This window comes from Nitrospirillum amazonense, from assembly GCF_029594735.1.
Lineage (GTDB): Bacteria > Pseudomonadota > Alphaproteobacteria > Azospirillales > Azospirillaceae > Nitrospirillum > Nitrospirillum amazonense.
On sequence record NZ_JARPAF010000001.1, the window covers coordinates 1 to 201465 of the forward strand.

The following is a 201465-nucleotide window of genomic DNA, read 5'->3' on the forward strand; positions in this document are numbered from 1 at the left end:
CTGCCTTCAGCAAAGCCCGCGACAGCGAAGCCGGATGCGCGACAACGCCCGTGGTGGCTGCCAGCTTCGCGGCCAACTCCGGCATCGAGATATCGGCTTGCGCCTCCACCCAAGCGATCAACTGGGGCATATGCTTTGCCAGTTTGCCGTTGCCGGGCGGTCGGCCCTGGCGTCCCGGTTCAATCGAACCGGTAGCCACAACACGCTGCGCCAACTTCACAGCGAAGCTCGCGCTTACACCAAAGTGCCGCGATGCTTCACGGCGGGAATGACCCGCCGCTATCCGGGCCTCAACCCGTTCCCGAAGGTCCTCTGAATACGGCTTGCCCATGATCCACCTCCGACAAAGGTGAATCACATCCAGCGTCTAAAGGGAATCCACCGATTCCGCGTTCGGGCACGATGCTCTAGCTGTGAGTTGCCAATAGGTTGTCCACTCGATCCTGCCGGTGGAAGCTGAGGTTGCGAAGCTTCAGTAATCCTCGGGAGGATCGAGTGAACGTGCACAAGAATGCCCGATTGACGCCAAGGGGTCGAGCCGAGTTGGTTCGGCGAGTGCTCGCCGGCGACGGCGTCCAGGCCGTGGCGACGGCCTTCGGTACGACAGCGAAGACCGTCAGGAAATGGGTTGGTCGGTATCAGGCTATGGGCCTGCCCGGCCTGGAGGATCGATCCTCCAGGCCGCATCGGCTGCGCAAGCCCACACCGCCAGCCGTGGTGGAACAGATCATCGCCTCGCGTCGTCAGCGCCTGGTCGGCAAGCAGATCGCCCAGGAAGCTGGAGTCTCCCGCTCAACGGTCAGCCGTATTCTTCGGGCGGCAAAACTCAGCCGCGCCAAAGACCTTCAGCCGCAAGAACCGATCATCCGCTATGAGCGCGAGACGCCCGGCGACCTTATCCATCTGGACATCAAGAAGTTGGGCCGCTTCGAGAAAGTCGGCCATCGTATCACCGGTGACCGCACGGGCCAGAGCAACAGCCGAGGCGTCGGCTGGGAGTTCGTCCACGTCTGTATCGATGACGCATCACGCCTGGCCTTCAGCCAGATCATGCAGGACGAGACAGCCCATAGCTCCGTCCCGTTCCTGAAGGCCGCAGTCGCCTACTACGCCAGCCTGGCTCCACCGATACAACTGGCATCGACCACACGGCAGCTTAAAATCATTGCCGCCCATCAGCCGTATCGGCCTCGATAGGGACAACCTAATGAGGCTCCACATCTAGCCCGTACCGATGCCGCCCACCATGGCCGACCAACTCGAGCCGTCGCGGTGGGCGGCACATCCGACCGGCGAGGGCACCAAAGGCCTCCGCCTCTACGACTGGGCCCGCTTCCCACTCTCCTGGGCGCATGCCCCGGAATTCGAGCGATGGGTGCTGATCCGGCGCAATCGTCAAGCCCCAGATCAACGCGCCTATTACTTCGCCTTCGCGCCAAAGGGGTACGTCGCTTGCCGAGCTGGCGGCCGCCGCCGGCTTGCGCTGGACCATCGAGGAATGCTTCCAGCGCGCCAAAGATGATCTGGGCCTCGATCACTGCGAGGCGCGTTCGTGGCATGGATGGCACCGCCACATGACCCTCTGCATGGGCGCGGCCGGCTTGCTCGCCCAACTCGCCGCCGATCTGCGCCGATCCGCTTGGAGCAAACCGAACGAAACGAGTCCGGCGCCGGCAATCGCCGCCTGACTGCCCCCCGGCGCTCCTACCGTCCGCTGCAGAGATCCGCTGCCTGCTGGCCAGAACCATACTCGCATCGCCTGCACAACGCTATTCACCATGGCCTGGTCGTACTGGCGAAGACGGCAACAACTCAGCGCCGCTCTCGCCCATTACAAACGGCGAAAAAGACAACTGTAGTACTAGGCGACGGCTTATTCCAATAGGTGTATGTCTTAATATGTAGCCAGATTTGCAAATGAACAGAAAAGCGTAATAGGTGTCTATTTAAAATTACTTTGCCTCTTGCTAGCCTTTCGCCAAAGTGACATAAAAAGATTTTTGTAAGAGGCTGTCATGGTGAGTGAATTAAAGTTATGCGAGCCCTATAAGGCAGTTTTTTGTGACAATAGCACTATTAATCTTGAAACGATAATGAGGCTTAAAAAGCGGTATAAATTGTACATAATATTTATTATTGCTCGATCTGGCAGTACATGGCTAACAGAACTTGCAAAAAATTCAAATGTATTGGGTGTCCCGCAGGAGTGGTTCAATGAGGGATGGATCCAGACAGAAGATCGTGCGTTGGGGTGTTCACCGCCTAAAATAGTCGGGCTCCGTGATATCAACACTTATGCACAGTGGTTAGCTCGGAGCTCTGCTTCTCCTTGTCGGGTCGTAGGCGTGCAATTAAGCTACTATCAGCTGCTGGCTATGCAGCAGCTTGCAAGAGTTCCCTCCAGCGCATTCCGAGACATCACGTTCTTCTACTTGCGACGAAAGAACATTATTGCTCAAGGAATATCGCTTTACAAAAGCGCGTCCAGCGGAGTTTTTCACAGCTATCAAAGTACTGACCACAGTGACGCATATTTGTCCAAAGTTGCTTATGACCCTGACCGGATCAAGGAAACGATCATGGGGCTGTTGACCTGCGAAAGTGGGTTCGAGAAGCACTTCAGCGATCATGACATGACACCCAAGCGCTTCTTTTACGAAGACCTGATGGCGAATCCGCTGAATGTGTTGAACTGGATGGACCGGACGATCACGGGAGTGCTCCATCCCCGGATAAGGACTTTGCCGGCCACCACGGTCCGTCGCCTTTCCAATGCCGGCAGCCTGGCGTGGGAGCAGCAATTCCAGACGGAGTTTCCCGACTTTTGCCAAGAAGTGGACGCACGGCGGTCATCGCTCGACAGCGGTGACGTGAGCGGTCCGCTTGTGGCAGGGCACCTTCCAATTTCCCTGGCCGGATAAAACCCGAAGTCCGGTAGAGCAACCCGCCATGTTTGGCTGGCCGCGTGCTCATGCGGGGCCTGCTCCCGGGCGTTGGGCACCAAGGGGACATGCCGGTTCGCTCCAGACGCCAACCGGCGATGCGCCGGGCGCTCACCGTAGAGGTCGGTCGGGTGGGGCGGCATGGTGTCGCGTCGGCCGTGGCGTCCGCCCTTTTCCCCACGCGCTTCAGGGGTTGAAGCCTCCCGTGGCGGCGCGCCACAGCTCCTCCAGAATGGAAAGCTTGCCTTTGAAGCCGGCAATTTTGGTCGGTGTCGCCTCTCCCACCGGATAACTGCGGCGGACCGGAATTTCGCAGACGCGAAGGCCCAACTGCCCGGCGCGCGCGGTCAGGTAGAAAAGCAGTTCGTATCGCGAGAAAATATCGCGGAACGGGGCGACCCGAGGGTCCAGTAGATAGCGCCGTGAATAGGCACGAAACCCATTCGTCGTGTCGGTGAACCAGTGGCGTCCCGCGATGCTGAGCAGCGGTGCATGAATCAGCCGATTACCGATCGTCCGTTCCAAGGGCGTGTTCTCCGCCTTCCCTCCCGGGAGGTAGCGAGAGCCTTGGACGTAGTCATACCCTTCATCAAGCTTAGCGCACATGCGCCGAATGGCATCGACGCCGTCCTTGCCGTTGCCGTCCATAGTGATGATGCCGCTATAACCGTCAGCAAGGCACCAGGAATAGGCCATCCGCAACTGAGCGCTCAGTTTTCCCGGACCGGTTTTCACCAGTACCGCGCGGATGGGCAGCGTGCGGATGAAGTCGGCGGTGAGCGACCCGTCCGTTGAGCCGCCATCGGCCACGATCACATCGACAGGCGGCAATTCCTCGGCAATCGCCTGCAGCTGCCGGCGGATCCTTCCGCCTTCGTTGATAACCGGGATCACCAGCGCATACCTGTGCCCGCGAGGGCAGAAAAGGTTCACGTCAAACGAGGGGACTTGCCAGCCTTCCTCTTGCCGGCTGGAACGAAATTCCATCGCGCTATTCCCCCAAACTGGATTTGATTCCGGCTCGGCGAAACACCACTAGGCGGCTGAGCAGGTAGTTGACCACGAATGATGCGCCAGCCGCGGCAACGAGCACGGCGAGATTAGCCAAGTGACTGGTTGCCAAGGTATACATGGCCGTAACTAGGCCCAGGCGAACGCACAGGCCAATGAGGGAGGTCATCAGGTAAAGCGATGCCCTTTTGGTCGACAGGCCGTTTCCGCCCTGTCGGGGACGGAATGTCCATAATTCATGGAGAATATAGTTGAAAACCGCGCCTGTCAGCAATCCTGCGGCGGAGCCGACGGTGAGTGACAGCCCGGCAACATTGACGATGATTGAGCCGACCGTGAGATCGACGACCAAGCCACCGCCGATCACCAACGCGAAGCGCATCAGTTCGGGAGATAACAGCGTCGCTGTTCCCGTCGAACCCCTGCCATTGGTGCCTTTTTCCAATGAAATAACGTGGGCATCGGCAGAGGCCGACCGGTCATGATGGCTCAAGGGAGTCCCTCCAAAGTCGCGGCTGCCTTGAGAAGGGCGACGGAGGTGGCGAGCGTTTCTAGCGCGTTTGGCGAGGCCTTCATTTCAATCGAAACCGCCCGATCATAGCCGATAGATTTCAGTGCCGAGAAGACGGCACGCGCGTCTTCTTCATTCATCGGCGCCGGTGCCAAATGCGCGGAGGAAACGTGAACGTGCGAGATGTGCGCCGCCGCTTCTTGCGCGAATGACACAACCTGGTCAAAGGCCTGATTCATATAAAGCGCACCAACGTCGAAATTAAAGGTCACAGCCGCGTGACCTATGTGGCGCACGACTTCCAGAGTCTCTTGGAAGGTCGTCATGAAATTGGTGCCATAGGCGGCGGCGTTCGGCTCCAGCGCAATATGGGTCCGTTTGGCCGCAGCTTGGTCGCCGAGGGGCCGGAAAATTTCAGTTACGGCTGCAAGGACCGCATCCTTCGCTAGACCCGGCGGAATGACGCGCTGCTTGGGCGAGCCAAAGACCAAGTTGGCGATGTGGAGTTTGCCTGCTAGTTCAATGGCCCGGACAAGCCCCTGTTCCAGGCGGCGCCGTGCAGCGGGCTCTCCGAACAGATCGGCGCCCTCGATGCCGAACAGCAGCGATTGCATGGAAACCAGCTGCAGCCCGAAGTGGTCGAGTTCCCTTAGGCGTGCCAGAACGGCCTCCCGAGAGGGAACGAACGGATCAACCTCGTCGGCGAACAACAAGCCTGGGGCGATCTCAAGTCCGGTTATGCCATGATCGCGAAGGATGGCGTAGGCATCCAGGCGCTGCGGATAGGACCACGCAATGTTGGAAACCGCGAGTTTCATGACGCTGCCAGGCTTCTGAAGAAAGTGCTGATGTCGCTCAGAACCGATGCGCGGTCCTGGATGTATCCTCGGCTTCCGCCCAATAAGTCAGCATGGAGGGTCTTCATATCTTCATGATAGGTCGCAGCGTCCGTCCCGCTGAAGGAATGACCGGTCACGAATTGATAGATATCACCGGCACGCAATGGCTCTGGCGCGAGATGTACCACGGGCAGTTCATTTCGGATGACAACACCGATGTCCGACCACAGGCGCGCCAAACCATAATATTGGTAACTGCTATCAGGATTTGTGAAGTTGAGGGCGGTAAAGCCGGCGGTTCTCATCGCGTCAACCAACAGGCCTCGATTCGCGCCGATCAATCGCTCACGCGCGCACCGATACATCGCCAAGCCTTGGTCGAACTCATAAACCGCTTTCAGCAAGCCGACCGCTGCGTGTGGCAGGCGATCGAGCATGTCCTTATAGCGTTCCTGGCTTAGGAAGGAAGGGGCCGGATTCAATATATCGAAGAGGAAGTTTTTTTTCAGGCCGGAGCCAAAGAGCGCGGGTAGGCGCAGGACATGGCACCGCGGGAATAGGGCCGTGCAGGCTTCTTCCAGGAAGCGCCGGTTGCGGCCATAAGCCTTACCTGTTTCGAAGCGGTTGGTGCTTTCATCCAAGCCGACGGGATCGGCGAGAACCGCGATCGTCGAAATAAGGACGAAACGTTCCGCCCGGGCTCGCTCAATATGAGAGAGTAACCGGTAAATGTTTTGGAGGTCGTTTTCCGGGTCCTTATTGGCAGCCCACATCGTAGCAGGGGCCGCGGCGCAGACCAGCACATCAAATTGGCTGCCGTCGAGTTCGGCGATATTCTTGGAATTGAACAGGCCCGCGAAGGTGTGGGCGGCGCCAAGATTTGTTCCAACGAAGCCGGTATGGCCTATAAGCCCGTCCGCCATGGTCCCTCCATTTTAAAATCCGGTTCTGGCCGTGACGGCCTGGCGAGGCACGTAAATTCAATTCCTTGAGGCATGTTCAAGTACCACCCCGACGAGATGGATTGGAACACTCCGCCTTGTCCGATGTGGGGGCGGGCTTGAGTAAGCCAAGCCGTCCATCCTAAGGTGGCATCACGTCCTAAGGACGACGGTTATACGGAATCGGTGAGCACATTTACGCGCTGGTCGTTTACCATAGTCCTGCTGTTCCGTTCTGAAACCACTGCGTATTCCGCAATTCCTCGTCTCTCATCGAGTAGGCGGCCCAGATATTCGCTGATGAAGGCAAGAATAAGGAACAGCAACATGAACTGGATGGACATGAATAGGACGGTCGTTGTCCAACCTTCCATGACCTTTTCTTTCAAAATATTGATCAAAACGCTGTAGCAGGCGAAGATCAGTGCTATTAAGCTGCCCAGCAAACCAATCCCCGACATCCATCGTAGCGGGCGTGATGAATTGAACACCAGAAGATGGAGGAACTGTCGGCAGGCTTGTGGCAGCGACCTGTCCCGGCGAGCCTCAGCCTTTTGTTCGTAGGCTATGGCTTGGGACGGATAGCCGGTCTTTTGAAGGCGAAGATTGAGCTGGTGATGGGAACGCCCGGTATTGATTACCGCGTTGATCGCCCGCCGGCTTACGCATCTGAAGTCAGTTGCGTTTGCGGGCAACTGATAGTCGATGGACGCCAGCAACGGCGACGCGATGCGCCGGCCCAGGCGATACAGCGGGGAAGGCGCCAGAATGGAAACGCCGACGATAATATCGCTCCCGCGCTGACAGGCGGCCACGGCCTCGGCGATCAATTCAAGGGGATCGGCGGCAAGGTCGAACAACAGAACGAAATCGCCGATCGCATTCTCAACGATGGCGGACCGCGCTACGTCGGAAGGCACCGCGAAGGAAAGTTGAATGAAGCGGATGCAGGGGATATTCGAGAGGATATCCGCAGCTTGGGCATCGGATACCTGCTGGAGCACCGGTCCCTGTATGATCACTAGGATCTCGTAGTCGGAATAGAGGGCATTAAGGGTGCGTTGGACGGCCGCCAACTCATCCTTCAGGGAGGGAATCGGACGGTTGACGACGATGCCTGCGGATACAAAGAGTTCACTTTTCACTGTATGCCCCCCTCAAAGCCCGATGCTGTTGACTTCAATCGCTTTGACAACATCATAAACGTTGTCGATTTTCCCCCCTAGGACGCTATGCAGACCGGGCAACCCATGATTGGGGCGAAACAGAATTGGACGGGAATCATCGGTTTCACTTCGCGGCAAAACAGTCTTCACCTCCCACAGGGACTGGCTGTAGCGGCATTCACTCAGGACTGGGATGTAGCGGGCCGCATCCTTGCGCATGGCCTCCCACGCGCTTGCGCCCGGGCGCGCGTCGAAAAGACGACCCTGGGCACCATCGGCGTCGCCTCCTTCGTCCAGCCACTCATAATGCGGGGTGTACCGCACGTGGCTGACTGAATGCAACCCCAGGGCCGGAAACGGCATCACGGAGAAGAATGGTCCGCACATGACCGTTATCCCAGATTGCCGGATTTCGTCTGGCACCTCGACGATGCACATTTCTGTCATTTCATGTTTCAGCGGAATGGGTGGCGCCCCGGAGTTCGCGAGCAGGAAATTGATATTGGAGTAGGTGCAATTGAAAACGTGGGCAGCGGTCAATTCCTCGGCGGATGAGTCGGTGTTCCGTATGCTGACCGCCAGGGCGCCCGCTTTCTGGCGCACGCCTTCCACCGTGGTCCCCAGGCGAATCTCGACGGAGACGGCATTCAATCGCTGAAGCATCGTGTCGCGAAGCGCTGTAGCGTCAAAGGCATATTCCACGGTGGAAAAGCAGGCTTCAACGAAATGGGGGTTGGTAAGCCGACGCAGCCAGGTCGGGGCCACCTCGCAGGGGGCGCCGATTCGCTCACAGAACTTCTGGAACTGGTAGGCGGACACTTTCCCCAAAGGAGAGCCGATCAAATAAAATTTCTGAAAATCCGAAACAACGCAGTCACTATATTCTTGTATGAATCGTGGAAATGAAATCCTGGACCTCAAAGCCGTCAGGACACTGCGAGGGTAATGGTAGCCATTATGAACGCGTGCCTGATTGTGATAAGAGGCACGGCGCATACAATCTTGCTCCCGTTCTACCAGCAGGACGCGGCGTTTCTTCTTGGCAAAATATTCTGAAATGTACATGCCAAAGAAGCCGCCACCAACAATAATTATATCATAATCCATATCGTATCTCTTCAATATTAGTTGCCTAAATTAAACAATATTCCTTAAATATTGGGCTCAGGAATCATATTTATCTTTTCTGAACAAAAAGAAATATTTAGAAAGATTTATATTTTCGGTGTTGGCGAAAATATACAGGAACGCCACGATCGTTGCTGCCACCAGGAAATAAACGTACCTAAAATCGCATGCGATGCCGATCACCAAATAGCTTCCGGCGAAAGCCAAAGCCGATAACAACATGCAAATAATCACAACGTTGCCTTTGGTGGGGCGCCACAACAGATACGCAATCAGTAGCGCGGCGATGACGGCGTAGAATGTTGGGTTCATGAGCGGGCCGCCAAAATAATGCGTACTGTAATTGTAAAGTGCTTGATCCGACGGACGAGTCCCTTCTTTCAACCCAAGGCTTTGGATCAAATCTATCGGCCCGTAGATTCCGACATGAACTGGTAAGCAATGGCTGGGATCGGTTGGGAACATAAGCCATTTAAAAACTGCAATGCGGTGAGCCGCGTACGCGCGGGGGTGACTTAATATGAGCCCCTGCCAAAGGTTGATTGTTTCGGCAGGGGAGAGATGGGAAAAGCCAGAAATCGCGATCTGGGAGCTATGAGGGTTGAGCGGATTGTCGAGCCGTTCTGCCGTGTAGTTCTGCCGGATAGCGTTCTCGAATTTAGCAATATCCACGCCTCTTTCATTTAGCAGAGGCAAATCGAAATCTTCTTCAAAAGCAATGATTCCAGAGATGTCATATCTGGCAAGAACCATTAGCCCAGCCCCGACTACGCTTTCTTGCCTAACAGCCGTAATACGGATCAGTTCGTTTGATAATGAGCAAACTCCCAAGGCGAACAACACGGCGCAAAAGCCGAAACTGACGGAACGCCAAGCCTTTTTGGCCGGACCCGTTGGCGCCACCCGCCTGTATTCCTTCAAGCCAATGGCAAGTGCCACGAATAGGATGACGACAAAACCGTTCTGACGCACCAGAGCGGCAAAGGCCGCAAGGATGCACGTAACCTCATATGCAATAAAGCGCCGCCCCTTTAATGGCCCGTCGACGGTTCCAAGCACGGCAAACGCCAAGATGGCGAGGTTGGCAAATAATACATCTTTCCAAACGATGCCTTGATAGACCAAAACGGGGGGGGTGAAGCAAGCCGCTATCGTAAGCACCATCGTAGGCAGCGGGCGCGCCGCACGGCTAATGAGAAGCGCAAGTGCACCGAAGAACAACGCCATGCTGAAGGCGAGGTAAAGCGCGGTTCCCGGCACGACGCTGTCGGCGACTCCCAGCATGGCTGACATAAGTGGCGGATGCATGCTGAGATAAGTCGCTGTCCGTCCTTCGTTTAATTGGACGATGGAATCGTAAGACAACTGGCCTGGCGCGCTAATTGCCAGGATCACCCCCCATAATAGGACGATGACGCCCAACACCAGACTTGAAACCGGGCGCTGGGCTGATTGCCGATCCAGAATGGCGCCATTAATGCTCATCGGATCGACAGTGCCATTTGCCAGTTCGCCTGATTTCAAGAAATTCATTGGAATACGTCTCCGCTAAAGAATTAAATTTTTTGTCTACAGTCGCGCCAATTGCCGAGAATTGATCTTTAAAACAAATTTTCTGATAGATTTCATATTAAGCGTTTGCGGGGATTTGATAGCACCACCCCGACCACCGTGCAAGCGTGGCCGGCGAAGTGAAGGTCGTGTTCAAGCATGCGTAGACTGGGAAGAGATAGAGAGTTGGCCGTGAATAATCACTAAGCTCCTGATCGGGCGTGTAATTATTCACGTATAGCTCCTCACCCCGCGTACTTCTTCACCACCGCGTACAGGAACTCCCGCCCCTCATAGAGAGACCGGACGCGGATGCGTTCGTTCAGGCCGTGGACGCCGCTGCCGTCCGGGTCGCGGAACATGCCGCTGAGGCCGTAGGTGGCGATGCCGGCGGCGTTCAGGAAGCGGCCGTCGGTGGCGCCGGTGGACTGGGTGGGCACCACCGGCACGCCCGGCCACATCTTGGCCGCCACCTCCTTGACCGGGTCCAGGACCGTGGGCGTCAGGGCCGGGGGAGGGGAGACTGGGCTGGGTTCGCCCACCGCCGTCACCTTGATGGCGGGATCGTCCAGCACCTTAACCAGGGTCTGGCGCACGTTCTCCAGGGGCTGCCCCGGCAGGATGCGGCAGTTGACGTTGGCCTGGGCGTGCTGGGGCAGGGCGTTGGGCGCGTGGCCGGCATTTACCATGGTGGCGACGCAGGTGGTGCGCAGCGTGCTGTTCCAGCCGGCGTCCTGGCTGATGCGCGCGATGGCTGCCGGGTCGGGGTTGTCCTTGGTGATGGCGGCCATGTCGGCTCCCACCGGCCCGCCGATGACCGGGGACAGGGCGGTGAAATAGGCCTTGGTCACCGGGTTCAGCGCCACCGGGAAGTCGAAGGCCGCCAGCCGGTTCAGGCCCGCCGCCAGGTGATAGATGGCGTTGTCCTTGCTGGGCCGGGAGCTGTGGCCGCCGGGGTTGGTCGTCTCCAGCGTGAAGTCCTGGTAGACCTTCTCCCCCGCCTGGATCTCCAGGGCCAGGTACTTGCCGTCCTTGTCCAGCCTGCCGCCGGCCCCTTCGTTCAGGGCGAATTCGGCGTCCACCGCGTCGCGGTTGTGGGCCAGCAGGTAGGCCACGCCGTCGAAGGTGTCGCTGGTCTCCTCGCCGCAGGTCAGCGCCAGCTTGATGTCGCGCTTGGGCCGGAAGCCTTCCTGGCGCAGGCGGATCAGCAGATCGGCGAAGACGGCGGCCATGGCCTTGTCGTCGCTGCTGCCGCGCCCGTAGAAATAGCCGTTCTCCTCCACCAGGGTGAAGGGATCGCGCTGCCAGTCCTCACGCTTGGCCTCCACCACGTCGATGTGGGCCAACAGCAAAAGCGGCTTGGCCGCCTTGTCCGTGCCGGGAAGCACCGCTGCCAGCGCGCCATCCTTGGGCCGGCCATCCGGCACCAGCACGCGCACATCACTTTTCTTCAAGCCGATGGCGACCAGCCGGTTCGCGATGTTCTGCGCCGCCGTCGTGCAGCTGCCGGCCGACAGCGTGGTGTTGGTTTGCACCAACTGCTGGTACAGGTTGCGGAAGGCCACCCAGTCGGGCCGGGTCAGATCGACCTTAATACCTTCCTGCTTTGCGGCCTCCGCCGCGCCGGCGGCACTTCCCAGGGGAAGGCTCAGCGCCGTGCCCAATGCCAACGCCGCCCATCTGCTCGTCTTCTTCATCGCCTGCCGCTTCCAACGTTTATTGTGCGTGGAAGAATAGAGAAGGGTTTCAGGCGCTGGCAAGCGGCCTCCGGTCCCTACCGGTCCAGCGGCCCCACCCCGCACCCATCGCCCGCCGTCACCGGGTTGCAGCGTGCGACGGCCCCACCCGGCAGGCTGACGGCGAAACCGGTGCCGGCCGGTTCCGAGGCCGGATAGTCCGTGCTGATGATCTGCGCCCCGCTGCCCAGCGCCATGTCGCGGCGGCGGGTGTCGTTGGCCCGCGCTTCCTTGGTGTCGGCATCGGACCGGGTGCGGACCAGGTAACCCTGGCGCACCAGGGCGGTGATGGTGTCGCCCGGGCCATCGTTCATTTCGATGAAGGCGGCGTCGGCATCGCCGGGCTGGGCGTTGGTGAAGGCGACGCGGCCCTTCAGGCCGGGATGGCCTTCCAGGTAACGGGCGGTGACCTTCCTCTGGTCCAGCAGGAAGACGACCTTGCCCCGCGCCGCCTCCAGGCTGGGCCAGCCGCGCGTCCGGATGGCGGCGTTCAGGGTCGCGGCATCGCCCCGCACCCCGTCGGGGGTGATGATCTCACCCGCCTTGAACACCGACAGGATCTCCCGGTCCAGGGCGTCCAGGCTGGCCGGTGTCAGCGCCTCCGGCGTCACGGTGGGGAAGGGCAGGGTCAGCGCCTCCTCCTTGGTCTCGATCAGGATGAAGATGGGAACATGGCCGGGATGGGCCCGCGACCAGGCGCGGATGTCGGCCAGGCACGCGGTGAAGGGCTGGCAGGTGCTGCGGTAGTCCACATCCTCCATGTGCATGACCTTGAAGCCCGGCTTGTCCATGACGTGATCGGGGTCGAACGGCGGGTCGGCCGGCAGGCCGGCCTTCGTCACAAGGCCAGGCCCGGCGGGATGGGCGTAAAGCCCGCCCTTGCTGTCGGCGTAGATGTCCAGTTCCACCTGGCGCACCCCGGCCGACAGCTGCGCCGCGAGGGGCTGGTGGTGGTAATCCAGGGCGGCGTACTGCTGGGGATGGGTTTTCTTCCACAACACCGCCTCGTTGGGCGCGATCCCGGCGTGATAGCTGTTGTGGGTGCCAATGACCTGGATCTGGTTCATGGCGATGGCGTTCTCCGGCGCCCTGGTGGCGCAGGCGGTGAGGCCCAGGACGGCGATGGTCAGGGGCAGCAGACGGGGGAAAGGCATGGGAATGGCGTCCTCGAAAGTTCGGGCCCAGGCTTAACCGCGAATGGTTTCAAGGCTATGACGGCTAATGCCGGCGCGGGCTTTGGAGGGGGCGGCCGGCGCACGAGGTCCATTTTCGGCTGCCGGGCCGATTCGGCACCATGCCCGGCGGCCGGTTGACGCCAGCGGTGGTGGTGGGTTAGTCGGCAAACAATTTACAATGGATATAGCCGGTCAGCCGGCCGCGGAACGGAGGGTCGGCCTGTTTGATGGCGGGGCCCGGCTTTCATCCATCAAAAATTTGCGCATACTCTCCCCAAAACAGGGGCATACGCGTTGGGAGAGTTCCATGGTCAATCGTCGCCAGTTCCTGGCCGGCAGTTCCGCTGCCGTCGCCTTGTCCGCAGCCTTGCCCGCGTGGGCGCAAGCTTCCACCCCCATTGGCGCCCCCTCCGGCACTCCGTCCGGTGCCGGCGCCTCCCTGACCGCCTTGCTGGAAACCTTCTTCCAGGAGGATTTGCGGCGCCGGCCCGAGGCCGCGACCAATCTGGGCCTGGACACGGGTGACCTGGCGGGACTGCGCAGCCGCCTGGGCGACCGCTCGGCCGCCGGCCAAGCGGTGGAGCGTGAGGCCGCCGCCAGCCAGATGCGCCGCCTGGCGGGCATCGACCGCCGCAGCCTGAGCGGCATCGACGCCGTGAATTACGATTGCGTGGCCTACGTCCTGTCCAATCGGCTGGAAACCTACAAGCGCTTCGACTTCGGCCGGCCGGGCGAACGGTCCCCCTATGCCATCAGCCAATTGACCGGCTGCTACCAGTCCACGCCCACCTTCCTGGACACCAAGCACCCCATCGCCACCCAGGACGATGCCGAGGCCTATCTTTCGCGGCTGGAGGCCTTCGCCACCGCGCTGGACCACGATACTGAGCGTCTGGACCATGACCGGGGCGCGGGCGTGGTGGCGCCGGATTTCCTGCTGGACACGACCCTGACCCAGATGCGCGCCCTGCGCGTCGATGCGGACAAGTCGGACCTGGTATCATCCGTTGCCAAGCGCGCCAAGGCCAAGGGCATCGAGGGCGACTGGGCCGCCCGTGCCGCCGGCATCTACACATCCAAGGTGCTGCCCGCCCTGGACCGTCAGATCGCGGCGGTGGAGGCCGCGCGCCGGCAGGCGACGCACCACGCCGGCGTCTGGCACGTCAAGGACGGCGACGCCTGGTATGTCGACGGCCTGCGCGCCAACACCACCACCACCCTGTCGCCGGACGAGGTGCACAACATCGGCCTGGACCAGGGCCGGGAGATCACCGCCCGCCTGGACGCCGTGCTGAAGGCGCAGGGCCTGACAAAGGGCACGGTGGGCCAGCGCATCAAGGCGCTGTACCAGGACCCCGCCTCCTTCTACCCGAAGACGGAGGAGGGCAAGGCTCAGCTGATCGCCGACCTGGGCGTGCGCCTTGCCGACGTGGTCAGCCACCTGCCCCAATACTTCTCCACCCTGCCCAAAGCCAAGGCGGAGGTGAAGCCGGTGCCGGCCCAGATCGACGCCGGCGCGCCGCTGGCCTATTACCAGTCGCCCTCGCTGGACGGCAAGCGGCCTGCCACCATCTACTTCAATCTGCACGACACCGGCGAATGGCCCAAATGGGCGCTGCCCTCCACCCTTTACCATGAGGGCATCCCCGGCCATCACCTGCAGGTGGCCCTGGCGCAGGAGACGGCGGGTATTCCCCGCTACCGCTCCAACATGTTCTTCTCCGGCTACGGCGAGGGCTGGGCCCTGTATGCCGAGCAGCTGGCCGATGAGATGGGCATGTACGAGAAGGAGCCCATGGGGCGCATCGGCTACCTGAAGTTCCTGCTGTTCCGCGCAGGCCGCTGCGTCATCGACACCGGCATGCACCACAAGCGGTGGACGCGGGAACAGGCGGTCAAATACATGGTGGACCTGACGGGCGACACCGAAAGCGCCATGACGCGGGAGACCGACCGCTACTGCGCCTGGCCGGGCCAGGCCTGCAGCTACAAGATCGGCCATACCATGTGGGTGCGCCTGCGCGACCAGGCGAAAAAGGAACTGGGGCCGAAGTTCGACATCCGCGAGTTCCACCACGCCGGCCTTTCCTCCGGCAGCATGCCGCTGGACGTGCTATCCCTGGTCATCCAGGACTACATCACGGCACGCAAGGCGGCGTGAGCCCCAGTCGGCGTGAGCCAGGGAAGGGCGCTCGGCCTGTGCCGGGCGGCCCTTCCGGCTGGTTCAGTTGGCGGACGTCTCAGCCGGCACCGTCTCCGACCCGCCCAGCACCTTGAACAGGCTGACCCGGTTTTCCAGTAGCGACAGCTGCACGGCGATCCGGGTCTGCTGGGCGCTGTACAGGCTGCGCTGCGCGTCCAGCACGCTCAGGAAGCTGTCAATGCCGCGGTCGTACCGCTTGGTCGACAGGTCGTAGGTCAGTTGGCTGGACTTCACCAGCGACGTCTGGGCCGCCAGCTGGCGGTCCAGGGTGCCCCGCGCAGCCAGCGCGTCCGACACCTCGCGGAAGGCGGTCTGCACCGCCTTCTCGTAGTTGGCGACGTCGATGTCGCGGTCGGCCTTGGCGATGTCCAGGTTGGCCTGGTTCTTCCCGTTGTCGAAGATGGGCAGGCTGACGCTGGGGCCGAAGCTCCAGGCGCTGCTGCCCGGCGCGAACAGGTCGGTCAGGCCGGCGCTGGCGGTGCCGTAGCTGCCGGTCAGCGTGATCTGGGGGAAGAAGGCTGCGCGGGCGGCGCCGATGTTGGCGTTGGCGGCCTTCAGCGTGTGTTCCGCCTGGCGGATGTCCGGGCGGCGCAGCATCAGGTCGGCCGGTAGGCCCGCCGGCAGGTCGCCCAGCACGTCCTGATCGTCCAGGCTGGCGCCCTCGATCTCCGCGTCGGACAGGGGCGTCCCCACCAGCAGTTCCAGGGCGTTGCGGTCCTGGGCGACCAGGCGGGTGTACTGCTCCAGATTGGCGCGGGCGGTGTCCACGGCCGTCTGCGACTGCGCCAGGTCCAGGGCCGAGCTGCTGCCCCGGTCGAACATGCGCTTGTTGCGGTCATACGTTGCTTGCTGGGCCTTCAGTGTGTCCTGGGTCAGGGTCAGCAGCTGACGATCCGACACCAGGGTCAGATAGGCGTTGGCCACCTCCGCGATCAGGGACAGGCGGGTGCCCGCCGTGGCCTCCGTCGTCGCCAGGTACTGTTCCAGCGCCTGCTGCGACAGGCTGTGCACCCGGCCGAACAGATCCAGCTCATATGAGGTGACGCCCACCTGGACTTGGCTGGAATTGTAGGTGACGCCCTTGGTGCTGGATCCGGACGCGCCGGCGGACGCCCCTTGCGCCCCCAGGGCCGAGATGGGCGTGCGGGCGCGGGTGGTGCTGCCGCTCAAGTTCAGCTGGGGCAGGGTGGCCGCGTCCTGGACGCGGTATGTCGCCCGCGCCACCTCGATGTTCAGCAGGGCCACGCGCAGGTCGCGGTTGTTATCCAGCGACTTCTGGATCAGGGCCTGCAGCCGGGGGCCGCGGAACACGGCCTTCCAGCTGTCGAGACCCTGTAGGGGAGAGGACGCGGTGGTCCCTTGCGCGCCCGCCGCCTCATACGCCGGCCCGGTGGGCCAGGCGTTGGGGACGGGGCTGCCCGGCCGGGTGTAGTCCGGCGCCAGGGAACAGGCGCCCAGGGACGCGGTGGTCAGCAGCAGGGCGGTGATGGCCGCGATGCGCTTGGGGGTCGAAAACACGGTCATCACGGATGTCCTGCGGTGTCGTGCCCCGGGGTGGCGGGAGCGGGCGTGCCCGAGGCGGGGGTGCCGGGGGCGGGCCGCTTGCCGAAGCGCCGGAGGACCGAGACGAAGAAGACGGGAACGAAGAAGATGGCGAGGAAGGTGGCCGACAGCATGCCGCCCATCACGCCCACGCCAATGGCGTTCTGCCCGCCCGAGCCGGCGCCGTTGGCCACGGCCAGCGGCAGCACGCCCAGGATGAAGGCGAAGGACGTCATCAGGATCGGGCGCAGGCGCTGCTTGGCGGCGATAGTCACCGCGTCGATCAGCTCATGCCCGGCCTCGTACTGTTCCTTGGCGAACTCCACGATCAGGATGGCGTTCTTGGCGGCCAGCCCGATGGTCGTCAGCAGGCCCACCTGAAAGTAGACGTCGTTGCTGAGGCCCCGCAGCGTGGCCGCCAGCACCGCGCCGATGACGCCCAGGGGCACCACCAGCATGACCGCGAAGGGGATGGACCAGCTTTCATACAGGGCCGCCAGGCAGAGGAAGACGACGGCCAGGGAAATGCCGTAGAGGGCGGGGGCCTGCGAGCCGGCCAGCCGTTCCTCGTACGACAGGCCCGTCCATTCGAAGCCGAAGCCCGTCGGCAGCTTGGCCGCCAGCTTTTCCATCTCCGCCATGGCCTGGCCGGTGGTATGACCGGGGGCGGGCACGCCCTGGATATCGCGCGACGACACGCCGTTGTAGCGCTCCAACTGGGGCGAGCCGTATTCCCAATAGGCGTTGGTGAAGGTGGAGAAGGGCACCATCTGGTTGGCCGACCCGCGCACGTACCAGCGGCTGATGTCGCCGGGCAGCATGCGGAAGGGTGCGTCCGCCTGGGCGTAGACCTTCTTGACGCGACCCTTGTCGATGAAGTCGTTGACGTAGGCCGAGCCCCAGGCGGTGCTGAGCGTGGTGTTGATGTCGCTGATGGACAGGCCCAGCGCTTCCGCCTTGGTCTGGTCGACCTTGACGCGCAGCTGCGGCACATCCTCCAGCCCGTTGGGGCGGACTTGCGCCAGGATGGGGTTCTGCGCCGCCATGCCCAGCAGCTGGTTGCGCGCGGCCATCAGCTTCTCATGGCCCAGGCTGGCCCGGTCCACCAGTTCGAAATCGAAGCCGGTGGCGTTGCCCAGTTCCAGCACGGCGGGCGGCGTCAGGGTGTAGATCGAGGCGTCGCGGTAGGCCGCCAGCTTCATCATGGCGCGTTGGGCGATGGCGCTGGCCCGCTGCTCCGGCTTGGTCCGCTCCGACCAGTCGCGCAGGTTCACGAAGGCGAAGGCGGAGTTCTGGCCGCGGCCGGCGAAGCTGAAGCCCACCACCGTGAACAGGCCCTTCACGTTATCCTTTTCGTCTTCCAGGAAGTGCTTCTCCATGGCCTTGGCGGCGGCCAGCGTGCGCTCGGCGGTGGCGCCGGGCGGGGTGGAGGCCTGGACGAACAGGAAGCCCTGGTCCTCGTCCGGCAGGAAGGCGGTGGGCAGGCGCACGAACAGCAGCACCAAGCCCACGACGATGACGCCATAGACCAGCAGATAGCGCAGCGTGCGCCGGCTGACATGGCCCACCGCGCGGCCGTAGGCCTCGCTGGTGCGGTTGAAGCCGCGGTTGAACCAGCCGAAGGGGCCGCTCTCCACGGCGCCGCCGCCATGATGGGCCGCGGGCTTCAGCAGGGTGGCGCACAGGGCCGGGGTCAGGATCAGGGCCACCAGCACCGACAGGCCCATGGCCGACACGATGGTCAGCGAGAACTGGCGGTAGATGGCGCCGGTGGAGCCGGAGAAGAAGGCCATGGGCACGAACACGGCCGACAGCACCATGGCGATGCCCACCAGGGCGCCGGTGATCTGGCCCATGGACTTGCGCGTGGCCTCGCGGGGGGACAGCCCCTCTTCCGCCATCACGCGCTCCACGTTCTCCACCACCACAATGGCATCGTCGACCAGCAGGCCGATGGCCAGCACCATGGCGAACATGGTCAGGGTGTTGATGCTGAAGCCGCAGGCCGACAGCACGCCGAAGGTGCCCAGCAACACCACCGGGACGGCGATGGTGGGGATCAGCGTGGCGCGCCAGCTTTGCAGGAAGACGAACATGACGATGAAGACCAGGACGACGGCCTCGGCTAGCGTCTCGACCACGTCATGGATGGACAGGCGCACGAAGGGCGTCGTGTCGTAGGGGTAGGAGACCTCGAGCCCCTCGGGGAAGAAGGGCTTCATCTCGTCCAGCTTGGCGATGATGGCCTTTTCCACCTGCAGGGCGTTGGCCCCCGTGGTCAGCTTGATGGCCAGGCCGGCGGCCGGGTGGCCGTTGAAGCGGGCCGCGACCTCATAATTGTTGCTGCCCAGCTCCACCCGCGCCACGTCGCGCAGGCGCACCTGCGATCCGTCCTGGTTCACGCGCAGGATGATGTTGGAAAACTCCTCCGGCGTCTCCAGGCGGGTCTGGGCGATGATGGTGGCGTTCAGCTGCTGGCCCTTCACGGCGGGCAGACCACCCACCTGGCCGGCGGAAATGGCCTTGTTCTGCACGCCGATGGCGCTGGTCACGTCCGCCGCCGTCATCTGCACGGCGGCCAGCTTGTTCGGGTCCAGCCAGATGCGCATGGCATGCTGCGGCCCGAACAGGGTGATGTCGCCCACGCCGTCGACGCGGCTGATGGGATCCTGCAGGTTGGACGCGACGAAGTCGCCGATTTCCGTTTCGCCCAGCTGACCGCTGGGGGAATAGAAGGCCAGCACCATCAGGAAGTTCTTGGTGGCCTTGCTGACCTGCACGCCCTGCTGCTGCACCTCGGTCGGCAGCAGCGGCGTGGCCAACTGCAGCTTGTTCTGCACCTGCACCTGGGCGATGTCGGGATCGGCCTCGGGGTTGAAGGTCAGGGTGATGGTGACGTTGCCCGAGCTGTCGCTGGTGGAGGACATGTAGCGAAGATGGTCGATGCCATTCATCTTCTGCTCGATCACCTGGGTGACCGTGTCTTCCAGCGTCTTGGCCGACGCGCCCGGATACGTGGTGGTGATGGCCACCGACGGCGGGGCGATGCGGGGGAACTGCTCAATGGGCAGGGTGTAGATGGCCAGCGCGCCCGCCATCATGATGACGATGGCGATGACCCAGGCGAACACGGGCCTGTCGATGAAGAACTTGGACATGGGGATGGCCCTGCCTTACAGCGGCTGCGGGGTGGCGGGGGCGGCCGCCTTGGGCTGGGCCTCGTCCGCCTTGACGTCCGCGCCGGGGCGCAGGCGCTGCAGGCCCTCCACCACCACGCGGTCGCCGGCGTTCAGGCCGCCGGTCACCACCCACTTGTCACCCTGGGCCTGGGTGGTGGTAACGGGGCGGATGGCGGCCTTGTTGTCCGGGCCCACCACCCAGACGGTGGTGCCGCCGTCGGCGCCACGCACCACGGCCTGCTGGGGCACCAGCATGGCCTGGTCGCGCACGCCCTCCTCCACCCGCGCCCGCACGAACAGGCCCGGCAGAAGTTCCGCCTTGGGGTTGGGCACGGTGGCGCGCAGGGTGACCATGCCGGTGGTCTGGTCCACGGTCACATCAGCGAACTGCAGGCGGCCGGGCTCGCCATAGGGCTTGTCGCCCAGGCCGTCGATCAGCAGGCTGATGGGCGCGTCGCCCGCCGTGGCGCCCTTCACATGGCCGGCGGCGATCTCCTGCCGCAAGCGCATCAGGTCGACGCTGGACTGGGTGACATCGACATACATCGGGTCCAGCTGCTGCACGGTGGCCAGCGCGGTGGTCTGGTCGGCCGTGACCAGGGCGCCCTCCGTCACGGTGGACCGGCCGACGCGGCCACTGATGGGGGAATAGACGCGGGTGTAGTCCAGGTTGATCTGGGCCGTCTTGACCTGGGCCCGGGCGGCGTCCACCGCCGCCTGGTCGGTGGCCAGGCTGGCCGTGATGTCGTCGTAGTCCTGCTTGGATACGGCGTTGACCGTCACCAGGTCGCTGTAGCGCTCCGCCTTGGCCTTGACCGACTTCACGGTGGCCTCGGCCTGGGCCAGGCTGGCCTTGGCGCTGGCCAGCGCCGCCTCATAGGGGGCGGGGTCGATCTGGTACAGCTGCTGGCCGGCCTTGACCTCGCCGCCCTCGGTGAACAGCCGCTTCAGGATGACGCCGCTGACCTGCGGACGCACCTCCGCCACGCGAAAGGCGGAGGTGCGGCCGGTCAGCTCGGTCGACAGGGTCACGGGCTGCGGCGTCACGGTGACGACGCCCACCGAGATGGGCCCCTGCGGGGGTGGCGCCTGCTTTTTCTCACCGCAACCGGCCAGCGCCACCGCCGCCACCGACAGCGTCGCCACCAAGGCCACCCTAGGAATAGTGAGCGTCATCAAATGCCTCTTCCACCGAAAGCCAGCCCCGTCCCGTCACCCCGTTCAGTTGGCGGCCAAAACGCGTTTCAGCCGGGACAACCTGGGGGTGGCAAGGGAACGGGGAAAAAGATAGGCAAGAGTGCAAGGAACAGAAGCCTCGCCCTTGCCTGATGACAATTACGTACTGTATCATACAGTACAGTCCTGTGACGGGCGTCACCGGGGCCTTTGATTAAGCTATGAAAAAACGATGACCATCCCCGCCAGCGCCCCCTTGCCCACCTTGACCGATATGTCCAATGCGCCGACCCAGGTGTCCCCGGCCGCCGATGCGGCGCCCGCCCCCAAGCTGGGCCGCCGGGCGGAGGCGCGGCGCGTCGCCATGATGGACGCCGCGCTGAAGGTCTTCATGGAAAAGGGGTTCGAGCGTGCGACCCTGGGCGACATTGTGGCCCTGTCCGGCGGATCCCGCGCCACCCTCTATGAGCTGTTCGGCGGCAAGGAGGGGCTGTTCCTGGCGGTGCTGGAGGTGGTGACCGGCCACATCAGCCAACTGATGAACGACATCGCCGAAAGCTGCGGACCGCCGGAGGAGGTGCTGACACAGTTCGGGACCTCGCTGCTTGAGGCGCTGGTGCAGCCCGACGTCATGGCCATGATGCGCATACTCGTGGCGGAGGGGCGATTGTTCCCCGACCAGCTGGAAGGCTTTTTCCGCACGGGGCCGGACCAGTCGCGCGAAATGGTGGCCAACTACCTGCGCCGCGCGGCCGACCAGGGGCTGATCGTGGTGGATGATCCCGTCACCGCTGCCCACATTTTCTTCGGTATGGTCACGGCCGGGTATTCGTTCGAGGGCCAGATCAACCCGGCCCGCCTGGGCGACGCCGCCTATCGCCGCACCTACGTCCAGCGGGTGGTGCACCTGTTCCTGCACGGCCTGTGCCCGCGCTGACGTTCCGTCGGTGGCGGGCGTCAGCCGTGCTGGCGGCGCTGATTCAGCTGGATGAACAGGACCCCCAAGGCGGCGACGGCGGCGGCGAAGGGCGCGCCGATGATCCACACCATCAGGAAGACGTACTGCGAGACATTCAACAGCAACAGGACCAGGGCCAGCAACACGATGGCGCCCAGGGCCGCGATGGCCATGGACCAGCTTACGATGGACAGGCAAGCCACCGTGGGGTCGCTGGTGTCGACGCTGACGATTTCCCCGTCGTCGGTCGGACTGTCACTGGCGCTGCTCATGTCGCATCCAGTCCTTTTGTCTCCCGTCTATGAAGTTTATCACTCCGACACGTAGAATCCAGGGGCTGCCGGGCTATACCTGCGTATGGATGTAGGTATCCGGGGAAGGGTGGGGCGCGATCGGCCTTGGCGTTCCGGTACCGGACGCGGTAGTCATGGGGCGCAGTAGGCGCCGCGCCGTTCTTCAACCCCCTTGCCGACCCCCGTGCCCCGTGTCAGACACAGCCTCCGACGTCCCTCTCGCCTCCGGCCCGACCTCGGGCACCACCCTGAGCGGCCGGGCGGCGGCCATGCGCATGCGGCTGATGCAGGCGGGGGCCGAGCTGTTGGGCGAGGTGGGGATCGAGCGCATCTCCACCAACCAGGTGGCCAGCCGCGCCGGCGTGACACCCCCCGTCTTCTACCGCCATTTCAAGGACAAGTACGACCTGCTGGCGGCCCTGGGCAGCACCCTGATGGAGGCCCAGAACGACATCCTCTATGAGTGGCTGGAGCGCAGCGCGCCCGCCGGTTTTGAAGAGCTGATGGGGGCCCACTACCAATTCCTGCTGTCCACCATCCAGGCCACGGCCGAAATGCCGGGGGCGGTGTGGATCATGCGGGCGCTGCGCGCCGTGCCCTCGCTGACCGCCGTCCGACTGGCCTCGCACGAGATGGTCACCGACCGCATCTGCCGCGCCATGGGCCCGCTGTTGCCCGAGATGGACCCGGCCGAATTGCGCCTGCGCACCCGCATCGCCGTGGATGCCGGCTACGCCGCGGTGGAGATGGCGCTGGACGACCCCAGCATGTCGCCCGAAAGCGTCTGCCGCGCCCTGACGCAGATGTGGTTGGGCGGCCTGCGCCACGGGGTGTGAGGCCGCAGTGTGAGGCCGCCCGGCACTCAATCCATTATCTCTGGCCCACTATCTCGGCCCATTATTTCGGCATGAAACGCTCACGCATCAGGGCCATGTAGACCTCCTCCGACGTCTCGCGGCGGGCAGCGATCAGCGGCTTGATGTCGTCCGTCGCCACATAGCGCAACTGGTTGGCTCCGTCGGTCGCGGCGGTGTAGATCACCTCCGCCACGCCATCCGGCGTGGTGCCGGCCAGGGAATTGCGCCAGCCCTCGAAGAAGGCGTCCAGCTTGGCGACGAAGGGGCGATAGTCGGTCAGATCCGCCTGGGCCCCCGCCTCCGTGCCGCTGCGCGGGCCGAAGTTGGTGCTGGTCACGCCGCCCGGTTCCACCAGCTTCACCGTCACGCCCACGCTGGCGAGCTCGAAGGACAGCGCCTCGGAGTAGCCCTCTAGGGCGAACTTGCTGGCGCAGTACAGGGACATCAGGGGCAGGCCGAAGGCGCCCGCGCCGGAACTGATGTTGATGATGGTGCCGGCGCCGTTAGCGCGGAAATGGGGCAGGACGGCCCGGGTCACGTCCATGACGCCGAAGACGTTGACCTCGAACTGTTCGGTTATCTTGGCCATGGGCGTGGCCTCGAACACGCCGAACAGGCCGAAGCCGGCGTTGTTCACCAGCGTGTCGATGCGGCCGAAGCGGCGCAGCCCGGCCTCGACGGCGGTGGCGATGCTGTCGCGGTCCTGCACATCCAGGCGGACGACCTGCACATTGTCCAGGGTGGCCAGGCCGGGATCGCGCGTCGGGTCGCGCATGGTGGCGATGACGTTCCAGCCGCGCGCGGCGAACAGCCGGGCGGCGGTCTCCCCGAAGCCGGACGAACAGCCGGTGATCAGGACGGTCTTGGCCGGGGTGCTGGGGTTGGCGGTGCTCATGGTCTCTTTTCTCCGTGAAGCAGTGTTGAGACCGCTGATGTAATGCGCCGCCATTGATGCGATAATCGGCGCAATCTTGCATGCGCTGATGAAGGATATCGCACAGTGACGGATCTGACGCTGCGTGAGCTGGCGGCCCTGGCGGCGGTGGCGGAACACCGCAGCTTCCGGGCGGCGGCGGCGGCCATCGGCGCCTCCCCCTCGTCGCTCAGCCACCGGGTCGCGGCCATGGAGCGGCAGCTGGGCGTGCGTCTGTTCAATCGCACCACCCGCAGCGTGGCCTTGACCGAGGCGGGGGAGCATTTCCTGGCGCGGGTGATGCCGGCCACGCGCGAGATTGCCGACGCGGTGGAAACGGTGAACCGTTTCCGCGACACCCCTGCCGGCCTGCTGCGGCTCAATACCTCGGAGGAGGCCGCCGCGCGCATGCTGCCTCTGATCCTGGATTTCATGGCCCGCTATCCGGACATGCGGGTCGATCTGGTGGCCGAGGGGCGCATGATCGATATCGTCGCCTCCGGCTTCGACGCCGGCTTCCGCGCCGCTGATACGGTGCCGGAGGACATGGTGGCCATCCCGCTGGGGGAGGAGGAGGGCTGGGCCGTCGTGGCCACGCCCGCCTATTTCCAGACGCACGGGCTGCCCCGCGTGCCGGCCGACCTGCTGCGCCACGACTGCATCCGCGCCCGCCTGCCCAGCGGCACCATCTACCGCTGGGAATTCGCCCCCCACGGCGGGCCAGCGCGCGGTGGCCCAATGGGTGACGGGGAGATCCGCATCGACGTTCCCGGCCGCCTGACCCTGGGCAGCCATGCCCTGTGCCTGAACGCAGCCCGCGCCGGCGCCGGCATCGCCTATGTCAGCCTGCGCGACGTGGCGGCCGACCTGGCCGCCGGCCGGCTGGCCCGCGCGCTGGCCGATTGGACGCCGCCCTCGCCGGGCCTGGCGCTGTACTATCCCCGCCAGCGCCTGCCGTCGGCCGGGCTCAAGGCCTTCATCGACCACACCAAGGCCTGGCGTGCGGGGGGCCGGGGGTATGCGTGATTCTTTTTAACCGGTTGCCGGCCTATATAGCCGGGGTCGGCGCCTATCCCGGAGGCGCCCCTTGGATATGGATCAGGTCATGGGTAAGGCGCAGATTATTTCAGCTGGCTTGCCAGCCGGGTCAGTTGGCCAGCCAGCCGGGCGCTGGGTCGCCATGGACATCGAAATGACCGGTTTCCGGCCGGTGCAGGGGCGCAGCATCATCGAGGTGTCAGCCGTCGCGGTTTCACCGTCGGGTGCGGGCGGGCATGTGCGGGAGGCGTGCAGTTGGCGCATCAATCCGCGCTGCCCGCTCAACCCCATCGCCATCGGTGTGCACGGCGTTCGGGCGGAGGAACTCGCCGACTGTCCCGACTTCGCGGATGTGGCGGGCGATATCCTGGCCTTCATCGGTTCCGACCCGCTGGTGTTCCATGGTGCCGCCGGTGATGTTGCCCTGTTGAACCAGGAACTGGCAGCGGCCGGTCTCCCAGCCCTGGCCAATCCGGTGGTGTGCACCGAAAAACTGGCCCGTCGCCGCTGGCCGGCCGAACGCTCCCGCCTGTCCCTGGTGGCGGAGCGTGTGGGCGGCACCGTCCGGACGCGTTACAAACGGCGGCGGCAGCAGGACGGTGGCGTCAGCGTCACCGGCGATTACCAACACAAGTCCCGGGCCGATGCCGAGATGACGGCGGACGTCTGGCTGGCGCTCGGCGGCCCTGGCGGGGCGCTGGCCTGACAAGGCTGCCTGCCGCCACAATCCCCCTTGTCAGCCCCACCATCTTTAGCTATCACTAACTTGTTAGCGATGACTAACGCCGTGCCCGCGATAGACGGGTGGCGACGGGGAGTTTCATGGGCTTGGGCATCGGGCATTTTCCGAAACGGGCAGGCGTGCCCACACTGATCCTGCTGGCCGCGCTGGCGGCGGGCCTGTCGGCCTGTGATCCGGCGCCGGAGGCACCGCCCACGATCGAGGCGCTGGCCGCGCGGCGCCCGGCGGAGGATCGCCTGGCTGGCCTGTATGAGGCCAGCTGCAAGGCCTGCCATGCCAATCCAGATTCCGGCGCCCCCCTGGCGGGCTACGCCACGGCGTGGAAGCCGCGCTGGGCCAAGGGGCCGGACACCCTGCTGAAACACACGCTGGAAGGCTTCAACGGCATGCCGGCGGGCGGCCAGTGCTTCTCCTGCACCGCCGACGATTACCAGGCGCTGATCCGCTTCATGGCCGGGCAGGCGCCGGCTGCACAAGCCAACTGAACGACAAGCCTTGATGGGGGAACGGACCGAACCATGCTGACACGGCGCACCCTGTTTCTGTTGATGGGCGGCACGGCGCTGGCCGCCGGCGGCGTGGCGGCCTCCCGCGTGGGCGTGCAGCCGGAACCGCCGGCCCCGCCCAGCGCCGACGCCGGCGGGCATCTGCTGTGGCGCAACTGGTCCGGCATCCAGCATTCCTACCCCGCCAGCCGCGCGGCGCCGGCGGATGAGGGCGAACTGGCCGACCTGGTGCGCAAGAGCCCCGGCCCCATCCGCGCCGTGGGCGCCGGCCATTCCTTCATGCCCCTGGTGCCCACCTCCGGCACGCTGGTGACGCTGGACCGCATCGCCGGGCTGGATGGCCACGACGCGGCGGCGCTGACCGCCCATGTCCGGGCCGGCACCCGGCTGGCCGACCTGGGCCCCGCCCTGTCCGCCGTGGGCCAGGAGATGCCCAACCTGCCGGACATCAACAAGCAATCGCTGGCCGGCGCCCTGTCCACCGCCACCCACGGCACGGGCGTCAACCTGATGGCCCTGCATGGCAACGTCCAGGCCTTCCGCCTGGTGACGGCGGATGGCCAGGTGCTGGATTGCGATGCCACCCGGAACGCCGACCTGTTCGCCGCCGCCCGGGTGGGGCTGGGCGCCTTCGGCATCCTCACCCGGGTGACGCTGAAGAACAGTCCGGCGCACCGGGTGGAACGGCGGGTGTGGCTGCAGCCTGTGGAGCAGACCCTGGCGGAATGGCCCACCCTGCAGGCGGCCCACCGCAACGTGGAGTTCTACTACCTGCCCTTCACCGGCATGACCGCCATCATCACCCATGACGAGACGGACGCGCTGGCCACGCCCCGGCCGCCCACCCAGGACAATGATGCGGTCATGAGCCTGAAGGCGCTGCGCGACTGGCTGGGCTGGTCCCCCGCCATCCGCCGCCGCGTGGCCAAACATGTGCTGTCCGGCCTGGAACCGGAGCGGGTGGTGGCGGAAAGCTGGCAGCTGCTGTCCAACGAGCGCCCCATCCGCTTCAACGAGATGGAATTCCACCTGCCGCGCGAGGCGCAGGTACAGGCGCTGAAGGACGTGATCGAGGCCATCGAGACCCGGCGGCATGATGTCTTCTTCCCCATCGAGGCGCGGGTGATCGCCCCCGACGACGCCTGGCTGTCGCCCTTCCACGACCGGCCGTCCGGCTCCATCGCCGTGCACGCCTATTACAAGGACGACTACCAGTTCCTGTTCGACGTGGTGGAACCCATCCTGCGGCGCCATGGCGGCCGGCCGCACTGGGGGAAGCTGAACACGCTGAAGACCGCCGATTTCATCGCCCTTTATCCCCGCTTCCGCGACGCCATGGACATGCGCCGCCAGGTCGACCCGGAGGGGCGCTTCCTCAACGACTATCTGCGGGGGGTGTTCACCGATGCGTGACGACTATGGAAGGCGGCCCAGCCGTCGCGGCGTGCTGGCGGGCGGCATCGCCGGCGCCGCCGTCGTGGGCGCCGCCGCCCTCGCCTGGCCGGAGGGCGACCATGGCGGCGGGCACGACGCCTATTTCACCGCACTGTCGGCGGCCCTGACCAAGGCGGGGGTGGCCCAGCCGGTGCTGGTGGTCGACACCACGCGGCTGGACGCCAACATCAAGGCGGTGGGCGATACCCTGGCCAAAGCGGGTGGCCAGGCCAAGGGCCTGCGCATCGTCGTCAAGTCGCTGCCCTGCCACGAGCTGATGGACCGGGTGGCGGCGGGCCTGAAGACCAAGCGCTACATGGTCTTCAACCAGCCCATGCTGGTGGAAATGGGGACCCGCGTCCCCGATGCCGACATGCTGATGGGCAAGCCCCTGCCGGTGGCGGCGGCCGCCGCCTATTACGACACGCTGGGGGCGCTGGCCCCGGCGCCCCAGTGGTTGATCGACACGCCGGAGCGCCTGGCCCAGTACACAGGCATGGCCAAGGCGCGCGGCGTGGCGCTCAATGTGAATTTCGAGATCGATGTGGGCCTGCACCGGGGCGGCCTGACGGATCCCACGGCGCTGGCCGCCATGCTGGCGGGCCTGGATCCTGCCGTCACCGCCTGCGGCCTCATGGGCTACGACCCGCATGTCGCCAAGATGCCCGGCGTGTTCGACATGCGGGGCAAGGCGCTGGCGCGGGCCAAGGACATTTATGCCCGCATGGCCGGCGTCCTGCGGGAGAAGGCGCCGCTGAAGGAAGGTCAGGCGCCCTATACCTTCAACACGGCGGGCAGCCCGACCTACGCTCTGCACACCGACGACCCGGTGGCGACGGAGGTGGCCGTCGGCTCCGCCTTCGTGAAGCCCACGGACTTCGACATCGACACCCTGGCGCATCACCAGCCGGCCTGCTTCATCGCCACGCCGGTCTTGAAGGTGGCGGAGCCGGGGCTGATCCCAGGGCTGGAAAGCCTGGCTGGCGTCGCCGCCTTCTTCGATCCCAACACGGCCCGCGCCTTTTTTGTGCAGGGCGGGCACTGGCTGGCCAACCCGGTGTCGCCACCGGGCCTGCAGCTCAGCGGTCTCTACGGCCGGTCCAGCAACCAGGAACGCTGGTCGGGATCCCGCCGCGTGCCGCTGAAGCCGGACGACTGGGTGTTCCTGCGCCCCTCGCAGAGCGAGGCGGTGCTGCTGCAATTCGGGCCGCTGCTGGCCTATGACGGCACCGCCATAAACGGGCGGTGGCCGGTGTTCGAGATGTCGGCCTGACCGAAAACGGCAGCCGAGCGCGTACCCCGGCGGGCACCGGGGCCAGGAAGAAAGAGTGTTTAGGGCGGTTGCGCAACGACGGAACCAAAAACAGGGAGCCAACCATGATGCGGATAGGCAAGGCGGGTGCTGGGTTCATGCTGCTGGCGGGTGTGGCGCTGGTGGCTTTGCAGGCGCCGGCACGCGCCCAGTCGGCGGCACCGCCCGACACCGACGGCGTGTTGCAGGAAATCGTGGTCACGGCGCAGAAGCGGGCGGAAAACCTGCAGGATGTGCCGGTGGCCATCACGGCGCTGACGGCCGAGACGCTGGAGAAGACCGGCGTGCGCGACGTGCAGGATCTGCCGGCCCTGACGCCGGGGCTGCAGATCAAGACGTCCGACGCCAGCGCCAATCCCAAGGTGTTTATCCGCGGCGTGGGCCTGAACGACTTCAACGCCAACGCCGCCGGCGCCGTCGGCATTTATGCGGACGGCGTCTTCGTGGCGTCGCCCCTGGCGCAGTTGGGGCAGTTCTTCGACCTGGAACGAGTGGAGGTGCTGAAGGGGCCCCAGGGCACGCTCTACGGCCGCAACACCACCGGCGGCGCCATCAACATCACGTCGCGCCAGCCGACCTTCGAGACCACCAGCGACGGCAGCCTGGAATACGGCCGCTTCAATTCCGTGAAGGCGGAGGCCGGTGTGGGCGGCGCCATCGTCCCGGGCAAGCTGGCGGTGCGCCTGGCGGGCGTCTACGAACGCGACGACGGCGACACCTACAACCGCTACTACAACGACTACGTCAACGCCGTGAACCGCTGGGGCGGGCGGGCCAGTCTGCTGTTCACGCCCAGCGATGACCTCAGCGTCACGGTTCAGTTCCATGGCGGCCAGAACCGGGGCGACAGCCGGCATTTCCAGTCCCGGCCCCTGATCCCGCAGGATCCGTCCGTCGCGGGCCCCGATGGGCTGTGCGCCGCCGGCGCCTACGCCTCCGGCCTGTGCACCGACGCATTGGGCTATGCCGATACCGACAACAACCCCTACGCCGGCGCCTACAACATCAAGGGCCAGGATAAGGTCGACACCTGGGGCGCCTCCGTCAACGTGCGGTGGGACCTGGGCAAGGCCACCCTCTATTCCATCACCGGCTTCGACAGCGCCGAGCGCAATGACCTGGAGGACACCGACGCCAGCCCCAACAACCTACTGACCAGCACCTACAAGGCGACACAGCACGACGTGTCCCAGGAACTGCGGGTGGAGGCGCCGCTGGGCGACAGGTGGCGCGGCGTGGCCGGCGCCTATTTCCTGCATGACTATCTGAACACCGCCAGCCAGTACGACATCCTGCGCGACCTGCGGCCCCTGTTCATCACCGACGACAACCCCACCGGCTTCTCGCTGGAGAACAACGTGGCCACGGTGGGCTATCCTTATACCCAGATCAGCGACAGCTACGCTGTTTTTGGCCAGGTGGATTACCAGCTGACGGACATGGTCACCCTGACCGGCGGCCTGCGCTATTCCCAGGATGACAAGGATTTCCGCTACCGCAGCACGGTGGAGCAGGTGGTGGACGTGTTGAGCTACGCCGCCTCCAAATCCTTCGACAGCGTGTCGGGCCGCGCCTCCATCCAGGTAAAGCCCACCGACGACGTCATGCTCTACGCCAGCTACAACCGCGGCTACAAAAGCGGCGGTTTCTTCGGCGGCTATACCCGCGACGCGGCCGACCTGGCGCCCTATGCCGACGAGACGCTGGACGCCTATGAGGTGGGCGCCAAGACCGAGCTGTGGAACAAGCGCCTGCGCCTGAACGCCGCCGGCTTCTATTACGACTACAGCAATCTGCAGGTCTTCCAGATCGTCACCCGCGACGGCGTCCCCACCCAGACCTTCAACAACGCCGCCAACGCCCGCCTCTACGGCGTGGACGCGGACGTCACCCTGGTGCCGCTGAAGGGACTGGAGATCAGCCTGGGCGGCGAATATCTCAACAGCGAATACCAAAACTATGTCTCGGAGGGGGAGAGCCTGTCCGGCAACCGCTTGCCCTCCGCGCCCCGCTGGACCCTCAGCGGCCTGGTCAGCTATGACCAGCCGCTGGACGGTGCGGGCGGCAAGGACGCCGGCACGCTGAACGCCAGCATCGACGTCTCCTACCGGTCGCTGGTCTATTTCGACAGCCACAACCTGACCCGTCTCAGCCAGTCCGGTTATTGGCTGACGGACGCGCGGCTGGGCTGGACCGCGCCCAACGGCACCATCAGCCTTGGCCTGTGGGTGCGGAACCTGTTCGACCAGACCTACATCATGGATATCAACAACCTGGACAGCTTCGGCCTGGATTCCATCAGCATGGGCTCGCCCCGCCGCTTCGGCGGTTACCTGAGCTGGCATTTTTAAGGTTCCTCAGGCGCCGGCAGGCCCGTACGGGCCTTTGGCTATCCTCTATTTCCAGTCCGCTGCGCTCCCCGGAAATCTGCGGGGGGCCGGCGGTCGCCGGCCTGTAAGAAAGTGGGAAGGGTGGAGGAGGAAAGGATGATGGCGGTGGAGCAGGGGGGTGACGACCTGGCGGCGGTGAGCCGGGCCTTCGACCGGCTGCGGGCGGCGGCGCAGCAGGATCCCTATCCCCCGGCGGAGCGGCGGCGGGGCCAGCTGAGGGCGCTGGAACGCGCACTGGTCCGCCGGCAAGACGCCCTGGTCCAGGCGGTGGATGCCGATTTCGGCGGCCGGCTGGCGCATGAGACGCTGTTCGCCGAGATCTTCGTGTCGCTGGAAGGCCTGCGCCATGCCCGCCGGCATCTGGCGGGCTGGATGCGGCCCCGCCGCCGGTCCGTGCCCCTGGCCCTGGGCCCTGGCCGCGCCTGGGTGCAGCCGCAGCCGGTGGGCGTGGTCGGGGTCATCGCTCCCTGGAACTACCCCTTGTTCCTGGCGCTGGGGCCCCTGACCGGGGCGCTGGCCGCCGGCAACCGGGTGCTGCTGAAGCCATCGGAGCTGACGCCCCGCACCACGGCGCTGATCGCCGACATCGTGGCCGAGGCGGTGGGGGCTGACACCGCCATCGTCGTTTCCGGTGGGGCGGAGGTGGGGGCCCACTTCGGCCGCCTGCCTTTCGACCATATCCTGTTCACCGGATCCACCCGCGTGGGGCGCCTGGTGATGAAGGCGGCGGCGGAGACTCTGACGCCCGTCACCCTGGAACTGGGCGGCAAGTCGCCGGCCCTGGTGCTGCCGGACGCCGACCTGGTGTCGGCCGCCACCGACATCGCCTATGGCAAGTTCACCAACGCCGGCCAGACGTGCGTGGCGCCCGACTACGCCCTGGTGCCCCGGTCCCGGATACAGGACTTCGTGGCGGAACTGGCCCGGGCCGTGCCCGGCTATTTCCCGGCGGAAGGGAATGCCAGCGCCATGTCCGCCGTCTTCGGCGGGGCGGGCCGCGCCCGCATGGCGGCGCTGGTGGCGGAGGCCAAGGGGCGGGGGGCCGTGGTGCGTGAATTGGGCCCGCCTGTGCCGGGCCTGGACATCGGCCCCGCCGTGGTGCTGGACCCGCCCGAGGATATTGCCCTGCAGCGGGAGGAGATCTTCGGGCCCCTCCTGCCTATCGTGCCCTATGACGATGTCGGCCAGGCGCTGGACTATGTGCGCGACCGGCCCCGGCCGCTGGCCTTCTACCTGTTCGGGCGTGACCGTGCCCTGATCGACCGGGCGCTGAAGACCACCGCTGCCGGCGGCGTGGTGGTCAACGACACCCTGATCCACGTGGCGGTGGAGGATCTGCCCTTCGGCGGCATCGGTCCCAGCGGCATGGGCCGCTATCACGGCCGTGACGGCTTCGACACCTTCAGCCACCTGAAGGCGGTGTTCGACCGCAAGGGCCCCCGCCTGGACCGCCTGGCCCGCCCGCCGCTGAAACCCCTGCACCGCTGGCTGACCAAGCTGCTGATCGGGGGGTAGGCGCTGGCGTCGGCGGCGTCCGCATCCTATCTTCGGGGCATGCTGAGAAGGGTGCTCCACATCCGCGCGTGCGTCGTCTTTGCCCTGCTGGGCCTGCTGCTGCCGCCCGCTGTCGCGCGGGCGGACGTGTGGGACTATGCCCGCTCCGCTGGGCCTATCATCGGACAGGCCAAGGCCTGTGGTGTCACGGTGGCGCGCACCGACCATGCCTCCGACCAGGTGCGGGAACTCCTGGACCTGACGGCGCCCAACCCGGACGAGCGCCGCAAGGTGGGCGAGATGTTCGATTTCCTGGTCAACACGGCTGTCACCATGCAGACCCAGGCGCCCAACCGGAACGAGTGTCCCGAAGCGCTGGTCACCTTCACCGACCTGGAAAGGCGCCTGCCCCTGTGGCGGGAGATGCTGCCGCCGCGCAAGCCCTGACCCAATAATTCCCGAAAGGATCATCGCTTGCAGGGATGCGATGCATTACTGCAAGCGCGTGTGGCTAATTTAACCCTAATAAGTCAAACGGCTATCTTCGGATAATCAGGCGCATTTTTTTCGAGAAAAATGCGACGGACTCCAGATCCACTTGCGTGCAACGCGCGTCGGGGGGTCTCAACGGGGCCGACCCCCCGATATTTCCAATCAGACCCCGACGACGGAGAGTGTTCATGTCGATCTCTTCTGTGTCGTCGTCTACCACCGCTGTGTATACGACGAGCACCAGCGGCACGGCTCAGTCCGCGAAGTCGACCATCAAGGACGACTTCAAGGCCTTGAGCGACGCGCTGTCTTCCGGTGACCTGGATACGGCCAAGTCGGCCTATGACACCCTGAGCAAGGATTTGCAGGCCAACGCGCCCGCCAATTCCGCGTCCTCCTCCAGCGGCGGCAACCCGCTGAAGGACGCCTTGGACAAGGTGGGAACGGCCCTGCAGAACGGCGACGTCTCGGGCGCGCAGAGCGCCTTCGCCGACATCAAGTCCCACGGGGGTGACCGCCATGGCCCGCCGCCGGGCGCGCCCCCGGGCGGGGATGCCAGTGGGATTGGCGGTGTCCAGGGCGGCGGCAACGGTCAGGCGTCCGCCGTGCGTTCCGCCTTCTCCAGCCTGTCGGACGCCTTGTCCTCCGGCGATCTGTCCAGCGCCCAGTCCGCCTACAGCAGCCTGACCCAGCTGCTGAGTAGCAACGACAACAGCGGCACGGACAGCGACGGCACGTCCTCATCGACCGACGGCACTGCCAGCGACACCGCCAGCGACACCGGCAACCCGCTGAAAAGCCTGCTCAGCCAGATCGGCAGCTCGCTCAACAGCGGCGACGTGTCGTCGGCGGCCAGCCTGCTGTCCTCTTTCACCCAGCGGACGGGCGCGGGGCAGTCGGTGAACGTGACGGCCTGATGCAAAGTCTGATGTATGGATCGAGGGTGGTGAACCGCCCCGATCACGCCTGAACCGGTGGGCGCCGGGGCCGTGGCAACGGCCTCGACCTCCCATGCGCGGACGTCAGGCGGTCCAGCCCGATTGGGCCAGGGGCAGGCTCGCCTCCAGCCCGCCGGGCCCCACGCTCAGCGTTTCGGTGCGGTTGCGGCCGGTGTCCTTGGCGCGGTACAGCGCCTGGTCGGCCGCCGTCACCAGCTCCTCCCACACATGGCCGTCGGCCCCCAACGTGGCGACACCGATGCTGACGGTGCAGCGCACCGCTCCCTGCGGCCGGTCCAGGGAGATGGTCGCCGTCTGCTGGCGCACCCGTTCCGCCACCGCCCAGGCGTCTTCCAGGCCGGTTTCGGGCAGCAGGGCCATGAATTCCTCCCCACCCACCCGGGCCAGGATGTCGCTGCGCCGCAGCTCCCGCGTCAGGCAGTCCGCCACGGCCACCAGCAGGGCGTCACCGGTGCCGTGGCCCCAGCGATCGTTCACCGCCTTGAAATGGTCGATGTCGATCATCAGCAGCGACAGCGCCCGATGGTGACGCAGGGCGCGCGACACCTCCATCTCGCCCGCCGCCCACAGCACCCGGCGGTTGGCCACGCCGGTCAGCGGGTCCTGCCGGGCCTGCTGCATCAGTTCGGAATCCAGGCGCCGGCTGATCATCCACAGATAGCCGTTGGTGACGGTGGTGGTGATGCAGATGATGACCAGGCGGGTCGCCACCTTCATGGCGTGCGGCTCCTGCATGGTGCCCTCCCAGTCGATCACCAGGGCCCAGCCGGCCCGGGCCAAGGCCAGCAGCGCCCACGCCGCGTACAGGGCGCCGGTGACGGTCGCGGCGGGACATAAATCCCGCTCCGCATGGCGCACCAGGTGCCAGGCGATGGCGGCCGACAGGGTGGTGAAGAACAGGCTGCTGACCAGGATGCGGCCCCGGCTTTCCGGCGCGCCCACGGTGAACCACAGGAACACGGCCGCCAGCAGCGCGCCCGCCACCAACACGGGCCACGTCTCATGCACCGGCCGGCCCAGGAAACGGACCACGCCGACATAGGCCAGGCCATAGCCGGTGAAGATCAGGAAATTGCTGGATAGCAGACCCAGCCAGCCCGTCTGGCTGTTCAGGGCCAGGCCGGCCGCCTGGGCGAAGCCGGATGCCGCCCAATAGGACAGGCCCGCCTGGCGGGGCAGGGACAGGGCCGCCATCAACAGGCACAGGGCCGCCACGGTCTGCAGCAGCGTGTTGACGACCAGCAGGCTGGGGATGTCCAGGTCCACCGACGTACCCTTCCCACCCGGGACGGCCCCAGCCGATGCCGGGGCCTAAGCATGCCCTGAAGGATACGAGAGGTTCGTTCCACCTACAATGGTACGAACAAGCCGCCAGGCCAAATCTTCCGGTTAGGTCAATGGCTTAAGGGGTCGGTGGTTCATATGTGGTTTACGCTTCTTCCCTATCCCGCTCATACCACCCGGGATGGGGCCAAGCCCCCGGCACCAACCGCCCGGTGGCTCAGGCCGCCGCCAGCGTCAGGCCGGACAACGCTGCCAGCGTCTCCAGGCTCAGGCCCTGGCACAGATCGCGCACGGCGAAGCCGCCAGCCGTCACGTCCAGCACCGCCAAGTCGGTGTAGACGCGGGTGACGCAGCCCAATCCGGTCAGGGGATAGGTGCAGCGGTGCACCAGTTTGGACTGTCCGTCCTTGGTCAGGTGCTCCATCATCACGAAGACCTGGCGCGCGCCCACGGCCAGGTCCATGGCGCCGCCCACGGCCGGGATGGCGCCGGGCTTGCCGGTGGACCAGTTGGCGATGTCGCCGTTCTCCGCCACCTGGAAGGCACCCAGGATGGCGATGTCCAGGTGCCCGCCGCGCATCATGGCGAAGGACAGGCTGTGGTCGAAGAAGGCGCCGCCGTCCAGCAGGGTCACCGGCTGCTTGCCGGCGTTGATCAGGTCCGGATCCACGGCGTCGGCGGCGGGCCTGGGGCCCATGCCCAGGATGCCGTTCTCGCTGTGCAGCAGGATTTCCTTGTTGGGCGACAGGTGGTCGGCCACCAGTTCCGGCATGCCGATGCCGATGTTGACGACGGCGCCATCCTCGATGTCGTTGGCGATGCGGGCGGCCATCTGGTCGCGGGTCCATGCGACGTACTTGGGGGGCGTGTGGCTCATGGTTCTAACTCCTGGCTCAAGCGGCCGAGCGGGCGGTGGGCTTGCCTACGGCCACCACGCGGCTGACGAATATCCCGGGCAGAACGATGGTTTCCGGATCCAGGGCGCCCAGCTCCACGATCTCTTCCACCTGCGCGACCGACACCTTGGCGGCCGACGCCATGATGGGGCCGAAGTTGCGGGCGGTTTTGCGGAACACCATGTTGCCCCAGCGGTCGGCCAGGCGGCCCTTGATCAGGGCGACGTCGGCGTGGATGGGGTATTCCAGGATATAACCACGGCCGTCGATCACCCGGCTTTCCTTGCCCTCGGCCAGCGGCGTGCCGTAGCCCGTGGGGGTGAAGAAGCCGCCGATGCCGGCGCCGGCGGCACGGATGCGCTCCACCAGGTTGCCCTGGGGCACCAGTTCCAGTTCCACCTTGCCGGCGCGGTACAGTTCGTCGAAGACGAAGCTGTCGGTCTGGCGGGGGAAGGAGCAGATGACCTTGCGCACCCGCCCCGCCGCCAGCAGGGCCGCCAGGCCGGTGGTGCCGTTGCCGGCATTGTTGCTGACGATGGTCAGGTCCCGGGATCCCTGCTCGATCAGGGCATCCACCAATTCCATGGGCATGCCGGCGTTGCCGAAACCACCCACCATGACCGTGGCACCATCGGGGACGTCGGCCAAGGCTTCCAGGGCTGAAGTACGAACTTTGGATAACATCGGTTCTTATTCCTCAAACGCGGTGGCCCCAGTCGGGGCCTGGTCGCTCCGTTCCGGTGTGCTTAGTGCCTGGGGGTGATCAGACCCGTTCGATGACGCTGGCGATGCCCTGGCCCACGCCGATACACATGGTGCACATGGCGCGCCTGGCGTCCGATCCGGCCAGTTCGTGGGCGGCGGTGGCGACCAGGCGGGCGCCGGACATGCCCAGGGGATGGCCCAGCGCGATGGCGCCGCCGTTGGGGTTCACCCGTGCGTCGTCGTCGGCGATACCCAGCTGGCGCAGCACGGCCAGGCCCTGGCTGGCGAAGGCCTCGTTCAGTTCGACCACGTCGATGTCGCCGATGGTCAGGCCCAGGCGGGCCAGCAGCTTCTGTGTCGCCGGCGCCGGGCCGATGCCCATGACGCGCGGCGGCACGCCGGCGGTGGCGGCCCCGACGAAGCGGGCCAGCGGCGTCAGGCCGTATTTGCGCACGCCCTCGGCGGAGGCCAGCAGCAGGGCGGCGGCGCCGTCGTTCACGCCGGATGCGTTGCCGGCGGTCACCGTCCCTTCAGGCTTCACCACGCCCTTCAGCTTGGCCAGCGCCTCCAGCGTCGTGTCGGGGCGGGGGTGTTCATCCACCGACACCACCTTGGGGTCGCCCCTGCGCTGGGGGATGGTGACGGGGACGATTTCCCGCTCAAACCGGCCGCGCGCCTGGGCGGCGGCGGCCTTGCGCTGGCTGGCGATGGCGAAGGCGTCCTGGTCGGCGCGGGAAACGCCAAAGTCCTCGGCCACGTTCTCGCCCGTCTCTGGCATGCTGTCGACACCATAGGCCGCCTTCATCGCCTTGTTGACGAAGCGCCAGCCGATGGTGGTGTCGAAGATCTCGGCCTTGCGGGAAAAGGCGTCTTCCGCCTTGCCCATGACGAAGGGCGCGCGGGACATGCTTTCCACCCCGCCGGCGATCATCAGGTCCGCCTCACCCAGGGCCACCACGCGGGCGGCCATGGCCACAGCGTCCATGCCCGATCCGCACAGGCGGTTGACGGTGGTGCCGCCCAGGCCGACCGGCAGGCCTGCCAGCAGCGCCGCCATGCGGGCCACGTTGCGGTTGTCCTCCCCCGCCTGGTTGGCGCAGCCGAAGACGACATCGCCCACCGCATCCCAATCCACCCTGGCGTTGCGCGCCATCAGGGCCTTCAACGGTACCGCCGCCAGATCGTCGGCACGCACCGACGACAGGGCGCCGCCATAGCGCCCGATGGGGGTCCGGATCGCGTCACAGATGAAGACTTCGGTCATGAAATACGCACTCCTTCGTCGTCGCGAAGGAAGGGGCCTGGCTGGCGCCCGGACGGCGGTCACCCTGTGGGCGATCGCGCAGGGCCTGATCGGCCGTCCCCTCCCCGGAAAGTCGTGGCCGATATTTTTTGGTCGGCCGCATCTTTTTGTTCGTCTAGCGTACAAATGTCCGTATAATGAACATTAGAGTGAACCTCCCGCCCCGGCCTGTCAACGGCTGCGGGCGCAAATTTCTGCATGGGTGAGGACGGCGCATGAGTGACGCGGACGGTGAGGCGGGTGCCGAGGGTGGGGAGTTCGTGCGGGCGCTGGCACGCGGCTTGGCGGTGATCGAGGCGTTCGGCGCCACCCACACGCCCATGACCCTGTCGCAGGTGGCCAAGCGCGCCGACGTGACGCGCGCCACCGCGCGGCGCCTGCTGCACACCCTGTGCGCGCTGGGCTACGTCGCCTTCGATGGCAAGCTGTTCAGCCTGCGGCCCAAGGTGTTGAACCTGGGCCTGGCCTATCTGTCATCCCTGACCCTGACGGGTGTCGCCCAGCCCTTCATGCAGGAACTGGTGGGCCGGGTGCAGGAATCCTGCTCCATCTCCGTGCTGGACGGCACGGACATCGTCTACGTCGTGCGCGTGCCCATGAAGCGCATCATGTCCATCGAGATCAGCATCGGCACCCGCCTGCCGGCCGCCCGCACCTCCATGGGCCGGGTGCTGCTGTCGGCCCTGCCCGATGCCGATCTGGACGCCATCCTGGCCGCCACGCCGGATATCAAGGCGGACGCGGTCAAGGCCGCCGTGCGCCAGGCCGGCGGCCAGGGCTGGGCCCTGGTGAACCAGGAGCTGGAGGAGGGCTTGCGCTCCATCGCCGTACCCATCCGCGGCCGGGGCGGGATGATCATCGCCGCCATGAACGTCAGCACCCACGCCTCCCGCGTGACGGAGGCGCAACTGGAAGGTCAGTTCTTATCCGCGCTGCAACAGACGGCGGAGGGCATTTCAAGAGCTCTCCTTTTCGGTTGAAAGTGTTGCTATTTTCTTCGACAAAGGGGAAGCATTAGCCTAATTGCCTATGTCTTGTAATCGGAAGGCATACATGTCCCCCGTTCCACATTCGATCTCCCCTTGGGTTGTTACTAACCGGCCGCCGGCCACGCCCGTTTATGGTTTGCTGCGTCTGGCGTCGACCCTTCATTGCTCCGAGCCCATTGACGGCATCTGGGTGGAACTGAACTTTGGCGGCGTCACGCAGCGTTTCGCCGCCAGCGACATCGCTACCAAGGTTGGCGAAGCCGCTTGGGAACTGGCTGTTCTCGCCAACAGCCACCTCGTGCCGAATGGCGTGGTTAACCTCCGTGTCACCACTGGCATCGCGACCGGGCCTTTTGCGGAGATGCCGGGCCTCGAACTGCTGATCAGCAATCAAGGCACCCTCGCGGACAGTGTGCGGGCCGATCTGTTGGCGCATGGTTCGCCTGTTCTGATTGCCGGGCATGTCGACAGCGCCATGTATCCTTTCAGCCACGGGCAGTCGGTTGCTTGGTTCAATCAGCCGGACGCGATCGCGGCGGCGGCCGATGTGCCACTGAGCGTGGAACCGGCGGCAGACGCCGAGGCGGCGATTCAGCACTTGATCCGCTGGGGCTTTACCGTTCTTCATGAAGCGGTGCCCATCGAAACAGTCACAGCGTTCAACAACGCGGTGGAAGCGGCGCTGCTCAGTGGACGCCTACTGCATCGCCCTGGTTCCAGTGAGCGCATCCACGATGCCCACCGCTTGCCCGAAGGCCGAAAAATTTGGCTGTTCCCGCCGGTGCTGGATTTCCTGAAGCGGTGGTTCCGAGATGATGCCTGCGCCTGCCAGACGTTGCTGTACGTGAATGGCAGCCAGCAAGATGCACACCAGGACACAATCCACCTGACCCCTTACCCCGCTGGTTATATGTGCGGTGTGTGGGTGGCGTTGGAGGATGTGCGACCGGAATCCGGTGAGCTTTTCGTTTACCCCGGCAGCCATCGGACGCCGCGCCTGCTGGCGGAACCGCTGGGTTTGGCCAAGGTCACTTCCGACTATTCCAGCTATGTGGTGTTTGGGGACGAGATCAACCGCCTGCTTAATGCTGGCGGGTTCGAGCGCCTGGTTTATCGGCCCAAGGCCGGCCAAATCCTGGTTTGGCACGAGAACCTGATCCATGGCGGGGGTATCCGGGTGAATTCCGAAATCACCCGACGCAGCATCGTCAGCCACTACTACGCCCGTGGCGGTGTCGGCTTCTATGACAGTCGCGGCGAAGCCGCGTATCTGGAAACGCTGGATTGATGATCGCGGGGCGGCCGTGGCCGCTCCTTTCGTTCAAGGTCACTGATTACTTCCGCTTGGGACCATAGCGCTTCCGGGGGGCGCCACGGAAGCCGGGTTTGGGCTTGTGGGGAGCTTCGCCCGCCGCCCGCGCCCGGCTGCGCATGGCCAGGACCTGGGCCAGGCGCTCGGCCACGGCGGCGCGACGTTCGGTGACGGCCTCGCGATCGGGGAAGTAGGCGGGGAACTTGCGGGTGGCCCAGTAATAAAGGTCGCAGATGCGCGACTGCGCCTCCAGGCCCAGGTCGTCCAGGCTGTCGATGCGCTTGCCGGCCACGCCGTCCAGCGGCAGGGGCTGCTCCCGCTCCAGGGCGCGGCAAATGCCGTAGACCAGGTCGGCGTCAGTCTCGCGGTCCAGGTCCGCCGGCATGAACAGCAGGGTCAGGCGGCGGTCGAAATCCAGGCGCCGGGCGTCCAGGGCCACCGCCATCTTGCGCACCGGCGCCAGGTCGGCCAAGGCGTAGGGCGATCCCTTGGTGTCGGCGGCGGCGAAGCAGTCGACCAGGGGCACCAGGCGGTCGGTGCCGACGTAGGTGGCCAACCGTTCCATCATGGCGCGGGTGGGCCGCAGGGTCAGGGGCAGGGCGGCGTGGACCTTCTCGTCCGCCGCCTTGTACATGTGGCGCAGGGCGTTGGGACTGCCGCGCCCGACCACGCCATACTCACCCACCTCGAACTTGCCATAGCGGCCGGCGCGGCCGGCGATCTGCCGCACTTCCGACCCCGACAGGGGCCGCACCTCGTGCCCGTCGAACTTCTCCAGGCTGGTGAACAGCACGCGGCGCACGGGCAGGTTCAGGCCCATGCCGATGGCGTCCGTCGCCACCACCACGTCGGCCTCGCCGGTGGTGAAGCGCTCCGCCTCCCGTCGGCGTACCTCGGGCGCCAGGGCGCCATAGATCACGGCGGCGCTCAGGCCCTTGGCACGGATGGTTTCGCGGACGGAATGAACCTCTCGCCGGGAAAAGGCGATCAAGGCGTCGCCCGCCTGCACGTCGCTCCACTCCAGCCGGCGGTCGATCAGCTTCAGCGGCGTCTTGCGCTCCAGCTCCACCACCTCCAGCGGTTCGCCCAGGTACTGGGCCATGCGCTCGATAACCGGGCGGATGTCCGGGGAGCCCAACAGGTACACCGTCTCCGCCGGCACGCCCACCAGGGCGGCCGACCAGGCCCAGCCGCGCTCCGTGTCCGCCAGCATCTGGACCTCGTCGATGACGGCCACCTCCAGGCGGCTCTCCGGATCCAGCATCTCGACCGTGGAGGCGGTGATGCGGGCGCCGGGCACGCGGATTTCCTCTTCGCCCGTCACCAGGTTGGCGGCCACGCCCTCCTTGTTCAGGCGGTCCATGATCTCCAGCGCCAGCAGGCGCAAGGGCGCCAGATAGGCGCCGCTGCGGGCGTCCTTCAGGGCCTGCATGGCGCGATGGGTCTTGCCCGAATTGGTGGGACCGACCACCAGCACCAGGCGGCGGGGCATGCTGCGCGCCAGGGGGAACAGGTCCTCATAGCGCTTCAGGTCGAAATGGCTGTCGACAAAGCTGCGGCCGCGGGCATGGATGCGGTCCTGCGCCCAGGTCGCCACCTCCCGCTCCCACCGGCGCAGGACGGAGGGCGCGTCGGTCAGGTGGTGGGTGCCGCGCCACAGGCGGTCGCGGATTTCGGCGAGGGCCTCGGCATCGCTGGAAACCTCGGCCTCGATCTCGGCCAGGCGGCGGGCCAGGCTGCCTTCGGCATCGCGCTTCCGGCCATTCAACTTACTGTCGGCGCCGACCAGGTCGACCAGGGCCGTGCCGTCCAGGTCAGAGAGCTCACCGACGGAGAAGGTGCGGTCCACGTTCAGGCGATAGGGGTGGGGGAAGCTGGGCAGCCGCAGTTCCAGCCGCTGCGTGACGCGCACGCGGTCGGGAACGATGGCCGGGGTGATCTCAAAGCCGGCCTCCCGCAGGGGCGGGCGGGCAGCGGCCAGCAGGGCCGGGCGCGCCACGGCTTCCGATGCGCGGCGCTGGATGACGGCCAGCAATTCTTCCTGCCGGTCCGCCTCCACCCACACTTGTTCCTTGTCCGGAAAGACCAGGGGCAGGGGCACCAGCCCCATGGCCGCCGCCTGTTTGGGGCGCACCAGGCCCAGCTGGGACAGTGTGGCGCAGCCTTCCTCCGTCGTGGCGACGGCCAGCAGCAGGTCGGGATCCCAGCTGTGGGATTCGGTGTCAGGAACGGAGGGGGTGTCGGGCATCATCGCAGCGGCAGGGATCGGAAGGATCAGGAGGTTCCGCCTTTATGGGCCGCCGAGCCGCCGCCGTCCACCCGTCTCCGGACGACGGGTGGCCCCGGCGGCTCAGTGCGCGCCGGCCAGCGCCCGGTCGAAGGCGGCGATCAGATCGTCGCCCACCGTCTGTGCGCACATGATACGCCCAGCGCCCACGGCGGACAGCTCGGGGAAGTGGGTGATGACGAGGTCGCCTGGGTCCACGCCCGCCGACAGGGCCGCGTTACGGGCGTCATCGGGGCCGGAAACGATGGTGTAATCGATATGGCCAGCCGCCACCATCTTGACCAGATCGGCGGGGGTGCCACGTATAGGTCGGACGTGGCTGGCCTCTTCCGCTGCCAAGCGATCCAAAGCGGGCCCCTTGGATGCGCCCAGCATGTTGCCGTAGACCCGGGCCGGATCCCGAATCAGGCTTTCAAAGGTCGGGTAGCCCTTGATCCAGTCGGCGCCCTTGCGGGTGATGACCAGCCACTCCGTCCCCGGGAACAGCGGCTCGGTGAACTTGAAATGCGCTTCGCGGTCCGGTGTCTTGATGACGTTGGGGGTGCAGGCCACCCTGCCGTCCTGCAGGTCCGCCAGGATGCGGTTACGCGGGATAGGTCCTAGCCAGGTAACCTCATAGCCGGCTTTGGCGGCCAACGCCTCCACCCGGGCCGCGATGGGTCCGCGCACGGCCGCACCATCCGAAGCCCCTTGCAGGAAGGGACCCACGTCAGGGTATAAAAATTGAATAACAGGCTTGCCGCTGGGTTGATCCACGGCGCCGGACAGGCCAGTACCACCCGCGATAACGCTTAAGAACAAGCTGCCAATTAAACTGGCGGTGGCGCCCACGGGTCAGGCCCCCAATCGACGGAAAAGAGCGATAGGATGGGTCATTTCTGCCTACCCGCCAAGAGACGTTATTGCCCACCGGCAACAATAATATTGCCGGCGACTGCGCCGCCACTTTCCTAATAACTCAAATCTTAACGGATTAACAATGGCTTGCCGTTTCAGGACCTGGAAACTGTCCTGATGGTAGAGGGTCTGAAAACTGGCCCGAGGTTTGCTTTCCCCTGTTTTCGCCTGCCGTCGGGATTGTCCCGATCGGCGCTTTGATGGGGGAAAATCCATGTCTTTCAAGAAGATCGTTATGGCGTGCCTGGTTCTGGTCGGTGTCGGCGTCTATGCCACCAGCCATATGACGGCTGAGCGCAAGGTGGCCCTGGCCAGCCCGATCGAGTGCAACGGCTGCGAACCTTGGTAAGGTTCATCTTTACGCTTGTACCAGGCGCCGGCCCATCCGGCGCAAAAGCAAGCGGCCGCTCCTGGGGGGAGCGGCCGTTTGTTTTTCAATGACGTCAGGCCTTTACTTCGCCGCGCCGTCCTTGGGCGCATCCTCCGCCACTGTCACGGCGTCGCCGTCGTTCAGCATGGTGTTGGGATTCAGCACCACGCGGTCCTTGTCGCTGACCCCGCCCACCACCTCGACCGTGGTGTTGAATTCACGGCCCAAGGTCACGGGGTGGAAGCGCACCTTGCCCTCACCATCGACGATGGCGACGCGCTTGCCTTCCGGCCGGGTGACGATGGTGTTCACCGGCAGGGCCAGCACCTGGGCGCCGGCCTCGGGGAAATGGGCGTTGCCGCGCATGCCGGCCGGGATGGTCAGGTCGGGGTTGGGCAGGTCGGCCTCGACCCGCATGGTGCCGCTGGTGCTGTCCACCGCGTGTGAGATGCGCACCACCTTGGCCGGGAAGGTGCGGCCCGGGAATTCCACGAAGCTGGCGTCCACCGCGGCGCCCACCGCCACGGCCGGCACCTGACCCTGGGGCACGTCGATGACCAGGCGCAGGTGGTCTTGGCGGGACACCTGGTACAGGGCCTTGCCGCTGCTGGCGTCGGCCACCACCAGGTCGCCCTGTTCCACCAGGCGCTGGGTGATGATGCCGTCAATGGCCGTCGTCACCGTCTTGTAGGCGGTCAGCTGCTCCAGCCGCTTCACGTTGGCGATGGCGGCCTCCAGGTCGGCCTGGGCGGCGTTCAGGGCGGACTCGCGGGTGTCGTAGGTCTCGCGGGTCACCCAGCCGTCGCCCAGCAGGGACTTGGACCGGCTGTAGTTGGATTTGGCCAGGGCCAGGTTGGCCTCCGCCTGGTGCTGTGCCGCGCGGGCCTGCATCAGCTGCTGATCCTGGTCGGGCGCCTCGATGACGGCCAGGGTCTGGCCGGCCTTCACCACGTCGCCGATGTCTACCAGGCGCTTGCCGATATAGCCGGAGACGCGGGCGTAGACGGTGTATTCCGTCAGGGCCTGGGTCTGGGCCGGCAGCAGCAGGCCGTCGGACGATTTCACCGGCTTGGGGTTGGTGGTCTTCACCTGCAGCGGCGCCTGCGGCCGGGCTTCGGGCGGGGCCTTGTTGCCGCTGGCCAGGTGGGGGGCAGACACCAGGCCGATGGCGGCCAGGGCCACGACGGCGGTGCCCAGCATCCAGGACCGGCGGCGGACGGTGGTCTTAGGGGCGGCGGTCATAATCATCAGACTCCTAAAATCACTCGGCGGCCGAGCCGGCGGGAACGGTGGTGGTCGCAAGCACGGCATGGCGCCGGCGATGCAGCAGGACGTACAACGCTGGAACGGCCAGCAGGGTCATGGGCGTGGAGAACAGCAGGCCGCCCATCACCGCGCGGGCCAGGGGGGCGTTCTGCTCGCCACCCTCGCTCAGCGCCAGGGCCATGGGGATCATGCCCAGCACCATGGCCAGGGCCGTCATCATGACGGGGCGCAGGCGGGCGCCGCCGGCCTCCGCCATGGCGTCCAGGGATGTCAGGCCCTGTTCGCGCCGCTGGTTGGCGAAGGACACCATCAGCACGCTGTTGGCGGTGGCGACACCGATGACCATGATCATACCCATCAGGGCCGGTTCGCTGAAGGTGGTGCCGGTCAGCAGCAGCATCACGGCGCCGCCCAGGATGGCGGCCGGGGTGGCCCCCAGCACGATCAGCGGGTCCAGCCAGGACTGGAAGTTCACCACCATCAGCATGTAGACGAAGACCACGGCCAGGGCCATGCCGGCGGCGATGTCGCCGTAGGCCTGCTCCATGGTCTTGATCTGGCCGCCCATCTCAATGCGGTTGCCGGGCTTCAGCTGCGGGCGCACGGCGTCGATGGCGGCCTTGATGTCGCGGCTGACCGACCCCAGGTCGCGGCCCGAGACGTTGGCGATGACGTCATAGCGGGGCGCGAAGGAGGTGCGGCTGATGTCCGCGGCCACCTTGGTGGGCACCAGCTTGGCAACGTTGCGCAGCAGCACCGGCGTCGTCACCCGGGTGGAATGGATGGGGGTGTTCAGCAGATCCTCGGCCGAGGCCATCAGGCGCTGCGGCGACTGCACCACGACCGGGTAGATGACCAGCGAGTTGACGTCCATCCAGTAGCTGGGATTGACCACGCCCGAGGACGCCAGCGACACCAGCACCTCCTGCGCCACGTCGTTCTGGGTCAGGCCCAGCTCGGCGGCGCGGGCCCGGTCGACCTCGATGCGGTAGGCCGGGGTGGCCGTCACCTGGCGCAGCGTCACGTCCACCAGGCCGGGGATGTTCTTGAAGCGCTGGCGCAGGTCCTCCGCGATCAGGGCGTTGGGCCCGCGGGCCGTGCCGATGATGCGGATGTCGATGGGGGTGGGCACGGCGCCGTTCAGGATCTGGCTGGTGATGTCGCCGGGCTTTTGGAAGATCTCAACGCCCGGGTAATCCTTGGCCACCATGGCGCGGATCTGCTCGACATACTCATGGGTGGGCCGCGACCGCTTCTCGGTCAGGGCACCCAGGATTTCACCGTCGGCGGAGCTGACGGTGACGCTGTCGGTCAGGCCCAGGTTCACCGGGTCGGGCAGGCCGATGTTGTCGATGATCAGGCCCAGTTCCTCTGGCGGGATGATCTTGCGGATGGACCGCTCGATGGCGCCGAACTGACGCGACGCTTCCTCCAGCCGGGTGCCGGCGGGGGTGCGGACGTGCAGGCGGAATTGGCCGGCATCGACCTCGGGGAAGAAGTTGGTGCCGACGAAGGGGATGGTGGCGGCGGCGCAGACCAGCAGCACCACAGCGAAACCGGTTACCATCCACGGCCGTGACAGGCCGCCGCCCAGCACCCTCAGGTACCGCTGGCGCAGGCCCTCGAAGCCGCGCTCGAATCCGGCATGAAAGCGCGCCCAGGCGCCGGCCAGGCCGGTCGGGGGCGCAACGTGGCCATGGTTGCCCTCCTCGCCATGGCCGTGGCCGCGCAGTTCCGCCGGCAGCAGCCAGGCGGCCATGGCCGGGACCAGGGTCCGCGACAGCACGTAGCTCATCAGCATGGAGGAGATGACGGCCAGCGCCAGGGGCGAGAACAGGTACTTGGCGATACCGTGCAGGAAGAAGATGGGCACGAACACGATGCAGATGCACAGCGTCGAAACCAGGGCCGGGAAGGCCACCTCGTCCGAGCCTTCCAGGATGGCCTGGCGCAGCGGCTTGCCCATGCCGATGTGGCGGTGGATGTTCTCGATGGCCACGGTGCCGTCGTCCACCAGGATGCCGATGGCCAGCGCCAGGCCGCCCAGGGTCATCACGTTCAGGGTGTGGCCGGCCATGGAAAGCACGGCCACGGCCGTCAGAATGGACAGCGGGATGGAGGTCAGCACGATGGCCGTGCTGCGCCAACCACCCAGGAACAGCAGGATCAGGATGGCCACCAGGGCGCCGACGATCAAGCCCTCGTGCTGGATGCCTTCCATGGCGTGCTTGATGAAGGTGGTCTGGTCGAACAGCGGCTGGATGCGCATGCCCTCGGGCGCCGCCTTGCGGATCTCCGGCAGCCGGCGCATGACCTCGTCCACCACCGCCAGGGTGCTGGCGCCACCCAGCTTCATGATGGTCAACAGCACGGCGGGCTGGCCGTCGGCGTGCACCACGTTGGTCTGCACGGCGGCGCCGTCGCGGACATTGGCCACGTCGCGCATGAACACGGTGCGGCCGTTCACGTCGCGCAAGGGGATGTCGTTGAAGGTATCGACGGCGATGGGCGAGCTGTTCAGGCCCACCTGGTATTCGGTGTCGCCGATCTTGGCGGTACCGGACGGCAGATTCAGGTTCTGGGCGGTGATGGCCTTGTTGACGTCGTTGGGGGTCAGGCCATAGCTGCGCAGCTTGTCCGGGTCGATATCGACCATGATCTGGCGCGCGTTGCCGCCGTAGGGCAGGGGCAGGCGCATGCCGGGGATGTCGCTGATCTGCGACCGGATGGTGATGCGGCCATAGTCGTACAGCTGCGCCTCGGACATGGTGTCGGACGACAGGGCCAGCTGCAGGATGGGCACGGAGGACCGGCTGTACTGCACGATCAGCGGCGGCTGCGTGCCCGTGGGCATGCGCTTCAGGATGGTCTGGCAGATGGCGGAGATCTGCGAGATGGCCAGGTCGATGTTCACGCCCGGCTGGAAGGTGGTGCGGATGATGCCCACGCCGTTGGACGTCTCGGATTCCACCTCCGCCACGTTATCGGCGGTGTTGATGATGGCCAGCTCACCAAAGGCGGTGATCTTGCCCGTCATCTCCTGCGCGTCCAGGCCCGAGTAGCTCCACACCACGGTGACCGTGGGGATCTCCACCTCGGGGAAGATGTCCGTGGGCATCCGGAACAGGCTCAGCACGCCCAGTAGCGTGATCAGGCCCGCCAGCACGGCGAAACTATAGGGACGCCTCAGGGCGTAGGCGACGATCCACATGAGGACGGGGCTCCGGCAATGCGATGCGGAAAAATGCAACGCTACGCCCAGGGGCCGAGGTCGCCCCCCGCCCGGCACAGCCCCAAATAATTAACGCGCTTGACGGTTAAGGGGAACCTACTTCGATACGCAACGGTTCGAATTTAGGCATGCCGCGACCAATCGCCGCCAAATCGGAAAACTGTGGCCTGCGTCACTGCGCCCGTCGGCGGAGGGGAATGTAAAGGTGGCTAACCTTGAATTGCCAAGCTCTCCCTCGGTGCATCCTCGGGGGTTTCCTGACGGCCCACGGCGGGCCGGTCGGGCAGGGATGGCACCCAGCGGACCACGACATACAGGCCGAATCCGCACGCCAGAAGCGGCTTGAACCACGTGGTGGTGGCCACGTGCAGGCCTCGCGTCCAGACGTGGGTGGTCAGCGCGAAGCACAGCAGCACCAGCATCCAGCCCAGCGCCCGGTTGCGGCGGACATGAAATTCCCAGCCCGCCAGGGCGCCGGCGACCAGCGCCATGTCGCCGAAATGGCCAAGGACCGTACGCGGGTTGAACAGCAGCAGATACGTGACCATCAAGGCCGCCACGGTGGCGGCGGCCTTGGGGGCCGGCAGGCGGCTGACGGTGCCGCGGGCCAGGGTCAGCACGGCGATGCCGGCCAGGGCGCGGATAACGGTCTGGGCCATCAGGTCCAGTGGCAGGCCCAGGGTGGCCAGGCCATTGGCGAAATCGTGCCAGACGCCGCCGCCGGGGTTGGCGCTGCTCATGGTCTTGCGCACGAGCTGGCCATATTCGCCCAGGGCGTAGCCGGGGTCCCAGTGCGTCAGGGGCAGGGCCAGGGCCGCCGTCAGCCACAGCGCCAGGGACAGACGCAGGCGGGGCCACAGGGCGAAGGCCAGCATGACCAGGGCCAGGGCCTGGGGCTTGAACGCGCCGGCCAGTACCAGCAGGAACGCGGCGCGGCGCCACCGGCCTTCCGCCACGTCCGCCAGGCCGGCCAGCATCAGGCCCAGCATCAGGAATTCGGTCTGGGCGCCCCGCAGATCCACCACGCCGATGGGCAGCGCCGCCAGCAGGGCCACGCCGAACAGGCGCTGCCAATCGGTGCCCTGACGTTTCGCCGGCGCCAGCAGGCGGCACAGCCGGGCCACGCCCCACCAGCAGACGGCCAGCAGGCTCAGACGCCACAGCGCATCGCCCAGCAGCGGCGGCAGATAGGCCCACGGGGTGAACAGCACGGCGCTGGATGGCAGGTAAAGGAAGCCGTTGATGCCATCCTCGTAAATCTCAGCGCCCTGCCACCAGGCCCAGGTGGCCTCGGCGTAGATGTGGAATTCAGAAACGAACCGTCCACTAATCACCTGCGCCTCGATCACCACCAGGGCGATCGCCCAAAGGGCGAGGCCGAGCACCAGCGGGCGGGCCAGGGAAGGAAGTGGCGGGCGAACCATGCTGCAGAATAACCTATCTCATAGGTAATAGGCTCTATGGTCTATGCCTACCACCTTTGTGCTCAAGGTCAAGTGCCAAGGCTTGGCCGTTGCATATTTAAGATAAAATGTCGCGACGCCGCCCTTGCCCGGCACGGGCGATTGCCGTAAGGCTGCCATCGCCGACGGTTCCGCAGGTCCGCCTGTGGATGAAAAGGGAACGTGGTGGGGATGCGCGGCATCCGACTCCATGGCTGCCCCCGCAACTGTGAACGGCGAGCGCCGCCCACCCCGCCGCACGGGGAATGGCCACTGGGTTCCCAACGGAACCTGGGAAGGCTGGGCCGGCGCCGTGACCCGTGAGCCAGGAGACCTGCCGCCGGTGGCATTCGCATGGTCGCGGGGGCGGGGTGTCCCGGCGGAACCGGTCAGCGGCGCGGCGGGTCCCAGGGGCCCCGTGGCCGCTCGGTCTCGTCGACAGGTAATCCCCTCCTTCCGGCTGGTCTTGGCCTCTGATACCACGGGTGCATGAGGCCGGTGGGATGGAACTGACTGATGACGCATGAGCACACGGCCGTCCCTGGCGTCACTCTGGTCCTGGGCGGGGCCCGCTCCGGCAAAAGCCGCTTCGCCGAGGGGCTGGTGACCGCCCTGCCCGGGCCCTGGACCTATATCGCCACCGCCCAGGCCTGGGACGACGAGATGCGCGACCGCATCGGCCGCCACCAGGCCGACCGCGTGCCCGGCTGGACGACGGTGGAGGCGCCGCTGGACCTTGCCGGCGCGCTGGCCGCCCCCGGCGACGGGCCGGTCCTGGTCGATTGCCTGACGCTATGGCTGACCAACGTCATGCTGGCCGACCGCGACGTGGTCGCCGCCGTCGCCACGCTGGAGGGGGCGCTGGCCGCCCGTACGGGCGCCACCGTCCTGGTGGGGAATGAGGTAGGCATGGGCATCGTGCCGGAGAACGCGCTGGCCCGCGCCTTCCGCGACCACGCCGGCCGGCTGCACCAGCGCCTGGCGGCCACGGCGTCGCAGGTGTTCCTGACGGTGGCGGGCCTACCCCTGAAAGTGAAATAAGAGCGGAAGGAGGTAGCCATGGCCGATCTTGAGTCCCCGGATGACGAAGGCGCCCGCCATCGCGAGAAGATGCAGAAGCGCAAGGCCGTGCAGGACGCCCGTGTCGCCCAGGCCACCCGGGAGAAGGGCCTGCTGATGGTCCACACGGGCCCCGGCAAGGGCAAGACCACGGCGGCGCTGGGCATGATGCTGCGTACCGCCGGGTATGGCCTGCGCGTGGGTTTCATCCAGTTCGTGAAGGGCAACTGGGCGACGGGCGAGCAGACGGCGCTGACGCGCTTTTCCGACCTGATCGACCACCATGTGATGGGCGAGGGCTTCACCTGGGATACCCAGGACAAGGAGCGGGACATCGCCGCCGCCGTCCGCGCGTGGGAACTGGGCCGCCGCATGCTGGCCGACCCGCAGTACCACCTGGTGGTGCTGGATGAGATCAACATCGTGCTGCGCTACGGCTACCTGGATGTGGCCGATGTTCTGGCCGGGCTGAACGCCCGCCTGCCCGACACCCATGTCCTGGTCACCGGCCGCAACGCCAAGCCCGAGATCATCGAGGCTGCCGACCTGGTGACGGAGTTTCAGGCGGTGAAACATCCTTTCCAGGCCGGCATCAAGGCGCAGCGCGGGATCGACTTCTGATGGCCGACCGCACCGCCGGGGGCGCCCGCGCCCTGATGATCCAGGGCACCGGTTCGGACGTGGGCAAGTCGCTGCTGGTGGCGGCCCTGGCCCGGGCCTATACCCGGCGCGGCCTGCGGGTGCGCCCGTTCAAGCCGCAGAACATGTCCAACAACGCCGCCGTGACACCGGACGGGGGGGAGATCGGCCGCGCCCAGGCGCTGCAGGCCCGCGCCTGCGGTGTCGCGCCCTCGGTGGACATGAACCCGGTGCTGCTGAAGCCGCAGACGGACCTGGGCGCGCAACTGGTGCTGCGCGGCCGCGTGCTGGGCAATGCTCAGGCCTCGGCCTACCAGCGCCGCAAGGGGGAACTGCTGCCGGCCGTGCTGGAAAGCTTCCACCGCCTGCGGGGGGAGTGCGACCTGGTGGTGGTGGAAGGGGCGGGCAGCCCGGCGGAAACCAACCTGCGCGCCGGGGACATTGCCAACATGGGCTTCGCCCGCGCGGCCGGTGTACCGGTGGTATTGGCCGGCGACATCGACCGGGGTGGGGTCATCGCCAGCCTGGTGGGCACCCATCGCGTGCTGGACGTGGAGGATCGCGCCCAGATCCGCGGCTTCCTGATCAACAAGTTCCGCGGTGACGTCCGCTTGTTCGAAAAGGGCGTGACGGAGATCGAGGCCCGCACCAGCTGGCCCTGCTTCGGCGTCATGCCGCACCAGCCGGCGGCAGCCCGCCTGCCGGCCGAGGACGGCATGGACTTGGCCCACTGGGCGAAACGCGCCTCCGGTGGAGCCTTGCGCGTCGCCGTGCCCATGCTGTCGCGCATCGCCAATTTCGACGACCTCGACCCCCTGCGGCTGGAGCCGGGCGTTACGGTGGTGATGGTGCCCCCCGGCCGGCCCCTGCCGGGCGACGCCCACGGCGTCATCCTGCCGGGGTCCAAGGCCACCCTGGCCGACCTGGCCTTCTTCCGCGCGCAGGGGTGGGACATCGACCTGGCGGGCCATGTGCGTCGGGGGGGCTGGGTGCTGGGCCTGTGCGGCGGCTATCAGATGCTGGGCCGGACGGTTGCCGACCCCGACGGCATCGAGGGGCCGCCCGGCATCGCCGCCGGCCTGGGCTACCTGGACGTGGAAACCGTGCTGGCCCCGGCCAAGACCCTGCGCGCGGTGACGGGCCACGACGCCGCCAGCGGGTCGGCCCTCACGGGGTATGAAATGCACCTGGGTGTGACCCAGGGGCCGGACCGCGCCCGGCCGCTGCTGTATCTGGAGGCGGAGGGTGGCGAGGCGGTGGCGGAGGGGGCGGTCAGCCTTGATGGCCGCATCGCCGGCACTTATGTCCACGGCCTGTTCGGCCATGACGCCCAGCGGGCGGCATGGCTGCGGCGATGGAACGTGGCGCCCGGCCTCGATAGTTATGACGGCACGGTGGAGGCGGCGCTCGATGAGTTGGCCGAGGCCGCCGAACGCCACCTGGATCTCGACGCACTATGGGCCATCAGCCGATGACCGCTCCCGACAGGCCGTGCCCCGACTTCGACGCAGACTTCCGGGCCCACTTCCGTGACCTACTGGTCTGGCGGCGCGACGTGCGGCGTTTCCGCACCGATCCGCTGCCCGATGGATTGCTGGAACGGCTGCTCGACCTGGCCTGCCTGGCGCCGTCCGTGGGCCTCAGCCAGCCCTGGCGCTTCGTCCGGGTGGACGATCCCGCCCGCCGCGACGCCGTGCGGATGGAATTCGAGCGCTGCAACGCCGAGGCGCTGGCCGCCCAGGCGCAGGATCGCGCCCGCCTGTACGCCCGCCTGAAGCTGGCGGGCCTGCGCGAGGCGCCCTGCCACCTGGCGGTGTTCGTCGATCCCGACCCGACGCAAGGCGCCGGCCTGGGCCGCCGCACCATGCCCGAGACCCTGGCCTATTCCGCCGTCGCGGCCATCCAGACGCTGTGGCTGGCAGCGCGGGCGGAGGGGATCGGCCTCGGCTGGGTTTCCATCCTGCGGCCAGAGGTGATGAACGGCCTGCTGGCGGTGCCGGCCGAGTGGCGCCTGGTGGGCTATCTTTGCATCGGCTACCCCGCCGAGCCGGACGACGTGCCCGAACTGGAACGCGCCCACTGGGAACAGCGGCATCCACTGTCCGACGTGCTGTTTCAGAGATGAGGGGGATGGCTTTTTTGCCCTCAAATGCCGGGCGGCCGCATCCGCGGGTTTGGCTTCCCCGCATTTCCGTCCTAGCTTATCCAGGCGGCGATCAGCGCCAAGCCCCACAGCAGGGCCAGGCTGCGGCGGTAAAGGCTGAGGCCGGCCTCGATGTCGGCGGCGGTGGCCTCGGCCCGGCCGTCGCCCATCCAGTGGTCGTCCACCCGCACATCGCCATAGGTGCGGGGACCGGCCAGGCGCAGGCCCAGGGCGCCCGCCATGGCGGCCTCCGGCCAGCCGGCGTTGGGGCTGCGGTGATGGCCGGCGTCACGGCGGACGGCAACCAACGCCGCCTTGGCCCCGGCGGGGCCGCGCGTCCAGGCCGCCAGCACCAGCAGCAGGGCCGTCAGGCGCGAGGCCGGCAGGTTCACCACGTCGTCCAGCCGGGCGGCCGCCCAGCCATAGGCCTCATGCCGGGGGGTGCGATGGCCCACCATGCTGTCGGCGGTGTTGATGGCCTTGTACGCCAGCACTCCCGGCAGGCCACCCACCGCCAGCCAGAAGGCCGGCGCCACCACCCCGTCGGAAAAGTTCTCCGCCAGGCTTTCGATGGCGGCGCGGGCCACGCCGGCCTCATCCAGGCTGGCGGGGTTGCGGCCGACGATGTGCGATACCGCCTCCCGCCCGCCCTCCAGCCCGCGCTGGCGCAACGCGCGCGGCACGGCGGCGACGAAGCGGTGCAGGCTGCGCTGGGCCAGCAGGCTGCTGGCCACCAAGCCCATCGCCACGGTTCCCCAAAGGCCACCCAGGCGCGCCAGCAAGGATTGCAGCAGGACGCCGACGGCCAGCGCCACCCCCACCAGCACCAGCTCGGCCAGGATGCCGGCCGCCTTGCGCCAGGCCACCGGCCGTTCGGCCTGGTTCCAGGCGTGGTCCAGCCCGCTGATCAGGGCACCGATCCACACCACCGGATGGCGGATGCGGGCATACAGGGCGTCGGGATAGCCCAGCAGGGCCTCCAGCGCCAAGGCGGCCAGGGCCAGCCAGGGCAGGACGGGGTAAAGGGTGGGGAAGACGCTCATGATGTCTGGGGTTTAGCATGATGACGCCCGAAATCCAGATCCGTCATGGCGGCGACCTGACCCAGGCGGTGTCCCTGTTCCCCGATGCACCCGGCCCCTGGGTCGATCTCAGCACCGGTATCAATCCCTGGCCCTATCCCTTGCCCCCCATCCCGCCCGTCGCCTGGACGGGCTTGCCCACGCGCGGTGACCTGCGGGCGCTGCTGGCGGCGGCGGCCTTGGCTTATGGCGCGCCGGGGCCGGACAGCCTGGTGGCGGCACCGGGATCGGAGCTGCTGATCCAAACCCTGCCGCGTCTGCGCGCCGCCGGGGAGGTGGCCATCGTCGGCCCCACCTATGGCGACCACGCCCGTGCGTGGGCCGCCGCCGGCCATGCCGTGCGTACCGTGACGGCACCTGAGGACGCGGTAGACGCCGCCGACGTGGTGGTGCTGTGCAACCCCAACAACCCCGATGGTCGCGCCTGGGAGGTGGGTGACCTGCTGGATCGGGCCGCCCGTCTGGCTGCGCGCGGCGGCTGGCTGGTGGTGGACGAGGCCTACGCCGACCTGGACCCCACGCGCAGCCTGTGCCCGCACGCGGGTGCGCCGGGGCTGGTCATCCTGCGATCCTTCGGCAAGTTCTTCGGCCTGGGCGGTGTGCGCCTGGGTTTCGTCCTGGCGCCGCCGGCGCTGCTGGACGCGGTGCGCCTGGCGCTGGGGTCCTGGGCCGTCAGCGGCCCCGCGCTGGCGGTGGGCGCGGCGGCACTGGCCGACCTGGGCTGGCAGGCCACCATGCGGCGCCGGCTGAGCGCTGCGGCGGAGGCGCTGGACAATGTGCTGCGGGCCGGGGGCCTGCGCGTTATCGGCGGCACGGCGCTGTATCGGCTGGTGGATGCCGGTGACGCCGCCGCCCTTTGGCGGCACCTGGCCCAGGCCGGCCTGTGGACGCGGCCCTTTCCGGAACACGCTGGCTGCCAGGCCTGGCTGCGCCTGGGCCTGGCAGCGGACGTCGGCGCGCTGGACCGCCTGGCGGCGGCGCTGGCGGCAACCTAAAGGCGCGTGCTCTACCGGTCGAACCAGTATTTGTCCGGCAGGGCGGCCGTCTCCGGCGACTGGACCGGGTTGGGAATGTCGATGCGCCGGCGGGTGTCCAGGTGCGCCTCGGCCAGCAGCTTCCGGATGGCAGGGTGCCCGTTGAAGTATTTCAGGAAGGAGCCATCATCGTAGGCGCGGCGCAGCCCCTCCTCGATGGTCGCGGCCAGGGCCTCGTCCTTCTTGTTGGTGAAGAAATACAGCGGCAGCCGATAGACCAGCAGCAGGCTGTCCTCCACCGCCAAATCCGGGCAGTCGGCGGCATGCGCCGCTAGCTCGGCATAGATTTCACTGGCGCTGCGGGGGAAATAGTCCAGGCGTCCCTGCTGCATGAGGCGGAACAGCAGGTCATAGCGGAAGGTCTCGACCGGCAGCCCGGCTGCCTGGAAGATGTCCACGTCGGTCCAGCCCAGGCCCTGGCCCGCCGTCAGCTGGCGCAGGTCGTCCAGGCTCTGCACGGCGGTGAAACGGGGCTGGTCCTGCCGGCGGATGATGAACAGGCGATAGCCCAGCAGGCCCCGGTAGAGGGGGATACGGATGGGACGCAGCTCGCGCTCCAGTTCCGCGTTGCTGCCCACCCAGGCAAGGTTGATGACGGCACCCGTCTTCAGCGCCGCCACGGCCCGGGTGCGTTCCATCAGGGTGTCGCTGGATTGCAGGGTGTAGCGGACGCCCATCTCATCCAGCGCCAGGCGCAGCAGGCCCAGCGGATAGTCGGCACGGGGGTCGTCGCCGGATTCCACGTATCGGGGGTAGATGATGGAAAGCCGCGGGGCGCTGGCCTCGTTCTCCACCGCGCCGGCCATGGCACGCCGATTCCAAGCCTGGGCACAAACCAGGACCACGAACGCGACCGTGGCCAGGCGCCAGGCCCGGACGGCGCTGCGGACATGCGACATGCTTCCTCCCGACCGGCGGCGCCTCTTAATGCGGGCGCCGTTCGGATGGGACCATGTTCCGGCTGGGCGCCGGTTTTGGCAACGGGGCGTAAGGTTGGGGTGGTGTAAGGTGGGGATCAGGCCGTGATGTCGGCCCACCGCGCATCGGCAGCCTTGACCAAGTCGGCCGGGGCCAGCGCCAGTTGCAGGCCCCGGCGCCCGCCGTTGACGATGATCTCCGAGAGCGTTTCGGCCGACCGGTCCAGAAAGGTGGGCAGCGTGCGCCGCTGGCCCAGGGGGCTGATGCCGCCCACGACATAGCCGCTGCTGCGCTCCGCCACCGCCTGGGGCGCCAGGTCCGACTTCTTGGCCTTGGCCGCCGCTGCCAGTGCCTTTAAGTCCAGGCGCGCTCCGGCCGGGATGATGGCGCACGCCAAGCCCCCCGGCCCGCCCTCCAGCTGGCAGACCAGGGTTTTGTAGACCAGGGCGGGATCCAGGCCCAGCGCCTCCGCCGCGGCCAGGCCAATGGCGGCGGCGTTGGGGTCGTAGTCGTATTCCAGCAGGCGGTAGGGGACACCCGCCGCCTCCACCGCGCGCACCGCCGGTGTTCCCTTGGTCGCCATGGTTCCTCATCCCCCTTTCAGTCGGGGGCAGCGTATCAAATCCCGGCGCCGTCGATGAAATTGTAAATGTCGAAGGATGCCAGGCCCTTGGCGATGTCGTTCACCGCCTTTTGCGCCTGGGGCAGGCGGCCGCCCAGGGTGATGAAGCCGTGCACCATGTCGGGATAGACGGTGTGCAGCACGGGCACCCCGCTGCCGGCCAGGCGGGCGGCATACTGCCGCCCCTCATCCTGCAGCACGTCCAGGCCGGCGGTCAGGATGACAGCGGGTGGCAGGCTGGCCAAGCTGCCGGCCAGAAGGGGCGACAGGCGCCAGTCATTGCGATCGGCGCCGTTCGCGTAGTTGTCCACGTACCACAGGTACTGCTCCCGGCTCATGAGATAGCCGTTGGCGCGGCGGTGGTGGGACGGACGGTCGGCGTTGAGATCGGTGCAGGGATAGATCAGCACCTGGGTCTTCAGGTGCGGCCCGCCCTCGTCCCGTGCCTTCAGCGCCAGCACGGCAGCCAGGTTGCCACCGGCGCTGTCGCCGGCCACGCCGATGGCCAGCGGGTCGATGGCCAGGCGCTCCGCGCTGGCAGCCAGCCAGGTCAGGGCGGCCCAGGCGTCGTCCAGGGCGGCGGGATAGGGATGTTCCGGCGCCAGGCGGTAGTCCACCGCCACCACCGTGTGGCCGGAGGCCGCCGCCAACTGGCGGCACAGGATGTCATGGCTTTCCAGATTGCCGATGGTCCAGCCGCCGCCGTGCAGGAACAACAGCGCCGGAACCGGCCGCCAGCCGAAATTGGCGCGATAGATGCGCACCCGCAGGGGGCCGCCCGGCCCGCCGATGATCTGGTCCATGACCGAGGCCAGGGCCGGCGGCTCCGGCGCCAGGGGGCGGCGGCTTTCCACATAGCCGGAACGCAAGGCGTCCAAGGGGATATCGCGATACCGGGGCGGTCCGATCTCCCGCAGCAGGTCGGCCAGGGCCGGGGGCACGTCATCCGGCACGAAGAAACCGCCATCGTCGGGCGGGGGGTGGGCGGGGCTGGCGGCCATGACATCCTCACGAGAATTACCGCGTGATGCGCAGTATGACCGCCTAAATAAACTCAAGTCAATGTGTTATATTCCGCATATAACATAAATAGATTGTTCTATTGGGTGCGCCGGGACGCAAGGCCCAGGGCGTTCAGGATCAGCAACCCCAGCAGGCCGCCCACGAACAGGGTGATCCCGGTCCATTCCCAGCCGTGCCAGAAGAAGCCGCCGGCCGTCCCGGCAAGGGTGGAGCCCATGTAATAAGCGAACAGGTAGAGGGCGGAGGCCTGGCCCCGGTGCTGCCGGGCGCGCAGGCCGATCCAGCCGGATGCCACCGAATGCACGCCAAAGAAGGCGAAGGTGAACAGGCCCAGGCCCAGCGCCAGCGTGTCCAGCCGCGCGATGTCCATGATGCCCAGGCCCGCCAGCATCAACACGGACGACGCCACCAGCACCCGGCCGGGGCCGAACCGGCTGGACAGCCCGCCGAACAGGGGCGAGCTGATGATGCCGAAGACATAGACCAGGAACAGCACGGCCACCGTGGCGGGGGGAACGCTCAGGGGCGGCGCCTGCAGGCGGAAGCCGACATAGTTGAACACGGTGACGAAGGCGCCCATAGCCAGGAAGCCGGTGGCGAACAGGGCGACCAGTCCGCCGTCCGACAGGTGCAGGCGCCAGGCGGCGGTCAGGCCGCTCCACAGGCCACCCTCGCGCTGGCGGAAATGGCGTGACGGTGGCAGGGCCGTGGCCACGGTGAGGGCGGCCAGGATGCCCACCCCGCCCACCATGCCCACCGCCACCCGCCAGTTGGAAACGTCGGTGATCAGCACGGTCAGGATGCGGCCCGCCATGCCGCCCATGGCGGTGCCGCCGATGTACAGTCCCATGGTGAGGCCGGCGGATTTCGGGTTCACCTCTTCCGCCACATAGGCCATGGCGACGGCGGGCAGCCCGCCCAGCGCCAGCCCGGCCAGGGCCCGCAGCACCAGGAACAGGGGCCAGCCGGGCGCCAGCGCGCTGGCCAGGCCCAGGCCGCCGGACAGGGCCAATGAGGCCACCATGATGCCCTTGCGCCCTGAGCGGTCGGAAATGGCGCCGGCCACCAGCAGGGCCACGGCCAGCGCCGCCGTGGTGACGGACAACGACAGGCTGGCCCCCGGCGGGCTGATGCTATAGGCGCGCACGAAGTCCGGCAGCAGCGGCTGCACGCAATAGAGCGTGGCGAAGGTGGAAAATCCCGCCACGAACAGGATGGCCGTCACCCGGCGATAGGCCGCGGTGCCGACCTCAAGATAGGGCAGGTCTTTACCAATCTGGGTCGCGGATGCCGCCGGGGCGGCGGTGGTGGGTGTGTCGCTTGGCATGCCGGAACCTTCGGGCCAGGGGAGCGCGCCATTTGGCGGTGCCCCTGCCAAGGCCTTGCCGCCACATGTCTTTTTCGCAGGAAGACGGGCCCGCCGATAGTGTCGCAGTCGCATGGCACCAATCCAACCATCGGCGACATACCCAAGTAGCGACTACCGAATAATGGATCAGATAAATTTTATGTATTAAGGATGTAGAGGGAATTGATTAAGTAATCATGGTAAATGTACAGTTAACGACAAAACATTTTATAAAAAATACCCTTTGGAGTATCCAAAAGAATATATTGCTCAGGTTGTTATGTGAACCAGTTAACCCGAAACAATCCGTCGTCGTCTTGTCTCGGGTGAGTTGGGGTTAAAGAATGAAAAACACCATGCGTTTGAAGTCCAAATTGGCGCGTTCGCCGTCCCGGCTGGTGCTGACGCTGTTGGGTGTCGCTATCGCGTCCAGTGCGCAGGCCCAGTCCATGAACTACGGGTCGCTGGAAGACCTGTTCGGCGAGGCGGTGACGACCTCGGCCACCGGCCAGCCGCAGCGCGCCAGCGAGGCGCCGGCCCCCATGACCATCATCACCGCGGACGAGATCGCCCACTCCGGCGCGCGCACCATTCCCGACATCCTGAACCGGGTGGCCGGCGTGGATGTGCTGTCCTGGGGTGTCTCCGGCGCCGACGTGGGCGTGGATGGCTACAACCAGGGCAACAACCCGCGCCTGCTGGTGCTGGTGAACGGCCGCCAAGTCTACCTGGACCATTACGGTGTAACCATCTGGTCCGCCATCCCGGTGCAACTGCCCGAAATCCGCCAGATCGAGGTGGTGAAGGGCCCGCAGGCCGCCCTGTTCGGCTTCAACGCCGTCTCCGGCGTGGTCAACATCATCACCTATAACCCCCTGTACGACGATGTTGGCGCAGCCCAGGTGACCGTCGGCAGCCAGGGCCAGAAGGAGTTTGACGCGGTCAAGAGCGTAAAGCTGGGCGACAAGGTCGGCGTGCGCTTCTCCGCCGGCGGCTGGAACATGGATGAGTACGGCACCGCGTCCGACAAGTTGGTCCAGGGCCTGCGCGGCAACGGCTCCATGCGCCGCGCCGCCTCCATGGACAGCTTGGCCCAGATCACCCCCGATGTGCAGGCCGGCTTCGAAGGCACCTGGAGCCGTGCCGACGAATTCGGCATGACCGCGCTGCAAGGCCCCACGCAGGGCCAGTACCAGACCCGCTCCTTCAAGGGCACGGTGAAGGCCAATACAGACTGGGGCCTTGTCGATGCCACCGCCTACAGCAACCACTTGGACTACCATCTGAACCTGTTGAATAACGGCGCCATCACCTCCGTGGCATCCGATACCGACACCACCGTGGTGCAGGTGCAGGACCTGGTGAAGCTGACGCCTACGCTGACCACCCGCGTCGGCCTGGAATACCGCGACAACAGCATCGACAGCTCCCCGGGCAAGGGCGCCACAACCGGCTATCAGGACTTTGCCCTGTCCAACATGTACAATTGGCAGGCGTCCGACACCCTCAGCCTGACGTTGGCCGGCCGCTGGGACCACACCTGGCTGAACCGCAGCGGGTTCGCACCGGTGCCCTTCACCACCGCCGACTATAACAACCGTGCCTTCGACACCTTCTCCTACAACGCCGGTGTCGTTTGGCATCCGTCGGCTGACGATACCATCACGGCCACGGCCGGCCGGGGCATCCAGTCACCTACCCTGATTGAACTGGGCAACAACACTGTCAGCAAGCAGGCACCCGGCTCGGTCCAGGTTACGGGCAATCCTTATGTCAACCCGACCGTGGTGACGAATTACGAACTGGGTTACCAGCGAGCCATTTCCGCCATTAACGGCGCCGCCAAGGTTTCCGCCCTGTATCAAAAGACCGAGGACTACAAGTCCATCGCTTTCAGCTCCATCCATTTCATCAATGGCTACCCCACCATCTTGTTGGGCGAGAATTTCGGCAACAGCAAGGAATGGGGCACCGAGGCCGAACTGCACGGCAAGCTCGGCGGCATGCGTTGGTCGGCGTCGTGGACGTGGCTGAACCCCATCGACAGCTTCACCTTCAAGCCGGGGACAGTGCCGGTGAATTATCAGCGCTCAACGCCCAAGAACACAGTGAAGGGCAATGTCGGTTATGACTTCGGCCGATGGACCACGGACCTGTTCCTGTATTGGAAGTCCGACTACGCCGCCTATTACCAGACGGCCAAGGGCCCCGGCCTTTATACCGTCAGCCAGGGCCTGACCGCCCAGGCCGCCGTCTCCTACAAGGTCAGCGACGATTTCTCCCTGACGCTGGCGGGCAGCAACCTGCTGCAGGACCACACCCAGTTGGCCGTGACGCCCCAGGCGGAACGGCGTGTCTGGGGAACGGCCACGTACAAGTTCTAAGGGGGAAAGAGTAATGAACAGCATGATCCTGAAGACCGCCGTGCTGGCCGCCGCCCTGTCGGTGTCCGGCCTGGCCGGTGCGGCGGAGATGGACGCCAAGCAGGTGACCATCGCCGCCAAGGCCCTGGGCTTCCTGACCACCAAGGCCCCTGCCGGTGCCAAGGTGGTGGTGACCGCCGGCGCCGCCCCGGTGGCGGCGGTGCAGGCGGCCCTGCCGGGTGCCGCCGTTGCCGCCGGTGACGCCGCCCCGGGCGCCTACGCCGTGTTCGTGTCCTCCGCCGCCGAGGGCAAGAAGGCCTTGGCCAAGGGCACCGTCACCGTGGGCAACGACATCGCCTGCGTCGATGCCGGCGGCTGCGTCATCGCCGTCGAGACCACGCCCAAGGTCACCATCTACGTCAGCAAGGCGGCGGCAAGCGCCGCCGGTGTCGAGTTCGACCCGAACTTCAAGATGATGGTCACCGAGAAGTAAGGACCCCGGGCGGGCTCCCGAGGGGTGGGGTGGGCGGCTGGGTTGGGCCGTCCATCCCGCCGACGCCTTGGGGGTGCCCGGCCCACAGGAATTCAAGAAGACGGGCGTAAGCCGGCTCAGGACTGGTGGCCAAGATTGGTGAAAGGATGAAGGTGATGCGGTTCGATGATCTTCCCATGGCGTTGAAGCTGTTCGCGGCCCCCGCGATCGGGCTGGTGGCCCTGGTGGCGATGGCCATCGCTTCCCACCAGGTGGTGGGCGGCATCACCACTACCGCCAAGGATGTGGGCGAGGTCCGCTTCGAGGCCACCGCCGAATTACTGAGCGCATCCAGCGAGCTGAACGGCGCCGCCAAGGATCTCTATTACGCCCTGGCGGCCGCCACCGCCGGTGGTGACGCCAAGACCTCCGTTGCCATGCTGGACGGCGTGGTCCAGCGCATGGGCAAGGCGAAGGAGGCGGTGGAACGCGCCAAGGACCGCCTGCCCGACGGCAAGACCAAGGCCGAGCTGGTCACCGTGGGCCAGGACATCGACAAGCTGGGCCAGCCGGTGGGTTTCGTGAAGGACATGCTGGGCATCGACGCCCAGTCCGCCGTGTCCTTCCTGGAACCGCTGCGCGCCAGCCTGCAGGGCGTGCAGGACCGCCTCAGCGCCGCCGCTGCGCATGAGCGGACCACCGCCGCCACCGCCATCAAGGACATGGACGCCAGCGCCACCGCCACCCAGACCCTGTCCACCATCATCGTGCTGATCGTGGTGCTGGGCGTGGCCGCCATCACCTTCGTCATCGTGCGCATGCTGAAGGGGTCCATCGACCGCATTTCCAGCGCCACCGAGGCCCTGGCCGCCGGCAACACCGCCGTGAACATCGAGGCGCTGGCCCGCAAGGACGAGCTGGGCGCCATCGTCGGCGCGCTGGCCGTCTTCCGGGCCAACCTGGCCGACCGCGATCGCCTGACCCGGGAACAGGCCGAGGCGGAGAAGCGGGCGGAGGGTGAGAAGCGCCAGGCCTCGTTGCGCATCGCCGACAGCCTGGAAAGCTCCGTCCACAGCCTGGTGGAACGCCTGAACGCCGCCGTGCAGCAACTGGCCGGCAACGCCCGGGGCCTCAGCGACCAGGCCCAGGTGGGGCAGGAACGCACCACCGTGGTCGACCGCGCCGTGACCGAGGCCAACAGCAACGTGCAGGCCGTGGCCAGCGCGGCGGAGGAACTGTCCGTGTCCTTCGGGGAAATCAGCGGCCAGGTCACCCGTGCAGCCACCATGGCCACCAACGCCCGCGTCCGGGTGGAGGAAAGCACCCAGCAGATGGAACGGCTGCAGAACCAGGGCGATCGCATCGGCTCCGTCGTGCGCCTGATCAGCGAGATCGCCAGCCAGACCAACCTGCTGGCGCTGAACGCCACCATCGAGGCGGCGCGGGCCGGTGAGGCCGGCAAGGGCTTCGCCGTTGTGGCCAGCGAGGTCAAGAGCCTGGCGACCCAGACCGCGAAAGCCACCGAGGAGATCGGCGGCCAGATCACCAGCATGCAGGGAGCGACACGCGAGGCCGTCCAGGCCATCGCCGCCATTCAGCAGACGGTGAACGAGATCACTACCATCTCCTCCGCCATCGCCGCCGCCGTGGAACAGCAGGAGGCCGCGACCCGCGAGATCGCCCGCAACGTCCAGATGGCGTCCCAGGGCACGGCCGTGGTGGCGGAGAACGTGGCCGGCCTGCAGGCCATCGCCGACAGCACCCACCGCTCCAGCGACGAGGTCCTGTCCTCTTCGCAAATCCTGGGGACGGAGACGTCGGCGCTGAGCGCCAGCGTGTCGAAGGCCATCGCCTCGCTGCGCGCGGCCTAAGGGCGCTGCCCAACGCAAAGTGGCGGCTGGCGCAATTCGCTGGCGGCTGACCGGTAACGCCCTGTATTCCTGGATATCCCCGTTACGGGGAATCCTGGAATCACAGGGCGGAACCATGTGCGGCATCGCGGGGCTTTGGGTATTCGGGGGGGCGGACGGCACCCGGCTGGCGCGCCAGGCGGGCGTGATGATCGACCGACTGGCCCATCGCGGGCCCGATGACCGGGGCGTCTGGCAGGATGACGCCGCCGGCGTGGCGCTGGCCAACCGCCGCCTGGCCATCATCGACCTCTCCCCCCTGGGCCATCAGCCCATGACCTCGGCCGACGGCCGGGTCACCGTCGCCTTCAATGGCGAGATCTACAATTACCAGGACCTGCGCCAGCAGCTGGTGGGGGAGGGGGTGGCCTTCCGCGGCCAGTCCGATACCGAGGTGCTGGTGGAGGCCATCGCGCGCTGGGGTGCCGCCCGCGCGCTGGCCGCCTGCAACGGCATGTTCGGCCTGGCCATCTGGCTGGCGGAGGAGCGCCGGCTGATGCTGGTGCGCGACCGGCTGGGGGAAAAGCCGCTCTACTGGTCGCTCAGCAACGGCGTGCTGCTGTTCGCGTCCGAGCTCAAGGCCGTCAGGGCGGAGCTGGGCTATCACGCCGTGCCGGACGAGGCGGCGCTGGCCGATTATTTCCGCCACGGCTTCATCCCGGCGCCGCGCACGGCCTTCACCGGTATCCGCCAACTGCCGCCGGGCACCTGCATGACGGTGTCGGCCGACGGCAGTGCCGAGACGCGGGCCTATTGGTCGGTTGCGGACGCCGCCCGCCGCGCCCTGGCGGCCCCTTTGACGCTGGAGGATCTCGAGATCCTGCGCCTGACCGGCGACCTGCTGACCGACGCGGTGCGCCGGCGCATGGTGTCGGACGTGCCGCTGGGCGTCTTCCTCTCCGGCGGCATCGACAGCGCCCTGGTGGCGGCCCTGATGCAGGGGCAGAGCGCCACCCCCATCCGCAGCTTCACCATTGGGTTTGGGGAGGCGGAGTTCGACGAGTCCGCCGCGGCCGAGGCAACGGCCAAGGCCCTGGGCACCGACCACACCACCTTGCGCGTCGGGGCCGCCGACGCGGTGGACCTGGTGCCCCACCTGGCCGGCATGTATGACGAGCCTTTCGCCGACATCTCCGCCATTCCCACGGCCCTGCTGTGCCGTCTGGCGCGCCGCCACGTGACGGTGGCCCTGTCCGGCGATGGCGGGGATGAGGCCTTCGGCGGCTATTCCCGGCACCTGTGGGCGGGATCCGTCGGCCGGTGGCGGCGGCGGCCGGCTTGGCTGCGCCACGGCCTGGCCCGCCTGGACGCCGCCGTGCCCGACGCCTGGATTGATGGCGCCGCCCGTCTGCTGAGGCCGCACCTGCGCCAGCCGGCCGACAAGGTGGGCAAATTCCTGGGCGCCGTGGCGGCGGCGGACGAGGATCAGGCGTATATCGCCATGCTGGGCATGAAGGCCGATGCCATCCTGCGCCCGGGCTTGGCGTTCGAACCGTCCGCGCCCGTGACCTTGCCGCCCATTACGCCCTCGGGGGGCGCCGACCCGACGCTGCGCCTGCAGCTGCGCGACCTTGCCCGCTATCTGCCCGATGGCGTGCTGGTCAAGGTGGACCGCGCCAGCATGGCCGCCGGCCTGGAGGCGCGGGCGCCCCTGCTGGACCCGCGCGTGGTGGAATGGGGCCTGCGCCTGCCGCTGCACCAGCGCCTGCGCGATGGGCGGGGCAAATGGATGCTGCGCCGGCTGCTGGCCGACCGTATTCCGCCGGGTGCCGTCACCGCGCCCAAGACCGGCTTCGGCGCGCCCCTTGGTGTCTGGCTGCGCGGCCCCTTGCGCGACTGGGCGGCCACCTTGCTGGACACCGCGCCCCAGGACAACCTGATCCAGGCGCCGGTGGCGGCCACCCTGTGGCGGCAGCACCTGTCGGGCCGCCATGACCACGCCGGCCGCCTATGGACCGTGCTGTCCTACCTGTCCTGGAAGGCCACGGTGGCCGAGGCCGACTGAAGCTCCCGCGCCACGTCGGTCATCAGTGACCGCAGCCAGCGGTGGGCCGGGTCGTGGCGGTAGCGCACATGCCAGGCCATATCGACGGGAAAGGTGCCCAGGTCCACCGGCGCCGGCAGGATGCGCAGGCGCGGGTCATGGGCCAGGCGGCGGCAGATCAGGCTGGGCAGCGTGGCGCAATAGTCCGTGACGGCGATCATCTCCGGCACCGCCAGGAAATGGGTCACGGATACCGCCACCTCGCGTTTCACACCCCTCTGCTGCAGGGCCTGGAACAGGCCGGCGCGCATGCGGCCCGGTGGCAGCACATTCACGTGCTTCATGCGCTCATACTGGTCGCGGGTCAGGGTGTCACCCACGTCGGGGTGGCTGGCCCGCACCACGCAGGCCAAGCCCTCATCCATCAGGTGCTGCACGATCAGATTGTCCGGCGGATCGACCAGCCGCCCCAGCGCCATGGCCGTGGTGCCGGAAATGACACCCGTGTCGGCCAGGTCGTTGCCATAGGGGACCAGGCGCAGTTTGATGCCCGGCGCCACATCCCGCAGCCGCGCGACGACCGCCGGCATCAGCGCGAACTCGACATAGCTGTTGGGGGCGATGGTCAGCAGGCGATCCGCCTGCGCCGGGTCGAATTCCTGCTGGCCCAGGATGGCGTCATCGATCCTGGCCAGCGCCTCCGCGATCACCGGGGCCAGGTCCAGGGCCACTGGCGTGGGCTGGATGCCATAGCGTTCACGCACGAACAGCGGATCGCGCAGGACCAGGCGCAGGCGCGCCAGCGCGTTGGACAGCGCCGGCTGCGTGATGCCCAGCCGCGCCGCGGCCCGGGTCACGTTCCGCTCCTCCATCAATGTCACGAAGACTGGCAGCAGGTTCAGATCGTAGCGCATCAGTTATAATGTCATATGAATATCTAAAATAACAGAAATAAAGTTCTGAAATATGTCCCGCCGGCGCATGGTTGGGCCATCGCGAACGACGCGACCCTGATCAAACGGACCCAGTCCAACGGAGGATGAAATGAGCAAAGGCACCGTGCTTGTGGTTGGCTCCAACGCCACGCGGATCGAAATCCAGGGCGGTGGCTGGGGCGCCACCGGCCAGTATCTGAATGAGACCGTCGTGCCGGTCCTAGCCCTGATCGAGGCCGGCTACGAGGTGGTCCTGGCCACGCCTGACGGCACCAAGCCGACCATCGACCCGAATTCGGACAGCGCGAAGCATTTCGGCGGTGATGAGGTCGCCTACCAGCGCGCCCGGACCTTCTACGCCAACGATCCCGCGATGAACCAGGTGCGCACCTTGCGTGCCGTGGTGGCGGAAGGGCTGGACGGTTACGCCGGCGTGTTCGTGCCCGGCGGCCAGGCGCCCGGGGTCGACCTGATGCAGGATGCCGACCTGGGGGCCATCCTGCGCCACTTCCATGGGCAGGCCAAACCCACTGCCCTGCTGTGCCATGGCCCCATCGCCGTGACCGCCGCCCTGGTCCATGCCCGCGAGTTCCGCGCCGCCCTGATCGCCGGTGATGCCGACCTTGCCAAGAAATGGGCTGAAGGCTGGCAGTATGCCGGGTACAAGATGACCGTCTTCTCCAACACCGAGGAGAAGGTGGTCGAGGATAACGTCCTGCACGCCAAGCTGTACTTCAACGTGGCCGACGCGCTGCAGACGGCGGGTGGCGAGGTCATCACCACCCCGGTGAACTTCCAGCCCCATGTGATCGTCGACCGTGAACTCATCACCGGTCAGAACCCCGGATCCGACCACCCGCTCGCGGCCGCCTTGGTCCAGGCTCTGGACCGCGCCGTTGCGGCATAAAGACGACCCTGCGGCGGGGCCTTCCCGGTCCCACCGCCTCTCCCTCGAAAGGAACAGAGCCCCATGACCCACACCGTGAAGATCACTGCCATCCTCATCGCCCGGCCGGGCAAGCTGGACGAGCTGAAGGCCCTGTTGGCCGGCATGGTGGCGCCCTCTCGGGCCGAGCCGGGCAACCTGCGCTGGGACATTTGGCAGGACCAGGCCGACCCCAACCGCTTCGTGCTGGATGAGCTGTACGTGGACAACGACGCCATCGCCGCCCACCGCGCGACGGCCCACTTCCAGAACTATCTGTCCAGGATCAACGACGTGGCCGAGCGCACGTCCATGGTGCTGAACCCGGTCGAGGTCGCCTGACGGTTCAGGCCGGTTTCCCGCTGGCCCGGTAGGCGCGGAACCATTCCACGAACCGCGCCACGCCCTCTTCCACCGGCGTGGCGGGGGCATAGCCGATGTCGCGGGCCAGGTCGTCGATGTCCGCCCAGGTGGCGGGCACGTCGCCGGGCTGGATGGGCAACAGGCGGATGTCCGCTGTCATGCCCAGCTTTTCCTCCAGCAGGCGGACATAGCGCATCAACTCCACCGGGCGGTCGCTGCCGACGTTGTACAGCCGATAGGGGGCGACGCCGCTGCTGGCGGGATCGGGCCGGGCGCCGGTCCAGGCCGCGTCGATGGTCGGCGGGCGATCCAGCAGGGCCAGGATGGCCGACACCACGTCGTCGATGTAGGTGAAGTCGCGCCGCATGCGCCCTTCGCCGTAAACCTCGATGGGCTGCCCCTCGACGATGGCCTGCGCAAACTTGTACAGCGCCATGTCCGGGCGGCCCCAGGGGCCGTAGACGGTGAACAGCCGCAGGCCGGTTACGGGAATGCGGAACAGGTGGCTGTAGGAATGGGCCATCAGCTCATTGGCGCGCTTGGTGGCGGCGTAGAGCGTCATGGGGTGGTCGGCCCCCCCATGCGGGCTGAAGGGCATGGCGGTGCTGGCGCCATAGACCGAGCTGGTGGAGGCGTAGACCAGATGGGCGCAGGCGGCCGCCCGGCACCCCTCCAGCACATTGGCGAAACCCACCAGGTTGCTGTCCACGTAGGCGGCCGGATGTTCCAGGCTATATCGCACGCCGGCCTGGGCCGCCAGGTGCACCACCCGGCCGAAGCGGTGGGTGTGGAACAGGTCCGCCACGGCGGCCCGATCCGCCAGATCGACACGCGCCTCGGTGAAGCCGGGGAAGGGGCGCAGGCGGGCCAGCCGCGCGTCCTTCAGGGTCACGTCGTAATAGGGGGTCAGGTTGTCCAGCCCCACCACCGCCACGCCCCGTTGCAACAGGGCCAGCGCCACGTGGTTGCCGATGAACCCGGCGCTGCCGGTGACCAGGACGGGGGACATCGCGGGTGATTTCCTCGGGCCAAGATCTTGGACGCGTTGGCGAATGGCCCTGCCTACCACGTCCGGATGCATAGTGCGACAGTCGCTTGATGCCGCACCCCAAGGGTTAGGTGGGAAGCGGCACGGACTTTGCGTTAACGGCATGTGTATGAAGTCATAGGTGCCACGATGGAAGACATCACCTACTACGATGCCGAGGAAATCCGCCGCAAACTGGAGCGTGCGGCCGATGAACTGGACGCCGCCGGCGATCCTATTTTGGCTCGCAGATTGCGAGAAATTGTCGATTTAGATCGCGCCGGCGATGGTGTGCCGGCCGTGCGTCTGCGCGACAACGGCCGTGCCCGGGGCTGGACGCCCGTTGTATTGACCGGCGGCGTCTCCCCCAGGAAGTAAGGCCCCAGGGGGCGGTGGGTCAGCTGGCCAGCGGTGTACGCTCCAGCACCGCACGGCGGATGGCTACGGCCACCTCGTGCAGGGCCTGGTCCTGGTCGGGCCACAGCGTGACCGGCCGGCCGTCGCGCGGCACCGCCAGCAGGTGGCGCAGCGGCGTGGACAGCCAGTCGCAGGCCCGCAGGATAACGGGAATCACCCGCGCGCGCCCCGTCCGGTGGCGGTCTACCGCGTGCTGCATCTCCCCATCATGGCAGGCGGGGGAGGCCAGGAAATCCGGACTGACCAGCAGCAGCACCACGTCGGCCTCCGCCAGGGCCGTGCCGATGCCGTCCTCCAGCGCGTCGCCGGCCAGCAGGCGCCGGTCGTGCCAGAGGGCCACGCCCTGGCGCTTCAGGGGCGCCAAATGCACTTCCAACCGGTCGCGCAGGGCTTCGTCGACGTGGGAATAGGACATGAACACGCGCACCACGGCAGGCCTCCGCCGATACCAGAACCAAGGATTTTCAGGGCGCTGGCTCATGCGGTCCCACCGCGACGGGGCCGCCGGCCAGCGCGGCGCGCCGTTCCCCCACCCCGATATTGTTCCGCTTTTGTTCTTCTGTCAACGCGGGTGGCCCGGTGCAAAAGGGGACTCACCTTTGGTCAGGGCGCTGCGCCTCCAAAAGAAAACGGCCGGGGACGCCCCCGGCCGTTTCCATGCTCAGCACCGCTGAAGCGCCGTCAGGCGACCTCGGCGATCTCCCGCAGGCGGCGCGAACTGGCGGCCGCCTTGTGATCCTTGGCCAGCAGGGTATAGACCGCCGGCAGGACAAACAGGGTGAACAGCGTGCCGATGGACATGCCGGTCACCACTACCAGGCCGATGGAGAAGCGGCTGGCGGCACCGGCGCCCGACGCGATCAGCAGCGGCAGCAGGCCCACCACCATGGCGGCGGTGGTCATCAGGATGGGGCGCAGGCGCACGCGGGCGGCGTGCAGGATGGCCTCCCGCCGGCCTAGACCTTCCTTCACCTGCATCTCGTTGGCGAATTCCACCAGCAGGATGCCGTGCTTGGAGATCAGGCCGATCAGGGTCACCAGGCCCACCTGGGTGTAGATGTTGATCGAGGTGATGCCGATGAACAGCGGGATCAGCGCGCCGCAGATGGACATGGGCACGCTGACCATGATGACCAGCGGGTCGCGCAGGCTTTCGAACTGCGCCGCCAGCACCAGGAAGATGACGATCAGCGCGAAGCCGAAGGTCATGGCCAGCTGGTTGCCTTCCTCCACGAACTGCCGGGTCTGGCTGAGATAGCTGTGGCTATAGCCGGCCGGCAGCTGCTTCACCTGGTCTTCCAGGAAGGCCACCGCCTCGCCCATGGACACGCCCGGCATGGGCACGGCCTGGAAGGTGGCGGAGTTCATCTGGTTGTAGTGGGTCAGCGCGTTGGGATCCGTGCCCTCCTCCAGGCGCAGGAAGGTGGACAGCGGCACCTGGTCGCCGGTGACGGAGGTGACGTAGAAGCGCGTCAGCTTGTCCGGCGTCAGGCGGTCGATGCGCGGCACCTGAGGGATGACCTCGTACGACCGGCCCTGCAGGTTGAAGCGGTTGACGTAGTTCTCACCCACCATCAGGGCCAGGGTGTCACCGATGCTGGCCATGGTGACGCCCATCTCGTTGGCCTTGGACCGGTCGATGTGGATGCGCACCACGGGGGTGTTGTAGTCGAGGTCGCTGTCCACCACCAGGAACTTGTGGCTGGCGACGGCGGCGGCCTTGATCTTGTCCATCGCCTCATAGAGGGCGGGGAAGCCCTGGGTGCCGTTCAGCACCATCTGCACCGGCAGGCCGCCGGTGGTGCCGGGCAGGGGTGGCAGGTTGAACACCAGGGCCTTTTCGCCAGGCACCTGGTTGAAGGCCGCCTGCAGCGCCGCCAGCGACTGCTGGATGGGCCGGTCACGCTCCCCCCACGGCTTCAGCAGCACGCCGGCGATGCCCTGGCTGGTGCCGGTGGTGCCGCTGATCAGGAAGCGCTCCCGTCCTTCGGGCAGGGTGCCGCCGGCGGCGTCCAGCTGCTGCGCATAGTGCTGGGTATAGTCGATGTTGGCGTACTGCGGGCCCTTGAACACGCTGAACAGGATGCCCTGGTCCTCTTCCGGGGCCAGTTCCGACCGGCCGTGCAGGTACAGGTAGGGGATGCTGGCCAGCACGACCACGGCGAACAGCAGGATGACGGGACGATAGTCCAGCGCCCGGGTCAGCCGCCGCTCATAGAAGTTGGCCAAGCCGTTGAACGCGCGGTCGACGAAGCGCGAGAACGCGGTGTGGTCGCCGCCCTTGGGCAGCAGCACCGACGCCATCATGGGTGACAGGGTCAGCGCCACCACACCCGAAATGACCACCGCACCCGCCAGGGTGAAGGCGAATTCGCGGAACAGGGCGCCGGTGACGCCGCCCAGCAGGCCGATGGGGGCATAGACCGCCGCCAGGGTGATGGTCATGGCGATGACGGGCCCGGCGATCTCACGGGCGCCGACCAGGGCCGCCTGCACCGGCGTCTTGCCCTCCTCCAGGTGGCGGTAGACGTTCTCCACCACCACGATGGCGTCGTCCACCACCAGGCCGATGGCCAGCACCATGGCCAGCAGGGTCAGCAGGTTCAGGCTGAACCCCGCCGCCAGCATCAGGGTGAAGGCCCCGATCAGCGACAGCGGGATGGTGACCACAGGGATCAGCACCGACCGCAGGGATCCGAGGAACAGGAAGATGATGATGATGACGATGACGATGGCTTCGATCAGCGTATGTTCCACCTCGCTGATCGAGGCGTTGATGAAGTTGGTGGCGTCATAGGCCACCTTCATCTCGATGGCAGGCGGCAGGTTGCGCTGAATCTCCGGCAGGATCTTCTCGCGTACGTTCTGCACCATCTGCAGCGGGTTGCCCGTGGGCGTCACCTGCACACCGATGAACACGGCGTTCAGGCCGCTGAACATGACGGCGCTGTTGGTGTTCTGCGCGCCCAGCGAGATGGAGGCGACGTCCTCCAGCCGCACCACGGCCCCGCCCGATGCCTTCACCACCATGCGGCGGAAATCCTCCACGCTGGTCAGGTCGGTGTCGGCGGTGACGTTGGACACGGTGAACAGGCCCTTCACCTGGCCTGGGGCGGACTGCACGTTGTTGTTGCGCAGGGCGTTGGCCACGTCGTCGGCCGAGACGCCGCGCGCCGCCATGCGGGCCGGATCCAGCCACAGGCGCATGGCGAAGGTCTGGCCACCCAGGATGTCGGCCGAGGCGACGCCGTCGACCGTAGCGATCAGCGGCTGCACCACGCGGGTGAGATAGTCGGAGATGGCCGAGCCCGGCAGCTCCTTGGATGCGAAGCTCAGGTACATCACCGCCGTGGTGTCACCCGTCGACTTGGTGATGACCGGGTCGTTCGCCTCTTTCGGGATCAGGTATTTGACCTGCTGCACCTTGGCGATGACGTCGGTCATGGCCTGGCTGGGGTCATAGTTCAGCTTGACGTAGACCGTGACCGTGCTTTGCCCCTGGACGGAGTTGCTGGTCATGTAGTCGATGCCGTCGGCGCTGGCCACCGCCTGCTCGATGGGGGTGGTGATGAACCCTTGCATCAGGTCGGCCGTGGCGCCGGGATAGACGGTGGTGATGCTGATGGTGGTGGACGACAGCTTGGGATACTGCCGGATGGGCAGGGTCGACAGCGACCGCAGGCCCAGCAGCAGGATCAGCAGGCTGACCACCAGCGCCAGCACCGGCCGTTTGATGAATAGATCGGTGAATTTCATGGTCGGGGTGTCCCCTGGAACCGGCCGCGCGCCGCCATGGGCGCGGCCGGTCCTGATTTCGGGTCTATGGCTGGATCAGGGGCGCGGCGTCTGGGCCGGGGCGGGCGGGGGGCCCTGCTCCGACAGGCTCACGGGCGCGCCGCGCCGTTCTGCAGCTTGTTCTGGCCCACGGCCACCACCCGGTCGCCCGGGTTGACGCCGCTCAGCACCACGACCTTGCCGTCGGCGCGGTCACCGGTCTTCACGAAGACGCGGTCCACGTGAAGGGCAGGCTTGCCGTCCTCGCCATTCACGGGCTTGCCGTCCTTGTCCACGGTGGGGCGCACAACATAGACGCTGTTGCCGTACAGCGAATAATCGACGGCCGTTTCCGGCAGGGTGACTTGGTTGGGCGTGGCCGGCAGCACGACGGTGACGTTGCTGAACATCCCGGGCTGCAGGGCGTGATCCTTGTTGGGGATGGTGGCCTGCAGCTTCACGGTGCGGGTGTCGCTGCTGATCTGGGGATCGATGGCGGTGATGGTCCCCTGGAACACGCGGCCGGGGAAGGCATCCACGGTCACGCGCACGGTCTGGCCGACGGCCACGCGGCCGCGCTCGCCCTCCGCCAGGGTGAAGTTGGCGTACAGTTCATCCAGGTCGGTCAGGGTGACGATGGCATCTCCGGCCTTGACGTACTGGCCCACATCCACCTGGCGCACGCCCAGCACGCCGTCGAACGGCGCCCGCACCAGCAGCTGGGCGATCAGGGCGTTGGTCTTGGCGATGTTGGCGTTGGCCTGGTCCAGGGCGGCCGCCTGCTGGTCCACCGTCTGCTGCGAGGTCGCCTGCTTGGCCACCAGGGCGCGATAGCGGGCCAGGTCCAGCTCGGCCACCTTGGCCTGGGCCTTGTAGTTGGCCAGGTCGCCCTGCTGCGGCTTGTCGTTCAGCTGCAGCAGGGGCGTGCCGGCGGTCACCGTGGCGCCGGACTGAAACAGGATCTTGGTCACGGACCCGCCCACCTCGGGCGTCACGGTGACCTGGTGGACGGCCTGCAGCGTGCCCACGGCGGGCAGCAACTGCGGCACGTCCTCCGTCTTGGCCACGGCGGTGGCGACCGGCGGCGGCGGTGGCGTCATCTTTTTCAGGATTTGGCCGATCATCACGGGCCTAACGCTACGGTCGAAGTACACGAACAGGCCGCCGATGATGGCCAGGACGATCACCGTCAGGATCATGAACAGGGCGATGCGCGGCGGTCGCTGGCGGCCGTCCTGCCCCCGGTAGTCGGTGCGCGACAGTCCCGTCGGCGGCGCACCCGGTTTCGGCACGGTGGTCACGGTCGATTGGGATTCCATGGTCTTGGTCTCGCTCGGCGCAAAATGCCCGGGTGCCGGCGGGACGATTCCCGCCGGGTGGGCGATGGTGTCGGTCTCGAAATCGCACACGCGCGGCAACGCGCCGCCACGGCATGAACCGGGCGATGGCTGTCCACCGGATGCGAAGGGCAAACCCTTCCGCGCCGTCTCACCCCAGAGGAGGCCCCAGGGGCAGGCGGCTACAGCCGGCAGCGGTGCGCTTTCCTAAACGATGGCCTGTCCCCGGCGATCCGATGCCCCCGCACCCGATCCGTCCGATCCCATGGGCCCTCATTATTGCAGCGGACTATGGGCAGTGCCTCACGCCGCTGCCAGTGAGCGGTGTCACAACACGGCACTCGCTTTTCGCGAATTCCGGAAAAAATGCAACGATTGCTATGCCTGGCTGAATTATCGTCCGCTCTGGGTATGCTTTATCCATTGGCGGCTTAATTATCCGCCTGGCGGGCTTTTCCGTCTTGCGAAATCAGGCGGTGCGCAGCCCGTCGTCGTCCTCATCCTGCCACTGGCTCAGCGCCAGCAGGCAGTGGGCGGGCAGGACGGACAGCACATCGATCCGCCGCCGCAAATCCTGGAAGATGGCGTCCACCAGTACCTCAGGCGCGTCGGCATCCGGATACAGGGCGGGGTCCGGGTCGGGCAGGGCCCAGTGCGCGGTCACCGGCTGGCCCGGCCAGGCGCCGGCCATGCCCGTCGCCGCCAGCTCGCTGACCGTGATGACGATGTCCACCGGCGGGGCGTCCGGCACCATGAAGCGTTCCAGCGGCTTGGGCGTCAGGCCGCCGGTCGCGACGCCCTCCGCCCGCAGGCGGGCCAGGGCGTAGGGGTTGGGCCGCTCCACAGGCGTCAGGCCCGCGCTGTGGGCGTCGAATCGATGGCCGGCATGATGACGCAGCAGCGCCTCCGCCATCATGCTGCGGCCGGCGTTGACCCGCCCGACGAACAGCACGCCCAGGCGCCGGTTCACCATGCCGTAGCGGGTGCCGTTCGGCGGCTGGGGCAAGGTCATGTCCGGCGTCTGGCTGTCGGGCGGCATCATGGGACTCGTCCGGTACGGGGCGGGAGGGCTGGGGAAGGGCCGGCTCAGCCGGCCGCCGCCCAACCCTCTTCGCTGTGCATCGCCGTCAGCGCCTCGGCCGTCAGGCGGGCCAGCCTCTGCTCCGGCAGGGAACAGAAGATGCGCACCCGGCGCTCGATCATGCCGAACAGCAGGTTGAACAAGGCCCGCTGCTCCACCTCCGACCCTTTGAACCCCTGCGGGTCGGGGAAGCCCCAGTGGGCGATCATCGGGTGGCCGGGCCAGTGGGGCGCCTCCGCCTTGGCGCTCATGTCGCAGGTGTGGAAGATGAAGTCCATGGGCGCCACGTCGGGGCCCGCGAATTCGTTCCACGACTTGGGATGCAGGCCCTCGGTGGGAATGCGGGCCTTGGTCAGCAGGTCCAGGGCGATGGGGTTGCACTCCGGCAGCGGGTCGGACCCGGCGCTGAACACTTCGAACCGGCCGCCGGCCCAATGGCGCATCAGCGCTTCGGCCATGATGCTGCGGGCGGAGTTGAACTGGCACAGAAACAGAACGCGGTAGACCTTCGCCATGTCGCTTCATTCCCCCTGAATGCCGCGCCCCTTGGGTTTAGGGACCGCAGCCGCGCGCCACCCGCCCCCCGGGCAGGCACGTTTAACCGCATGCTAATCCCAGGGTATGCCAGTCTTGTGACGCTGGTGTTGCAGCCCGGCGAAAAGGGATAGGTTTGGCCTCAACCTCAGGCGCGGTAGCAGACCCGCAGGCCGCCCCACAGCCGCCCGCGCACCCAGATGGGGGCGGAGGCGTCCTTCATCAGGGCGAAGACGCCGCCGCCCATGTCACGGCGGTAGGTCTGCAGCAGGAAGGGGGCGGTGCCGCGGCTGACGGCGGTGGCCGTCTTGTCGGTGTAGACGCGCCGGTTGCGGCCATTGGCGGCATTCCACACCGGGTCGGGTCCATGTGGCTTGCGGAACTGCGGATTATGGCAGGGGATCAGGCGGTTGTGGTCGGTGGGCGCGCAGAAGACCATGCGCGGGTCCATGGCCAGGACGGGATCGTGCAGGGGGGTGACGGCCGCGTCCAGGAAGGGGATGTAGCGAGTCATGTATTGTTGTGGGTTGCTGCCGGCGATGGGCTTGAGGTCGGTGTCGAACAGGTCGTCCATGGTCAACTCACCCGCCGCCAGGGCCTGTTCCATGCGGGCCGATATCTGGCCCGCCACCTCGCGCGCCCGGTCGATAAAGGGCGTGTCCTCCGTCGCGTAGCCGGAGGTGGCGGTCAGCATCATGATGGCCTCCGCCCGCTCCAGCGTGCGGTCCAGATGGGTGGTCGCGGTCTTCAGCGCCGTGCCGGACGATGCCGCGTCACGGTGCAGCGCGTCCACCGTCTCCTGGAAGCCGTCGCAGCGCCGGGCTATATCGCCGGTGGCGCCGGCGATGGCGGTGGCGTTCTCCTCCACCTGGGCCACGGCCGTGCCCACCGTTTCCACCGCCTGGCCGATGGTGGCGGTGCTGCGGCCCACCCGTTCCGCCTGTTCCGACCCCGCCGCCATGCGGGCCGTCAGGCGGCGCACCTGCTCGGTCAGGGCCTTCAGCGTGGCGTCGATCTCGGCGGTGGCCTCGGCCGTCTGGCGGGCCAGGGCCTTCACCTCGGTGGCGACGACGGCGAAGCCCTTGCCGGCTTCCCCGGCGCGCGCCGCCTCGATGGTGGCGTTCAGGGCCAGCAGGTTGGTCTGGGCCGCGATGCGGTTGATGTCGCTGGACACCCGGGCCACCCGGCCCATGGCGCCCTCCAGCCCGCCCAACTCGTCCGCGCTGGCGTTCACCGCCGCGACCAGGTCGCCGATGGCGGACAGCGACTGGCGGATTTCCCCGGCGGAGGTGTCGATGTCCCGCCGCGCGCCGGCCGCCACGGCCTGCGTCGCCTGGGCCATGCCGGCGATGGCGCGATTGCTGGCGACGATGTCCCGCGTCGCCGCCTGGATGCCGGCCAGCTGCTTGCCCTGGCTGTCGATGGCGCTGTCCACCTGATGGATGCTGCCGACCACATCGGCGATGTCGACGCTCAGGCGGCCGACCTCGGTCGCGATGTCGGCGATCAGCGTGCCGGCGTCGGCGCGCTGCGGTATCGATTGGTGGGTGTCCACGGCCATGTCCTCTCCCCAGGATCGGGAAGGGCATTCTGAGGCCCATCCCGTAAAGAAAGCGCAAACAACCCCTGTCCAAACAGGGTGGCCATTTAGGATAGGTACATCGTCGCGCTCCCGCCCTCATCCTTTGGTTGACCGCACCGTGCGGTGGAGAAGGGAATTTTTTTCCAAGACTGGCTTGTAATACCGGACTATTCGACCAGATATGCAGTCGCAGCGATCCAGGGCAGTGTATTTTCGCATTTGCGGAAGGGCGTGGAACCGCCATTCTCCCCGGCTTAAAGCGAGTTTTCCGGTGAGTCAGGAAAGAGGGTATAGCGAGGATGAGCGCGTTTCTGTCCGGCAAGGTCACCCATGTCCATCATTGGACGGACAACCTGTTCAGCTTCCGGCTGACCCGCGACCCGTCCTTCCGCTTCCGCAACGGCGAATTCACCATGGTGGGCCTGGAAGTTGAGGGCCGCCCGCTGATGCGCGCCTATTCCATGGCCAGCACCAATTATGAAGAGCACCTGGAATTCTTCAGCATCAAGGTGCCGAACGGCCCGCTGACCTCCCGCCTGCAACACATCCAGGAAGGGGATGAGGTGCTGTACGGCCGCAAGGCCACCGGCACCCTGCTGCTGGACAACCTGCTGCCCGGCCGCACCCTATATATGCTGGGCTCCGGCACCGGCCTCGCCCCGTTCATGAGCCTGATGAAGGACCCGGACGTCTACGAGCGCTTCGAGAAGGTGGTGGTCACCCACACCGTGCGCCGCGTGGCTGAGCTGGCCTACTACGACGACATCACCAAGCACCTGCCGAATGACGAGTTCATTGGCGAGATGCTGCGCGACAAGCTGGTCTACTACCCGACCGTGACGCGTGAGCCCTTCCGCACCGAAGGCCGCCTGACCGACCTGATCAAAAATGGCAAGTTCTTCGCCGACATCGGCGAGAAGCCGTTCGACCCGGCCCAGGACCGCGTCATGATCTGCGGCGGCCCCGGCGTGCTGAAGGATCTGCAGGATCTGTGCGAAGAGGCCGGCATGAGCGAAGGCAGCTCGAACGAGCCCGGCCACTACGTCATCGAGAAGGCCTTCGTGGAGCGCTGATCCAGCGATCCCCGTCGGTACGGTTCACGGCCGCGCTCCCACCCGGGGCGCGGCCGTTGCCTTTCAGGGCTCCGGCATCGCCCGCCATTCATCCTCGCCGATGACGATGTAGCGGGTCGCGGCCCGGCCATCCCAATGATAGCGCAGGGTGCGGGCCTGCAGGATGGGCGGGGTGATCAGGTCGGGGTAGTACAGGGCGGCGGCCAGGCCCTGGGGCCAGCGCACGCTGGGGTACAGCACGCCGTCGCTGCCCTGGGCCTTCAGCCGCTTGCCCAGCGCCTGGCCCGCCGCCCAATCGTCCGGTGCCAGGCAGTCCCGGAAGGCTTCTCCGCGCACGTCGTGGAGGCTGCCAGCCACGCGGGCCGTCAGCTCGCGGAACTGGGCGTCGGCCGCCGGCTCATCCGTCATGCGCATGAAGCGGCTGAAGTGATGGACGGTTTCCATCAGCGCCACCTCGAACCGGTCGCCGCAGTACCAGACGCCGAAGCCGCCGTCGGAAAAGCGGCTGGGCCGGTCGGTGGAGGTGTGGGTGAAGGCGCCCATGGCCAGGCTGGCCCCGGGGCCGGACAGGCGGCGCGCCGCCGGCACCAGCGACAGGTCGCCCACCTCATCCCGCACGCGGGGATTGGTCTTGGCTTCCGCGCTGGCGATCAGGTCCCAGTCGGCCGGGTCGGCGATGTCCTCGAACAGCCAGACGGGCGGGTAGATGGTGCGGACGATGCGGTAGGCCGGGCGCCAGTCCAGGGCGGTGGTGGGCGGGGTGTCGGGCGGCGTCACCACCCGCCGCGCTCCGCATCCAGGTAGTTGCGCACGGCGGTCAGGTCGGACGGGGCGCCGGCCAGCATGCGCTGCAGCGCCGATTTGCCGTGGAAGGCGGCGTTGGGCTTGGCCACCCAGGCATAGGCGCGCTCCGGCTCCATGAACAGATAGCGCAAGGCCTTGTGGATGCCCATCAGATCGCCCAGGCGCCACAGCAGATCCGACGGCAGGCTGCCGATGTCGCCCCGCTTCCAGCGGTAGAAGGTGGACGGGCTGGGCTGGCCCAGCAGCACGCGGGCCTGGCCGTCGTCCACCCCCCACAGGCGGAACAGGTTGAAGACGGCGCGCAGCATGGCCGCCCCCTCGGCCTGGGTGACGGCGCCGGGGACGGCCGCATCGGGCGTGCTGGCAGGTAGGGCCTGGGCCATGGCGAACTCCTTAATGCCATATGGCAGTTAATATAGGATGAACTGCCATATGGCACAAGTGGCGCTCATTTGAAGGCCGCTACCGTATCGGCCACCAGCCGCTCCAGCGCCAGGATGTCGCCCTCGGGCTGATAGGACATGCCCAGTCGGACGATCACCAGGCGGGCGCTGGGGATGATGACGATGGACTGGCCCTGGTTGCCGCGGGCCATGAAGCTGTCGGCCGGCATGCCGGCGCGCACCCGCCGGGCAGCGGCGCCCCCATTGTTCGCAGAGCCGGCCCGGTTGGTCCAGAAGCCGGCGCCATAGCCGAAATCCTCCGACCCCGGCGTCAGGCGGGCGGAATAGTCCACCCAGCCCTCGGGCAGCACGCGCCGGCCGCCCACCACGCCATCATCCAGGAACAGCTGGCCGAAGCGCGCCCAATCCCGCGCTGTGGCCCACATATGGCTGGATCCGATGGGTGTGCCGGTGGCGTCCAGTTCCAGCGTGGCATGCTCCATGCCCAGGGGGTCGAACAGCTCACGGTGGGCGAAGGCCAGGACTTCCGAGCCGCTTCCGCCCGTCCGTTGCTTGATCAGGCGGGACAGCAGCAGGGTGTTGCCGTTGCTGTAGGTCCAGACCTGGCCGGGCGGCGCTTTGGCTGGCGCGGCCTCCACCATCGCCGCCATGTCGGCGCGGGCATAAACCATCTGCGTGGTCGGGTCGGCCATGCTGGTCCAGTCGGCGGCCAGGGATTGGCCGTAGTCCAACCCGCTGGTCATGCGCAGCAGGCCGTCCACGGTGATGTCCCGGCGCGCATCATGGTCCCAAGCCGGCACGTCCAGGCGCTGGTCCACCGTCAGCTTGCCCTGCCGTACCAGGATGCCGATCAGCGCGTTGGTGACCGACTTGGTCATGGACCATCCGATCAAAGGCGTGTCGACACCCACGCCGGGGGCATACCGCTCCGCCACCACCTTTCCATCGTGCAGGATGACGACCGCCTTGGTCCAGCGGTGGGGGGCCTTATCCGGCTCGGCGAAGGCCCGGTCCAACGCCGCCGTCAAGGTGGGATCGGCGGGCGCCACCACGTCAGGTCCGGCGATGGGCGGCAGCAGGGCCGGGGTCGGCGGCGGCAGGGCGATGCGGGGCCCGGGCGGCGGATCCTCCGCCGTCAGCACGCGGCAGCCGGCCGGCCCTTCGTATACCGCCTTGCTCTTCACCAGGCCGGCGAACCGCACGGTGACGGTCCCGGTGTCGTAATCGACCTGATAGCGGGTCAGGGCGCCCCCCGGCCGCATCTGCGGGGCGACGCCCTGGGCGAAGAAGGTGGCGGCGTCCAACCCGCCGACGAACACGGCGGAGCAGATCTGGTGGCTGGTGAAATGGGCCGGCACCGACACGGCGCGGCGGGCACCGTCGCAAGCGGTCAGGGCCAGGGGTAGCAGCAGGGCGGATAGCAGACGGGGCGGCATGGGCGGCGCTCAACGCTGGGGGAGAGGCCGCCAGTCTTGACGCTCCGGTCCCGCGCGATCATGCCGGATTTGAAATCCGGCTAGCCGCTACCACACTTTTCGACGGTTCGGCCAGGGCCTGGCGGCGATAGTCGCCGGGTGTCAGGCCGGTGTCCGCCTTGAAGGCGCGGTTGAACGGACCCAGGGAGCCGAAGCCCGCGTCCAGCGCGATGGTCAGGATGGGCACCTCGGCCTGTGCCGGATCGGCCAGCGCGGCCTTGGCCTCCGCCAGGCGGTAGTGGTTGAGGAAGGCGTTGAAGTTGCGATGGCCCAGGCCCTGGTTGATCAGCCGGCGCAGACGATACTCGGGCAGGCCCAGCTCCACCGCCAGTTGACCGATGGTCAGGCCGTCGCGGCGATAGGCGCGGTCCAGACGCATGGCGCGCTCCAGCGCCGTCACCCAGATGGGATCGAGGGCGGCGGGCTCGGACTCCGGTGCCGGCGGCGCGGCAGGAACAGGGGGGCACGGATCGTGGAACAGGGCCTGACCGCCGCCCACGCGCAGCAGCGACCACGCGATGACACCGGCGATGGTCAGCAGGCCGGCGGCGTCCAGCAGGTTGCCGCTGGCGCCCGCAGCCTGTTCCCGCCCCGTCGAGGAAGGGCCCGCCAGGGTGGCCAGCGCCGTGACGATGGAATGCATGGCCGCTGCGGCCACGATGAACAGCCGCAGGCGGCGGCGCGGCTCCACCAAGTCGGCGGCGGCCGTGGCCATGGACTGCCAGGCGGCCAGGCCAGCCCAGAGCAGGGGCTGCAGGTCCAGCACCAGGCCCAGGGGACGGGCCGCCGCATGGTGGCCCGGCACCAGCACCAGGCCTTGGGTGATGCCCGTGGCCGCCAGCGCCAGCCAGACCAATCCGTGCCAGGCGCGGGGGCGGAAGGCGTCGTCGAACAGGCTGCAGGCGAACAGCCAGAAAACGAAGCTGTTGGCCGTGGCCAGCCCCGTCAGTGGCGCCGCGCGAACCCCGGCCCAGGCATGCACGCCGGCCAGGGTGCACAGGGTGTAGGCAGCACTGCCCATGGCGAACAGGGCGCCCAGCCGGGCGGCATTCACCCGGGGGTATTCCGCCAGCAGCCGGCCGGCCAGCAGGACCAGCAGGCTGACCACGCCGCCGCGCAGGAACAGGTCTAGGGCGGCGGCGTTCACGGCCTTAGTCGCGGTAGCTCAGCCACACCGTGTCGGCCACCCGCTTGGCCAGGGCACGGGCCTCGTCGGCCGTGGCGCCTTCGGCCAGGGCCACGCCCATGCGGCGATAGGGCCGGGTGGTGGGCTTGTTGAAGATGCGCACCTCCACGTCATGCTCGGCCGTGCCCAGGGCCAGGGCGTCGGCCAAGCCTTCCACGCCGAAATGGCTGGAGTCCTGGCTGGCCAGGATGACGGCGCTGGCGGTGGGACCGCGCAGGGTGATGCGGGGAATGGGCAGGCCCAGGATGGCGCGGGCGTGCAGGTCGAACTCCGACAGGTTCTGCGACATCAGCGTCACCATGCCGGTGTCGTGCGGGCGGGGCGACAGCTCGCTGAACACCACGTCGTCGCCGGCCACGAAGAACTCCACCCCGAACAGGCCGTAGCCGCCCAGGTTGTCCACCACCTTCTCCGCCATGTCGCGGGCGGCGGCCAGGGCCTTGGCGTCCATGGGCACGGGCTGCCATGATTCCTGGTAGTCGCCACGTTCCTGACGATGGCCGATAGGCTCGCAGAACACCACGCCGTCCCGCGTGCGCACGGTCAGCAGGGTGATCTCATAGTCGAAGGCGATGAACTCCTCGACGATCACCTTGCGGCGGTCGCCGCGCATGTTGGCCACGGCGTAGTTCCACGCGGCCTCCAGCTCGTCCGCCGTGCGCACCGTGCTCTGTCCCTTGCCGGACGAGGACATGACCGGCTTGATCACGCAGGGCAGGCCGGTGTGCGCCGCCCCCGCCTTCACCTCGTCCAGGCTCTCGGCATAGCGGTAGCGCGAGGTGCGCAGGCCCAGTTCCGTGGCCGCCACCTCACGGATGCGGTCGCGGTTCATGGTCATGTAGGTGGCGCGGGCGCTGGGGACCACGGTGTGGCCGGCGGCCTCCATCTCCTGCAGCACCTCGGTGCGGATGGCCTCCACCTCCGGCACGATATAGTCCGGCTTGTGGCGCAGGATGGCGGCCTTCAGCGCCTCCCCGTCCAGCATGGAGAACACCTCGGACTCGTCGGCCAGCTGCATGGCCGGCGCGCCGGCATAGGCGTCGCAGGCCACGACATGGGCGCCGTAGCGCTTGGCGGAGATGACGAACTCCCGGCCCAGCTCGCCCGAGCCCAGCAGCAGGATTTTGGCGGTCGCGGTCATGATGGCAGCGGTTCCGGCTTAGAAGTATCGGGAAAGGTTGCGGCGAATGCGGGCCAACACGCCGTCCGGATCGCGGGCGGGCACATAGGTCTCGCCCGTGATCATCTCATAGGCCTGGATGTAGATGGCCGCCGCCTGCAGCACCACGTCGCCCGGGATCTCCGGCACGTCGTCGGTGTAGGGGTCGCAGCGCGCCACCACCCAGCTGCGCACGAAGTCCTTATCGAAGCTCTCCGGCCGCTCCCCCGCCTCGAATTTGGTGGGGTAGGTTTCGGCGAACCAGTAGCGGCTGCTGTCCGGCGTGTGGATCTCGTCGGCCAGGATGATGTTGCCGTCCTGGTCCAGGCCGAACTCATACTTCGTGTCCACCAGGATCAGGCCGCGCTTGGCCGCCAGCTCGCGACCGCGGGCGAACAGGGCCAGCGCCTTGGCCGACAGCTCTTCCCACTGGGCGGCGGTCAGCAGCTTGCGCTCCACGATCTCCGCCGGGGTCAGCGGCTCGTCATGGCCGCCGTCGAAGGCCTTGCTGGTGGGGGTGATGATGGTTTCGGGCAGCTTCTGGTTGGGCGCCAAGCCGTCCGGCAGGGTCACGCCGTACATCGTGCGCTCCCCCTTTTTGTACATGGACAGGATGGAGGTGCTGGTGGTGCCGGCCAGATAGTCGCGCACCACCACCTCGACCGGCAGGATGTCCAGGCGCTTGGCCACCACCACGTTGGGATCGGGATAGTCGATCACATGGTTGGGGCACAGGTCGCGGGTGGCCTCGAACCAATAGCGCGCCGTCTGGGTCAGCACGGCGCCCTTGTGCGGCACCGCCGTCAGGATGCGGTCGAAGGCGCTGAGCCGGTCGGACGCGATGATGATGCGCCGGCCGTCCGCCAGGTCGTAGTTGTCGCGCACCTTCCCCCGGTAGTGCTTGGGCAGTTCCGGGATGGTCGCGTCATCGAGGACGTTGGCGGGGGCGAGATCGGAAGGGGTGAGGTCCACCGGGCACCTGACGGGTTGCGGCGCGCCCCTGTCGGCCTGGATGCCGGGGCGCGGGGTTGGAATCGCGCGCGATCCTAGTGCGGCCGCGCCCGTTTGACCACTGCGCGGACGGCGGGGGCGCATCCCGCCGCAGGGTCATCTCGGGCGGTGCCGCCCGCCGCGCGGCGCGCCCGTGCCCTCTCCTCCGGTATCTATATATCGTGATCGCGCGCCGGGTTATTGTGGCGGCCTCGGGCCCGAACCTCAGCGCCGGTTGGATGTCGCTACGCCTACGCCTCGCCTTGACCTTTGGTGTGCTGGTCGCCATGGCCACGCTGGCGGCGGCCATGGTCATTGGCGACTTGGCGGCAGACCGGGTACGCACCGATATCGCCCGCCAGATGGCCGATATCGCCTTCCAGACGGGCGACAAGCTGGACCGAGGCATGTTCGAGCGCTGGCGCGACGTGCAGGTTGCCGCCTCCCTCAACAGCGTCTTCAAGGTCGGTGCGGATGAGGCGCGGCAGCGCCGCTGGCTGGACCGGCTGAAGCAAACCTTCCCCTCTTACGCCTGGATCGGCTTCGCCGACCCCGGCGGGCGGGTCATGGTGTCCGCCGACCGCGTGCTGGAGGGGGTGGACGTGTCCCAGCGCCCCTGGTTCGCCGCCGCGCGCGACCAGGGTTCCTATGCCGGCGACGTGCACGAGGCCAAGCTGCTGCAAAAGGTGCTGGCGGCGCCAGGGGCCGACCCCCTGCGCTTCGTCGATGTCGCCGCTGCCGTGCATGATGAGACGGGCGCGGTGCAGGGTGTGCTGGGTGCCCATCTCAGCTGGTCCTGGGCGGTGGAGGTGACGCGGTCCGTCCTGGGCGCCACGGCGGAGCGGTCCGGCGTACAGGTGCTGGTGCTGTCCCAGGGCGGCACCGTGCTGCTGGGGCCGGAGCCCTTCCTGGGCCGGGAACTGACGGTGGCCCGGGGGCCCGGCGGCCAGCCCACCGTCACCTGGCCGGACGGCAAGCCGGGCGATTTCCTCGTCGGTGTCAGCCAAAGCAAGGGCTATCGCGACTATCCGGGCCTGGGCTGGTGGATCGTGGCGCGCCAGCCTGCCGCGGTGGCCCTGGCCCCGGTGCGGGAGTTGCGGCGCCTGGTCGCCTATGCCGGCAGCGGCATCACCTTGCTGGCGCTGCTGCTGGGCTGGTTCGCCGCCGGGCAGCTGGCGGCCCCCATCGTGCGCCTGACCCGCGCCGCCGAACGCCTGCGCCTGCGGCCCATTCCCGAGACCGGGGACCAGGAGGATCCGCTCGCGACATTGCCTGCCGTGGCGGGCGATCGTGAGATCGTGTCCCTGGCCGACAGCCTGCGCACCGCCTTCGCCACCGTGCGGGCGCAGGCCGGTGAACTGGCCCAGGCCAACGCCACCCTGGAAAAACGGGTGGAAGACCGCACGGCGGCGCTGGCCGCCGCCAACCTCCGCCTGATGGACGACCAGATTCGCCTGGAAGGCCAGGCGGCGTCGCTGGCAGCCTTGGCGGAGGAACGGGACCGTGCCCGTGCCGTGGCCCAGGCCGCCAACCAGGCCAAGTCCAATTTCCTGGCGGCCATGAGCCACGAGGTGCGCACGCCCTTGAACGGCATCCTGGGCATCGCCCAGCTGCTGCTGGCCGGCCCCTTGCCGCCCGAGGTGAGGCCCCAGGTGCGCACCCTGCAACAGAGCGGCCAATCCCTGCTGACCATCGTCAACGACATCCTGGACGTTTCCAAGATCGAGGCGGGCAAGCTGGAGTTGGAGGAATTGGCCTTCAATCTGGAGGATCTGGTGGACGGGGTGCGCCGCCTGATGCTGCCCAGTGCCCAGCAGAAGGGCTTGACGCTGACGGTGGCGCTGGACCCGGCCCTGCGGCCCGCCTATCGCGGCGACCCGGCCCGTTTGCGCCAGATCCTGCTGAACCTGGTCAGCAACGCCCTGCGCTTCACCGATAGCGGCGGCGTCACCATCACCGTGGCGCCGGCGGCGGGTGAGGAGGCAGGCTTGCTGTGCTTCTCCGTCACCGACACCGGCGTGGGGCTATCGCCCGCCCAGGCCGGCCGCCTGTTCGAACGCTATGTCCAGGCGGATGAGACCATCTCGCGCCGTTATGGCGGTACCGGCCTGGGCCTCGCCATCTGCCGCGACCTGGTGGAGCTGATGGGCGGGCACATCGGCGTCGATAGTCATGAAGGGGCGGGCAGCCGTTTCTGGTTCACCATCCCCCTAGTGCCGGCCAGCGCCGAGGAGGCCGCCCGGCTGGCGCTGGACGCGGCCGCGGTGCTGGACCTGGCCCCTGACGCCCCCACCTTCGGCGATGGCTCTGTCCCTGGGGGCATACACGGGGACAGGCGCGCCGCCGGCCGCATCCTGCTGGTGGAGGACAACGCGGTGAACCAGCAGGTGGCCCTGCTGCTGTTGCGCCGCGCCGGCTACAGCGTGCGTCTGGCCCATAATGGCCAAGAGGCGCTGGACATCCTGGCCGAAGAGGGCGACGCCGGCGGCCCCATCGACCTAGTGCTGATGGACATGCAGATGCCGGTGATGAACGGGCTGGAGGCGACGCGCCGCCTGCGCGCGGCGGAGGCCGGCACCGGCCGGCGGGTGCCGGTCATCGCCCTTACCGCGCACAGCCTGTCCGACCGGGCCGACGACCATCTGGCCGCCGGTATGGACGACCATCTGGTGAAGCCCTTCGACCACGGCCAGTTGCTGGAGCGCGTGGCCTTCTGGCTGGGCCGCGACAGGACGCCCCCGGTCGAGGCGCCCGTGGTCCCGCCGCCCGCGCCTGCCGTGACGGCTCCCCAGCCGGACGCGTCCATCTTCGACCCCACCGTGCTGGGCCGTCTCTCGGCCCTGGTGCCGGTGCCGCAGTTCCGCGTCCTGGTGCAGGAGATGGTGACCAACGGCTTGGCGCGGGTGGACCGCATCGGCACCCAGGCCGCCGCCGGCGATGTGGGCGGCCTGAAGCGTGAGGCGCACGACCTGATCGCCACCGCCGGCAGCGCCGGGCTGGGCCGCCTGCAGGCCCTGGCCCGCACGCTGGACACCGCCTGTGCCGAGGGGGACGCGGACCGGGCCCGCCTGCTGGCCGGCACCATCGCCGCCGTGGGCGCCGGCGACTGGCGCCGGGTGTACGAGCTGGTCCCCGACGCCGTGGCGTCCTGAGGGACGGTGGGGCCGTGCCCGCCCCTGGCGCCACGCCGCAACCGGGCTGTCCGCCTGCGACCTTCTGTCTTTTGCTGCACCTGCGCTTTCCCGTTGACGCACCCGGGGAGGCGGGTTAGAACCGAACCACGTTATACTATAACATAACGAAAACTTGGCAGTTCGGGTCCTGTCTCCAGCCCACCCAGCCGCTCTCGCCGGCCGCGCCCGTCCCTGGGTGCGGCAACGGGGGCGGTTTGGCCTGGGTCCAAGGAGGCGGCATGAGGGGAACAGGGGCCGCCCGCGCTGGGGCGGCCTTCACGAAAGGTGGGAAGGTATGGCTTTCAAGGTGGGGCGCGCCGGCGTGATGGGCGCCATTCTGTTGGGATCGGTCAGCACGGTGGCCCTGGCGGCGGACAATCCAGCGGGTGACGCGGCGGCGGAACCGGCCGGCGGCAGCGGCCAGCTGGGCAACAGTTCCGCCAGCGGCCCGGTGCCGGAGATCGTCATCACCGCCAAGCGTCTGCTGGACGCGCGCAACAGCATCCAGCCCGACCTGGGCGCCTCCACTTACAAGCTGGACGAAAGTGCGCTGGAGGCGCAGCCCGGCGGCGTGAACAATGGCCTGAACCAGGTGATCCTGCAGGCGCCGGGCGTGGCGCAGGACAGCTTTGGCCAGTTGCACATCCGGGGTGAGCACGCCAACGTCCAGTACCGCATCAACGGCGTCATCCTGCCGGAAGGCATCAGCGGCTTCGGCCAGACGCTCAGCCCCCGCTTCGCCCACAGCGTCAGCCTGGTGACGGGTGCCCTGCCGGCGCAGTACGGCCTGCGCACCGCCGGCATCATCGACATCCAGACCAAATCCGGCGCCTTCGACAATGGCGGCGACATCAGCGTCTACGGCGGCAGCTACGACACGCTGCAGACCAGCTTCGACATCTCCGGTTCCTCGGGCAACCTGAACTACTTCGCCTCGGGCGATTTCAAGACCAGCGGCGTGGGCATCGAGAGCCCCGATGGCAGCGGCAAGCCCAACCACGACCGGACGGAAAACGGCCGCGGCTTTGTCTTTCTGCAGGACATCCTGGACCCCGACACCCAGGTCAGCCTTATGGCGGGGACGGAGCGCGGGCAGTTCCAAATCCCCACCCGCTCCGGCCAGTCGCCCAGCCTGGGCTATAATTTCAATGGCCAGACCGACTATCCCAGCGACAGGATCGACGAGGACCAGCGGGAAATCACCCACTACGCCGCCGCGACATACCTCAAGGCGCTGGACGCGGTGACCATCCAGTCGTCCGTCTACGGCCGCTATTCCAGCCTGTGGTTCAAGCCCGACCCGGTGCCCGACCTGCTGTACAACGGCATTTCGCAGGAAGCCTACCGCCGCTCCATCGCCGGCGGCTGGCAGACGGACGGCAGCTGGGTGGTCAACGACCAGCACACCTTGCGCGCCGGCCTGCTGCTGCAGGTCGAACGCTCCTCCGGCATCACCAATTCCCAGGTGTTTCCGGTGGACGACGCCGGCAACCAGATCGGCGGCAGCCCGACCACGGTGCGCGACACCTTCGGCAAGACCGGGTACAGCGAAAGCGTTTACCTGCAGGACGAATGGAAGTTCGCGCCGGATTGGACCCTGAACTTCGGCGGCCGCTTCGACAGCTTCCAGCAGTTCGACAGCGAAAGCCAGTTCAGCCCGCGCGTGAACCTGGTGTGGCAGGCGACGCCGGGCACGACGGTGCACGCCGGCTATTCCCGTTACTTCACCCCGCCGCCGTTCGAGCTGGTGTCCAACACGGCCGTCGCCAAGTACGCCGGCACCAGCGCCGCCGCCGCCAGCAGCATCAACGACGCGCCCAAGGCCGAACGCGCCAATTATTTCGACGTCGGCATCGAACAGAAGCTGACCGACGCCCTGACCGTGGGCCTGGACGGTTATTACAAGAAGTCCAAGAACATGCTGGATGAGGGCCAGTTCGGCGCGCCCATCATCCTGACGCCCTTCAACTATGACGAAGGCACGCAGAAGGGCATTGAGCTGTCGCTGACCTACGCGGTGGACAACTTCCAATCCTACGCCAACTTCGCGGTGTCGAAGGCGGAGGGCAAGAAGATCGTCTCCAGCCAGTTCAGTTTCAGCCAGGATGACCTGGACTACATCTCCAACCACTTCATCCCGGTGGACCACGACCAGCGCTTCACTGCCTCAGCCGGCGCCAGCTACCGCATCGACAGGACGCTGCTGACCACCGACCTGATCTACGGCTCGGGCCTGCGCTCCGACGGTGCCACGCCCAATGGCGCCGCCCTGCCGGGGTACGTCCAGGTCAACCTGGGCGTGGTCCAGACCCTGGACCTGCCGACCGTGGGCCTGATGGACGTGCGCTTCGACGTCATCAACCTGTTCGATGAGAAGTATGAGATCCGTGACGGAACGGGGGTCGGTGTGGGCGCCCCGCAATATGGCCCGCGCCGCGGCTTTTACTTCGGCGTGACCAAGACGTTCTGATCCGGGGCCCCTCGGCACCTCTGAACACCTTGGTCGGGCGGAAGACGACGGCCTGGCCCCTGATGGCGGGCCCGGGAAGCATGACCTTTCCGGGCCCGCTTCATTTTAAGCAATATCAAATAATATGATGTGGCGATGCCTGTGGCGGGCATCCCGCGAACCTTGTATCAAGGCGCCTGGCGGTTGAGCGCCCGTGGATGCCCGCGCAGGGTTGCCGGCGGGACGGGCCCGCGCGGGAATAGGGTTACGGGCATGAGCATCAGCGTCTTCGAACTGTTCAAGGTGGGCGTCGGCCCTTCCAGCTCCCACACCATGGGGCCCATGACGGCCGCCTGCCGCTTTGTCCGGCGCGTGGCCCAGGGTGGGCGCCTGGCCGCCGTGGCGCGGGTGGAGGTGCAGCTCTACGGTTCCTTGGCGCTGACCGGCCGGGGCCACGCCACCGACACCGCCGCCATCATCGGCCTGACCGGCCAGATGCCGGCGGATGCCGATCCCGACGCCTGCGCCGCCCTGGTCGCCCGCGTCCTGACCAGCCGGCGCCTGCCGCTGAATGGCGCGGACGGCCATGAGATCGACTTCGACGCCGACCGCGACATCCGCTGGGAAGGCGGCAGCCAGCTGCCCTTCCACCCCAACGCCATCACCTTCGTGGCCTTCGACGCGGCGGGCGCGGAGCTGACACGCGGCACCTACTACTCCGTCGGCGGCGGCTTCGTGCTGGATGAGGATGAGGCGCGGGCCAACGCCCCCGCCAACCCGGGCCCGGCCGTGCCCTATGATTTCGCCAACGCCGACCAGTTGCTGGACATGGCGGCCAAGGCCGGCCTGACCATCGCCGAACTGATGCGCGAGAATGAGCGCGCCGGCCGCACGGACGCGGAAATCGACCAGGGCCTGGACCGCATCCTGGGCACCATGGACGCCTGCATCGACCGGGGCATGCGCGAGACCGGCATCCTGCCCGGCGGGCTGGACGTGCCGCGCCGCGCGGCCAAGATCCACGCCCAGCTGCTGCAGCGGCAGGAACGCATGCTGCGCGACCCGCTGTCGGTCATGGACTGGGTGAACCTGTGGGCCCTGGCGGTGAATGAGGAGAACGCGGCCGGCGGCAAGGTCGTCACTTCCCCCACCAATGGGGCGGCCGGCATCATCCCGGCGGTCCTGCGCTATTACGAGCGCTTCCACGACCCCGACCGCCGCCGCCTGCACATCTTCCTGCTGACGGCCGCCGCCATCGGCGGCCTGTACAAGCGCAACGCCAGCATCTCAGCGGCCGAGGTCGGCTGCCAGGGCGAGGTGGGGGTGGCCTGCTCCATGGCCGCCGCCGGCCTGACCGCCGCCATGGGCGGCACCAACGCCCAGATCGAGAACGCGGCCGAGATCGGGATGGAGCACAACCTGGGCCTGACCTGCGACCCCATCAAGGGCCTGGTGCAGATCCCCTGCATCGAGCGCAACGCCATGGGCGCCATCAAGGCCATCGACGCCGCCCGTCTGGCCCTGATGGGCGACGGCACGCACAAGGTCAGCCTGGACCGGGTGATCGAGACCATGCGGCGCACCGGCGCCGACATGAAGGACCTGTACAAGGAAACGTCCCTGGGCGGCCTGGCGGTGAACCTGCCGGAGTGTTAGCTTTTCCCCTACCTCAGGCGCCGGCGGGGCATCTCTCGGGAAGGCTTGGTTATTCCGCCGCCACATACCCCGGCGGATGGCTGCCGGCATAGCGCCGGGCCAGCACGGCGCAGACCATCAGCTGGATCTGGTGGAACAGCATCAGGGGCAGGACGATCATGCCCACGGCGTGGCCGGCGAACAGCACGTTGGCCATGGGAATGCCGCTGACCAGGCTTTTCTTCGAGCCGCAGAACACCACGGCGATCTCATCGGCCCGCGACAGGTGCAGGCGGCGGCTGATGACGGTGGTCAGCACCAGGATCAGGGCCAGCAGGCCGCCATCCACCAGCACCACCTTCAGCAGGCTGGCCACGTCCAGCTGGTGCCAGATGCCCTCGTTCACCGCGTGGCTGAAGGCGCCATAGACCACCAGCAGGATGCTGGCGCGGTCCACCGGGCCCAGCACCTTCTTGTTGCGCGCCACCCAATCCCCGATGCGGGACCGCAGCAGCTGGCCCAACACGAAGGGCAGCAGCAGCTGCACGAAGACGGAGGTGAGCGCGTCGGCCGAAAAGCCGGCGCCCGCCTTGGCCAGCAGCAGGCCTACCAGCAGGGGCGTGACCACCATGCCCAGCAGGTTGCTGGCCGAGGCGCTGCAGATGGCCGCCGCCACATTGCCGCCGGCGATGGAGGTGAAGGCGATGGACGACTGCACCGTGGACGGCAGGGTGCAGAGGAACAGCACGCCCAGGTAGAGGTCGGGCGTCAGGATGTCCAGGTTCACCAGCGGCTTCAGCGCCAGCCCCACCAGGGGGAACAGGGCGAAGGTGCACAGCGTCACCAGCAGATGCAGCCGCCACTGCGTCAGTCCGCCGATCACCGCCTCACGCGACAGGCGGGCGCCATAGAGGAAGAACAGCAGGAAGACCGCCACGTCCGTGGCCCCGTTGGCCACGCCGATCATGCCGCCCTTGGCCGGCAGGAACGAGGCCAGCACCACCGTGCCCACCAGCAGCAGGGTGAAGGTGTCGGGCTTCAGGCGCGCCAGCCACAGCAAGACCGTGGAGGGCTTCCGGGAAGAAGGCATGGACGGGCCGGGAGCGGTTGTGGTGGGGGCGGTTGCGGCGGGGACGGACATGGGCTGACAACCTTGTACGGGCGAGGGGGCGGGGGCAAGGGGCGGAACAAGATGACGCACCATCATAAAGTGCTGGACGGTCCATCTTGAAGACTGCTTACAATTGTTATTGTGATCGTATTCGTGAATGGCCGTATCGTCGTCGGGGATGGGTATGCTGGACACCACGCTGTTGCGCACTTTCATGGAAGTGGCGCGCGCCCAAGGGTTTACCGAGGCCGGCCGCCGGCTGGGCCTGCGCCAGTCCACCGTCAGCCAGCAGATCGGCCGGCTGGAGGACGCGGTGGGCCGCCGCCTGTTCGTGCGCGACACCCACACCGTGCGCCTGACGGCGGATGGCGAGGCGCTGGTGGAATTCGCCCGCGGCATGCTGGAGCTGGAGGAGCGGGCGCGGCAGCACTTCGCCGGCGCCGACCTGCGTGGCCGGGTGCGGCTGGGCGCGGGGGAGGACTTCGTCATTTCCCACCTGTCCGATGTGCTGGCCGCTTTCGTGCGCCGCCACCCGGCGGTGGACCTGGAACTGACCGTGGGCCTCAGCGGCTTCCTCTACCAGAAGCTGGACGCGGGCGAGCTGGATTTGGTGCTGGCCAAGCGCCGCCCCGGCGACACGCTGGGCCGCCCGCTGTGGCGCGACCGCTTCGTCTGGGCGGGGCGGGAGGGGGAGGTGCTGGATCCCGCCAAGCCCGTGCCCCTGGTGCTATACACCCCGCCCAGCATCAGCCGCTCCGTGGCGTTGGAGAGCCTGGAGCGCCACGGCCGTCCCTGGCGCATCGCCTGCGTCAGCGGCAGCCTCAGCGGCCTGCGCGCCGCGGCCCTGGCCGGCCTGGGCGTCACCGTTCAGCCCCGCGCCATGCTGCCCAGCGGCATGGCGGAGGTGCCCCACCTGCCGCCCCTGGTGGATGTGGAATTCGTCCTGGCCGGCCCCGGCGCCACGGGGCGCGGCCCGGCGGCGGCCTTGGCCCAGGCCATCACCGACAGTGCGGTGAGGTTGCAGGGGGCGGCGTGATCAGCCGGGCCCCAGCCACCCCCGGTCCAGCCACCCCCGGTAATGCACGATCAGTCCCGCCAGCGGATGGCTGAGGCGGACGTCGAAGTGGAAGCGGTCGCCGCCCGGCGTGGGCGCCACCGTCTCGGTGGCGTCGCTGCGCGGTGCCAGCCACAGGGGCAGGGGCAGGCCGAACAGGGTCCAGCGGCGCAAGGCCAGGGTCACGCTGTCGGCGTCGGTCACCAGGGCCATGGCGAAGGCGGCGGGGCCGAAGCTCTCCACCACCAGATGCTCGTTGCGGCCCCGGCCCAGGCTTTGCCGGCTGGCGAAGCGGCGGCCGGCGAAGTCGCGCGCCCACAGCTCGCCGTCCCCTGCGGTGCGGCTCAGGGTGACGGTGACGGGCACGTCGGTGCCGCTGGGCGGAAAGCCCACCACCAGCGCGGCCAGGCGGGCCAGCGGGCTCCGCCCCCGGGTGACGGCGGCGCGGCCGCGCCAGGTGGCCGGTCCGTCGGCCGGCAGGGTATGAAGGGCGCGCCAGGCGGCGGGTTGCCGATCCCAGGCCTCGCGCCCCATCACCTGGGCGAACAGGGCCGCCTCCGGTCCGGAGGTATCGCGCACGCCGGTGTGGATCTCGCGGGGGGCGAACAGGGGCTGATAGTCCGCCAATTCCAGGTCGGTGACGGCGGCACGGGCGCCCGGGGGCGGGGGTGATCCCGCCAACCAACGGCGCACCAGGGCAGCGGCCGGCATGGCGGGAATGTAGGGACCGTCGTCCCCCTCCGCCACCATGTGCCAGGACCGGCTGGCGGGCTGGTCCTGGGCGTCGCGGCCCGTGACCTCGACGACCATGCCGCCGCGATGTTCCCCCCAGCGGAAGATACCGGCGCCCCAGTGGAACAGGGGCGCCAGAGGCAGCAGGCTGGGCAGTATCCTCAGCCGCACCAGCCAGGCCAGCGTGGTCATGACCCGGTGCACGCTTTCCGGCCGTGTGCCGGCCCCCACCCAGATGTCGCGCAAGCCCGGCCACAGGGGCGGCAGCACCCGCAGGTCCGGCACCTCCACCAGGGCGAAGCGGGTGTTGCGCAGGGGCAGGACGCCAGGCGGGGCGATGGTGCGGCGCCGCACCTCTGTCATGGCCTGGCCCTGGGTCCAGGCGCCGTCGCGCATCAGGGGCACGGGCCGTCCGGCATAGCTGGCGATGGCGCGCAGGACGTTGGCGCCCACCACGGCGTAGGGGGAGGGGGCGACCCCGGCCATGAGGCCCGTCACCGCCGTCCAGCCCTGGGTCAGATGGCGCGCCGCCGCCGCCGTCAGCACGGGGAAGCTGCTGACCCCCGACAGCACGGGAATGCCGCGCGCGCGGGCGGCCCCGTCAAAGGCCTGGATGCCCATGACGAAGTCGGCGCCGTCCGCCAGGTCCAAATAGGGCAGGCCCAGGTCCAGGCAGGCCTGCACTACGCGGTAGGGCGCGTCGCCGTAGACCTGGAAGGGGCCGGTGGCATCAATCACCAGGTCGGGCGCGGCGGCCGACAGTTGGGGCGTCAGGTCGCCGTCGCGGTCGAAGGCCAGGGCCGACAGCCGGGTGGCGCCGCGCGCCCGCCCCAGGGCCGCGCAAAAGGCGGCGGCCTTGCCCGCCGATCGGCCGGCGATGACCAGGGTCAGGCCCGGCTCATCCGCCAGCAGGGTGGCGATTCGGCCGCCGAAGGTGCCGTAGCCGCCGATGATCAGGACCCGCAGGGCCGGTTTGGACATTCGTGCACCTCCCTTCCGGTGGCCGCAGGCGGCATCCGTCATCAAGGCACAGTCTGGCGCCGATGACAAACGGTGGCCGGGCGGCGGAGTGGTGTGCTGTGAAAGGGGTCACGCCGTCCTTCCTTTTTCCCAGGCTTTGCGCAATCGTGAGGGTGGCGACCCGGCGGCAGGGCGGGCGCCCGGTGGGAAATGGGGACCGGATGATGATGATGGATCGCCGCGCCGTGCTGGCGGGGGCAATGGCGAGCTTGGGCGGCGGGCTGGCCGCCGGCCCGGTACGGGCGCGCAGTCGCGCCCCCGACGCCTCTGCCGGAACCCTTGCCGGTAAGCCTGTCGCGGAGACCCCCATGCGTGCGCCTGTCATCAATTTCCTGGGCGGCTTCTCCAACCCCAACATCGCGGTGGATGCCGCGCTGGACCCGCAGTCGGCGGCGGCCCGGCTGCCGGACACGCCGCAGGCCAAGGTGGACGCCCGCGCCCTGGCCGATGTGCGCCAGTCCGGCCTGACGGCGGTGAACCTGACGCTGGGCTACGTCTCCGGCCCTATGGACCCGTTCGAGTTCACGGTGCGCGACATCGGCCGCTGGGACGGGCTTATCCGCCAGCATCCCGGCGCGCTGCGCAAGGTGTACACCGCTGCCGACATCGTCGCGGCGCAGGCCCAGGGCCAGCTAGGCGTCATCTACGGTTTTCAGAACGCGGTGCAGCTGGGCAATGACCTCGACCGGGTGGATCTGTTCGCCGATCTTGGCGTGCGCATCATCCAGCTGACCTACAACCCCGCCAACCCGCTGGGCGCCGGTTCCATGGCACCCAACACCGGCCTGACCGATTTCGGCCGCCAGGCGGTGGAGCGGTTGCAGGCCGCCCGGGTCATGGTCGATCTGTCGCACAGTGGCGAGAAGACCTGCCTGGACGCCCTGGCCGTGGCCAAGGGCCCCATCACCATCAGCCACACCGGCTGCCGCGCCGTGTGCGACCTGCCGCGCAACAAGACGGATGCGGAGCTGCGCGGCGTGGCCCAGGGCGGCGGCGTGGTCGGCATCTACTTCATGCCCTTCCTGACGCCGGACGGCCACGCCAAGGCCGAGGACGTGGTGCGCCATATCGAACACGCCTTGGACGTCTGTGGCGAGGACCACGTGGCCATCGGCACCGACGGCGACGTCACCGGCATCGACGACCTGGACCGCTACCGCGCCGTGCTGCGCGAGGAGATCCGGCAGCGCCGCGCCGCCGGCATCAGCGCCACGGGCGAGTCCGAGGACACCTATCCCTTCGTGGCCGACATGCGCGGCCCCGGCCAGTTCACCCACCTGGCCGACCTGCTGGCCAAGCGCGGGCACAAGCGCGCCCGCATTGACAAGATCCTGGGCGCCAACGTCCTGCGTTTCGCGCGGGACATTTGGGGAGCGTGAGGGCACTAACTCATTGGCGCCGCCGCCATCCATCCCACGGCATACTGATTTCCGCACAACGGGGCTTGTGTTCTGTATCGAGTGCTCTAATTTAACTGGAGCGAGCGATACAGAACCGCCCCGCATGGGCGTTGGGCGGTTCTTTCCGGATTCGGGGAGAGACCGCCATGGCGCGGCCGCGTGAGTTTGATGAGGTGACGGCGCTGCAGGCCGCCGTCGACGGGTTCTGGTCCCAGGGCTATGGCGCGGCCAGCACCCGGGATCTGGCGGCGCGCATGGGGCTGACCACGGCCAGCTTTTACAACGCCTTCGGCGACAAGCGCGGCCTGTTCATGAAGGCGCTGGACCAGTATCTGAGCGGGACGCTGAGCCAGCGCATCGCCCGGCTGGACCAGTTGCCGCCACGCCAGGCGGTGGCCGGCTACCTGGCCGATGTCGTTGAACGCTCCTTGGGCGATCCGCAGCGGCGGGGCTGCATGCTGATCAACGCCGCGCTGGACGTCACGGCCCAAGACCCGGACATCCGCGAGGAGGTGGCCGGCGGCCTGGGTGAAATCCGCGCCTTTTTCCTGCGCCACCTGCGTGCGGGCCAGGCCGACGGCACCATATCGCCCGCCCAGCCGGCGGAAGACTTGTCCCACCTGTTCCTGAGCGTGGTGGTGGCCATGCGCGTCATGGCGCGCCTGCACGCCGACCGTGACCAGCTGGAGGGCATGGCCCGCCCGGCCTTGGCCCTGCTGGACCCCTGAGAGTGGCCCCCCGAGAACCCCAACATTCGCCCGTCCCGCGAGGTATCCGATGATCGAGCTTTACTACTGGCCCACCCCCAATGGCCACAAGATCACCCTGTTCCTGGAAGAGGCGGGGCTGGACTACACCATCCACCCGGTGGACATCAGCGCCGGTGACCAGTTCAAACCGGACTTCCTGGCGTTCTCCCCCAACAACCGCATGCCAGCCATCATCGATACCGCGCCGGCTGACGGCGGCGAGGCCATCACCGTGTTCGAAAGCGGCGCCATCCTGCTGTACCTGGCGGACAAGACCGGCCGCTTCATCCCCGCCGACGTGCGCGGCCGCAAGACCGTGACGGAATGGCTGTTCTGGCAGATGGGCGGCCTGGGGCCCATGGCCGGGCAGAACCACCACTTCGTGCAGTACGCGCCGGAACGCATCCCTTATGCCATGACCCGCTATGTCAATGAGACCAACCGCCTGTACGGCGTGCTGAACCGCCGCCTGGCGGGGCGGACCTTCGTGGCGGGCGACGACTATTCCATCGCCGACATGGCGATCTATCCCTGGATCGTCCCGTGGCAGCGCCAGCAGCAGAACCTGGACGACTTCCCCGACCTGAAGCGCTGGTTCGAGGCCGTGGCCGCCCGCCCCGCCACCATCCGCGCCTATGCCAAGGGCGAGCCCCTGCGCAACCGCCCCACGGTGACGGAGGAGGGGAAGAAGATCCTGTTCGGCCAGACGGCCAATAACTCACCCACCATCAAATAAGGCTTGGCCGTTCAAGGCCGGCCGCAGCAAAGGCAGTTCATCCCATGTCCACCTCCACCACCGGGGACGGCGCCGTCCCCCGGAACGCCCCCGGCTTGTCCGCCGCGTCCTGGATGGCCGCCATCGCCGGGCTCAGCGGCAGCTTGGTCGCCGTGGGCCTGGCGCGCTTCGCCTACACGCCCCTGATTCCGCCGCTGATCGCCGCCCGCTGGTTTGCGGCCGGCGACGTGGTGACCCTGGGGGCGGCCAACTTCGCAGGCTACCTGGCGGGGGCGCTGCTGGGCCGGCCCCTGGCGGCGGCCCTGACCAGCCGCTGGACCCTGCGCCTGATGATGCTGGCGGTCACCGTCGCCTTCTTCGCCTGCGCCTTTCCCCTGTCAGTCGGCTGGTTCTTCGTCTGGCGCTTCCTGTCCGGACTGGCCGGCGGCGCCATCATGGTGCTGGTGGCAACATCCATCCTGCCGCACATCCCGCCGGCCAGGCGCGGGCTGGTCAGCGGCATCATCTTCGTCGGCCTGGGCCTGGGTATCGCCGCGTCGGGCACCGTGGTACCGGCCCTGCTGCGCCTTGGGCTGGTGCAGGCCTGGATGGGACTGGGCGGCCTGGCGCTGCTGCTGACGGCCGTCAGCTGGTTCGGCTGGCCGGCGAGTGACCTGCCCGCCCCCGTCGCGACAGCGGCTGAGGCGGCGGGTGGGCGCACCGGCGGCATCCTGCGCGTGCTCTACGCCGAATACGCCCTGAACGCCCTGGGCCTGGTGCCGGTCATGGTGCTGCTGGTCGACTATGTCGCGCGCGGTCTGGGCCGGGGCGCGGATGTCGGTGCGCTCTACTGGGTGTTGTACGGCGTGGCGGCCATCGCCGGTCCCCTGGCCAGCGGTCCGCTGGCTGACCGTATCGGGGCTGGAGCGGCTTACCGCCTGTCGCTGGCTGCGCAAGCGGCCGCCGTGGCCCTGCTGGCCGTGAGCGGCCACCCCCTCGCCCTCGCCATGGCCACCATCGTCCTTGGCCTTTTCACAACCGGCATCGTGCCCCTGGTCCTGGGTCGAATCCGCGAACTGCTGCCCCACAGCCATAAGCTGCAGCAGGCGGCGTGGAGCCGCGCCACGACCGCCTTCGCCCTGTTCCAGGCGCTGGCCGGCTACGGCTATTCCTACCTGTTCAACCACAGCGGCCAGGATTACGCCCTGATCTTCCTCTGTGGCGCGGTCGCCCTGGTGGTGGCCCTTGTCGCGGATACCGCAGCGGCGCTGGGTGGGCGAAAATGACTCAAGCCCGGGGCAGGGTCACCTCAAACACCGCCCCGCCGCCTTCCGGCGCGTCGCCCAGGCGGATGTCGCCCCCGTGCGAGCGCAGCAGGGATTGCACGATGTGCAGGCCCATGCCGGTGCCGCCGCTGTCCCGCCGTGTGGTGAAGAAGGCGTCGAACACCCGGTCGCGGTTGGCGGGGGAGATGCCGTGGCCGTTGTCGGCCACGGTGACCACCACCGCCCAGTCGCGGAAGGCGACGGCGATGTCCAGCGCGGTGGCGCCGTGGCGGCCGGCGTTGTCCGCCAGGTGGCCGAACAGGATCATCACGTTCTCCGCCGACATGGCGACGGCGGCGTCCTCCCCGCCGGCGGTCAGCGCCAGGCCCGGGAACTGGGCCGCCAGCTCGGGCCAGACGGCGGCCAGACTGGTGCGTCCGCCGCGTACCGGATTGTCCGCCTGGGCCAGGTCGCGCAGCCGCTGCACCAGGGCCGTCAGGCGGCGGGTGTCGGCCAGGATGTTGCCCAGGAAGCGCCGGCGCTGGCTGGCGTCCATGGCCGCCTCGCCGTCCATGTCGTCGTGCAGCAGCTCCGCCGCCCCTTGGATGCCGGTCAGGGGCGACTTCAGCTCGTGGCTGACATGGGCGGCGAAGGTGGTGATGTAGCGCGACCGGTCGGACAGGCGCTGCGCCATGTCGTGGAAGCTTTGCGACAGCAGGGCGATTTCCCGGGTACCGTAGTGCGGCGCGTCGGCCGGCCCTTCATCCAGGCCGCGTGTGCCCAGTTCCCGCGTCTGGCGCACCAGCTGGTGGATAGGCCGGGTGATGGTGCGGGAAAAGACGAAGGCGATGATCAGGATGACGGCCAGGATGCAGCCGCCGGCCAGGGCCACCTTGCGCCGTTCCCCGTACAGGTGGCGGAAGATGTTGTTGGGCGTGCGCGAGGCGTAGATGACGCCGGCCACCCGGTCCCCGTTTTGGGTATGGGCGATGACGGGCAGGGCTACGAACACCCGCACGCCCGTCCCCCGGCTCATGGAATAGAGCGGCGGCGGCTCATGCTGCGACCGGCGGACGCGCAAGGTCGCGTGGTATTGCCCGGCCAGGGCGCCCGCCACCTCCGGCACGTCGGCCAGGGACAGGCCCACCTCCTCCGCCCCCGCCAGGATGGTGCCGTTGAAGTCCAGCACCCGCACGCCGGCCAGCATCTGGTCCTGCGCCCGCTGGGCGATGGCGTAGATTTTGGACCCGATGGCCTGCAGGGCAGGGTCCACGGCGGCGGTGGCCGGCACGGCCGCCGGCCGGGCGCCCAGCACGTCATCACTGGTCAGGTCCAGCGCCGGCTCGATGGGATGGAACCGCTCCTCTGGTGCCAGGGATGTGAGGGGGGTGGGCGACAGGGCCGGCGGCGGGTCCAGCCGCTCCACCGCGTCGGCGTAGGCGGCGGCCAGCACGCTGGCCTGGGCGATCAGCTCCGCCTCCGTCTGGCGCACCAGCTGATTCTCATACAGGCGGAAAAAGAACAGGCCGGCCAGGGGCAGTGCGGCGACCGCCAGCAGCACCGCCACCACGATCATGCCCAGCGACGGGCGCCATTTGGCGCGGACGCGCAGGGGCGTCACGGCGCCGTGCCCGTGGTGCAGGGGCCCAGGCGGAAGCCCACGCCGTGCACCGTTTCCACCGCGTCCTCGCACCCCGCCGCCTGGAACTTGGCGCGGATGTTGCGCACATGGCTGTCGATGGTGCGGTCGGAGACGTGGATGTTGTCGGGATATGCTGCGTCCATCAGCTGGTTGCGGCTGAACACCACCGCCGGCCGGCTGGCCAGGGTCTTCACCATCATGAATTCGCGCGCCGTCAGGCCCAGCTCACGCCCCGCCACAGTGGCGCGGTGGCCGGCGCTGTCCAGCACCAGGGCGCCCCTGACTATGGGAGCGGGCGTCAGGGGAGGGGCGTCCTCTTGCGGCGGTGCCACCGCCGGGGCGGGGCCCCGGGCCCGGCGCAGGATGACGTTGACGCGCGCCACCAGCTCACGCGGGCTGAAGGGCTTGGTGACGTAATCGTCGCCGCCCATCTCCAGCCCCAGCACGCGGTCGATCTCCTCATCCCGGGCGGACAGGAACAGGATGGGCACGTCGGAGGCGCGGCGCAGGCGGCGGCAGACCTCCAGCCCGTCCATTTCCGGCATGCCCACGTCCAGCACCACCAGGCTGGGTGGGTTTCGGGTGGCCAGGTCCAGGGCGTCCACGCCGTTGCCGGCCCACTCCGCCGCCATGCCGGCCTTCTCCAGGGCGAAGCACAGGACGTCGCGGATATGGGGATCGTCATCGACGACAAGGATGCGGTGCATGATGCCCATCATGGTTGGCCCGTCTGATCGATACCATCTGGATGGGCGGCCAGATAGTCCCGCAAGCCTTGGTCGCGCGCGGTCCAGCTGCGCCAGTCGGCGTGGGTGGTCAGGAAGGCCGGCGGGGCGATGCCCAGCGGCGCGTCATGAAACAAATGGCTCGCCAGCGTCGCCAAGCCGGCGACAGGCAAGCCGGGGGCGTCGCCGCCGGGCGCAGCACCGGCGGCCGTGACGGGGGTGGTATCGGTCATGGGGCCGGGGTCTTCCTGGTCTTGAAGGGCAGGATGACGGCCGTCGGCCCCCAGGATACCGGGCGCGTGTTCGCCGCCAGCCACCAGCCGTCGCGCAGGACGCACGGCGGCAGGGGAGCGGGGGCGGGAGTCAGGGGTGGGGTTCCGGCGGGTGTCATGCCGCCGTTATGCGACGCGACCGTGCAGCCCTGCGGGCGCCGGTCAGCAGATATCCAGTATCTTTTGTGCAGATTCTGTGCAGGCGGCCGCCTGGCGCCGTGTCACTTCGCCTTGATGGTGATGGTCAGGGTATCCGTGTAGTTGCCGGCGATGGTCTTGGCGTTGCCGGCGATGGTGACGGCCACGGCGGCCGTCTTGGCGAAGGTAGCCTTGGACCGGGTGACGGAGACGCTGCCGCTGCCGTTGCCGGTGGTGCCGTCGTAGAGGGTGGTGAAGGTAACCGTGTTCTTGCCCGACTGCAGCTTGCCATTGTTGGCGGAGTTGACCGTGATGGTGTAGCCCTTGGCATCGTTGCAGTTTTCAACCACGCTGCCCACCTGGCGCTTGGTCTCGCCGCCCACCACATCCAGGGCGACACCCAGGTCGGTGACGTCCACGGTGCAGGCGGTGACGACGGTGGCCTTCAGGCCGATGGTGTTCTTGGCGGTGGCGGCGCGGGCCGGCGCGGTGGCGGCGGTCCATGCCAGGCAGCCCAGGATCAGGGCTGCCAGCAGGCGGGTCATGAATGGTCCTCGGTTCCAGTGGGCTTTAAGCCCGTTTTGGCAATGGTTAACGCAAGGACCGGGCCAGGTGCGGCGGATGGCCGCGCGCGGTAAGGTAAATAAGGAATTAATTAGGGATGATGGTTCGGTTTATCCCTCTGAAAAGGCGAAGATAATGCGTTATGCAACAGAAATGTCCGGCGTTTTTGCCGTCAGTTTTGCAAAAGGTATTGCATATCGCAGTAGTTTCGCCGGGGGCCAGGCATGAACTGGCGCCTGTGGCAGGACCGGGCCGGCCGCTACTCCTGGCTGATGACCCTGGTGCTGGCGGGCTTGTGCCTGCCCATGGCCCTCATCGGCTATGACGCCATCATGGGGCAATTGGGTCCCCGGCCCTACAACGCCTTCATCCATGAGGTGGGCGTGTGGACCTTCCGCTTCCTGCTGCTGTCGCTGCTGGTGACCCCGCTGGCACGCATCGCCCGCTGGCCGGCGGTGATGACCGTGCGGCGGCGCATCGGCGTGGCCGCCTGCCTCTACGCCGTGGTCCACCTGGGCGGCTACGCCGCCGACCAGTCGCTGGACCTCCTGCACATCGCGTCCGAGATCGCGCGCCGCGTCTACCTCACCATCGGCTTCGTGGCGCTGCTGGGCCTGGTGGCGCTGGGCATCACCTCCACCGATGGCATGATCAAGCGGCTGGGCGGCCCGCGCTGGCGCCGGCTGCACGCCCTGGTCTATCCCATCGCCATCCTGGGCCTGGTCCATTATTTCCTGCAGGAAAAGGCCGACGTGACGGTGCCCACCCTGATGGCCGGCTGGCTGGCCTGGCTGCTGGCCTACCGCCTGCTGAACCGCGTGCTGCCCGATGGGCGGCCCCGCTCGGTCCCGGTGCTGCTGGGGCTCAGCGTCCTGACGGCCCTTGGCACGGCGGGGGCGGAGGCGTTGGGCTTCTGGGCCGTGCGCCACCTGCCGCCGGATCTGGTGCTGGAGGCCAACCTCAGCTTCGACTGGGATGCGGGCATCCGCCCCGCCTGGTATGTCCTGGCCGGCGGCCTGGGCCTGACCCTGGCATCCGTGGTTGGCGACCTGAAGCAGCGCGCGCGCCGGCTGGCGCGGGCGTAAGGACTCAACCTTTCAGTCCGCGCCCCTCGGCCAGGGTGACGAGGTTCACCAGGTTGGCGTCGCGCCAGTGCTTGGTCCGGCGCAGTTCATTCTGCGCCTTGACCAGCAGGGTGGTGATCAGGGCCATCTCGGCGCCGGTCATGGGGGTGGCGTCGCGCAGGCGGTCGGTGGCCGTCTGCACCAGCCCCTGGTCCAGCAGAGTCATGCTTTCGCGCAAATCGGCGCCCACGGCCTGCGACAGCTCCGCCGCGCGCACCGCCTGGCCCAGCCGCTCCCGGCTGTCGCCCGCTTCGGTGCGGGAGAAGGCGGCGCGGTAGGCGTCCGTCAGGTCCTCCACCAGCCGCTCGCGGAAGTCGCTGTAGCGGGTGCCCCAGTGCAGGCTGCGCGTCAGGGTGTTGCGCCAGCGCATGGTGTAGCCCAGCGCCCAGGCCAGCGCGGCATGGTCCAGCGCCATCCGGCCTTTGGCATGAGCCGTGACCGACACGCGCATGGACAGGTAGGGGTACAGCGCGCCCTCCACCTTCTTGATCATAGTGTCCAGGGTGCCGTGGGCCAGGCTAGCCTCGCGGCCGTCGCGCAGCAGGTCGAACTCGTCGAACAGGGTCAGCAGGTCGTCCAGGTAGACCAGCTCCCGCTCCAGCAGCTCGCGCCGTTCCGAGGCGACGACCAGCGGGCGGCGGGCCACCTCGCCGGCGCCGGCCAGGGCGCCCAGCTCGTCGGCCAGGACCTGGCAGGTGCGGGCCAGGTGGCGCACCAGGGCCGACAGCAGCACCGGCTGCCAGTCGCTGGGACCCTGCACCAGATAGCCGCTCATCTGCCGGTAGGCGCGGTGGCGGTTCAGCAGCACCAGGGGCATCAGCAGGGTCAGCTGGTTGGCCTGGGCCGCCGGTACGCCTGGCGCTTGGAAGGACAGCACGGCCGCCGCCCCGTCGGCTCCGCCGTTGTCATCATTGCCGTTCAGGCCCATGACCAGGCGGGAATAGTGGCCGCCGTTCTCCAGCAGCATGTACAGCAGCGACAGGTCGGCCAGCATCAGGGGGCGGGGCACCACCCCAAGGTTCTTGCGCGTCGCCTCCGTCCGGCGCCAGGCGTTCATCGCCTCCAGCAAATCCTTGGTGGCGGCCTTGTCCTGCAGTGTCTGTGACAGCCGCGCGGCGGCGGCCACGCGCAGTTCCTCACGCAGGGCCAGGGCCTTGGGCGTGCGCAGCACGACGAACAGCGGCTGTTCCTGGGCCAGGGCCGACAGGGTCTCATCCACCGAGCGGCTCAGCGGCGCCAGCGGCTTGGCGGCCAGGGCGGACCACAGGCCGCCCACGTCCAGCGGGTGGATGCTGCCGGGACAGTGGAACTCTTCGCGGAGCAGCCAGGGGTCGCTGGTCAGGAAGGGTTCGAACAGCTGGGTGAACTGGCGCCGGGCGTGGGCCTGGCGCTGGGCGTTCAGCTTGTGGATCAGGGCACGGCGCACCATCGCCCGGCTTTGGTCCGGGCTGGAGTCGACCTCTTCGAACAATTTGCGCGCGGCCTCGGGCGATAGCCGGTCCACCAGGTCGGTCAGCGTGCGGGCACGATCGTCTTCCGCCGGGGTCATGCCCTGCCCCGAAGGCCGCCGCGGCAAGCCGTGCTCAACCCCATGCTTCCAACCCCATAGCCCATGCGCCAACGGCATCCATTATGGCCTGCGGATATTTCCGGCAGGTAAACGAACATCCCCCAAGTAATACGCTCCGGTCCCTTGGCCGACAATTATCTTAAAGGTTTGACCCTTCCAAAAGGTTTGAGGCGCGACCCGCGCCTGCGGCATTGCGCGACGCGGCACCGTCCGGGCAGATTTGACCGCGGATAGGACGGGAGCAAGGCATGGCCGGCGCGGATACGGATTTCGACGCGATCGTTGTGGGGGCGGGGGCTGTGGGTTTGGCCTGCGGCCGCGCCCTGGCCCTGCGTGGCCTGACCGTCGCGGTGCTGGAGGCGGAGGACGCCATCGGCCAAGGCGTGTCCTCCCGTAATTCCGAGGTGGCGCACGGCGGCCTCTACTATCCCACCGGATCCCTGCGGGCGCGGTTCTGCGTGGCCGGGCGGCGGATGCTATACCCCTTCCTGGATGCCCACGGCGTCACCTACGACAAGTGCGGCAAGCTGGTGGTGGCGACGGAAGAGGCGGAGGTGCCCCGGCTGGAGGGCATCCTGAACCAGGCCCGGATCAACGACGTGGAAGGCATGCGCTGGTTGAGCGCGGCCGAGGTGCACGCGCTGGAGCCGGACCTGCGCGCCGTGGCCGCCCTGATCTCGCCCGAGAGCGGCATCTTCGACAGCCATGGCTACATGGTGGCGCTGCGGGGGGAGATCGAGGGCCGGGATGGCGCCGTGGTCACCGGCACGCCGGTGCTGGCTGCCACCCCCCTGGAGGGCGGCGGCTATGCCGTGCGCACCGGCGGGCGCGATCCCACCACCGTCACCACCCGTCTGCTGGTGACCGCGCCGGGCCTGTCGGCCCAGGATGTGGCGGCCCGTATCGAAGGCTTCCCGGCTGACCTGATCCCCCGGGCGCACTACGGCAAGGGCAGCTACTTCGCCCTCAACGGCCGGGCGCCGTTCAAGCGCCTGGTCTATCCGCCCCCCATTCCCGGTGCCTTGGGCGTGCACTATCGCCGCGACCTGGGCGGGCAGGCGCGCTTCGGCCCCGACCTGGAATATGTCGAGGCGCCCGACTATCGCGTGGATCCCGGCCGCGCCGACGGCTTCTACCGCTACATCCGCCGGTTCTGGCCGGGCCTGCCCGATAGCGCCCTGGTGCCGGACTACGCCGGCGTGCGGCCCAAGATCCATGGGCCTGGCGAGGCGCAGCCCGACTTCCGCCTGGATGGGCAGTCGGCCCACGGCCTGCCGGGCCTGGTGGCCCTGTTCGGCATCGAGAGTCCGGGGCTGACCTCCTCCCTCGCCATCGGCGAGGCGGTGGCCGGCCTGCTGGATGCGTGAGCAAGGGAAGACCGGACCGTCAGCGCGCCCCGGGCGCGGTTGCCTCCTGAGCCCGGTTGCCCATGAGCGCCAGGCCGCCCAGCGCCAGCGCGGCGGCGATGCCGCTGGCGATGGCCAGGCCCAGGAACGCGCCGAAGATGTCGCCGAAGCGATGGGACAGGGTGGTGACGACGAAGGCGCTCAGAAACTGTCCAACGAAGAAGGATGCTTGCCACAGGCCGGTGGCCCGGCCGCGGATCTCGAACGCCAGGCCGCGCAGGGCCCAGGTCAGCAGGGTGGGCAGGATAAGGCCGCAGCCGAACTGGGCCAGCGCCACGGAGGCCAGCAGCCATCCATGGCCGGTCGCCAGCGCCATGCCGCTGAAGCCCGCCCCGCAGAGGGCGAAGGCCATCAGCAACAGCATGGCCACCGGCTGGCCGGACAGGCGCTGGAAGGCGATGGTGCCCACCGGCACCGCCAGGCTGGCCGCTGCCGTCATTCCACCGATGGCGGCGGGGTCGGTGACGCCCCGGCCGGTGAGCGCCAGGGACAGGTCCACCTGCACGGTATAGAACAGGACGGCGGCGAAGGCGGTGATGGCGCAGATGCCCCCCAGGCGCGCCCAGGGAAGGGCCACGCTCCGGTGCGCCTCGGGATGCTGCAGGACGTCCTCGGTCTCCTCCGGCTCCCAGGTGAAGAAGCGGATGCCGGCCAGCAGCAGCAGGCTGCTGGCATAAACGGCGAAGGGGGCCCGCCAGCTGATGGCGCCCAGCGCGCCACCGATGACGAACAGCGCCACGGCGGAGATGGAGGCGACGGCGGTCTGCAGCGCCAGCCATTTCTCCCGCTGGCGCCCCTTGAAGTAGTCGCCGATCAAGGTGGTGGTCAGGGTCATGACGGCAGCCTCGGTCACCCCCACCACCACCCGGCTGGCCAGGATGGCGCGGAAATCATCAAGGACCAGCGGGGCGACGCCGCAGACGGCGTACAGCAGCATGGACAGCATCAGCAGCCGGCGGCGGCCAAAGCGGTCGGCCAGCCAACCTGCGGGCGCGGAGAACAGGGCCACGCACAGCGCCGGTGTCGTCAGGATCATGGGCACCCAGTAATCGGCCTGGGGCATGTCCTTGAAATGCGCCAGCATTTGCGGCAGCACCGGCGCCAGCACGACGACGCCCATCACCGACATCGTGCTGGGCAGCAGCAGCGCCAGCCCCTGCGCCAGGCCGGCCGTCCGACTTTTGGAAGCCACGTCAAATACCCTCCCTGGGGACGGGCGCGGGCGCCGGTCCGTTATCCTCCTGCCATGATCGGGGCGGGCTTTTCCCGCCGGCCTCCGAACCATGGCACCCCTAAACTAGAAGGCGCGGACAGGGCGGTAAAATCAGGGTTTCCGATATCATGCATCGGCGGCACCGGCAGGTCGCTATCGGCGTACCAGGACGACGCCCAGGATCAGCAGTGCCGCGCCCAGCAGCCGGGCGATTCCGGCGGGGTGCGGGGTCACGCCCAGGGCGCCGACATGGTCGATGACCAGGCCGCACAGCATCTGCCCCACCACGATCAAGGCCAGGACGGTGGCGGCGCCCAAGCGCGGGATCATCAGGATGGCGGTGGCGATGAAGGCAGCGCCGAACAGGCCGCCGGCCCAGGCCGGCCCGGGTGTGGCGCCTAGTGCCGCCGCCGTCGGCCGGGGCCCGGACATCGTCAGCGCCAGCAGCAGCATGGCCGCCATCCCCACCAGATAGCTGGTGAAGCCCGCCCACCAGGGTGATCCCAGCGCCATGCGCAGATTGGCGTTCAGGACCTGCTGCACGGCCAGGCTGGCGCCGGCGGCGACCACCAGCAGGCAGGAGAGCACGGTGGCGAGGGATGGGACGAGGGACGGCATGGGGCGCGGCTTTCCAAAAGGGGTGACGATGGCACCACCGATAACGATGGGCCGCGCCGCGCTATAGAACGGGTGTGACCTCAGCCGGCGCGATAGCGTCCGGGCGTGACGCCGAAGGTGCTGCGGAAACAGCGGCCCAGGTGGCTCTGGTCGGCGAAGCCCGTGTCCGCCGCCACGGCGGCGATGGCTTCGCCCTGGCGCAGCAGGGCACGGGCGGCGTTCAGCCGGTCCAGCAGGCGGAACCGCTGCGGCGCCAGGCCGTGCAGCCGCTTGAAGCGCCGGGAATAGCCCTCGCGGCTCAGGCCCGCCAGCGCCGCCGCGCGGGTCACGGTTTCCCACCCAGCGTCGATGTCGGCCGGCGGCCGCGGGGTGCCCGGCGGCAGGTAGAGGTTGGTGCACACCACCCCCGCCGGACTGGGCAGGGAAAGGTGGGGCACGCCGGCGGGGATGCGCACGGCCTGGCCCGCCGCCACCTCGACCGGGACGCCGGCGATGACGAAGCGGCGCACGCCGAGGAGGACCATGGTTACCTGGTCCTCCTCATGGAAATGGACGGGCAGGGCCACGTCGTGCCCGCGCACCGTTCCCATTTCAACGGCCGCGCCGTCCCCGGGACGCCAGTAGCGCCAGGGCTCGTCAGAAATTTCGGGGACGGGGGACGGATGCACGGCGGCGGCCTGGTGGGTGACGGGCCGCCATGGTACCGCCAACGGCAGGGATTGGGATTGCTGTTTTGATGGCGCGGGTGGCTTGGCGGCTGGCATCCCCACCGCCGGGTGAATCGCCCTTTATCTTGTTGCGTCATCTTTATTCCACCCAATACCTGGACAGAATCCATTGAATCTTCTACCCCTAGGGACAGTATTCCATTCCCTAGGGGCGAGAGGAGCGGCACGGTGGGTTTCAAGGGGGCGATTGGGGTGGCGCGGCGTGTTCTGGGCCGGCTGGGGGCTGTGGTCGCGGCGCTGGGGGCGGTGGCCGTCGGCTTGGGCGCCGCCCATCCGGCGCAGGCGGGCTACGCCTCCCTGGTGGTCGACGGCGGCACGGGCGAGGTGCTGAACGCCGTGAACCCGGATGAGCAGAACCATCCGGCGTCGCTGACCAAGATGATGACGCTCTACCTCACTTTCGAGGCCATCCACCAGGGGCGCCTGCATTGGGAGGATGAGCTGCCGGTGTCACGCAACGCCGCCAACAAGGAACCGACCAAGCTTGGGCTGGAGGTCGGGCAGACGGTCAGCGTCAAGGATTGCGTCCTGGGCATGATCGTCATTTCCGCCAACGACGGCGCCACCGTGGTGGGCGAGGCCCTGGCCGGCGGCAGCGAACAGGTGTTCGCCCGCATGATGACGGACAAGGCCCACCAGCTGGGCATGACCAACACCGTGTTCCGCAACGCCTCGGGCCTGCCCGACCGCGAGCAGGTGACGACGGCGCGCGACATGTCGCGCCTGGCCATGGCGCTGCATCGCGATTTCCCGCAGGACTATCACTACTTCGCCACGCGCGAGTTTGATTTCGAGGGGCGCCACCTGACCGGCCACAACCGCCTCATGTACCGCTACCCCGGCATGGACGGCATGAAGACCGGTTTCACCAACGCTTCCGGTTCCAACCTGGTGTCCTCGGCCGTGCATGACGGGCGCCGCCTGTTTGGCGTGGTGTTCGGCGGCAGCAGCGCCAAGACCCGCGACAAGCTGATGGAAACCCTGCTGGACAACGCCTTCGCCAACCGCGACACCGACCCCAAGCTGGTGGCGCTGGCCGCCGGCCGCCCCCTGACCCGGATGGCCCGCGCCCGGGGCACGGGCCGCGTCGCCCACGCCGGCCGGGCCCGCACCGTGCACGTGGCTGTGGCACCGGTGCAGCGGCGCGGCCACGCCGCCGCCGCGCACCAGCGCGTGGCCTCGGGTCACGCCGGCAGGCATGTCACGGCCCATGCGGCGTCCAAGGGCCATGCCCATGCCAAGGCGGTGAAGGTGGCGGGCAAGGCCGCCAAGGGCAAGGTGGCCGGCAAGGCGCACGGACACCACCACAAGGTCGCCGCCGATTGATCTCTTAACTAGATCGATATCAACAGAACAATCTGTTGGATGGTTTTGTGTGAAATGGCGATGTTTGGGGGGCGCGGTCCAATGGGGTCGCGCCCCTTTCGTATCAAGGCACCGCCATCATGGTCCACTCTGCCCATACCGTCGCCGTATCCGCCGTCCGCTGGCCCACGCTGTCCTCCGTCACCCGCCTGGTCCCGGGCCTGGTCTACTGCCTCATCCCGGCCGCGGCCGGCCTCGCCTTGCACCGCGTGCCGGCCCTGGGACTGTTCAGCCCCATGATTCTGGCCGTGGTGGTCGGCATCGCGCTGCGCAGCGCGGTGGGGCTGCCCAGGGTGACGCAGGCGGGGGTGACCTTCGTGCTGAAGCGCCTGTTGCGCATCGCCGTGGCCCTCCTGGGCCTGCAGTTGACGGCGGCCCAGGTGGCGGCGGTGGGTCCCACGGGTGTGGCCATCATCGCTTTCAGTCTCGTGGCCACCTTCGTCTTCACCAAGACGGTGGGCCGCTGGCTGGGCGTGCCGGCGCCCCTGGCGGAACTGATCGCCGCCGGCACCTCGATCTGCGGTGCCTCGGCCGTGGTCGCGGCCAACACCGTCACCCAGGCGGATGATGAGGACGCGGCCTACGCCGTCGCCTGCGTCACCGTCTTCGGCAGCATCGCCATGCTGAGCTACCCGGCCCTGGGCGCCGCCTTGCACCTGGCGCCCCGCGCCGTGGGCCTGTGGGCCGGCGCCTCCATCCACGAGATCGCCCAGGTCGTGGCCGCCGCCTTCCAGTCGGGCCAGCAGGCCGGGGAGTTCGGCACGGTGGCCAAGCTGACCCGCGTGGCCATGCTGGCCCCTCTGGTCCTGTCGCTGGGCGCCCTGCGCCGCCGGCGGGAAGGCACGGGCGGCAAGCCCATGCCCATGCCGTGGTTCATCCTGGGCTTCGTGGCTCTTGTCGCCCTGAATAGCCTGCACGCCGTTCCCGCCGTGGTGAAGGACTGGGCCCCCGGCGTCACCACCAGCCTGCTGACCTTGGCCCTGGCCGCCATGGGCTTGCACACACACGTCGGCCGCATGGCCGCCAAGGGCTTCGCCCCCCTGGCCCTGGGCGCCCTGGCCAGCCTGTTCATCGCAGGATTGAGCCTGGTGCTGATTGTCACGGTGTGGGCGTGACGCCTCATTCGTGACGAAGGGCCCTTATCGGCTTGGATTGGGCCACCCGCACCGATTGGCCCGCCACCGTCAGCCCAGCGATCGCCAGGGCCAGGGCGGTGGGGGCCAGCAGGCTGAGGGGCCCCACATCGACGTGGGTGGCAAAGCTGTCCAGCCACTGGCGCAGGCCCCAGTAGGTCGGGATCCACACCAGGACGCCGGCCAGCAGCACGGGCTTAGCGAACTGCCACAACAGCAGGCGGACGATGTCGGCGACGGAAGCGCCGTAAACCTTGCGCACCCCGATCTCCTTGGTGCGCCGCTCGGCGGTGAAGGCGGACAGGCCATAAATGCCGGCGCAGGCCATCAGCACGTTGACGGCGCTGAACAGGATGAAGATTTGCGCCTCAATGCGGATGATCAGGGTCAGCATGGCCACGTGGTCATCGAAGAAGAAGCGCTGCACGGGCACACCCGGGTTGACCGCCCGCCAGGCGGCGTCCACGGCGGCCAGGGTGGCGGCGCCGCTGTCCTTCAGCTTCACATAGATCAAGCCGTCATTGGCGGCGTCGTTTTCCTGCCCCCGTACCCGGAACAGTAGGGGCGGGATTTTCCCTTCCAGGTCGCCAAAGGAAAAATCGGGGACCACGCCCACCACCTCCAGCCGGTTTTCATAGCCGTACAGGGATAGGGCCAGGGTCTGGCCGACGATCTCTTCCGCCCGGCCCCAGCCCAGCGTGTGGGCCGCCGTTTCGTTCACGATCACGGTGTTGCCGGGCTGGGATGTTCCTGCCTCCTGGGCACGGGCGGGATCGAACAGCCGGCCGGCCAGGGGTTCGATATGGAACAGGGACAGGAAGGTGGCGTCGGCATGCACGCTGCCCAAGGCCACCGTGCTGCCGTCCGACAGGGTGGCCTTGTAGGACGCGCCGCCCTGGGGCGACAGGGATTCCCTGTCGGCGCAGGCCAAGCCCCGCACCCCGTCGGCCGCCGCCATGCGGTCGCGCAGGGCGGCCGGGCAGGTGCCCTGCAACACCACGATATTGGATGGGTCGTAGGGCAGGCGGGCATGGGTCAGCATGACCTCCTGCCGATGCACCACCAGCGTGACGCTCAGCAGGGCGATGAGCAGCATGAACTGCCCCACCACCAGGCCCTGGCGGATGCGGCTCGACCGATCGCCGCCCCCGCCGGTCCCCCTCAGGATGGCGCCCGGCCGGTATGACGACAGGACGAAGGCCGGATACGCCCCGGCCAACACGCCCACGGCCAGCACCAGGCCCAGGATGATGGCAATGACGTCGGGCGCCGCCAGTTCCAACGCCATCTCGGTATGCAGGACGCGGTTGGCCGGCCCCAGGGCCAGTTCGGTGAACGACAGGGCCACCACCATGGCCACCGCCACCAGCAGCGTCGTTTCCAGCAGGAATTGGGTGATCAGGTGGCGGCGGCGGGCGCCGCTCAGCTTGGCGATGCCAATCTCCATGGCCCGCTGGCCCGCCCGCGCCGTGGCCAGCGCCACGAAGTTGATGCAGGGGACGATCAAGGTCATGGCGGTGATGACCAGCATCATGGCCATCAGGGCCCGCGACCGCGGGCTCAATTCCGGATCCAGTGGGATGTCGTTCAACGCCACGCCGCGCAGCCTCATCTGCCCCGCATCGTCGGCCTGCCGGTGCCGGGCCAGCAGTTCGTTCAGGGCCCGGTCGGCCGCCGCGGCGCTGGCGCCGGCCTGCAGGCGGAAATAGGTGAAGACCGGGTTGAAGCCGGCCGGGTTCATGCGGGTGTCGCCGGCGGTGGCGCTCAGGCTGGCCTTGGCGTTCTGACCCGAGGCGAAGGCGCCGCCTTCATGCAGCGCCCCGCGCGGCGGCGGGTCCTCGACCACGGCCATGACGCGGAAGGATTGTCCGCCCATGTCCACCGTCTGGTCCAGCGGCGCGTCCCGGCTGAACAGCTTGCGTGCCAGGGATCGCGTCAGCACCATGCCATCGGTGGTGGCCAGCGCCGTGGCGGGATCCCCGGCCACCACGGGCAGCGGCAGAACCTGGAACAGGGTGGGGTCGGCCCAGATGACGACCTCACGAAAGGCGATGTCACCCCGCCGGATGATTTGCGGGTTGCCGATGAAACGGGTGACCGCCTCCACATCCGGCATGCCGGCCGCCATCAGCCCGGCCAGGGGGGCGGGCGTCATCCACATCTGTGCGGGGGCCTGCCCGGGCGTGGTCACCGTGCCCGTCACCATGTATGTCCGGCCATGGAGGGGGATGTCGCGGCTGTAGGTCATCACGTCGCGGGTCAGCAGCGCCATCATCAGCGCCGCCGTCAGGCCGATGGCCATGCCGACGAAGGTGATCAGCACGTCGGCCCGGGTGCGCCGGATGCCGCGCAGGGCCAGGCGCAGGGTGGTGGTCAGCATGGGGCGTTCCCCTATTCGTACCGCAGCGCCAGCACCGGGCGGGCACGGGCGATCAGGATGGTCTGGCCGGCCACGGTCGCCGCGGCGATGGCCAGGGCCAGGGCGGTGGGACCCAGGAAGGTCCAGGGGCCGATGTCCACGTGATAGGCGAAGCCGGCCAGCCAGCGGTGCAGGAACAAATAGGCCGGCAGCCAGGCCAGCGCGCTGGCCACCAGCACCGGCTTGGCGAACTGCCACAGCAGCAGGCGCAGGATGTCGGCCAGCGAGGCGCCGTAGACCTTGCGCACCCCGATCTCCTTGGTCCGCCGCTCCGCCGTCACGGCCGACAGGCCGTAGATGCCGGCGCAGGCCATGCCCAGGTTGATCAGGCTGAACAGGGTGATCATCTGGGTCTCATGCCGGATCAGGCTGGTCAGCGAGTTCAGGTGATCGTCGAAGAAATAGCGGTCGCTGGGCGACAGCTCCCCCATGCGGCGCCATAGGGCGTCGATCGCGGCCAGCGTCCGGGTGCGGTCGCCCGGCGACAGCTTCACGTACATCAGCTCATATCCGCCGGGGTCGCTGACGAAAAAGGTGGGGGCGATCTTGTCCTGCAGCGACCCCATGGGGAAGTCGGGCACCACCGCCGCCACCTGCACGTCACCGTCGACGCCGGGCAGGTGCAGCGCCTGGCCGATGGCATCCTCCGGCGTGTCGTTGTCCAGCGCGCGCGACGCCGTCTCGTTGATCACCACCTTATGGCGCACGGTGCTGGGGCGCTTGGGGTCCGGCAGCTGCCCCGCCAGGGCCGGCAGGTGGAACACGGGCAGGAAGCCCGGGTCGGCCGCCACGCGGTTCAGGCGGACGGCATGGCCGTTGTTCAGCGTGGCCGTCACCAGCGGCCGGCTGCGCTCCAGGCTTTCCATGCCGGTGCAACCCACGCCTTTCACGCCGTCGATGTGCTGCAGGCCGACGCGGATGGATTCCGGGCAGTTGGCGTCCAGGATCAGGATGTCGGCGGTGTCGTAGGAGACGCGATCACGGGTCAGCAGCTGCTGCTGGCGATAGGTGACCGAGGCCCCCACCAGCAGCATGACCAGCAGCATGAACTGCCCCATCATCAGCACCTGCCGCACCCGGGCGGTCCGGTCCACCACCGGTGCCGCCGTGCCCGGCCCGCCGCCTTTCAGGATGGCAACCGGCCGGTGCGCCGCCAACACCAGGGCGGGGTAGAACCCCGCCAGCAGCGTGACGCCTGCGCCCAGGCCGGCGACGATGGCCGCCACCTCGGGCGAGGCGGCATCCAGCGATAGTCGCGCGTCCAGGAAACGGTTGGCCGGGGGGATGGCCAGTTCGGTCAGCGACAGGGCGATGACCATGGCGATGCCCACCAGGATCAGCGTTTCCAGCATGAACTGGATCACCAGGTCGCGCCGCCGCGCGCCGCCCATCTTGCGCACCCCCACCTCCACGGCGCGGCGGGTGGCCCGGGCCGTGGCCATGTTGATGAAGTTGATGCAGGGGATCAGCAGGGTCAGCAGGGCGATGCCGCCGATCATGTACATGCGGTTTAGCCGGTCGGGGTTCAGACCGGCGTGCAGCTGCAGGCTGGTCATGGGTACCAGCTGCGGCGACTGCCCGCCCGCATGACCCGCCCCCCAATGCCGGGCGGCCAGTTCGTCCAGCGTTCGTTGCGCCGCCACTGGGTCGGCGCCGTCGCGCAGGCGGACATAGGTATAGACGTCGCCCGTCGTCCGCGCCGCCGTCTGATCGCCATCCGTCCGTGACCCATCGATACGAGACTGGGGCGCGCTGAAGGGCGAATAGGGCGAGGCAGCGGACGCCAGGATCATCACCTCCCGCATATGGCTGCGGAAGGGCAGGTCCTTCAGCACGGCGCGCACGCGCAGCGTGGTGCGCTCGTCCAGCTCGATGCGCTTGCCCAGGGGCGATTCGGGCCCGAACAGCTTGCGTGCCATGGTCTGCGTCAGGGCCACGGCGCCCGGGTCGGCCAGGCTTTCCTTCAGGTCGCCCTCCACCGCCGGCAGGCGCATGATGTCGGCGAAGGCAGGATCGACCCAGGTGACGAACTCGCGGAATGCCGCGCCGCCGTGCCGGACCTTGCGGGCGTCGTCCAGCAGGCGGGCGGCCGCCTCCACCTCCGGCGCCTCCGCCACCAGCGTGGCGGCCAGGTCGGGCGGGGTGCGCCAGCGCACCAGGGGGCCCGGCTCCTGGTCCTCGTCCACCGGCGCCAGCACGCTGTCCACCAGGTAGAGCTGGGCATGGTCGGGCAGGAAGGTGTCGTAGGCCATCTGGTCGCGGATCAGCAGGGCCATCAGCAGGCTGGCAGTCAGCCCGACCACCAGCCCCGCTAGGCTGATGACGATGTCGGCCTTCACCTGCCGCAAGGACCGCATGGCCTGGCTTGCCGCGATGTACAGCATGGTCGCTTCCCTGTTCCCCACCCCGTTTGCGGGGCCGTCGCGCCCGCAAGCAAAGGGCGGACCACCGCTTAAGCCCTTGGGATCGCTTGACGCCGGGGCCTTGGGGCGCTGTCCGGAACCGCGCCTTGTCCGTTTCCGGACAGCCTGGTTGCCCGCTTCCGGACAATGATGCCGCGTGCCCTTCGCCTGCGCTACAGTGGCGGCGACGCCGCCGCTCCGGGCGGTACCTGACGGCGGGCCCATCCCTTGACCTTGGAACAGTTGCGCATCTTCGTGGCGGTGGCGGAACGTCAGCACGTGACCCAGGCGGCGCGCGCCCTGAATCTGGCGCAATCGGCGGCCAGCGCCGCCGTCGCGGCGCTGGAGGATCGCTACCAGACGGCCCTGTTCAACCGCGTGGGCCGCGGCATCACCCTGACGGAGGCCGGCCGCCTGTTCCTGGCGGAGGCCAAGGCCGTGCTGGCCCGGGCCGACATGGCCGAACGGGCGCTGGCCGAACTGTCGGGCCTGCAGCGCGGGCAGTTGCGCGTGCAGGCCAGCCAGACCATCGCCAGCTATTGGCTGCCGCGCCACCTGGTGACCTTCCGCGATCGGCATCCGGGCGTGGACCTGGACCTCACCATCGGCAACACGGCGCAGGTGGCGGCCGCCGTGCTGGATGGCGCGGCCGACCTGGGCTTCGTCGAGGGCGCGGTGGACAGTCCCGACCTGTCCGCCCACCAGGTGGCGCTGGATCAGCTGGTGGTGGTGGTTGCCCCCAACCATCCCTGGGCCTTCCGTGAGACGGTGGCACCGTCCGACCTGCCTGAGACGCCTTGGATCATGCGGGAACAAGGCTCGGGCACCCGCTCCGCCTTCCTGGCGGCCCTGGCGGCCCTGGGTGTGGATACCGCCCGGTTGCGCATCGCGCTGGAACTGCCCTCGAACGAGGCGGTACGGGCGGCGGTGGAGGCAGGCGGCGGCGCGGCCGCGCTGTCGGCCTCCGTCGCCAGCGGCAGCATCGAGGTGGGGCTGCTGCATCCCGTGCCGCTGGCCTTGGCCCCGCGCGCCTTTACTTTGGTGCGTCATGCCGATCGTGGGCTAAGCCGCGCGGCTAGCGCCTTTCTAGACGAAATGGGCCGCCGGGACTTGGCTTAAGCGATAGAAGCCGGCGGTTGAAACCCTGTTCACTCAAATGAACTTCTTTTGACTGTCCTGGCCGGGTCTTGACCTGGCGCAGGGCCTGTTCGATTGAAGGCAGACAAGGATAAGCGCGCCTTTTGGTTGCCAGGGCGGCCGGCGCGCGGTTGAGGAGGAAACCCGTGATCATATCGCCGCAACGGTTCGCATTGGGGGTCCGCATCGGGCGGATGCCAGGGCTGTAAGAGCATCTGCACAATTTATGGGCGATAAACGGCGGGCGGTTGCCTGCGCATTGGGCGCCCATGCTTTTGCGTCCTTGGCGGAACGCATATTTCCTGGGCAGTTCCTAGCCTAGGCCGAGTTGGCGTGGCTCTTGCTCAACCAATCAGTCGGGCCTACCGATGGGGAAGGGGTTTATGGCGAAAGCAGACGGTCCATTCAATGAAATGGGCATGTCGGATGAGGTGCGCGGCCCGTATGCGGACATCGAACGATGGCTGCGCGAAATGCCGTCCGACAAACTGGAACTGAAGCGCCGCGAGGCGGAGACGCTGTTCCGGCGCGTGGGCATCACCTTCGCGGTGTACACGGAAGGCGGGGATCCGGAACGGTTGATCCCCTTCGACATCATTCCCCGCGTGCTGGCGCGGGCCGAATGGGACAGGCTGTCGCTGGGCCTGCACCAGCGGGTGAAGGCGCTGAACGCCTTCCTGGCCGATGTCTACGGCGAACGCCACATCCTGCGCGCGGGCAAGGTGCCGGAGCGCATGGTGCTGGGGAACGAAAGCTTCCGGCCCGAGATGCAGGGCTTCCTGCCCCCGGCCGGCGCTTACACCCATGTGGCCGGCATCGATATCGTCCGACTGGATGCGGACAATTTCTATGTGCTGGAAGACAATTGCCGCACGCCGTCCGGCGTCTCCTACATGCTGGAGAACCGCGAGGCCATGCTGCGCCTGCTGCCCGACCTCTGCGGCATGCACAAGCTGGCGCCCGTCTCCCATTATCCGGAAGACCTGCTGGACACGCTGAAGTCGGTTGCGCCGCCCGCCTGCCGCGACGCGCCGACCGTGGCGGTGCTGACGCCGGGGTCCTACAACAGCGCCTATTACGAACACTCGTTCCTGGCCGATGAGATGGGCGTGGAACTGGTGGAGGGCGGCGACCTGTTCGTGGACGAGGGCTTCGTCTACATGCGCACCACCCAGGGGCCGAAGCGGGTGGACGTGCTGTACCGCCGCATCGACGATGATTACCTGGACCCGCTGACCTTCCGGCCCGACAGCGCCTTGGGCGTTCCCGGCCTGTTCGCGGCCTACCGCGCCGGCCGGGTCACCCTGGCCAACGCCGTCGGCACCGGCATCGCGGACGACAAGGCGATCTATCCTTTCGTCCCCGAAATGATCCGCTTCTACCTGGGGGAAGAACCCATCCTGTTGAACGTCCCCACCTATCTCTGCGAACGGGACGACGACCGCAAGTACGTGCTGGAGCATCTGCACGAACTGGTGGTGAAGGAGACGCGCGGGTCTGGCGGCTACGGCATGCTGATCGGGCCGCAGTCCACCGCCGCCGACCGCGCGGTGTTCGCCGACCGCATCAAGGCGCGGCCGGCCGACTACATCGCCCAGCCGACGCTGGCGCTGTCCACCTGCCCCACCTTCGTCGAGCAGGGGATCGCCCCCCGCCATGTCGACCTGCGGCCTTTCGTACTGAGCGGGCGGGAGATCCGGGTGGTGCCCGGCGGGCTCACCCGCGTGGCCCTGCGCGAGGGCTCCCTGGTGGTGAATTCCAGCCAGGGCGGCGGCACCAAAGACACCTGGGTACTGGAGCGCTGACGAATGCTGAGCCGTACCGCAGACGGACTGTTCTGGCTGGCCCGCTATATGGAACGGGCGGCCAGCGTCGCGCGCCTGGTGCAGGTGGGCAACCGCATGTCCAACATGTCGCTGTCCCTGGACAATCCGGGCAACGAATGGCGCTCCACCCTGGTGGCGGCGGGGACGGAGCCGGGCTACCTCGCCAAGCATGGGGAGATCGTGCCTTCCCTGGTGTTGGACTACCTGGTGCTGGACCCGGAAAACCCGTCCAGCATCGTGTCCTGCATCGAAACCGCCCGCCGCAACGGCCGGGCGGTGCGCACCGCCCTGACCGTGGACACGTGGGAGGCGCTTAACGAGACCTGGCAGCAGACCCGGGCCCTGAAGGCCGACCGCCTGGCGGCGGACAGCCTTCCCGGGCTGATGGACTGGGTGGTCCAGCGTTCCCTGCTGTTCTGCGGCAGCTACGCCAACACCATGCTGCGCAACGACGGCTATCTGTTCACCCATCTGGGCACGCTGCTGGAACGGGCGGACAACACCGCCCGCATCCTGGACGTCAAGTATCATGTCCTGCTGCCGGATCATGAGGGCGTGGGCGGGGTGCTGGATTATTATCAGTGGCAGAGCATCCTGCGGGCCGTCTCCGCCCTGCGCAGCTATCACTGGGTCTATCATGACCGGCTGAAGCCCTGGCTGATCGCGGAGTTGCTGATCCTGCGGCCGGAAATGCCCCGGTCCCTGGTGGCTTGCCTGGCCCATGTGGTGGACCTGCTGGAGGCCCTGGCCGTGCGCTATGGCGGCCAGCGGGGCGAGTGCCACCGCCTGGCGGGCGAGATCCACGCCAGGCTGCGCTATGGCCGGGTGGAGGACATCTTCCAGTTCGGCCTGCACGAATACGTGACGCAGTTCATCGACGACATGCTGCGCCTGGGCCAGGAGATCAGCGGCTTCTATCTCAACGTCCGCTGAACTGCCGCGATGGATCCGGACGCCGGGGACCTAACCCGGGGCCGGATCCATTCGTTGCGTTTCCGGGCGGTCGCCAATACTTAACGTGCGCCCCCTGGTGGTGGCGGCCGGTTTCGCGGTATGACGGGGCATGGGGATAGGCGCCCTGTCCATCGGGGCGCCCATCCCTCACTTGAGGAAGAAAGCCGCCCGTCAAGGATGGCGTCCCGCATGTCGAGGCCTGAAGATGACCTATTGCGTCGCCCTGTTCCTGAAGGCTGGGCTGGTGATGCTCTCCGACACCCGCACCAACGCGGGTGTCGACAACATCTCCACCTTTTGCAAGATGCACCGGTTCGAAACCCCGGGTGAGCGCTGCATGGTCCTGCTGACGGCGGGCAACCTGTCCATCAGCCAGTCGGTGGTGAACCGCCTGCAGGAAGGCGTTTCCATCGGCGACGCCGATCCGGAAACGCTGGCCACCGTCCCGTCCATGTTCCGCGCCGCGCAGCTGGTCGGTGCCGCCATCCGCGATGTCTATAACAGCGACGGCCTGGCCATGAAGGCGCAGGGCGTGGGCTTCGACGCGTCCTTCCTGCTGGGGGGGCAGATCCGGGGCCGGGGCATGCGCCTGTTCCAGATTTATTCGCCCGGCAACTTTATCGAGGCGACGCCCGAAACGCCCTACTTGCAGATTGGGGAGCACAAGTACGGCAAGCCCATCCTGGATCGTGTCGTCTCTTTCGACACGCCGGTGCAGGACGGGGTGAAGCTGGTGCTGGTCTCCATGGACAGCACCCTGCGCAGCAACCTGTCTGTCGGCATGCCCATCGACCTCGCGGTCTACCATCGCGATGACCTGCAACTGCGCATCCACCGCCGCATCACCGAGACCGACAGCTATTTCCAGCATGTGCGCGACCATTGGTCCAACGCTCTGCGCCAAAGCTACGGCACCCTGCCCACGGCGGACGAATGGTGGGCGGGTGAGCGCCAGGGATAAGGCGCCGCGGGCCTATACCAAGCTGCGGTGAGTCCAACCCAACGCGGTTTGGTATTACCCTTCGTTCCTTTTCAGCAGCGGCTTCAGCACGGCGGCCACTGCGGCCAGGCTGGCGGGCAAGGCCGCCACCAGGGCGGCGATTTCGGGCCGGCACTCATCCGCATCGCCGGCGCGCGCGCAGGCCTGGATGCGGGTGGCCATTGCCTGCATCTGGCGCAACCCCATATCGCCCGCCGTGGCGATAAGGGTGTGGGCGGCCCTGGCCATGGCGTCGGTGTCGCTGGTGGCCGCCAGGGTCTCCAGCGACGCCACCCGTGCCTCGCATTCGTTCACCGATGACATGACCAGGTCGGCCAGGGTGTCGGTGTCCAACAGCTCCGCCAACTGGCGCAGGGGGGCAGGATCCAGCACCGGTGGACCGGCCGCCGGTGCTGACGGAACCGGCGCCGGTGAAGCCGATACCGGGCGCGGTACTGGGGTTGAAGCGGCGGGAATGGCCGCTTCCACACTATCCTTGATCGGCCCGCCCGCCGCCACCCAGCGCGCCACGGTGGTGGCCAGGTTGGGCAGGGCGAAAGGTTTGGCGATATAGTCGTCCATGCCGGCGGCAAGATATTCCTCGCGCATGCCGGCCATGGCGTTGGCCGTCATGGCGATGACGGGGGTGCGCGGCCGCCCTGTCCTTTCCTGGATGTCGCGGATGTGCTGGGTGGCCTGTACCCCATCCATCTCCGGCATCTGTATGTCCATCAGCACGGCGTGGAAGGTCTCGCGCCCGTAAAGATCCAGGGCCGTGCGGGCGTCGCCGGCCAGGGTGACACGATAGCCCAGCTTCTCCAGCATGGTTCGGGCGACCGTCTGATTGATGAAGTTGTCGTCCACCACCAGCAGCCGGGCGCCGTTGCCGGTGGGCAGGCCGGGCCGGATGGGTTTGGTCGATCGGCTGGGGCGCGAGGGCGAAGCCGGTTGCGATCCCTGTATCGGGGGCAGGGCCTGCGCCTTGGGCATATCCTTGGCGCGCGCCGGCGGCAGGCGCACGGTGAAGGCGAAGGTGCTGCCCTGATTCAGCGTGCTATCCAGGGTGATGGCCCCACCCATGAGCGCCACCAGCCGCTGGGAAATGGCCAAGCCCAGGCCCGACCCGCCGAAGCGGCGGGAGATGGAGGTGTCGGCCTGCCCGAACTTGCGGAACAGCTGCGCCTGGGCTGGCGCACTGATGCCGATGCCAGTGTCGCGCACGGCAAAGTGCAGCGGCACCAGGCCGTCCTTGGCGATGCCCACCTCCACCTCCAGCGTGACCGATCCCCTCTCCGTGAACTTCACGGCGTTGCCCACCAGGTTCAGCAGGACCTGGCGCAGGCGGAACGGGTCGCCCCGGTAAAGGCCGGGGGCGCCCCCCACCACCATCGTTTCCAGCCGGATGCCCTTGTCGCGGGCGCGGGGCTCCAGGATGGCCAGCACGCCGGCGGTGACGTCGGACAGGGCGAAGGGCACCTCCTCCAGCTCCACCCGCCCCGCTTCCAGCTTCGAGATGTCCAGTATGTCGTTGATGATGGACAGCAGGGCGTCGGCGCTGTCGCGGATGATGGCGGCGTAGGTCGCCTGGTCGGCGGTCAGCGGGCTATCCAGCAGCAGCTGCACCATGCCCATGACCCCGTTCATGGGCGTACGGATCTCATGGCTCATGTTGGCCAGGAAGTCCGACTTGGCGGCGTTGGCCGCCTCGGCGGCGCGGCGGGCTGCGTCCAGCTCCTCCGCCAGGGTGCGCAGTTCGCGCGCCTGTGCCGCCAGGCGGTCGCGCGCGTCGATCAGGTCGCTGACCTGCCGCCGTTGCAGCGTCATGTCCATATAGCTGACGACGAAACCGCCGCCAGGCATGGGGATGGCCCGCGCCTCCAGCGTGCTGCCATCGGCCTGTGTCAGCTCATAGGTCATGGGTTCCGGTGATCGCACCCCCGCCAGCGGGTCGGCGGCGCCATCCTTCAGCAAGGGCTCGACCTCCCCCAGGGGCAGGCCAGGCGGGCAGTCATCTGCCTTCAGCCCCATCAGGTCCAGGAAATGGCGGTTGCGGATGGACAGGCGCAGCTGGGCGTCGAAGGCGACGATGCCTTGGTCGATGGATTCCAGGATGGTGGTCAGCAGCCTGTCGCGTTCCTGCAGATGCTGGCGCGCCTCCACCAAGGGCGTGATGTTGCGTCCCACCCCGCGAAAACCGCGAAAGCGACCATCGGGCGCATAATAGGGCCGGCCGGAGATTTCCACGTGCCGGACTTGGCCGTCCGGTCCGGGCACGGAATAAGTGAAGTCGCGGAAGGGGGTGCGGGTGTTGAGGAAGCCTTCGTAGGTCACCCAGTGAGCGGCGTCGGCATCGGCCGACAGCTCGCGCCGGGTGCGGCCCAGCAGCTGGGTCATGTCGATGCCCACGAACTGCACCCCGTCGGAGATGTAGGTCAGGCGGTGGGTCTCGTCCGTTTCCCAGTACCAGTCGGTCGACACCTCCGTCAGGTCGCGGAAACGCTCCTCCCGCGCCACCAGTTCCTGCTCCTGCCGGGCGACGGCGTCGGCCATGGCGTTGAAGGCTTGGGCCACGGCCTCCAGCTCCGGCCCGCTGCCGGGGCTGTCGATGTGGATGGCGCGGTCGCCGGCGGCGATGCGCTGCGCCGCGTCGCCCAGGGCGCGCAGCCAGCGCAGGACCGACAGCTCCAGCCCCGCCACCCCCAGGGCGAAGGCCAGCAGGGTGACGGCCAGAACCACCACCAGGTTGCGGCGGAAATCGATGTTGGCGGCGGCCAGCACTTCGGCCTTGGACAGGCCGACGGCCACGCGGGCACCGGTATCCCCCACGCTGGCGATGCCGAACAGCCGGCCCTCGCCATGCAAATCGACCGTGTCCGCGTTGCCGTCCGGCGTGGCCAGCATGGCGCCGATCAAGGGCGAGCGACGATCGCCATCCCCCACCTCGGCACCGGCTTCCGGGTATCGCGCCAGGATATGGCCGTGGCGGTCCACGGCCAGGAACACGGCGTGCCGCTTCTCCACCAGCTGCCGGCCCATGTCCTCCAGCCATTGCAGGCTGATGGCGGTGCTGGCCACCCGGGCGACGTCGCCCTTGGGGGTGGCCTGCATCTGCGCCACCACCATCACCGGCTGGCCGGAGGTGCGGCCGATCAGGAAATCGCTGATGGTGGGCTGGCCGGTCTTGATCAGGGTCTGGAAATAGTCGCGATCGCCAAAGCTCTGGAAGGGGGGGCCGGAGGAAGAGCAGAAGGCCTGGCCGTCCGGTCCCATCAGGTTCACGTTGGTGATCCAGGGATGGGCCGCCTTCATCAGCCGCGCGTCCTGCACACACTCCTCAAGCGGCAGGCGCGCGCTTTCGCCGGCCAGGGTGTCCGCGATATGGCGGGCCTGGGCGATCAACATCGCCTGCTGCCCCGCCACCGCGTGCGCCAGGCCCAGCGCCTGGGCCTGGGCGCCGGCAACGGCTTCCGACCGCCGGGCGCCGTAGTCGGCGATGGATAGGGCCGTGAGGGGCGCCACCACCACCAGCAGCAGGATTTGCAGCCGGGCGCGCAGGCCTTTGCCGTGCAGCTTCAGGTAGTGGGCTGGCAAGCCGTTGTGCCTTTCCGGCTAGAGCGGATCGCGGAAAAGCGGAATCGCTTTGCAGCGTGAATCCGCTCGTTGAACAAGCACTTAGAGCCGAGTGCGTTTTTGGTTAAACGCATTCGGCTCTAAACGTCAGGGTCGCGCCATCATAGCGAAAGCCACTGGGAAATACAGGCACAGCCGCAAGACAGGATCGTTGCAGATCCGATTTTTCAATAAATTAGAGGTGGCACGCGCGGTCAGCCTTCAGGCCGCCTGCACCTTGCGCGCCCGGGGCACGGTGATGGAGATGTAGAACTGGGTGCCGGCCTTGTCGAAGGCCATCTCCGCCCCGATCTGGCGGCACAGCGCCTGGACCACGGTCATGCCGATACCGGCCAGGCGGGCGGCCCCCATGTCGGTGGGCAATTGACCGCTGGGGTCGTCGATGATGCAGGACAGCCGGTTGTCCACCACCGCCAGGGTCAGCTGCACGGGGCTGTACAGCTCGTCCGACCGGCGCAAGGTAGGGGTCAGCATCTCATTCAGGATCAGCGCCAGCGCGACCCCCGTCTCCACCGGCAGCAGCACGGGCGTGCTGGTCACCTGCACCCGGTCCAGGGCACCGTATTCCGCCGCCACCTCACGGCAGAAGGCGGGCAGCAGGGCGCCGAACTCCACCTCGTCCACCGTTTCGGCCTGCAGCATGCGCTTGTGGACCTCATTGATCGCCAGCACGCGGGTGCGGGCCTCCGCCAGGGCGCGTTCGGCTTGCGGGTCCTTGGTGTCATGGGTCTGCAACTGCAGCAGGGTGCCGATCATGGACAGGCCGTTGCCCACGCGGTGGTTGATCTCGCGCAGCAGGCGGCCCTTTTCGTCCAGCATGTCCTGCAACTGCTGGCGCATGCGGCTTTCGCGATCCGCCTCCGTCATGGCGCCGCTGGACAGGCGCCAGACCAGGCCACCGGCCACCAGGCAGATGACGACGCTGCCGGCCACGAACAGCAGGCGCAGGGTGTTGACCCGGCCTTGCCGCTGCACCAGCAGCGCCTGCTCGGTGCCGTCGATGATGGCCACCTGCTCCCGCACCTCGGCCATCAGGGACTCGCCCCGTTCCAGCGTTATGGTGTCAGGGGGCGATCCGGCGGGGGCCTGCATCAGCACCTGCAGCGCATCCAGCCGCGCATTGGCCAGGGCCGTCAGGGTGGATGCGCGCCGCACCTGATCCGGGTTGTCGCTGAGCAGGGTGGTCAGCGCCAGCAACTGGTTGGTGGTGTCGTCGCGGTAGCCCTGGAAGCGGTCCCGCGCCTCTGGTGCGTGGACCAGCAGGTACAGGCGCTGGGCCGATTCCGCCGACAGGATGTGGCTCAGCACCAGGGTCGCCGTGGTGCGGACCTGATGGCTGTGGTTCACCCACCTCTCGCTGCTCACCACCTCCGCGAAGATGGATTGCATGATCAACAGCAGGGCGACGATGCCACCCAGGGCCGCCAGCCCCGCCAGTCGCACCCGCTGTCGCAGCAGCATGTCCACGGCTTACGCCCTCATCAAACCCGGCACCCTCACGAAACCGCGACGCGCCAACCGCCCATAAAAAAAACCCTCCGCGTTTCGCAACGCGGATGGGGCAAACCAGATGGGGAACATGACGCAGTTTTCCCCTGCTGGCGATCTTGCCTTTGGCGTATGCCCCTTTAGGGACGCGCTAAGGGGTTCGGCAGGGGGATCGCCGTGGTGGATTTGATCCGTTCCATGGCGAAGCTGGAACTGACGTCGGTGAGCTTGGTCACCTTGATCAGGCGCTTGTACACCCGGTCGTAATGGGGAATGTCGGCCACCAGCACCTTCAGCAGGTAATCGACGTCGCCGCTCATGCGGTAGAACTCCACGATTTCGGGAATGTCCGCCACGCCCCGGGCGAACGTCTCCAGCCAATCCTCGTCATGCTGGTTGGTCCGGATGGCGACGAACACGGTGATGCCGCAGCCCAGCAGGTCGGCGTCCAGCAGGGCGACGCGGCGGCGGATAATGCCCGCCTCCTCCAACTGCTTGACCCGGCGCCAGCAGGCGTTAGCCGACAGGGCCACGGTGTCGGCCAACTGGGCGATGGACAGCGAGGCGTCCTCTTGCAGTAACTGCAGAAGCCGGATGTCGGTTTTGTCAAGATGATCCATAGAATCGCCATTTCATGGGATGAATTCACCATACGCGCCGACAACAGTGGGATAGTTTGGGATTTTTCTCAAGGCCGTCCGGGTTATGCTGATGTCATCGTCATCGAATGACAGGGGAAGATGCGGACCATGTTGGGCAAGCTGTTTATCGACCACCCGCGGTCGGTCCAGGAAAACTACGGTGAGCATGCCGTCATGGCGGCGTCCTTCGGCGGCCGCATGGTGCTGGCGGGCTTGGCCTGTCTGGTGCACGCCGTCGTGCCGGGCCTCTTCGTGCGCACCGGCAGCCGCACCATCACCGCCCTGTATGACGAGATGGTGGTGAACCGCAACCGCAAGGCCGCCCCGCCAGAAGGCACTGTGGGCGCCGGCTACCGCTCGATATCAGGGTAACGCGTCCGGCTTTCCATCAGGGCCGGTGCCAGCGCCAGGATGGCGTCCACCACGGCTGGGTCGAAATGGCGGCCCCGTTCCTTGGTCATGTGCGCCAGGATGCTCTCCAGGGGCCAGGGCGTTTTGTAGGGCCGGTGGCTGCCCAGGGCGTCGAACACGTCGGCGGCGGCGACGATGCGGGCCAGCGGGTCGATCTCATCCCCGCGCAGGCCCCGGGGATAGCCCGTTCCATCCCATTTCTCATGATGCTGAAGGGAGATGACGGCGCCGGCGCGCAGGATGTCCTGACGTGCATCCTTCAGCATGCGCCAGCCGATGTCGGCGTGCGTCTGCATTACCTTCCATTCCTCCGCGTCCAGCTGACCGCGCTTGTTCAGGATATGGTCGGGAATACCGATCTTGCCGATGTCGTGCAGGGGGGCGGCATAGCGCACCCGGGTCACCATGGTTTCGTCATAGCCCAGGTAGGCGGCGATCATGCCCGCCGCCTCCGACACCCGCTTCAAATGGTTGCCAGTTTCCTGGTTGCGCGTCTCCACCGCCTCGCCCAGGCGGAAGACGATCTCGCGCTGGGTCTCCTCGATTTCCTCTTTCAGGCGCAGGTTGTCGAAGGCCACGGCCAGGTTGCGCACGAACAGGGCCAGCAGATCCCGGCCCAGGGGCGTAGCGGCGGCCAGGCCGTCCAGGTACAGCAGGCGGCGCCCGCCACCGCCGGTGGGCAGCCATTCGCTCCAGCGGTCGTGCTCTCGCAGGTTTCCGTCCAGCGTCAGCGCGGCCTGCACGTCCATGGGCAGTGGTCCGTCCCGGTCAAGGGTTTCGAACCGGCCGCAGGCGGCCAGGGCGTGGGCCGGGCCCTCGGGCCGCTGCTGCTCCAGTACCAGGCCGTTCAGGCCCACTCCGCCCGTCAGGCCCGCCAGCTGCTCCAGGCAGGTGCGGGCCAGGCGGTCGGCCGCGGTCAGGTGGAAGATGCGGGGCAGCGCGTCGATCAGCCGGCGCAGGCCCTGGCGGCTCTGCTCCACCGCCGCGATATCGCGGTACCCGCGCAGGCAGGAATACATGAGGGTGAACAGCTGCCGCTCCGTCAGTTCCCCCTTCTCACGATAGTTGTCGATGTCGTAGCGGGCGATGATGTCGGCCTCGGGCGCCGAGCCCGGCTGGCCGGTGTTCAACACGATGCGTACCTGGCGGTTGCCCAACCGCTCCCGCACCGCCTTAGCCGCGTCCAGGCCGGCGCTGTCGCTTTCCATCACCACGTCCAGCAGCAGCACGGCGATGTCCGGATGTTCCGCCATGCGCTGCAGGGTCTCCGCCCCGGAATAGGCGTGCAGGAAGGCCAGCGGCCGACCGTCCATGCGAAACCCCTCCAGCGCCAGTTCGGTGACGGCATGGATGGCCGCGTCATCGTCGGCGATCAGCACCTTCCAGGGCGCCACAGGGGGCGCCCCAGGGGGCGCCACGGGCGATGCCGGTGGAACCGGGTCGGCGGACGGCCGGGCGAACAGGTCGTCGAAGGTCATCATGGCGATGTCCGGGTGAGAGCATCAGGCGCAGTCTCCGCCGAAATGGCGGGAGGCAGGACCAGGGGCATGTCGATGCGGAAGGTGGTGCCGGCGCCGGGGGCGCTATCCACGGTGATGCGGCCGTTGAGGCCGCTGGTGACCAGGGTATGGGCGATGGACAGACCCAGGCCGCTGCCGCCCTGGCCCCGCTTGGTGGTGTAAAAGGGTTCGAAGCAGCGGTGGCGCACCTCCGTGGTCATGCCGATGCCGTCGTCGCGCACCTCCAGGATGGCGCGGGGGCCTGACCGGGCCAGGGTGACGCGCACGGTGCCGCCCTCCTGGTCGGGGAAGGCGTGGATGACGGCGTTCAGCACCAGGTTGCTGATTACCTGCCACAGCTGGGCCGGCACGGCCCGCACGATGATCTCGCCGTCCCCCTCGATGACCAAGGTATGTCGGCCGCGCCGCAGCTCGGGTCGCAGGTTCATCAGCGCATCTTCCAGGTACCGCTTCAGCCGCACCTCATGCGCGGCGTCGCCGTGCTGGTCGATGGCCACCTGCTTGAAGCTGCGTACCAGCCGGGTGGCGCGATCCAGGTTTTCCTGGATCAGCGACGTCAGGGTGGCCGCCCGCTTCAGGTAGTCGTCCAGCATCTCCTTGGTCATGGTGCGCCCGGCGAAGGCGTCGGCCAGCAGGCGGGTGCGCTCCGCCAGGGTGCTGGCGGCGGTGACACCCACGCCGATGGGGGTGTTTATCTCATGCGCCACACCGGCCACCAGGCCACCCAACGCGGCCATCTTCTCGCTTTCCACCAGCTGGTCCTGGGCACTCTCCAGCTGCGCGAGGGCCGACACCGCGCGCTCCTTGGTGGCGGCCAGCGCCAGCTCGTCACGCTTGCGGGCGGTGATGTCGGTGGCCAGGCCCACGATCAGGTCGCCGCCCGGCACCAGGCGGAAACGGGCCTCGTACCAACGCCGGCCGCCAGGCAGAGGCGCGTCGAAGCTGTACTGCCCGCCCCCCTCCGCCAGGCGGGCCAGCAGGGCGGGCATGGTCAGCAGGCGCATGCCGGCGGGATAGAGGCCGGCCAAGTGGGCGTTGACCTCGGCCAGGGTGGCGCCGGGCCAGGTCAGATGCTCCGGCAGGTCCAGCACGGCGGCCAGGCGGGCGTTGGCCGCCTTCACCCGGCCCTCGCGGTCAAGCAGGCACAAGCCTTCCGTCATGTTGTCGAAGGTCAGCCGCAGCTCGCCCACCGCCTGGTGCAGGCGCTGCTCCAGCAGGATGGCCGGGGCCAGCAGTCGACGCGACGCGGCGCCGTAGGCCAGCCAGATGCCGGCCAGCAACAGGACCGCGCTGCCCAGGGGCCACAGGCTGCCGCTGAGCAGCGCCGACAGGAAGTCCTCCCAGGGCACGCGGACCACCAGCGACCAGCCGAGGTTGGTCAGGGGCAGGGCGGCCGTCAGCCAGGCGCCGTCGCGCACCGGCTGGCCAGCACCGGCCAGCGCCTTTCGCATCTCGGCCACGGGCAGGCTGGGGCGGTCGCCGGTCTTAGGGTCCGGCAGCACGGATTCCGCCGGGGCGCCGCCACGCGACACGACGGTGCCTTTGGCGTCGACGATCATCAGTTCGTTGCCGGGAAGGTCCGGCAGGGGTCCGATCGCCCGCCACAGTCCCTCCAGTGACAGGCTGACGGTGATGGCCAGGAAGTCGGGCCGGTCACTGGATCGGGTGAGATAGGCGGCGGTGACGCCTCGGCCCGCCACCATGCTGCGATAGGGCGGGCTCATCATGCCTTGGCCGGTCTTCAGCGCGCGTTGCGCCAGGCCGCGGACGCTGGCGATCAAACGTTCACCGGTCATGTCGTCGCGCAGGCCCCGCGGCATGTCGGGGTAGGTCAACGCCCAGTCCGGCCCGATCACGGTGACCGAACTGATGGGCGTGCCGCTGGCCAGCAGGCTGATGCTCTGCAGCAAGGACAGAAGGCAGGCGGTGGGGCCGGCGGGCGGGCGCTGGTCAGGTGCCGCCAGGATCAGGTGGGCGTTCAGCGCGATGGGATCGGGGGTCAAGCGCTCGTTACAGCGCACGGCGTCGTTGACGGGCAGGCCTTGAATGCTGCCGGGCTCCGCCCGTGTCCCCGACAGGCGCGCGGCCACGCCGTCACCGATGGTGCGCGCCTGTTCCAGCGCCGGGGTGAGGGTCAGGGCCCGGGCCAGCAGTTGGCGCTGCAGGTCGGCAAGCAGCGCGTCGGCGTCGTGGTGCAACTGGGCCCCCGCCACCGCCAGCACGGCCAGGGTCAGCAGCATGGCGGCACCCAGCAGGCCCCGGCGGCCGAATTGGCTCAGGCGCGGAATGCCGGCGCCGTCCAAGGCGGGGTCAGGGTTGGGCGTCCCGTCCCGCGGCGCCGTCGTCAGCGCCGGTGTGGGGCCCGGGGTTGGGGAGGATGGAAAGGTCATAAGGGTCCGCGGTGCCACCTGCCCCGGTCCGAAAGGGGGAAGGGTGGGGCGCGTCCGGGACGCGCCCGCTGGGACCGGTACCTGGCCGTCATATGGACCAGCCGGCGACCCCGCTCATCGTATGCTTTGGCATAGATGGTCCGGTGGGCCTTGGACTACAGGCCGCCTCCGGCGCTCTCGGGGGCTGGCCCGTCGCCATTGAAACGGTCGATGCCGGTCATGATCCGGGTAATCATCTCGCGCTCGGCCGCGCTCAGGTGCGGGTGCCAGATGTCGAACAGCAGGATGACGCGGGTCTGGTCGCTGTCGTTCCATGCCTCATGCTCGATGGTGTCGTCGAACACCCAGGCCTCGCCCACCTTCCACTGCCGCACTTCGTTGCCGACCCGGAAGCCGCAGCCGGGTGGGACCACCAGGGGCAGATGGACCACCAGCCGGGTGTTGGATACGCCGGTGTGGGCGGGAATGCGGGTGCGCGGCTTCAGGATCGAGAACATGGCGGCGGGTGACTTGCCCGGAACCTGCGGCTGGGGCATGGCGTCCAGCAGGGCCGCGGTCCTGGGGCAGCGGGCGCGATTCTCCGCGTGCGGCCGGCCGTAATGCATGAAGTGGAAGGCGCTCCACCGCGGGGAATGGTTCAGCTCCGCCCACTGGTCCAGGGGCAGGCCCTCGGGATAGGTGATGTAGGGCACGAACCGCTGGGGATCGTCCCCGTCCCGCAGGACGGCGGCCAGTTCCGCGCGCACGGCGTCGGTCCCGGCCTCCAGCTCCGCCAGCCAGGGGAATTCCTCGCGGTCGAAAAATTCGATGGCCGGCAGGCCCGGGTAGAAGAACTGCGCCGGCTGCTGGTGATAGGGCTTGGTGCGGCCCAGCGCCATGTCGACGAAACGGGCCATGCGCCGCGCCTCTCCGCTGGCGCAGCGGCGCAGATCGCCGTCGATCTCCTCTTTCAGGAAGCCGTCGAGGTCGGCGAGGTACTCCGCATGGCGTTCCCGCGCGCGGGCCACGGCCCGGGCGGTGGCGGCGTCCAGCACCGCGTCCGGCGGCGCCAACTGCAAGGCGGTGCCGTAGGCCGCTCCCGCCTGGCGCGGCTGATCCATACTGTCCAGCAGCGAGGCGCGCATCAGCAGGGCCATGAAGTTCCGGGCGTCCAGCGCCAGCGCCCGGTCCAGCGCCGACAAGGCGACCTGTGGCTGGCCCAGCGCGCGATGGGCGCCCGCCAGGTTCAGCCACAGCGGTACCTGGCTGGGCAGGAAGGACAGCGCCTCTTCCAGCAAGGCCACAGCCCGCGCCGGCTGGCCCGCCGCCATGGCCCGAACCGCCGCCGCGTTCAGGCCGCGGGCCTGATCCTCCGTCTCCGGTCGGCTGCCGCCGGTCCCCGCCTCGTCACCCATAACGCCCCCGCGTTTTCCAGGTGGTGCTGATCATATCGGGGACATGGCCAGGCCTCGCGGCCCGATTCCCCGCCAGCACCCTCCCGTTTTCATTACCGGTCTGGCCGCACCCGGCCTGCCTTTATGCCTACTACTATAGGCAGGGCGGAAGAGGCGCCACAAGGGGGCGTGTCAGGATTTGTTACACAGCTTAAAATTTGGGCGAACTGCAAAAAATTAAGCCCCAGCAGAGGGTTCCGCTGGGGCTTTTCTCATCTGTGGCAGGTGGATTTACTTCTCGCCCACCACGCCGCAGGCGATACGGCCGCCGCCGCCGCCGAGCGGTTCCGGCGTGTCGGAGAAGTTGTCGCCGCCGGCGTGAATCACAAAGGCGTGACCGGCCAGGTCGGACAGCGTCAGGTGCGGCACCGTCAGCGGCTCGGGCGCGCTGCTGCCATCGGCCGTGACCGTCAGCGGCGGCAGGTCGCCCTTATGGCCGTCGGCCGTGGGCCCCAGGTGCTTGCCGGTGCCGGCGGGGTCGAAGTGGCCGCCGGCGCCCAGCCCGGCGCCGGGCTTGCCGTCCTTCTCCCCTGGTTGGCACGAGGCGTTGGCATGCAGGTGAAAGCCGTGCACCCCCGGCGGCAGGCCGGTCAGCTTGGGCGTTAGTACCAGGCCGCCGCTGCCCTCGGTGGCGGTGATGGTGCCGATGGCGGCCCCCACGCCGGTGGCGGTGATCAGGTGGACGGTGGTGACGACCGGGGCGCCGGCGGCCAGGGCCGGGGCGGTGGTGGTGACCGCCATCGCGGCCGACAGCAGGGCGGCGCGCAGAATGGACTTCGTCATGCTTTCCCTCCAGATGGGCCCGGCGTTCCCGGCGGACCGGGCGCGGGCTTTTGGGCAGGCAGGTTTGGTTAACGCGCTGAATGATAGGGGAGAAGGTGAGGCCCGACCAGCGGTCAGGCTGCCTAGGCCGTAAGATTGCGACTATGTCGCGGGGCTGGCGATTCACGCTATCCTCAGGCGTGCGTACATCGCTCCCAAAGGTGCCGCCTCCATGATCCCATCCTCGCCCGACGATGGCGTGAAACGCCAGGGCCGCATCCTGCTGGTGGAAGATGATGACCGGTTGGCGCCCCTGGTGGTGCGCCATTTGGTCGACAGCGGTTTCCAGGTCGACTGGGCGGTGGACGCGGCGGCGGCGGACGCGCACTTGCGGGCACATCCCGTCGACCTGGCGGTGCTGGACATCATGCTGCCGGGGGAGGATGGCTTGTCCCTCTGCCGCCGTATCCGCCGCGACCACGGCATCGGCATCATCATGGTCACCGCCCGGGGGCAAGAGGCCGACCGCATCCGCGGCCTGGACCTGGGCGCTGACGACTACCTGCCCAAGCCCTACAGCCTGTGGGAACTGGAGGCGCGGGCCAAGGCGGTGCTGCGCCGCTGCGTCCGCGCGAGCCCGGCGGCCCCGCCCGCCATCCACCACGCCGGTCCCTTCCGCATCGACGCCGGCAGCCGCGCCGCCAGCCTGCATGGCCAGGCCCTGGATCTGACGCGCACCGAATTCGACCTGCTGGCCCGCCTGGCGGCGGAGCCTGGGCGCGTGTTCAGCCGCGACATGCTGCTGGAATGCGTGCGCGGCGGGGAGACGGACGCCTTCGACCGCGCCGTCGACACCCACGTCAGCAATCTGCGCCGCAAGATCGGCGACGACCCCAAGGCCCCCACCTTCATCCGCACGGTGTGGGGGGTGGGCTACCGGTTCCACCTGTCATGAGGGGTCCAGGCCTGTTCCGTCTGATGTTCTGGCGGGCGCTGCTGCTGGTTGCCGTCTGCCTGGGCATCCTGGTGACGCTGTCCTTCCACTTCCAGGCGCGCTTCCTCTACGGCGATTGGCAGCGCGACCTGCAGGACCAGGCCCGCTGGCAGGCGAGCCACTGGCCCGTGGACCAGGACCCGGCAACCGTCGTCCAGGCCTGGCGGGCGGCGCACGGCCGGGTGCGCCTGACCGTGTTGGCGGCGGACGGCAGCGTCGTTGCGGACAGCCGCCCCGACAAGCCCCCCCTGGATCCCCGGCTGATCGGTGCGGGGCACCAGGATCTGGAGGTGCTGGTGGGGGCCGCCCCGCTGCCCGGCGGGGATACCTTGGTCCTGAGCCGCGCCGGCCAACCGGCGATACCCTTTCATGTGGAGTTCGTGCCCGTTGTGCTGGTGGTCATCGGACTGGCCGCCCTGCTGGTCTGGCCGCCGGTGCGAGACCTGACGGCGGCCTTCCGCCGCTTATCCAGCCTGGCCGCCCGCGTGGCCGACGGGCACTTCGGGGAGACGCTGGACCCGCCGCGCCAGCGCGAACTGGCGGGGCTGGTCAAATCCTTCAACGACATGTCGCAGGCCTTGCGCGATGCCGAGATGCGGCAGCGCCGGCTGCTGGCTGACGTGTCGCATGAACTGCGTTCCCCCCTGGGCCGGCTGCGGGCACTGGGGGAAACCATCGCCCGCCGGCCGGAACAGGCGAACCCGCACTTGGCGCAGATGGATGCGGAAATCGCGCTGATGGATCGCCTGATCGGCGACATCCTGGAGGCGGCACGGGTGGAGGAGGGGGCCGTTCCATTGGTGCGGCAGGCCGTGTCGCTGGCCGACTGGGGGCGCGGCGCCTTCGCCCGGCTCTCGTCCCGCATCGAGGGCGCCGGCATCGGGGTGTCGGCGAGCGTGGACGCGGACGCCACCGTCCACATCGACGCCGAACGCCTGTTCCAGGCTCTGGGCAACCTGGTGGACAATGCGGTGGCCGCCACCCAGGGCCGGCCGGACGCGCGCATCACCCTCAGCCTGTGGGCCGACGACGCGGGCTGGGGGGTGACTGTCGCCGACAACGGCCGAGGCATCCCGGCGGCCGACCTGCCCCACGTCTTCGACCGCTTCTTCCGTGTCGACCGCCACCGGGGCCGTCGCACCGGCGGCGCCGGCCTGGGTCTCGGCATCGCCCGCAGCCTGGTGGTGGCGCAGGGCGGCCGGCTGACGCTGGACAGCACGGTAGATGTGGGCACTACCGCCACCATGGCTTTCCCCACACTTTCCTGACAATCGCGGCAAAGGCGCCCGACACCGCCCTGCCATGCTGCCCTCTCTTCAACGAAATAGGGGGTGCAGGTGTCGCCTGTCATTCAATTGCTGGCCGCCGGGCGGACGTTCCGCCAGGGGCCTGACGAATACGCCGCCCTGCGGCCCGCCACCGTCACCATCGATCGGGGGCAGTATGTGGCGGTGACGGGGGCATCGGGCTCCGGCAAGTCCACGCTGCTGAACCTCATCACCGGGGTGGACCGGGCCAGCCAGGGCTCCGTCCGCGTCAACGGCACGGCGCTGGAGACACTGAGGGAGGGGGCGCTGGCCCGCTTGCGGGGGGCCAGCATCGGCATCGTCTTCCAGTTCTTTGAACTGATCCCCACGCTGACCGCCCTGGACAATGTCGTGCTGGCCATGGATTTGGTGGGCACGGTGCCGGCCAGGGCGCGCCGGGCGCGGGCCCTGTCCCTGCTGGGCGACATGGGCCTGGCCAACCAGGCCTTCCGTCCACCCGGTCGCCTCTCGGGTGGCGAGCAGCAGCGTGTGGCCATCGCGCGCGCCCTGGCCAACGACCCACCCATCCTGGTCGCGGACGAGCCCACGGGCAACCTGGACCGCGCCAATGGCGAGCGGGTGACCGCCCTGTTCGACCGCTGCGTGGCCGATGGGCGCACGGTCATCGTCGCCACCCACGAACGCGGCGGGCTGGACCGTTATCACCGCGTGCTGCGGGTCGAGGATGGCCAGGTGACGGAAAGTGGGATGGCGGAGGGCGCGCCATGACCGCTGTGCGTCTTAAGAAGGTGGCGCGCGATTTCGGCGTGCGCTGGGGCCGCACCCTCATGGCTTTTGCCGGCCTGACCATCGGCCTGTTCGTCGCCGGCGCGGTGGTGGCCGCCTACTCCCTGCTGCGCACCGACCTGGATGCCGGCTATCGCCGCACGAATCCGCCCAACCTGGTGCTGCGCACCGATGCGGTGCCGCCGGAAGCGCTGCGCCGGCTGGCGGTCCTGCCCGGCGTGGCGGCGGTGGAGGAACGCCCCCTGGTGATGGCGCAGGTGCAAACCAGGCCGGGCCGCTGGTGGCCCCTGGAACTGGCGGTGGTGGACGATTTCCGCGACCTGCGCGTGGCCACATTCGCCCCCGACGCCGGCCTGCCCAAGGAGGCTTGGCCGCCCCCCACCGGCGGCCTGCTGCTGGAACGCGACGGGCGCTATTTCATGGGGGGCGGGCCGGGGTCGGCCCTGCCGCTGCGCTTCGCCGACGGCGGAACCGCCAGCGGGACCTTCAGCGGCTATGTCTTCGATCCGGGCCAGCATCCCTCGCGCATGGAAATGGTGCTCTACGGCTATGTCACCCGCGCCACCCTGGCCGCCTGGGGCCAGGCTTTGGACGGCACCCGCCTGCTGCTGACCACGCGTGCATTCAGCGGCCCGGAAAGCGCCGGCGCGCTGGCCGCGGCGGTGAATTCCACGCTGGCGGCGGCGGGCGTGACCGTGCGGCGCATGGACATCCACGATGTGCCGGTCTACGGCCACCAGAACCAGCTGGACGCGCTGTTGGTGCTGATGGCCGGCCTGGCCCTGACCACCCTGGTCATGGGCACGGTCCTGGTGATCAACCTCATCGACGGGATGATGACGCGGGAGCGGCGGGTGGTGGGGGTGATGCGGGCCCTTGGGGCCCGGCCAGGGCAGGTGCTGCGTGATTATCTGTTGGCCGCGGGCGCCTTGGGCCTGGCGGCGGCCCTGGCCAGTCTCTGGCCCGCCTTGGCCACGGGCACCCTCATGGCCCGCTTCCTGGCCGCCGGCAACAATTTCGACCTGGTGACGCCCCGGCCGCCCCTTTGGGTGGCGGCCATCATCCTGGTCTTCGGTGCCGGCACTCCGCTGGCGGTGGCCACCTGGCGGGTGGGGCGGACGGTGCGCCTGCCTGTGCGCCTGGCCCTGATGCGGACCGAAGGTCAGGGCGGCGGCGTGGGCGTGGGGATGCTGGGCCGCGCCATGTTCCTGCCCCTGCTGCCCCGCCTGGCGCTGGGGGCCGTGCTGCGGCGGCCCCGCCCGGCCTTGCTCAGCGCCCTGGTGCTGGCCATCGGCCTGGCCTTTTTCCTGACGGCCCTGAACGTCCGGGCCTCCATGCAGGGCACGGCGGCGGCCGTGGCGCGGACCAAGCCCTATGACGTGCAACTGGCGCTGCGCCAGCCTTATCCGGTGGACCGCCTGCGACCCCTGCTCGCCGGCCGATCAGAGGTGCGCATCGCAGAGTACTGGCGGACGGCGGCGGTCATACCGCTGACCACCGACGGTGCGCGCCTGGGCAACACCATCCCCGTGGCGGCGCCGCCGATGGACACCCGCCTGCTGCGCCCCGACCTGCTGGCCGGGCGGTGGCTGGACGGGACGGAGCCCTACGGTGTCGTCGTGACGCAGAAGCTGCTGGCCGACATGCCGGCCATACAACTGGGAGCCAGCTATCAACTGCGCGCCGGGGACCGTTCCGCGCCGGTCACCGTCATCGGCGTGGTGCGGGAATTCGGGCCCGGTCGCATCTACGCCCCAGCGGCGGTCATGGACGCCTTGCGCCCGTCCCCGGCGGACGTAGACCTGGTCTACCTGGCATTGACCCCGGGCACGGACCAGCGCGAGGCCGCCCAGCAATTGCAGGACGGTCTGACCGCCGCCGGCATCCAGGTGGGGGAGGCGGAAACGGCGGGGATGCTGAAGGCCATCATCGACGGTCATCTGGACTTCATCACCCTCATCCTCATGGCGATCTCCGCCCTGGCCTTGGCTACCGGTATACTGGGCCTGGCGGCCTGCATCGGCGTCAGCGTGGCGGAACGGGCGCGCGAGATCGGGGTGATGAAGGCCATGGGCGGCGGCGGCGCCACCCTGGTGCGTCTGTTCATCTATGAGGCGGTGGTCATCGCCGTCCTGGGCTGGGGTGTCGCCTGGGCATTGGCGCCGCTCATCAGCCGCCCGGTGGTGGCCCGGTTCGGCCAGAGCATCATCCGCTATCCCTTCGACTATCAGGCTAGCGTGTGGGGCGCCGCCGCCGGCCTGGGGGTCGCCCTCGCGGTGGCGGTACTGGCGGCGCTGGTCCCCGCGCTGACGGCGGCGCGCACCGCCGTGGCCAGCGCTCTGCGGGTGGAGTGAGCCCGCCCGTTTGATTGCTGTTTTGTAAGTGCCAGGCCGGATCCGCAAGGGTCCGGCCTTTTTCATTGTGCACCTGCACACATGATTATTTGGGTGAGCAAAGCAGAATTGGTTAACAGCCGCCTTCCTGTCTGAATACGTATGTGACTGTTACTGGATCGTTGCACATACGTATGCGGACTATGTTACAAAAATCCGCCCCACACTATGATCGTCGCAAATTCGGGAGGATACGGGGCCAGGGTGCCCAAGCACCCAAATCCAGGTTGATGCGCGTTCAGGTGGAAACGATACGGCCAGGCGCCCTGAAACGCTTGGTACAGTCGTACCTGAGCCATCTCTGATCCATACCGTGACATTCATGACGTCGCGCAAGGTGCCCCGTCGACCCGGGGCGGCCACAGCCTTCGTTCACGCCGGGGCGACCCGGGGGGTATCCGTCCGCAGGGGCGGACACTTTGAAGAACAGCAGCAACTGGGCCGGGTAACGGCCTGCTTAAGCCAAGACTTAAGGGGAGGGTGCCATGAGGAACACGAAGATCAGTTTGGCCGCCAGGCTCGCCCTGGGTGTCAGCGCCGCCGTGCTGATGATGCACGGGTCCGCCCTGGCGCAGAGCGCGCCGGCCGATGCCGCCGCCGCCAACGACGACATGCAGGAAATCGTCGTCAGCGGCTTCCGCCACTCGCTGGAAACGGCGATCGAGGCGAAGCGCGACGCCAGCCAGATCGTGGAAGCGATCTCGGCCGAGGATATCGGCAAGCTGCCGGACAACTCCATCGCTGAATCGCTGGCCCGCCTGCCGGGCCTGGCCGCCCAGCGCGTGGACGGCCGCGCCCAGGTCATCAGCCTGCGCGGCTTGGGCCCCGACTTCACCCTGACCACCCTGAACGGGCGCGAGCAGGTGTCGACCGGCAACAACCGCAGCGTCGAATACGACCTGTACCCCTCGGAAATCATCAGCAGCGCCGTGGTCTACAAGACCCCGCAGGCCGGCTTCACCGCCCAGGGCTTGGCCGGCACCGTGGATCTGCAGACCGTGCGCCCGCTGGACTACGGCAAGCAGGTGCTGTCCGCCTCCGCCCGGTATGAGCAGACCTCCATCGGCAAGCTCAACTCGGACAGCGAGGACAAGGGCTACCGCGCCAGCGCCACCTACATCGACCAGTTCGCTCACGATACCCTGGGCGTGTCGCTGTCCATCGCCCACCTGAACTCGCCGACGCAGCAGGAAACCTCGCGCGTCTGGGGTTATCCGCAGCTATCCAACGGCAAATACGTCATCGGCGGTGACGAGGTGCGCGCGAACTCCGAAGAGTTCAACCGCACCGGCATCATGAGCACGGTGCAGTACAAGCCCACCGACAACTTCACCACGTCGCTGGACTTCTTCTACACCCACTACCAGGACTACCAGTGGCAGCGCGGCATTGAGATGCCGCTGCAATGGGGCAACGGCTCGGCCATCGGCGCGCAGCCGCCCGTGGCGCTGCTGCCCGGCTACACCACCGTCGGCAACATGATCACCAGCGGCGCGTTCAGCGGCGTGAAGGGCGTGGGCCGCAGCGACGTGGGCACCACCCAGTCCGACCTGTATTCCATCGGCTGGAACGGGCGCTACACCAAGGGCGACTGGACCGGCACCCTGGACGCCGGCTACAGCCTGGCCGACCGCACCACCACCCGCTTCGAATCCTACTTCGGCACCGGTTCCAGCGGGTCGTCGGGCGCCACCGACACCATCGGGTTCACCAATGTCGGCACCAATGAGGCCGGGTACCAGTACACTCACAACCTGAACTACGCCGATCCGAACCTGATCAAGCTGACCGATCCCAATAACTGGAACGGCGGCACCACCCCCTATGCCCAGAACGGCTACCTGAACAAGCCGCGGGTGCACGACGACCTGTACTCGCTGAAGGGCGATCTGAAGAAGGACTTCCACGAAGTCGCCTTCCTCAAGGACATCGACATCGGCGTGAACTACACCGAGCGCAACAAGGAATACTACCAGCCGGAATGGTACGTCACCCTGACGTCCAACCTGACCGCGCCGGTTGACCCGCTGACCGGGGTGAGGGGCGCCAGCGCCGCCATTCCGTCATGGGCCATGGTGGGCACCGCCGACCTCAGCTGGATCGGCCTGGGCAACACCGTTGCCTACAACCCGGTGGAACTGCTGTCCCGCGGCGTCTACAGCCTGGTGCCTTGCGGCCAGTATCGTGCCAACTGCACCGGCGACAGCCACTACACCGTGGATGAAAAGGTCACGACAGCCTTCGTCAAGGCCGACGTCGACGGCAACCTGGGCAGCGTGAAGGTCACCGGCAATGTCGGCCTGCAGCTGGTCCATACCGACCAGTCGTCCACGGGCATCGCTGTCAGCACCGCCAACTCCGCCGCCGGCGTCTACGCCCCCCGCACCCAGGGCATCGCCTACAATGACCTGCTGCCCAGCCTGAACCTGTCCTTCGTGCTGCCCAACCCGGACCACCAGATCCGTCTGGGCGCCGCCCGCGAGATGATGCGGGCCCGCATGGACCAGATGCAGGCCAACCTGTCCTACAGCTTCGACAGCTCCAAGGCCGGCTACACCGGCGGCAACCTGAACAACAGCCCGTGGAGCGGCAACGGCGGCAACCCGTACCTGAAGCCCTGGTACGCCGACGCGGTGGACCTGTCCTACGAATACTATTTCAACAAGGCCGGCTACCTGTCGCTGGCGGCGTTCTACAAGCACCTGGAAAACAACATCTACAACAAGAGCACGGTGACGGACTTCACCGGCGTCACCAGCAATTCCACCACCGGGTCCAGCACCAACCTGGGTTATGTCACCGTGCCGGTGAACGGCACCGGCGGCATGATCGAGGGCGTGGAGGCCGCGTTCGCCGTGCCGCTGGACATGGTGTGGTCCAAGCTGGAAGGCTTCGGCATCAACGGCGCCGCCGGCTGGACGCAGACCGACCTGCAGGCGGGTTCCCAGGGTGTGGGCAGCGGCAACAGCACGCTGCCGGTGGCCGGCTACTCCAAGTGGACCGAGCAGGGCACGCTGTACTACGAAAACAGCGGTTTCGGCGCCCGCGTCTCGGTCACTCACCGCTCCGGCTACCTGTCGGAACAGACAGGCTTCGGCCAGGGCCGCGAGTTCGACCTGGCGGTGCCGGAGACCCTGGTCGATGCCCAGGTCAGCTACGACTTCGGCGAAGGCGCGCTCAAGGGCCTCTCCATCGTCCTGCAGGCCCAGAACCTGACCGACGAGCCGGTCATCACCTACTACAACGGCGATACCACGCAGAATTGGCGGTACGAAAAGTACGGCGTTCGTTATCTGCTCGGCGCTTCCTACAAGTACTGAGCCGATAGGGTGGGGTCTCCCGCCGGCATCCCGGCCGGCGGGCGCCTCTCGCCTTTCTCCCCGAGCCCTCGTGAGGCGGGCCCAGACCCAAGTGAACCCGGGCCCGCCTCACCCTTTTCCCCGCTCCGGTGGGGACGTACCGGCAACAGCGACCTGGAAGACAGGCCATGACGTTCGCCCCCCTCCGCGACATCGTCATCGTTGGCGGCGGCACCGCCGGATGGATGACGGCCGCCCTCTTCAGCCACATCCTCGGTCCCGGCGGCCACCGCATCCATCTGGTGGAATCCGAAGAGATCGGCACCGTGGGCGTGGGCGAGGCGACCATTCCCCCCATCGCCATCTTCAACCGCGCCTTGGGCCTGGACGAAAACGATTTCCTGCGTCAGACCCAGGGCACCATCAAGCTGGCCATCGAATTCGTGGACTGGCTGCGGCCGGGACACCGTTACCTGCACAGCTTCGGCGCTTTCAGCCGGTCGCTGGGGCTGGGCCATTTCCAGGATTTCTGGCTGCGAGCCCACCGCCTGGGCCTGACGGATGATTGGGAACCTTACATCCTGAACAGTGTGGCAGCCCGGCGCGGACGCTTCATCCGGCCCGACCCGCGCCGGCAAAGCCCGCTTGAGCCGCTGGCGCACGCCTTCCACATTGATGCCGGGCTTTACGCCCGCTATCTGCGGCGGTTCGCGGAACAGCGGGGCGTGCGCCGGACGGAGGGCAAGATCGTCCGCACCGTGCTGCGCGCCCATGACGGCTTTGTCGACGCGGTGGAGATGGCGGACGGTACCCGCGTCGCCGGGGACCTGTTCATCGACTGTTCCGGCTTTCGCGGCCTGTTGATCGAGCAGGCCCTGAACACCGGGTTCGAAGACTGGACGCACTGGCTGCCCTGTGACCGGGCCTGGGCCGTGCCCAGCGCGCATGACGGGTCGGCCGCCGCCCTGACGCCCTACACCCGCTCCACCGCGCGGCCCGCCGGCTGGCAGTGGCGCATCCCGCTGCAGCACCGTACCGGCAACGGCTACGTCTATTCCAGCCGCCATGTCAGCGATGACGAGGCGGCTGCCACGCTCATGGCCAACTTGGACGGCGAGGCCTTGGCCGAGCCGCGTCCGCTGCGGTTCACCGCCGGTCGCCGCCGTCGCTTCTGGAACCGCAACGTCGTGGCCGTGGGCCTGGCCGGCGGGTTCATGGAGCCCCTGGAATCCACCAGCATCCACCTGGTCCAGTCCGCGATTTCCCGCCTGATCACGCTGCTGCCCAATCATTCGTCGCCCGATGGGGGTTTCGATCCCGCCGTGGCGGACGAGTTCAACCGCGCGTCGGCCATCGAGTATGAGCGCATCCGCGATTTCATCATCCTGCACTACGCGGCCACGGAACGCGACGGCAGCCCCTTCTGGCGGGAGTGCCGGGACCGGCCGGTGCCGGAGGAATTGGCCCGCCGCATGCGCGTCTTCCGGGCAATGGGCCGCGTCGCCCGCGACCACGACGAACTGTTCAGCGAGGTGAGCTGGCTGCACGTCTTCCTGGGGCAGGGGGTTTGGCCGCGTGATTACCATCCCCTGGCCGACCAGTTGTCGGAGGAGGATCTGCGCTGTTTCCTGGACGACATCAAGGCGGCGGTGGCGCGCGAGGTGGACGCCATGCCCTCCCACGCCGACTTCATCGCCCGCCACTGCAAGGCCGACAGCCTGACGAGGACCGCATGATGCCCTTCAGCCGCCGTCTGGCGCTGCTTGCCACGACCATGATCATCGCCGCCGGGACCCTGCTGCCGGCGGGCATCTCCCGGGCCCGGGCCGCCGACTATCGCGACCGCCTGGCGGAGGATGAGGTGGTCTATTTCCTGCTGCCCGACCGCTTCGACAACGCCGACACCGCCAACGACACGGGTGGCCTGGGCGGCGGGCTCGGCGGCGACCGGTCGGTCACCGGCTATGACCCGACCGACAGCGGCTATTATCACGGCGGTGATCTTAAAGGCCTGATCCGGCGGCTGGACTACATCCAGGGCTTGGGCGCCACGGCCCTGTGGGTCGGCCCGGTGTTCAAGAACAAGGCGGTGCAGGGGGCGCCTGGCCACCAGTCCGCCGGCTATCACGGCTACTGGATCACCGACTTCACCCACGTCGATCCGCATCTGGGCACCGACGACGACTTCAAGGCCCTGGTGGACGCGGCGCACGCGCGCGGCATGAAGGTCTACCTGGACATCGTCATCAACCACACGGCCGACGTCATCCAATACAAGGAATGTGTGGGCAAGCCTTGTCCCTACCGCTCCAAGGCCGACTATCCGTACACCCGCAAGGGCGGCCCGGCCGGTCCGGCCATCAACGCCGGCTTCCAGGGCGACGAGGTCCGGACGGAAGAGAACTTCGTGCGGCTGACGGACCCGGCCTACGCCTACACCCCTTTCGTGCCCGAGGCGGAACAGCATGTTAAGGCGCCGGAGTGGCTGAACGACCCCCGCTACTACCACAACCGCGGTGAATCCACCTTCAAGGGCGAAAGCTCCCTCTACGGCGACTTCGGCGGCCTGGACGACGTGATGACCGAGCATCCGGCCGTGGTGCGGGGTTTCATCGACATCTACGGCGCCTGGATCGACCGCTATGGCATCGACGGCTATCGCATCGATACCACCCGCCACGTGAACCCGGAGTTCTGGCAGGCCTTCGTGCCCGCCATGCTGGAACGCGCCAGGGCCAAGGGCATTCCCCACTTCCATATCTTTGGCGAGGTGGCGGACACCGACGGCCGGGTGGCCATCCTGGCCCGCCATACCCGGGTGGACAAGCTGCCGGCCGTGCTGGATTTCGCCTTCCGCCGCGCCGTGGTCGACACGGTTGCCGGCACCAAGGGCACCGACAGGCTGGCCCTGATGCTGGACGGCGACGCCCTGTATGAGGGCGGTGAGGATGCGGCGCGCCAGCTGCCCACCTTTGTCAGCAACCATGACCACGGCCGCTTTGCCTACTTCGCCCGCAAGGCCTTCCCTCAGGCTGGGGAGGACGAGATCCTGAAGCGCGTCATCCTGGCCAATGCCCTGATGTTCACCCAGCGCGGCGTCCCGGTCGTCTATTCGGGAGATGAGCAGGGCTTCAGCGGCGGGGAGGATCGCGCCGGCCGCGAGGATATGTTCGGCAGCCGGGTCGCGTCCTACAACGCGGAACGCCTGGTGGGCACGACGGCCACCACCGCCACGCCCAGCTTCAACCCCGACCATCCCCTCTATAAGGCCCTGGCCGAGATGGCGCGCCTGCGTGAGGCGGAGCCGGCGCTGCGCCGCGGCCGCAGCGTCCTGCGCTACGCCGGTGAAAAGCCGGGTTTGTTCGCCGTCTCGCGTATCGACCCCGCCACGGGGCGGGAGGTGCTGGTGGCCGTCAACACCGGGACCCAACCGGTGAGCGCCCAGGTTGAGGTCGGGGCCCAATGGACCAGTTTCACCGCCTTGCACGGCTCATGCGGCCCTGCCCCTACCGCCCCCGGCAGCTATGCTGTCCGGGTGGCCCCCCTTGATTACGTTGTCTGCGCATCTGGAGAGGCTTCATGACCATGGAACACCCCACCCATACCGGACCGGGCGGCGCCCGACCCTGGTGGCGCGGGGCGGCGATCTACCAGATCTATCCGCGCAGTTTCGCCGACGCCAACAACGACGGGGTGGGCGACCTGCCCGGCATCACCCGGCATCTGGACCATGTCGCCAGCCTGGGCGTGGACGCCATCTGGCTGTCGCCCTTCTTCACCTCCCCCATGCGCGACTTCGGCTATGACGTGTCCGATTTCCGCGATGTCGATCCGCTGTTCGGCACCCTGGCCGATTTCGACGCCTTGGTGGCCCGCGCGCATGCGCTGAACCTCAAGGTCATCATCGACCAGGTCTATTCCCACACCTCGGACCAGCACGCGTGGTTCCAGGAAAGCCGCCAGGACCGCACCAACCCCAAGGCCGACTGGTACGTCTGGGCCGATGCCAAGCCCGACGGCAGCCCGCCCTGCAACTGGCAGTCCGTTTTCGGCGGCCCGGCCTGGACCTGGGATGCGCGGCGGCGCCAGTACTACCTGCACAACTTCCTGACCGAACAGCCAGACCTGAACGTGCACAATCCGGTGGTGCAGGACGCCCTGCTGGACGTGGCGCGCTTCTGGCTGGACCGGGGGGTGGACGGCTTCCGCCTGGATGCCATCAACTTCTCCATGCACGACCCGGCCTTCACCGATAACCCGGTGAACCCGGATACGCACGCCGTGCGCACGCGGCCCTTCGATTTCCAGCTGCATTCCAAGAACATGTCCCACCCGGACATCCCGAAATTCCTGGAGCGCATCCGCGGCGTGTTGGACAGTTACGATGGCGACCGCTTCACGGTGGCGGAGGTGGGGGGGCCGGACGCCGACCGCGAGATGAAGGCCTTCACCGCCGGCGACACGCGGCTGAACAGCGCCTACGACTTCAGCTTCCTCTACGCTGACACGCTGACCCCGGCCCTGGTGCGCAAGGCGCTGGAGCTGTGGCCGGATGAACCCGGCCTGGGCTGGCCCAGCTGGGCCTTTTCCAACCACGACGCGCCGCGCTGCGTTTCGCGCTGGGCAAAGCCGGAGGACCGCGCGGCCTTCGCCCGCATGGCGGCGCTGCTGCTGGTTACGCTGCGCGGCAACATCTTCTTCTACCAGGGGGAAGAACTGGCACTGACCCAGGTGTCCATTCCGTTCGAGCAGCTGCAGGACCCCGAGGCCATCGCCAACTGGCCCCTGACCCTGGGCCGCGACGGTGCCCGCACGCCCATGCCGTGGACGTCCGGCGCCCCCAACACCGGCTTCAGCACGGTCCAGCCCTGGCTGCCCGTGGGCGCCGACCATGACGCGATGGCGGTGGACCGGCAGCAGGCCGACCCCCACTCGCACCTGGCGCTGACCCGCCGGGTGCTGGGCCTGCGCAAGGCGCATGAGGCGCTGGCCGTGGGCGGGATGCGCTTTGTCGAGGCCGGCGAGCACGTGCTGGCCTTCGAACGCAGCCATGGCGACGAGACGCTGCTGTGCCTGTTCAACTTCGGGCCCGGGGCCTGGACGACGCCCGAGGGGGCGAACTGGCCGGTGGTGGACAGCGTGGGTGAACCCCAGTCCGGCACCCAGGGCTGGACCCTGCCGCCCTTCGGCGGGCTGGTGCTGTCACGGCCGTAAGGCTCTGATCCGAAAAGAAAAAAATGGGAGGGCGGTGGTGATGGTTTCCCTGACAAGGCGCCTGGGGGCGCTGGTGGTTTTGGCACTGGTGCTTATGGCGTTGCCGGCCCTGGCGGAAACACCGGCCAAGGTCGTGGCCACCATCGCCTCCCCCGCCGGCACTCTCGCCGTGCGGGTGGAGCTGGATGGGGAGGGGCGGCCAGCCTATGCCGTCACCCGCCGTGGGGCGGAGGTCATCGCCCCCTCCCGCCTGGGTTTCCTGTTCACCGATGCGCCGAAGATGGAACGCGGCTTCACCCTGGCCGGCCAGTCCACCCGCACGGTGGATGATACCTGGGAACAGCCCTGGGGCGAATGGCGCACCATTGCCAATCATTTCAACGAACTGCGCGTGCGGCTGAAGGAAAAGGCGGGGGCCGCGCGCGAGTTGGACGTGGTGTTCCGCGTCTATGACGATGGCGTCGGCTTCCGCTATGAATTCCCCGACCAGCCGCAGCTGAAGACCGTGCGCATCGCGGACGAACTGACCGAGTTCGCCGTGGTGCGGACAGGGGAGGCATGGTGGACCCCGGCCGGGGAGTGGGACAGCTACGAATACATCTACAACCACACCCCCCTGGCGGAGCTGGGCCAGGCGCATACCCCCCTGACCATCCGCACCGACGACGGCACCCACATCGCCCTGCATGAGGCGGCGCTGGTGGACTATGCCGGCATGTGGGTGCGGCGGGTGGACGGCCAGCGGCTGAAGGCCACGCTGTCGCCCAGCCCGCTCGGCGCCCGCGTGGTGCGCCAGGCGCCCTTCACCACGCCGTGGCGCACCCTGATCTTCGCCGACAGCGCCGGCGGCCTCTACCAATCGCACCTGGAGCTGAACCTGAACGAGCCCAACGCCCTGGGCGACGTCAGCTGGGTGAAGCCGGAGAAGTTCGTGGGCGTGTGGTGGGAAATGCACCTGGGGTCCGCCAGCTGGGCCACCGGCCGCAAGCACGGCGCCACCACCGCCAATGTGCGCAAGCATATCGACTTCGCGGCCGCCAACGGCATCGGCGGCGTGCTGGTGGAAGGCTGGAACGTGGGCTGGGACGGCCAGTGGTTCGGCAACGGCAACGACTTCGACTTCAAGAAGCCGACGCCCGACCTGGACTGGGCCGGCATGGCCGCCTACGCCCGGTCCAAGGGCGTGAACCTGATCGGCCATCATGAGACCGGCGGTTCCGTCAGCCATTACGAAAGCCAGCTGGACGCCGCCCTGGATTACGCCCAGGGCCTGGGGATCCCCGCCATCAAGACCGGCTATGTCACCGATGACGGCGATATCGAGCGGGTGGAACCCGATGGCACAACCCTGCGCGAATGGCACGATGGCCAGTGGATGTCCCGCCACTACCTGCGCGTGGTGACGGAGGCGGCCAAGCGGCACATCGCCATCGACAGCCACGAGCCCATCAAGGATACCGGCCTGCGCCGCACCTATCCCAACTGGGTGGCGCGGGAAGGGGCGCGGGGCATGGAATACAACGCCTGGGGCAACCCTAAGAACCCGCCCAACCATGAGGCGACGCTGGCCTTCACCCGCATGCTGTCCGGCCCCTTCGACTTCACGCCCGGCGTGGTCAGCCTGACGGGCAAGGACAATACCCGCATCCCCTCCACGCTCGCCAAGCAGCTGGCGTTGTACGTCGTGCTGTACAGCCCGGTGCAGATGCTGGCCGACCTGCCGGAGAACTACGCCAAGTACCCGGATGCCCTGGCCTTCATCAAGGCGGTGCCGGTCGACTGGTCCGACACCCGCGTGCTGAACGGCGAGGTCGGGCAATACGCCACCTTCGCCCGCAAGGGCAGGAAGGGAGATGACTGGTACATCGGCAGCGTGGGCGATGACCAGCCCCGCACCCTGACCGTGACCCTGGATTTCCTGGACGCCGGCCGCGACTACACCGCCCATATCTACCGCGATGGCCCGAACGCCGACTGGCACACCGACGGCCATCCCATGATTGTGGAGACCCGCACCGTGCACCGGGGCGACACGCTGAGCCTGCCGCTGGCGCGCGGCGGTGGGGCGGCCGTGCAGCTGGTGGCGGGCAAGGGGCATTGATCATGATGACACTGACCCGCCGCACGGCCCTGGCCTGCCTGGCCGTCGCCACCCTGCCGGGGACGCCCGCCTTCGCCGGTGCGCTCTCCCCCACCGCACCGGACGGCCCCGGTCCCCTGCCGGGACGCTTGGTGGATATGGGCGACATGGCATCCGCCCATGCCAAGGCGCGCCGCGTCACGGTCTGGCTGCCGCCGGACTATGATGCCAGCCAGGATCGCTATGCCGTTCTTTACATGCACGACGGCCAGAACCTGTTCGACGCGGCAACGGCCTATGGCGGCCAGACCTGGGGCGTGGGCCAGCATCTGACCCGCCTGATGGCGGCCGGCACGGTGAAGCCGACGATGGTGGTGGGTATTTGGAATACCGACCTGCGCTCGCAGGAGTACGCCCCCAACCTGGACGGCCGATTGCCGGCGGAGCTGCAAGGCCTGGCGGGCTCCCCCCTGTCCGACGGCTATCTGCGCTTCGTGGTGGAGGAGCTGAAGCCCGCCGTCGATGCCCGCTTCCGCACCCGTCCGGCACGGGCGGACACGGTGGTCATGGGCTCCAGCATGGGCGGCCTCATCTCCCTCTACGCGCTGTGCCGGTATCCCCAGGTGTTCGGCGGCGCCGGGGCCCTGTCCACCCACTGGCTGGTCAGCACCCAGGGCGACCTGGTGAACGCCCACGACCCCCGCCTGGACCGTGTCGCCGCCCTGTTCCGCGACTACCTGCGCGACCGTCTGCCCCGCCCCGGTGACGGCAAGGTGTACTTCGACCACGGTACCATCAACCTGGACAGCCTCTACGGTCCCTACCAGGACAAGGTGGACGCCCAGATGCGGGCACAGGGCTATCGCGAGGACGTGGACTTCATGACCCGCGTCTACCCCGGCGCCGACCACAACGAGGCTTCATGGCGCGCGCGGCTGGACGTGCCGTTGGGGTTCCTGTTGGCGCGTTGAGCATATCGCCGGTTCGGGCCCTTGAGCGTAGCTACTCCAGCCTGATGTGGCCGACCATCAATACGGTGGTCAGCGAAGTCATATTGAAGCGCCGGCACTTGCAGCGTGACGGTCGCTACCGTGGCGGCATTTGCGGTCCCCGTGGATGCATGGGAGCGCAGGATAACGATTCCATCTTCCATAAACCGCTCCTTACGGCCCGGGCGACGCTGTCGCCTGGTGGCGCCGGCACTTTTGGCATTAGAATAAGGCCAACTGCGGGGCAGGCGAAGATGGACGATAGGGAAAAGCAGCTGCGGCGCATTCTGTTTCGAACGAAGATCATCCTCGCAACCATCGCCCTCAGCGTGGTTGTGCTGCTCGTCGAAGTCTTCAAAATGCCTTGGTGGCTAGCGATCGTTTTTGTTGTCGTCGGTTTCATCCTCAACGGCCTACTTGCCGTATGGGAAGACGATCTACCCGGCGGCTTCAACAATCCCCATCCGCCGAAAGTGCGCATGCCGCGCCAGCGCTGGCCTTGGTCGCGATAGCCGCATCCCACATACGTATTTCTCCCTTCCGTCTTCAGCCTCCCATACGTATTCAAGCCCTTGTGCGGTGCACTGCGGGGGACAGTGGGGCCTGCTGTCTTTTGAGCCTGGTGATGGAATGACGAACAATAAGACGATGGGACGGAAACGGGCGGCCGCGCTGATGGTGATGCTGCTGGCTTCAAGCATGACGGGGGCCGCTTTCGCCGCCGTGGCGCCGGGGGCGCCGGGGCAGGCGGCGACGGGCGCCTACGCGGGCAAGACCGGCATCGGCACAGCGTATCACGCCTACGATGCGCAAGCGGGCAAGGCGGTGCCGTCGCGCGTCTGGTTCTCGCTGGCCAAGGGGGTGGTTACGGAGACGATGTACGGCCTGATCCATGAGGTGCAGTTGCGCGAGCTGAAGCTCGCCATCCAGGGCGACGGCTTCCTGGATGTGGAGGACAAGGATACCGACAGCACCACCAGCTATCTGGATGTCGATGCCGCCGGCCGTCCCCGCTCGCTGGCCTACAAGGTCGTAAACAAGGCCAGGAACGGCAAGTACGAGATCGAGAAACAGGTCTTCACCGACCCCGCCGCCGACACGCTGGTGGTGCGCGTGACGGTGCGGGCCAAGGGCGGTACGGTCACCCCCTTTCTGCTGGTGGACCCGCAGATGGGCGGCACCGGCGGCGGCGACAAGGCCGATGTGGTCGACGGCGCCCTGCACGCCTATGAGGGCGACCGCCATCTGGTGGTGAAGGCCGCCCCGGGCTTCAAGACCGCCAGCGTGGGCTTCGTCGGCGCTTCCGACGGGCTGACCCAGTTGCAAAAGGCCGGCAAGCTGGAGGGCAGCTACACCACCACCGGCGACAAGGCCGGCAACGTGGCCCTGGCGGGCGCCCTGGCGCCCGTGACGGGGGAAGCAACCTTCGACATCGTCGTCGGCTTCGGCGACAGCGCCAAGGCGGCGGACGCCGCCGCCACGGCCACGCTGAAGCGCGGGCACGACGCCGTGCTGGCGGCGTATGATGCCGGCTGGGAAGGATACCAGGCCAAGCTGGCGCCCTTGCCGGACCTGGCTAAGGTCGCCATGGATGGCGGCAAGCTGTTGTACGCCAGTGCCCTGGTGCTGAAGGCGCAGGAGGATAAGACCCATCCTGGCGCGCTGATCGCGTCGCTGTCCGCGCCCTGGGGCGACACGCAGAAGGCGGACAAGCCGGCGACGGGCTACAAGGCGGTGTGGCCGCGCGACTTCTACCAGTGCGCCATGGCCCTGCTGGCCCTGGGCGACAGCGAGACGCCCAAGGCGGCGCTGGCCTACCTGAAGACCATCCAGGTGGGACCGAAGACGCCCGGCAACCATGGCGACGGCGGCTGGTTCCTGCAGAAGACGCATGTGGACGGCACGCCGGAATGGGTGGGCGTGCAGCTGGACCAGACGGCCATGCCGCTGATGCTGGCCTGGCGCCTGTGGCGCAACGGCGTCATCAGCGACGCCGAGGCCACCGCGCTCTACACCAGCATGGTGAAGCCGGCCGCCGACTTCCTGGTCAAGGGCGGTACCGCCGGCATCGGCTGGAACAAGGCCACCATCCACCCGCCCGTGACTCAGCAGGAACGCTGGGAGGAGCAGGCCGGCAACTCCCCCTCCACCACGGCGGCGGTCATCGCCGGCCTGGCGGCGGCGGCCGAACTGGCGGGCCAGGCGGGCGATGAGGCGGCGGTAAAGCGCTACTACGCCGCCGCCGACACCTATTCCGCCGGGCTGGAGGCCGCGACGGTCACCACCAACGGCCAGCTGGCGCCGAAAGGATCGAAGGCGGGGTATTACCTGCGCATCGCGCCCACGGGCCAGCCCAACGCCCACACGCCCCTGGCGGTACGGAACGGGCAGCAGGCGCTGACGGAGGATGCCTATGTCGACGGCGGCTTCCTGGAGCTGGTGCGCTATGGCGTGCGGGCGCCCAGCGACCCCGTCATCAAGTCCAGCCTGGCGGTGCTGGACGACGAGACGCTGCCGGAGAACCTGCGCGTCAAGTACACTTTCCACTTCGATGGCGACGCCACGGCCTACCCCGGCTGGCGCCGCTACGGCAACGACGGCTATGGCGAGGATCGGGCGACCGGCGCCAACTATGCCGTCAGCGGCAGCATGACCCCCACCCAGCGCGGCCGCGTCTGGCCCCTGCTGACGGGTGAGCGCGGGCATTACGAGCTGGCGCTGGCGGCGGCCAAGGCCGGCGGGGCCAAGCCGGCGGAGGTGGAGGCCATACGCACCACCTACGTCCGCGCCATGGAACGCTTCGCCAACCAGGGCCTGATGATCCCGGAACAGGTGTGGGACGGGGTGGGTAGCGATGGCGGCCGCGGCTACAAGGCCGGCGCCGGCACCGATAGCGCGACGCCTCTGGCCTGGGCGCACGCGGAGTATGTGAAGCTGCTGCGCTCCCTGCACGACGGCGGGATCTGGGACCTCTACGCCCCCGTGGCGGTGCGCTACGCGACGAAGCCGTGAGTGACTGCAATCCCCGGGGCCGATGGGCTCCGGGGATCAGCGGCGCGGGCCGCCGCAGGATCGGGCACGTCCGCCGATGGGGAAGCCTCAGGCTTTGGTCAGCACGTAGCTGCTGACCGCCGCCGCCAGGTCCGCCGGGGAGTAGTGGGCGAAACGGGGGTGCAGGCGGGTGTGGTCGATATACCCGTCGGGCGCCGCCATCAGCCGCACGACGCTGCCGTGGAAGCCGCTCAGCACGAACAGGGATTCCAGGTCGCCGGCGCGCAGGCCGTTCACCTCATCCAGGATGCCGTCATAGTACATGTGAAAGGAATGCTCGATGTCCTCCCGGTCGGCCGAGATGGCGCGGTGATCGGTGAAGTCCACCGTGTGCACGCATGCGCCATCGTCCTTCAGGATTTCCCGCTGTCGCGCGAGGGCGCCGCGCATGTCTTCCACATGCTCCAGCACCGAATTGCTGCACACCAGGTCGTAATACCCGTTGTCCATCATGTCGGTGTTGTTGAACAGCCGGACGGGTCCGAAATCGATCACGCGCGGGCCGCCGGCGTTCAGGCCATCCAGCTTTTCCTCCAGGCCGGAAAAATCCAGGGCGGCTACCCGCTGCTTCATCGTCGCCGGCGTGGCGCCGAAGACGGCGAAAGCGTCCGGCGTGTCATATAGCCAGCGGATGGTCTGAAAGACGCTCTCCGCCACCATGTCAGGGCTGACGGGGTAGGGCTCGAACGCGTCCGCCTGCTCGAACCCGATGGCGTAGAGTATGATGGAGGCGGACAGGGACGACCATACGCCGGCGCCGAAGTCCAGGATGCGCGACCGCCGGATGCGGTCAGGGTCAAGGCGGTGCTCCTGCTTGCAGACCTGCAGGGCCTGGCTGAAATTGTTGATGACGGCGCGTGTCTTCACCGCCGTCAGCTCCCCGCCGACTTGGCGCAACAGCTTCTCGATGCGCACCTTTTCCTGCGAGACGATGCCGGTGAGGTAGCGGTTGGCGTATTTGGGCCGGGCCAGTTCGACCGTCCACACCTGCCGCAGCACCGGCGTCAGGTAGCCGGTGGACTCCAGTTCCGCCAAACCGCTCTCGCGGGTCTCCGGCGCGGCCAAGTCCATCATCATGGAAATCAGGGATCGCCCGTGGCTGGGTCGTTGCAGCACGTCCAACTCCAATCGGGGTGTATGCCCGGTCGCCCCAACGACGTCCCCCCTTGCTGGCCCCACCATGGGGATACCGCACGCCTAGGATGTTGGCAACAACCGGGGGTATGGCGGCCGTCCCGACGGGGGTCAGGCGCCGCCGCAGCTGCCCCGCACCACCAGGCTGGTGGTGATCTGCGTCGTCTCGATGGGGCGGCCGTCGATCAGGCGCAGCAGGTTTTCCACCAACAGTTCCCCGGCGGCGGCGGTGTCCTGGCGGATGGTCGTCAGGGGGGGTGAAGTGAAGGGGGCGGCGACGATGTCGTCAAAGCCCACCACCGCCACATCCTCGGGCACGCGCAAGGATCGCTCGCGCAGGCCGTTCATGGCGCCGATGGCCAGCAGGTCGCAGGCGCCGAACACGGCGTCGATGGGTCCCTCGCGGTCGATCAGGTTCAGGATGGCCTGGTGCCCGACCTCCTCCGAGGCGGCGGCATCGGCGTACAGCGCTTCGATCACCGGCAGGCCCGCTTCGCCCAGCGCCTCGACATAGCCGGTGTAGCGGTCGCGGAATTCGGGGCAATGCTCGGAAATGTCGCCCAGGAAGGCGATGCGCTTGCGGCCGCGCGCGATCAGGTGGCGCACGCCCTCGCGGGCGCCCTGGATGTTGTCCGACCCGATGAAGTGACCCGGCTGGCCCGGGACCACGGGGCCCCAGGTGACGAAGGCGGTGCTGACCTCATCCAGGCGGCTGATCTTGTCGACGTAGCGCAGATAGTCGCCATAGCCCAGGAAGATCAGGCCGTCGGCCCGCTTGGACGCGGCGTAGTCCGCACTCCAGTCGTCGCTGGATTGCTGGAAGCTGATCAGCAGGTCATAGCCGCGCCGCGCCGACGCCTTGGTGATGCTGCTCAGCATGGACAGGAAGAAGGGGTTGATCAGCGACTGGCTGGTTACCGGGTCTTCATACAGCAGCAGGGCCAGGGTGTTGGTCTTCTGCGAGCGCAGATTGCGGGCGTTGACGTCGACCTTATAGTTCAGCAGGCGGGCCGCCTGGGCCACGCGCTGGCGGGTATCCTCGCTGACCATCGCGTCGTTGCGCAGGGCGCGGGACACGGTGGACTGCGACACGCCGGCCAGTTCGGCGATGTCGAACGATGTCGGACGCTTGACCCGCATCCCCTTGCTTCCGGCCTCTTGGTGCTCCCCTGGGCGCGGATGATAGCAATCGGTCCCGCGTCCCCGCAATGCGCGTCGCGGCTCGGGATCCATTAGGTCAGGGCGGATGGTGCCGGGCGGCAACACCCGCAGCGGATCAACCATGGACGGGGCCCTTAGCGGAAGGTGTAGACAATGACGGCGGTGGCGGCCAGCAGCAGGCCGGCCAGGACGCGGTAGTTGCGCCAGAAGGGCTCATGCGCCAGCCGCACGCTTTCCTCCCGGAAGAAGGCGGGGGTCCAGACCAGGCCGGCCGACTTTTCCGCCGCGTCCGGCGCCGTGGCCAGGCTGACCAGCACCAGCACGATGGCGCACAACACGAACAGCAGGGGTGCCACGTACAGGAAGTGGATGCTGACCACGTCCAGCACAGTGTTTGCCACGAACAGGGCCGCCCCGCCCAGGACGCCGGCGGCGATGCAGGCGGCGGCCCCGGCGGCGTTGGCCCGGCGCCAGAAGATGCCCACCAGGTACAGCGCCATCACCGGCGGCACGGCATAGGCGATGATGACCTGCAGGTATTGCCACAGCGATCCGAAGTGCTCGATCTGCGGTGCCCAGGCCATGGCGGCCACGGCCATGACCAGGGTGGCCATCCGGCCCACGCGGACCAGGGCGGCGCCCTGCATCTCCGGCCGCCAGCGGCGCACGAAGTCCATGGTGAACAGGGTGGAGGCCGAATTGAAGGTGGAGGCGATGGACGACATCAGCGCCGACATGAAGCCGGCCACCGCCAGGCCCACCAGGCCGGCAGGCAGCAGGCCGAATAGCAGGGTGGGGAACACCAGGTCCGGCGATTTCAGGTTGGGGTACAGCAGGATGGCGGCGGTGCCGGGCAGCACCATCAGGAACAGCACCGGCAGTTTCAGGGCGCCGGCGAACAGGCTGCCCCAGCGGCCGTGGTTCTCATCCTTGGCCGACAGCACGCGCTGCACCATGAACTGGTTGGTGCACCAGAAGTAAAAGCCCAGCAGCGGCACGCCCGTCAGCAGGCCGGGCCAGGGCACGGCCGCGTCGCTCAAAGGGCGGATCAGCGACAGCTTGGCGGGGTCCACCGCCCCCATGACCGCGTCCCAGCCGCCGGCCTTCAGGAAGGTGCGCACGGCGATGACGCAGGAGGCCGTCAGCAGCAGCACGGCCTGGATGGTCTCGGTATAGATCACGGCGCGCAGGCCGCCGGCAATGGTGTAGATGCCGGCCGAGACGGCCAGCACGATGACGATCTCCCACAAGGGCACGTCGGGCAGCAGCAGCTTGAACAGCAGGGCGCCGCCGTAGAGGGCGCTGGCCGTGTCCACCACCAGGTTCAGGAACAGGGTCAGGCCTGAGAAATAGGTGCGCGCCAGGCCGCTGTACCGCCGCTCCAGGAACTCCGGCAGGGTATAGACCTTGGACCGCAGCAGGAAGGGCAGGAAGAACACGCAGAAGAACACCAGGACGGCCGCCGCCATCCATTCGTAATTGTAGACCGAGATGCCGGTGCCGTAGGCCGCACCCGCCAAGCCGATCAGCGTGGTGGACGAGATGTTGGAGGCCAGCAGCGCCAGGCCGATGACCGGCCAAGTGGTGCCGCGCGACGCCAGGAAGAAATCCTCGGTCGAGGAATGGCGGCGGGCCAGATACAGCCCTAATGACACGATGCCGATGAGATACACCGCCACGATGGCGTAGTCGACCCAGGCCATGCCTGCAACCGGCACCATGCAATCCCCTCCCTATCCCTTGATTTCCCTGCGCTTGTAAGATGTCGCGCGGGCTTTATCGGCTGGCCGAAGCCCAGCCAGCCCATCCTTCATGGCACGGAAGGGGGGCCCGACCACAACAAGAATTCGTATGCGGGCCCAGGTGCGGGCCCAGGGGTGCTGCGACAGGGACGCGAAAAGGGCGGCCCGGTTAGGGCCGCCCTCATTGGGAACAGGCACGTGTCAGTGGTGCGGGCCGTGGTCGTCGTGGCCACCCCCCCGGTGATCGCCGCCAGGACCCCCATGGTGGTCGCCACCCGGACCGCCCCCGGGACCGCCGTGATGGTCGCCGCCGGGACCGGGACCCGGGCGGCCAGGGCCGGGGCCGTCGTGATGGTCGCCGGGTCCCGGGCCAGGGCGGCCGGGCCCGGGACCAGGACGGTAGTCATGATGGTCCCATCGATCCCAGCCGGGCCGGCCTGGGCCCGGACCGGGGCGGAAGTCGTGGCCGGGGTGGTAGATGGGCCGGGGCGGGGGCAAGCGCTCCCACCGGTGCCGGTCCGCGAACCACGGCCGGTCACGATAGTAGCGGCCCCAGTAGTCGTTGAACGAGAAGGTGATGATGGGCAGGCCGATCACGCCGCCATACTGGGGCAGGTACACGCGCTGGCCCTGGTAGGGATACATCAGGCTGCCGCCGTAGAGCCAGCCGCGATAGCCCTGGAAGTCGACGTCGCACCACGACCAGCCGGCCAGGCAGCCGTAGACGTTCAGCGATACCCCGGGCGGCAGGCTGGCGATGGCCGGATAACCGCCGCCCGGACCGGCGCGCAGGATGGTGCCGCTGGCGGTGTAGGCATATTCGGCCTTGGCCGCGACGGGCAAGGCCACCAGGGCGGTGAACATCGCGGCGGCCAGATGGGCGCGGCCTAAGCGCGCTCGGACAAAACGGGGCAGGCGCGGACGAAACATGGCTTGAGCCCTTTCTCTGAAGGCTGGTACTTCCCCGGGTTACCCCATCCGCGCCGGATGGGGCGGCGGGACCTTAAGGGACTGATAATACGGTACCGATACTCTCCCCCCAATGGGCCCAAAGGATGGCGGTCTAAAGGCGGAGATTTGCAACCGTTTAGGCAAATTGACGCCCCCAGGCTCGGCTTTCCGGTGGGGTGACGTGTAAGGCTGGGCTATAAGGGCAAGCCTGAATTGTACTTCTCGATGCGGGGATTGAGTGGGAATGACCAGGACCGTGAATGCCGCGGGTATCGCCTTGACCGAACAGTCCGAGGGGTTGGAACTGACCGCCTATCTTTGCCCCGCCGGGCGCCTGACCATCGGTTATGGTCACACCGGCCCGGACGTCACACCGGGCATGACCATTACCGAAGCCCAGGCCCAGGAGCTGCTGCTCCAGGATTTGGCCACGGCCGGGAACGGCGTGAGCCAGGCGGTGACGGTGGCGCTGACCGACAACCAGTACGCGGCGCTGACAGATTTCGCGTTCAACCTGGGTATCGGCGCCCTGACCCAATCCACGCTGCTGCGCCTGCTGAACCAGGGCGATTACGCCGACGCCGCGGACCAGTTCCTGGTCTGGGACAAGGCCCATGTGAACGGTCAGTTGGTGACCTTGCCCGGGCTCGCCGCCCGCCGGCAGAAGGAACGGGCCCTGTTCCTCACGGCTTGATCCATAGGCGTTGGAGCTATCCCCAGCCGGCGCGTGACAGGCGCCGGGACTCCCGGTATGACGATGCGGACGGCTGTATTGGCGCCGTCCGCACCACCCTCATGGGATTCAGTAGGTTCGGCAGTCAGGGGCCCTCGATGAACCGCCGGTTTGTTATTGTTTTTAGTGCATTTTTCGGTTTATCCGCAGCAATCGCCCATGCCGAGCCGGTGGCCCCGCCCGCGGCGGTTCCCCAACCGCCCGCCACCCCGGCTGGCGTCACGATTTCTGTCTACGGCGATTCCCTGGCCGATGGGGTGTGGAGTGGGCTGTACGAGCGGCTGAAATCCCAGCCGCAGACACGGCTGGTTCGCCATTCCCAGTTGGGCGCTGGCCTGACCCGGCCCGATTATGCCAGCTGGCAGGCGGAAACCGCCCGCCAGATCGATGAGGCGGGGGAGGGCGGCTACGCCGTCATCATGTTCGGCGCCAACGACATGCAGGGCGTGCGGGACGAGAACCGCAAGGGCTATCTGTTCAAGTCGCCGGGCTGGACCAACGTCTACACGCAGCGCATCGATTGGCTGCTGCAGACGCTGAAGGAACACCACGTCACGACCGTGTGGGTGGGCCTGCCCGTCATGCGTAAGCCGGAAACGAACGACGATGCCAAGTTCATGACCGGCCTTTATGAGACCGAAGCCGGCAAGTACGGCGCCGTGTTCCTGCCGCTGTATCAGGATTATCTGGACGCCGACGGCAACTTCATGGCCCGTATCGACGACAGCCGGCAGAAAAGCCAGCAGCTGCGGTCCGACGACGGCATCCACTTCACCGGCTATGGCTACCAGCTGGTGGCGGGCAAGGTACTGACCCGGTTGCAGCTGGCCGGGGCGCCGGCGGCCAAGCCGGCGGTCAAGGCCGCGTCCGCCGCCCCGCCGGCCGCCGCCCCGGTAGCGCCGGCTGCTTCGCCGGCCCCCGTTCCGGCCTCAACCCCTGTTCCGGCGAACACCTTGGCGGGGCCTGCAGCGGTCACGCCGGCGGCCGTCACCACCTCCACCCCTTCCGACGCCCCCATCGCCAAGCCCGTGCCCGCCGACTTGCCGGCCAGCCAGCCCGTCAGCCAGCAGCCCTCCCTCCAACAGCCCGGCGCCGCCACGGGCGCCGCAGCCGGTTCGTCCATCGGCTCTCGCGGCCGGGTGCTCATGGCCACCCCGGCGCGGCAGCTCTGATCTCCATGCGCCGCCGTCTTGCGTCCCTCAGCCTGATGCTGGCCGCCCTCGCGGCTTGCAGCGGCACCCCCGCCGGTCATCCGGCCTCCTCCATGTCCATGCCCAAGGGGGCGACGCAGGTCGCAGCTACCGGAAACCTGCCCCTGGCGTCGCCGGCCCGTGTGCCCTCGCCATACGACGGCAACCCCGGATTTGAACGGCTGTTCCAACGGCTGGCGGCCATCGAGGCCGGGCATGGCGGCACGGTCGACATCCTGCAACTGGGCGACAGCCACACCGCCGGCGGCGTTTTCACCACCCGCCTGCGCGACGCCCTGCAGGAACGCTTCGGCTCTGCCGGGCCGGGTTACATGCCGGCGGGCAAGCCTTACATCGGATCGCGCCGCGCCGACGTGGCGGTGACCCAGGAAGGCAAATGGCAGTATTTCAACAGCCTCAGCGACACCCCGCCGCCGGGCTGGGGCATGACCGGCTTCGTCGCCCGCAGCCGCGCGCGCGGGGCGGCCATCGCCGTCACCCCCAAGGATGGCTTGGGCTTCGACATCGCTGGCGTCACCATCGTGCGCCAGCCGGCCGGCGGCGACCTGCTGGTGCTGATCGACGACCGGGTGGTGAAGCAAATCTCCACCCAAGGTCCCGCCGGCCAGGCCGATTGGATCACCCTGCCCACCGCCGGCCAGGCGCAGCAGTTGAAGCTGGTGGCGGCGGACGCCCGGCCGGTGGACATCGCCGGCTGGTCGCTGGACCGGGCCAAGCCGGGCGTGGTGTTCGACAGCGCCGGCGTGGTCGGCGCGCGGCTGACCACGATGGACCGCTGGAATCCGGAGACGGTCGCGCTGGAACTGGCCAGGCGCAAGCCGGACCTGGTCATCCTGGCCTATGGCACCAATGAGGGCTTCGACCGCGACCTGGACCTGGCCGCCTACCAGGAGCGGTTCAAGGCGGCCCTGCGCCGGCTGAACGCCGGTCCGGTGGCGGTGGTTGTCCTGGGTCCCCTGGATGGCCAGGCGGAATCCGCCGCCTGCAAGAAGGTGGCGGACAAGGACGCCGTCTTCCCCTGCCAGGATACCCCGCCGCCGCCGGCGAAATGCGCCTGGTACACGCCCACCATGCTGGGCCGGGTGCGGGCCCTGCAGGTCCAGGGCGCCAAGTCCGGCGACTATGTGTTCTGGGATTGGTCGCAGCTGATGCCGGGGGCCTGCGGCATGGACCGTTGGGTGCGCCAGGCCGTGCCGCTGGCCCGGGCCGACCATGTGCACCTGACGCCCGAAGGCTACACCTTGACGGCCAACGCCTTCTTCGCCTGGCTGATGGACCAGTACCAGGGCTATATCCAGCCTGGGGCGGTGCCGCCGCGCCCGGTGGTGGCCGGGCGCCCCGATACGGCCGCCGCTGCCTTGGCCGGCCGGTGAGGGAACCCCCATGCTGTTCCCCACGCTGAACTTTGGCCTGTTCTTCCTGATCGTCTTCGCCGCCGCCTGGGCGCTGGTGCGCTTCCCGCAGGGGCGCATCGCTTTCCTGTCGGCCGCCAGCTACGTGTTTTACGGCTGGTGGGACTGGCGCTACCTGTTCCTGCTGGGCGGCAGCACGCTGTCCAACTACCTCGCCGGACACGCCATCGTGCGCCAGGAAACGCCGGCGCGCCGTAAGCTCGCGGTGTCCCTGGCCGTGGCCGTGAACCTGGGCGTGCTGGCCTTCTTCAAGTACGCCGACTTCACCAGCCACGCGGTGAACGACACCGCCACCCTGCTGGGCCTGCCGGTGCGGCTGGGCTTCCTGGACATGGTGGTGCCTGTCGGCATCTCCTTCTTCACCTTCCACGGCATCTCCTACCTCGTTGACCTCTACCGCGGCACCCTGCGGCGGCCGGCCAGCCTGTTGCACCTGGTGCTCTACATCTCCTTCTTCCCGCAGCTGGTGGCGGGCCCCATCGTCCGCGCCAGCCACTTCCTGCCGCAGATCGGGGAGCGGCCGGATCCGGACGACATTCGCGCCACCCGCGCCTACCTGCTGATCATGGGCGGGCTGTTCAAGAAGGTGGTGGTGGCCAACTACCTGGCGACCGACCTGGTCGACGCCGTATTCATGGACCCGGACCGCTACGGCGCCCTGGATCTGCTGCTGGCCACCTACGGCTACGCCATGCAGATCTATTGCGACTTCAGCGCCTACACCGATATCGCCATCGGCTTGGCGGCGCTGCTGGGCTTCCGCTTCCCGCAGAACTTCGACCAGCCCTACCGGTCGGGCTCCCTGCGGGAATTCTGGCGTCGCTGGCACATCTCGCTGTCGTCGTGGCTGCGCGACTATCTGTATATCCCCCTGGGCGGCAACCGGGGCGGCACGTGGAAGCACTGCCGCAACCTGATGATCACCATGCTGCTAGGCGGCCTGTGGCACGGCGCCAACTGGACCTTCGTCATCTGGGGCGCGCTGCACGGCGGCATGCTGGTGGCGGAGCATCTGGTGAACCGCCTGCGCGCCATCACCATCGGGGAGTGGGAGGCGCCGCCCCTGCGCGGCTGGCGGCGGGGGCTGGCCATCGTCGCCACCTTCCACTTCGTCTGCTTCACCTGGATCTTCTTCCGCTCCCCCACGCTGGAGGTGGCCGGCCGCTTCCTGGCCGGTTTCGGGCGCTGGCAGGTCTTGCCCACCGCCGCCACGCCCCTGACCCTGCTGCTGATCGCCGGCACCCTCGCCAGCCAATTCCTGCCCGCCGACCGCCTGGCTCGCATCGAGGACTGGGTGCGCCGCCTGCCTGCCGCGTTCCTGGGGCCCGCCATGGGCGCCGCCGTGGGCCTGGCCGTGGTGCTGATCCAGGCCTGCGCGCCCGAGGGCGTCGCCCCCTTCATCTACTTCCAGTTCTGACGGGGCCGAGACATGAACGCCATCCTGACCCGCCGCCTGTCGGTCCCCCCGGCCCCGGCCCCCACGCCCCCGCCGGTGCGCCCCCGTTACAACCCGGTCGAGGTCATCGAGGGCGCCGCCCCCTCCCGCCTGCGGCACGTCGTCCTGTCGCTGGGAACGGCCGCCCTCGTGGCCCTGGTGCTGGGCGCCCATCCGCTGGCCGACTGGGTCAACGGCCTGCCCATCAACCCGGTGACCGACCGGCTGTCCGGCTGGGTGCAGACCTGGCAGGATTGGATGGACGCCCTTGGGGTCGGGCACCTGTACACTGCCCTGCAGGCCCTGTTCCGCTGGTTCCAGGGCTTGCGGTTCTAGCGGGCGACCCACCTGTAATCCCTTGCGCAGTCCACTGCGGCGGCCCTACACTTGCACCATGAAAGTCGCGGACGTGTGATCCGCCGCCCCTGGTGTGACCGACATGCAGCGTAAAAGTTTCGAGGATCTGACCTGCCCCATCGCCCGCAGTCTGGAGCGGGTGGGGGAGTGGTGGAGCATCCTGATCCTGCGCGACGCCTTTCACGGCATGACGCGTTTCGACCAGTTCCAGAAAAGCCTGGATATCGCCCCCAACATGCTGACCCGCCGCCTGACCGCCCTGGTCGAGGCCGGATTGATGGAAAAGCGGCAGTACAGCGAACGGCCGCCCCGCTACGAATATGTGCTGACCGAACGGGGCCGCGATTTCCGCGAGGTCATGCTGGCCCTGCTGGCCTGGGGCAACCGTCACTTCGCGCCCGAGGGGCCGACCGTGCAACTGGTCGACACCCAGACGGGCCAGCCCGCCGACATGGTGCTGGTGGATCGGATAAGTGGCAAGCCCGCCACCAGCCGCGACTTCCGCCTGGCGGCCGGCCCCGGCGCCGATGAGGCCCAGCGCCAGCGCTATGCGCCCAAGGCCAAGCCCGCCGCCTGACCTTCGACATCAGGTCCTAGGCCGAAAGGCCCCGTGCTGCGGTGGCGCGTCGAATTCGGGCACCGGCCTCGCCCCCATGCCCTATTCATTAAGAATTATGGTTGCTACCACCAACCGATGATACGGTTGCGCCGGTCCCTTTGGCTGCGCATCTTCAATACTCATGGGGGCGCATGCCAATTTCCATCATCGATTTAGGGAATTACCGTCGATGAAGATTGCGCAAATCGCCCCGCTGTATGAGACGGTGCCGCCGACATACTATGGTGGTACTGAAAGGGTTATATCTTATCTGACGGATGAGTTGGTGGAGCTGGGCCATGAAGTGACCCTGTTCGCCAGCGGGGCCTCCCAGACCAAGGCCAGCCTGGTGCCCATGCGGCCCAAGGCCCTATGGCTGGATGATGCGCCGTTGAAATCGCCGGTGGCGGCCCACCTGGCCATGCTGGAACAGGTGCGGGCCCGCGCGGATGAGTTCGATGTGCTGCACTTCCATCTCAGCCACTTCATGCACTTCCCTTTCTTCAAGGAATGCGCGCAGCGCACGGTGACCACGCCGCACGGCCGCTTGGACTATGTCGACCTGGCGCCGTCCTACGGGCTTTGGCCGCGCTACCCCATGATTTCCATTTCGGATCGCCAGCGGCGGCCCCTGGCGGATGCCAACTGGCTGGCCACCGTCTATCACGGCCTGCCGCTGGATCTGTACCGTCCGCCGGCGGACCGGCCCGGCGGCACCGGCAACTACCTGGCCTTCCTGGGCCGCTTTTCCCGGGACAAGCGGCCGGATCGCGCCATCGAGATTGCGGAGAAGTCCGGCCTGCCGCTGAAGATGGCAGCCAAGGTGGGGAACGATGACGGCCCCTATTTCAAGGAACACGTCGAACCGCGCATCGACGGCCGCGCCATTCAGCACGTGGGTGAGATCGACGACGCCGGGAAGCCCGGTTTCCTGGGCGACGCTGCCGCCCTGCTGATGCCCATCGACTGGCCGGAACCCTTCGGCCTGGTGGTGATCGAAGCGTTTGCCTGCGGCACGCCTGTCATCGCCTGGAACAACGGCGCCATGCCCGAGATCATTGACCAGGGTGTGACCGGTTTCGTCGTCGATACCATCGCCGATGCGGTGGATGCCGTGGAGAAGGTGCGCGCCCTGGACCGTGCCCGCATCCGCGAAGTATTCGAGCGGCGGTTTTCCGTCGCGGCCATGGCGCGCAACTACGTCGCGGCCTATGAGGCCTTGCTGAAGGGCGGCGGGGCCGCCTCCGTGCCCGGCGGCCGTGCCGTCGCCGCCCCGTCGCCCTGAATCCACCGGCCCCGCGAGACCAGACCCCCATGGCAGCCCTCGACGAACGACAGTTGGACCCGGCCATCGGCCTGGCCGGCCCCGACGGCAGCGGCCCGCGCGAGACCTTCAAGCTGTTCGCGCTTAAGCATGGCGATTGCTTCGTCGTGGCCGACGCCCATGGCGACATCCAGGGCCAGGGCGACGGCCTGTTCGTGGACGACACCCGCATCCTGTCCCGCTATCAGCTGCGCATCGGCGATAAGGAGCCGTCGCTGCTGGGCGCCTCGCTCAGCGAGGACAACATCTTGTTCACGGCCAACAGCACCAATGTGCCCATGCCCGCCCCCGGCGGCGGCATGACACTGTGGGGTGTCATCCATATCGAGCGCACGCGCATCCTGTGGCAAAACCGGCTCTATGAGCGGGTGACCCTGTCCAATTTCGGCGGCAGCGACATCGTCGTGCCGCTGACCTTCAATTTCGCCGCCGATTTCCGCGACATGTTCGAGGTGCGGGGCTCCACCCGCCAACTGCGCGGCCGCACGCATGAGGCCCAGCTGTCCGGCGACGGCGTGACGCTGAGCTATGAGGGTCTGGACCAGGTGACCCGCCAGTCCACCCTGTCCTTCAGTCAGGCTCCCGACCGGCTGCAGGGCGACCGCGCCGTATTCAACATCAACCTGCCCAAACGCGGCGACCACGTTCTATACATCGAGGTCGGAACCGAGCGCACGGACACGCCCAGCCGTGTGCGCTTCCGTGCCGCCGCGGTGCGGGCGCGGCTGGAGATGCGCACCAAGCGCCGCCGCGGCGCCAGCGTCTACAGCTCCGGCCGGGTGTTCAACGACTGGCTGGCGCGCGCCCAGGCGGATACCGCCCTGCTGACGACGGAACTGTCCACCGGCCCCTATCCTTATGCCGGCATCCCTTGGTTCTCCACCGCCTTCGGCCGCGACGGCATCATCTCCGCCTTGCAGATGATGTGGCTGAACCCCCGCCTGGCGCGGGGGGTGCTGGCCTTCCTGGCCACCCATCAGGCCACCGAAACGGCCCCCTTCAGCGATGCGCAGCCCGGCAAGATCCTGCATGAGACGCGCAAGGGGGAGATGGCGGTGCTGCGTGAGCTGCCCTTCGGCCGCTATTACGGCAGCGTCGACACCACGCCGCTCTACATCTACTTGGCCTCGGTCTACGCCGACCGCACCGGCGACATGGCCTTCATCGACCAGCTTTGGCCCTCGCTCTGCGCCGCCGCCTCATGGATGGAAGGGGCGGGCGACCAGAACGGCGACGGCTTCGTCGACTACCAGCGTGCCGAGGAATCCGGCCTGGCCAACCAGGGCTGGAAGGACAGCTTCGACAGCATCCAGCATGCCGACGGCAGCCTGCCGGAAGGGCCCATCGCCCTGGTCGAGGTCCAGGGCTACGTCTACGCCGCCTATTGCGGCCTGGCCCGCCTGGCCAAGCGGCGGGGAGAGGACGCGCAGGCCGCCTATTGGCAGCATCGGGCCGAGGCCCTGCGCCAGGCGGTGGAAACCCATTTCTGGATGGAGGACATGGGCTTTTACGCCCTGGCGCTGGACGGCAAGGGCAGGCCCTGCCGCGTGCGCGCGTCCAACGTCGGGCATCTGCTGTTCGTGGGCCTGCCCTCGCCGGAGCGGGCGCACCGCGTGGCGGACCAGCTGCTGGCCGGCGCCTTCCACACCGGCTGGGGCATCCGCACGCTGGCGGACACCGAGGTCTGCTTCAACCCCATGTCCTACCACAACGGGTCCGTGTGGCCGCACGACACCGCCATCTGCGCCGCCGGCCTGGCGCGCTACGGCGTGCGCGGCGGCGTGGTGAAGCTGATGAGCGACACCTTCGAGGCGGCGGTGCGCTTCGGCATGCGCCTGCCCGAGCTGTTCTGCGGCTTCCCGCGTGAACAGGGGGAGACGCCCATCGCTTATCCGGTTGCCTGCGTGCCCCAGGCCTGGGCCGCCGGTTCCGTCTTCATGCTGTTGCAGGCCTGCCTGGGCATAGAGGTCGACGGCTGGCGGGGGGAGATCCACGTCAACCGCCCCAAGCTGCCCATCGGTATCGATCAGTTGACCGTGCGCCGCGTGACGGTGGGGGAACACACCGTCGACCTTTTCTTCCAGCGCATGGGGGGGCAGGTCATCGCCTCCATCTCCGACCACGAGGAAGGCCTGGTGCCGCTTATCGTCCGCTCGTAAGGGCCGATAGGTCTAAGGCGATGGGACCAAGGAACCGGCGGGCGCTCCGCCATGGTCTTACGCCGCCTATGCGGATTTTCGGTCCCGCCTCCGTCCCGGTTGCCTTTTTTGGAACACAATCTCGACTCTAGAATTCCTACATGAATACTGGAGCGCTGAACAATACAGAATGCCATTGAGGCTATATCTGTTCAGTGTGCACGATATATGACCTGATTACTGCAATCATAAACCGGGTCATAGTCTTCTTAACCGATAAGGTATGGGTGTATCACCATGATGGGCATCGATCTGGGCGCGCTGCTGACGCAGGACTCCGCCGCCGTCTACCTGGTGGGAGCCAGCCTACTCTTATCCGTTGCGGCCCTTGTCCTTTCCAGCGCGCTGCTGCTGCGCTGGGGCCGCAACCGCCATCCGCCGGTGGCAGAGGCCGCCATTCCCACCTACGATGAGACGCGGCGCCAGGTTTTGGCGGAAGGGGCCCGCGCGCCTTCACCCGTGGTCGGCGCGCGCGACGCCCATGCTGCGGCCCAGCGCGCCCTGCGGTCCACCAAAGGCGAGGGCGTCGCCACCGACCGGCTGGGCACCTGGACGCCGGAAACGCTGCGCCACCTGCTGAAGACGGAACTGACGGGCGCGCAGGTCATCGTCGTCTCCAACCGCGAGCCCTTCATTCATGATTTGGAGGAGGGCGGGGCGGTGAAGCTGCGGGCGCCGGCCGGCGGCCTGGTGGCGGCGCTGGACCCGGTCATGCGCACCTGCGCCGGTACGTGGATCGCGCACGGCAGCGGCTCGGCCGACCACCTGACCGTGGATGCGCACGACCGCATCGCCGTACCGCCCGACAACCCCAGCTACACCCTGCGCCGCGTTTGGCTGAGCGAGCATGAGGAGAAGCACTATTACTACGGCTTCTCCAACGACGGCCTCTGGCCCCTGTGCCACGTGGCCTTCACCCGGCCCAGCTTCAACGCCGAGGATTGGGAGGTGTATGAGGCGGTGAACAAGCGCTTCGCCGACGTGGTGGTGGAGGAGGCGCGGGATGAGCGTCCGGTGGTCCTGATCCAGGACTATCACTTCGCCCTGCTGCCCCGCATGATCCGCGAGCGGCTGCCCGATGCCATCATCATCACCTTCTGGCACATCCCCTGGCCCAACGCCGAGATCTTCGGCATCTGCCCGTGGCGGGAACGCATCCTGGACGGCATGCTGGGCAGCTCGGTCATGGGTTTCCATACCCAGTATTATTGCAACAACTTCATCGAGACGGTGGACCGCTTCCTGGAAAGCCGGATCGAGCGGGACTCGTCGGCCGTCACCTTTGGTGGCCACACCACCCATGTGCATGCCCATCCCATCTCCATCGAATGGCCGCCGGCCTCACTGTCGCGCCAGCCGCCGGTGCCTGCCAGCCGCCGGGCCATCTTCGACCGCTTCAACCTGGCGCCGGACATGAAGCTGTGCGTGGGGGTGGAGCGCTTCGACTACACCAAGGGCATCATCGACCGCTTCCGCGCGGTGGAGGAGCTGTTCAAGCGCCACCCGGAATGGATCGGCCGCATGGTGGTGCTGCAGGTGGCGGCCCCCAGCCGCACCGCCCTGCCGGCCTATCAGCAGTGCCAGCGCGAGTGCCTGGATTTTGTGGACGAGTTGAACGCCCGCTACGGCCATGAAGGGTACCAGCCCATCCACCTGCTGAACGAGTCCTACGGCAAGGACGAGGTCTACGGCCTGTTGCGGGCCGCCGACCTGTGCATGGTCACCAGCCTGCATGACGGCATGAACCTGGTGGCCAAGGAGTTCGTGGCCGCCCGGGAGGATGAGCAGGGCGTGCTGTTGCTCAGCAGCTTCGCCGGCGCCGCCAAGGAGCTGCCGGAAAGCATCATCATCAACCCGTACGACACCTGCGGCACGGCCGACGCGCTGCTGCGCGGCCTGACCATGTCGCCGGAGGAACAGCGCGAGCGGATGCGCCGCATGCGCGAAACGGTGCGGGAAAACAACATCTACCGCTGGGCGGGCAACATGCTGCTGGACGGCGCCCGCCTGCGAAAGCGCCACCACACCGCCAATGTCACGGCCCGCCTGGCCAGGCAGCAGGCGGCCCGCGGCGCGCTCAGCCGCACGGCATTGGGCCGTACGCCCCTGGGCCGCAACGTGGTGCGCCTGGTCAGCATGGGGAAAGGAAAGAACGTTGAGCCGAGCCATTTCTGAAGCGATGCCGTCCCCCGCCCTGGCGCCTGCCGCCGGGGACCGCTGGGCCCTGTTCCTGGACATTGACGGGACGCTGCTGGAACACCACAAGGACCCCACCGGCGTGGTGGTGGATGACGAGCTGCGCACCCTGTTGTCCAACCTGGACCGCCAGTTGGGTGGGGCTGTCGCGGTGATCAGCGGCCGCTCGCTGGCCTCCATCGACACACTGTTCCAGCCCATGGTGCTGCGCGCCGGTGGGCTGTTCGGGATCGAGCTGCGGCTGTCCCCGGACGAGCCGGCGGTGGCGGCCGAGGAACCTCCGGCCCTGGCCGCCCTGGCGGAACGGGCTGAGGCGGAACTGGGCCGCGCCCCCAACATCGTCATCGAGCGCAAGGGCCCGGTGCTGGCCATCCACACCGGGCCGCACCCGCAGTCCCTGGACCATATCACCCGGCTGGCCAAGGCGGCGCTGCCCACCCTGCCTGACGGCTACCGGGTGGTGGAGGGCAATGTGGGTGTGGAATTGCTCCCGGCCGCAGCTCTGAAGGGGGATGCCGTGTACCGCTTCATGACCGTGGAGCCGTTCAAGGGGCGCCGTCCCATCTTCATCGGCGACGACGTGCCGGACGAGCACGCGTTCGAGAGCGTGCATGCCTTGGGCGGCATCGCCGTCAAGGTCGGCCGGCCGGAACAGGCGACGGCCGCCCTGCACGCCTTGGCCGATGTGGCCGCCGTGCGCGCCTGGCTGGGCGACCCACAGTTCCCCCTATTGGACAAACTGGTTCGACGCGAGGTGACTGAGGCCGCTGACGAGGCGGGAAAGTAAGCTCGGCGCCAATGGACGTCCTAGAGCGTAGACATCCTAAGCGTGCAGTTCTGCGCTGATATAATCGAACGCGCGACTTGACGGGCACGCTGCTCGGCGCCACCGTCTGGTGCTCGCAAAGGTTGGGAGATACCCTCTGAACTTGGGCGACGTGCCGGTGGCGGAGGTTGTGGCCTATGAGCTTGACGGACTGGTTGCTGGATCCATCCGGCCTGACCCCGCATGGCTTCTGCCTCAGCTGGATACCGGGTCTTATTTGGCTACACGCCGGATCCGACGCCGTCATCGGCCTGTCCTACTTCTCCATACCCCTGGCGCTGGCTTGGTTCGTACGCAAGCGTAACGATTTGGCCTACCGCTGGGTGGGACATTTGTTCGTGGCCTTCATCCTGGCCTGCGGCCTGACCCACATGCTGTCCATTCTGACCCTGTGGATGCCGGCCTATGGGGTGGAAGGGGTGGTGAAGCTGGCCACGGCGCTGCTGTCGGTGGCGACCGCCGCCATGCTCTGGCCCCTGGTGCCGCGCGTGCTGGCCCTGCCCACGCCGGCGCAGCTGGGCCGGCTGAACGCCGAACTCACCCGCACCATCGAGGAGCAAGAGCGCACCGCCGCCCTGCTGCGGGAGAGCGAGGCCAAGGTGTTGGCCGCCAATTCCGAGTTGGAGCGCAGGGTGGCCGAGCGCACGGCCGAACTGCGCGCGGCCAACGCCCAGCTCACGGAGGCTCTGGCCGAACGGGCGGTGGCGCTGGAGGCCCTGGCCGGCAGCGAGGCGGAATACCGCGCCAGCTTCGAGGCGGCCGCCGTGGGCAAGGTGCAGGTCAATCCCGAGACCGGGCTGTTGCTCCGGGTGAACAACGCCTTCGCCGGCATGCTGGGCTATAACCGGGCCGATCTGGCTGGTCGCATGGAATGGCCCGACCTGCTGTGGGGCGAGGATCGCGCGGCGGAGGGGTTGGAGTTGGCGCGCCTGCTGTCGGGCGAGGCCAGCGTCTATGTCCGCGAACTGCGCTTTCGGCGGCAGGATGGCACACCTGTCTGGGGACGCGTGTCCGCCACCCTCGTCCGCGGCGCGGGAATGCGCAAGGCCGGCGCCCGGCTGCCGCCCCTGCTGCTGGCGGTGGTCGAGGATGTCGACACCATGCACAAGACGGCCCTGGCCCTGAAGGAAAGCGAGACGCGCCTGCGCCTGGCGGCGGAGGGCGCCAAGCTGGGCATCTGGGAATTGGATATGGCGCGGGGCCTGGGCTGGGTGGACCGGCGCACGGCGGCGATGACGGGCGGCACGCTGCCGGCGGAGACTTGGTTCCCCCTGAACGGTCCCGAATACGCCGCGTGGGCGGATTGGATTCATCCGGATGACCGGGGCGAACGCGCGGCCGGCCTGAGTCTGCTGCAGACCGGGGCGGCGGAGCTGGTACAGATGCAGTACCGGGTGCGTCGGGTGGACGGCGACCCGGACGCGGCGGAGGGGGGCGGGGGCTGGATTTGGCTATCCCATCGCAGCGCCATCGTGGCGCGGGACCCCGTCACCTGGACGCCCACCCGCGCCACCGGGGTGCTGATCGACGTTACCGAACGGGCGGCGGCGGAGGCGGCGCTGCGCGAGGCCAAGGCGGACCTGGAACTGGTGGTGGCGGAACGTACCGCCGCCCTGAAGCAGCGCGACCTGCTGCTGCGCGAGGTCTATCACCGGGTGAAGAACAACCTTCAAATCATTGACGGCTTGGTGATGATCCAGGCCCTGCAGCTCAAGGATTCGGACGGCCGCCAAGCGCTGATGGGGCTGCGCAGCCGGGTCTATGCCCTGGGCTTGGTGCATCAGCAGCTGATGGCTTCCCCCGATCTGGAAAGCTTCGACATCGCGCCCTTCCTGGATGAGCTGGCCCGCAACATCCTGCTGTCGGGGGCGGATGACGGGGTGGGGTTGGACATCGCCGTCTGCCCGCTGATGGTCAATTTGGATTTTGCCATCCCCTTGGGCTTGCTGGTAACCGAGTTGATCACCAATTCGCTGAAACATGCCTTTCCCGATGGGCGCGGCACCATCACAATGGCGATGCGGCGCCGGGAGGAGGGCGATGTGCTGCTGGTGGTGGCGGATGACGGCGACGGCATCCCAACCTCGGCTCCGGCGGAGGAGGATGGGGGCGGCTACCGGCGCGGTCTGGGCAGCTCCATCGTGAAGGGCTTGGTGGCGCAGCTGGACGGAACGATCGCGATGCGGTTCGATAAGGGCACACGGGCGGAAATCATCCTGCCGACACCGGCGGTGGATATGGTAGGCCGCTCCGCCGGGATGGCGGCGTCATGAGCGATGGGCTGCAGGACTGCGTCCTGGTGGTGGATGACGAATTCCTGATCGCCCAAACCCTCAGCATCCAGATCGAGGACATGGGGCTGACGGTGTGCGGCACCGCCGCGACCGCCGCTGACGCCATCGCCCTGGCCAAGGCCCAGCGGCCGCGCCTGGTGCTGATGGACATGCGGCTGAAGGGCGTGGGCGACGGCGTGGACGCGGCCCTCGCCATCCATGAGTTCGTCGGCTCCAAGGTAATCTTCATAACCGCCTCGCGCGAGCCGGCGATGCTGGAGCGCATGAACCAGGACCATCCCGCCGCCATCCTGTTCAAACCGGTGTTCGGCCGGCAGCTGCAGACGGCGGTGCGCGAGGTGCTGGCGGCGGATTAGTCCGGCCGGCGGTCAGGCGTCGTTGGCCGGCGCATCGATTTTTCCCACCGGGCCGGCCGATAGCGGCACCAGCAGCATCAGGGCCGTCAACAGGGTGAAGGCGCTGGGCAGGCCCCAGCCACGCGCGATGAAGCCGATCAGCGCCGGGCCGCCCAGCATGCCGGCATAGCCGATGGCCGTCATCCCCGCCACGGCCAGCGCCGGGGGCATGACCTGCTGGCGCCCCGTGGCGCTGAACAGCACCGGGACCAGGTTGGCCGCCCCCGCGCCGATCAGCAGGAAACCGGCTAAGGCCAGGGGTGTCCATGGTGACAGCAGCACCACGCCCAGGCCGGCGATGGCGGCCACCCCGCCCCAGAGCATGACCCGCCGTCCACCCAGGGCCGCCACCACGCGGTCGCCCATCAGGCGGCCCGTGGTCATGGCCAACGAAAACAGGGTATAGCCCAGGCCCGCCTGGGTCGGCGCCACGCCGCGATGGTCGGTCAGCAGCAGGGCGCCCCAGTCCAGCAGGGCCCCCTCAGTCAGAAAGGTGACCAGCGCCAGGATGCCCAGCAGGATCACGATGCCCCGCGGCCGCACGAACAGCGGGGCGCGTTCCCCCTCGGCGGCGGGCCCCATCGGCCGGGTGCGCAGCAGGCGGGGGGCGGCCAGGGCCAGCAGCACCAGGACCAAGGCGGCGCTCAGCCAGGCCGCCGCCCAAGGCGCTACGCCGGCAGCCAACAGCAGCGTCATGCCGCCCGAACCGCAAAAGCCGCCGACGCTGAACAATCCATGGAAACCTGACATCAGCGGCCGGTCGGCATCGGCCTCCACCTCCACCGCGTGCACGTTCATGGCGACGTCGAGGGTCCCCAGAGACGCGCCGAAGACCAGCAGCGCCACCGCCATGCCGGCCAAGCTGTCGACCGTGGCCAGGGCGGGCAGGGCCAACGCCATGCCTAGACCGCCGCCCAGGATGACGGGCCGGGTGCCATGACGGGCGCTCAAGGGCGCTGTCGCCGGCATGGCCGCCACCGAGCCTATGCCCAGGCATAGCAGCAGCAGGCCCAGCGTGGCGTCGTCCACCCCCAGGCGGGCACGGGCGTAGGGCACCAGCGGCGCCCAGCAGGAAAGGCTGAATCCAGCGGCCAGGAAGGCCAGCCGGGTAGCCAGGCGTGTGGCCGGGCGATTAGCGGATGTCGGGGACATGGGGATCACGACCCCATGAAGGCGGGGCAGGCGTCGTCCAATTCCAGGCCCTTGAAACACATTGCTTTTTAATCCCACCGCCAGCGGTTGCGCCGGCGATCCATTGGCCGGACAGCTGCCAAGATATCTTCCAAATCAATTTTAACAATAGCTGAGCGGCTTCTAGGATCGCCCATGACCCGCCCCATCGAGAGGGCGCGCTAGGGAAGAAACCGGAGAAGTTGGCGATGCCTCAGTCCTCACCGCGCGCGGGCCGCGCCCCCATCCTTGTCCTGGGCGGCGGCATTGGCGGCATGTCCTTCGCCATCCTGGCCAGCCGCGCCGGGTGGCCCGTGCATGTGGTGGAAGCCGATCCCAACTGGCGCGTCTATGGCGCCGGCATCACCGTGACGGGGCCCACATACCGCGCCTTCCGGACCCTGGGTATCCTGGACGACCTCAAGGCCCAGGGCTTTCACGTGACGGAGGGTGGGCGCCTGTGCGCCCCCAACGGCATGGCCGTAGCCGACCTGCAGGACAGGCCTATCCAGCCCGATCTACCGGTGTCCGGCGGCATCATGCGGCCCGACCTGCACGCCCTGCTGTCGCGGCTGACGCATGAGGCGGGGGTACGGGTCAGCCTGGGCCTGACCGCCACCGAATGGACCGACACCGGCGATGGTGTGGACGTGCGTTTCAGCGACGGCGGCGCCGGCACCTATGATTTCGTGGTCGCGGCCGACGGCGCCTTCTCCAAGGCCCGGTCCTTCCTGTTCCCTGACGCGCCCAAGCCCGCCTACACCGGCCAGTATTGCTGGCGCGTGGTGGCCAAGCGCCCGCCGGAGATCGACCGCTCGCACTTCTTCGTCGGCGCGCCGGTGACCTGCGGCCTGGTGCCGGTCAGCCAGGACCTGATGTACCTGTGGCTGCTGGAAAACGTGCCCGAGATGCGCCGGGTGGATGAGGCCACGGCCTACCAGCGGCTGGCCCAGCTGCTGGCCCCCTTCGGCGGGCCCGTGGCGACCCTGCGTGACAATTTGAACGCGGACTCCTGGGTCAACGTCCGCCCGCTGGAGGCCGTGCTGCTGCCCCGCCACCAGTGGTTCAAGGGCCGCAGCATCCTGATCGGCGATGCCGCCCACGCCACCACCCCGCATCTGGCGTCCGGCGCCGGCATCGCGGTGGAGGATGCCTTGGTCCTGGTGGAGGAACTGGGCCGCCATGACGACCTGACCGCCGCCTTCCAGGCCTTCACCGACCGGCGCTTCGAACGCTGCCGCCTGGTGGTGGAAAGCAGCGTCGCCATCGGCAAGGCGCAGCAGGACCACGTCTCGCCCGAAATCATGGGCGCCATGATGGCCAAGGCGCAGACGGCGCTGCTGGCCGATATCTGATCCCTGCAGAAAGTTCGACACCATGATCAGTGATTCAGGGCTGCCCGCCGTCCGCCGCGTGGTGACAGGGCATGACGCCGGCGCGCGCGCCATCTTCAAATCGGACGATGAGTTCCCGACCCGGCGCATCCCCTCGGGCGATGCCGCCTTCACCCTGGTCTGGACCACGCCCACCGTCCCGGCCGACAACAATGACGAGACGGACGGCCGCCTGCGGGACGCCGGCCTGACCTTGAATCACGGCTCCGTCATTCGGGTCGTGGACATGCTGCCCGGGGGCACCTCGCCCATGCACCGCACCAACAGCATCGACTATGGCATCGTGCTGTCGGGCGAGGTGGAGCTGGAGCTGGACGACGGGGCGAAGACGGTCATCGGCGCCGGCGGCATCATCATCCAGCGCGGCACCATGCACCTATGGCGCAACCCCAGCGCCACCATCCCCTGCCGCATCGTCTTCGTGCTGATCGAGGCGCCGCCCTACCTGCACGACGGACAGCCCCTGGCCGAAGACAGGCCGGAGCACAAGTAATTCGCCGAAAAGGCCGGGCGGTGGTCATTTCCCCATGCGCGGGTGGAACAGCTGGAAGCGTTCCGTCACCAGCACGATGGCCAGGGCGCCGACGCCGCAGCACAGGAACCCGCCGACCAGGGGCAGGGTGGTGCCGTCGAAATGCTGGCTGATGACGAAGCCCACCAGGGCGCCCAGCACCGTGCTGATGAACCCCTGGACCGAGGCGGCGGTGCCGGCGATGGCACCCACCGGTTCCATGGCCATGGCGCCGAAGTTGCTGGTCGCCAGGCCGAAGCAGAACATGGTCAGGGCCTGCAGCACGGTGAAGACGGGCAGGCTTTCCCCATGCCGGGCGATGATGGTGTGGATGCCTGTGAACAGGATGAAGCCCAGCAGCGCGCTGTGCGACAGGCGCCGCGTCCCCAGGCGGACGACGATGCGGGCGTTCAGCAGCGCCGACACTGCCAGCGACATGCCGGTCAGCGCGAAGATCAGCGGGAACAGCTGCGGCGCCTTGAACACCTGGTCGAAGATGGGCGGCATGCTGTTGAGGTAGGCGAAGACGGCGCTGATCATCAGGGTCTGCGCCAGCGTATAGCCGATGGCTTGGCGGTCCGTCACCGTCTGCCGGGCGGCGGACAGGATGGTCGGCACGTCGATGGGCCGGCGATATTCCGGGTGCAGCGTTTCCGGCAGGCGGCGCCACAGCCAGAGGACCACCGCCAGGGCATAGGCCGCCAGGCAGGCGAAGATGGCCCGCCATGGTGCCACCAGCATGATCAGCTGCCCCAGGCTGGGCGCCAGGATGGGCACGGCCAGCAGGATCATGAAGGCCAGCGACATGACGCGCGCCATCTGGCGCCCGGCGTAGCAGTCACGCACCACGGACACGACGACGATGCGGGTGGAGGCGACGGCGATGCCCTGCACCACGCGCACGGCCAGCAGCAGCTCGAACGTCGGGGCCAGCGCCGCCGCCAGGTTGCCCAGGGCGTAAAAGACGATGCCCCACAGCAGGATGGGCCGGCGGCCGTAACGGTCGGAAATGGGGCCATACAGGATCTGTGCCCCGCCGAAGCCCAGCAGGAAGGCGGTGACGATCCACTGCCAGCGCGGTTCGTCCATCACGTCCAGCGAGCGGCCAATCTGGCCCAGCGCCGGCAGCATGCTGTCGGTGCCCAGCGCGTTCATGGCCATCATGGCCGAGACCATCAGGACAAATTCGGTGAAGCCGATGCCGGCATGGGGATCGTCCTTGCGGACGTCCGGCGGTGGCGCGTCGGTGGCCAACTGCATGGATGCGCGTTCCGTGGGCGGTGCCGGTCCCGAGGCATCCGCATGCGGGGCGGGTGCCTGGGCCGATCTTCGTTTTGGGACATGCCCTGGTGACAAGGGCCCTGGTGATAAGGGCGGACGCCCCCAGGGGGTTCCTTTATACCCAAAGCGCCGGGGCCCGCAGCCTACTGTTTTCGGCCTAGGCGGGTGGCGCGGGGACACGCCGGCTTTTTTCTCCTGGCGTGATTGACGCCACGGCGCCGCCCGGCTAAAGCCCAGGGCATGACCGACGACACCCCCGCCTCTGCGCCCGCTGCCACCATCGATACCCTGTTCGTCACCCGCGTCTACCGGGCTGAGCTGGCGGAGATGCTGCCCCTGAACGAAGAAGTGGCGGCCTGCTGCCTGACGGCGGCTGAAGATGATGGGGCCGGCCGGCGCTGGTCGGACAAGCATGGCTACACCGGCTACACCAGTTACGCCTCGCTGGACGATCTCATCTGGCGCTTCCCCGTCCTGAAGAAGCTGAAGGCCCAGCTGGACCGCCATGCCAAGGCTTTCGCCAAGGTTCAGGAATGGGACCTTGGCGGGCGCAAGCTGGAACTGGACAGTCTGTGGATCAACGTGCTGGACCCCGGCGGCTTCCACGGGTCGCACATCCATCCCAACAGCGTCATCAGCGGCACCTATTATGTGCGGGTGCCGGCGGGTGCCTCCGTACTGAAGTTCGAGGACCCGCGCCTGCCCTTCATGATGGCCGCCCCGCCGCGCAAGGCCAAGGCCGACCGTACGCTGCAGCCCACCATTGCCGTGGCGCCGCAGGAAGGCACCCTGCTGATGTGGGAAAGCTGGCTGCGGCATGAGGTGGCGCTGAACCGCGCGGATGAGGAACGCATCTCCCTCAGCTTCAATTACGCCTGGCGCTGACCGTCACCTTCCCGAGCGCCCGCGCGCCCATCTTTCCGCCAACCAGCGGGAGGAAGCGCCGCCGCGTCATCGTGATCGGTTGGGGCCGTATGTTGCCACACCCGCACTATACTTAAGGATATAATGCCTTTCTCGGCGCGCCAGCGAACATATCCCTCATAAGTTGCAGTTACGCCAGTGTTCAGGCTGGTTTTTGAAAACGCCGGGTTCCCTGTCCGCCGAAAAGCATAAATGCAAATAATTCAACATTTGGCGGGCTTGATTGCCAGTGTCCTGGTGATATTTTTGCTGAAACAGTCAATTTTGCGCAATTTAAAAAGGCGCCGACATAATTTTTCTTCTCTTCTCAGAGTGGCTTTGACGCCTCGTATCGTTTGATTGACAGCGGGGGCTATCTCCCGCAAAACGGGTGTAGGCTACTCCCTTTCGGGTAGGTGGCCGCCGTGGTTTGGCATTGGTACCGGCGTGTGGGGCAAGGTCTAAGGTTTGGGGTGGGACGGCAATTCAGGCAATTGGGGGCCGAATTGCACCGCACCGTCACCGCTCCCTTACCCGCCAACGCACCGGGGGTGGGGACGATGATGAAGCGTGTGACTTCCGCCAAGGCTCTGCTGGCCGGCTCTTCCCTGCTGGCGATGGGCGTCGCCCTGTCCATGCCCCGGCCCTCCCAGGCGCAAACCACCATTTCCAGCGACACCGTCATCTCCGGCCCGACCTCCACCAGTTTCGTGGTGACAGGTGGTGCGAACATCACCGTCACCAATACCGGCACGGTGCACACCGCGACCACCAGCGTCGTGGCACTCTCCGTGTCGAGCGCGGGCAGTGTCGGCACCCTTTCCAACAGCGGCACCCTGTGGGCCCAAAGCACGGCCTACGCCATCCAGAACCTCGGCACCATAGGCACGCTGAGCAACAACGGCCTGATCCAGGGCGGCGGCAGTCCCGCGCTTCAGAATGAGAACACCATCGGCCTGGTGATGATCACCAGCATCGGCACGTTCACCGGCCACAGCGGCATCCATAACATCGGCGGCGCCAGCATCGGCACCATTCTAAACAGCGGCACCATCGCCACCGATGGCAGCGGCATTGCCCTTGCCAACGACGGCGTCATCGGTTCGCTGGTCAATGCCACCGGCGGGCGGATCTTCGGCGCCAACACCGCCCACGCCATCAACAACACCGGCGTCATCGGTTATCTCAGCAACGCCGGCACCATCGGCAGCGCCGGTTACACCGCCATCCGCAACGTCGGCGGTGTCATCAACACGCTGGTCAACAGCGGCTCCATCGTCGCCACCTCTCTGGCCATTTCCAGCGGCAGCATCGGCACCCTGATCAACACTGGCCTGATCAGCGCCCCTGTCGCGTTCGGCGGCGGCACCGTCGACACCCTGAGCAACAGCGGCACCATCGCCGGCAATATCGGGCAGACCATCGGCACCCTCATTGGCGGTAGCGGCACCACCGTCGGCACCTTCACCGGGTATGCCGGCACCCAGGGGGTGCTGAACGTCAGCAACAACCTGGTGCTCGCGTCCGGCAACATCCTGCTGAACGACACCATCAACGCCAGCAATGGCACGGGCAACAACAGCGGCAGCGATTGGTCCATCGTCAACGCCGGCGCCATGCTGACGGTGAACAGCATCGTCACTGTCATCGGCACCTACGTTCAATCGAGCGGCGCCACCCTTAGCCTGGCAACGGGCGGTCAACTGGTGGTGACCGACGGCGCCACCGTCGCCGGCACGGTGGCGGCCACCCTGTCCGCCACCGGCAACTACCTGGCGGACAGCGGCGTTACCCTAGTGTCCTCCCCCAGTGCGTCCGACTATAGCGCCGTCATCGCCCGTATCACCACCGTCAGCAGTGTTGCCGGCGCCGGCTTCAGCGTCGATGGCAATAGCCTGCTGCTGACGGTGACCAACGACTACGTCGGCGGAACACTGGGTAGCCTCAGCAACGGCGGCACCATCAGCGGTGTCGCGAGCGGCGTATACATCGCCCCAACCGGTACGGTCAGCACCCTGACCAACAGTGGGACGATCAGCGGCAGCGTCCGCGGTTTCGCCATAGACAGCACCCTCGTCGGATCCCAGGTCGGCGGATCCGTGGGCACGCTCAGCAACGCCGGTACGCTTTCTGGCGGCTCCATGGGCGTTTATATGGCGGACGGCAGCCACATTGACCGCATTGTCAACAGTGGCGTGATCCGTGGCACGACGTCGGCCGGCATGGGCCTCTTCGGTTCCGTCGGCACCCTTATCAACAGCGTCACCGGCACCATCCTCAGCACCAACAGCACCGCAGTGGGCGTCGGTGGCCAGGGGCTTGGCCAACTGACCAACAACGGGCTGATCAGCGGGGCTGTTGGCGGCATCATCGTGCTGACTTCTTTGGATCAGCTCAGCAACGCCGGCACCATCAACGCCGTCACGGCGGTTAATAGCAGCGGCACGATCGGAACCATCACCAACAGCGGTCAGATCATCGGCACGCATCTGGGCATTTCCGTCAATGGCGGGACTGTCGGCACCATCAACAACAGCGGCACCATCGCCGGCGCCACCGCCCTGTTCATCGCGTCCGGCGCCACGCTGGGCCCCGTCGCCAACAGCGGCCTGATCGCCGGCAAGATCCTGAACGCGTCGGCCAACGCCCTGACGATCAGCGGCGGCACCGGCGCCACCATCGGCACGCTGACGGGCCAGACCGTCACCAATATGGGCAGCATCGTCAACACGCTGTCCAACCTGGTTTTCGCCAGCGGCAACCTGCTGCTGAACGACACCATCAACGTCACCGGCCACACGGTGGTGAACAGCGGCGCGTCGCTGACGTTGACCAGCATTGTCAGCATCGCCGGGGGCTACACCCAAGGCGCCTCCGGCATGCTGAACCTGGCGGGTGGTGAACTGGTGGTCAGCGGGGCCGCCAGCATCACCGGCACGGTGCTCGCCGCGTCGGCCGCCGGCAACTACACCGTCGGCAGCCGCACGCTGGTGGCCGCCGGTGGCAGCGGTGACTACAGCGGCGTCGTGGCTGGGGCCAGCATCACCGGCTTGGCCGCCACCTTGGGCGGCGACGGCGCCAACAACCTGCTGCTGACCGTCACCAACGACTATATCGGCGGTACCCTGACCAGCCTGGGCAACGCCGGCACCTTCAGCGGCGCCAAGTACGCGGCCTATGTCGGCGGCACGCTGGGCTCGTTGAACAACAGCGGCGTCCTGTTCGGTGGCGTCCTGGGCGGGGGTGTCTATGTCACCGGCACGCTGGGTACGCTGGTCAACGGCAGCGTCGGCACCATCAGCGGCTCCTCCAACGGCGTCCACATCGAGGCCACGGGCACCGTCGGCACGCTCAGCAACAGCGGCAGCGTGTCGGCCGGTTTCGGCGGCGGCGTGGCCAATCTGGGCACCATTGGTCTGCTGAACAACACCGGCACGGGAACGATCACCGGCGGCAGCGCCGTGCAGAACAACGCCGGTGGTACCATAGGCACGTTGATCAACAGCGGCGTCATCGGCAGCACCTTCTTCGCCGTGCGCAACAGCGGCAGCATGGGGCGGCTGGACAACAGCGGCACCATCGTGGGCCGGAACGTTGCCTTCCTCAACGATCCGGGCGCCGTCATCGACACGCTGGTCAACAGCGGCGTCATGCGCGGCACATCGGGCAGCGGCAGCTCGGCCCTGTACAGTGCCGGCACGGTCGGCACGCTGATCAACAGCGGCCTGATCCAGGCGTCCAAGGCGGTGGCGCTCTATGGCCCGCTAGGGGGCTTGCGCAACAGCGGCACCATCGCCGGCGCCATCATCAACAGCGGCGGCGGCGCCCTGACCATCAGCGGCGGGACCGGGGGCACCGTCGGCACGCTGACGGGCGCCACGCTGACCAACCAGGGCACCCTCACCAGCACGTCCGACGTGGTGTTCGCCGGCGGCGCCCTGGTGCTGAACGACAGCATCAGCGCCGGCGGCTTCACCGTCACCAACAGCGGCGCCTCCCTGACGCTGACCACCATCGTCAGCATCACCGGCGCCTATACCCAGGGTGCGGCGGGTACCCTGTCGCTGACCCCCGGCACCAGCGGGCTGGTGGTCAGCGGGGCCGCCAGCATCGCCGGCACCATCGCGGCCGGCCTGTCGTCCACCGGCAACTACACCGTGGGGGCCAGCACCTTGGTCGCCGGTGGCACGGGCTCCGATTACACCGCCGCCGCCCTGGCCGGTTCGGTCACCGGCCTGTCGATTGGCCTGTCCGCCGATGGCGCCAACCACCTGCTGCTGACCATCGCCAACGACTATATCGGCGGCACGCTGGCCAGCCTGGGCAACAGCGGCACGATCATTGGTTCTCATGCCTTGTTTGTTGCGGCCAGCGGATCGCTGGGCACCTTCACCAACAGCGGCACCCTCGCCGGCGACCATGGCTCTGACGAGGCGGTTTTCGTCGCCGGCACCATAGGCCAGCTGACCAACACCAGCGGGGCTACGCTGGTGAGCCCTGGCTATCGCAGCGTCGACATCGCGTCCACCGGTCGCATCGGCACATTGTCCAACGATGGTTATCTCAACGGCAGCCAAGGCATACACAACGCGGGTTCCATTGGAACGCTGACCAATTCCTCAAGCGGTCTGATCCAGGGGATCACGGCCATCAGCAACGCGGCCGGCGCCAGCATCGGCGTCCTGAACAATCGCGGGACCATCCAGGCCGATGCGACCGCCGTCACCATAGGCGGCACCATCGGCGTGCTGAATAACAGCGGCACCCTCAAGGGCTACACGGCCCTCGTGATCGGCGGCGCCCTGGGCACCCTGGTCAACAGCGGCGTGATCCAGGGCGGCATCATCAATAACGGTGCGGGCGACCTGACGGTCATGGGCGGCACGGCCGGCACCGTCGGCACGCTGGCGGGCAACATCACCAACACCAACGGCACGCTGCTATTCGCCGGCGGCAGCCTACGGCTGAACGGTGGCATCGATGCCGATGGCCAGACGGTGGTGAACACCGGCGCCTCGCTGACGCTGTCCACCATCGTCAACGTCACCGGCGATTACAGCCAGGGGGCGTCCGGCACCTTGAGCGTGGGCACGGGCACCGAATTGGTGGTCAGCGGGGCCGCCAGCATCGCCGGCACGGTCCTGGCCGGGCTGTCGTCGACCGGCAACTACATCGTCGGTTCCAGCACCCTGGTGGCCGGCGGTGCCGGGTCCGACTACGCGTCCGCCACCCTGGGCGGCACGGTTACCGGCCTGGCCGCGGCCGTGGCGGACGACGGCGCCAACAACCTGCTGCTGACCATCACCAACGACTATGTCGGCGGCACCCTGGCCAGCCTGGCCAACACCGGCAGCGTTGGCGCCGACAAGGCGGCCGTCTATGTCGGCCATTCCGGCAGTGTCGGCACCATCACCAACGCCGGCACCTTCAGCGCCACCACCATCGCCGTCAGCATCGCCAGCGGCGGCCATGTCGGCACGTTCATCAACAGCGTCGGCGCCACGCTGCTCGGCCAAGGTGCCGCCTATTCGGCTGCCGGCTTCGAAAACTACGGGACGGTCGGTACGCTGATCAATGCCGGCTATATCATGGGCGGCAGCGTCGGTGTCTCCAACCTGGGCGTCATGGGCCTGCTGAACAACAGCGGCACCATCGTCGGCCAAAGCTGGGGCGTCTACGGCGACTATTACGGCACCATCGTCAACAGCGGCACCATCATCGCGCACAGCGGCCCGGCGCTGAAGAACACCAATACCCTGGGCACCATCATCAACCAGGGCACTATCACCGGCCCCACGGCCCTGAAGCTCGACGGCCGTGTCGACGCCTTGCTGAACAGCGGCACCATCGCGGGCACCGCCGCCCTGCGGATCGCCTCCAGCATCGGAACCTTCGTCAACAGTGGCGTGATCGCGGGCCGCATCTCGAATTCCGCCGACGATTTGACCATCGTCGGCGGCAGCAACGGCACGGTCGGCACCCTGACGGGCTACGCCGCATCCAGCCAGGGCACGCTGATCAGCGCCGCGGACGTCGTGTTCGCCGGGGGCGCCTTGATGCTGAACGACAGCATCGTGGCCAGCGGCCAGACCGTCCTCAACACCGGCGCCACGCTGGGTATCGGCAGCGTGGTCAGCATCACCGGCGCCTATCAGCAAGGGGCATCCGGGGCCCTGGATCTGTCCGCGGGCGGGGAACTGGTCGTTTCGGATGTGGCCGTCATCTCGGGCACGGTGCTCGCCGCGTCGGCCGCCGGCAACTACACCGTCGGCAGCCGCACGCTGGTGGCCGCCGGTGGCGGCGGTGACTACAGCGGCGTCGTGGCCGGGGCCAGCATCACCGGCCTGGCCGCCACCTTGGGCGGCGACGGCGCCAACAACCTGCTGCTGACCGTCACCAACGATTACATCGGCGGTACCCTGACCAGCCTGGGCAACGCCGGCACCATCAGCGGCGCCAAGTACGCGGCCTATGTCGGCGGTACGCTGGGTTCGCTGAACAACAGCGGGGTCCTGTTCGGTGGCGTCCTGGGCGGGGGTGTCTATGTCACCGGCACGCTGGGTACGCTGGTCAACGGCAGCGTCGGCACCATCAGCGGCTCCTCCAACGGCGTCCACATCGAGGCCACGGGCACCGTCGGCACGCTCAGCAACAGCGGCAGCGTGTCGGCCGGCTTCGGCGGCGGCGTGGCCAATCTGGGCACCATTGGTCTGCTGAACAACACCGGCACGGGAACGATCACCGGCGGCAGCGCCGTGCAGAACAACGCCGGTGGCACCATAGGCACGTTGATCAACAGCGGCGTCATCGGCAGCACCTTCTTCGCCGTGCGCAACAGCGGCAGCATGGGGCGGCTGGACAACAGCGGCACCATCGTGGGCCGGAACGTTGCCTTCCTCAACGATCCGGGCGCCGTTATCGACACGCTGGTCAACAGCGGCGTCATGCGCGGCACATCGGGCAGCGGCAGCTCGGCCCTGTACAGTGCCGGCACGGTCGGCACGCTGATCAACAGCGGCCTGATCCAGGCGTCCAAGGCGGTGGCGCTCTATGGCCCGCTAGGGGGCTTGCGCAACAGCGGCACCATCGCCGGCGCCATCATCAACAGCGGCGGCGGCGCCCTGACCATCAGCGGCGGGACCGGGGGCACCGTCGGCACGCTGACGGGCGCCACGCTGACCAACCAGGGCACCCTCACCAGCACGTCCGACGTGGTGTTCGCCGGCGGCGCCCTGGTGCTGAACGACAGCATCAGCGCCGGCGGCTTCACCGTCACCAACAGCGGTGCCAGCCTGACGCTGACCACCATCGTCAGCATCACCGGCGCCTATACCCAGGGTGCGGCGGGTACCCTGTCGCTGACCCCCGGCACCAGCGGGCTGGTGGTCAGCGGGGCCGCCAGCATCGCCGGCACCATCGCGGCCGGCCTGTCGTCCACCGGCAACTACACCGTGGGGGCCAGCACCTTGGTCGCCGGTGGCACGGGCTCCGATTACACCGCCGCCGCCCTGGTCGGTTCGGTCACCGGCGTGGCGGCGGGCCTGTCCGCCGATGGCGCCAACAACCTGCTGCTGACCATCGCCAACGACTATATCGGCGGCACCCTGGGCAGCCTGGTCAACAGCGCCACCATCACCGGCGTCGGCAACGCCCTGCACGTGGCGGGCACGGGCACGGTCGGCACGCTGACCAACAGCGGTACGTTGACGGGATCTGACACGGGGTTGAGCAACAACGGCAGCGTCGGCACTTTGATCAACAGCGGGCTGATATCCAGTGCGGTCAAGGCGCTGGGCAACCAGTCCACCATCGGGCTGCTGATCAACAGCGCTGGCGGCACCATCCTGGGCGGCACGGCCGCCGGGGCGCAGAACGACAGCTCCCTGGGCACCCTGTCCAACGCCGGCCTGATCAGCTCCGGCTCCGCCGGCGTCGTTGACTTCGGCACCCTGGGTCTGCTGACGAACAGCGGCAGCATCAATGGTGGCCCGCAAGGCATCTACATCGACGGCAACGCCACGATGGGCACGCTGATGAACAGCGGCACCATCACCGCCGCGCAGAGCGCCGTCCAGCTGTCCGGCACCTTGGATACGCTGGTGAACAGCGGCGTCATCGCCAACGCCACCAGCGCCGTGAACGTCGCGGGTACGTTGGGCACGCTGGTCAACTTGGCGGGCGGCACCATCAGCGGCGGCAACGCGCTGTACCTGACCGGGACGCTGGTCAACGGCTTCAGCAACAGCGGCGTGGTCCGGGGCATCATTGACAATGAGACCGCCGTCACCCTGACCATCACCGGCGGTGCCGCCGGCACCATCGGCACGCTGACCGGCCAGTCGGGTCAGGGCACCATCGTCAGCACGCTGGGCAATGTGGTCTTCACCGCCGGCAATATGCTGCTGAACGACCGCATCCTGGCCACGGGCCATACCGTCATCAACAGCGGCGCCAGCCTGACGCTGGCCAGCATCGTCAGCATCACCGGCGCCTACACCCAGACGGCCGGCACGCTGGCGGTGACACCGGGCACCAGCGGCCTGGTCGCCAGCGACGTCGTGACCCTCAGCGGCGGCACCGTCCTGACCAGCCTGTCGAGTACCGGCAACCACCTGTCCGGCACCTACACGCTGGTTGCCGGGGCCGCCGGTTCATCCTTCGCCGGCGTCACGCTGGTTGGCGGCACCATCACCGGGCTCAGCACCGCCGGCGGCACGGTTGGCGGCACCATCCTGACGTTGGGCGTCCAGAACGACTATGTCGGTACGGTGCTGGCCAGCATCGTCAACACCGGCACCATCACCCAGGGGGCGGGCGCGGTCTATGTCGCCGCCACGGGCAGCCTGGGCTCGCTCAGCAACAGCGGTACACTGTTCAGCGCCATCGGCGTCGATGTCCTGGGCACCATCGGCACGCTGGTGAACAGCGGCACCGGCACGGTGAAGGGCACCAGCGCCAGCGGCGGCGGCCTGTTTGTGGCGGCGGGTGGCTCCATCGGCACGCTGGTGAACAGCGGCCTGGTGGTGGGGACCATCGCCGCCGCCGGCCTGCTGGCCACCCTGGGCGCCCATATCGGGGAAGTGGATAACAGTCTGACGGGCACCATCGGCGCGCTAAGCGGCAACGTGGTGGGCATGAAGCTGCTGGGCGCCACCATCGGCACCGTCAACAACGCCGGTCTGATCAGCGGCATCGGCAACGCGGCGGGCGTGTACAATGCCGGTGTCATCACCGGCTTCACCAACAGCGGCACCATCGCCGACAGCGCCACCAACACCGGCGCCGTCAACGTCGCCGTGACCGGGTCGCTCATCGGCACCATCGGGACGCTGACCAACAGCGGCCTGATCGCCAACAGCAGCGCCGGCGTCTCCTCCTCCATCGTCGCGCTGAACATCCTGGGCGGCACCATCGGCACGGTGGTCAACAGCGGCACCATCAGCGGCAAGACGGCGGTGCGCCTGGGCGGTGTTTCCAACGGCACGGTCAGCAGCAACGGCTACCTGGGCACCCTGGTCAACAGCGGCGTCATCGCCGGCACCATCAACGGCCGGGGCCTGAACCTGGCCGGCGGCAACGGCACCGTCGGCACCTACACCGGCACCGCCGGCAGCATCGGATATCTGACCAGCGCCTTCGCCGACGTGACCCTGTCCGCTGGCGACATGCTGTGGAACGACAACGTCTCCGTTGCCAGCCACACGCTGCTGAACACCGGCGCGGACGTCCTGCTGAACACGGTGATCAGCGTCACCGGCAACTACCGCCAGTCCGCCGGTACCCTGCGGCTGGCCAGCGGGGCGCAACTGTCGGTCAGCGGGGTGGCGCTGCTGTCCGGCGGCTCGTTGGTCGCCACCCTGTCGGGGCTGACCAACTATATCGCGGGGCAGGCGGGCGCCACCCTGGTGGCGGGCGGTGCCGGGTCCAGCTACACCGGCGTCTCGGTTTCCAGCGGCGGGGTCTTCGGGTTGGCGGTGTCCGGCACCACCAGCGGCACCAACCTGGTGGTGGTCGGCGCCAACGACTATGTCGGGACCCTGCTGCCCACGCTGAACAACAGCGGCAGCATCGGCGGCATGCAGACGGCCCTGTTCGTGCGCAGCACGGGCAGCATCGGCACGGTCAGCAACAGCGGCACGCTGGCGGGTGTGGGCGCCGTCACGGGCTATGGCGCCTCCATCGCCGGCACCATCGGGACCCTGACCAACAGCGGCCTGATCAGCGGCGATGGCGCCAACGGCGGCTATGGCCTGCTGAACCGCGGCACCATAGCCACGCTGGTCAACACGGTGGGCGGCACCTTCGCCGCGCTGGCGGGCACGGTGGGCTACGGCCTGCTCAATCAAAGCATCCTGAACACCGTCATCAACTACGGCCTCATGACTGGCCACGATGGCGGCCTGCAGAACGCGGGCACCATCCAGCTGCTGGACAACGCGGCCGGCGGCACCATCCGGTCCAACAGCGCCAGCGCGCAGCAGGGACTGCGCAACGACGGTACCATCGTCACGCTGCTGAACGACGGCCTGATCGGCAACAACTACGGCCTGTTCCAGGCGGCCGGCACGATCCAGACGCTGCTGAACAATGGCACCATCGCGGCCAACGCCAGCGGCGTGTACATGAGCGCCGCCATCGGAACCATCAGCAACAGCGGCACGATCACCGCCACGCACAAGGCTATCGTGGCCAACGCCGCCCTGACGGCGCTGCTGAACAGCGGCACCCTGATGGGCACGCAGGCCCTGGCCATCGGCGCCGGCGCCCGGGTGGGCACGATCAGCAACACCGGCGTGATCCAGGGCAACATCGTCAACAGCGGCACCGTCGGCCTGACCATCGGCGGCGGCAGCGGCGGCACGGTCGGCACCCTGACGGGCGCGTCCGGCCAGGGCTCCATCCTCAACACCGGCGCGGACCTTCTGTTCAGCGGTGGCGCCCTGTCGTTGAACGACAACATCAATGTCGGCACCCACACCGTCATCAACAGCGCCAGCCTGACGCTGGACAGCGTCATCAGCATTGCCGGCCACAACAGCCTGGTCGGGTCGATGGTGACGCTGTTCGGCGGCAGCTTCGTCCAGAACGGCGGGACGCTGAACATCAGGGCGGGCGCGGGCCAGCTGTTCGCCCCCGGCTCGGTCAGCATCACCAGCGGCCGGGTCAACGTCATCCTGAACGACCAGGCCAACTACCTGGCCGGGGACAAGTTCACCCTGGTGCAGAGCGAAAGCTCCAGCGTCAGCTTCACCGCCCCGGTCAACTGGGTGGGCGCCCACGACACCATGGCCCAGGGGGCGGCCTTCGCCACCACCCTGCTGGGTTGGGCCAGCACGCTGTCCGGTTCCGGCGAGTATTTCGCCTACGTGGCATACAATGCCAACGACTACATCGGCGGGTCGATCGCCAGCGTTTCCAACACGGGCAGCATCGGCTTCAACACTGCCGTCTATGTCGCCTCAACCGGCACGCTGGGCACGCTGACCAACAGCGGCACGCTGGGGGCCACCGTCGGCATCCTGAACCACGGTACCATCGGGTCCATCCAGAACGATGGCCTCATCCACAGCGCCACCACCGCCATCCAGGGCGACGGCAGCTACGGGACCCTGTCCAACAGCGGCACCATCTTCAGCAGCGTCATCGGCCTGTCGCTGGCCGGGCATATGGACGTGCTGGCCAACAGCGGGCTGTTCACCATCGGTCCGGACGGCTTCCAGGCGGTCTACGTCGGCGGCACGCTGGGGACCCTGGCCAATAGCGGCCGGCTGGGGGTCGGCACGGCCAGCCAGCAGGCGGTGTACATCGGCGCCACGGGCAGCCTGGGGACGCTGGTCAACAGCGGCACCATCGCTGGCGACATCACCAACGACAGCGCCCATGCCCTCATCCTCCAGGGCGGCAGCGGCACCACCGTCGGCACCCTGACCGGCGCGACCGGCATGGGCACCCTCACCAGCACCCTGGCCAACGTGACCCTGGCTTCGGGCAATTTGGCGCTGAACGACGCCGTCACCGTCACCGGCCACACCCTGGTGAACAGCGGCGCGTCGGTGCGCCTGGACAGCATCGTCACCGTCACCGGCGATTACAATCAGTCGGCCGGTGGGCTGACCGTGGCGGCGGGCACCAGCCGCCTGGTGGTGACCGGCGCGGCCAGCCTCTCCGGCGGCTCCGTCGTCGCCAGCCTGTCCAGCATCGCCAACTATCTGGTGGGCACCTTGGTCGGCACCCTGGTGACGGGCAACGCCAGTTCCGACTACGCCGGCGTTCAGGCGGATGGCGGCTTCGTCGCCCTGCGGACCAGCACGGTCAGCGGCGGCGGCGCCATCAGCCTGTTGGCCACGGCGATCAGCGACTATATCGGCGGCACGCTGGCCACGCTGACCAACTCCGGCAGCATCGGCGCGGGCGTTCCGCTCTACGTGGCGGCTACCGGCAGCGTCGGCACCGTTCTCAACAACGGCACGCTGACCGGCGCCACGCCGCTGCAGAACGACGGCGTCATCGCCACCCTGACCAACACCACCCTGGGCACTATCGCGGGCAACTTCCTGGGCCTGGTCAACAACGGCACCATCGGCATCTTCAACAATGCCGGCCTCATCAGCTCCACCAGCCTGCCCGCCGTGAGCAATGCGGGCGGCATTGCGACGCTGAACAACAGCGGCCTGATCCAGGGCCTGAGCGGCGGGATCAGTGACAGCGGCAGCATCGGGATCCTGGACAACAGCGGCAGCATCGCCGGGGGCAGGGCGGTCGCCGTCAACGGCACCCTGGGCCTGCTGAACAACAGTGGCCACCTGGTCGCCGGCGGGTCCACCGCCCTTTACATCGCCAGCGGCGCCACGCTGGCCAGCCTGGTCAACAGCGGCACGGTGCAGGGCAACATCGTCAACGCCGGCACCCGGCCGCTGACCATCAGCGGCGGCACCAATACCGGCCAGGCGGGCCTGCTGACGGGCGCGACCCTGACCAACGTCGGCACCATCACCAGCACCGGGGCCAACCTGGTGTTCGCCGGCGGCTACCTGTCGCTGAACGACCAGATCGACGTCGGCGGCCAGACAGTGGTCAACAGCGGCGCCGGGCTGACCCTGGGGACGCATATCGCCATCACCGGCAATTATACCCAGACAGGGGGAGGCTTGGTCCTGACGCCGGGTACAGGCCTCTTGTCCGTCAGCGGGGTCGCCAGCATCAGCGGCGGCAATGTGGTCGCCCTGCTGGACGCGGGCGGCAACTATCTGGTTGGCACCATCGCCGGCACCGCGGTACAGGGCGGGGCGGGGTCCGACTACACCGGTGTCACCGTTGCTTCCACCATCGGCAACCTGGTCCTGGCCGGCACCACGGCGACCATCGGCGGCGCTGTCGACCTGCTGCTGAACCCGCGCAGCGACTATGTCGGTGGCACCCTGGCCACGCTGACCAACACCAGCACCATCAGCGGCGTCACCATCCCCGTCAATGTCGCCAGCAGCGGCCAGGTCGGCACGCTGACCAACAGCGCCCTGCTGTCGGGGCGGCTCTACGGCATCCTGAACCAGGGCACCATCGGCCAGTTGGACAACAGCGGCACGGTCACCGGCAGCATCGGCCTTTACAACCTGGGCAGCATCGGCACGGTGCTGAACGCTGGCGCCTTGCTCGATGCTCCGGGACCGCTGGCGGGCGGGGTGAACAATGGCGGCACCATCGACGCGCTGATCAACCAGGGCGCCATCAGCGGCGCCCCGTATGGCGTCTACAACTCCCGTACCATCGGGACCCTGGCCAACAGCGGCACGATCAGCGGCCGCACCGCCCTGTTCAATCGCAGCGGCGCCACCCTGGGGACCATCACCAATAGCGGGCTGATCGCGGGCAACATCGTCAATCTGGCGACCCAGGATCTGGTCTTCGCCGGTGGGACCGGCGGCACGGTCGGCACATTAGCCGGTACCACCCAGGGCACTCTTGGAACCCTCAGCAATACGCTGGGCAACGTGGTGTTCGCCTCCGGCGCCGTGGCCATGAACGACGTCGTCACCGTCACCGGCCACACCCTGGTGAACAGCGGTGCTGCGTTGACGCTGGGCACGGTCATCGGCGTCACCGGCGCCTTCAGCCAGAGCGCCGGCACCCTGGTGCTGGGCGCCGGCGCGCAATTGGCGGTGAGTGGGGCCGCCAGCATCACCGGCGGCACCGTCCTGGCCGGCCTGTCCGGTACCGGCATCTACTTGGCCGGCGGCGGCACCACCCTGGTGACCGGCACCACCGGGTCCAGCTACCTCGGCGCCAGCGTCCAGGCCACCGGCGCCAGCGGCCTTACCAGCGCCGGCACTATCAGCGGCACCAGCCTGCTGCTGGCCTTCGACAGCGATTATGTCGGCGTCGGCCTGACCACCCTGGTCAACACCATCAGCGTCAGCGGCGTCACCCAGGCCCTGCACGTGGCGGCGGGCGGCAGCATCGGCACCCTGCTCAACAGCGGCACGCTCGGCGGCACTAATGCCGCGCTCTACATCGCCGGCACCGTGGGCCTGGTGGCCAACACCGGCCTGATCCAGGGCGATATCGTCAACGGCGGCGGCACCCTTACCGTCACCGGCGGTGGCTTCGGCACCCTTGGCACCCTGACCGGCCAGTTTGGGCTGGGCAGCATCACCAACACCGGCGGCGACCTGGTCTTCGCCGGCGGCAACCTGGTGCTGAACGATGCCATCAACGCCAGCGGCCATACGGTGGTGAACAGCGGCGCCTCCCTGACACTGCCCGGCAGCGTCAGCATCACCGGCGCCTATCGCCAGACGGGCGGTACCCTGGCGCTGAACGCCGGCATCAGCCCGCTGACGGTCAACGGTGCGGCCAGCATCGGCGGTGGCACGGTCCTGGGCCTTGTGGACGCCGGCGGCAACTACCTGGTGGGGGCGTCCTACACCCTGGTGCGGGGCGGGGCGGGCTCCAGCTACGTCGGGGCCACGGTCACCGATACCGTGGCCGGCCTGGCCACCGGCGGCCTCACCGCCGGCCAGACCCTGCTGATGACCATCGCCAACGACTATGTCGGCGGCACCCTGGCCACGCTCAGCAATACCGGCACCCTCAGCGTCGGGACTGGCATGGTCGTGGCAGCCACGGGCAGCGTCGGCACCCTGGCCAACGCCGGCACGATCAACGGCACCTGGGGCATCCACAACATGGGCAGCGTGGGCACGCTGCTGAACAGCGCGCTGATCAGCGTGGCCGGTACCGGCATCCTCAACAATGGCGGCGTCGGCCTGCTGGTTAACAGCGGCACGCTGCTGGCCGACGGCACCAACGGCCTTTACAACGGCGGCAGCATCGGCACGCTGGTCAACAGCGGCCGCCTTGTCAGTTCCCAGGTCTCCGCAGGCTCGGGCACGCCCGCCGCGGTGGGTAACCAGGGCACCATCGGCGTCCTGTCCAACAGCGGCGTGATCAGCGGCCCCGTCGCCCTGGTCAACGCCGGCACCATCGGCCTGCTGTCCAACAGCGGCACCATCGCCGGCGACATCCAGAACAGCGGCGGCATCGACCTCACCATCGCCGGCGGCAGCGCCGGGACGGTGGGCACGCTCACCGGTTACACCGGCGTCGGCACCCTGACTGGCGGTGGCGCCAACGTGGTGCTGGCGTCGGGCAGCCTGTTGCTGAACGACCTGGTGGACGTGGGCGGCGGCACGCTGGTCAACAGCGGCGCCTCAGTCCGGCTCGACTCCCTGATCAGCGTCACCGGCGCCTACAGCCAGAGCGCCGGCACCCTGGCGCTGTCCTCCGGCGCCGGCCAGCTGTCGGTCAGCGGGGCCGCCCTGATGACCGGCGGCACGGTGGCACTGGCCGGTATCGTCAGCACCGACAACGTGCTGGCGGGCAGTGGCGGCGGCTTGGTCGTCGCGGGTGGCGCGGGGTCGACCTTCACCGGCCTGACCTATGCCTCGCCCGTCAGCGGCTTGGAACTGACGGGCAGCGTGGGCGGCAACAGCCTGTACCTGCTGACCCTCAACGATTACCTGGGCGGTGTCCAGGGCAGCCTGCTCAGCACCGGGACCCTCAGCGCCAACAACGCCGTCTATGTCGCGGCCAGTGGCAGCGTGGGAACCCTGACCAACGCCGGCGCCCTGCTGGGCACCATCGCGGCGGTGAACAACCTTGGCAGCATCGGCACCCTGGTGAACCAGGGGATGCTGTCGGGCGTCACCGCGTTCAGCAACGCTGCCACGGCCACGCTGGGCACCCTGGTCAACAGCGGCACCATTAGCGGCAACATCGTCAACCTCTCGGCCCGCGACCTGGTGCTGATGGGGGGCGACACCGTCACCGGCACCCTGACGGGTGGCAGCATCGGCAATACGGCGTCCAACCTGGTGGTCGCCGGCGGCCAGCTGGCGCTGGGCGATGCCATCGACGTCGGCGGCCACACGGTGGTCAACAGCGGCGCCACCCTGCGCCTAGATACGGCGGTCAGCATCACCGGCGCCTATAGCCAGACGGGCGGCATGCTGGCCCTGGGCACGCTGGGTGAACTGGTGGCCACCGGGGCCGCCAGCATCAGCGGCGGCCTGGTGCAGGTCAGCCTGTCCAGCGCCGCCAACTACCTGGCCAGCAGCCTGACCACAGTGGTGGCCGGCGGTGTGGGCTCCAGCTACGCCGGTGCCACCGTCACGGCGGCCGGCACCATCGCCGGCCTGGGCCTGGCCACCAGCATCATGGGCGACAACCTGGTGCTGGCCATCGCCAACGACTACATCGGCGGCACCCTGGCCACCCTGACCAACAGTGGCCTGCTGGCGGCCAGCACGGCGGTCTATATCGCCACCGGCGGTTCCCTGGGCACCCTGGTCAACAGCGGCGTCATCCAGGGCAATATCGTCAACGCCTCGGCCAACGCCCTCACCATCGCCGGCGGAATTGGCACCCTGGCCGGAACGCTGGCAGGCGCCGGTGGCGGTATCGGCACCCTCACCAGCACGCTCGCCAACGTGGTCTTCGCCAGCGGCACAACCCGCCTGGACGATCAGGTCAACGTCGGCGGCGGTACCGTGCTGAACGGCAGCGGCGCCACCCTGTGGGTGGGCGCCCCCATCACCATCACCGGCAACTACAGCCAGGCGGCATCCGCCAACAGCGCCCTCAGCATCAGCGCCGGCGGCGGTCTGGTGGTCACGGGGGCGGCCACCATCACCGCCGGCAGCGTCCAGGCCGGCGGCTACAGTGTCACCGGCAACTATCTGGCCGGCGGCAGCATCACCACGCTGGTCAGTGGCGGGGCGGGCTCCCGCTACGTCACCACCCTGGTGGGCGCCGGCGTCAGCGGGCTGGAGGTCGGCGGCAGCGTGGTGGGCAACGCCCTGCTGGCCACCATCGGCAACGACTATGTCGGCGGCACCCTCGCCACCCTGGTCAACAGCGGCAGCATCAGCGGTGGCATCACGGCGGTGTACGTGGCCGCCACGGGCAGCATCGCCACCCTGGCCAATAGCGGCCTGCTGGCCGGCAGCGCCCACGGCATCCGCAACCTGGGCATCATCGGGACGCTGGCCAACAGCGGCACGATCGGCGGCCTGCTGGACAGCGGCACCATCGGCCTGCTCAGCAACACAGGCACGCTGTCGGGCGCCACCGCCCTGTCCATCACCGGCGGCGGCACGCTGGGCACGATCGCCAACAGCGGCCTGATCAGCGGCAACATCGTCAACGCCAGTGCCAACGCCCTGACCATCACCGGCGGCAGCGGCACCCTGGTGGGCACGCTGACCGGTGGCAGCATCGCCAGCGCCCTGGCCAACGTGGTTCTCGCTTCCGGCAACCTGGCGCTGAACGACCAGGTCACGGCAACGCTGGTCAACAGCGGCGCCTCGGTGCAGCTGACCAGCATCATCGGTGTCAGCGGCGGCTACAGTCAGTCGGCCGGCACACTGGGCTTGGCCAGCGGTGCGCAGCTGGTGGCCAGCGGTACGGCAAGCCTGACGGGCGGCACCGTGATCGCCACCCTGTCGTCCACGGCCAACCATCTGCTGGGCCAGATCGGCCCGACCCTGGTAGCGGGTGGCGCGGGGTCCAGCTACACTGGTGTCAGCGTCACCACCAGCGGCGTCACGGGCCTCAGCATGGCCGGCACCGCCAGCGGTACCAACCTGGTGCTGGTGGGCCTGAACGATTACATCGGCGGTACCCTCGCCAGCATCGCCAACACGGGCACGCTCAGTGCCGCCACCACCGTTTACATCGCCGGCACCGGCAGCCTGGGGATCCTGGCCAACAGCGGCGTCATCGCCGGCAGCATCACCAACCTGGGTGCCGCCGACCTGACTATCACCGGCGGCGGCAACGGTACGGTGGGCACACTGACAGGCCTGTCGGGCATGGGCGTCATCAGCAGCGGCACCGCCAACGTGGTGTTCGCCTCCGGCGCCCTGGTGCTGAACGACAGCGTGAATGCCGGCGGCCACGCGCTGGTGAACAGCGGTGCCTCCCTGACCCTGGCCGGCACCATCGGCGTCACCGGCAATTACAGCCAGACGGGCGGCAGCCTGCTGGTCGATCCGGCCACGGCGCAACTGGTGGTCAGCGGGGTCGCCAGCATCACGGGCGGCACGGTTCGGGCCAGCCTGTCGGGCACCGGCAACTACCTGTCGGGCAGCGCCTACACCCTGGTGCAGGGCGGGGCCGGGTCCAACTACACCGGGGCCGCCATCACGGTGACGGGCTTGCCGGGCCTGGGCGGCACCGCCTCCATCGCCACCGTGGGCGGCGCCCTGGACCTGTTGCTGGCGGTCACCACCGACTATGTCGGCGGCACGCTGGGCACCCTGGCCAACGGCGGCACGATCGATGCCGGTAACGCCGTCTATGTGGTGGGCACCGGCGGTATCGGCACGCTTTCCAACAGCGGCACGCTGGCGGGCACCGCCAACGGCGTGCGCAACAGCGGCTCCATCGGCGCCCTGCTGAACCAGGGCCTGATCACCGGCGCCACCGCCCTGTACAACGCGGCCGGCGCCACCCTGGGCACGGTGACCAACAGCGGCACCTTCCGGGGCGACATCGTCAACCTGTCCACCGGCGACCTGGTCATCGCGGGCAATGGCACGCTGGTGGGCGGGACCATCAGCAACACGGCCAGCAACCTCGTGTTCGCGGGCGGCAGCCAGGTGGTGGGCGACGCCATCAATGTCGGTGGCCACACCGTGATCAACAGCGGCGCCACCCTGGCCTTGGCCAGCACGCTCAGCATCACCGGCAACTACAGCCAGGCGAACGGCACGCTGGCCCTGGGCACCCTGTCGGTGGTGGTCAGCGGCGTGGCCGACATCACGGGCGGCATGATCACCACCGCCCAGTTGGACACCACCGGCAACTATGTGGCCGGCATCGCCGCCGGGACGCTGGTGCAGGGCGGGGCGGGCTCCCGCTACAGCGGCGTCAGCGTCACCTCGGCGATCACCGGCCTCAACGCCGCCACCAGCGTGGTCACCATCGGGGCCAACGTCGACCTGCTGCTGAACATCGGCAACGACTATGTCGGCGGCACGCTCACCACCCTGAACAATACCGGCACCATCACCGGCGTCACCACGGCGGCCTATATCGGCACCCTGGGCAGCGTGGGCAGCTTGTCCAACAACGGCGTGCTGCAGGGCGCGGAGTATGGCGTGCACAACCTGGGCCGCGTGGCCCTGGTGGCCAACAGCGGCACGATCGACGGCCGGGTGGGCCTATATAACCAGGGCAGCATCGGCACGGTGGTCAACACCGGCGCCCTGATCGACACGCCATCGGTGGCGGCGGCCGGCCTGAACAACGCCGGGACCATCGGCAGCTTGCTGAACCAGGGGCTGATCAGCGGCACGGCCTATGGCCTGTTCAACAGCGCCACCCTGGGCGCGGTCAGCAACAGCGGCACCATCGCTGGCCAGGTGGCGGTGCAGAACAGCGGGACCATCGGGGGGCTCAGCAACAGCGGCACCCTCAGCGGTGTCAGCCGTGGCCTGTCCAACAGCGGGACCCTGGGCGCGGTGGCCAACAGCGGCCTGATCACGGCGGTGACGGCGGTTTACACCAGCGGCACGCTGGGCACGATCGTCAACAGCGGCACCATCGCGGGCAACATCGTCAACATCAGCGCCAACGCCCTGGTGTTCACCGGCGGCAGTGGTTCCACCGTGGGCACCCTGACGGGCGGCACGATCACCAGCACGCTGGCGAATGTGGAACTGGCCAGCGGCAATTTGC

142 protein-coding genes, 3 pseudogenes and 1 riboswitch are annotated in these 201465 nt (G+C 67.9%); of the genes and pseudogenes, 77 read left to right on the forward strand and 68 right to left on the reverse strand.

Translation table 11 applies throughout. From position 1 onward, the window contains the following. Positions 1-331, reverse strand: a pseudogene (locus P5F91_RS00005) (IS630-like element ISSpo6 family transposase); the annotation flags it as partial. 164 nt (positions 332-495) lie between these two features. Between P5F91_RS00005 and P5F91_RS00010 the strand changes: the two are divergent. The 3 genes and pseudogenes from P5F91_RS00010 (at position 496) to P5F91_RS00020 (ending at position 2921) form a co-directional block, all read left to right on the forward strand. Further along, positions 496-1225, forward strand: a pseudogene (locus P5F91_RS00010) (leucine zipper domain-containing protein). Between the two features lie 12 nt (positions 1226-1237). Then, positions 1238-1688, forward strand: a pseudogene (locus tag P5F91_RS29840) (transposase); the annotation flags it as partial. A 327-nt stretch (positions 1689-2015) separates the two neighbouring features. After that, positions 2016-2921, forward strand: coding sequence for a Stf0 family sulfotransferase (locus P5F91_RS00020; protein ID WP_277906050.1), 906 nt, complete (start codon positions 2016-2018; stop codon positions 2919-2921). 207 nt (positions 2922-3128) lie between these two features. Here the strand turns inward: P5F91_RS00020 and P5F91_RS00025 are convergent, their stop codons facing one another. From P5F91_RS00025 to P5F91_RS00065, 9 genes are all read right to left on the reverse strand, one after another. Further along, the gene (locus P5F91_RS00025) at positions 3129-3929 is read right to left on the reverse strand and encodes a glycosyltransferase family 2 protein (protein WP_145612916.1); all 801 of its coding nucleotides are present in this window, start codon (positions 3927-3929) and stop codon (positions 3129-3131) included. Between the two features lie 4 nt (positions 3930-3933). Further along, positions 3934-4446, reverse strand: a complete 513-nt coding sequence (locus P5F91_RS00030; protein WP_277906051.1) for a GtrA family protein — start codon at positions 4444-4446, stop codon at positions 3934-3936. Then, complete coding sequence (locus P5F91_RS00035) at positions 4443-5282, reverse strand: sugar phosphate isomerase/epimerase family protein (protein ID WP_145612914.1); 840 nt, start codon at positions 5280-5282, stop codon at positions 4443-4445. The genes P5F91_RS00030 and P5F91_RS00035 overlap by 4 nt, the downstream gene beginning before the upstream one ends. Then, positions 5279-6226, reverse strand: a complete 948-nt coding sequence (locus P5F91_RS00040) for an NAD-dependent epimerase/dehydratase family protein (RefSeq protein WP_145612913.1) — start codon at positions 6224-6226, stop codon at positions 5279-5281. The genes P5F91_RS00035 and P5F91_RS00040 overlap by 4 nt, the downstream gene beginning before the upstream one ends. A 191-nt stretch (positions 6227-6417) precedes the next feature. Beyond that, positions 6418-7389: a glycosyltransferase family protein gene (locus P5F91_RS00045; RefSeq protein ID WP_145612912.1), complete on the reverse strand. Its 972-nt coding sequence runs from the start codon at positions 7387-7389 to the stop codon at positions 6418-6420. 12 nt (positions 7390-7401) lie between these two features. After that, on the reverse strand, positions 7402-8517 hold the full coding sequence (locus P5F91_RS00050; RefSeq protein ID WP_277906052.1) for an NAD(P)/FAD-dependent oxidoreductase: 1116 nt from the start codon (positions 8515-8517) through the stop codon (positions 7402-7404). 57 nt (positions 8518-8574) lie between these two features. Then, entirely contained in the window at positions 8575-10071 is a 1497-nt protein-coding gene (locus tag P5F91_RS00055; RefSeq protein ID WP_277906053.1) for a hypothetical protein, read from the reverse strand. A gap of 263 nt (positions 10072-10334) precedes the next feature. Further along, a complete protein-coding gene (locus P5F91_RS00060) occupies positions 10335-11786 on the reverse strand; it encodes a M20/M25/M40 family metallo-hydrolase (RefSeq protein WP_277906054.1) in 1452 nt (483 codons plus the stop codon). Between the two features lie 77 nt (positions 11787-11863). Beyond that, positions 11864-12979, reverse strand: a complete 1116-nt coding sequence (locus P5F91_RS00065; RefSeq protein WP_145612908.1) for a phosphatidylinositol-specific phospholipase C1-like protein — start codon at positions 12977-12979, stop codon at positions 11864-11866. Between the two features lie 328 nt (positions 12980-13307). Here P5F91_RS00065 and P5F91_RS00070 point away from each other — a divergent pair, with 328 nt between their 5' ends. Then, positions 13308-15161, forward strand: coding sequence for a DUF885 domain-containing protein (locus tag P5F91_RS00070; RefSeq protein WP_277906055.1), 1854 nt, complete (start codon positions 13308-13310; stop codon positions 15159-15161). Positions 15162-15224: 63 nt separating this feature from the next. On the opposite strand, the gene P5F91_RS00075 is transcribed toward P5F91_RS00070, so the two are convergent. From P5F91_RS00075 to P5F91_RS00085, 3 genes are read right to left on the reverse strand one after another with little or no spacing between them, the layout of a single operon-like run. After that, on the reverse strand, positions 15225-16727 hold the full coding sequence (locus P5F91_RS00075; RefSeq protein WP_277906056.1) for an efflux transporter outer membrane subunit: 1503 nt from the start codon (positions 16725-16727) through the stop codon (positions 15225-15227). Beyond that, positions 16727-19903, reverse strand: a complete 3177-nt coding sequence (locus tag P5F91_RS00080; protein WP_277906057.1) for an efflux RND transporter permease subunit — start codon at positions 19901-19903, stop codon at positions 16727-16729. Before P5F91_RS00080 ends, P5F91_RS00075 begins: the two co-directional genes overlap by 1 nt. Positions 19904-19918: 15 nt before the next feature. Further along, entirely contained in the window at positions 19919-21100 is a 1182-nt protein-coding gene (locus P5F91_RS00085) for an efflux RND transporter periplasmic adaptor subunit (protein ID WP_145612904.1), read from the reverse strand. A 232-nt stretch (positions 21101-21332) separates the two neighbouring features. Here P5F91_RS00085 and P5F91_RS00090 point away from each other — a divergent pair, with 232 nt between their 5' ends. After that, positions 21333-22037, forward strand: coding sequence for a TetR/AcrR family transcriptional regulator (locus P5F91_RS00090; protein WP_145612903.1), 705 nt, complete (start codon positions 21333-21335; stop codon positions 22035-22037). A gap of 20 nt (positions 22038-22057) precedes the next feature. Here the strand turns inward: P5F91_RS00090 and P5F91_RS00095 are convergent, their stop codons facing one another. Next, positions 22058-22330: a hypothetical protein gene (locus tag P5F91_RS00095; RefSeq protein ID WP_145612902.1), complete on the reverse strand. Its 273-nt coding sequence runs from the start codon at positions 22328-22330 to the stop codon at positions 22058-22060. A 212-nt stretch (positions 22331-22542) separates the two neighbouring features. On the opposite strand from P5F91_RS00095, the gene P5F91_RS00100 reads away from it, so the two are divergent. Further along, the gene (locus P5F91_RS00100; RefSeq protein ID WP_186454927.1) at positions 22543-23187 is read left to right on the forward strand and encodes a TetR/AcrR family transcriptional regulator; all 645 of its coding nucleotides are present in this window, start codon (positions 22543-22545) and stop codon (positions 23185-23187) included. Between the two features lie 61 nt (positions 23188-23248). Here P5F91_RS00100 and P5F91_RS00105 read toward each other — a convergent pair whose 3' ends face one another. Then, the gene (locus tag P5F91_RS00105; protein WP_277906060.1) at positions 23249-24103 is read right to left on the reverse strand and encodes an SDR family oxidoreductase; all 855 of its coding nucleotides are present in this window, start codon (positions 24101-24103) and stop codon (positions 23249-23251) included. Positions 24104-24208: 105 nt separating this feature from the next. Here P5F91_RS00105 and P5F91_RS00110 point away from each other — a divergent pair, with 105 nt between their 5' ends. The 9 genes from P5F91_RS00110 to P5F91_RS00150 all read left to right on the forward strand — a co-directional run bounded on the left by P5F91_RS00110 (position 24209) and on the right by P5F91_RS00150 (position 34446). Further along, a complete protein-coding gene (locus P5F91_RS00110; RefSeq protein ID WP_211107103.1) occupies positions 24209-25147 on the forward strand; it encodes a LysR family transcriptional regulator in 939 nt (312 codons plus the stop codon). A gap of 154 nt (positions 25148-25301) precedes the next feature. Further along, positions 25302-25865 (forward strand): 3'-5' exonuclease, encoded by a 564-nt coding sequence (locus P5F91_RS00115; protein ID WP_186454926.1) that lies wholly within the window; start codon positions 25302-25304, stop codon positions 25863-25865. Positions 25866-26020: 155 nt separating this feature from the next. Beyond that, entirely contained in the window at positions 26021-26386 is a 366-nt protein-coding gene (locus tag P5F91_RS00120; RefSeq protein WP_211107101.1) for a c-type cytochrome, read from the forward strand. Between the two features lie 33 nt (positions 26387-26419). After that, positions 26420-27820: a D-arabinono-1,4-lactone oxidase gene (locus tag P5F91_RS00125; RefSeq protein ID WP_145612897.1), complete on the forward strand. Its 1401-nt coding sequence runs from the start codon at positions 26420-26422 to the stop codon at positions 27818-27820. Continuing rightward, complete coding sequence (locus P5F91_RS00130) at positions 27813-29114, forward strand: alanine racemase (RefSeq protein WP_145612896.1); 1302 nt, start codon at positions 27813-27815, stop codon at positions 29112-29114. Before P5F91_RS00125 ends, P5F91_RS00130 begins: the two co-directional genes overlap by 8 nt. Positions 29115-29218: 104 nt before the next feature. After that, positions 29219-31504, forward strand: a complete 2286-nt coding sequence (locus tag P5F91_RS00135) for a TonB-dependent receptor (RefSeq protein ID WP_211107099.1) — start codon at positions 29219-29221, stop codon at positions 31502-31504. 135 nt (positions 31505-31639) lie between these two features. Then, on the forward strand, positions 31640-33058 hold the full coding sequence (locus P5F91_RS00140; RefSeq protein WP_277906061.1) for a coniferyl aldehyde dehydrogenase: 1419 nt from the start codon (positions 31640-31642) through the stop codon (positions 33056-33058). Between the two features lie 51 nt (positions 33059-33109). After that, on the forward strand, positions 33110-33484 hold the full coding sequence (locus tag P5F91_RS00145) for a hypothetical protein (RefSeq protein ID WP_277906063.1): 375 nt from the start codon (positions 33110-33112) through the stop codon (positions 33482-33484). Between the two features lie 233 nt (positions 33485-33717). After that, complete coding sequence (locus tag P5F91_RS00150; protein WP_277906064.1) at positions 33718-34446, forward strand: hypothetical protein; 729 nt, start codon at positions 33718-33720, stop codon at positions 34444-34446. Between the two features lie 105 nt (positions 34447-34551). On the opposite strand, the gene P5F91_RS00155 is transcribed toward P5F91_RS00150, so the two are convergent. The 4 genes from P5F91_RS00155 to pcaF form a co-directional block, all read right to left on the reverse strand. Beyond that, positions 34552-35754 (reverse strand): GGDEF domain-containing protein, encoded by a 1203-nt coding sequence (locus P5F91_RS00155; RefSeq protein ID WP_277906065.1) that lies wholly within the window; start codon positions 35752-35754, stop codon positions 34552-34554. 235 nt (positions 35755-35989) lie between these two features. Next, entirely contained in the window at positions 35990-36649 is a 660-nt protein-coding gene (locus P5F91_RS00160) for a 3-oxoacid CoA-transferase subunit B (RefSeq protein ID WP_145612891.1), read from the reverse strand. Between the two features lie 16 nt (positions 36650-36665). Then, the gene (locus P5F91_RS00165; protein ID WP_277906067.1) at positions 36666-37352 is read right to left on the reverse strand and encodes a 3-oxoacid CoA-transferase subunit A; all 687 of its coding nucleotides are present in this window, start codon (positions 37350-37352) and stop codon (positions 36666-36668) included. Positions 37353-37431: 79 nt separating this feature from the next. Continuing rightward, positions 37432-38637, reverse strand: coding sequence for a 3-oxoadipyl-CoA thiolase (gene pcaF / locus P5F91_RS00170; protein ID WP_145612889.1), 1206 nt, complete (start codon positions 38635-38637; stop codon positions 37432-37434). 254 nt (positions 38638-38891) lie between these two features. Here pcaF and P5F91_RS00175 point away from each other — a divergent pair, with 254 nt between their 5' ends. Continuing rightward, positions 38892-39656 carry an IclR family transcriptional regulator domain-containing protein gene (locus P5F91_RS00175; protein ID WP_145612888.1) on the forward strand — a complete coding sequence of 255 codons (765 nt, stop codon included), beginning with the start codon at positions 38892-38894 and terminating at the stop codon, positions 39654-39656. 73 nt (positions 39657-39729) lie between these two features. Then, positions 39730-40953, forward strand: coding sequence for a phytanoyl-CoA dioxygenase family protein (locus P5F91_RS00180; RefSeq protein WP_186454925.1), 1224 nt, complete (start codon positions 39730-39732; stop codon positions 40951-40953). 46 nt (positions 40954-40999) lie between these two features. On the opposite strand, the gene P5F91_RS00185 is transcribed toward P5F91_RS00180, so the two are convergent. Both P5F91_RS00185 and P5F91_RS00190 read right to left on the reverse strand, forming a co-directional pair. Then, positions 41000-43228, reverse strand: a complete 2229-nt coding sequence (locus P5F91_RS00185) for a helicase-related protein (RefSeq protein ID WP_277906068.1) — start codon at positions 43226-43228, stop codon at positions 41000-41002. Between the two features lie 99 nt (positions 43229-43327). After that, positions 43328-43933, reverse strand: coding sequence for a substrate-binding periplasmic protein (locus P5F91_RS00190; protein ID WP_186454924.1), 606 nt, complete (start codon positions 43931-43933; stop codon positions 43328-43330). 442 nt (positions 43934-44375) lie between these two features. On the opposite strand from P5F91_RS00190, the gene P5F91_RS00195 reads away from it, so the two are divergent. After that, positions 44376-44510, forward strand: coding sequence for a hypothetical protein (locus P5F91_RS00195; RefSeq protein WP_277906069.1), 135 nt, complete (start codon positions 44376-44378; stop codon positions 44508-44510). 102 nt (positions 44511-44612) lie between these two features. Here the strand turns inward: P5F91_RS00195 and P5F91_RS00200 are convergent, their stop codons facing one another. The 3 genes from P5F91_RS00200 to P5F91_RS00210 all read right to left on the reverse strand — a co-directional run bounded on the left by P5F91_RS00200 (position 44613) and on the right by P5F91_RS00210 (position 50453). Beyond that, complete coding sequence (locus P5F91_RS00200; RefSeq protein ID WP_186454923.1) at positions 44613-45773, reverse strand: efflux RND transporter periplasmic adaptor subunit; 1161 nt, start codon at positions 45771-45773, stop codon at positions 44613-44615. 19 nt (positions 45774-45792) lie between these two features. Then, the gene (locus P5F91_RS00205) at positions 45793-49008 is read right to left on the reverse strand and encodes an efflux RND transporter permease subunit (RefSeq protein WP_145612884.1); all 3216 of its coding nucleotides are present in this window, start codon (positions 49006-49008) and stop codon (positions 45793-45795) included. A gap of 230 nt (positions 49009-49238) precedes the next feature. After that, a complete protein-coding gene (locus P5F91_RS00210; RefSeq protein ID WP_145612883.1) occupies positions 49239-50453 on the reverse strand; it encodes a glycosyltransferase 87 family protein in 1215 nt (404 codons plus the stop codon). A gap of 148 nt (positions 50454-50601) precedes the next feature. Beyond that, a riboswitch (cobalamin riboswitch) is annotated at positions 50602-50827 on the forward strand. Between the two features lie 160 nt (positions 50828-50987). Between P5F91_RS00210 and cobU the strand changes: the two genes are divergently transcribed. From cobU to bluB, 4 genes are read left to right on the forward strand one after another with little or no spacing between them, the layout of a single operon-like run. Further along, positions 50988-51512 carry a bifunctional adenosylcobinamide kinase/adenosylcobinamide-phosphate guanylyltransferase gene (cobU, locus tag P5F91_RS00215; protein WP_145612882.1) on the forward strand — a complete coding sequence of 175 codons (525 nt, stop codon included), beginning with the start codon at positions 50988-50990 and terminating at the stop codon, positions 51510-51512. Between the two features lie 18 nt (positions 51513-51530). After that, positions 51531-52151: a cob(I)yrinic acid a,c-diamide adenosyltransferase gene (cobO, locus tag P5F91_RS00220; protein WP_145612881.1), complete on the forward strand. Its 621-nt coding sequence runs from the start codon at positions 51531-51533 to the stop codon at positions 52149-52151. Then, positions 52151-53644: a cobyric acid synthase gene (locus tag P5F91_RS00225; protein ID WP_145612880.1), complete on the forward strand. Its 1494-nt coding sequence runs from the start codon at positions 52151-52153 to the stop codon at positions 53642-53644. The genes cobO and P5F91_RS00225 overlap by 1 nt, the downstream gene beginning before the upstream one ends. Beyond that, positions 53641-54294, forward strand: a complete 654-nt coding sequence (gene bluB / locus P5F91_RS00230) for a 5,6-dimethylbenzimidazole synthase (RefSeq protein ID WP_145612879.1) — start codon at positions 53641-53643, stop codon at positions 54292-54294. Before P5F91_RS00225 ends, bluB begins: the two co-directional genes overlap by 4 nt. Before the next feature lie 71 nt (positions 54295-54365). Here bluB and cbiB read toward each other — a convergent pair whose 3' ends face one another. Beyond that, complete coding sequence (gene cbiB, locus P5F91_RS00235) at positions 54366-55355, reverse strand: adenosylcobinamide-phosphate synthase CbiB (protein ID WP_277906070.1); 990 nt, start codon at positions 55353-55355, stop codon at positions 54366-54368. 17 nt (positions 55356-55372) lie between these two features. Here cbiB and cobD point away from each other — a divergent pair, with 17 nt between their 5' ends. Continuing rightward, complete coding sequence (gene cobD / locus P5F91_RS00240) at positions 55373-56389, forward strand: threonine-phosphate decarboxylase CobD (RefSeq protein ID WP_277906071.1); 1017 nt, start codon at positions 55373-55375, stop codon at positions 56387-56389. An 11-nt stretch (positions 56390-56400) separates the two neighbouring features. On the opposite strand, the gene P5F91_RS00245 is transcribed toward cobD, so the two are convergent. The 4 genes from P5F91_RS00245 to P5F91_RS00260 all read right to left on the reverse strand — a co-directional run bounded on the left by P5F91_RS00245 (position 56401) and on the right by P5F91_RS00260 (position 60318). Further along, complete coding sequence (locus P5F91_RS00245; RefSeq protein WP_277906072.1) at positions 56401-57327, reverse strand: substrate-binding periplasmic protein; 927 nt, start codon at positions 57325-57327, stop codon at positions 56401-56403. A 116-nt stretch (positions 57328-57443) separates the two neighbouring features. Continuing rightward, positions 57444-57929, reverse strand: coding sequence for a Cys-tRNA(Pro) deacylase (gene ybaK, locus P5F91_RS00250; protein WP_277906074.1), 486 nt, complete (start codon positions 57927-57929; stop codon positions 57444-57446). Between the two features lie 35 nt (positions 57930-57964). Next, positions 57965-58969 (reverse strand): alpha/beta hydrolase, encoded by a 1005-nt coding sequence (locus P5F91_RS00255; RefSeq protein ID WP_277906076.1) that lies wholly within the window; start codon positions 58967-58969, stop codon positions 57965-57967. Between the two features lie 98 nt (positions 58970-59067). Beyond that, entirely contained in the window at positions 59068-60318 is a 1251-nt protein-coding gene (locus tag P5F91_RS00260) for an MFS transporter (protein WP_277906077.1), read from the reverse strand. 377 nt (positions 60319-60695) lie between these two features. Between P5F91_RS00260 and P5F91_RS00265 the strand changes: the two genes are divergently transcribed. From P5F91_RS00265 to asnB, 4 genes are all read left to right on the forward strand, one after another. Continuing rightward, the gene (locus P5F91_RS00265) at positions 60696-62723 is read left to right on the forward strand and encodes a TonB-dependent receptor plug domain-containing protein (protein ID WP_246134538.1); all 2028 of its coding nucleotides are present in this window, start codon (positions 60696-60698) and stop codon (positions 62721-62723) included. 13 nt (positions 62724-62736) lie between these two features. Next, positions 62737-63195, forward strand: coding sequence for a hypothetical protein (locus P5F91_RS00270; RefSeq protein WP_277906078.1), 459 nt, complete (start codon positions 62737-62739; stop codon positions 63193-63195). A 155-nt stretch (positions 63196-63350) separates the two neighbouring features. Then, complete coding sequence (locus P5F91_RS00275) at positions 63351-65045, forward strand: methyl-accepting chemotaxis protein (protein ID WP_277906079.1); 1695 nt, start codon at positions 63351-63353, stop codon at positions 65043-65045. A gap of 115 nt (positions 65046-65160) precedes the next feature. Beyond that, positions 65161-67089, forward strand: coding sequence for an asparagine synthase (glutamine-hydrolyzing) (gene asnB / locus P5F91_RS00280; protein ID WP_277906080.1), 1929 nt, complete (start codon positions 65161-65163; stop codon positions 67087-67089). Here asnB and P5F91_RS00285 read toward each other — a convergent pair. Next, positions 67050-67982 (reverse strand): LysR family transcriptional regulator, encoded by a 933-nt coding sequence (locus P5F91_RS00285; protein ID WP_145612869.1) that lies wholly within the window; start codon positions 67980-67982, stop codon positions 67050-67052. The two genes, asnB and P5F91_RS00285, sit on opposite strands and share 40 nt — an antisense overlap. Positions 67983-68112: 130 nt before the next feature. Between P5F91_RS00285 and P5F91_RS00290 the strand changes: the two genes are divergently transcribed. Then, on the forward strand, positions 68113-68910 hold the full coding sequence (locus P5F91_RS00290) for a type 1 glutamine amidotransferase domain-containing protein (protein ID WP_277906081.1): 798 nt from the start codon (positions 68113-68115) through the stop codon (positions 68908-68910). A 63-nt stretch (positions 68911-68973) separates the two neighbouring features. Then, positions 68974-69270 (forward strand): putative quinol monooxygenase, encoded by a 297-nt coding sequence (locus P5F91_RS00295; RefSeq protein ID WP_145612867.1) that lies wholly within the window; start codon positions 68974-68976, stop codon positions 69268-69270. A gap of 4 nt (positions 69271-69274) precedes the next feature. Here P5F91_RS00295 and P5F91_RS00300 read toward each other — a convergent pair whose 3' ends face one another. After that, entirely contained in the window at positions 69275-70300 is a 1026-nt protein-coding gene (locus P5F91_RS00300) for an NAD-dependent epimerase (RefSeq protein ID WP_145612866.1), read from the reverse strand. 168 nt (positions 70301-70468) lie between these two features. Between P5F91_RS00300 and P5F91_RS00305 the strand changes: the two genes are divergently transcribed. Beyond that, on the forward strand, positions 70469-70696 hold the full coding sequence (locus tag P5F91_RS00305; protein ID WP_145612865.1) for a hypothetical protein: 228 nt from the start codon (positions 70469-70471) through the stop codon (positions 70694-70696). Between the two features lie 19 nt (positions 70697-70715). Here P5F91_RS00305 and P5F91_RS00310 read toward each other — a convergent pair whose 3' ends face one another. The 6 genes from P5F91_RS00310 to P5F91_RS00335 form a co-directional block, all read right to left on the reverse strand. Beyond that, positions 70716-71165 (reverse strand): toll/interleukin-1 receptor domain-containing protein, encoded by a 450-nt coding sequence (locus tag P5F91_RS00310; protein WP_186454921.1) that lies wholly within the window; start codon positions 71163-71165, stop codon positions 70716-70718. 251 nt (positions 71166-71416) lie between these two features. Next, positions 71417-74491: a multidrug efflux RND transporter permease subunit gene (locus P5F91_RS00315; protein WP_145612863.1), complete on the reverse strand. Its 3075-nt coding sequence runs from the start codon at positions 74489-74491 to the stop codon at positions 71417-71419. Positions 74492-74619: 128 nt separating this feature from the next. Then, positions 74620-75828: an efflux RND transporter periplasmic adaptor subunit gene (locus tag P5F91_RS00320; RefSeq protein WP_277906082.1), complete on the reverse strand. Its 1209-nt coding sequence runs from the start codon at positions 75826-75828 to the stop codon at positions 74620-74622. A gap of 487 nt (positions 75829-76315) precedes the next feature. After that, complete coding sequence (locus tag P5F91_RS00325) at positions 76316-76888, reverse strand: arsenate reductase/protein-tyrosine-phosphatase family protein (RefSeq protein WP_277906083.1); 573 nt, start codon at positions 76886-76888, stop codon at positions 76316-76318. Between the two features lie 44 nt (positions 76889-76932). Further along, positions 76933-77442, reverse strand: coding sequence for an arsenate reductase ArsC (locus tag P5F91_RS00330; protein WP_145612860.1), 510 nt, complete (start codon positions 77440-77442; stop codon positions 76933-76935). A gap of 167 nt (positions 77443-77609) precedes the next feature. Then, positions 77610-79022, reverse strand: a complete 1413-nt coding sequence (locus P5F91_RS00335; protein ID WP_277906084.1) for a methyl-accepting chemotaxis protein — start codon at positions 79020-79022, stop codon at positions 77610-77612. 320 nt (positions 79023-79342) lie between these two features. Between P5F91_RS00335 and P5F91_RS00340 the strand changes: the two genes are divergently transcribed. Continuing rightward, on the forward strand, positions 79343-80116 hold the full coding sequence (locus P5F91_RS00340; protein WP_145612858.1) for a ferredoxin--NADP reductase: 774 nt from the start codon (positions 79343-79345) through the stop codon (positions 80114-80116). A 63-nt stretch (positions 80117-80179) separates the two neighbouring features. On the opposite strand, the gene P5F91_RS00345 is transcribed toward P5F91_RS00340, so the two are convergent. From P5F91_RS00345 to P5F91_RS00370, 6 genes are all read right to left on the reverse strand, one after another. Continuing rightward, entirely contained in the window at positions 80180-80893 is a 714-nt protein-coding gene (locus tag P5F91_RS00345) for an RES family NAD+ phosphorylase (RefSeq protein ID WP_277906085.1), read from the reverse strand. After that, positions 80890-81303, reverse strand: coding sequence for an MbcA/ParS/Xre antitoxin family protein (locus P5F91_RS00350; RefSeq protein WP_040846483.1), 414 nt, complete (start codon positions 81301-81303; stop codon positions 80890-80892). The genes P5F91_RS00345 and P5F91_RS00350 overlap by 4 nt, the downstream gene beginning before the upstream one ends. Before the next feature lie 65 nt (positions 81304-81368). Continuing rightward, complete coding sequence (locus P5F91_RS00355; RefSeq protein WP_277906086.1) at positions 81369-82760, reverse strand: serine hydrolase domain-containing protein; 1392 nt, start codon at positions 82758-82760, stop codon at positions 81369-81371. 58 nt (positions 82761-82818) lie between these two features. After that, on the reverse strand, positions 82819-83946 hold the full coding sequence (locus P5F91_RS00360) for a helix-turn-helix domain-containing protein (RefSeq protein WP_277906087.1): 1128 nt from the start codon (positions 83944-83946) through the stop codon (positions 82819-82821). A gap of 4 nt (positions 83947-83950) precedes the next feature. After that, positions 83951-85126, reverse strand: a complete 1176-nt coding sequence (gene purT / locus P5F91_RS00365; RefSeq protein ID WP_277906088.1) for a formate-dependent phosphoribosylglycinamide formyltransferase — start codon at positions 85124-85126, stop codon at positions 83951-83953. A gap of 18 nt (positions 85127-85144) precedes the next feature. Beyond that, positions 85145-86116: a phosphoribosylaminoimidazolesuccinocarboxamide synthase gene (locus P5F91_RS00370; protein WP_277906089.1), complete on the reverse strand. Its 972-nt coding sequence runs from the start codon at positions 86114-86116 to the stop codon at positions 85145-85147. A gap of 257 nt (positions 86117-86373) precedes the next feature. Between P5F91_RS00370 and P5F91_RS00375 the strand changes: the two genes are divergently transcribed. The 3 genes from P5F91_RS00375 (at position 86374) to P5F91_RS00385 (ending at position 93412) form a co-directional block, all read left to right on the forward strand. Beyond that, the gene (locus P5F91_RS00375) at positions 86374-89286 is read left to right on the forward strand and encodes a hybrid sensor histidine kinase/response regulator (protein ID WP_277906090.1); all 2913 of its coding nucleotides are present in this window, start codon (positions 86374-86376) and stop codon (positions 89284-89286) included. Positions 89287-89602: 316 nt separating this feature from the next. Then, the gene (locus P5F91_RS00380) at positions 89603-91777 is read left to right on the forward strand and encodes a TonB-dependent receptor (protein WP_277906091.1); all 2175 of its coding nucleotides are present in this window, start codon (positions 89603-89605) and stop codon (positions 91775-91777) included. Positions 91778-92029: 252 nt separating this feature from the next. Then, on the forward strand, positions 92030-93412 hold the full coding sequence (locus P5F91_RS00385; protein WP_277906092.1) for an L-serine ammonia-lyase: 1383 nt from the start codon (positions 92030-92032) through the stop codon (positions 93410-93412). A gap of 49 nt (positions 93413-93461) precedes the next feature. On the opposite strand, the gene P5F91_RS00390 is transcribed toward P5F91_RS00385, so the two are convergent. Further along, positions 93462-94481, reverse strand: a complete 1020-nt coding sequence (locus P5F91_RS00390) for a bile acid:sodium symporter family protein (RefSeq protein WP_145612850.1) — start codon at positions 94479-94481, stop codon at positions 93462-93464. 205 nt (positions 94482-94686) lie between these two features. Between P5F91_RS00390 and P5F91_RS00395 the strand changes: the two genes are divergently transcribed. After that, on the forward strand, positions 94687-95538 hold the full coding sequence (locus P5F91_RS00395; RefSeq protein WP_186454920.1) for a LysR substrate-binding domain-containing protein: 852 nt from the start codon (positions 94687-94689) through the stop codon (positions 95536-95538). Here the strand turns inward: P5F91_RS00395 and P5F91_RS00400 are convergent, their stop codons facing one another. Next, complete coding sequence (locus P5F91_RS00400) at positions 95539-97269, reverse strand: saccharopine dehydrogenase family protein (protein ID WP_277906093.1); 1731 nt, start codon at positions 97267-97269, stop codon at positions 95539-95541. Positions 97270-97616: 347 nt separating this feature from the next. Between P5F91_RS00400 and P5F91_RS00405 the strand changes: the two genes are divergently transcribed. The 4 genes from P5F91_RS00405 to P5F91_RS00420 all read left to right on the forward strand — a co-directional run bounded on the left by P5F91_RS00405 (position 97617) and on the right by P5F91_RS00420 (position 101458). Next, positions 97617-98687: a dipeptidase gene (locus tag P5F91_RS00405; RefSeq protein WP_277906094.1), complete on the forward strand. Its 1071-nt coding sequence runs from the start codon at positions 97617-97619 to the stop codon at positions 98685-98687. A 167-nt stretch (positions 98688-98854) separates the two neighbouring features. After that, complete coding sequence (locus P5F91_RS00410; RefSeq protein WP_277906096.1) at positions 98855-99436, forward strand: TetR/AcrR family transcriptional regulator; 582 nt, start codon at positions 98855-98857, stop codon at positions 99434-99436. 49 nt (positions 99437-99485) lie between these two features. Then, complete coding sequence (locus tag P5F91_RS00415; protein ID WP_277906097.1) at positions 99486-100193, forward strand: glutathione binding-like protein; 708 nt, start codon at positions 99486-99488, stop codon at positions 100191-100193. Between the two features lie 44 nt (positions 100194-100237). Then, positions 100238-101458, forward strand: a complete 1221-nt coding sequence (locus P5F91_RS00420; RefSeq protein WP_277906098.1) for a YbfB/YjiJ family MFS transporter — start codon at positions 100238-100240, stop codon at positions 101456-101458. 1 nt (position 101459) lies between these two features. Here the strand turns inward: P5F91_RS00420 and P5F91_RS00425 are convergent, their stop codons facing one another. From P5F91_RS00425 to P5F91_RS00440, 4 genes are all read right to left on the reverse strand, one after another. Beyond that, positions 101460-103058 (reverse strand): sensor histidine kinase, encoded by a 1599-nt coding sequence (locus tag P5F91_RS00425; RefSeq protein WP_277906100.1) that lies wholly within the window; start codon positions 103056-103058, stop codon positions 101460-101462. After that, complete coding sequence (locus P5F91_RS00430) at positions 103055-103786, reverse strand: response regulator transcription factor (protein WP_277906101.1); 732 nt, start codon at positions 103784-103786, stop codon at positions 103055-103057. Before P5F91_RS00430 ends, P5F91_RS00425 begins: the two co-directional genes overlap by 4 nt. 8 nt (positions 103787-103794) lie before the next feature. After that, complete coding sequence (locus P5F91_RS00435) at positions 103795-104037, reverse strand: hypothetical protein (RefSeq protein WP_277906102.1); 243 nt, start codon at positions 104035-104037, stop codon at positions 103795-103797. A 260-nt stretch (positions 104038-104297) separates the two neighbouring features. Continuing rightward, entirely contained in the window at positions 104298-104759 is a 462-nt protein-coding gene (locus P5F91_RS00440; protein ID WP_277906103.1) for a hypothetical protein, read from the reverse strand. A 76-nt stretch (positions 104760-104835) separates the two neighbouring features. Between P5F91_RS00440 and P5F91_RS00445 the strand changes: the two genes are divergently transcribed. Together P5F91_RS00445 and P5F91_RS00450 are read left to right on the forward strand one after the other, a co-directional pair. Beyond that, complete coding sequence (locus P5F91_RS00445) at positions 104836-105006, forward strand: hypothetical protein (protein ID WP_277906104.1); 171 nt, start codon at positions 104836-104838, stop codon at positions 105004-105006. Then, positions 105003-105863, forward strand: a complete 861-nt coding sequence (locus P5F91_RS00450; protein ID WP_277906105.1) for a protein-methionine-sulfoxide reductase heme-binding subunit MsrQ — start codon at positions 105003-105005, stop codon at positions 105861-105863. Before P5F91_RS00445 ends, P5F91_RS00450 begins: the two co-directional genes overlap by 4 nt. Positions 105864-105867: 4 nt before the next feature. Here P5F91_RS00450 and P5F91_RS00455 read toward each other — a convergent pair whose 3' ends face one another. Then, the gene (locus P5F91_RS00455) at positions 105868-107451 is read right to left on the reverse strand and encodes a hypothetical protein (RefSeq protein WP_277906107.1); all 1584 of its coding nucleotides are present in this window, start codon (positions 107449-107451) and stop codon (positions 105868-105870) included. Positions 107452-107720: 269 nt separating this feature from the next. Here P5F91_RS00455 and P5F91_RS00460 point away from each other — a divergent pair, with 269 nt between their 5' ends. Further along, complete coding sequence (locus P5F91_RS00460; RefSeq protein ID WP_277906109.1) at positions 107721-108839, forward strand: NAD(P)/FAD-dependent oxidoreductase; 1119 nt, start codon at positions 107721-107723, stop codon at positions 108837-108839. A gap of 19 nt (positions 108840-108858) precedes the next feature. Here P5F91_RS00460 and P5F91_RS00465 read toward each other — a convergent pair whose 3' ends face one another. The 3 genes from P5F91_RS00465 to P5F91_RS00475 all read right to left on the reverse strand — a co-directional run bounded on the left by P5F91_RS00465 (position 108859) and on the right by P5F91_RS00475 (position 111299). Further along, complete coding sequence (locus P5F91_RS00465; protein ID WP_277906110.1) at positions 108859-110070, reverse strand: MFS transporter; 1212 nt, start codon at positions 110068-110070, stop codon at positions 108859-108861. Positions 110071-110244: 174 nt separating this feature from the next. Further along, positions 110245-110709, reverse strand: a complete 465-nt coding sequence (locus P5F91_RS00470) for a DMT family transporter (protein WP_277906111.1) — start codon at positions 110707-110709, stop codon at positions 110245-110247. Between the two features lie 80 nt (positions 110710-110789). Further along, on the reverse strand, positions 110790-111299 hold the full coding sequence (locus P5F91_RS00475; RefSeq protein WP_277906112.1) for a helix-turn-helix domain-containing protein: 510 nt from the start codon (positions 111297-111299) through the stop codon (positions 110790-110792). A 330-nt stretch (positions 111300-111629) separates the two neighbouring features. Between P5F91_RS00475 and P5F91_RS00480 the strand changes: the two genes are divergently transcribed. Continuing rightward, entirely contained in the window at positions 111630-112763 is a 1134-nt protein-coding gene (locus P5F91_RS00480; protein ID WP_277906113.1) for a D-alanyl-D-alanine carboxypeptidase family protein, read from the forward strand. Between the two features lie 119 nt (positions 112764-112882). After that, a complete protein-coding gene (locus P5F91_RS00485) occupies positions 112883-113917 on the forward strand; it encodes a YeiH family protein (RefSeq protein WP_277906114.1) in 1035 nt (344 codons plus the stop codon). 4 nt (positions 113918-113921) lie between these two features. Here the strand turns inward: P5F91_RS00485 and P5F91_RS00490 are convergent, their stop codons facing one another. Next, the gene (locus P5F91_RS00490; protein ID WP_277906115.1) at positions 113922-116315 is read right to left on the reverse strand and encodes an ABC transporter permease; all 2394 of its coding nucleotides are present in this window, start codon (positions 116313-116315) and stop codon (positions 113922-113924) included. A gap of 11 nt (positions 116316-116326) precedes the next feature. Further along, complete coding sequence (locus tag P5F91_RS00495) at positions 116327-118738, reverse strand: ABC transporter permease (RefSeq protein ID WP_277906116.1); 2412 nt, start codon at positions 118736-118738, stop codon at positions 116327-116329. A gap of 246 nt (positions 118739-118984) precedes the next feature. Between P5F91_RS00495 and P5F91_RS00500 the strand changes: the two genes are divergently transcribed. From P5F91_RS00500 to P5F91_RS00515, 4 genes are all read left to right on the forward strand, one after another. Then, positions 118985-119875: a LysR family transcriptional regulator gene (locus P5F91_RS00500; RefSeq protein WP_277906117.1), complete on the forward strand. Its 891-nt coding sequence runs from the start codon at positions 118985-118987 to the stop codon at positions 119873-119875. Positions 119876-120306: 431 nt separating this feature from the next. Beyond that, complete coding sequence (locus P5F91_RS00505) at positions 120307-121698, forward strand: circularly permuted type 2 ATP-grasp protein (protein WP_422394447.1); 1392 nt, start codon at positions 120307-120309, stop codon at positions 121696-121698. Between the two features lie 3 nt (positions 121699-121701). Next, the gene (locus tag P5F91_RS00510; RefSeq protein ID WP_145612833.1) at positions 121702-122652 is read left to right on the forward strand and encodes an alpha-E domain-containing protein; all 951 of its coding nucleotides are present in this window, start codon (positions 121702-121704) and stop codon (positions 122650-122652) included. Between the two features lie 226 nt (positions 122653-122878). Continuing rightward, a complete protein-coding gene (locus P5F91_RS00515) occupies positions 122879-123634 on the forward strand; it encodes a proteasome-type protease (protein WP_145612832.1) in 756 nt (251 codons plus the stop codon). A gap of 54 nt (positions 123635-123688) precedes the next feature. Here the strand turns inward: P5F91_RS00515 and P5F91_RS00520 are convergent, their stop codons facing one another. The 3 genes from P5F91_RS00520 to P5F91_RS00530 all read right to left on the reverse strand — a co-directional run bounded on the left by P5F91_RS00520 (position 123689) and on the right by P5F91_RS00530 (position 129390). Further along, the gene (locus P5F91_RS00520; protein WP_277906119.1) at positions 123689-127243 is read right to left on the reverse strand and encodes a response regulator; all 3555 of its coding nucleotides are present in this window, start codon (positions 127241-127243) and stop codon (positions 123689-123691) included. A 240-nt stretch (positions 127244-127483) separates the two neighbouring features. Further along, entirely contained in the window at positions 127484-128743 is a 1260-nt protein-coding gene (locus tag P5F91_RS00525) for a sensor histidine kinase (protein ID WP_246134542.1), read from the reverse strand. Between the two features lie 167 nt (positions 128744-128910). Beyond that, a complete protein-coding gene (locus P5F91_RS00530) occupies positions 128911-129390 on the reverse strand; it encodes an Lrp/AsnC family transcriptional regulator (RefSeq protein ID WP_277906120.1) in 480 nt (159 codons plus the stop codon). A 120-nt stretch (positions 129391-129510) separates the two neighbouring features. Between P5F91_RS00530 and P5F91_RS00535 the strand changes: the two genes are divergently transcribed. Continuing rightward, entirely contained in the window at positions 129511-129783 is a 273-nt protein-coding gene (locus P5F91_RS00535) for a DUF6356 family protein (RefSeq protein ID WP_246134535.1), read from the forward strand. Here P5F91_RS00535 and P5F91_RS00540 read toward each other — a convergent pair. The 4 genes from P5F91_RS00540 to sodC all read right to left on the reverse strand — a co-directional run bounded on the left by P5F91_RS00540 (position 129762) and on the right by sodC (position 135948). After that, positions 129762-131303, reverse strand: coding sequence for an HD domain-containing phosphohydrolase (locus P5F91_RS00540; protein WP_277906121.1), 1542 nt, complete (start codon positions 131301-131303; stop codon positions 129762-129764). The two genes, P5F91_RS00535 and P5F91_RS00540, sit on opposite strands and share 22 nt — an antisense overlap. Next, entirely contained in the window at positions 131300-133732 is a 2433-nt protein-coding gene (locus P5F91_RS00545; RefSeq protein ID WP_277906122.1) for an ATP-binding protein, read from the reverse strand. Before P5F91_RS00545 ends, P5F91_RS00540 begins: the two co-directional genes overlap by 4 nt. A gap of 155 nt (positions 133733-133887) precedes the next feature. After that, complete coding sequence (locus P5F91_RS00550; RefSeq protein ID WP_277906123.1) at positions 133888-135126, reverse strand: aspartyl/asparaginyl beta-hydroxylase domain-containing protein; 1239 nt, start codon at positions 135124-135126, stop codon at positions 133888-133890. 270 nt (positions 135127-135396) lie between these two features. Next, on the reverse strand, positions 135397-135948 hold the full coding sequence (gene sodC, locus P5F91_RS00555; protein ID WP_277906124.1) for a superoxide dismutase [Cu-Zn] SodC: 552 nt from the start codon (positions 135946-135948) through the stop codon (positions 135397-135399). 211 nt (positions 135949-136159) lie between these two features. Between sodC and P5F91_RS00560 the strand changes: the two genes are divergently transcribed. The 12 genes from P5F91_RS00560 to P5F91_RS00615 all read left to right on the forward strand — a co-directional run bounded on the left by P5F91_RS00560 (position 136160) and on the right by P5F91_RS00615 (position 155962). Beyond that, on the forward strand, positions 136160-136882 hold the full coding sequence (locus P5F91_RS00560) for a winged helix-turn-helix domain-containing protein (protein ID WP_277906125.1): 723 nt from the start codon (positions 136160-136162) through the stop codon (positions 136880-136882). Next, positions 136879-138189 (forward strand): sensor histidine kinase, encoded by a 1311-nt coding sequence (locus P5F91_RS00565; RefSeq protein WP_277906126.1) that lies wholly within the window; start codon positions 136879-136881, stop codon positions 138187-138189. Before P5F91_RS00560 ends, P5F91_RS00565 begins: the two co-directional genes overlap by 4 nt. Before the next feature lie 69 nt (positions 138190-138258). Beyond that, positions 138259-138957 (forward strand): ABC transporter ATP-binding protein, encoded by a 699-nt coding sequence (locus P5F91_RS00570; RefSeq protein WP_211107085.1) that lies wholly within the window; start codon positions 138259-138261, stop codon positions 138955-138957. Next, entirely contained in the window at positions 138954-141329 is a 2376-nt protein-coding gene (locus P5F91_RS00575; protein WP_277906127.1) for an FtsX-like permease family protein, read from the forward strand. Before P5F91_RS00570 ends, P5F91_RS00575 begins: the two co-directional genes overlap by 4 nt. Positions 141330-141853: 524 nt before the next feature. Then, positions 141854-144688, forward strand: coding sequence for a TonB-dependent receptor (locus P5F91_RS00580; protein WP_145612822.1), 2835 nt, complete (start codon positions 141854-141856; stop codon positions 144686-144688). Positions 144689-144855: 167 nt separating this feature from the next. Next, a complete protein-coding gene (locus P5F91_RS00585) occupies positions 144856-146403 on the forward strand; it encodes a tryptophan halogenase family protein (RefSeq protein ID WP_145612821.1) in 1548 nt (515 codons plus the stop codon). Then, the gene (locus P5F91_RS00590) at positions 146400-148250 is read left to right on the forward strand and encodes an alpha-amylase family glycosyl hydrolase (RefSeq protein WP_277906128.1); all 1851 of its coding nucleotides are present in this window, start codon (positions 146400-146402) and stop codon (positions 148248-148250) included. The genes P5F91_RS00585 and P5F91_RS00590 overlap by 4 nt, the downstream gene beginning before the upstream one ends. Further along, a complete protein-coding gene (locus P5F91_RS00595) occupies positions 148247-149881 on the forward strand; it encodes an alpha-glucosidase family protein (RefSeq protein ID WP_277906129.1) in 1635 nt (544 codons plus the stop codon). The genes P5F91_RS00590 and P5F91_RS00595 overlap by 4 nt, the downstream gene beginning before the upstream one ends. Before the next feature lie 40 nt (positions 149882-149921). Continuing rightward, positions 149922-151982: a glycoside hydrolase family 97 protein gene (locus P5F91_RS00600; RefSeq protein ID WP_277906130.1), complete on the forward strand. Its 2061-nt coding sequence runs from the start codon at positions 149922-149924 to the stop codon at positions 151980-151982. A 2-nt stretch (positions 151983-151984) separates the two neighbouring features. Further along, positions 151985-152932 (forward strand): alpha/beta hydrolase, encoded by a 948-nt coding sequence (locus P5F91_RS00605; protein WP_145612818.1) that lies wholly within the window; start codon positions 151985-151987, stop codon positions 152930-152932. A 44-nt stretch (positions 152933-152976) separates the two neighbouring features. Then, the gene (locus tag P5F91_RS00610; RefSeq protein ID WP_277906131.1) at positions 152977-153462 is read left to right on the forward strand and encodes a hypothetical protein; all 486 of its coding nucleotides are present in this window, start codon (positions 152977-152979) and stop codon (positions 153460-153462) included. 118 nt (positions 153463-153580) lie between these two features. Continuing rightward, complete coding sequence (locus tag P5F91_RS00615; protein ID WP_145612816.1) at positions 153581-155962, forward strand: glucan 1,4-alpha-glucosidase; 2382 nt, start codon at positions 153581-153583, stop codon at positions 155960-155962. An 87-nt stretch (positions 155963-156049) separates the two neighbouring features. Here the strand turns inward: P5F91_RS00615 and P5F91_RS00620 are convergent, their stop codons facing one another. From P5F91_RS00620 to P5F91_RS00635, 4 genes are all read right to left on the reverse strand, one after another. Then, positions 156050-157117, reverse strand: a complete 1068-nt coding sequence (locus tag P5F91_RS00620) for a class I SAM-dependent methyltransferase (RefSeq protein ID WP_277906132.1) — start codon at positions 157115-157117, stop codon at positions 156050-156052. Between the two features lie 129 nt (positions 157118-157246). Then, complete coding sequence (locus tag P5F91_RS00625; RefSeq protein ID WP_145612814.1) at positions 157247-158275, reverse strand: LacI family DNA-binding transcriptional regulator; 1029 nt, start codon at positions 158273-158275, stop codon at positions 157247-157249. Between the two features lie 155 nt (positions 158276-158430). Further along, positions 158431-160017 (reverse strand): sodium:solute symporter, encoded by a 1587-nt coding sequence (locus P5F91_RS00630; protein WP_145612813.1) that lies wholly within the window; start codon positions 160015-160017, stop codon positions 158431-158433. Positions 160018-160239: 222 nt separating this feature from the next. Further along, positions 160240-160968: an SH3 domain-containing protein gene (locus P5F91_RS00635; protein WP_211107079.1), complete on the reverse strand. Its 729-nt coding sequence runs from the start codon at positions 160966-160968 to the stop codon at positions 160240-160242. A gap of 265 nt (positions 160969-161233) precedes the next feature. Between P5F91_RS00635 and P5F91_RS00640 the strand changes: the two genes are divergently transcribed. From P5F91_RS00640 to P5F91_RS00695, 12 genes are all read left to right on the forward strand, one after another. After that, complete coding sequence (locus tag P5F91_RS00640; RefSeq protein WP_145612812.1) at positions 161234-161683, forward strand: lysozyme; 450 nt, start codon at positions 161234-161236, stop codon at positions 161681-161683. Between the two features lie 209 nt (positions 161684-161892). Continuing rightward, positions 161893-162894, forward strand: a complete 1002-nt coding sequence (locus tag P5F91_RS00645; protein ID WP_186454913.1) for an SGNH/GDSL hydrolase family protein — start codon at positions 161893-161895, stop codon at positions 162892-162894. 5 nt (positions 162895-162899) lie between these two features. Then, complete coding sequence (locus P5F91_RS00650) at positions 162900-164306, forward strand: GDSL-type esterase/lipase family protein (protein ID WP_277906134.1); 1407 nt, start codon at positions 162900-162902, stop codon at positions 164304-164306. A gap of 10 nt (positions 164307-164316) precedes the next feature. Beyond that, positions 164317-165762: an MBOAT family O-acyltransferase gene (locus P5F91_RS00655; RefSeq protein WP_277906135.1), complete on the forward strand. Its 1446-nt coding sequence runs from the start codon at positions 164317-164319 to the stop codon at positions 165760-165762. Positions 165763-165774: 12 nt separating this feature from the next. Then, positions 165775-166116, forward strand: coding sequence for a hypothetical protein (locus P5F91_RS00660; RefSeq protein ID WP_277906136.1), 342 nt, complete (start codon positions 165775-165777; stop codon positions 166114-166116). 103 nt (positions 166117-166219) lie between these two features. Then, entirely contained in the window at positions 166220-166714 is a 495-nt protein-coding gene (locus tag P5F91_RS00665; protein ID WP_145612806.1) for a winged helix-turn-helix transcriptional regulator, read from the forward strand. A 211-nt stretch (positions 166715-166925) separates the two neighbouring features. Next, positions 166926-168020, forward strand: a complete 1095-nt coding sequence (locus tag P5F91_RS00670; protein ID WP_277906137.1) for a glycosyltransferase family 4 protein — start codon at positions 166926-166928, stop codon at positions 168018-168020. A 29-nt stretch (positions 168021-168049) separates the two neighbouring features. Further along, positions 168050-170218, forward strand: a complete 2169-nt coding sequence (locus P5F91_RS00675) for an amylo-alpha-1,6-glucosidase (RefSeq protein ID WP_145612804.1) — start codon at positions 168050-168052, stop codon at positions 170216-170218. A 276-nt stretch (positions 170219-170494) separates the two neighbouring features. Further along, on the forward strand, positions 170495-172432 hold the full coding sequence (locus tag P5F91_RS00680; protein WP_277906138.1) for an alpha,alpha-trehalose-phosphate synthase (UDP-forming): 1938 nt from the start codon (positions 170495-170497) through the stop codon (positions 172430-172432). Next, positions 172413-173240 (forward strand): trehalose-phosphatase, encoded by an 828-nt coding sequence (gene otsB / locus P5F91_RS00685; RefSeq protein ID WP_211107075.1) that lies wholly within the window; start codon positions 172413-172415, stop codon positions 173238-173240. The genes P5F91_RS00680 and otsB overlap by 20 nt, the downstream gene beginning before the upstream one ends. A 176-nt stretch (positions 173241-173416) precedes the next feature. Next, a complete protein-coding gene (locus P5F91_RS00690; protein WP_277906139.1) occupies positions 173417-175552 on the forward strand; it encodes a histidine kinase dimerization/phosphoacceptor domain -containing protein in 2136 nt (711 codons plus the stop codon). After that, positions 175549-175929: a response regulator gene (locus P5F91_RS00695; RefSeq protein WP_277906140.1), complete on the forward strand. Its 381-nt coding sequence runs from the start codon at positions 175549-175551 to the stop codon at positions 175927-175929. The genes P5F91_RS00690 and P5F91_RS00695 overlap by 4 nt, the downstream gene beginning before the upstream one ends. A 12-nt stretch (positions 175930-175941) precedes the next feature. Here the strand turns inward: P5F91_RS00695 and P5F91_RS00700 are convergent, their stop codons facing one another. Continuing rightward, positions 175942-177120, reverse strand: coding sequence for an MFS transporter (locus P5F91_RS00700; protein WP_277906142.1), 1179 nt, complete (start codon positions 177118-177120; stop codon positions 175942-175944). A 227-nt stretch (positions 177121-177347) separates the two neighbouring features. On the opposite strand from P5F91_RS00700, the gene P5F91_RS00705 reads away from it, so the two are divergent. Then, positions 177348-178493 carry an FAD-dependent monooxygenase gene (locus P5F91_RS00705; RefSeq protein ID WP_277906143.1) on the forward strand — a complete coding sequence of 382 codons (1146 nt, stop codon included), beginning with the start codon at positions 177348-177350 and terminating at the stop codon, positions 178491-178493. Positions 178494-178515: 22 nt separating this feature from the next. Continuing rightward, positions 178516-179025 carry a cupin domain-containing protein gene (locus P5F91_RS00710; RefSeq protein ID WP_145612799.1) on the forward strand — a complete coding sequence of 170 codons (510 nt, stop codon included), beginning with the start codon at positions 178516-178518 and terminating at the stop codon, positions 179023-179025. A gap of 24 nt (positions 179026-179049) precedes the next feature. Here P5F91_RS00710 and P5F91_RS00715 read toward each other — a convergent pair whose 3' ends face one another. Further along, on the reverse strand, positions 179050-180303 hold the full coding sequence (locus P5F91_RS00715; protein WP_277906144.1) for a multidrug effflux MFS transporter: 1254 nt from the start codon (positions 180301-180303) through the stop codon (positions 179050-179052). A gap of 261 nt (positions 180304-180564) precedes the next feature. On the opposite strand from P5F91_RS00715, the gene P5F91_RS00720 reads away from it, so the two are divergent. Then, entirely contained in the window at positions 180565-181209 is a 645-nt protein-coding gene (locus P5F91_RS00720; RefSeq protein ID WP_277906145.1) for a TIGR02466 family protein, read from the forward strand. Positions 181210-181787: 578 nt separating this feature from the next. Further along, positions 181788-201465, forward strand: a 19678-nt coding sequence (locus tag P5F91_RS00725; protein ID WP_277906146.1) for a hypothetical protein, incomplete at its 3' end; no start/stop codon positions are given.

Excerpts from the sequence above, each read along its gene's own strand:
- P5F91_RS00020 (WP_277906050.1), top strand. The coding sequence starts at position 2,016 with ATGGTGAGTGAATTAAAGTTATGCGAGCCCTATAAGGCAGTTTTTTGT.
- P5F91_RS00025 (WP_145612916.1), bottom strand. The coding sequence starts at position 3,929 with ATGGAATTTCGTTCCAGCCGGCAAGAGGAAGGCTGGCAAGTCCCCTCG.
- P5F91_RS00035 (WP_145612914.1), bottom strand. The coding sequence starts at position 5,282 with ATGAAACTCGCGGTTTCCAACATTGCGTGGTCCTATCCGCAGCGCCTG.
- P5F91_RS00040 (WP_145612913.1), bottom strand. The coding sequence starts at position 6,226 with ATGGCGGACGGGCTTATAGGCCATACCGGCTTCGTTGGAACAAATCTT.
- P5F91_RS00050 (WP_277906052.1), bottom strand. The coding sequence starts at position 8,517 with ATGGATTATGATATAATTATTGTTGGTGGCGGCTTCTTTGGCATGTAC.
- P5F91_RS00055 (WP_277906053.1), bottom strand. The coding sequence starts at position 10,071 with ATGAATTTCTTGAAATCAGGCGAACTGGCAAATGGCACTGTCGATCCG.
- P5F91_RS00060 (WP_277906054.1), bottom strand. The coding sequence starts at position 11,786 with ATGAAGAAGACGAGCAGATGGGCGGCGTTGGCATTGGGCACGGCGCTG.
- P5F91_RS00065 (WP_145612908.1), bottom strand. The coding sequence starts at position 12,979 with ATGCCTTTCCCCCGTCTGCTGCCCCTGACCATCGCCGTCCTGGGCCTC.
- P5F91_RS00070 (WP_277906055.1), top strand. The coding sequence starts at position 13,308 with ATGGTCAATCGTCGCCAGTTCCTGGCCGGCAGTTCCGCTGCCGTCGCC.
- P5F91_RS00075 (WP_277906056.1), bottom strand. The coding sequence starts at position 16,727 with ATGACCGTGTTTTCGACCCCCAAGCGCATCGCGGCCATCACCGCCCTG.
- P5F91_RS00080 (WP_277906057.1), bottom strand. The coding sequence starts at position 19,903 with ATGTCCAAGTTCTTCATCGACAGGCCCGTGTTCGCCTGGGTCATCGCC.
- P5F91_RS00085 (WP_145612904.1), bottom strand. The coding sequence starts at position 21,100 with ATGACGCTCACTATTCCTAGGGTGGCCTTGGTGGCGACGCTGTCGGTG.
- P5F91_RS00090 (WP_145612903.1), top strand. The coding sequence starts at position 21,333 with ATGACCATCCCCGCCAGCGCCCCCTTGCCCACCTTGACCGATATGTCC.
- P5F91_RS00095 (WP_145612902.1), bottom strand. The coding sequence starts at position 22,330 with ATGAGCAGCGCCAGTGACAGTCCGACCGACGACGGGGAAATCGTCAGC.
- P5F91_RS00105 (WP_277906060.1), bottom strand. The coding sequence starts at position 24,103 with ATGAGCACCGCCAACCCCAGCACCCCGGCCAAGACCGTCCTGATCACC.
- P5F91_RS00115 (WP_186454926.1), top strand. The coding sequence starts at position 25,302 with ATGGACATCGAAATGACCGGTTTCCGGCCGGTGCAGGGGCGCAGCATC.
- P5F91_RS00125 (WP_145612897.1), top strand. The coding sequence starts at position 26,420 with ATGCTGACACGGCGCACCCTGTTTCTGTTGATGGGCGGCACGGCGCTG.
- P5F91_RS00130 (WP_145612896.1), top strand. The coding sequence starts at position 27,813 with ATGCGTGACGACTATGGAAGGCGGCCCAGCCGTCGCGGCGTGCTGGCG.
- P5F91_RS00135 (WP_211107099.1), top strand. The coding sequence starts at position 29,219 with ATGATGCGGATAGGCAAGGCGGGTGCTGGGTTCATGCTGCTGGCGGGT.
- P5F91_RS00140 (WP_277906061.1), top strand. The coding sequence starts at position 31,640 with ATGATGGCGGTGGAGCAGGGGGGTGACGACCTGGCGGCGGTGAGCCGG.
- P5F91_RS00150 (WP_277906064.1), top strand. The coding sequence starts at position 33,718 with ATGTCGATCTCTTCTGTGTCGTCGTCTACCACCGCTGTGTATACGACG.
- P5F91_RS00160 (WP_145612891.1), bottom strand. The coding sequence starts at position 36,649 with ATGAGCCACACGCCCCCCAAGTACGTCGCATGGACCCGCGACCAGATG.
- P5F91_RS00165 (WP_277906067.1), bottom strand. The coding sequence starts at position 37,352 with ATGTTATCCAAAGTTCGTACTTCAGCCCTGGAAGCCTTGGCCGACGTC.
- pcaF (WP_145612889.1), bottom strand. The coding sequence starts at position 38,637 with ATGACCGAAGTCTTCATCTGTGACGCGATCCGGACCCCCATCGGGCGC.
- P5F91_RS00175 (WP_145612888.1), top strand. The coding sequence starts at position 38,892 with ATGAGTGACGCGGACGGTGAGGCGGGTGCCGAGGGTGGGGAGTTCGTG.
- P5F91_RS00180 (WP_186454925.1), top strand. The coding sequence starts at position 39,730 with ATGTCCCCCGTTCCACATTCGATCTCCCCTTGGGTTGTTACTAACCGG.
- P5F91_RS00185 (WP_277906068.1), bottom strand. The coding sequence starts at position 43,228 with ATGATGCCCGACACCCCCTCCGTTCCTGACACCGAATCCCACAGCTGG.
- P5F91_RS00195 (WP_277906069.1), top strand. The coding sequence starts at position 44,376 with ATGTCTTTCAAGAAGATCGTTATGGCGTGCCTGGTTCTGGTCGGTGTC.
- P5F91_RS00200 (WP_186454923.1), bottom strand. The coding sequence starts at position 45,773 with ATGACCGCCGCCCCTAAGACCACCGTCCGCCGCCGGTCCTGGATGCTG.
- P5F91_RS00205 (WP_145612884.1), bottom strand. The coding sequence starts at position 49,008 with ATGTGGATCGTCGCCTACGCCCTGAGGCGTCCCTATAGTTTCGCCGTG.
- P5F91_RS00210 (WP_145612883.1), bottom strand. The coding sequence starts at position 50,453 with ATGGTTCGCCCGCCACTTCCTTCCCTGGCCCGCCCGCTGGTGCTCGGC.
- cobU (WP_145612882.1), top strand. The coding sequence starts at position 50,988 with ATGACGCATGAGCACACGGCCGTCCCTGGCGTCACTCTGGTCCTGGGC.
- cobO (WP_145612881.1), top strand. The coding sequence starts at position 51,531 with ATGGCCGATCTTGAGTCCCCGGATGACGAAGGCGCCCGCCATCGCGAG.
- P5F91_RS00225 (WP_145612880.1), top strand. The coding sequence starts at position 52,151 with ATGGCCGACCGCACCGCCGGGGGCGCCCGCGCCCTGATGATCCAGGGC.
- bluB (WP_145612879.1), top strand. The coding sequence starts at position 53,641 with ATGACCGCTCCCGACAGGCCGTGCCCCGACTTCGACGCAGACTTCCGG.
- cbiB (WP_277906070.1), bottom strand. The coding sequence starts at position 55,355 with ATGAGCGTCTTCCCCACCCTTTACCCCGTCCTGCCCTGGCTGGCCCTG.
- cobD (WP_277906071.1), top strand. The coding sequence starts at position 55,373 with ATGATGACGCCCGAAATCCAGATCCGTCATGGCGGCGACCTGACCCAG.
- P5F91_RS00245 (WP_277906072.1), bottom strand. The coding sequence starts at position 57,327 with ATGTCGCATGTCCGCAGCGCCGTCCGGGCCTGGCGCCTGGCCACGGTC.
- ybaK (WP_277906074.1), bottom strand. The coding sequence starts at position 57,929 with ATGGCGACCAAGGGAACACCGGCGGTGCGCGCGGTGGAGGCGGCGGGT.
- P5F91_RS00255 (WP_277906076.1), bottom strand. The coding sequence starts at position 58,969 with ATGGCCGCCAGCCCCGCCCACCCCCCGCCCGACGATGGCGGTTTCTTC.
- P5F91_RS00260 (WP_277906077.1), bottom strand. The coding sequence starts at position 60,318 with ATGCCAAGCGACACACCCACCACCGCCGCCCCGGCGGCATCCGCGACC.
- P5F91_RS00265 (WP_246134538.1), top strand. The coding sequence starts at position 60,696 with ATGCGTTTGAAGTCCAAATTGGCGCGTTCGCCGTCCCGGCTGGTGCTG.
- P5F91_RS00270 (WP_277906078.1), top strand. The coding sequence starts at position 62,737 with ATGAACAGCATGATCCTGAAGACCGCCGTGCTGGCCGCCGCCCTGTCG.
- P5F91_RS00275 (WP_277906079.1), top strand. The coding sequence starts at position 63,351 with ATGCGGTTCGATGATCTTCCCATGGCGTTGAAGCTGTTCGCGGCCCCC.
- asnB (WP_277906080.1), top strand. The coding sequence starts at position 65,161 with ATGTGCGGCATCGCGGGGCTTTGGGTATTCGGGGGGGCGGACGGCACC.
- P5F91_RS00285 (WP_145612869.1), bottom strand. The coding sequence starts at position 67,982 with ATGCGCTACGATCTGAACCTGCTGCCAGTCTTCGTGACATTGATGGAG.
- P5F91_RS00290 (WP_277906081.1), top strand. The coding sequence starts at position 68,113 with ATGAGCAAAGGCACCGTGCTTGTGGTTGGCTCCAACGCCACGCGGATC.
- P5F91_RS00295 (WP_145612867.1), top strand. The coding sequence starts at position 68,974 with ATGACCCACACCGTGAAGATCACTGCCATCCTCATCGCCCGGCCGGGC.
- P5F91_RS00300 (WP_145612866.1), bottom strand. The coding sequence starts at position 70,300 with ATGTCCCCCGTCCTGGTCACCGGCAGCGCCGGGTTCATCGGCAACCAC.
- P5F91_RS00305 (WP_145612865.1), top strand. The coding sequence starts at position 70,469 with ATGGAAGACATCACCTACTACGATGCCGAGGAAATCCGCCGCAAACTG.
- P5F91_RS00315 (WP_145612863.1), bottom strand. The coding sequence starts at position 74,491 with ATGAAATTCACCGATCTATTCATCAAACGGCCGGTGCTGGCGCTGGTG.
- P5F91_RS00320 (WP_277906082.1), bottom strand. The coding sequence starts at position 75,828 with ATGGAATCCCAATCGACCGTGACCACCGTGCCGAAACCGGGTGCGCCG.
- P5F91_RS00325 (WP_277906083.1), bottom strand. The coding sequence starts at position 76,888 with ATGATGCCGCCCGACAGCCAGACGCCGGACATGACCTTGCCCCAGCCG.
- P5F91_RS00330 (WP_145612860.1), bottom strand. The coding sequence starts at position 77,442 with ATGGCGAAGGTCTACCGCGTTCTGTTTCTGTGCCAGTTCAACTCCGCC.
- P5F91_RS00335 (WP_277906084.1), bottom strand. The coding sequence starts at position 79,022 with ATGGCCGTGGACACCCACCAATCGATACCGCAGCGCGCCGACGCCGGC.
- P5F91_RS00340 (WP_145612858.1), top strand. The coding sequence starts at position 79,343 with ATGAGCGCGTTTCTGTCCGGCAAGGTCACCCATGTCCATCATTGGACG.
- P5F91_RS00350 (WP_040846483.1), bottom strand. The coding sequence starts at position 81,303 with ATGGCCCAGGCCCTACCTGCCAGCACGCCCGATGCGGCCGTCCCCGGC.
- P5F91_RS00355 (WP_277906086.1), bottom strand. The coding sequence starts at position 82,760 with ATGCCGCCCCGTCTGCTATCCGCCCTGCTGCTACCCCTGGCCCTGACC.
- purT (WP_277906088.1), bottom strand. The coding sequence starts at position 85,126 with ATGACCGCGACCGCCAAAATCCTGCTGCTGGGCTCGGGCGAGCTGGGC.
- P5F91_RS00375 (WP_277906090.1), top strand. The coding sequence starts at position 86,374 with ATGTCGCTACGCCTACGCCTCGCCTTGACCTTTGGTGTGCTGGTCGCC.
- P5F91_RS00380 (WP_277906091.1), top strand. The coding sequence starts at position 89,603 with ATGGCTTTCAAGGTGGGGCGCGCCGGCGTGATGGGCGCCATTCTGTTG.
- P5F91_RS00385 (WP_277906092.1), top strand. The coding sequence starts at position 92,030 with ATGAGCATCAGCGTCTTCGAACTGTTCAAGGTGGGCGTCGGCCCTTCC.
- P5F91_RS00390 (WP_145612850.1), bottom strand. The coding sequence starts at position 94,481 with ATGCCTTCTTCCCGGAAGCCCTCCACGGTCTTGCTGTGGCTGGCGCGC.
- P5F91_RS00395 (WP_186454920.1), top strand. The coding sequence starts at position 94,687 with ATGCTGGACACCACGCTGTTGCGCACTTTCATGGAAGTGGCGCGCGCC.
- P5F91_RS00400 (WP_277906093.1), bottom strand. The coding sequence starts at position 97,269 with ATGTCCAAACCGGCCCTGCGGGTCCTGATCATCGGCGGCTACGGCACC.
- P5F91_RS00405 (WP_277906094.1), top strand. The coding sequence starts at position 97,617 with ATGCGTGCGCCTGTCATCAATTTCCTGGGCGGCTTCTCCAACCCCAAC.
- P5F91_RS00410 (WP_277906096.1), top strand. The coding sequence starts at position 98,855 with ATGGCGCGGCCGCGTGAGTTTGATGAGGTGACGGCGCTGCAGGCCGCC.
- P5F91_RS00415 (WP_277906097.1), top strand. The coding sequence starts at position 99,486 with ATGATCGAGCTTTACTACTGGCCCACCCCCAATGGCCACAAGATCACC.
- P5F91_RS00420 (WP_277906098.1), top strand. The coding sequence starts at position 100,238 with ATGTCCACCTCCACCACCGGGGACGGCGCCGTCCCCCGGAACGCCCCC.
- P5F91_RS00430 (WP_277906101.1), bottom strand. The coding sequence starts at position 103,786 with ATGCACCGCATCCTTGTCGTCGATGACGATCCCCATATCCGCGACGTC.
- P5F91_RS00435 (WP_277906102.1), bottom strand. The coding sequence starts at position 104,037 with ATGACCGATACCACCCCCGTCACGGCCGCCGGTGCTGCGCCCGGCGGC.
- P5F91_RS00440 (WP_277906103.1), bottom strand. The coding sequence starts at position 104,759 with ATGACCCGCCTGCTGGCAGCCCTGATCCTGGGCTGCCTGGCATGGACC.
- P5F91_RS00445 (WP_277906104.1), top strand. The coding sequence starts at position 104,836 with ATGGCCGCGCGCGGTAAGGTAAATAAGGAATTAATTAGGGATGATGGT.
- P5F91_RS00450 (WP_277906105.1), top strand. The coding sequence starts at position 105,003 with ATGAACTGGCGCCTGTGGCAGGACCGGGCCGGCCGCTACTCCTGGCTG.
- P5F91_RS00455 (WP_277906107.1), bottom strand. The coding sequence starts at position 107,451 with ATGACCCCGGCGGAAGACGATCGTGCCCGCACGCTGACCGACCTGGTG.
- P5F91_RS00460 (WP_277906109.1), top strand. The coding sequence starts at position 107,721 with ATGGCCGGCGCGGATACGGATTTCGACGCGATCGTTGTGGGGGCGGGG.
- P5F91_RS00470 (WP_277906111.1), bottom strand. The coding sequence starts at position 110,709 with ATGCCGTCCCTCGTCCCATCCCTCGCCACCGTGCTCTCCTGCCTGCTG.
- P5F91_RS00475 (WP_277906112.1), bottom strand. The coding sequence starts at position 111,299 with ATGGGAACGGTGCGCGGGCACGACGTGGCCCTGCCCGTCCATTTCCAT.
- P5F91_RS00485 (WP_277906114.1), top strand. The coding sequence starts at position 112,883 with ATGGTCCACTCTGCCCATACCGTCGCCGTATCCGCCGTCCGCTGGCCC.
- P5F91_RS00490 (WP_277906115.1), bottom strand. The coding sequence starts at position 116,315 with ATGCTGACCACCACCCTGCGCCTGGCCCTGCGCGGCATCCGGCGCACC.
- P5F91_RS00495 (WP_277906116.1), bottom strand. The coding sequence starts at position 118,738 with ATGCTGTACATCGCGGCAAGCCAGGCCATGCGGTCCTTGCGGCAGGTG.
- P5F91_RS00505 (WP_422394447.1), top strand. The coding sequence starts at position 120,307 with ATGGGCATGTCGGATGAGGTGCGCGGCCCGTATGCGGACATCGAACGA.
- P5F91_RS00510 (WP_145612833.1), top strand. The coding sequence starts at position 121,702 with ATGCTGAGCCGTACCGCAGACGGACTGTTCTGGCTGGCCCGCTATATG.
- P5F91_RS00515 (WP_145612832.1), top strand. The coding sequence starts at position 122,879 with ATGACCTATTGCGTCGCCCTGTTCCTGAAGGCTGGGCTGGTGATGCTC.
- P5F91_RS00525 (WP_246134542.1), bottom strand. The coding sequence starts at position 128,743 with ATGCTGCTGCGACAGCGGGTGCGACTGGCGGGGCTGGCGGCCCTGGGT.
- P5F91_RS00530 (WP_277906120.1), bottom strand. The coding sequence starts at position 129,390 with ATGGATCATCTTGACAAAACCGACATCCGGCTTCTGCAGTTACTGCAA.
- P5F91_RS00535 (WP_246134535.1), top strand. The coding sequence starts at position 129,511 with ATGCGGACCATGTTGGGCAAGCTGTTTATCGACCACCCGCGGTCGGTC.
- P5F91_RS00540 (WP_277906121.1), bottom strand. The coding sequence starts at position 131,303 with ATGATGACCTTCGACGACCTGTTCGCCCGGCCGTCCGCCGACCCGGTT.
- P5F91_RS00545 (WP_277906122.1), bottom strand. The coding sequence starts at position 133,732 with ATGACCTTTCCATCCTCCCCAACCCCGGGCCCCACACCGGCGCTGACG.
- P5F91_RS00550 (WP_277906123.1), bottom strand. The coding sequence starts at position 135,126 with ATGGGTGACGAGGCGGGGACCGGCGGCAGCCGACCGGAGACGGAGGAT.
- sodC (WP_277906124.1), bottom strand. The coding sequence starts at position 135,948 with ATGACGAAGTCCATTCTGCGCGCCGCCCTGCTGTCGGCCGCGATGGCG.
- P5F91_RS00560 (WP_277906125.1), top strand. The coding sequence starts at position 136,160 with ATGATCCCATCCTCGCCCGACGATGGCGTGAAACGCCAGGGCCGCATC.
- P5F91_RS00565 (WP_277906126.1), top strand. The coding sequence starts at position 136,879 with ATGAGGGGTCCAGGCCTGTTCCGTCTGATGTTCTGGCGGGCGCTGCTG.
- P5F91_RS00575 (WP_277906127.1), top strand. The coding sequence starts at position 138,954 with ATGACCGCTGTGCGTCTTAAGAAGGTGGCGCGCGATTTCGGCGTGCGC.
- P5F91_RS00580 (WP_145612822.1), top strand. The coding sequence starts at position 141,854 with ATGAGGAACACGAAGATCAGTTTGGCCGCCAGGCTCGCCCTGGGTGTC.
- P5F91_RS00585 (WP_145612821.1), top strand. The coding sequence starts at position 144,856 with ATGACGTTCGCCCCCCTCCGCGACATCGTCATCGTTGGCGGCGGCACC.
- P5F91_RS00590 (WP_277906128.1), top strand. The coding sequence starts at position 146,400 with ATGATGCCCTTCAGCCGCCGTCTGGCGCTGCTTGCCACGACCATGATC.
- P5F91_RS00595 (WP_277906129.1), top strand. The coding sequence starts at position 148,247 with ATGACCATGGAACACCCCACCCATACCGGACCGGGCGGCGCCCGACCC.
- P5F91_RS00600 (WP_277906130.1), top strand. The coding sequence starts at position 149,922 with ATGGTTTCCCTGACAAGGCGCCTGGGGGCGCTGGTGGTTTTGGCACTG.
- P5F91_RS00605 (WP_145612818.1), top strand. The coding sequence starts at position 151,985 with ATGATGACACTGACCCGCCGCACGGCCCTGGCCTGCCTGGCCGTCGCC.
- P5F91_RS00610 (WP_277906131.1), top strand. The coding sequence starts at position 152,977 with ATGTGGCCGACCATCAATACGGTGGTCAGCGAAGTCATATTGAAGCGC.
- P5F91_RS00615 (WP_145612816.1), top strand. The coding sequence starts at position 153,581 with ATGACGAACAATAAGACGATGGGACGGAAACGGGCGGCCGCGCTGATG.
- P5F91_RS00625 (WP_145612814.1), bottom strand. The coding sequence starts at position 158,275 with ATGCGGGTCAAGCGTCCGACATCGTTCGACATCGCCGAACTGGCCGGC.
- P5F91_RS00630 (WP_145612813.1), bottom strand. The coding sequence starts at position 160,017 with ATGGTGCCGGTTGCAGGCATGGCCTGGGTCGACTACGCCATCGTGGCG.
- P5F91_RS00635 (WP_211107079.1), bottom strand. The coding sequence starts at position 160,968 with ATGTTTCGTCCGCGCCTGCCCCGTTTTGTCCGAGCGCGCTTAGGCCGC.
- P5F91_RS00640 (WP_145612812.1), top strand. The coding sequence starts at position 161,234 with ATGACCAGGACCGTGAATGCCGCGGGTATCGCCTTGACCGAACAGTCC.
- P5F91_RS00650 (WP_277906134.1), top strand. The coding sequence starts at position 162,900 with ATGCGCCGCCGTCTTGCGTCCCTCAGCCTGATGCTGGCCGCCCTCGCG.
- P5F91_RS00655 (WP_277906135.1), top strand. The coding sequence starts at position 164,317 with ATGCTGTTCCCCACGCTGAACTTTGGCCTGTTCTTCCTGATCGTCTTC.
- P5F91_RS00660 (WP_277906136.1), top strand. The coding sequence starts at position 165,775 with ATGAACGCCATCCTGACCCGCCGCCTGTCGGTCCCCCCGGCCCCGGCC.
- P5F91_RS00665 (WP_145612806.1), top strand. The coding sequence starts at position 166,220 with ATGCAGCGTAAAAGTTTCGAGGATCTGACCTGCCCCATCGCCCGCAGT.
- P5F91_RS00670 (WP_277906137.1), top strand. The coding sequence starts at position 166,926 with ATGAAGATTGCGCAAATCGCCCCGCTGTATGAGACGGTGCCGCCGACA.
- P5F91_RS00675 (WP_145612804.1), top strand. The coding sequence starts at position 168,050 with ATGGCAGCCCTCGACGAACGACAGTTGGACCCGGCCATCGGCCTGGCC.
- P5F91_RS00680 (WP_277906138.1), top strand. The coding sequence starts at position 170,495 with ATGATGGGCATCGATCTGGGCGCGCTGCTGACGCAGGACTCCGCCGCC.
- P5F91_RS00690 (WP_277906139.1), top strand. The coding sequence starts at position 173,417 with ATGAGCTTGACGGACTGGTTGCTGGATCCATCCGGCCTGACCCCGCAT.
- P5F91_RS00695 (WP_277906140.1), top strand. The coding sequence starts at position 175,549 with ATGAGCGATGGGCTGCAGGACTGCGTCCTGGTGGTGGATGACGAATTC.
- P5F91_RS00700 (WP_277906142.1), bottom strand. The coding sequence starts at position 177,120 with ATGTCCCCGACATCCGCTAATCGCCCGGCCACACGCCTGGCTACCCGG.
- P5F91_RS00705 (WP_277906143.1), top strand. The coding sequence starts at position 177,348 with ATGCCTCAGTCCTCACCGCGCGCGGGCCGCGCCCCCATCCTTGTCCTG.
- P5F91_RS00710 (WP_145612799.1), top strand. The coding sequence starts at position 178,516 with ATGATCAGTGATTCAGGGCTGCCCGCCGTCCGCCGCGTGGTGACAGGG.
- P5F91_RS00715 (WP_277906144.1), bottom strand. The coding sequence starts at position 180,303 with ATGCAGTTGGCCACCGACGCGCCACCGCCGGACGTCCGCAAGGACGAT.
- P5F91_RS00720 (WP_277906145.1), top strand. The coding sequence starts at position 180,565 with ATGACCGACGACACCCCCGCCTCTGCGCCCGCTGCCACCATCGATACC.